This is a genomic window from Amycolatopsis sp. 2-15 (genome assembly GCF_030285625.1).
GTDB lineage: Bacteria > Actinomycetota > Actinomycetes > Mycobacteriales > Pseudonocardiaceae > Amycolatopsis > Amycolatopsis carbonis.
This window is the reverse complement of the sequence record NZ_CP127294.1, coordinates 882666-1109384: the sequence shown is the minus strand read 5'-3', so window position 1 is coordinate 1109384 and position 226719 is coordinate 882666. Positions and strand designations below refer to the sequence as shown.

231 protein-coding genes, 4 tRNA genes and 1 pseudogene (2 of these 236 running past the window's edge) are annotated in these 226719 nt (G+C 70.3%); 156 read left to right on the top strand and 80 right to left on the bottom strand.

The window, feature by feature from the left end; genetic code table 11:
• Positions 1 to 182, bottom strand: the beginning of a protein-coding gene (gene gnd, locus QRX50_RS05480) for an NADP-dependent phosphogluconate dehydrogenase (protein ID WP_285970876.1). 1255 nt of this gene lie to the left of the window's left edge; the window shows 182 of its 1437 coding nt (coding positions 1-182); its start codon is at positions 180 to 182; the stop codon falls past the left edge of the window.
• Between the two features lie 161 nt (positions 183 to 343).
• Positions 344 to 1261: an MBL fold metallo-hydrolase gene (locus QRX50_RS05475; protein WP_285970875.1), complete on the bottom strand. Its 918-nt coding sequence runs from the start codon at positions 1259 to 1261 to the stop codon at positions 344 to 346.
• 271 nt (positions 1262 to 1532) lie between these two features.
• Between QRX50_RS05475 and QRX50_RS05470 the strand changes: the two genes are divergently transcribed.
• A complete protein-coding gene (locus QRX50_RS05470; protein ID WP_285970874.1) occupies positions 1533 to 2390 on the top strand; it encodes a helix-turn-helix domain-containing protein in 858 nt (285 codons plus the stop codon).
• On the opposite strand, the gene QRX50_RS05465 is transcribed toward QRX50_RS05470, so the two are convergent.
• Positions 2347 to 3501: a glycosyltransferase gene (locus QRX50_RS05465; protein WP_285970873.1), complete on the bottom strand. Its 1155-nt coding sequence runs from the start codon at positions 3499 to 3501 to the stop codon at positions 2347 to 2349. The genes QRX50_RS05470 and QRX50_RS05465 overlap by 44 nt on opposite strands.
• Before the next feature lie 169 nt (positions 3502 to 3670).
• Between QRX50_RS05465 and QRX50_RS05460 the strand changes: the two genes are divergently transcribed.
• A complete protein-coding gene (locus QRX50_RS05460) occupies positions 3671 to 4519 on the top strand; it encodes an SAM-dependent methyltransferase (protein WP_285970872.1) in 849 nt (282 codons plus the stop codon).
• A gap of 62 nt (positions 4520 to 4581) precedes the next feature.
• Here QRX50_RS05460 and QRX50_RS05455 read toward each other — a convergent pair whose 3' ends face one another.
• Complete coding sequence (locus tag QRX50_RS05455) at positions 4582 to 4836, bottom strand: hypothetical protein (RefSeq protein ID WP_285970871.1); 255 nt, start codon at positions 4834 to 4836, stop codon at positions 4582 to 4584.
• A gap of 4 nt (positions 4837 to 4840) precedes the next feature.
• Positions 4841 to 5107, bottom strand: coding sequence for a hypothetical protein (locus QRX50_RS05450; RefSeq protein WP_285970870.1), 267 nt, complete (start codon positions 5105 to 5107; stop codon positions 4841 to 4843).
• 253 nt (positions 5108 to 5360) lie between these two features.
• Between QRX50_RS05450 and QRX50_RS05445 the strand changes: the two genes are divergently transcribed.
• Complete coding sequence (locus QRX50_RS05445; RefSeq protein ID WP_285970869.1) at positions 5361 to 5621, top strand: DUF397 domain-containing protein; 261 nt, start codon at positions 5361 to 5363, stop codon at positions 5619 to 5621.
• A 176-nt stretch (positions 5622 to 5797) separates the two neighbouring features.
• On the opposite strand, the gene QRX50_RS05440 is transcribed toward QRX50_RS05445, so the two are convergent.
• The 4 genes from QRX50_RS05440 to QRX50_RS05425 are packed head-to-tail and all read right to left on the bottom strand — an operon-like array spanning position 5798 to position 9303.
• On the bottom strand, positions 5798 to 6346 hold the full coding sequence (locus tag QRX50_RS05440; RefSeq protein ID WP_285970868.1) for a hypothetical protein: 549 nt from the start codon (positions 6344 to 6346) through the stop codon (positions 5798 to 5800).
• On the bottom strand, positions 6339 to 7466 hold the full coding sequence (locus QRX50_RS05435) for a hypothetical protein (RefSeq protein WP_285970867.1): 1128 nt from the start codon (positions 7464 to 7466) through the stop codon (positions 6339 to 6341). Before QRX50_RS05435 ends, QRX50_RS05440 begins: the two co-directional genes overlap by 8 nt.
• Positions 7467 to 7489: 23 nt before the next feature.
• Positions 7490 to 7891 carry a FixH family protein gene (locus QRX50_RS05430; protein ID WP_285970866.1) on the bottom strand — a complete coding sequence of 134 codons (402 nt, stop codon included), beginning with the start codon at positions 7889 to 7891 and terminating at the stop codon, positions 7490 to 7492.
• Positions 7888 to 9303: a DUF8832 domain-containing protein gene (locus QRX50_RS05425; protein WP_285970865.1), complete on the bottom strand. Its 1416-nt coding sequence runs from the start codon at positions 9301 to 9303 to the stop codon at positions 7888 to 7890. Before QRX50_RS05425 ends, QRX50_RS05430 begins: the two co-directional genes overlap by 4 nt.
• Positions 9304 to 9487: 184 nt before the next feature.
• On the opposite strand from QRX50_RS05425, the gene QRX50_RS05420 reads away from it, so the two are divergent.
• From QRX50_RS05420 to QRX50_RS05410, 3 genes are read left to right on the top strand one after another with little or no spacing between them, the layout of a single operon-like run.
• Positions 9488 to 10507, top strand: a complete 1020-nt coding sequence (locus QRX50_RS05420; RefSeq protein ID WP_285970864.1) for an aldo/keto reductase — start codon at positions 9488 to 9490, stop codon at positions 10505 to 10507.
• 13 nt (positions 10508 to 10520) lie between these two features.
• Positions 10521 to 11378 (top strand): LLM class flavin-dependent oxidoreductase, encoded by an 858-nt coding sequence (locus tag QRX50_RS05415; protein WP_285970863.1) that lies wholly within the window; start codon positions 10521 to 10523, stop codon positions 11376 to 11378.
• A 42-nt stretch (positions 11379 to 11420) separates the two neighbouring features.
• Complete coding sequence (locus QRX50_RS05410; RefSeq protein WP_285970862.1) at positions 11421 to 11558, top strand: hypothetical protein; 138 nt, start codon at positions 11421 to 11423, stop codon at positions 11556 to 11558.
• A gap of 532 nt (positions 11559 to 12090) precedes the next feature.
• Here QRX50_RS05410 and QRX50_RS05405 read toward each other — a convergent pair.
• Positions 12091 to 12945, bottom strand: coding sequence for an alpha/beta fold hydrolase (locus QRX50_RS05405; RefSeq protein WP_285970861.1), 855 nt, complete (start codon positions 12943 to 12945; stop codon positions 12091 to 12093).
• 55 nt (positions 12946 to 13000) lie between these two features.
• Here QRX50_RS05405 and QRX50_RS05400 point away from each other — a divergent pair, with 55 nt between their 5' ends.
• Positions 13001 to 13540, top strand: coding sequence for a CGNR zinc finger domain-containing protein (locus tag QRX50_RS05400; RefSeq protein WP_285970860.1), 540 nt, complete (start codon positions 13001 to 13003; stop codon positions 13538 to 13540).
• Position 13541: 1 nt separating this feature from the next.
• Here the strand turns inward: QRX50_RS05400 and QRX50_RS05395 are convergent, their stop codons facing one another.
• The 3 genes from QRX50_RS05395 to QRX50_RS05385 are packed head-to-tail and all read right to left on the bottom strand — an operon-like array spanning position 13542 to position 16301.
• A complete protein-coding gene (locus QRX50_RS05395) occupies positions 13542 to 14387 on the bottom strand; it encodes an oxygenase MpaB family protein (RefSeq protein WP_285970859.1) in 846 nt (281 codons plus the stop codon).
• A gap of 1 nt (position 14388) precedes the next feature.
• Positions 14389 to 14931 (bottom strand): TetR/AcrR family transcriptional regulator, encoded by a 543-nt coding sequence (locus tag QRX50_RS05390; protein ID WP_434533321.1) that lies wholly within the window; start codon positions 14929 to 14931, stop codon positions 14389 to 14391.
• Positions 14928 to 16301 (bottom strand): amidase, encoded by a 1374-nt coding sequence (locus tag QRX50_RS05385; RefSeq protein ID WP_285970857.1) that lies wholly within the window; start codon positions 16299 to 16301, stop codon positions 14928 to 14930. The genes QRX50_RS05390 and QRX50_RS05385 overlap by 4 nt, the downstream gene beginning before the upstream one ends.
• Positions 16302 to 16437: 136 nt before the next feature.
• Between QRX50_RS05385 and QRX50_RS05380 the strand changes: the two genes are divergently transcribed.
• Positions 16438 to 17466 (top strand): D-cysteine desulfhydrase family protein, encoded by a 1029-nt coding sequence (locus tag QRX50_RS05380; protein WP_285970856.1) that lies wholly within the window; start codon positions 16438 to 16440, stop codon positions 17464 to 17466.
• A gap of 1 nt (position 17467) precedes the next feature.
• Here QRX50_RS05380 and QRX50_RS05375 read toward each other — a convergent pair whose 3' ends face one another.
• Together QRX50_RS05375 and QRX50_RS05370 are read right to left on the bottom strand one after the other, a co-directional pair.
• Positions 17468 to 18145 carry a DUF998 domain-containing protein gene (locus QRX50_RS05375; RefSeq protein WP_285970855.1) on the bottom strand — a complete coding sequence of 226 codons (678 nt, stop codon included), beginning with the start codon at positions 18143 to 18145 and terminating at the stop codon, positions 17468 to 17470.
• Between the two features lie 60 nt (positions 18146 to 18205).
• Entirely contained in the window at positions 18206 to 18979 is a 774-nt protein-coding gene (locus QRX50_RS05370) for a PP2C family serine/threonine-protein phosphatase (protein ID WP_285970854.1), read from the bottom strand.
• Between the two features lie 86 nt (positions 18980 to 19065).
• On the opposite strand from QRX50_RS05370, the gene QRX50_RS05365 reads away from it, so the two are divergent.
• Entirely contained in the window at positions 19066 to 19275 is a 210-nt protein-coding gene (locus QRX50_RS05365; RefSeq protein WP_004559389.1) for a sigma factor-like helix-turn-helix DNA-binding protein, read from the top strand.
• On the top strand, positions 19275 to 19817 hold the full coding sequence (locus QRX50_RS05360; RefSeq protein WP_285970853.1) for a Clp protease N-terminal domain-containing protein: 543 nt from the start codon (positions 19275 to 19277) through the stop codon (positions 19815 to 19817). Before QRX50_RS05365 ends, QRX50_RS05360 begins: the two co-directional genes overlap by 1 nt.
• Here QRX50_RS05360 and yczE read toward each other — a convergent pair.
• Positions 19814 to 20455 carry a membrane protein YczE gene (yczE, locus tag QRX50_RS05355; RefSeq protein WP_285970852.1) on the bottom strand — a complete coding sequence of 214 codons (642 nt, stop codon included), beginning with the start codon at positions 20453 to 20455 and terminating at the stop codon, positions 19814 to 19816. The genes QRX50_RS05360 and yczE overlap by 4 nt on opposite strands.
• 61 nt (positions 20456 to 20516) lie before the next feature.
• Here yczE and yczR point away from each other — a divergent pair, with 61 nt between their 5' ends.
• Entirely contained in the window at positions 20517 to 21971 is a 1455-nt protein-coding gene (yczR, locus tag QRX50_RS05350; RefSeq protein WP_285970851.1) for a MocR-like transcription factor YczR, read from the top strand.
• Between the two features lie 3 nt (positions 21972 to 21974).
• Here the strand turns inward: yczR and QRX50_RS49395 are convergent, their stop codons facing one another.
• Complete coding sequence (locus tag QRX50_RS49395) at positions 21975 to 22331, bottom strand: SDR family NAD(P)-dependent oxidoreductase (RefSeq protein WP_353074089.1); 357 nt, start codon at positions 22329 to 22331, stop codon at positions 21975 to 21977.
• Positions 22328 to 22567 (bottom strand): SDR family NAD(P)-dependent oxidoreductase, encoded by a 240-nt coding sequence (locus QRX50_RS49390; protein WP_353074088.1) that lies wholly within the window; start codon positions 22565 to 22567, stop codon positions 22328 to 22330. Before QRX50_RS49390 ends, QRX50_RS49395 begins: the two co-directional genes overlap by 4 nt.
• A gap of 97 nt (positions 22568 to 22664) precedes the next feature.
• On the opposite strand from QRX50_RS49390, the gene QRX50_RS05340 reads away from it, so the two are divergent.
• On the top strand, positions 22665 to 23276 hold the full coding sequence (locus tag QRX50_RS05340; RefSeq protein WP_285970850.1) for a TetR/AcrR family transcriptional regulator: 612 nt from the start codon (positions 22665 to 22667) through the stop codon (positions 23274 to 23276).
• A 477-nt stretch (positions 23277 to 23753) separates the two neighbouring features.
• On the opposite strand, the gene QRX50_RS05335 is transcribed toward QRX50_RS05340, so the two are convergent.
• Both QRX50_RS05335 and QRX50_RS05330 read right to left on the bottom strand, forming a co-directional pair.
• Positions 23754 to 25196 (bottom strand): hypothetical protein, encoded by a 1443-nt coding sequence (locus QRX50_RS05335; RefSeq protein WP_285970849.1) that lies wholly within the window; start codon positions 25194 to 25196, stop codon positions 23754 to 23756.
• 388 nt (positions 25197 to 25584) lie between these two features.
• Positions 25585 to 26751 carry a pyridoxal phosphate-dependent aminotransferase gene (locus tag QRX50_RS05330; protein ID WP_285970848.1) on the bottom strand — a complete coding sequence of 389 codons (1167 nt, stop codon included), beginning with the start codon at positions 26749 to 26751 and terminating at the stop codon, positions 25585 to 25587.
• 29 nt (positions 26752 to 26780) lie between these two features.
• Here QRX50_RS05330 and QRX50_RS05325 point away from each other — a divergent pair, with 29 nt between their 5' ends.
• Complete coding sequence (locus QRX50_RS05325) at positions 26781 to 28079, top strand: DUF445 domain-containing protein (protein ID WP_285970847.1); 1299 nt, start codon at positions 26781 to 26783, stop codon at positions 28077 to 28079.
• 239 nt (positions 28080 to 28318) lie between these two features.
• Here the strand turns inward: QRX50_RS05325 and QRX50_RS05320 are convergent, their stop codons facing one another.
• Complete coding sequence (locus QRX50_RS05320) at positions 28319 to 28786, bottom strand: CGNR zinc finger domain-containing protein (protein WP_285970846.1); 468 nt, start codon at positions 28784 to 28786, stop codon at positions 28319 to 28321.
• 86 nt (positions 28787 to 28872) lie between these two features.
• On the opposite strand from QRX50_RS05320, the gene QRX50_RS05315 reads away from it, so the two are divergent.
• From QRX50_RS05315 to QRX50_RS05305, 3 genes are all read left to right on the top strand, one after another.
• Positions 28873 to 29232, top strand: coding sequence for a VOC family protein (locus QRX50_RS05315; RefSeq protein WP_285970845.1), 360 nt, complete (start codon positions 28873 to 28875; stop codon positions 29230 to 29232).
• A gap of 60 nt (positions 29233 to 29292) precedes the next feature.
• A complete protein-coding gene (locus QRX50_RS05310; protein WP_285970844.1) occupies positions 29293 to 29649 on the top strand; it encodes a TFIIB-type zinc ribbon-containing protein in 357 nt (118 codons plus the stop codon).
• A 130-nt stretch (positions 29650 to 29779) separates the two neighbouring features.
• A complete protein-coding gene (locus QRX50_RS05305; RefSeq protein ID WP_285970843.1) occupies positions 29780 to 30421 on the top strand; it encodes a P-loop nucleotide/nucleoside kinase family protein in 642 nt (213 codons plus the stop codon).
• Between the two features lie 124 nt (positions 30422 to 30545).
• Here QRX50_RS05305 and QRX50_RS05300 read toward each other — a convergent pair whose 3' ends face one another.
• A complete protein-coding gene (locus QRX50_RS05300; RefSeq protein WP_285970842.1) occupies positions 30546 to 31721 on the bottom strand; it encodes a methyltransferase domain-containing protein in 1176 nt (391 codons plus the stop codon).
• 109 nt (positions 31722 to 31830) lie between these two features.
• Here QRX50_RS05300 and QRX50_RS05295 point away from each other — a divergent pair, with 109 nt between their 5' ends.
• From QRX50_RS05295 to QRX50_RS05270, 6 genes are all read left to right on the top strand, one after another.
• Positions 31831 to 32268 (top strand): helix-turn-helix domain-containing protein, encoded by a 438-nt coding sequence (locus QRX50_RS05295; protein ID WP_285970841.1) that lies wholly within the window; start codon positions 31831 to 31833, stop codon positions 32266 to 32268.
• On the top strand, positions 32265 to 32930 hold the full coding sequence (locus tag QRX50_RS05290; RefSeq protein WP_285970840.1) for a hypothetical protein: 666 nt from the start codon (positions 32265 to 32267) through the stop codon (positions 32928 to 32930). The genes QRX50_RS05295 and QRX50_RS05290 overlap by 4 nt, the downstream gene beginning before the upstream one ends.
• Positions 32931 to 33406: 476 nt before the next feature.
• Positions 33407 to 33700, top strand: a complete 294-nt coding sequence (locus QRX50_RS05285) for a DUF2516 family protein (protein ID WP_285970839.1) — start codon at positions 33407 to 33409, stop codon at positions 33698 to 33700.
• Positions 33701 to 33718: 18 nt separating this feature from the next.
• Positions 33719 to 34264, top strand: coding sequence for a YbaK/EbsC family protein (locus QRX50_RS05280; protein WP_285970838.1), 546 nt, complete (start codon positions 33719 to 33721; stop codon positions 34262 to 34264).
• Positions 34261 to 35277, top strand: a complete 1017-nt coding sequence (locus QRX50_RS05275; RefSeq protein ID WP_285970837.1) for an ornithine cyclodeaminase family protein — start codon at positions 34261 to 34263, stop codon at positions 35275 to 35277. Before QRX50_RS05280 ends, QRX50_RS05275 begins: the two co-directional genes overlap by 4 nt.
• Positions 35274 to 36674: an aromatic amino acid lyase gene (locus tag QRX50_RS05270; protein ID WP_285970836.1), complete on the top strand. Its 1401-nt coding sequence runs from the start codon at positions 35274 to 35276 to the stop codon at positions 36672 to 36674. Before QRX50_RS05275 ends, QRX50_RS05270 begins: the two co-directional genes overlap by 4 nt.
• On the opposite strand, the gene QRX50_RS05265 is transcribed toward QRX50_RS05270, so the two are convergent.
• Entirely contained in the window at positions 36671 to 37381 is a 711-nt protein-coding gene (locus QRX50_RS05265; RefSeq protein WP_285970835.1) for an ABC transporter permease, read from the bottom strand. The genes QRX50_RS05270 and QRX50_RS05265 overlap by 4 nt on opposite strands.
• Complete coding sequence (locus tag QRX50_RS05260) at positions 37378 to 38076, bottom strand: ABC transporter permease (RefSeq protein WP_285970834.1); 699 nt, start codon at positions 38074 to 38076, stop codon at positions 37378 to 37380. The genes QRX50_RS05265 and QRX50_RS05260 overlap by 4 nt, the downstream gene beginning before the upstream one ends.
• Positions 38077 to 38212: 136 nt before the next feature.
• Between QRX50_RS05260 and QRX50_RS05255 the strand changes: the two genes are divergently transcribed.
• The 4 genes from QRX50_RS05255 (at position 38213) to QRX50_RS05240 (ending at position 41251) form a co-directional block, all read left to right on the top strand.
• Positions 38213 to 39139 carry an ABC transporter substrate-binding protein gene (locus QRX50_RS05255; protein WP_285970833.1) on the top strand — a complete coding sequence of 309 codons (927 nt, stop codon included), beginning with the start codon at positions 38213 to 38215 and terminating at the stop codon, positions 39137 to 39139.
• Between the two features lie 153 nt (positions 39140 to 39292).
• Positions 39293 to 39727 carry an SRPBCC family protein gene (locus tag QRX50_RS05250; RefSeq protein WP_285970832.1) on the top strand — a complete coding sequence of 145 codons (435 nt, stop codon included), beginning with the start codon at positions 39293 to 39295 and terminating at the stop codon, positions 39725 to 39727.
• 116 nt (positions 39728 to 39843) lie between these two features.
• The gene (locus QRX50_RS05245) at positions 39844 to 40857 is read left to right on the top strand and encodes an NADP-dependent oxidoreductase (protein WP_285970831.1); all 1014 of its coding nucleotides are present in this window, start codon (positions 39844 to 39846) and stop codon (positions 40855 to 40857) included.
• An 82-nt stretch (positions 40858 to 40939) separates the two neighbouring features.
• Positions 40940 to 41251: a hypothetical protein gene (locus tag QRX50_RS05240; protein WP_285970830.1), complete on the top strand. Its 312-nt coding sequence runs from the start codon at positions 40940 to 40942 to the stop codon at positions 41249 to 41251.
• Here the strand turns inward: QRX50_RS05240 and QRX50_RS05235 are convergent.
• Positions 41242 to 41853: a TetR/AcrR family transcriptional regulator gene (locus tag QRX50_RS05235; protein ID WP_285970829.1), complete on the bottom strand. Its 612-nt coding sequence runs from the start codon at positions 41851 to 41853 to the stop codon at positions 41242 to 41244. The genes QRX50_RS05240 and QRX50_RS05235 overlap by 10 nt on opposite strands.
• Before the next feature lie 109 nt (positions 41854 to 41962).
• On the opposite strand from QRX50_RS05235, the gene QRX50_RS05230 reads away from it, so the two are divergent.
• A complete protein-coding gene (locus QRX50_RS05230; RefSeq protein ID WP_285970828.1) occupies positions 41963 to 43012 on the top strand; it encodes an NAD(P)-dependent alcohol dehydrogenase in 1050 nt (349 codons plus the stop codon).
• 21 nt (positions 43013 to 43033) lie between these two features.
• Here the strand turns inward: QRX50_RS05230 and purU are convergent, their stop codons facing one another.
• From purU to QRX50_RS05205, 5 genes are all read right to left on the bottom strand, one after another.
• On the bottom strand, positions 43034 to 43906 hold the full coding sequence (purU, locus tag QRX50_RS05225; RefSeq protein ID WP_285970827.1) for a formyltetrahydrofolate deformylase: 873 nt from the start codon (positions 43904 to 43906) through the stop codon (positions 43034 to 43036).
• A 15-nt stretch (positions 43907 to 43921) separates the two neighbouring features.
• Positions 43922 to 44521, bottom strand: a complete 600-nt coding sequence (locus QRX50_RS05220) for a maleylpyruvate isomerase N-terminal domain-containing protein (protein WP_285974365.1) — start codon at positions 44519 to 44521, stop codon at positions 43922 to 43924.
• Entirely contained in the window at positions 44424 to 45212 is a 789-nt protein-coding gene (locus QRX50_RS05215; protein WP_285970826.1) for a DedA family protein, read from the bottom strand. Before QRX50_RS05215 ends, QRX50_RS05220 begins: the two co-directional genes overlap by 98 nt.
• A 129-nt stretch (positions 45213 to 45341) precedes the next feature.
• A complete protein-coding gene (locus QRX50_RS05210; protein WP_285970825.1) occupies positions 45342 to 46142 on the bottom strand; it encodes a class I SAM-dependent methyltransferase in 801 nt (266 codons plus the stop codon).
• Positions 46121 to 46621: a DUF2505 domain-containing protein gene (locus QRX50_RS05205; protein WP_285970824.1), complete on the bottom strand. Its 501-nt coding sequence runs from the start codon at positions 46619 to 46621 to the stop codon at positions 46121 to 46123. The genes QRX50_RS05210 and QRX50_RS05205 overlap by 22 nt, the downstream gene beginning before the upstream one ends.
• A 25-nt stretch (positions 46622 to 46646) precedes the next feature.
• On the opposite strand from QRX50_RS05205, the gene QRX50_RS05200 reads away from it, so the two are divergent.
• The 7 genes from QRX50_RS05200 to QRX50_RS05170 all read left to right on the top strand — a co-directional run bounded on the left by QRX50_RS05200 (position 46647) and on the right by QRX50_RS05170 (position 53951).
• On the top strand, positions 46647 to 47708 hold the full coding sequence (locus QRX50_RS05200; protein ID WP_285970823.1) for a UDP-N-acetylmuramate dehydrogenase: 1062 nt from the start codon (positions 46647 to 46649) through the stop codon (positions 47706 to 47708).
• A 222-nt stretch (positions 47709 to 47930) separates the two neighbouring features.
• Positions 47931 to 49103 carry a L,D-transpeptidase gene (locus QRX50_RS05195; protein WP_285970822.1) on the top strand — a complete coding sequence of 391 codons (1173 nt, stop codon included), beginning with the start codon at positions 47931 to 47933 and terminating at the stop codon, positions 49101 to 49103.
• Between the two features lie 21 nt (positions 49104 to 49124).
• A complete protein-coding gene (locus QRX50_RS05190) occupies positions 49125 to 49946 on the top strand; it encodes an alpha/beta fold hydrolase (protein WP_285970821.1) in 822 nt (273 codons plus the stop codon).
• A 22-nt stretch (positions 49947 to 49968) separates the two neighbouring features.
• The gene (gene mshA, locus QRX50_RS05185; protein WP_285970820.1) at positions 49969 to 51276 is read left to right on the top strand and encodes a D-inositol-3-phosphate glycosyltransferase; all 1308 of its coding nucleotides are present in this window, start codon (positions 49969 to 49971) and stop codon (positions 51274 to 51276) included.
• The gene (locus QRX50_RS05180) at positions 51273 to 51785 is read left to right on the top strand and encodes a type III secretion system chaperone family protein (RefSeq protein WP_220245921.1); all 513 of its coding nucleotides are present in this window, start codon (positions 51273 to 51275) and stop codon (positions 51783 to 51785) included. Before mshA ends, QRX50_RS05180 begins: the two co-directional genes overlap by 4 nt.
• Positions 51786 to 51850: 65 nt before the next feature.
• Positions 51851 to 52768 carry a DUF4349 domain-containing protein gene (locus QRX50_RS05175; protein WP_285970819.1) on the top strand — a complete coding sequence of 306 codons (918 nt, stop codon included), beginning with the start codon at positions 51851 to 51853 and terminating at the stop codon, positions 52766 to 52768.
• Positions 52769 to 53201: 433 nt separating this feature from the next.
• Positions 53202 to 53951: a phosphoglyceromutase gene (locus tag QRX50_RS05170; protein ID WP_285970818.1), complete on the top strand. Its 750-nt coding sequence runs from the start codon at positions 53202 to 53204 to the stop codon at positions 53949 to 53951.
• 76 nt (positions 53952 to 54027) lie between these two features.
• On the opposite strand, the gene QRX50_RS05165 is transcribed toward QRX50_RS05170, so the two are convergent.
• Together QRX50_RS05165 and QRX50_RS05160 are read right to left on the bottom strand one after the other, a co-directional pair.
• Complete coding sequence (locus QRX50_RS05165; protein WP_285970817.1) at positions 54028 to 54951, bottom strand: hypothetical protein; 924 nt, start codon at positions 54949 to 54951, stop codon at positions 54028 to 54030.
• A complete protein-coding gene (locus tag QRX50_RS05160) occupies positions 54948 to 55604 on the bottom strand; it encodes a DNA-binding response regulator (RefSeq protein WP_285970816.1) in 657 nt (218 codons plus the stop codon). Before QRX50_RS05160 ends, QRX50_RS05165 begins: the two co-directional genes overlap by 4 nt.
• Positions 55605 to 55704: 100 nt before the next feature.
• Here QRX50_RS05160 and QRX50_RS05155 point away from each other — a divergent pair, with 100 nt between their 5' ends.
• From QRX50_RS05155 to QRX50_RS05095, 13 genes are all read left to right on the top strand, one after another.
• Positions 55705 to 56589: an aldo/keto reductase gene (locus QRX50_RS05155; protein WP_285970815.1), complete on the top strand. Its 885-nt coding sequence runs from the start codon at positions 55705 to 55707 to the stop codon at positions 56587 to 56589.
• Positions 56590 to 56726: 137 nt separating this feature from the next.
• Positions 56727 to 57980 (top strand): sensor histidine kinase, encoded by a 1254-nt coding sequence (locus QRX50_RS05150; protein ID WP_285970814.1) that lies wholly within the window; start codon positions 56727 to 56729, stop codon positions 57978 to 57980.
• Positions 57977 to 58666, top strand: coding sequence for a response regulator (locus QRX50_RS05145; protein ID WP_204091841.1), 690 nt, complete (start codon positions 57977 to 57979; stop codon positions 58664 to 58666). The genes QRX50_RS05150 and QRX50_RS05145 overlap by 4 nt, the downstream gene beginning before the upstream one ends.
• A 195-nt stretch (positions 58667 to 58861) precedes the next feature.
• Positions 58862 to 59845 (top strand): Ppx/GppA phosphatase family protein, encoded by a 984-nt coding sequence (locus QRX50_RS05140; RefSeq protein ID WP_285970813.1) that lies wholly within the window; start codon positions 58862 to 58864, stop codon positions 59843 to 59845.
• The gene (locus tag QRX50_RS05135) at positions 59842 to 60000 is read left to right on the top strand and encodes a hypothetical protein (protein WP_285970812.1); all 159 of its coding nucleotides are present in this window, start codon (positions 59842 to 59844) and stop codon (positions 59998 to 60000) included. The genes QRX50_RS05140 and QRX50_RS05135 overlap by 4 nt, the downstream gene beginning before the upstream one ends.
• Positions 59997 to 61808, top strand: a complete 1812-nt coding sequence (locus QRX50_RS05130; RefSeq protein WP_285970811.1) for an Rv0497 family membrane protein — start codon at positions 59997 to 59999, stop codon at positions 61806 to 61808. Before QRX50_RS05135 ends, QRX50_RS05130 begins: the two co-directional genes overlap by 4 nt.
• A gap of 361 nt (positions 61809 to 62169) precedes the next feature.
• Positions 62170 to 62943 (top strand): sugar phosphate isomerase/epimerase family protein, encoded by a 774-nt coding sequence (locus tag QRX50_RS05125; RefSeq protein ID WP_285974364.1) that lies wholly within the window; start codon positions 62170 to 62172, stop codon positions 62941 to 62943.
• Positions 62944 to 63088: 145 nt separating this feature from the next.
• Positions 63089 to 63919, top strand: a complete 831-nt coding sequence (locus QRX50_RS05120) for a thioesterase family protein (RefSeq protein WP_285970810.1) — start codon at positions 63089 to 63091, stop codon at positions 63917 to 63919.
• A gap of 24 nt (positions 63920 to 63943) precedes the next feature.
• Positions 63944 to 64756, top strand: a complete 813-nt coding sequence (proC, locus tag QRX50_RS05115; RefSeq protein WP_285970809.1) for a pyrroline-5-carboxylate reductase — start codon at positions 63944 to 63946, stop codon at positions 64754 to 64756.
• Positions 64757 to 64942: 186 nt separating this feature from the next.
• Entirely contained in the window at positions 64943 to 65158 is a 216-nt protein-coding gene (locus QRX50_RS05110; RefSeq protein ID WP_037353555.1) for a helix-turn-helix domain-containing protein, read from the top strand.
• 197 nt (positions 65159 to 65355) lie between these two features.
• Positions 65356 to 65457 (top strand): 30S ribosomal protein bS22, encoded by a 102-nt coding sequence (locus tag QRX50_RS05105; protein WP_007030867.1) that lies wholly within the window; start codon positions 65356 to 65358, stop codon positions 65455 to 65457.
• Between the two features lie 282 nt (positions 65458 to 65739).
• The gene (locus QRX50_RS05100) at positions 65740 to 66786 is read left to right on the top strand and encodes an NAD-dependent epimerase/dehydratase family protein (protein WP_285970808.1); all 1047 of its coding nucleotides are present in this window, start codon (positions 65740 to 65742) and stop codon (positions 66784 to 66786) included.
• Positions 66783 to 67802, top strand: a complete 1020-nt coding sequence (locus QRX50_RS05095) for a lysophospholipid acyltransferase family protein (RefSeq protein ID WP_285970807.1) — start codon at positions 66783 to 66785, stop codon at positions 67800 to 67802. Before QRX50_RS05100 ends, QRX50_RS05095 begins: the two co-directional genes overlap by 4 nt.
• A 36-nt stretch (positions 67803 to 67838) precedes the next feature.
• Here the strand turns inward: QRX50_RS05095 and QRX50_RS05090 are convergent, their stop codons facing one another.
• A complete protein-coding gene (locus QRX50_RS05090) occupies positions 67839 to 68747 on the bottom strand; it encodes an HAD family hydrolase (protein ID WP_285970806.1) in 909 nt (302 codons plus the stop codon).
• Between the two features lie 263 nt (positions 68748 to 69010).
• On the opposite strand from QRX50_RS05090, the gene QRX50_RS05085 reads away from it, so the two are divergent.
• Complete coding sequence (locus QRX50_RS05085; RefSeq protein ID WP_285970805.1) at positions 69011 to 69814, top strand: maleylpyruvate isomerase family mycothiol-dependent enzyme; 804 nt, start codon at positions 69011 to 69013, stop codon at positions 69812 to 69814.
• Between the two features lie 96 nt (positions 69815 to 69910).
• Here QRX50_RS05085 and QRX50_RS05080 read toward each other — a convergent pair whose 3' ends face one another.
• Both QRX50_RS05080 and QRX50_RS05075 read right to left on the bottom strand, forming a co-directional pair.
• Positions 69911 to 70942, bottom strand: a complete 1032-nt coding sequence (locus tag QRX50_RS05080; protein WP_353074087.1) for a DUF5667 domain-containing protein — start codon at positions 70940 to 70942, stop codon at positions 69911 to 69913.
• A 122-nt stretch (positions 70943 to 71064) separates the two neighbouring features.
• Positions 71065 to 71769: a sigma-70 family RNA polymerase sigma factor gene (locus tag QRX50_RS05075; protein ID WP_285970804.1), complete on the bottom strand. Its 705-nt coding sequence runs from the start codon at positions 71767 to 71769 to the stop codon at positions 71065 to 71067.
• A 278-nt stretch (positions 71770 to 72047) separates the two neighbouring features.
• Here QRX50_RS05075 and QRX50_RS05070 point away from each other — a divergent pair, with 278 nt between their 5' ends.
• From QRX50_RS05070 to QRX50_RS05060, 3 genes are all read left to right on the top strand, one after another.
• The gene (locus QRX50_RS05070) at positions 72048 to 73571 is read left to right on the top strand and encodes an AMP-binding protein (RefSeq protein ID WP_285970803.1); all 1524 of its coding nucleotides are present in this window, start codon (positions 72048 to 72050) and stop codon (positions 73569 to 73571) included.
• 17 nt (positions 73572 to 73588) lie between these two features.
• Positions 73589 to 73828, top strand: coding sequence for a glutaredoxin family protein (locus tag QRX50_RS05065; RefSeq protein WP_285970802.1), 240 nt, complete (start codon positions 73589 to 73591; stop codon positions 73826 to 73828).
• A gap of 82 nt (positions 73829 to 73910) precedes the next feature.
• The gene (locus tag QRX50_RS05060; protein ID WP_285970801.1) at positions 73911 to 75473 is read left to right on the top strand and encodes a molybdopterin-dependent oxidoreductase; all 1563 of its coding nucleotides are present in this window, start codon (positions 73911 to 73913) and stop codon (positions 75471 to 75473) included.
• A 103-nt stretch (positions 75474 to 75576) separates the two neighbouring features.
• On the opposite strand, the gene QRX50_RS05055 is transcribed toward QRX50_RS05060, so the two are convergent.
• Positions 75577 to 75810: a hypothetical protein gene (locus QRX50_RS05055; protein ID WP_285970800.1), complete on the bottom strand. Its 234-nt coding sequence runs from the start codon at positions 75808 to 75810 to the stop codon at positions 75577 to 75579.
• Between the two features lie 223 nt (positions 75811 to 76033).
• On the opposite strand from QRX50_RS05055, the gene QRX50_RS05050 reads away from it, so the two are divergent.
• The 14 genes from QRX50_RS05050 to QRX50_RS04985 all read left to right on the top strand — a co-directional run bounded on the left by QRX50_RS05050 (position 76034) and on the right by QRX50_RS04985 (position 88068).
• A complete protein-coding gene (locus QRX50_RS05050; protein ID WP_285974363.1) occupies positions 76034 to 76939 on the top strand; it encodes a redox-sensing transcriptional repressor Rex in 906 nt (301 codons plus the stop codon).
• Positions 76936 to 78252: a glutamyl-tRNA reductase gene (locus QRX50_RS05045; protein WP_285970799.1), complete on the top strand. Its 1317-nt coding sequence runs from the start codon at positions 76936 to 76938 to the stop codon at positions 78250 to 78252. The genes QRX50_RS05050 and QRX50_RS05045 overlap by 4 nt, the downstream gene beginning before the upstream one ends.
• Before the next feature lie 3 nt (positions 78253 to 78255).
• Positions 78256 to 79206, top strand: a complete 951-nt coding sequence (gene hemC / locus QRX50_RS05040) for a hydroxymethylbilane synthase (RefSeq protein WP_285970798.1) — start codon at positions 78256 to 78258, stop codon at positions 79204 to 79206.
• A gap of 95 nt (positions 79207 to 79301) precedes the next feature.
• On the top strand, positions 79302 to 80834 hold the full coding sequence (locus QRX50_RS05035; protein WP_285970797.1) for a bifunctional uroporphyrinogen-III C-methyltransferase/uroporphyrinogen-III synthase: 1533 nt from the start codon (positions 79302 to 79304) through the stop codon (positions 80832 to 80834).
• Between the two features lie 146 nt (positions 80835 to 80980).
• Positions 80981 to 81952 carry a porphobilinogen synthase gene (gene hemB / locus QRX50_RS05030; protein ID WP_285970796.1) on the top strand — a complete coding sequence of 324 codons (972 nt, stop codon included), beginning with the start codon at positions 80981 to 80983 and terminating at the stop codon, positions 81950 to 81952.
• A 25-nt stretch (positions 81953 to 81977) separates the two neighbouring features.
• Positions 81978 to 82613, top strand: coding sequence for a hypothetical protein (locus tag QRX50_RS05025; RefSeq protein ID WP_285970795.1), 636 nt, complete (start codon positions 81978 to 81980; stop codon positions 82611 to 82613).
• Positions 82613 to 83056 carry a transport-regulating membrane protein Mce1N gene (gene mce1N / locus QRX50_RS05020; RefSeq protein ID WP_285970794.1) on the top strand — a complete coding sequence of 148 codons (444 nt, stop codon included), beginning with the start codon at positions 82613 to 82615 and terminating at the stop codon, positions 83054 to 83056. Before QRX50_RS05025 ends, mce1N begins: the two co-directional genes overlap by 1 nt.
• Before the next feature lie 32 nt (positions 83057 to 83088).
• Positions 83089 to 83424 carry a hypothetical protein gene (locus tag QRX50_RS05015; protein WP_285970793.1) on the top strand — a complete coding sequence of 112 codons (336 nt, stop codon included), beginning with the start codon at positions 83089 to 83091 and terminating at the stop codon, positions 83422 to 83424.
• An 85-nt stretch (positions 83425 to 83509) separates the two neighbouring features.
• Complete coding sequence (locus QRX50_RS05010) at positions 83510 to 84796, top strand: efflux RND transporter periplasmic adaptor subunit (RefSeq protein WP_285970792.1); 1287 nt, start codon at positions 83510 to 83512, stop codon at positions 84794 to 84796.
• Complete coding sequence (locus QRX50_RS05005; protein WP_285970791.1) at positions 84793 to 85497, top strand: ABC transporter ATP-binding protein; 705 nt, start codon at positions 84793 to 84795, stop codon at positions 85495 to 85497. Before QRX50_RS05010 ends, QRX50_RS05005 begins: the two co-directional genes overlap by 4 nt.
• Positions 85494 to 86705, top strand: a complete 1212-nt coding sequence (locus QRX50_RS05000) for an ABC transporter permease (protein WP_285970790.1) — start codon at positions 85494 to 85496, stop codon at positions 86703 to 86705. The genes QRX50_RS05005 and QRX50_RS05000 overlap by 4 nt, the downstream gene beginning before the upstream one ends.
• A 12-nt stretch (positions 86706 to 86717) precedes the next feature.
• Complete coding sequence (locus QRX50_RS04995; protein WP_285970789.1) at positions 86718 to 87398, top strand: DUF5666 domain-containing protein; 681 nt, start codon at positions 86718 to 86720, stop codon at positions 87396 to 87398.
• A gap of 197 nt (positions 87399 to 87595) precedes the next feature.
• Positions 87596 to 87880, top strand: coding sequence for a hypothetical protein (locus tag QRX50_RS04990; protein ID WP_285970788.1), 285 nt, complete (start codon positions 87596 to 87598; stop codon positions 87878 to 87880).
• Positions 87850 to 88068, top strand: coding sequence for an acyl-CoA dehydrogenase family protein (locus QRX50_RS04985; protein WP_285970787.1), 219 nt, complete (start codon positions 87850 to 87852; stop codon positions 88066 to 88068). The genes QRX50_RS04990 and QRX50_RS04985 overlap by 31 nt, the downstream gene beginning before the upstream one ends.
• Here QRX50_RS04985 and QRX50_RS04980 read toward each other — a convergent pair.
• On the bottom strand, positions 88035 to 88649 hold the full coding sequence (locus tag QRX50_RS04980; RefSeq protein WP_285970786.1) for a TetR/AcrR family transcriptional regulator: 615 nt from the start codon (positions 88647 to 88649) through the stop codon (positions 88035 to 88037). The two genes, QRX50_RS04985 and QRX50_RS04980, sit on opposite strands and share 34 nt — an antisense overlap.
• Positions 88650 to 88723: 74 nt before the next feature.
• Between QRX50_RS04980 and QRX50_RS04975 the strand changes: the two genes are divergently transcribed.
• From QRX50_RS04975 to QRX50_RS04940, 8 genes are read left to right on the top strand one after another with little or no spacing between them, the layout of a single operon-like run.
• Entirely contained in the window at positions 88724 to 89752 is a 1029-nt protein-coding gene (locus QRX50_RS04975) for a glycoside hydrolase family 113 protein (RefSeq protein WP_285970785.1), read from the top strand.
• 42 nt (positions 89753 to 89794) lie between these two features.
• The gene (locus QRX50_RS04970; protein ID WP_285970784.1) at positions 89795 to 90643 is read left to right on the top strand and encodes an FkbM family methyltransferase; all 849 of its coding nucleotides are present in this window, start codon (positions 89795 to 89797) and stop codon (positions 90641 to 90643) included.
• Complete coding sequence (locus QRX50_RS04965) at positions 90640 to 91452, top strand: hypothetical protein (protein ID WP_285970783.1); 813 nt, start codon at positions 90640 to 90642, stop codon at positions 91450 to 91452. The genes QRX50_RS04970 and QRX50_RS04965 overlap by 4 nt, the downstream gene beginning before the upstream one ends.
• Positions 91449 to 93152, top strand: coding sequence for a glycosyltransferase (locus QRX50_RS04960; RefSeq protein WP_285970782.1), 1704 nt, complete (start codon positions 91449 to 91451; stop codon positions 93150 to 93152). Before QRX50_RS04965 ends, QRX50_RS04960 begins: the two co-directional genes overlap by 4 nt.
• A gap of 16 nt (positions 93153 to 93168) precedes the next feature.
• On the top strand, positions 93169 to 93786 hold the full coding sequence (locus QRX50_RS04955; protein WP_285970781.1) for a DUF1796 family putative cysteine peptidase: 618 nt from the start codon (positions 93169 to 93171) through the stop codon (positions 93784 to 93786).
• Entirely contained in the window at positions 93783 to 94760 is a 978-nt protein-coding gene (locus QRX50_RS04950) for an ABC transporter ATP-binding protein (RefSeq protein ID WP_285970780.1), read from the top strand. The genes QRX50_RS04955 and QRX50_RS04950 overlap by 4 nt, the downstream gene beginning before the upstream one ends.
• Positions 94757 to 95512 carry an ABC-2 family transporter protein gene (locus QRX50_RS04945; protein WP_285970779.1) on the top strand — a complete coding sequence of 252 codons (756 nt, stop codon included), beginning with the start codon at positions 94757 to 94759 and terminating at the stop codon, positions 95510 to 95512. The genes QRX50_RS04950 and QRX50_RS04945 overlap by 4 nt, the downstream gene beginning before the upstream one ends.
• Positions 95509 to 96294, top strand: coding sequence for an ABC transporter permease (locus tag QRX50_RS04940; RefSeq protein WP_285970778.1), 786 nt, complete (start codon positions 95509 to 95511; stop codon positions 96292 to 96294). Before QRX50_RS04945 ends, QRX50_RS04940 begins: the two co-directional genes overlap by 4 nt.
• On the opposite strand, the gene QRX50_RS04935 is transcribed toward QRX50_RS04940, so the two are convergent.
• The gene (locus QRX50_RS04935) at positions 96291 to 96779 is read right to left on the bottom strand and encodes a TspO/MBR family protein (protein WP_285970777.1); all 489 of its coding nucleotides are present in this window, start codon (positions 96777 to 96779) and stop codon (positions 96291 to 96293) included. The two genes, QRX50_RS04940 and QRX50_RS04935, sit on opposite strands and share 4 nt — an antisense overlap.
• A 231-nt stretch (positions 96780 to 97010) precedes the next feature.
• On the opposite strand from QRX50_RS04935, the gene hemL reads away from it, so the two are divergent.
• From hemL to QRX50_RS04900, 7 genes are all read left to right on the top strand, one after another.
• On the top strand, positions 97011 to 98315 hold the full coding sequence (hemL, locus tag QRX50_RS04930) for a glutamate-1-semialdehyde 2,1-aminomutase (protein WP_285970776.1): 1305 nt from the start codon (positions 97011 to 97013) through the stop codon (positions 98313 to 98315).
• A complete protein-coding gene (locus QRX50_RS04925; RefSeq protein ID WP_220245956.1) occupies positions 98312 to 98938 on the top strand; it encodes a histidine phosphatase family protein in 627 nt (208 codons plus the stop codon). The genes hemL and QRX50_RS04925 overlap by 4 nt, the downstream gene beginning before the upstream one ends.
• Positions 98935 to 99513, top strand: a complete 579-nt coding sequence (locus QRX50_RS04920; RefSeq protein WP_285970775.1) for a TlpA family protein disulfide reductase — start codon at positions 98935 to 98937, stop codon at positions 99511 to 99513. The genes QRX50_RS04925 and QRX50_RS04920 overlap by 4 nt, the downstream gene beginning before the upstream one ends.
• Before the next feature lie 129 nt (positions 99514 to 99642).
• Complete coding sequence (locus tag QRX50_RS04915; RefSeq protein ID WP_285970774.1) at positions 99643 to 100416, top strand: cytochrome c biogenesis CcdA family protein; 774 nt, start codon at positions 99643 to 99645, stop codon at positions 100414 to 100416.
• On the top strand, positions 100413 to 102020 hold the full coding sequence (gene resB, locus QRX50_RS04910; RefSeq protein WP_285970773.1) for a cytochrome c biogenesis protein ResB: 1608 nt from the start codon (positions 100413 to 100415) through the stop codon (positions 102018 to 102020). Before QRX50_RS04915 ends, resB begins: the two co-directional genes overlap by 4 nt.
• A 3-nt stretch (positions 102021 to 102023) precedes the next feature.
• The gene (gene ccsB / locus QRX50_RS04905) at positions 102024 to 103001 is read left to right on the top strand and encodes a c-type cytochrome biogenesis protein CcsB (protein ID WP_285970772.1); all 978 of its coding nucleotides are present in this window, start codon (positions 102024 to 102026) and stop codon (positions 102999 to 103001) included.
• 89 nt (positions 103002 to 103090) lie between these two features.
• A complete protein-coding gene (locus QRX50_RS04900) occupies positions 103091 to 104461 on the top strand; it encodes a MinD/ParA family ATP-binding protein (RefSeq protein ID WP_285970771.1) in 1371 nt (456 codons plus the stop codon).
• A 72-nt stretch (positions 104462 to 104533) separates the two neighbouring features.
• On the opposite strand, the gene QRX50_RS04895 is transcribed toward QRX50_RS04900, so the two are convergent.
• Both QRX50_RS04895 and QRX50_RS04890 read right to left on the bottom strand, forming a co-directional pair.
• Positions 104534 to 104719, bottom strand: coding sequence for a hypothetical protein (locus tag QRX50_RS04895; RefSeq protein ID WP_220245962.1), 186 nt, complete (start codon positions 104717 to 104719; stop codon positions 104534 to 104536).
• 154 nt (positions 104720 to 104873) lie between these two features.
• Positions 104874 to 105086, bottom strand: coding sequence for a BldC family transcriptional regulator (locus QRX50_RS04890; protein WP_072474890.1), 213 nt, complete (start codon positions 105084 to 105086; stop codon positions 104874 to 104876).
• A gap of 376 nt (positions 105087 to 105462) precedes the next feature.
• Here QRX50_RS04890 and QRX50_RS04885 point away from each other — a divergent pair, with 376 nt between their 5' ends.
• The 3 genes from QRX50_RS04885 to cds1 are packed head-to-tail and all read left to right on the top strand — an operon-like array spanning position 105463 to position 107332.
• Positions 105463 to 105936 carry an Lrp/AsnC family transcriptional regulator gene (locus QRX50_RS04885; protein WP_285970770.1) on the top strand — a complete coding sequence of 158 codons (474 nt, stop codon included), beginning with the start codon at positions 105463 to 105465 and terminating at the stop codon, positions 105934 to 105936.
• An 11-nt stretch (positions 105937 to 105947) separates the two neighbouring features.
• A complete protein-coding gene (locus tag QRX50_RS04880; RefSeq protein WP_285970769.1) occupies positions 105948 to 106259 on the top strand; it encodes a DUF4229 domain-containing protein in 312 nt (103 codons plus the stop codon).
• The gene (cds1, locus tag QRX50_RS04875) at positions 106256 to 107332 is read left to right on the top strand and encodes an L-cysteine desulfhydrase Cds1 (protein ID WP_285970768.1); all 1077 of its coding nucleotides are present in this window, start codon (positions 106256 to 106258) and stop codon (positions 107330 to 107332) included. The genes QRX50_RS04880 and cds1 overlap by 4 nt, the downstream gene beginning before the upstream one ends.
• A gap of 287 nt (positions 107333 to 107619) precedes the next feature.
• Here the strand turns inward: cds1 and QRX50_RS04870 are convergent, their stop codons facing one another.
• Genes QRX50_RS04870 through QRX50_RS04855 form a run of 4 tightly spaced genes read right to left on the bottom strand, consistent with a single transcriptional unit; the run spans position 107620 to position 110799 of the window.
• Entirely contained in the window at positions 107620 to 108489 is an 870-nt protein-coding gene (locus QRX50_RS04870; protein ID WP_285970767.1) for a 1,4-dihydroxy-2-naphthoate polyprenyltransferase, read from the bottom strand.
• A gap of 34 nt (positions 108490 to 108523) precedes the next feature.
• A complete protein-coding gene (locus tag QRX50_RS04865; protein WP_285970766.1) occupies positions 108524 to 108655 on the bottom strand; it encodes a hypothetical protein in 132 nt (43 codons plus the stop codon).
• Positions 108656 to 108707: 52 nt separating this feature from the next.
• Complete coding sequence (gene menE / locus QRX50_RS04860) at positions 108708 to 109859, bottom strand: o-succinylbenzoate--CoA ligase (protein ID WP_285970765.1); 1152 nt, start codon at positions 109857 to 109859, stop codon at positions 108708 to 108710.
• Between the two features lie 16 nt (positions 109860 to 109875).
• Positions 109876 to 110799, bottom strand: a complete 924-nt coding sequence (locus QRX50_RS04855) for a 1,4-dihydroxy-2-naphthoyl-CoA synthase (protein WP_285970764.1) — start codon at positions 110797 to 110799, stop codon at positions 109876 to 109878.
• A gap of 96 nt (positions 110800 to 110895) precedes the next feature.
• Between QRX50_RS04855 and menD the strand changes: the two genes are divergently transcribed.
• On the top strand, positions 110896 to 112572 hold the full coding sequence (gene menD, locus QRX50_RS04850) for a 2-succinyl-5-enolpyruvyl-6-hydroxy-3-cyclohexene-1-carboxylic-acid synthase (protein ID WP_285970763.1): 1677 nt from the start codon (positions 110896 to 110898) through the stop codon (positions 112570 to 112572).
• Positions 112573 to 112577: 5 nt separating this feature from the next.
• On the opposite strand, the gene QRX50_RS04845 is transcribed toward menD, so the two are convergent.
• Complete coding sequence (locus tag QRX50_RS04845; RefSeq protein WP_285970762.1) at positions 112578 to 113306, bottom strand: phosphotransferase enzyme family protein; 729 nt, start codon at positions 113304 to 113306, stop codon at positions 112578 to 112580.
• Positions 113307 to 113442: 136 nt separating this feature from the next.
• Between QRX50_RS04845 and QRX50_RS04840 the strand changes: the two genes are divergently transcribed.
• Together QRX50_RS04840 and QRX50_RS04835 are read left to right on the top strand one after the other, a co-directional pair.
• On the top strand, positions 113443 to 114957 hold the full coding sequence (locus tag QRX50_RS04840) for a M1 family metallopeptidase (protein WP_285970761.1): 1515 nt from the start codon (positions 113443 to 113445) through the stop codon (positions 114955 to 114957).
• Between the two features lie 119 nt (positions 114958 to 115076).
• The gene (locus QRX50_RS04835) at positions 115077 to 115550 is read left to right on the top strand and encodes a DUF3592 domain-containing protein (protein ID WP_285970760.1); all 474 of its coding nucleotides are present in this window, start codon (positions 115077 to 115079) and stop codon (positions 115548 to 115550) included.
• Positions 115551 to 115609: 59 nt separating this feature from the next.
• Here QRX50_RS04835 and QRX50_RS04830 read toward each other — a convergent pair whose 3' ends face one another.
• Entirely contained in the window at positions 115610 to 116452 is an 843-nt protein-coding gene (locus QRX50_RS04830; RefSeq protein WP_220245973.1) for an inositol monophosphatase family protein, read from the bottom strand.
• 224 nt (positions 116453 to 116676) lie between these two features.
• Between QRX50_RS04830 and QRX50_RS04825 the strand changes: the two genes are divergently transcribed.
• From QRX50_RS04825 to QRX50_RS04725, 21 genes are all read left to right on the top strand, one after another.
• Complete coding sequence (locus QRX50_RS04825) at positions 116677 to 117747, top strand: glycosyltransferase family 4 protein (protein WP_285970759.1); 1071 nt, start codon at positions 116677 to 116679, stop codon at positions 117745 to 117747.
• 3 nt (positions 117748 to 117750) lie between these two features.
• Entirely contained in the window at positions 117751 to 118854 is a 1104-nt protein-coding gene (locus QRX50_RS04820) for a glycosyltransferase (RefSeq protein ID WP_285970758.1), read from the top strand.
• 743 nt (positions 118855 to 119597) lie between these two features.
• Entirely contained in the window at positions 119598 to 120296 is a 699-nt protein-coding gene (locus QRX50_RS04815) for a demethylmenaquinone methyltransferase (RefSeq protein ID WP_285970757.1), read from the top strand.
• A gap of 2 nt (positions 120297 to 120298) precedes the next feature.
• Positions 120299 to 121591, top strand: coding sequence for a geranylgeranyl reductase family protein (locus tag QRX50_RS04810; RefSeq protein ID WP_285970756.1), 1293 nt, complete (start codon positions 120299 to 120301; stop codon positions 121589 to 121591).
• 485 nt (positions 121592 to 122076) lie between these two features.
• A complete protein-coding gene (locus QRX50_RS04805; RefSeq protein WP_285974362.1) occupies positions 122077 to 122493 on the top strand; it encodes an NADH-quinone oxidoreductase subunit A in 417 nt (138 codons plus the stop codon).
• 4 nt (positions 122494 to 122497) lie between these two features.
• Complete coding sequence (locus tag QRX50_RS04800) at positions 122498 to 123046, top strand: NuoB/complex I 20 kDa subunit family protein (protein WP_220245978.1); 549 nt, start codon at positions 122498 to 122500, stop codon at positions 123044 to 123046.
• Entirely contained in the window at positions 123043 to 123837 is a 795-nt protein-coding gene (locus tag QRX50_RS04795) for an NADH-quinone oxidoreductase subunit C (RefSeq protein WP_285970755.1), read from the top strand. The genes QRX50_RS04800 and QRX50_RS04795 overlap by 4 nt, the downstream gene beginning before the upstream one ends.
• An 11-nt stretch (positions 123838 to 123848) precedes the next feature.
• Positions 123849 to 125195, top strand: a complete 1347-nt coding sequence (locus QRX50_RS04790) for an NADH-quinone oxidoreductase subunit D (protein ID WP_285974361.1) — start codon at positions 123849 to 123851, stop codon at positions 125193 to 125195.
• Complete coding sequence (gene nuoE, locus QRX50_RS04785; protein WP_285970754.1) at positions 125192 to 126055, top strand: NADH-quinone oxidoreductase subunit NuoE; 864 nt, start codon at positions 125192 to 125194, stop codon at positions 126053 to 126055. The genes QRX50_RS04790 and nuoE overlap by 4 nt, the downstream gene beginning before the upstream one ends.
• A complete protein-coding gene (gene nuoF / locus QRX50_RS04780) occupies positions 126055 to 127344 on the top strand; it encodes an NADH-quinone oxidoreductase subunit NuoF (RefSeq protein WP_285970753.1) in 1290 nt (429 codons plus the stop codon). The genes nuoE and nuoF overlap by 1 nt, the downstream gene beginning before the upstream one ends.
• Complete coding sequence (locus tag QRX50_RS04775; protein ID WP_285970752.1) at positions 127341 to 129851, top strand: NADH-quinone oxidoreductase subunit G; 2511 nt, start codon at positions 127341 to 127343, stop codon at positions 129849 to 129851. The genes nuoF and QRX50_RS04775 overlap by 4 nt, the downstream gene beginning before the upstream one ends.
• 11 nt (positions 129852 to 129862) lie before the next feature.
• Positions 129863 to 131191 (top strand): NADH-quinone oxidoreductase subunit NuoH, encoded by a 1329-nt coding sequence (gene nuoH / locus QRX50_RS04770; RefSeq protein ID WP_220247329.1) that lies wholly within the window; start codon positions 129863 to 129865, stop codon positions 131189 to 131191.
• Complete coding sequence (gene nuoI, locus QRX50_RS04765; protein ID WP_285970751.1) at positions 131178 to 131720, top strand: NADH-quinone oxidoreductase subunit NuoI; 543 nt, start codon at positions 131178 to 131180, stop codon at positions 131718 to 131720. Before nuoH ends, nuoI begins: the two co-directional genes overlap by 14 nt.
• Complete coding sequence (locus tag QRX50_RS04760; RefSeq protein WP_285970750.1) at positions 131717 to 132592, top strand: NADH-quinone oxidoreductase subunit J; 876 nt, start codon at positions 131717 to 131719, stop codon at positions 132590 to 132592. Before nuoI ends, QRX50_RS04760 begins: the two co-directional genes overlap by 4 nt.
• Positions 132589 to 132888, top strand: coding sequence for an NADH-quinone oxidoreductase subunit NuoK (gene nuoK / locus QRX50_RS04755; RefSeq protein ID WP_204091781.1), 300 nt, complete (start codon positions 132589 to 132591; stop codon positions 132886 to 132888). The genes QRX50_RS04760 and nuoK overlap by 4 nt, the downstream gene beginning before the upstream one ends.
• A gap of 10 nt (positions 132889 to 132898) precedes the next feature.
• Positions 132899 to 134806, top strand: a complete 1908-nt coding sequence (nuoL, locus tag QRX50_RS04750) for an NADH-quinone oxidoreductase subunit L (RefSeq protein ID WP_285970749.1) — start codon at positions 132899 to 132901, stop codon at positions 134804 to 134806.
• A gap of 1 nt (position 134807) precedes the next feature.
• Positions 134808 to 136358, top strand: coding sequence for an NADH-quinone oxidoreductase subunit M (locus QRX50_RS04745; protein WP_285970748.1), 1551 nt, complete (start codon positions 134808 to 134810; stop codon positions 136356 to 136358).
• A gap of 18 nt (positions 136359 to 136376) precedes the next feature.
• Positions 136377 to 137951, top strand: coding sequence for an NADH-quinone oxidoreductase subunit NuoN (gene nuoN, locus QRX50_RS04740; protein ID WP_434533320.1), 1575 nt, complete (start codon positions 136377 to 136379; stop codon positions 137949 to 137951).
• Positions 137952 to 138026: 75 nt separating this feature from the next.
• The gene (locus tag QRX50_RS04735; protein ID WP_285970746.1) at positions 138027 to 138320 is read left to right on the top strand and encodes an AAA family ATPase; all 294 of its coding nucleotides are present in this window, start codon (positions 138027 to 138029) and stop codon (positions 138318 to 138320) included.
• The gene (locus QRX50_RS04730; RefSeq protein WP_285970745.1) at positions 138320 to 139105 is read left to right on the top strand and encodes an AAA family ATPase; all 786 of its coding nucleotides are present in this window, start codon (positions 138320 to 138322) and stop codon (positions 139103 to 139105) included. The genes QRX50_RS04735 and QRX50_RS04730 overlap by 1 nt, the downstream gene beginning before the upstream one ends.
• Before the next feature lie 152 nt (positions 139106 to 139257).
• Positions 139258 to 139821, top strand: a complete 564-nt coding sequence (locus tag QRX50_RS04725) for an HNH endonuclease (RefSeq protein WP_285970744.1) — start codon at positions 139258 to 139260, stop codon at positions 139819 to 139821.
• 45 nt (positions 139822 to 139866) lie between these two features.
• On the opposite strand, the gene QRX50_RS04720 is transcribed toward QRX50_RS04725, so the two are convergent.
• The gene (locus QRX50_RS04720; RefSeq protein ID WP_285970743.1) at positions 139867 to 140517 is read right to left on the bottom strand and encodes a hypothetical protein; all 651 of its coding nucleotides are present in this window, start codon (positions 140515 to 140517) and stop codon (positions 139867 to 139869) included.
• A 290-nt stretch (positions 140518 to 140807) separates the two neighbouring features.
• Between QRX50_RS04720 and QRX50_RS04715 the strand changes: the two genes are divergently transcribed.
• Both QRX50_RS04715 and QRX50_RS04710 read left to right on the top strand, forming a co-directional pair.
• Positions 140808 to 141857, top strand: a complete 1050-nt coding sequence (locus QRX50_RS04715) for a polyprenyl synthetase family protein (RefSeq protein ID WP_285974360.1) — start codon at positions 140808 to 140810, stop codon at positions 141855 to 141857.
• A gap of 14 nt (positions 141858 to 141871) precedes the next feature.
• Positions 141872 to 143185 (top strand): LapA family protein, encoded by a 1314-nt coding sequence (locus QRX50_RS04710; protein ID WP_285970742.1) that lies wholly within the window; start codon positions 141872 to 141874, stop codon positions 143183 to 143185.
• Between the two features lie 66 nt (positions 143186 to 143251).
• Here QRX50_RS04710 and QRX50_RS04705 read toward each other — a convergent pair whose 3' ends face one another.
• From QRX50_RS04705 to QRX50_RS04695, 3 genes are all read right to left on the bottom strand, one after another.
• Positions 143252 to 144316, bottom strand: a complete 1065-nt coding sequence (locus QRX50_RS04705; protein WP_285970741.1) for a 2-oxoacid:ferredoxin oxidoreductase subunit beta — start codon at positions 144314 to 144316, stop codon at positions 143252 to 143254.
• Complete coding sequence (locus QRX50_RS04700; RefSeq protein WP_285970740.1) at positions 144313 to 146262, bottom strand: 2-oxoacid:acceptor oxidoreductase subunit alpha; 1950 nt, start codon at positions 146260 to 146262, stop codon at positions 144313 to 144315. Before QRX50_RS04700 ends, QRX50_RS04705 begins: the two co-directional genes overlap by 4 nt.
• A 394-nt stretch (positions 146263 to 146656) precedes the next feature.
• Entirely contained in the window at positions 146657 to 147103 is a 447-nt protein-coding gene (locus tag QRX50_RS04695) for an Lrp/AsnC family transcriptional regulator (RefSeq protein WP_220245995.1), read from the bottom strand.
• A 122-nt stretch (positions 147104 to 147225) separates the two neighbouring features.
• On the opposite strand from QRX50_RS04695, the gene ddaH reads away from it, so the two are divergent.
• The 14 genes from ddaH to QRX50_RS04625 all read left to right on the top strand — a co-directional run bounded on the left by ddaH (position 147226) and on the right by QRX50_RS04625 (position 166517).
• Positions 147226 to 148020, top strand: a complete 795-nt coding sequence (ddaH, locus tag QRX50_RS04690) for a dimethylargininase (RefSeq protein WP_285974359.1) — start codon at positions 147226 to 147228, stop codon at positions 148018 to 148020.
• An 89-nt stretch (positions 148021 to 148109) separates the two neighbouring features.
• Positions 148110 to 148760, top strand: coding sequence for a polysaccharide deacetylase family protein (locus tag QRX50_RS04685; RefSeq protein ID WP_285970739.1), 651 nt, complete (start codon positions 148110 to 148112; stop codon positions 148758 to 148760).
• A 320-nt stretch (positions 148761 to 149080) separates the two neighbouring features.
• Positions 149081 to 149785: a glycoside hydrolase family 75 protein gene (locus QRX50_RS04680; protein WP_285970738.1), complete on the top strand. Its 705-nt coding sequence runs from the start codon at positions 149081 to 149083 to the stop codon at positions 149783 to 149785.
• A 235-nt stretch (positions 149786 to 150020) separates the two neighbouring features.
• Positions 150021 to 151352 (top strand): nucleotide sugar dehydrogenase, encoded by a 1332-nt coding sequence (locus tag QRX50_RS04675; protein WP_285970737.1) that lies wholly within the window; start codon positions 150021 to 150023, stop codon positions 151350 to 151352.
• The gene (locus tag QRX50_RS04670) at positions 151342 to 152529 is read left to right on the top strand and encodes a glycosyltransferase family 4 protein (protein ID WP_285970736.1); all 1188 of its coding nucleotides are present in this window, start codon (positions 151342 to 151344) and stop codon (positions 152527 to 152529) included. Before QRX50_RS04675 ends, QRX50_RS04670 begins: the two co-directional genes overlap by 11 nt.
• Before the next feature lie 143 nt (positions 152530 to 152672).
• A complete protein-coding gene (locus tag QRX50_RS04665; protein WP_285970735.1) occupies positions 152673 to 154022 on the top strand; it encodes a YveK family protein in 1350 nt (449 codons plus the stop codon).
• Positions 154019 to 155749 (top strand): Wzz/FepE/Etk N-terminal domain-containing protein, encoded by a 1731-nt coding sequence (locus QRX50_RS04660; RefSeq protein ID WP_285970734.1) that lies wholly within the window; start codon positions 154019 to 154021, stop codon positions 155747 to 155749. Before QRX50_RS04665 ends, QRX50_RS04660 begins: the two co-directional genes overlap by 4 nt.
• Before the next feature lie 14 nt (positions 155750 to 155763).
• Positions 155764 to 157677 carry an asparagine synthase (glutamine-hydrolyzing) gene (asnB, locus tag QRX50_RS04655; RefSeq protein ID WP_285970733.1) on the top strand — a complete coding sequence of 638 codons (1914 nt, stop codon included), beginning with the start codon at positions 155764 to 155766 and terminating at the stop codon, positions 157675 to 157677.
• 7 nt (positions 157678 to 157684) lie between these two features.
• Positions 157685 to 159874, top strand: coding sequence for a bi-domain-containing oxidoreductase (locus QRX50_RS04650; RefSeq protein WP_285970732.1), 2190 nt, complete (start codon positions 157685 to 157687; stop codon positions 159872 to 159874).
• Complete coding sequence (locus QRX50_RS04645; protein WP_285970731.1) at positions 159874 to 161781, top strand: alginate lyase family protein; 1908 nt, start codon at positions 159874 to 159876, stop codon at positions 161779 to 161781. The genes QRX50_RS04650 and QRX50_RS04645 overlap by 1 nt, the downstream gene beginning before the upstream one ends.
• 21 nt (positions 161782 to 161802) lie before the next feature.
• Positions 161803 to 163326 (top strand): right-handed parallel beta-helix repeat-containing protein, encoded by a 1524-nt coding sequence (locus tag QRX50_RS04640; RefSeq protein ID WP_434533239.1) that lies wholly within the window; start codon positions 161803 to 161805, stop codon positions 163324 to 163326.
• Between the two features lies 1 nt (position 163327).
• Entirely contained in the window at positions 163328 to 164572 is a 1245-nt protein-coding gene (locus QRX50_RS04635; RefSeq protein WP_285970730.1) for an O-antigen ligase family protein, read from the top strand.
• Positions 164569 to 165756 carry a glycosyltransferase family 4 protein gene (locus QRX50_RS04630; protein WP_285970729.1) on the top strand — a complete coding sequence of 396 codons (1188 nt, stop codon included), beginning with the start codon at positions 164569 to 164571 and terminating at the stop codon, positions 165754 to 165756. Before QRX50_RS04635 ends, QRX50_RS04630 begins: the two co-directional genes overlap by 4 nt.
• 119 nt (positions 165757 to 165875) lie before the next feature.
• On the top strand, positions 165876 to 166517 hold the full coding sequence (locus QRX50_RS04625; RefSeq protein WP_285970728.1) for a phosphatase PAP2 family protein: 642 nt from the start codon (positions 165876 to 165878) through the stop codon (positions 166515 to 166517).
• A gap of 13 nt (positions 166518 to 166530) precedes the next feature.
• On the opposite strand, the gene QRX50_RS04620 is transcribed toward QRX50_RS04625, so the two are convergent.
• The 4 genes from QRX50_RS04620 to QRX50_RS50235 form a co-directional block, all read right to left on the bottom strand.
• On the bottom strand, positions 166531 to 167982 hold the full coding sequence (locus QRX50_RS04620) for a right-handed parallel beta-helix repeat-containing protein (protein ID WP_285970727.1): 1452 nt from the start codon (positions 167980 to 167982) through the stop codon (positions 166531 to 166533).
• A 141-nt stretch (positions 167983 to 168123) separates the two neighbouring features.
• Positions 168124 to 171945 carry an RHS repeat-associated core domain-containing protein gene (locus QRX50_RS04615; RefSeq protein ID WP_285970726.1) on the bottom strand — a complete coding sequence of 1274 codons (3822 nt, stop codon included), beginning with the start codon at positions 171943 to 171945 and terminating at the stop codon, positions 168124 to 168126.
• Positions 171918 to 172157, bottom strand: coding sequence for a DUF6531 domain-containing protein (locus QRX50_RS04610; protein WP_285970725.1), 240 nt, complete (start codon positions 172155 to 172157; stop codon positions 171918 to 171920). Before QRX50_RS04610 ends, QRX50_RS04615 begins: the two co-directional genes overlap by 28 nt.
• 10 nt (positions 172158 to 172167) lie before the next feature.
• Positions 172168 to 173490 (bottom strand): WXG100 family type VII secretion target, encoded by a 1323-nt coding sequence (locus QRX50_RS50235; RefSeq protein ID WP_434533238.1) that lies wholly within the window; start codon positions 173488 to 173490, stop codon positions 172168 to 172170.
• A gap of 119 nt (positions 173491 to 173609) precedes the next feature.
• Between QRX50_RS50235 and QRX50_RS04600 the strand changes: the two genes are divergently transcribed.
• A complete protein-coding gene (locus QRX50_RS04600) occupies positions 173610 to 174311 on the top strand; it encodes an SAM-dependent methyltransferase (RefSeq protein WP_285970724.1) in 702 nt (233 codons plus the stop codon).
• A 17-nt stretch (positions 174312 to 174328) separates the two neighbouring features.
• On the opposite strand, the gene QRX50_RS04595 is transcribed toward QRX50_RS04600, so the two are convergent.
• From QRX50_RS04595 to QRX50_RS04540, 12 genes are all read right to left on the bottom strand, one after another.
• A complete protein-coding gene (locus QRX50_RS04595) occupies positions 174329 to 175639 on the bottom strand; it encodes a glutamate-1-semialdehyde 2,1-aminomutase (RefSeq protein WP_285970723.1) in 1311 nt (436 codons plus the stop codon).
• Between the two features lie 20 nt (positions 175640 to 175659).
• Positions 175660 to 176202 (bottom strand): dTDP-4-dehydrorhamnose 3,5-epimerase, encoded by a 543-nt coding sequence (gene rfbC / locus QRX50_RS04590; protein ID WP_285970722.1) that lies wholly within the window; start codon positions 176200 to 176202, stop codon positions 175660 to 175662.
• Positions 176199 to 177383, bottom strand: coding sequence for a polysaccharide pyruvyl transferase family protein (locus QRX50_RS04585; RefSeq protein WP_285970721.1), 1185 nt, complete (start codon positions 177381 to 177383; stop codon positions 176199 to 176201). Before QRX50_RS04585 ends, rfbC begins: the two co-directional genes overlap by 4 nt.
• The gene (locus QRX50_RS04580) at positions 177380 to 178333 is read right to left on the bottom strand and encodes a glycosyltransferase family 2 protein (RefSeq protein ID WP_285970720.1); all 954 of its coding nucleotides are present in this window, start codon (positions 178331 to 178333) and stop codon (positions 177380 to 177382) included. Before QRX50_RS04580 ends, QRX50_RS04585 begins: the two co-directional genes overlap by 4 nt.
• The gene (locus QRX50_RS04575; protein WP_285974357.1) at positions 178330 to 179676 is read right to left on the bottom strand and encodes an MATE family efflux transporter; all 1347 of its coding nucleotides are present in this window, start codon (positions 179674 to 179676) and stop codon (positions 178330 to 178332) included. Before QRX50_RS04575 ends, QRX50_RS04580 begins: the two co-directional genes overlap by 4 nt.
• A 41-nt stretch (positions 179677 to 179717) precedes the next feature.
• Positions 179718 to 180983 carry a DUF4910 domain-containing protein gene (locus tag QRX50_RS04570; RefSeq protein ID WP_285970719.1) on the bottom strand — a complete coding sequence of 422 codons (1266 nt, stop codon included), beginning with the start codon at positions 180981 to 180983 and terminating at the stop codon, positions 179718 to 179720.
• On the bottom strand, positions 180983 to 182005 hold the full coding sequence (locus QRX50_RS04565) for an NAD-dependent epimerase/dehydratase family protein (RefSeq protein ID WP_285970718.1): 1023 nt from the start codon (positions 182003 to 182005) through the stop codon (positions 180983 to 180985). The genes QRX50_RS04570 and QRX50_RS04565 overlap by 1 nt, the downstream gene beginning before the upstream one ends.
• Before the next feature lie 5 nt (positions 182006 to 182010).
• Positions 182011 to 182658: a PIG-L deacetylase family protein gene (locus QRX50_RS04560; protein WP_285970717.1), complete on the bottom strand. Its 648-nt coding sequence runs from the start codon at positions 182656 to 182658 to the stop codon at positions 182011 to 182013.
• Positions 182655 to 183443: a sugar phosphate nucleotidyltransferase gene (locus QRX50_RS04555; RefSeq protein ID WP_285970716.1), complete on the bottom strand. Its 789-nt coding sequence runs from the start codon at positions 183441 to 183443 to the stop codon at positions 182655 to 182657. Before QRX50_RS04555 ends, QRX50_RS04560 begins: the two co-directional genes overlap by 4 nt.
• On the bottom strand, positions 183440 to 184675 hold the full coding sequence (locus tag QRX50_RS04550) for a class I SAM-dependent methyltransferase (RefSeq protein ID WP_285970715.1): 1236 nt from the start codon (positions 184673 to 184675) through the stop codon (positions 183440 to 183442). Before QRX50_RS04550 ends, QRX50_RS04555 begins: the two co-directional genes overlap by 4 nt.
• Before the next feature lie 286 nt (positions 184676 to 184961).
• Positions 184962 to 185837, bottom strand: a complete 876-nt coding sequence (locus QRX50_RS04545; protein WP_285970714.1) for an LLM class F420-dependent oxidoreductase — start codon at positions 185835 to 185837, stop codon at positions 184962 to 184964.
• 39 nt (positions 185838 to 185876) lie between these two features.
• Positions 185877 to 186779, bottom strand: coding sequence for a YncE family protein (locus QRX50_RS04540; protein ID WP_285970713.1), 903 nt, complete (start codon positions 186777 to 186779; stop codon positions 185877 to 185879).
• A 218-nt stretch (positions 186780 to 186997) separates the two neighbouring features.
• On the opposite strand from QRX50_RS04540, the gene htpX reads away from it, so the two are divergent.
• On the top strand, positions 186998 to 187846 hold the full coding sequence (gene htpX / locus QRX50_RS04535) for a zinc metalloprotease HtpX (RefSeq protein WP_285970712.1): 849 nt from the start codon (positions 186998 to 187000) through the stop codon (positions 187844 to 187846).
• A gap of 16 nt (positions 187847 to 187862) precedes the next feature.
• Here the strand turns inward: htpX and rfbA are convergent, their stop codons facing one another.
• Together rfbA and QRX50_RS04525 are read right to left on the bottom strand one after the other, a co-directional pair.
• Positions 187863 to 188747 carry a glucose-1-phosphate thymidylyltransferase RfbA gene (gene rfbA, locus QRX50_RS04530; protein ID WP_285970711.1) on the bottom strand — a complete coding sequence of 295 codons (885 nt, stop codon included), beginning with the start codon at positions 188745 to 188747 and terminating at the stop codon, positions 187863 to 187865.
• Between the two features lie 43 nt (positions 188748 to 188790).
• Positions 188791 to 189939, bottom strand: coding sequence for a sialidase family protein (locus QRX50_RS04525; RefSeq protein WP_285970710.1), 1149 nt, complete (start codon positions 189937 to 189939; stop codon positions 188791 to 188793).
• Between the two features lie 216 nt (positions 189940 to 190155).
• Between QRX50_RS04525 and QRX50_RS04520 the strand changes: the two genes are divergently transcribed.
• Positions 190156 to 190842: a hypothetical protein gene (locus tag QRX50_RS04520; protein ID WP_285970709.1), complete on the top strand. Its 687-nt coding sequence runs from the start codon at positions 190156 to 190158 to the stop codon at positions 190840 to 190842.
• Here the strand turns inward: QRX50_RS04520 and QRX50_RS04515 are convergent.
• Positions 190829 to 191869, bottom strand: a complete 1041-nt coding sequence (locus QRX50_RS04515; RefSeq protein ID WP_285970708.1) for a methyltransferase — start codon at positions 191867 to 191869, stop codon at positions 190829 to 190831. The two genes, QRX50_RS04520 and QRX50_RS04515, sit on opposite strands and share 14 nt — an antisense overlap.
• Before the next feature lie 391 nt (positions 191870 to 192260).
• Between QRX50_RS04515 and QRX50_RS04510 the strand changes: the two genes are divergently transcribed.
• A complete protein-coding gene (locus QRX50_RS04510) occupies positions 192261 to 192947 on the top strand; it encodes a helix-turn-helix transcriptional regulator (protein ID WP_285970707.1) in 687 nt (228 codons plus the stop codon).
• Here the strand turns inward: QRX50_RS04510 and QRX50_RS04505 are convergent.
• Positions 192938 to 193429, bottom strand: coding sequence for a YajQ family cyclic di-GMP-binding protein (locus tag QRX50_RS04505; protein WP_285970706.1), 492 nt, complete (start codon positions 193427 to 193429; stop codon positions 192938 to 192940). The two genes, QRX50_RS04510 and QRX50_RS04505, sit on opposite strands and share 10 nt — an antisense overlap.
• 128 nt (positions 193430 to 193557) lie before the next feature.
• On the opposite strand from QRX50_RS04505, the gene QRX50_RS04500 reads away from it, so the two are divergent.
• Positions 193558 to 193639 (top strand) — tRNA-Tyr (locus QRX50_RS04500).
• Between the two features lie 39 nt (positions 193640 to 193678).
• On the opposite strand, the gene QRX50_RS04495 is transcribed toward QRX50_RS04500, so the two are convergent.
• Positions 193679 to 194101 (bottom strand): TIGR03667 family PPOX class F420-dependent oxidoreductase, encoded by a 423-nt coding sequence (locus tag QRX50_RS04495; RefSeq protein WP_285970705.1) that lies wholly within the window; start codon positions 194099 to 194101, stop codon positions 193679 to 193681.
• Between the two features lie 115 nt (positions 194102 to 194216).
• On the opposite strand from QRX50_RS04495, the gene QRX50_RS04490 reads away from it, so the two are divergent.
• Both QRX50_RS04490 and QRX50_RS04485 read left to right on the top strand, forming a co-directional pair.
• Positions 194217 to 194597 (top strand): hypothetical protein, encoded by a 381-nt coding sequence (locus QRX50_RS04490; RefSeq protein ID WP_285970704.1) that lies wholly within the window; start codon positions 194217 to 194219, stop codon positions 194595 to 194597.
• A 122-nt stretch (positions 194598 to 194719) separates the two neighbouring features.
• Positions 194720 to 195004, top strand: a complete 285-nt coding sequence (locus QRX50_RS04485; protein WP_285970703.1) for an MSMEG_0570 family nitrogen starvation response protein — start codon at positions 194720 to 194722, stop codon at positions 195002 to 195004.
• Between the two features lie 45 nt (positions 195005 to 195049).
• Here QRX50_RS04485 and lon read toward each other — a convergent pair whose 3' ends face one another.
• From lon to QRX50_RS04460, 5 genes are all read right to left on the bottom strand, one after another.
• Positions 195050 to 197452, bottom strand: coding sequence for an endopeptidase La (lon, locus tag QRX50_RS04480; RefSeq protein WP_285970702.1), 2403 nt, complete (start codon positions 197450 to 197452; stop codon positions 195050 to 195052).
• A 973-nt stretch (positions 197453 to 198425) separates the two neighbouring features.
• Complete coding sequence (locus QRX50_RS04475; RefSeq protein ID WP_285970701.1) at positions 198426 to 199262, bottom strand: SAM-dependent methyltransferase; 837 nt, start codon at positions 199260 to 199262, stop codon at positions 198426 to 198428.
• Positions 199259 to 200107, bottom strand: coding sequence for an SAM-dependent methyltransferase (locus QRX50_RS04470; RefSeq protein WP_285970700.1), 849 nt, complete (start codon positions 200105 to 200107; stop codon positions 199259 to 199261). Before QRX50_RS04470 ends, QRX50_RS04475 begins: the two co-directional genes overlap by 4 nt.
• A gap of 32 nt (positions 200108 to 200139) precedes the next feature.
• Entirely contained in the window at positions 200140 to 200505 is a 366-nt protein-coding gene (locus QRX50_RS04465) for an MFS transporter (RefSeq protein WP_285970699.1), read from the bottom strand.
• A 315-nt stretch (positions 200506 to 200820) separates the two neighbouring features.
• Positions 200821 to 201759, bottom strand: a complete 939-nt coding sequence (locus QRX50_RS04460) for a GNAT family N-acetyltransferase (protein WP_285970698.1) — start codon at positions 201757 to 201759, stop codon at positions 200821 to 200823.
• Between the two features lie 252 nt (positions 201760 to 202011).
• Between QRX50_RS04460 and QRX50_RS04455 the strand changes: the two genes are divergently transcribed.
• The 6 genes from QRX50_RS04455 to QRX50_RS04430 all read left to right on the top strand — a co-directional run bounded on the left by QRX50_RS04455 (position 202012) and on the right by QRX50_RS04430 (position 206253).
• Positions 202012 to 204645, top strand: a complete 2634-nt coding sequence (locus tag QRX50_RS04455; RefSeq protein ID WP_285970697.1) for a putative bifunctional diguanylate cyclase/phosphodiesterase — start codon at positions 202012 to 202014, stop codon at positions 204643 to 204645.
• A gap of 78 nt (positions 204646 to 204723) precedes the next feature.
• Positions 204724 to 204796, top strand: a tRNA-Thr gene (locus QRX50_RS04450).
• 51 nt (positions 204797 to 204847) lie between these two features.
• Positions 204848 to 204920, top strand: a tRNA-Met gene (locus tag QRX50_RS04445).
• Positions 204921 to 205087: 167 nt separating this feature from the next.
• On the top strand, positions 205088 to 205252 hold the full coding sequence (gene rpmG / locus QRX50_RS04440; RefSeq protein ID WP_020668467.1) for a 50S ribosomal protein L33: 165 nt from the start codon (positions 205088 to 205090) through the stop codon (positions 205250 to 205252).
• A 156-nt stretch (positions 205253 to 205408) separates the two neighbouring features.
• Complete coding sequence (locus QRX50_RS04435) at positions 205409 to 205858, top strand: MaoC family dehydratase N-terminal domain-containing protein (RefSeq protein ID WP_285970696.1); 450 nt, start codon at positions 205409 to 205411, stop codon at positions 205856 to 205858.
• Positions 205855 to 206253 (top strand): MaoC family dehydratase, encoded by a 399-nt coding sequence (locus tag QRX50_RS04430; RefSeq protein WP_285970695.1) that lies wholly within the window; start codon positions 205855 to 205857, stop codon positions 206251 to 206253. The genes QRX50_RS04435 and QRX50_RS04430 overlap by 4 nt, the downstream gene beginning before the upstream one ends.
• A 40-nt stretch (positions 206254 to 206293) precedes the next feature.
• On the opposite strand, the gene QRX50_RS04425 is transcribed toward QRX50_RS04430, so the two are convergent.
• Both QRX50_RS04425 and QRX50_RS04420 read right to left on the bottom strand, forming a co-directional pair.
• Positions 206294 to 207196 (bottom strand): SGNH/GDSL hydrolase family protein, encoded by a 903-nt coding sequence (locus QRX50_RS04425; protein ID WP_285970694.1) that lies wholly within the window; start codon positions 207194 to 207196, stop codon positions 206294 to 206296.
• A 56-nt stretch (positions 207197 to 207252) separates the two neighbouring features.
• Complete coding sequence (locus QRX50_RS04420; RefSeq protein ID WP_285970693.1) at positions 207253 to 208158, bottom strand: TIGR03619 family F420-dependent LLM class oxidoreductase; 906 nt, start codon at positions 208156 to 208158, stop codon at positions 207253 to 207255.
• Positions 208159 to 208616: 458 nt separating this feature from the next.
• Between QRX50_RS04420 and QRX50_RS04415 the strand changes: the two genes are divergently transcribed.
• The 6 genes from QRX50_RS04415 to QRX50_RS04390 all read left to right on the top strand — a co-directional run bounded on the left by QRX50_RS04415 (position 208617) and on the right by QRX50_RS04390 (position 212346).
• A tRNA-Trp gene (locus tag QRX50_RS04415) sits at positions 208617 to 208689 on the top strand.
• Positions 208690 to 208721: 32 nt separating this feature from the next.
• Complete coding sequence (gene secE, locus QRX50_RS04410; protein ID WP_285970692.1) at positions 208722 to 209156, top strand: preprotein translocase subunit SecE; 435 nt, start codon at positions 208722 to 208724, stop codon at positions 209154 to 209156.
• A 76-nt stretch (positions 209157 to 209232) separates the two neighbouring features.
• Positions 209233 to 210144, top strand: coding sequence for a transcription termination/antitermination protein NusG (gene nusG, locus QRX50_RS04405; RefSeq protein WP_285970691.1), 912 nt, complete (start codon positions 209233 to 209235; stop codon positions 210142 to 210144).
• Between the two features lie 80 nt (positions 210145 to 210224).
• On the top strand, positions 210225 to 210659 hold the full coding sequence (gene rplK / locus QRX50_RS04400) for a 50S ribosomal protein L11 (RefSeq protein WP_285970690.1): 435 nt from the start codon (positions 210225 to 210227) through the stop codon (positions 210657 to 210659).
• Between the two features lie 85 nt (positions 210660 to 210744).
• Positions 210745 to 211464, top strand: coding sequence for a 50S ribosomal protein L1 (rplA, locus tag QRX50_RS04395; protein WP_285970689.1), 720 nt, complete (start codon positions 210745 to 210747; stop codon positions 211462 to 211464).
• Between the two features lie 69 nt (positions 211465 to 211533).
• Entirely contained in the window at positions 211534 to 212346 is an 813-nt protein-coding gene (locus QRX50_RS04390) for an alpha/beta fold hydrolase (RefSeq protein WP_285970688.1), read from the top strand.
• A 152-nt stretch (positions 212347 to 212498) separates the two neighbouring features.
• On the opposite strand, the pseudogene QRX50_RS04385 reads toward QRX50_RS04390, so the two are convergent.
• Both QRX50_RS04385 and QRX50_RS04380 read right to left on the bottom strand, forming a co-directional pair.
• A pseudogene (locus tag QRX50_RS04385) lies at positions 212499 to 212832 on the bottom strand (CoA transferase); the annotation flags it as partial.
• A gap of 243 nt (positions 212833 to 213075) precedes the next feature.
• Positions 213076 to 213915: a hypothetical protein gene (locus QRX50_RS04380; RefSeq protein WP_353074086.1), complete on the bottom strand. Its 840-nt coding sequence runs from the start codon at positions 213913 to 213915 to the stop codon at positions 213076 to 213078.
• A gap of 568 nt (positions 213916 to 214483) precedes the next feature.
• Between QRX50_RS04380 and rplJ the strand changes: the two genes are divergently transcribed.
• From rplJ to QRX50_RS04310, 14 genes are all read left to right on the top strand, one after another.
• Positions 214484 to 215038, top strand: coding sequence for a 50S ribosomal protein L10 (gene rplJ / locus QRX50_RS04375; protein WP_285970686.1), 555 nt, complete (start codon positions 214484 to 214486; stop codon positions 215036 to 215038).
• A gap of 48 nt (positions 215039 to 215086) precedes the next feature.
• On the top strand, positions 215087 to 215473 hold the full coding sequence (rplL, locus tag QRX50_RS04370; protein WP_285970685.1) for a 50S ribosomal protein L7/L12: 387 nt from the start codon (positions 215087 to 215089) through the stop codon (positions 215471 to 215473).
• Between the two features lie 263 nt (positions 215474 to 215736).
• A complete protein-coding gene (locus QRX50_RS04365) occupies positions 215737 to 215871 on the top strand; it encodes a hypothetical protein (RefSeq protein ID WP_285970684.1) in 135 nt (44 codons plus the stop codon).
• The gene (locus QRX50_RS04360; RefSeq protein ID WP_285970683.1) at positions 215871 to 217076 is read left to right on the top strand and encodes an ABC transporter ATP-binding protein; all 1206 of its coding nucleotides are present in this window, start codon (positions 215871 to 215873) and stop codon (positions 217074 to 217076) included. Before QRX50_RS04365 ends, QRX50_RS04360 begins: the two co-directional genes overlap by 1 nt.
• Before the next feature lie 38 nt (positions 217077 to 217114).
• Positions 217115 to 217867: an MlaE family ABC transporter permease gene (locus QRX50_RS04355; protein WP_220247334.1), complete on the top strand. Its 753-nt coding sequence runs from the start codon at positions 217115 to 217117 to the stop codon at positions 217865 to 217867.
• Position 217868: 1 nt separating this feature from the next.
• A complete protein-coding gene (locus QRX50_RS04350) occupies positions 217869 to 218705 on the top strand; it encodes an MlaE family ABC transporter permease (protein ID WP_220246059.1) in 837 nt (278 codons plus the stop codon).
• Positions 218702 to 220033, top strand: a complete 1332-nt coding sequence (locus tag QRX50_RS04345; RefSeq protein ID WP_285970682.1) for an MCE family protein — start codon at positions 218702 to 218704, stop codon at positions 220031 to 220033. The genes QRX50_RS04350 and QRX50_RS04345 overlap by 4 nt, the downstream gene beginning before the upstream one ends.
• On the top strand, positions 220030 to 221061 hold the full coding sequence (locus QRX50_RS04340) for an MCE family protein (protein ID WP_285970681.1): 1032 nt from the start codon (positions 220030 to 220032) through the stop codon (positions 221059 to 221061). The genes QRX50_RS04345 and QRX50_RS04340 overlap by 4 nt, the downstream gene beginning before the upstream one ends.
• Positions 221058 to 222044, top strand: coding sequence for an MCE family protein (locus QRX50_RS04335; protein WP_285970680.1), 987 nt, complete (start codon positions 221058 to 221060; stop codon positions 222042 to 222044). The genes QRX50_RS04340 and QRX50_RS04335 overlap by 4 nt, the downstream gene beginning before the upstream one ends.
• The gene (locus tag QRX50_RS04330) at positions 222041 to 223219 is read left to right on the top strand and encodes an MCE family protein (RefSeq protein ID WP_285970679.1); all 1179 of its coding nucleotides are present in this window, start codon (positions 222041 to 222043) and stop codon (positions 223217 to 223219) included. The genes QRX50_RS04335 and QRX50_RS04330 overlap by 4 nt, the downstream gene beginning before the upstream one ends.
• A gap of 2 nt (positions 223220 to 223221) precedes the next feature.
• On the top strand, positions 223222 to 224448 hold the full coding sequence (locus tag QRX50_RS04325) for an MCE family protein (protein WP_285970678.1): 1227 nt from the start codon (positions 223222 to 223224) through the stop codon (positions 224446 to 224448).
• Positions 224448 to 225713: an MCE family protein gene (locus QRX50_RS04320; protein WP_285970677.1), complete on the top strand. Its 1266-nt coding sequence runs from the start codon at positions 224448 to 224450 to the stop codon at positions 225711 to 225713. Before QRX50_RS04325 ends, QRX50_RS04320 begins: the two co-directional genes overlap by 1 nt.
• 45 nt (positions 225714 to 225758) lie before the next feature.
• On the top strand, positions 225759 to 226391 hold the full coding sequence (locus QRX50_RS04315; RefSeq protein ID WP_285970676.1) for an Rv1363c family protein: 633 nt from the start codon (positions 225759 to 225761) through the stop codon (positions 226389 to 226391).
• A 26-nt stretch (positions 226392 to 226417) separates the two neighbouring features.
• Positions 226418 to 226719, top strand: partial view of a hypothetical protein gene (locus QRX50_RS04310; protein WP_285970675.1) — the 5' portion only. The gene runs 781 nt beyond the window's last position; the window shows 302 of its 1083 coding nt (coding positions 1-302); it begins with the start codon at positions 226418 to 226420; the stop codon falls past the right edge of the window.

Genomic DNA, 226719 nt, shown 5'->3' with positions numbered 1-226719 from the left:
TCCTGCGCGGAGTACGCCGGGATGAAGTCACCCTCGTCGCCGAACTGCTCGACGAGCGTGCGCGTCCGCGCCTCGGAGCGGTTGTGCAGGGCGACCGTGTGCCCGTGCCGGGCCAGGTTCCGCGCCAGGTTGCGGCCCATGACCGCCAAGCCGGTGACCCCGATGCTCGCCTTCTTGCTCATCCGAACCCTTTCCGAAGTCTCTGCCGGAGTCCGAGCGTAGTCCGGTTCACGCTCGCGCGAACCTGCGAGAACACTCACGGGCGTCCGGGGGGAATGAATCACGTGGAGCCCGGTGACCGGGACCACTTCTGTCCTCTGTGGTGCGAATGTGGTGCGAAGTTTCAGGAGAAACAGCGGATCGGCGCGCCGTTGTACGCGACCATGTCAGTGATCGCCGCGACGAGGTCGATCGGGGCGCCCCACTCGGCGCCGTCGAGCTCCGCATACGCGCGATGCAGGTTGCCTGCCAAGCGTTCCTGTTCGGACAGGTCCGAAAAGGCACCCAGATCGGTCTCTTTCGCCAGGTGCAACGGCGAAAGCCCCGCTGCCTTGCCGCGTTCGGCCGTCTCCTGCACGAACTTCAGGTACGCGTCGACGACGTCCACGGTCTCCAGGCCACACGGGCCGCCGTGGCCGGGCAGGATCAGCGCGGGCTCCAGCTCGCGGATCACGTCGAGGGCGGCGCGCCAGCCGGCGACCGAGCCCATCAGCGCGAACGGGCTGCCGCCGTTGAAAACCAGGTCACCCGCGAACAGCACGCGCTGCTCGGGCAGCCAGGCGAGCACGTCGTTGGTGGTGTGGGCGGCGTGGCCCGAGTGCACGAGCTCGATCGCGGTGTCGCCCGCGTGGACGGTCAGCCGGTCGTCGAACACGACGTCGGGCGCGCGCAGCTCCAGGTGGCCCCAGTCGTTGCCGACGAGCACGCCGTCGTAGGTCTCGATGCCGGCGGCGAGCATCGCGTCCCGCGTTTTGCGCTGGCCGATGATCGTCGCGCCGCCGACGAGGTAGTTGCCGTTGGTGTGGTCGGAGTGGTGGTGGGTGTTCACGAGCGTGGTGACCGGTCCAGCCGTGGCCTCCGCGGCGGCCAGCAGGGCGCGCGTGCGCCGCTCGGTGGCGCACGTGTCGATGAGCACGGTGTGGTCGCCTGCGGACACGAAGCCGCAGTTGTTGATGAACCAGGAACCGTCGGGCTGCACGTAGCCGAAGACACCGTCTGCGAGGCGCTCGACCTTCGCGGCGCCGGGGGAGCGATCGATCACGCCCGCCACTATGCCGTACGACCGAGCGCCGCAGAACCGGCGGAAGTAGTCCGGATGGAGCAGTGGCGGTGTCCGAAAGGCGCTAGATGGCCTGGTCCAGGCGAGTGACACCCGGGGTGACTGGCTTTTCGGATCATTTCCTGGAACGCTGCGCGGTGTCATCATCGAACCCCGTTGGGTCAACGTACTAACCTGGGTGGTTCGAACGTTCGCGCGCCGGCAGTGGTCGAGAGACCGCTCCGGCGGTTAGTGGTCCGGGAGAGCAAGGCTGATGGCGAGCACCGTCACCTCGCGCCGGAAGCAGCTCGGAAACGAGCTCCGGCATGCCCGCAACGCCGCGCGGATGACACAGCAGCAGGTCGCCGAAGTTCTCGGCTGCACCCAGGGCAAGGTCAACAAGATCGAGTCCGGAGCAGTGGGGGTCAAGCTCGGAGATGTGCGATCGATGCTGAACGCGTTCGGGATCAACGGCGAAGAAGCCGACACCCTGATGAACCTGGCCCGCGCCGCCGCCGGGCAGCGCGGCCACTGGTCGGGCTACCGCTCGGTGGTGCCCCACTGGTTCCGCACCTTCACCGACCTCGAGCCGGCCGCCGCGGAGATCCTCACCTGGCACGGTGAGCGCATCCCGGGCCCGCTGCAGTCCGAGCACTACATGCTCAAGCAGTTCACGGAGGCGGGCGCGACCGACGTCACGTCGCTGGTGCGCAACCGGCTCGACCGCAAGGCCGTGTTCGACCAGCAGCAGCCGCCGTACTACCGGTTCATCGTGAGCGAGGGCGCGCTGCGCCGCGCTCCCGGTGGGATCGCGCCGGCCGTGATGCTGGACCAGGTCGAGCACATGCTGGCGCTGGACCGCTACCCCCGCGTGTACGTGCACGTGCTGCCCTTCGGCGCGAAGCTCGCCGCGGTGCCCAACGACTTCACGATCATGCGCTTCCCCGACCGCACGCGGGACTTCGTCTACATCGAACACTCCGCGGGCGGGCTCTACCTCGACGACGTCAAGGACTTCAACATCTTCGTCGACTCGTGGGACCGGCTGCGCGGTGCTGCGCTGGAGCGCGGCGAGACGCGGCAGTTCCTCAAGGAGCTCGCCGAGGGCTACCGGGCGCAGATGTCGCAGTGATTTCCAGCAGTGGCACGGTTTCTTCCGCGCCGGCCTGGCCGTTGATCTCCTCCTGCACGCGCTGAGCCGCCTCGCGCCACCGCGGTTCGGTGAGCAGCCGCACGGCCGTTTCGTGGATTTCGTCCGGCGTCGCGGTCTCCGGGTCCAGCGCGACGCCGATGCCGAGCCGGGTGGTCTGGCGAGCGTTGCCAGGCTGGTCGGCGCCCATGGCGAACACGAGCGACGGCAGGCCGTGGGCCAGCGCGCCCAGCAGGCTGCCGGAACCGCCGTGGGACACCACGAGGTCGATCGAGGGCAGCAGCTCGGCCTGGGGCACGAAGCGTTCGACGCGGACGTGCGCGGGTTGCGGCCCGAAGACGGCCGGGTCGAGCTGGGTGCCGACGGTGGTGGTCACGTTCGCGGTCAGCCGCGCGAGACCCGCCAGCGTGCGTTCGAAGAGGTCGCCGGACGCGGTGTTGAAGTCCGTGCCGAGCGTGAAGTACACGCCGGGCGGCTCGTGCGGCGGTCTCGGCGGAATGGGGTCGCCCTGGCGGAAGGAGAACGCGCCGGGCGGCAACGGCGAAGCCGGGTCGCGGACCGACGGCGGGAACGGCGACAGCACGAGCTGCCCCGCCAGCATCGTCAGCTCCGGGTCCGGCGGCAGGCCGTGCCCGGCGCGCAGCTCGTGCAGGGGTTCGGCCACGAGGTCCTTGCGCAGCAAGGTTCCCGCGGCCAGCACGAGGACGTTCACACACGGCACGCCGAGCCGTTCGGCGGCGATCGCGGCGCCGAAGTCGACCTCGTCGCGGATCACGACGTCGGGCCGCCAGTCGCGGATGATCTCCAGCAACGCGGTGGCGCGTTCCCGGCCGGCGCGGCGCGCGAAGAGCTCCTGGATCTCCCAGTCGTCGCGGGCCGGGTCGAGGGGTGGCAGCGGCTCGCGCTTCGCTGCGGCTTGCGCGCGCGGTGCGCTCGTGGCCAGCGCCGTGAACCCCGCGCGCTCGATCGCCGACACGTGGCTGCCCGCCCCGGCCACCGCGACGGTGTGCCCCCGCGCGGCGGCGGCCCGCACGACGGGCGCCATCGGATCGAAGTGGCCGCGGCCGCCGACGAAGGTGAAGAGGAAGCGCATTCCCGGCAAAGTAGTGGTTGACGACGGGGCTGGTCGCGTCGTTTTCCCGGGCTTCCGTGACCGCAAGCCCCGATCGGGTGTCACTCGATCGGGGGTCGGCTGCGGGACGCGCCGGGAGATCGGCAGACTGGTCCGCACCAGCACACCGCGGGTCGGAAAGGGACAGCTGATGACACAGGTACCGGATCCCGAAGCCCCTGAGAGCATCGACCTCGATCGGCCCAACGCGGCCCGCATCTACGACTGGTTCCTCGGCGGCACGGCCAACTGGGCGATCGACCGCGAGTTCGGCGAACGCGCGGTACAGACCTTCCCCATGATCAAGACCATCGCGAAGTCCGGGCGCGAGCTGCTCGGCCGCACCGTGCGCTACATGGCGCGCAACGGCATCGACCAGTACCTCGACCTCGGCTCCGGGGTGCCGACGGCGGGCAACGTGCACCAGATCGCCACGTCGGTGAACCCCGACGCGCGCTGCGTGTACGTGGACAACGAGCCCGTGGCCGTCGCCCACTCGCAGATCCTGCTGGAGCGTGAGGGCGTCGCCGACCGGCACGCGGTGCTGCACGGCGACCTGCGTAACCCGGGTGACATCTGGCCGCGTGCGCTCGACACCGGCGTGCTGGACCCGAAGCGCCCGATCGGGTTGATCATGTCCGGCGTCCTGTACTTCATCGGCCGTGAGGAGGGGGCGCACGAGATGGTGCGCAAGTACCTCTCGCTGGTGCCCTCGGGCTCGTTCTTCATGGCCTCGCACATCACGCTCGACGGCGTCCCGGAGTCCGACGGGGACAGCCGCGAGTCGATCCACGAGCAGTACAAGCAGTCGAGCACCCCGATCCACTTCCGCTCGCGCGCGGAGTTCGCGGAGTTCTTCGACGGTCTGGAGCTCGTGGACCCCGGGGTGGTCTGGGTTTCGGAGTGGCGGCCGGAGGAAGGCGAGTCGCGCAACAGCGACCGCATGGCCGCCGACCCGTCGTTCAGTGGCGGCATCTGCGCCGTGGGACGGAAGCCGTAACGACGAAAGCGCGCCCCGGGAGGGTGGCCCGGGGCGCGCTGGTTCGATGGTCTGTGTCGCGCTTACGCGCGGGACGGGCCCAGTCCGTGGACGAGCGGGGCGAGGTCGACGCGCGCCTCCAGCGGCCTCGTGGCGCGGACCAGGTCCGGCTGGCGTGGGGCGGGGACGTCGAGGTCGGTGTCCCAGGTGACCGGGCTGCGCAGCGGTGCCTGGATCAGGCTGAAGCCGAAGCGGCTGCGCAGCTCGTGGTTGATCCCACGTCGGCCGTGAGTGTGTTCATCCTCACGACGGAAGAGCGTGGTGAGCCGGACGGCCATGAGATCACACCCCCAGTTCCGATAGCGGTGACCGGGGCAGATCCGCTCCGGCCAGACCGAGACAGCTTTCGCACGGCATACCCACGCCCGGCGCCAGCCACTCGATGTGGGTCCGGGGAAGTGATTCCCCGCACCGCGCGAGCACCTCTGCGGAAGAACTCGCTGCGTCCACCTCGAACACGTGCGCGACGCGGCGGGATTCGCCGGCCCTGCCGGGAGCGAGCCTGCCCGTCATGAGCACGTTCGCCGTCATGCTGTCCTGGATGATCACGCGGTCCCTCCCCCCGAGGTCTGCGGCGGGTTCGTGGACTCCGCTGGTGGGCTGGGCCGAATGCAGCAAGCCATTCACCCACCATCGGCGCCCCGATCGATGCGATTAATCCTACTCCTGGAATAATCTTCATGTCGAGATCGGGTCGAGTTGATCACCCGCTTGGCCCTGCGGTTTGCTCCGTAGTGACAGAAAGAAGCCGGGGACGTGCGTGGCGACCGCATGCCCTGCAGGAGGCTCGGAGGTACGACCCATGACGGATTATCCGTCGCTCCAGGATTACGACCCGGACGCGGCCGAGGGGCTGTTCGAGGACGCTGCCTGGGAGAAGTCGTTCGCCAGTGAGCCGAACGGCGGCAGCTGCGTCGAGGTCAACCTGGGCCGTTCCGACCTCGTCGGCGTCCGCGACACGAAGCTCGCGTCGAGTCCGGTCTTCGTGTTCGACCGGGGCGAGTGGGAGGCGTTCCTGGTCGCGGTGAAGGCCGGGCAGTTCGATCTGCCGCCTGGCGCTTGACGCGGCTCGCGATTTGCCGGGGAGCCCGCATGGGGGCCTCGGCGTGAGAGTTTCACCAACTACCACTCGAACGAGTGATTGGCGCTGACCCTGGGTGTTTGCCCGGAGTGAGTTGTTGATCAAGAGGCCGGGAGCACCTGATCGGTACTCCCGGCCCCGAGTCGGATCACGGCGGATCAGGCGGCGGCCGGCACCCCGCCGCCGCGCAGCCGGCCGCGCGTGCGGCGCCAGGCGATGACCACCAGCACCACGAGCCCGATCAGTGGCAGGCTGCTGATCGCCCAGCTCAACCCCATCGGCGGTCCCGGCTGCGCCAGCACCGGCAGGCTCTTCAGCTCGCCCGTGCCCTGGCCCCGGGGGCCGTTGATCGTGAAGCGGAACGCCCACGTGCCCTCCGTCGGCAGGGCGCGGATGTCCAGACCCCAGACGTCGCGCTTGCGCGGGTGGCGCGCGAGCGGCTGCGGGCGCTGGAACGCGGCGGCCGAGGGGTTGTGCAGAGCGAGCGTGCCCGTTTTGGTGCCGATGCCGCCGTCGGGGATGAAGGTGAAGTCCAGCGACTGCATGGCCCGCAGCGGCCACGTCGAGAAGCCCACGGTGAGGCCGTAGGGCCCGGCCTGCACGCGTTCGGTGTGGACGATGTTCACCGGCTCGTACGCGTTGGCCGGCAGGGCGGTGGCGAGCAGCAGGCCGATGACCGCGCCCAGCGCCAGCAGTGTTTTACGCATTCGAACCCTCCGAAACCGGGGCGAGCAGGCGGAGCATGCCGCCGAAGCGCCAGCCCGAGAAGCCGCCCGTCACACCCAGCACGCCGGCGGCGACGCCGGTCGCAAGAACCGCCGTGAGGTCACCGACGTGACCGGAGTAGACCAACCCGCGCTGCACCAGCAGGGTCGCGCCGACCAGGAGCCCGGCCAGCCCGCCCGCGAGCACGGACACGCGGCCCAGCTGCCACCCCCGCCGTCGCGCGATCAGCAGGTAGCCCTCGACCAATGCCGCCACCGGCAGGAGCGCCATCGGCATCAGCGCGGGCATGTCCGGCACGCCGCTCACGTAGTCGCGCACCGGCAGCCCGACGAGATCGGCGTACGTGCGCGCGGCCCACGGTGAGAACCACCAGAAGACGGCCTGGATCACGGCCAGGATCGCCGCTGTCGCCACGGCGCCGCCGGGCCGGCGCAGGAACCCGGCGCCGGCGAACACGAGCAGCACGGACAACAGTGTGGAGCCGACCGACGTCGCCTCCACCGGGTCGAGGTTCACCTGCTGCAGCCCCAGCGCCGTCACCGCGCTGAACGCGATCAGCACGGCCAGCGAACCGAACACCCCGATCCGGCCCCAGCGGTGCTCCCGCGCGGCCGCGAAGACCATCGTGGTGCCGATGATCGACAACGTCACGGAGAGCAGCAGCCCGATGTGCGGCGGCGAGTCGATCACGGCGTCGAAGCCGTACAGCCCGTGCCACCACTGGTCCCACAGCCCGTAGAGCAGGAACAGCGCGGCGCCGACGCCGGAGGTGAGGTAGCCGGCCGGCGCGGCGAACGTCCGGCCGAACACGCCGATCGCGCGCCCGCCGATGCGCGGGTCCACCGGCCGCCCGGCGCGTTGCGCGGCCGTGGTCAGCAGCACCACGGCCAGGCTCGCCAGCCCGACGATCGCGCTGCCCGAGTACAGGAACAGGTGCGGCAGCGTGAAGAACGTGTCCGGGCCGACGTCGTCGTGCCACTGCACGTCCCACGTGAGCCCGACCATCGAGATCACCGACCCCGCGAGCACCGTGCCCGCGGGTGCCAGCCCTGGCCTTCGAGTCGCGGTGACCACCCGGGCCCCCGACGCGGTGAGATCCATCCCCAGCCCCCTTCTTACTGGTCTTACTGGTTGACCAACACGGGAAACACGACCTGGCCGGCGCCCGCCGGCCCGCGCAGGGAGACCGTGATCTCCCACTGGCCCGCCATCGGCAGGCCGACGTCGGCGGCGCGGAAGTGCCCCGGCCCGTCGGCGGCCGCCGGCACGGGCGTGATGGCGTGGCCCATCTGCGGCATCACCGGCTCCACCGTCACGCCGTCGACGGCGTGACCGGTCACCGCGAACGCGAACGTGTTGCCGCCGACCCGTGGCGCGTCCGCGGACAGCTGCACGGTGTAGGGCCCGGTCGTCGACTTCAGCACGGTGGGGCCGCTCGACCCGCCGCCGAACAACAGCCAGCCGGCGATCACCGCGGCTACCACCACGACGACGCTGATCAGCACCACCGGACGTTTCGTTTTCATTGGCCCCCTCCGGGAAAAGCCGGCACGTCGAGCACCACCGGCACGGTCAGAACGGACCAGCCGCGTTCGGCCTGCAGCCACAGCCGGTAGCGGCCGGGCGCGGGGAAGGTGTACGTGAAGGGCACGTCGGGCCCGTACGCGGCGACGGTTTCGTCCGGCACGCCCGTCAGGCCCGGGACGTACGGCGGCATCGCGTGCGCGTGGGCCCACGTCGGTGCGGTGGCGGCCGCGGCGCCGACGTTGTGCTCCGACGGCAGCGGCCCGACGACGATCAGGTGGCCCAGCATGCCCAGCCACGGCTGGAGGTCGCCGGCGGGGAAGTGCGCGGTGACGGTGACCGGCGTGCCGGCTTGCACGGCCGTGGTGGTGACGTCGATCGGCACTCCGTCGACGACGCGTTTTCCTGGTCCTGCGGAAACTTCGGCTTGGTTGCCGGTGACGCCGTCGAAGTCCACAGTGGACCGTGCCAGCTGAACGCCGCCGCCGCGTCGTTCGAGTTCCGCGGCCACTGCGTAAGTCCCGGACTCCGGTGGAGTGAAGTCGATGCGGTACTCGCCGGGTGCCACCCGTACCGGATGGAGGTGCCACAACCGGCCCGAGGGCGAGACGACGATGAGGTGGACCAAGGCGTCGTCGTGGATCACGAGGTCGTCGGCGGGCCGGCCGGTGGACCCGTCGGTGAAGTGGAGGTCGAGGGACTTTCCTTGCGTGCCAACGGTCAGGTTCACCGGCGGCCGCGAGTAGTCCGTGACGGGCAGGCGGGACAGCGCGTACGGATCGGTGACGTTGTCGACGGTCGCGTCCAGCTGCGCGCCCGGCGCGGGCGGCGGGGGAGTGCCGGTGGACAGCAGTGCGCCGGTGACCGCGACGGCCAGCGCCGCGACCATCCCACCAGCCGGTAGCAGGGCGTAGGCGGTCCGGCGTGACCGCACCGCCACGACCAAGGCGATGAGCAGAAACGCCCCTGCCGCAACAAAACCGCCGTACGTCGCCTTTTCCCATGGCGGCACCACGCGAGCAGGCACGACGAACGGGATGGTCGCGGTGGTCGTGCCGTCGGACAGCTGCAATTCCCATGGTCCGGCGTGATCGACGCCGACCGTGCCCGGGTAGAGCCCGGGCGTGGCGCCGAGCACGACGTCGCCGCGGGAGAACACGACGCCGTCGGAGGCCGCCGCCAGGTGCAGCGGGCCGGGTGCGGTGCCCGCGTGCGTGGCGATGTCGACGTGCAGGTCGCCCGGGGTCACGTCGATCCGCCGGATGATCACGGTCAGCTCGCGTGCGCCGAGTGTCTGCGCCACCTGGATGTCCGCGCCGACCGGTGCCCCGTCGGCGCGCGCCGTGCCGCCGCCGAGCGCGATCCCCAGCGCGCACAGCACCAGCAGCAGCGCCGATCTCTTTGTGGTCCCCATCAGGGGAAAAGGTAACGAGGTCAGGGGAGCCGAATCGTCACGGAAGCGGGGGAAGATCCATCCCCGGTTCGGGGGATGCGGACCCTTAGGTGCGGCCCCCTGGCACCTCGCTCTTGAAACGTGGAACGTTGCTCCGTACGGTTAACGGAGCAACGTTCCGTTTGCTCTTCGGAGGACCAATCCCATGCAGTACCGCACCTTGGGCCACACCGGTGTGCAGGTCAGCGCGCTTTCGCTCGGTGCCATGAACTTCGGCGCGATCGGCCGGACCACGCAGGACGACGCCACGGCGATCGTCGACGCCGCGCTGGAAGGCGGCATCAACGTCGTCGACACGGCCGACATGTACGGCGCCGGCGAGTCGGAGGCGATGGTCGGCAAGGCCATCGCCGGGCGCCGCGACGACCTCGTGCTCGCCACGAAGGCCGCCATGCCGATGGGCGACGAGCGCAACCACCGCGGCAGCTCGCGTCGCTGGCTCGTCACCGAGCTCGACAACAGCCTGCGCCGGCTCGGGGTCGACCACGTCGACCTCTACCAGATCCACCGCTGGGACTCTTCGACCAGCGACGAGGAGACGCTTTCCGCGCTCACGGACCTGCAGCGGGCCGGGAAGATCCGCTACTTCGGCTCGTCGACGTTCCCCGCGTACAAGATCGTGCAGGCGCAGTGGGCCGCGCGGGAGCACCGCCTGAGCCGCTACGTCACCGAGCAGCCCAGCTACTCGATCCTGCAGCGCGGCATCGAGGCCGACGTGCTGCCGATGACCGAGGAGTACGGCCTGGGCGTGCTGGCGTGGAGCCCGCTCGCGTCCGGCTGGCTGTCGGGCGCGGTCCGCGAGGGGCGCGAGATCACCACGAGCCGCTCGAAGGCCTTGCCGCAGCGGTTCGACCTGGCGCTGCCCGCCAACCAGGCTCGCCTCGAGGCCGTGGAGCGCCTGGCGAAGGTCGCCGCCGGCGCGGGCCTCACGTTGATCCAGCTCGCGCTCGGCTTCGTGACCGCGCACCCGGCCGTGACCAGCGCGATCATCGGCCCGCGCACGCCGGAGCACCTGCGCTCACACCTCGCGGCCGCCGACACCGTGCTCTCCGCCGACGTGCTGGACGCGATCGACGAGATCGTCGCGCCCGGTGTGGACCTGGCCGCGCACGAGAAGTTCGACACCCCTCCTGCCCTGCTGGATCCCTCATTGCGTCGCCGCTGAAAGGAACCTTCCGATGTCACCTCGATTCGGCATCATGACCGCCCCGATGCAGGTGGACTACGCCGACCTCGTGCGCGTCTGGCACGAAGCCGACACCCTGCCGGCGATCGAGCACGCCTGGCTCTTCGACCACCTCCTGCCCATCGTCGGCGACCCCGACGGGCCCATTTTCGAAGGCTGGACGCTGCTTTCAGCCCTTGCTGCGCAAACTTCGCGCCTGCGCCTCGGCCTCATGGTCACCAGCAACCGCTTCCGCCCGCCCGCCGTCCTCGCCAAGATCGCCACGACCGTCGACGTGGTCTCCGCCGGCCGCCTCGACTTCGGCATCGGCGTCGGCTCCCGCCCGAGCCACCCACTGGCCCGGCGCGAGTACGAGGCCCACGGCCTCCCGTTCCACGAGACCGCGCACGCCGTGCAGGCCCTCGCCGAAGCCTGCGCCGTCATCCGTCGCTTGTGGACGGACGCCACACCCTTCGACTTCACCGGCGACACCGTCCAGCTCAAGGGCGCGTTCGGCAACCCCAAGCCCGTGCAGCGCCCCCACCCCCCGATCGTCATCGGTGGCCGCGCCGCCGCAACCCTGCGCGTAGCCGCGGAGCACGCCGGCGTCTGGAACATCCCCGGCGGCGACCTCGACGACGCCGTGAGCCGCAGCGCCCTGCTCGACCGCTACTGCACGGAGCTCGGCCGCGACCCGGCGGAAATCACGCGCTCGATCCACCTGCCGGTGTCCTATGCGGACCCCGCCCTCACGCGCAAAGCCATCGGCGAGGCCGTCGACGCCGGTTTCGAGCACGTGGTGCTCGGGTTGCCGTCACCGTTCCCGGAGGGCGTCGCGCAGTGGGTTGTCGACGAGCTGATCAAGCCCTAACCGCGAAACCCCCGCCGACGCGCCACGACGACCTTCGGCGGCTTGTCTCGGGAAGTGGTCGCGGTCCGGCTCGGCCCGGCATTGCGGACCGCGGGCTGGGTGGGCGCTCGCTTGCCGCGCGGCCGGCGTTTTCTCGGAGGCGTGGCGCGGCTGGCGGCCGGTGAGCTGATCAGCGGCTAGCCAGGAGCTCGCACCGGTGCGCCACGACGACCTCCGGCGGCTTGTCTCGGGAAGTGGTCGCGGTCCGGCTCGGCCCGGCATTGCGGACTGTGAGCCGGGTGGGGCGCTCACTCGCCGCAGCCGGCGTTCCGTCGCAGGTCCGGCGCGGCTGGTGGTCGCCGAGCTGATCAGCGGCTACGCGAGGAGCTCACGGCGGTCCGCCCTCGGCGGCTACTGGTCGCTCCGCCTGAGCAAGCGGCGGCCGCAGTCCGGCTTCACTCTGCGTTGCGGATTGCGGTCCGGGTGGGTGCTCACTTGTCGAGTGCCCGGCGTTTCCTCGGGATGTCGCGCGGCTGATGGTTGATGAGCTGACCAACGATTGACCGGGAAACTCAGGCCGGTGCACCACGTCGGCAGCTTCTCCCGGGAAGCGGTCGCGGTCCGGCTCGGCCCGGCATTGCGGACCGCGAGCCGGGTGGGGCGCTCGCTTGCCGCGCGGCCGGCGCTTCCCCGAGGGTGTCGCGTATCGAGGGGTCGACGAGCTGATCAAGCCCTAACCCAAGAACTCCTGCAAATGCGACACCACCGTTTCCGGCTTTTCCTCGGGCAAGAAGTGGCCGCAGTTCTCGAGGCCCACGCCGGTGACGTTGTCGGCGTAGTCGCGCCAGAGGTCGAGGGTTGGGAGTTTGCCGAGTAGCCCCGCCTCGCCCCACATCGCGAGTACGGGTTGGGTGAGGCGCTTGCCGGCGGCGTAGTCGGCGTCGTCGAGGGTGGCGTCGTCCGGGAAGGAGGCGCGGTAGTCGTCGAAGCCGGCGCGTAGGGCGCCCGGGGCGGAGAAGGCGCGCACGTACTCGTCGACGTCTTCGGCGGGCAGGCCCTGGCGCTGGAACGTCCAGCGTTCGAAGAAGTAGCCCAGGTAGGCGGCGATGTTGCTGCCCGCCAGCAGTTCCGGCAGGTCGGGCTGCAGGTGGAACAACCAGTGCCAGTAGCCCTTCGCGACGTCGGAGTCGAGGCGCTTCCACATCTCGCGCGTCGGTGCGATGTCGAGGACGGCCAGGCGCTCGACCTGTTCCGGACGGTCCAGTGCCCAGCGGTGCCCGACGCGGCCGCCGCGGTCGTGGCCGACCACCGCCAGCCGGTCGAACCCCAGCTGCTCGGCGAGCTGAGCGAGGTCGGTGGCCATCGTGCGCTTGTCGTAGCCGCCGCGGGGTTTGTCGGTGCGGCCGTAACCGCGCAGGTCGGGCGCAATCACGGTGTGGGTTTCGGCGAGCGGGCCCGCGACGCGGTGCCAGCAGTGCGAGGTCTGCGGCCAGCCGTGCACCAGAAACACGGGCGGGCCGTCGCCGCCGCGCAGGTAGTGCATCCGGAGGTCGCCGACCTGGGCCATCGAGGATTCTAACCGGATCATGAGGTTAGACGCTACCGGAGGCGGCTAACCGGTGACAAGGGTTAGAATCAACCCCATGGAGTGGGTCTTCGACGGCGGCAGGCCGTGTCTCGACCTCGTCAACACGCTGCGCGACCGCTACCAGGCCGAGGGGACCGAGCTGCTGACCTCGCCCGAAGCCCTCACCGAGTGGCTCTCGCTCGCCGGTCTCATCGAGGGCCGGGTGCGCGCCACGGAGGAAGACCTCGAAACGGCGAAATGGCTGAGGGAAGCCGTGAACCGGCTGGTCACCACCCAGCCGGCCCGGCAGGATGTCGAGCTCGTCAACAAAATCGTCGAGGAGCCGCTGCCCCACGCGCGCCTGCGGCTGGCGGGCGGTGAGCTGCACAAAGCGGCGCGAACCCCGCGCAACCCGGTCGCGGCCGCCTTCGCCCTGATCGCCATCGACGTGATCGAGCTGGTGACGAGCCCGGTGGACGTCCGCGTCTGCGCCGCCGAAGACTGCGGCCTGCGCTTCGCGGACGCGTCACCGCGAAGGACCCGCCAGTGGTGCTCGATGTCCCGCTGCGGCAACCGCGCCAAGGCCCGGGCCCACTACGCCCGCACCCGCGGCTGAGTCAGGGAATCAGCCGGTAGGCCCACGGATGGGCCCGCAGCCACACGTTCAGCTTGCCGATCCACCGCATGTGCGCCGTCCGCAACGGCGCGGGCACCAGCGAGCCGACCATCCGCACCACGCGGCAGAACCGCCTGAACCGGAGTTCATCAGCATAAGTCCACTGTAGACCGAGCTGCTTCCGCAAAGCCGGCGGCAACGTCGCCCGGATCAGGAACAGCTGCCCCGCGGCCTGCGCGTTCCGGAGCCGAGGCCACCACCGATCCGGCAGCCACCGCACGGGTTTCGGCACCGTGTGGATGGTCTCGAACAACGTCGTCATCGTCTCGTTCGGCCGAAACGACGCGACCATCTCGTCGTAGTACCGCTCGAACGCGGCCCAGTCCGGCGGCAGGTCCCGCTCGCGCACCCCGAGCACCCGGCCGATGTCGCACATCTGCGCGTAGTACTCGGCAAGCTCGCCAGCCATCAGCGGTCGCCCGAAAAACCGTTGCACATCAACGGGAACCTTCACCAACGTCGCATGCACCCACGCATAAGCCCCCGGATCCAGCCCGCTGTACCGCCGCCCGTCGGCCACCCCGGTGAACGTCCGATGCAGCTCCCGCAACCGCGAAGCCTCGAACCGTGCGCCCGCAGCACCGCCGTACACGTAAATCGACAGCGAAGCCCCCGTACGCATCAATCGCGCCCAGGGGTCCTCGGTGTAGTTCGAGTGGTCCCGCACCCCGGCCGCGACCACGGGGTGCGCCACCTGCAGCACCAGGACCTGGCCCGCGAGCAGCACGTCGCGGAAGTCACCGAAGTAGCGCCAGGCCGCGGTGCCCCGCACAACCGGCGGCGCCACGTCAGGCCCCGCGGAGCAGCATCATCAGCGGCTCGGCGGCCGGCACGTCGGTGCCCGTCGACAGGCGCCGCAGCTGCAATCCGGCGATGAGCGCAACGACGGGACCCGCCACCCGCGCGGGATCGGACACGCCGAGCGCGCGCAGAACAGTCATGGCGAGATCGTCGTACGCCGCGAAGCAACGCGCCGACGCGTCGCGCAGGCCAGGATCACGCGCGGCCTGCAGGTAGAGCTCGTGGGGCGCGAGGTCGTCGGTGCCGAACGGCAGCTGCTCGATCACGTGCTCAACCACGGCCGCGGCCTGCTCCAGGCTGAGGCCGTCAGCGCTGTGGGCGTCGGCGATCGCGGCGAGCTTCGCCGTCTCCTCCTCGGCGAACAGCAGCATCGCCTCGCGCAGCAGCTCCGTCTGGCTGGGGAAGTGGTAGGTCAGCGTGCCGAGCGAGACGCCGGCGGCGGCCACGATGCGCCGGTTGGTGAGCCCGCCGACGCCTTGCTCGCCGACGACCTCGAGGGTCGCCCGCAGGATCGCGTCGCGGGTGTTCACCACACCCTTGCGGGCCGGCGCAGGTGCCACCGTCGGACCTCTTCCAGTTGCGCGGCAACGGAGATCAGCCGCTCCTCGGCGTGCGACGGGCCCAGCAGCTGGGCGCCGAGGGGGAGCCCGTCCGCCGTCTGTCCGGCCGGGACGTTGATCCCCGGCCAGCCCAGCACGTTCCACGGCCAAGCGTAGGGGCATGCGGCGATCATCGTCTGGTCGGTGCGCCAGCCGGTGAGGCCGTCGAACGCGCCGGTCTTCGGCGGCGGCGTCGCGGTGGTCGGGGTGAGCAGCACGTCGACGCGCCCGAACACCGAGCCGATGCGGCGCTGCAGCGCGGGTTCGAGCGCCCGGGCGAGTTTCAACGCGCCGGCGAGCACGGTGCCCTGCTGCGCGTTGCCGCGCGTGCGGGGGTCGAGCTTGGCCTTCTCGGGCACGCGAGCGGCCCAGTCGCGCACGCCGGTGAGCGAGCGCGGCAGGAAGGTGAGCCCGATGAGCCCGTAGTCCGGCTCGATCTCGACGATCTCGTGGCCGAGGTTCGCGAGCGCCTCCGCGGTGTTGCGCACAGCCGCTTCGACCACCGGGTCGAGGCTGGTTTTCGTTGCGGTGAAGGGTGCCCTCGTCGACAACCCGATGCGCAGCCGGCCGGGTTCCCGGCGGGCCGCGGTGCGGAACATGCTGTCGGAGCCCGTCGTGACGTCCAACAGGGTCGCCGCGTCCGCGACGGTCCGGGCCAGCGGACCGAGCACCGTGAGGCCGTGGAACAGCTCCCCGCCGAGTGGCACGCGTCCGCGCTGCGTCTTGATGCCGACGAGCCCCGTCCACGCCGCCGGGATGCGCACCGACCCGGCACCGTCCGAGCCGAGGGCCGCCGCGACCACCCCGCCGGCCACCGCGGCCGCCGAGCCGCCGGAGGACCCGCCAGGCGTGTGGTCGGGGTGCCACGGGTTACGCGTGACGCCGAACGCCGGCCCCTCCGTGAACGGCCATTGCCCCAGCTCAGGCGTGTTCGTCTTGCCGATGATCACGGCGCCGGCCTGCTTGAGCAGCGCCACGGCAGGCGCATCGGCCGTCGCGTCCGGGAAGTCGCCCGCGCAGCCGAACGCCGTGGGCAGGCCCGCGAGGTCCACGTCGTCCTTGATCGCGACGGGCACGCCCAGCAACGGCGTCCGGTCACCTCGGGCCCGGCGCCGATCGGCTTCTTCCGCCTCGGTGAGGGCTTCTTCGTCGCGGATTCGGCGGAACGCGTTGAGCACGGTCTGGCTCGCGTGCGCCTCTTCCAGTGCCGTCCTGGTGAGTGCCACCGAGGTCGTTTCGCCTGCTTCGAGCGCTGCCACCTGCTCGGCGACGGTCGTGAACGCAGGAGTCCTGACGGTCATCGGGCCACCCCCGGGGTTCTCGTTCGTTCGAACGAACGTTACCACCGGACTGTGATTCCGGCTGCCTGGTTCGACAGCCGCCCGGCCCGAGGCCGACGATTACCCCCGAGACCCGCCCCAGCACCACGGAGGATCGATGACGTTCGACTTCGACCGGTTTCCCGTTTTCGACGCGTTCCCGCGGGCGGGGCTCGGCACCGGACCGACGCCGCTGCTGGCGGCGCCGCGACTGGGCGAGGCGCTCGGGCTGCCGCGGCTGATGCTCAAGCGCGACGACGTCCACCCGCTCGGCGTCGGCGGCAACAAGCTGCGCAAACTCGACTTCCACCTCGGCGCGGCGCTCGCCGCCGGCGCCGACACGGTGATCACCTTCGGGGCTCTGCAGACCAACCACGGACGCCAGACGGCGGCGGCGTGCGCGCGGCTCGGGCTGCGCTGCGAGCTCGTGCTGACGGCGAAGGTGCCGCGCGAGGGCGAGGCCTACGAGCACTCCGGCAACATCCCACTCGACCTGCTCTTCGGCGCCCGCTTGCACATCTGCGCCACCGTCGAAGAAGCCGAGCGCACCTACGAAGAGCTGCTCGCGTCGGCCGATTATGAGGGCCGCAAGGTCTTCACCGTCCCCGTCGGTGGGTCCGACGCGCTCGGCACCCTCGGCTACGTCTCCGCGACGCACGAGCTCGCACAGCAGCTCTCGGCGCTCGGCATCGGCAGCGCGCGCATCGTCGCGCCCCACGCGAGCGGCGGCACCTCCGCCGGCCTCGCGCTCGGCACGGCGATGCTCGGCAACCTCGGCGCCGATTTCGCCTGTGTGAGCCACCCGCTCGACGAGGCCACCGACAACCTCACACACCTCGTCACGTCAGCCGCGCAGCTGCTCGGCGTCGACACGCCGTCGCTCGACCACGTGCGCATGAGCGACTCCACCATGGGCGAGGGCTACGGCATCCCGGCGCCCTCGACGTGGGGCGCGCTGCGGCTGTTCGGCCGCACCGAAGGCGTGGTGCTGGACCCGGTCTACTCCGGCAAGGCCGCCGCCGCGCTCGTCGAATGGGCCGCGGCCGGCCGGTTCGACCCGGAGGAGACGGTGGTGTTCGTGCACACCGGCGGCCTGCCCGGGCTGTACGGCTACGCGCCGGAGTTCGTCGCCGCGATGCAGGAGTGAGTCAGTCCCGCGCGGTGGCCGGTTGCAGTTCGGCCGCCGTGCGGGTGGCGTCGACCCGCACCGCCACGCGGATCAGGCCCAGCAGCAGCACGACGTCGGCGACGAGCATCAGGCGTTGCGTGGCCCCGGCCGGCAGCAGCTCGGTGACGGTGTGGACCGGCAGCCCGGCTTCGTCGAGGCGGGCGAACAGGAAGCTCACGCCGAACACCACCAGAACGGCCACCCCGAACCGCAGCCACCGCGCCACCACCGCGCGCTCGGCCGTGCCGCGCAACGGTTCCAGCAACGTCAGCGCCGCGGCCGGCAGGCTCGCGAACGCCACCACGCACGAGTACAGGTGGATCTCGCCGCTGGCCAGATCCGGGCGCGGCGGGTAGCTCGCCGGGAACACCGCGGCCGTCGCCAACCCCAAGGCCCACAACGAAAGCAGCACCCGTGTGGTCCGCGGCAGCGGCACGCCGCCGGCCGCCAGGCAGCCGAGCACGGCGAGCGAACCGACGGCGAGCGCCAGCACGCTCGCGCTCAGCAGGCCCGGGTCGGTGGTGGTGTAGCTGGACAACGTGTCGTGGATCGGGTCGTGCGAGCTGATCACGTGCATCAGGGTGATCGTGAACAGCCCCCACCCGATCGCCACCAGCGCGCCCATCCGCCAGATCCGCAGCCCCCGTGAAATCCCCATGGTCCCCAGCGTCGCGGGCCGCGGGCGATCCGTGATCCGGGATAACCCTGAATTCGACCCCTATTCGGCTTCGCCGGTGAATTCCGCGAGCACCAGCGCCTGGTCGTCGTGCCGCTTCGCGCGCGGCCAGCGTGAACCGTCGGGATCCTGCGTTTCCGCGGTTCGCACGGCGTCGAGCACGGCGTTCGGGCCGTTCACCCGAGCGAGACGCAGGACGTCGGGCCAGCCGAAGAGGCCGTAGTCGTCGACCCCGGTGGACACGCCGTCGGTGGCGAGCAGCACGGCGTCGACCTCAGGGCGTGGCCACGAGCGCCGCACGGCTTTCGACGCCGCCGCGGGGTCGGCTTCGGCGACCCAGAAGCCGCCTTCGGCGTTGCGGCGGCGCCGGACGTCGGCGCCGGTCTGCAGCAGGCCGCCGTCGCGCAGGGAGACCAGACGGTCGTCGGCCACCACGTCGACCCCGAACTGTCCGAACGCGACAACCGGGCTGTCCGCCAGCACAAGGGATTCGACCTCGGCCGCGTCCCAGCGCAGGATCGACACGGTGCTCGACGGCGAGTGCCCGGGCTCCAGCCCGTGCTCCGCCGCGACGCCGGCGATGGACGACGCCAGCGCGACGGCGAGATCCTCCTTGGGACTTTCTCTCAGCTCGTCCGCCAGCCGGCGCACCAGCAGGTCCGCGTACCAGCCGCCGGGCGGCAGGTCAGGGCTCGGTGACGTGGCGCCGTCCAGCAGCAGCACGGCGTTGTCCAGCACCACGACGTGGTCTTCGCTCGCGCGAGGCAGGCCGTCCGCGCCTACTCCCGCGCGCTCCGCGATCGCGATCTCGGGCATCACCCGATGCTAACCCGAACGGCTGACCGAGACCGGCCTGTCAACTTCGGTTGACAGACGTGGTGGTGTCAACCTAGATTGACATCATGACGGAAGCAACAGACCTGGCCGCGAGGGCGGGCGACCGTGATCCCCGAGTGGGGCTTCGCGCGGTCGCGGCGCTTCGTCGGCTCCTCGAACAACTCGAAGCCGTGCAGGTGCGCAGCGCCCGCGTGCACGGCTGGTCCTGGCAGGAGATCGCCGCCGAGCTGGGGGTCAGCCGGCAGGCCGTCCACAAGAAGTACGGGAGGCACTGATGTTCGAACGGTTCACAATCGACGCGCGGCTGGCCGTGGTCGAGGCCCAGATCGTGGCGCGCGAAACCGGCGCGCGGCAGATCGAGCTCACCGACGTCCTGACCGGGCTCGCCCGCACGGAAAACGGCGCCGGCCTGCGGTTGCTGCAGGAGCTCGGCGTGTCGCGGGAAGACGTGCTGGCCGAGCTCGACCGCATCCGCCGGCGGGGCGGGATCAGCGACGCCGACGTCGCCGCGCTCACCGAGTTCGGCATCGACGTGGAGCAGATCGTGGAACGCATCGAGGAGACCCACGGCCCCGGTGCGCTCGCCGGGGGTGGCAGACGCGCCAAACGGGGCCACATCCCGTTCGCCGCCGACGCGAAACGCACGATGGAGCTGAGCCTGCGGGAAGCCGTGAAGCTGGGGGACAAGCACCTGGGCCAAGAGCACCTGCTGCTCGCGCTGGTGCAGCAGAAAGGCCCGGTGCCCGACCTGCTGGCCGCCCACGGCGTCGACTACGTGTCGGTGCGCCGTGTGGTCGCGCAGCGGGAGGCGAGCTAGTGCTGCTGCTCTTCGCGGCGCCCGGTCCGCCACGTGACCAGCGGCAACAGGGCCTGCGTGAGCGGTCCGATCGTAAGCGCGTAGAGCACGGTGCCGACGCCGAAGGTGCCGCCGAGCAGCCAGCCGACGGCGAGCACGGTCACCTCGATCCCGGTGCGCACCAGCCGCACCGACCAACCGGTACGCGCGGTGAGGCCGGTCATCAGCCCGTCGCGCGGCCCGGGGCCGAGGCGGGCTCCGACGTAGACGGCGGTGGCCACCGCGTTGAGCACCACGCCGCCGACGAGCAGCAGGATTTGCAAGGCGAGCGCGTGCTGGTCGGGCAGCACCGCGCGGACGGCGTCGACGGTCACGGAGATCACCACGACGTTGGCCACGGTGCCGATGCCGGGCCGCTGGCGTAGCGGGATCCACAGCAGCAGCACGAACACCGACGCGATGGCCGTGACCGTGCCGAAGCTCAGGCCGGTGAGCTTGGTGATGCCTTCGTGGAGCACGTCCCACGGGTCGAGGCCGAGGTGGGCGCGGGTGAGCATGGCCATGCTGGCGCCGTAGAGCGCGAGACCGGCCAGGAGCTGGGCACCACGGCGGACGGGCGCTCGGCGGACGCTGAGGGGACTGAGGTCGACAACTGCCACTTCTCCACTATCGGCGACAAGTGGACTGGTAATCCATGGCCAATGTCGGATAATTGGTCTTATGAGTTCGCATCTTCCGCTGGGGAGCCGTGTCTCCGGCACCCGATTGGCCGTGTTGCTGGGGGAGTGGCGCCGTCGCGGCTCCCGGCAGGGCGCGGCGGATCTGGCCGCGGCCGTCGAGCTGCAAGTGCTCGACGGCCAGCTCCCCATCGGCACCCGGCTGCCCGCGGAGCGCGAGCTCGCCGACGCCCTCGGAGTCAGCCGCACGCTCATCGGCGCGGCGCTGGACCGGCTGCGTTCCACCGGTGTCGTCGCCAGCCGTCGCGGCGCCGGTTCGTGGATCTCCGGTGCCGGCCACCGCTCGGCCGCGCCGGCCCAGCACGAACGCGCCGGTCTGATCGACTTGGCCCGGGCCGCGCCACCCGCGTTGCCCGGCCTGATCAACGCCGTCGACACCGCGCGGCGCGACCTCGTGGAGCACCTGAGCGGCAACGGTTACCTCACCGGCGGCCTGCCGCTGCTGCGCGAGCGGATCGCCGAGCGCTACACCGCGCGCGGCCTGCCGACGACTCCGGACCAGGTGATGCTGACGGCCGGCGCGTACTCGGCTTTCGTGCTGTGCCTGCGCATGCTGGCCGGCCCCGGCGACCGCGTGCTGGTGGAGCAGCCGACGTACCCGAACGCGATCGACGCCGTGCGCGCCGCCCACGCGTTGCCCGTGCCGGTGGCGCTCGACCCTGTGCGCGGCTGGGACCTCACCGGCATCGAGGCCGCGCTGCGCCAGGCCTCGCCGCGGTTCGCCTACCTCGTCGTCGACTTCCAGAACCCCACGGGCCTGCGCCTCGACGCCGCCGGCCGCGAACGCCTCGGCGGCCTCCTCGCGCGCTCGCGCACGCCCGTGGTCGTCGACGAATCGTTGGTGGAGCTGGATTACGAGGGTGATCCGCTCGACGCGCCGCCGCCGCTGGCCGCCTTCGCGGGGGACTTGGCGCTGACGGTCGGCTCGGCCGCGAAGTCGCAGTGGGGCGGGCTGCGGCTGGGCTGGATCCGCGCGTCGGCCGAGCTGCTCGACCGGCTGCTGTCGTCCCGCTTCGCCGTGGACCTGGGGGCGCCGGTGTTCGACCAGCTGGTGCTGGCTTCGCTGCTTGAGCCGGAGGGGTATGCCGCCTTGGCCCAGCGGCGGGTGGATTTCCGGCTGCAGCGCGATGCCCTGATCGACGCCGTGCACGCCTACTGTCCTGAGTGGACGTTCGAGGTCCCGGCCGGCGGCCTGTCGCTGTGGTGCCGTCTGCCGGAACCGATGAGCACGCGCCTGGCCGTCTCGGCCGCGAACCACGGCGTGCAGCTGGCGCCGGCCTCGCGCTTCGGCGTGCACGGCGGCCTCGAACGCTGGCTGCGCCTGCCGTTCGGCCTGCCGCCCGACCAGCTGCTGGAGGCCGTGCGGCGGCTGAGCCTGGCCGTCGAGTCGGTGCGCGGTTACGCGGACGTGCCGGCGGCGAACGTGCCGGTGACCTGAGTTTCAGATCTGCGTGAAGCCGCCGTCGACGTTCAGGTTCGAGCCGGTGACGAAGCTGCTCCGGCTCGACGCCAGGAACAGCACGGCGTCGGCGATTTCGTCGGTGCTTCCCATGCGGCCCAAGGGAACCAGGGCGGAGAAGAACTCCTTGAACTGCTCGGGCTGCTGCGGATCGCTGAACGCGCCGCGGACGCTGGGCGTCTCGATCGGACCGGGCGCGATGGCGTTGACGCGGATCCGGCGGTGTTTGAGTTCGTTGGCCCACGTGCGCGCGAACGAGCGCACCGCGGCCTTGCTCGCCGCATAGACGCCCGCGCCCTCGTCGCCTTTCACCGCCGCGGTGGAGCCGGGGAGGATCACGGACGCGCCGTCGTTGAGGCCTCGTCGTAGAGCCGATCCACGTCGGCGGCTTTCGAGACGTCGCTCTGCACGCCCGTCGCGTTCCCGATCGACGCCACCGCCGCGTCGAGCTCGGGTTTGCGCCTGCCCGTGATGAACACGTACGCGCCTTCCGCGGCCAGCCGTTGCGCCGCCGTGAGGCCGATGCCGGTCGTGCCGCCCGTGATCACTGCCGTCTTGCCGTCGAACTCTCCCACAGCCTCGTACCCTTCACATATTTATGTACTGATCGGTTCTTAATGAACGCTAGCACAGTTGTGTATCGATCGGTATGGAACGGGTAGGCTGGGGTTCGTGGAAACTTCGAAGCGGCACGTCGGCCGCCCGCGCGCCTTCGACGCGGACGTCGCCCTCGACCGCGCCATCGAGGTCTTCTGGAACCAGGGCTACGAGGGCGCGTCGCTCACCGACCTGACCGCCGCGATGGGCATCACGCGCACGAGCATGTACGCGGCCTTCGGCAACAAAGCGGACTTGTACGGGCTCGCCCTCGACCGCTACCTCCACCGCGACCTGGCCTACGCGTACGACGCCCTCGCGGCCCCCACCGCCCACTCCGTGGCCTCGCGGTACCTCCACGCCTGCGCCGACGCGGTCACCACCCCCGGCCGCCCGCCGGGCTGCTTCACGGTCCAAAGTGGACTCGTGTCCGCACCCGAGAACGCGGACATCAGCGCCGCCGTGGCGCGCGCCCGCCGGGCCGGCGAAGAGGCCCTGCTCACCCGCTTCCGCCGCGCAGTATCCGACGGCGACCTGTCGGCCTCCGACAACCCCGACGACCTCGCGCGCTACGTCATGACCGTCGGCGAGGGCCTCGCCGTCCACGCCGTCGCGGGCGCTTCGCGCGCGGACCTGCAGCGGGTGGTGGACGTGGCGATGAAGGCGATCCCGGCTCCCCAGGACTGACGGCGCGGCATTTTTTCGCCCCGCAAACGATAAACAGCCGGTGCGCCGGATGTTCCAACCACTCCAGGGATGGTGGTGGTCGCATCCGGCGCACCGGCTGTTCGTCACCCGCTCCGTTCAGAGCGGGCGCCGCGGCGGCTTCCCGGCACAGCCCCTCGACGTGCCGGGAAGCGCCGACGGCTCAGGCGGGCTTCGGTTGGCGCAGGTTCCCGCTCGGCGCGGTGAGCGGGAACCTCCGGAGCACGCCCGTTGTGGGTCCCGGCGCCGCGGGGGCAGCGCGGCGCCGGGACCAGGACCCGATCCGGCCGGGCGCGGTCGGCCGGTCGGGAAGGCTGGTCGTACGCATGGATCGCCCCTTGCTGAATGACATGTCGAATGATTGGTGCGAAAGGGTGAGCCAGGCGCAGCGAACGGGCGCGCGCTCCAAGAAGTTGATCTTGGTTTGGACGTGGCTCTCCCCGGTGGACCGGGTGCCGGTCAGTCCGGGGAGGTGGTGGGCAGGGCTGCTTCCCTGCCCGCGCCGGCGACCTCGTGGTCGCGGCTGACGCCGATCAGCTTGAGCTGCGTGGTGGTCACGCTGTCCCCGACGACGCCGAACGGCTGCCGTGCGCCGCCCGGGCCGTCGTGGCCCGGGTTGGCGGTGGTGGTCGGCGCGACGGGCGCGCTGGGCGCCGCGGGCAGGCCACCGCCGCCCCCACTGCCGCCGCCACCTGTGACGCCGACGTGGGAGCTCTCGTTGTTCGTGTGCTGCGCGCCGGTGCCGCGCTGCTGCACGGGAATCAGGTGCGCGACACTCGGGTAGTGCACCAGACCGGCCGCCTTCGGCACGGTCACCGGCGCCGGCTGCGGCACGACCACCGGCACCTCGGCGCTCACCACTGCACCGGGCTGGACCGCCGGCTCGGGCACGGTCGCCGTGACCCCGCCGCTCACCGTCCCACCCGAGAACACCGGCCCGAGCACATCGCCGATCGGGATCAACGGCGGCGCGTATTCGCCACCCGGCACCGTCGTTACCGGCGGCAGCACGGTTTCCCCGACGTCGCCCACGGTCCCGACCACGCCGGTGATCGAGTGCACCGTGTTGCCGACCAGCCCGAGCACGCCCCCGAGCAACCCGCCCAGCAGCCCACCGTGTTGCGACGGTGTGACGCGCAGCGGCGCTTCGGTATCGGTGGTGCCGGTGGTGCCGGGAGCCGTGGCGGGGTCGGTCGCCGTGGTGTCGGTGGTGGTCTGGTCGGTCGCGCTGTGGGGGGTCCCGTCGCAGTCGCCGGTCTCGTGCTGCTTCGCTGCGCCTGACCCGTCGGGCACGACCTGGGCGGGGCCGGCGGTGTCGCCGCTCTGGCTCGCGCCGGTCGTGGCAGCGGAGTCGGTGCTGTCATCGGAAATGGCGGGCGTCGCGGCCTGGTCCGACGCGCTCGTGTCGGAAGCGCTCGGCGCGGCGGCGTCCGAGCCGACGGCCTCGCCCGAAGTGCTAGCCGAATCCGTGCCGCCACCCGAAGTTCCCGCAGCACCCGAGTCCGCAGTGGACCCGGTCGAAACACCGTGCCAAGGATGTCCGCGTGGCTCTCGGCGGTGCTCCCGAGCCTGCCCGGTACGCCCGGTGTGCCCCGGCGCGGTCGCCACGGTGTTCCCCGACGCGTCCCCGTGCGGCTGTTCCGCCGCCTCCGCGCCGGCCCCGGCGACCAACGCGCCGAGCAGCCACCCGGCCAACGTCAACCCGCCCGCCAGCGCGATCCGCGCGGCCGGCCTCGCCAACGGGGCCGCCCACGGCCGTGGCCGCCGCACCGAAGCGAGGCCACTCGAACCCGAGCCCGTCGCCGGAGCGCCGGCAGGCGGAAGCGCGGAAGCCACCACGGCGGGAGCCGATCCGGGATCAGCGCTGCTCACGAGTGGTGTGCCGGTGCGTGCGGCTGCCATGTCGCTCACACCACCACCACCGTCCGCGCCTGAAGCTCATGCGGCTGCCGCACGAGACTGATCCAACTGGGGTTCTTCTCCGGCCAGGTCGCAGTTCCCCCGGGGCTGCACTCTTTCTAGCACCGGTCGCGAGTGTTTCATCTTCCCTGCGTTCGATCCACCCCGTAAGGCGGAACGGACTTACCGGCTTCGGTGTCCGGTCGGCCGAAGTTGATCACTGAGCGTGTGCCCGACCGGACCCTCTGCGGCCATCCGGGCGGACCCGTGCAAGGCCGTTGACCTGATGTTTCGCCCCGAAAACATACTCTCAGTATCGTTTCACCAACGCGCCGTCAATAAAACCTGGAGCGTAACCGCGTCGCAACTGGTGATTCGGTAACCGCAGTGGTCAGACGAGTCGGCGCAATCGTCCGACCGCCTCGTCGATGACTTCGTTCCGCTTGCAGAACGCGAAACGCAGCAGATGTTTCCACTCGTCCGGGTGATCTGTGAACACCTTCACGGGCACGGCTGCGACGCCGACGCGTTCGGGCAGCTCCCACGCCAGCTCGGCGGCGTCGGTGAACCCGAGCGGGCGGACGTCGGCCGTCACGAAGTACGTGCCGCTGCTGGGGCGAACGGCGAAACCCGCGTCCGCGAGTCCCGCCGACAGCCGGTCGCGCTTGTCCTGCAGGCTCGTCCGCAGTTCCTCGACCCACGGCAGCTCGTGGTCCAGCGCGTATGCCACCGCCGGCTGCAGGGGCCCGCCCGAGACGAACGTGATGAACTGCTTCGCCGCTTTCACCGCGGCCACCAGTTCGGGCGTCGAGCAGACCCAGCCGATCTTCCAGCCGGTGCAGTTGAACGTCTTGCCGGCGCTGGAGATCGACACCGTCCGCTCGCGCATGCCGGGCAGCGTGGCGAGCGGGAGGTGGACCGCGTCGTCGAACACGAGGTGCTCGTAGACCTCGTCGGTCACCGCGATGAGGTCGTGCTCGACACACAGTGCCGCCACGGCCTCCAGCTGCGCGCGCGAGAACACGGTGCCGGTCGGGTTGTGCGGCGAGTTCAGCAGCACGGCGCGGGTGCGCGGCGTGATGGCGTCGCGCAGGGCGTCGAGGTCGAGCTCGAGGTGCCCGTCGGGCGTCTCGACCAGGCCGATCACGCGCCGCTGGGCGCCGGCCATGGCGACGGCCGCGGCGTAGGAGTCGTAGTACGGCTCGACCACGATCACCTCGTCGCCGGCCTCCGTCAGTGCGATGAGCGCGGCCGTGATCGCCTCGGTCGCTCCCGCCGTGACCAGGACTTCCGTGTCCGGGTCGTACTCGGTGCCGTAGCGCAGCCGGTGGCGCGCGATGGCGGCGCGCAGCTCGGGCCGGCCGGGCCCCGGAGGGTACTGGTTGTCGCCGCCGAACAGGGAATTCTTCGCCGCTTCGAGCATGCCGGCGGGCCCGTCGGTGTCGGGAAAACCCTGGCCGAGGTTCACGGCGCCGTGCTTCACGGCCAGCGCCGTCATCTCGGCGAAGATCGTCGCGGTGAAGGGGCGGAGGCGGGGGACGAGAGCTGGTTCACGCACGAAAACGCATCCTCACGGACAATGGCGTCGTGGAGCAACTCACCCCAGCCAAGGTCACGCCCGCAGACCCGCCCGGTGGCGCCGCCGGTGAAGCGGAAAAACGGCGCGGCCTGCGGAGGATGAAGCAGGTCGCGCTGTCCTTCCTCCTCGGCGCCACGGTCGTCTTCCTGCTCACGAGCTGGGCGGAGTCGGCAGGCTGGCCCGCGTGGGTCGGCTACGTGAAGGCGGCGGCCGAAGCGGGCATGGTCGGCGCGCTCGCCGACTGGTTCGCCGTCACCGCGCTCTTCCGCCACCCGATGGGCCTGCGGATCCCGCACACGGCGATCATCCCGAACAAAAAAGACCAGCTCGGCAACAGCCTGGGCGACTTCGTCGGCTCGAACTTCCTCTCCGAGGACGTGATCCGCGACAAGCTCAAGCGCGTCGAGATCTCGCGTCGCCTCGGCGGCTGGCTTTCGCAGCCGGACAACGCCGAGCGCGTGACGTCGGAGCTGGCCACGGTCGTGCGCGGCGCCGTGACGGTGCTGCGCGACGAAGACGTGCAGGCGATCATGGAACAAGCCGTGGTCAAGCGCATCATCGACCGGCCGTGGGGCCCGCCGCTGGGCAAGATCCTCGAGGGCGTGTTCGAGGACGGCGCGCACCACAAGCTCGTGGACCTGATGTGCGACCGCGCGTACGAGTGGGTGCGCGACAACCACCAGGCCATGCTGCGGGTCGTCTCCGACCGCGCGCCGAGCTGGTCGCCGAAGTTCGTCGACGAGATGCTGGCGGACAAGGTCTACGGCGAGGTGCTGTCGTTCGCGTGGGCCGTGAAGACGGACGTGAACCACCCGATGCGCCTGGCGCTGGACAAGTTCCTCGGCGAGTTCGCGCAGGACCTGCAGAACGACCCGAAGACCATGGAACGAGCCGAGCAGGTCAAGAGCCAGATCGTGCACCACGACGAGGTGCAGAGGCTGATCGGCAACGCGTGGGCCACGGCCAAGGAGATGCTGCTCAACGCCGCCGAGGACCCGTCGAGCGAGCTGCGCCGGCGCGTGCGCGCGGGCCTGCAGTCACTGGGCGAGCGGCTGATCACCGACGATTCGCTGGCGTCGAAGGTGGACAGCTGGGTCGAGGGCGCCGCGGCGTACCTGGTGAAGAACTACTCGAAGGAGATCACCACGATCATCACCGACACCGTCGAGCGCTGGGACGCCGAGGAGACGTCGCGGAAGATCGAGCTGCAGGTCGGGCGCGACCTCCAGTTCATCCGCATCAACGGCACGGTGGTGGGCGCGCTGGCCGGGCTGGTGATCTACACGGTGGCGCAGTTGCTGTTCTGATCTGGGCATTTCGTAATTTTCGCCGGGCCTGGGTGCCAGAGCGTCGCTGCACATGCGCAGCCAGTGCGTATACCACACCCGGGGGGCCTTCAAACCAGTTGTCCACAGGAAGCTGAGTTATCCCCCGGGTTATCCACAACTTTTCACGGATCTGGCCTAACGACCATCCACAAGGTGTGGGGATCCGATGCGTCTGCACGTGCATATCTGGTGGCTGTGCACGAGTTGTCCACAGGCCCTCAGTTGTGCACACCCGTCGCGCGGGCGCGCCAGGTTCGAGCCTTCTCGCGGTTGCCGCAGACGCGCATGGAGCACCACGTGCGCGAGCGGTTGCGGGACTCGTCGTAGAAGGCTTCGAGGCAGTCGTCGGCGGGGCAGATCTTGAGCCGGACCCAGTCGCCGCGGATGGCGAGCCGGGTGGCGGCGACCAGTACCGCGGAGACGGCGGTTGTCCCCAGGAGCTGCGGGCCCTGGCTGTTCAGTGAGAACGTCAGCGGGACTTCGAGCTGGTCCACGGGGAGCCGCGGATCTCCGGCGGCGGCGCGCAGCGCGTCGCGGATGGCTCGGGCTTCGTCCGCGTTACCCGGGGAAACGCCGCGTTGGGCGGACCAGCGTTGCCACAGCCCGGGGTCGTCCAGCAGGTCCTCGCCGCGCTCGATGTCGACGGTGTTGAGGAAGTCCACCACCAGGGTCGCGTCGGTGTGCACGCAACCAGTGTACGAGCGAGGGTGGTTGCTTCGTCGGCTGATAACTCCCATACTCCGAATACTGGTTACTGGAGGGAGTCGCGGTCATGGGTGCTGTTCCGACGTTCGGCTCGACCGTCTTCGACTGCCCGGACCCGGCCGCGCTCGCCGGCTTCTACCGCGCGGTGCTCGACTGGCCCGAACCTGACGTGCACGCGGACGGCGACTGGGCCCGGCTCGTCAACCCGGCTGGCGGCGCGCGCCTGGAGTTCCAGCAGGTGGCGGACTACCGCGCGCCCTCGGTGGAGCGGCCACAGCAGGCGCACCTCGACCTGGACGTGGACGACCTGGAAGCCGCGCACACCCGCGTGCTTTCCCTGGGTGCCAAGCTGCTCGACGACTCGCCCTCGACCTTCCGCGTCTACGCCGATCCGGTGGGTCACCCGTTCTGCCTGTGCGCCTGCTGACGCGCCGAGCGGAATCTGCGTAGTCTCGGCTGCGTGATTTGTCCGAAGTGTCAGAACCGGATGCGGACCGTCGACAAGAACGGCATCCACATCGAACAGTGCGAGGCGTGCCGGGGGATCTTCTTGGACCACGGTGAGCTGGAGCAGATCGCCGGAGCCGAGAGCTCGTACTACGGCGGCGCGCAGTCACCGCCGCCGCGCTACGGGCGAGCGGACTCGCCGCGCCCGTACCGGGGTGGGGACTCGCCGCGGCCGTACCGAGGTGGTGGGTATTCGGACTCGCCCAAGCCCTACGGCGGTGGCGGGTACTCGGACTCGCCGCGGCCCTACGGGGGTGGCGGCCATCGCGGGTACGCCGACTCACCTCGCCCGCACGGTCACCGAAAACGCAGCTTCCTCGAGAACCTGTTCGACTGAGTTGCCTACCGTCGATCCGGTAAGCGGCCCAGGCTCGGCGCCGGGTCCGGGCGGGACGCGCGAGGTGCCGCCCGTTGATGCGGGGCCCGGCACAGGTCTGAGACCGGCCCTCGTTCCGGTCTCGGGCCCGGTGCCCGCTCTCGATCCGGTACCTGCCCTCGACCTGCGGATTTGTCCCGCGTGCGGTGATCGGGCCGACCTTCCGCGGGTCGAGGGCGCGGTGCTGGAGTGTGTCCTCTGTGGACACCGGTGGCCGTTTCGGCGGCTGCCGCTGTTCGCGCTCACGGGTCCGAGCGGCGCGGGCAAGTCCACCGTCGGCCCGGCGCTGGCGGCGCGGCTGGCCGGGGATGCGGTGGTGCTGGAGCAGGACGTCCTGTGGACCGGCGCCCTCCGCGACGACACCCAGGCCTTCCGCGCGGCCTGGCTCCGCATGGCGGCGATGTTGCACCAGAACGGCCGGCCGGTCGTCCTGTGCGGCACCGTCGCGCCGCAGGAACTCGGGCCCCTGCCGGAACGCGCCTTCTTCTCCGACGTGCACTACCTCGCCCTCGTCGCCGGCGACGCAGCCCTCCGCAAACGCTTGCGCGCCCGCCCCGCGTGGCGTGAATGGGACGAGCCGCGCATCGACGAGATGCTCGAGTTCAACCAGCGGATCCGCACCCAGGTTCCGCACCTCGACACCACCGTCGCCTCGCTCGATGACGTGGTCACTCGGGTGGAGAAATGGGTCAGGTCGAACCTGACCGCGAGCCGCCCAGCGGGGGTGGTTTAGGTCGGACCTGGCTCGCGTGCACCGGCGGCGGCCCTCGCCGGTTGAGTCGGGCCCAGCGGTTGTCCACAGCGCCCCGAACCTGACGACTTGTCCACAGGGCGCAACCAACACCCCTGGGTCCGACCTAGCTCAACTCCCAGCGCAGCCCATCCGGCTCATCCAGCCAGAACTCCTGCCTCGAACCGTCCACGGTCAGCCCGAAGCGGTCGCGCTCCGGGCGGCCCAGGGAGTTCCACAGGACAAGGGCACGCTCGGCGAGGTCCCACAGGCCGCGGGGGCCGCCTTGGGCGATTTCGAACGTGTCGCCGCTGGTGCGGAAGCGCGCCCACGAGCCGTCGGGGTGGGTGAGGGCGAAGGCGCCCGCGTGGGGGTCGCCCGAGGAGATCGGGTCGGTCGAGCCGTCGGGGAGTTCGCGGACCGGGTGGACGCCCGGGAGTTCCAAGGAGGCGAAGAACTCGAACTTCAGGCGCGGCTTCAGCACCAAGTCGATGGGCAGCTGTGTCGGCCGCCAGTCCGCCGAAGCCGGCGAAGGCAGGGCAGCCGGAGCCGGACGGCGGTGCGCCCGCAGGGGCATGAAACGACCGTCGCGAGCCAGAACCCGTCCGCGGCCGGTGGCGCCCGAGCCGGCGACCAGCCGAACCAGCCCCGCGCCCAACGGCCGATTCAATGTCGTCACGACCAACCCGCCCGGCACCGTCTGCTCGAGCCAAGCCGGCGGCACCGAAGAAACCGAAGCCGTGCACAGCACCCGATCGAACATGACCCCTGCCGGAAATCCCAGCGCCCCGTCACCGACCTCGCACGACGGCGCGTACCCCGCCTCCTGCAGGCGCCCGCGCGCAGCCGCGACCAGCCCCGCATCGACGTCCACAGTGGACACCGAACCGGACCCGCAACGATGGCTCAGCAAGGCCGCGTTGTACCCGGTGCCGGTCCCGATCTCCAGCACGCGCTGCCCGTCCCCCACGCGCAGCTCCTCGAGCATGATCGCCATGATCGAGGGCATGCTCGAAGAACTCGTCGGCACTCCCTCGATCGGCCCCTCGCGCCGGGCCTTCTCCCACAGGGACGAGTCGTCGTCGAGCTGCGTCACCAGCACATCGGGGGAGTAGGCCCGCTCCAGCCACCCGGGGTCGTCACGGCCGACAGCCGCCCAGCCCTCGTCGACGCGGGTGAAGAACCGCGGCAGGAACACGTGGCGCGGCACGCTGCGAAAGGCCTCGACCCACTTCGGGTCGTGCAGCACGTCCTCCTCGACCAGGTGCTTGACCAGCCTGCGGCGCAACCGCTGAGTCGCCATGGGACCACCGTAGCCGGGTGAGCGGAAGCACACCCCATGGTGCAAGCAGAGTGCTTGCAATAGCTAGCACGTCCGCGTACGGTCGGAAGTGTCGCGAGGAGGTGACCGGATGACAGAACCCGGCGGGACCCAGAACCCGATCGAGAAGGTCGCGGACATCGCCTCCGACATCGGCGAGTACATCCGCCAGCAGCGGAGTTCGGCGAAGATTTCGTTGCGCCAGTTGTCGAAGCTCGCCGGCGTGTCCAATCCGTACCTGAGCCAGATCGAGCGCGGGGTCCGCAAACCCAGCGCGGAGATCCTGCAGCAGATCGCCAAAGGTCTGCGGATTTCGGCCGAAGCGCTTTACGTGCAGGCAGGAATCCTCGACGTGCCCACGGGCGGCCCGGTCGGCGACGCGATTCGTGCCGACACCGTGCTGACCGAGCGGCAGAAGCAGGTTCTGCTCGACGTCTACGAGTCCTTCCGGCGGGAGAACGCCGCCGGCACGCCCGCTGAGCCACCGACCACCAAGACCACCATCGACACCACAGAGGAGTCGGCATGACCACGCCCAAGACCGAGGACGTCCGCAAGGCCGTCAGCACCGCCATCGACCAGGTCCGCACCCCGCTGCTCGCCGCGCTCGGCGCCGGCAACCTCGCGAGCCAGGCAGTGACCGACGCGGTCGCGAAGGCCCGCAAGAGCGGCGAGAACGCCCGCAAGAACCTCGAAGAGCTGCCCACCGACGTCGAGAGCCTTCGCGGCAAGCTCGACCCGGCCGAGCTGCGCAAGGTCATCGACGAGTACACCGAGGCCGCGCTCAAGCTCTACAACAAGCTGGCCGAGTCCGGCGAGCAGACCTGGGACAAGATCTCCGCGCAGCCGCAGGTGAAGAAGGCCCTCGACCAGCTCGAGGACGCGCTGACCAGCGCGCAGGAGCGCGTGGACGGCCTGGCCGGCGAGACCCGCGAGCGCGTCGACGGCGTGCTCGCCAAGGTCACCAAGCGCACCCGCTCCGCCGGCGAGAAGGCCGCCCGCAAGGTGACCGAGGTCGCCGACGAGACCGCCGAAGCGGTCGAGGAGCTCGGCGACGACCTCGCCCACGAGACCCGCTCGGTCGCCCGCAAGACCGCCAACCGCACGGCGCCGAAGACCGCTTCGCCCGCCCGCCGCACCACCACGACGGTCGCGAAGAAGCCGGCCGCCGCGCCGAAGACCGAGAAGTAAGCCCGAGCACGACACCGCCCGCTCCCCGGCGCGCCGCCCCGACAGGGCCGGCCGCCGGGGAGCGGGCTTTCGCGGTACGGCTGGTGGAGTCGGCAACAGCGGGAGTCTGCCTCCCGTTCGCGGCGCCGCCCGAAGCGAGCGCCGAGCTCGCGAGAGCCGAGAATGTGCGGGCGCCGCCGACTGCCGCAGCCTTCGGGTGGTGCCCTGCGCCGAGTCGAGCACCAAGACCGGCAACGACCCAAGCCGGCTTCCCCAACGCCCCACGACCACCGCAGCCTCCGGGCAGCGGAAGCCCGCCGTGCGCCGAAAGCCCGCCCGAAGAGCGACTTCACCGCCCGCCACGCCAACCCGAACCACGCGCCCGAACGCAACCCCTCCGCCACAACAGAGAACTAGGTCACACCCCCCCCGGACCGGAGCGCCCGTGAAGTGCCGGGCCACGGGCGCGTTGGGTGGTTTGCCGTAAGCTGGCACGCGTGCTGGTTGCCGATTGGATCCTTAGGGTCATCCACTGGGGCAGCGCCTTGGTCGGGCTCTTCGCCTTCGTTCATGCGCTGCTGCAGCGCTCTGACGCGTACCAGGCGGCCGACCGCAGGACCAAGCCGATCTGGATGCTGATCACCGGCGGTGCCACGCTCGCGATGGTCCTGTTCGACGTCCAGGGCCCCGGGTTCATCTTCTGGGTGCCCGCGATGGCCGCCGCTCTCGTGTACATCGTGGATGTGCGGCCGCGGCTCATCGAGGTGCAGCGGGGCAACCGCAACTGGTAGCCGCGTAGATTCAACTGTGTGACCACCTGGACCATCGCCGGGAGCCTCACGGTCGTCCCCGCGCCCACCCGTACCGACCTGCTGGCCGAACCCGTCGCGAAGGCGCTCGCCGCCCTCGCGGAGCCCGACGCGGTCGGCGTCACGGAGATCGACCCCGAGCTCGCGGACACCGCGGCCTTCTGCGAGACGTACGGCTCGCCCCTCGACGCGTCGGCCAACTGCGTCGTCGTCGCCGGGAAGCGCGCCGGCGAGGTGCGCTTCGCGGCGGCCCTGGTGCTCGCCACCACTCGCGCCGACGTGAACGGCGTGATCAAGCGCCGCCTCGACGTGCGCAAGGCCTCCTTCGCGCCCATGGACGAAGCCGTGTCCCTCACCGGCATGGAGTACGGCGGCATCACCCCCGTCGGCCTGCCCGCCGAATGGCCGATCCTCATCGACGCCCGCGTCGCCGCCGCGCCGGAGCTCGTGATCGGCAGCGGCATCCGCGGCAGCAAGCTCCTCATCTCCGGCGCCGCCCTGCAGACGCTGCCCGGCGCCGAGGTCATCGAGGACCTCGCACGGTGACTGTGCCGCACTCGGTCTGGCTGCGCTACCTCACCGGCGAGAACATCGACTCCCTTGGCATCACCAACGCCGACATCGTGGGCGCCGTCGAGGACGTGCTGGCCGACCACGGCCGTGGCGAGGTCGTGTTCGAGCCGCGCACGCACCTCGTGCCCGACAACGGCGGCAAGGGCCACTTCAACATCCTGCGCGGCCACCTCTCGGCCAAGCAGGTCAGCGGCGTGAAGGTGGTCGGCGACTTCGTCGGCAACTTCGAACGCGGCCTGCCCAGCGAGATGGCCCTGATCCTCCTGCTCGACCCCGACACAGGCATGCCGCGCGCGATCGTCGACGGCACCATGATCACCGAGGCCCGCACGGGCGCGATGACGGCCGTCGGCGCGAAACACCTGGCGCGGCCCGGTTCGAAGGTGCTCGGCCACGTCGGCGCGCGCGGCACGGCGTGGTGGAACGTGGTGCTGCTCGACTCGCTGTTCGACTTCGACGAGATCCGCGTGACCAGTAAGCGCCCCGAGTCCCGCGAAGGCTTCGCGCAACGGCTGACCGAGCACCTCGGCAAGGAAGTCCGCGTCTGCGAAACCGCCGCCGAAACGCTCGACGGCGCCGACGTGCTCGTGGAAGCCTCTCGCCTGACCGAGCCGGAAGCGTTGGTGCGCAAGGAGTTTCTCCGGCCCGGTGCGTTCCTCGTGCCCTACGGCACCATCAGCGCCCTCGAACTCACACTGCTCGACGCCGTGGACAAGGTCGTGGTCGACAACTGGCGCGAGTCGCAGTCGGGCAACCCCCGCTTCGGCGCGCTGCGACCGCACCTCAACGCCGGGCTGCTCACCGAAACCGGCGTGCACGCCGAGATCGGCGACATCGTCGCGGGCAACCGTCCCGGCCGTGAGAGCGACGACGAGCGCATCCTCTTCTGGCACCGCGGACTGTCCACAACGGACGTCGCCGTCGCGCACCTGATCCTGCAGCGTGCCGAAGCGGCGGACGTCGGCACGATGCTGCCGTACCGATGATCGTCCGGGAGCCCGCCGACGTCCTGACGGCCGGCAGCGAGCCGGGGGAACCCCTGGAACTCCACCCCGACCTGCTGAGGCGCGTCAAAGAAAACCGCGCCGCCATGCTGGCCGCGCTCGACGCCGCCGACGGACCGATCTACGGCGTCAACACCGGCATGGGCCGCCTCGCGGGCATCAAGCTCACCGCCGCCCAGCAGGCCGAACACCAGCACAATCTCCTGGTCGGCCGCGCCGTCGGCGGCCCGCCGTGGCTCGCCCCGGAGCTCACCCGCGCGTTGCTGCTGATGCGCCTGCGCGGGTTCCTGCGCTCCGAAGCGGCGGTGAGCCCGGAACTGGTGACGTTCCTCGCCGACCGCCTCAACGACGGGTTCCTCCCCGCCGTCCCGCGTGGCGGCCTGGGCAGCGCCGGCGAGATCATCCCGCTGGCGCACACGTTCCAGACGTTCACCGGCCTGGGCTCGGTGCTGGAGGACGGCGTGCTCACGCCGGCCGCCACCGCGCTGGCGCAAAGAGGTGTCGACCCGTTCACGCTCGGCCCCAAAGAGGGTGCGAGCCTGATCCAGGGCTCCCCGCTGGCCGAGGCCTACGCCTGGGTCTGCGGCCGCCGCGCACGAAGGCTGCTCGACCTGCAGACGCAGTGCGCCGCGATGGCCGTCGACGTCCTCGGGTCACCGCACTCGGTCTACCGCTACGGCGCGCCGGCCGAGTTCCGCGAGCTGATCGCGGGTGCCGAACCCCGCGCGGACGTGGTGCAGGCGCCCGTCTCGGTCCGGGTCGGCCCCCTCGTGCTCGATCTGCTGGATCGGGTGGCCGGCGACCTCGAAGCCGAGCTGGGAATCTCCTGGGACACACCGGCCGATTCGCCGTCCTTTGTAGACGGTGAGTTCGTCGCCACGACCGGCTACCACGCGTCCGGGCTCGGTTTCCGCATGGACGCGCTCAAAGCCGTGCTGGTCCACGCCGGGGAGATCTCCGTGCAACGGCTGCACCGCCTGCTCGACCCGCAGTTCAGCGGCCTGCCACCGCAGCTGGCCGTGGACCCGGGACCGCAGGCGGGTCTCGTGCCGCTGCACAAACGCGCGGTCGGCGAGCTGCACGCGCTGCGCCGCCTGGCCGCGCCCGCCACGCTCGGTTCGCTCGACACCTCGGCCGGCCAGGAGGACGTGCAGGCGTTCGCGTGGGCCGCGGGCGCCGAGCTGGAGGACTCGCTCGGCCACCTGACGGCGATCACGGCGTGCGAGCTGGTCACCGCCGCGCAGGCGCGCTACCTGCGCGGCCACGGCGCCCCCGCGCTGGAGCCGCTCTACGCGTGGGTCGCCGAACGCGTGCCGCCGGTTGTGGTGGACCGGCCGCTGGGACCGGAGATCACGCGGCTGATCGACGACCTGCGTTAGTCGCGCCGAGCCGCCTGCAGCGCGACCCCCTTCGGCGTCGCCCAACGCGTCAGCAACGCGAAGATCCCTTCGCACAACAGAGCCAGGATGATCACGGCCAGCCCGCCGCCGAAGATCTCGCCGTAGCCTTGGGCGCCTTCGGCGAAGCCGTCGACGATGTAGCGGCCGAGGCCGCCGCCGTCGTTCACGATGGCGCCGATCGCGACCGTCGCCACCAGCTGCAGGAACGCCACGCGCGCACCCGCCACGATCACGGGCGAGGCCAGCGGTAGCTCCAGCTTCAGCATGATCTGCCACTCGCGGTAGCCCGTGCCGCGCGCCGCGTCGATCGTCTCCTGCTCCAGTTGCACCACCCCGGCGTAGGTGTTGGTGAACAGCGGCGGCAGCGCCAGCCCGACGAGCGCGAGCAGCAGTGGCCAGAAGTCCGTGTTCGCGCCCCAGCGGCTGGCCAGGAACCAGAACAGGATGATCAGGCCGAAGCTCGGGATCGCGCGGCCGATGTTCACGGCGCTGCTCGCGAGGAACGCGCCGCGGCGGTAGTGCGCGAGCCACAGCGCGAGCGGGATCGTGAGCACGGCCGCGACCACCAGCGACAGCACGGAGAACCACAGGTGCTCCACCGTCCGGTACGGGACACCCGCGGGGTCGGTCCAGCTCCAGCGGTTCGGCGCCGAGAGCCACTCGCCCAGCTGTGTGAAGACGTTCATCGCGCCCGCACCTTCCGCACCCACGGCGCGAGCGCGCGCTCGCTCAGCCACAACAACAGGTCGACGACCACCGCGAGCACCACCGACAGCACCACGCCGACGATGATCGGGCTCGGGTTCGGCGTGGTCGTCTGGATGCCGGCGCGGATGAAGTACCCGAGCCCGCCCATGCCGAGCAGCGACGTGACCGTGACCAGGCCGATCGTGGTCACGGCGGCCACGCGCAGGCCGGCGATCACCACGGGCAGCGCCAGTGGCAGCTCCACCTGCCACAGCAGCCGCCCGCGGGTGAAGCCCATCCCGATCGCGGCCTCGCGCACCTCGGCGGGCACCTGCTGCACGCCCGTGACGATGTTGCGGATCAGGATCAGCAGCGTGTAAGTGGCCAACGGGATCACCGCCGTGGTGAACGTGAGCCCGAAGAACGGCACCAGCAGCGCGAACGCCCCCAGGCTCGGGATCACGTACAAGGCACCCGCGGTGCCCAGCACCAACGGGTAGAACCAGCGGTAGCGCAGGCACAGCGTGGCCAGTACGAGCGACACCACCAAGCCGATGCCCAGGGCCGTGGCCGTGAGGGCGATGTGTTCACCAAGGCGTTGGCCGATGGCGTCGGCGTTGCGCTCGACCCACCGCCACTCGAAGATCGGCCGGCTGCTCTCAGTGAGCAGCGGGGTGACCGAAGACGCATGCACCACGGAAGGTTACCCCGTTCGAGCGCGGTGATTTCGGTTGTTGAGATTCGGCAGCGGTGATTCCCGGAATGTGGTTTCTGTCCTGGCTCACCGTTAGGGTCCAATCCTCTGTTCGTGACACGAGGAGTGTGGGGACGTGCGCTGGACCCGGAACATCCGAGTGGCCGCGTTGGTGGCGGTGGCCGCGCTCGGCCTGACCGCGTGTGGGGGTGGGGGCTCCGACAGCGGCCAGCCCGCCGCGCAGGGCAAGGGCGGGGCGCCGATCGTCGTCGCGTCGTTCAACTTCACCGACAGCCAGATCCTGGCGGAAATCTACGCGGCCGCGCTGGAGGCCAAGGGCTACCCGGTCACGCGCAAGCTGAACCTGGGTTCGCGGGAGCTGATCTACCCGTCGCTCAAGTCGGGTGAGCTGCAGTTCCTGCCCGAGTACCAGGGCGCGGCGATCACCACGGGGTTCGGCAAGGACGCGGTGAAGACGGCCGACGGTGAGCACCAGCAGCTCACGGAGCTGTTCGCGCCGGACGGCATCGTGCTGCTGAACTACGCCGCGGCCGAGGACAAGAACACCTACATCATGAAGGCCGACCTTGCGAAGGCCAACGGCATCACGAGCATCAGCGACCTCAAGAAGCTGCCGAAGGTCGTCATGGCCGGGCCGCCGGAGTGCGAGTCGCGGCTGCCTTGCTACAAGGGCTTCACCGATGTCTACAAGCTGACGAACACCTCGTTCCAGACCGTGCAGGAAGCCGGGCCGCGCGTGCAGCAGCTCAACTCCGGCGCGGCGACCGTGATCCCGGTCGACTCGGTGAGCCCGCTGGTCGGCGACCCGCAGTACGTGGCGCTCAAGGACGACCTGCAGATCGTGCCGACGGAGAACGTGGTGCCTGCGGTGAACAAGAAGGTGCTCGACGAGCGTGGCGCCGACTTCGCGGCCGTGGTCAACGCCGTTTCGGCGAAGCTGACCACCGACGGGATGCGCGAGCTGAACAAGCGCGTGGACTCCGACGGTGACCCGGCTGCCGACGTCGCGAAGGACTGGCTGACGCAGCAGGGCCTCGCCTGAGTGTTTTCAGCGGGTGAACGGGCCGTCCAGGACTTTCCGGGCGGCCCGTTTTCCGTGTGACCCTCGGCGGGAAAACCCCTGGTGACGCGGTGCCCGATCGGACCGTGTGCGAAGGTGGCGCGTGAGGGGTTCTCCAGTACAGCGAGGAGCGAGATGGGTAAGGTCACGGCCACCGCGGAGCGCACGATCGACGCGCCGGTGGACAGGGTTCGCGAGCTGGTCGCCGACTACGCCGAGACCCGGCCGAAGCTGCTCACCGAGCACTACCGCGACTACGAGGTCACCGACGGTGGCGTGGGCGCGGGCACCAAGGCGAGCTGGAAGCTGCAGGCTACGTCGAAGCGCGTGCGCGACGTCGCCGCGACCGTGAGCGAGCCGGCGCCGGGCACCCTCGTGGAGACCGACGCGAACTCCAGCATGGTCACGACCTGGACGGTTTCGCCTTCGGGCGCGGGCAGCGTCGTGCGGATCCAGACCAGCTGGGACGGCGCCGGTGGCGTCGGCGGCTTCTTCGAGAAGACCTTCGCGCCCGGTGGGCTGAAGAAGATCTACGACGGCGTGCTCGGCAAGCTCGAGGAGATCGTGTAGCGCTTGCCACACGGCCGGGCATAATCGGAATGATCGCCCCGGTTTGCTCGTTGGGGCGGGTGTATGCGGGGCGATGGCCCCGGTTCGACCCAGTCTCTACGATTTGGAGTTCAGTGGTGAACGCACCGACCCAGGCGACCGAGATCCGGCTCGCTGCCCGTCCGCACGGCGTCCCGACGTCGGCCGACTTCGACATCGTCGACACCGACATCCCGACGCCGGCCGGCGGTCAGCTGCTGGTGCGCAACGTGTTCATGAGTGTCGACCCGGCCATGCGCGGCCGGATGAACGACGCGAAGTCCTACGCACCGCCCTTCGCGGTCGGCGAGGCGATGAGCGGCGGCGCGGTCGGCGAGGTCGTGGAGTCCACTGTGGACGGCTTCAAGCCCGGTGACCACGTGCTGCACCAGCTCGGCTGGCGCACCCACGCCGTGGTCGACGCGACGAAGGTCGTGAAGGTCGACGGTTCCGTCGCGCCGCTTTCGACGTACCTGGGCGTGCTCGGCATGCCGGGCCTCACCGCGTACGCCGGGCTCCTGGTCACCGCGGAGTTCAAGCCGGGCGACACGGTGTTCGTCTCCGGCGCGGCCGGCGCGGTGGGTTCGCTCGTCGGCCAGCTGGCGAAGCTCAAGGGCGCCAAGCGCGTGATCGGCAGCGCTGGTTCGGCGGAGAAGGTGCGCCACCTCGTCGAGGACCTCGGCTTCGACGCCGCCTTCAACTACAAGGACGGACCCGTCGCCCAGCAGCTGGCCGCCGCCGCGCCCGAGGGCATCGACGTCTACTTCGACAACGTCGGCGGCGAGCACCTCGAGGCCGCCATCGCGTCGATGAACCTGCACGGGCGCATCACGGTGTGCGGCATGATCTCGCAGTACAACGCCACCGAGGCGACGCCCGCGCCGCGCAACATGGTCCAGATCATCGCCAAGCGCCTCACGATCCGCGGCATGCTCGTGCTCGACCACTGGCACCTGCAGCAGCAGTTCGTGTCCGAGGTGGCGCCCCTGGTGGCCTCCGGCGAGATCAAGTACTCGGAGACCATCGTGGACGGCATCCGCAACGCGCCGGACGCCTTCCTGGGCCTCCTCAGCGGCGCGAACACCGGCAAGATGCTGGTGCGGCTCAGCTGATTTCGCGGCGCCGGGCCGGTTCGCCGTCGTGGAGACGACGGGCCGGCCCGACTCGTGGGGGCGGATGAGCCGGTGCTGACCGGTGAGGCGATGTGGCGGGCGCTTCGAGCGGCCGACGAGCCCGGCAATCCGGAGATCCCGCACGGCTACGACCACGACGCCACCCGGCGCCGGTTCCTCGCGCTCGCCGGCCCCCTGCAATCCCGGCGCGTACGACAGCGAAGAGCGCGACGTCTTCTTCGAGGCCGAAGACCGACGGCTCGTCGAGACCGCGCTCGCCGACCTCGGCTATCGGCTCATCGACGAGCCGGAGACCTGGGAGCCCTACGACGGCGTCAACACGGCGCTGCGGCCTGAGATCACCTGGGGCGGCCGCTTCTTCGACTACCTCTGACCCGCCGTCCGGTAAGCCTCGATCACGATCCGCGCCGCCCGCGTCGACTTGGTCACCACCTGGTCCGCCGAGTAGCCCATGCGCGGCGAGACCCCGTCCAGGTACAGCGCGCCGTAGCCGTGGGACTGGGCGTTGAGTTGTTCGAGCAGTTCGAGGGCCTCGGCGTGGCCGTCGGTGACGGCGAGGCTGAGGGTGAGGAACGTGTCGAACAGGGCGCGGCGCTGGTCGTGCATTTCGGTGTACTCGGGGTTGGCCAGGCCGTCGGCGAAGAGGACCGGGAAGCCGAGGCGCGTGTCGATGAAGAAGCGGGTGTAGGCGCCCTGCGCGGAGGCCATGCGGGTGACCGGGTCGGGTTCCTCGGCGATGACCTTGTCGACGAGGTCGCGCAGCCGGCAGGCGGCCGCGGCGGCGACGGCGGCCAGCAGGCTGGACCGGTCGGGGAAGTGTCGGTACGGCGCGGCGGCGGAGACGTTCGCGCGCTTCGCGACCTGGGCGACGGAGAAGCCCTCCAGGCCCTGTTCGGCGATCAGGTCGAGTGATCCGCGCACGAGTTCGGCGCGCAGGTCGCCGTGGTGGTACTTGCCGCCCATGTCGTGGATCACACCCGATCTCGGTCGCGCGGATGTAAGACCCCTCTTACTATAGAGGATGTAAGGGGGGTCTTACATCGTGAAAACCCGGGCGAGGTGCCCGGTTTGTCTGGAGGATTTCATGCCCACCACCACACCCGCCATCGCCGCACCGGCCGCGGGGCAGCCGCTCGCGCCGACGACGATCGAGCGCCGCGACCTGCGTCCGGAAGACGTGCTGATCGACATCGCCTTCGCCGGCATCTGCCACAGTGACATCCACCAGGCCCGTGACGAGTGGGGCGGCTCGACCTTCCCGATGGTGCCCGGCCACGAGATCGCCGGCGTCGTCGCCGCGGTGGGCTCGGGCGTCACGAAGTACCAGGTCGGCGACCGCGTCGGGGTCGGCTGCATGGTCGACTCGTGCGGCGAGTGCGAGTACTGCGTCGCCGGCACGGAGCAGTTCTGTGTGAAGGGCAACGTGCAGACCTACAACGGCGTCGGCTTCGACGGCGAGGTCACCTACGGCGGATACAGCCGCCAGGTCGTGGTGAAGGACGCCTTCGTGTGCCGTATCCCGGAGGGCATCAGCCTCGACGTCGCCGCACCGCTGCTGTGCGCGGGCATCACCACGTACTCACCGCTGCGCCAGTGGGGCGCGGGCCCGGGCAAGAAGGTCGCGGTCGTCGGCTTCGGCGGGCTCGGTCACATGGCCGTGAAGCTCGCCGCGGCGATGGGCGCCGAGGTCACCGTGCTGAGCCAGAGCCTGAAGAAGCAGGAAGACGGCTTCAAGCTCGGGGCGAAGGACTACTTCGCCACCAGCGACGAGTCCACTTTCGACGTTCTGCGCGGCCGGTTCGACCTGGTGCTCAACACCGTGTCGGCGAAGCTGCCGGTGGACGCGTATCTGAGCCTGCTGCGCGTCGGCGGCGCGATGGTGAACGTCGGTGCGCCCGGCGAGCCGTTGGAGTACAACGTTTTCTCGCTGCTGGGCGGCAACAAGATCCTCGCCGGCTCGATGATCGGTGGCATCGCCGAGACCCAGGAGATGCTCGACTTCTGCGCCGAGCACGGCGTCGGTGCCGAGATCGAGACGATCTCCGCCGACCGAGTGAACGAGGCCTACGACCGCGTCGGCAACAGCGACGTGCGCTACCGCTTCGTGATCGACGCGTCGACGATCGGCGCCTGATCGCCGCCGCGCGGTCTGCGCTCAGAACACCATCGTCCGGTTGCCGTGCACCAGCACGCGGCCCTCGAGGTGCCAGCGCAGGCCGCGCGCCAGCGTCACCTTCTCGATGTCGCGGCCCTTGCGCACGAGGTCGTCGACGGAGTCGCCGTGGTCCACGCGGATCACGTCCTGCTCGATGATCGGGCCGGCGTCGAGGTCGGCCGTCACGTAGTGGCAGGTCGCGCCGATCAGCTTCACGCCGCGCACGTGCGCCTGGTGATAGGGCCGCGCGCCGATGAACGAGGGCAGGAAGCTGTGGTGGATGTTGATCGCCCGCCCGGCCCACTCGTCGCACAGGTCGGCCGGCAGCACCTGCATGAAACGCGCCAGCACCACGGCGTGGGGGTCGTGTTCGTCGACGAGCTTGCGCACCTCGGTGAACGCCTCGGCCTTCCCGTCGGCCGGGAAAGGCACGTGGTGGAACGGAATCCCGTGCGCCCGCGTGATGTCCGCGAGCGACGTGTGGTTGCCGATCACCGCCGCGATGTCCACGTCGAGCTCCCCGGACGCGACGCGGCCCAGCAGGTCGTACAGGCAGTGCCCGGCCTTCGAGACGAGCACGACCGCGCGCGGGCGCTCACCGGTGTCGCGCACCTGCCAGCTCGATTCGGCCGACAGCTCCTCCGCGACGGCCGCGAACCGCTCCCGCAACCCGGCGGCGTCGAACGGCAGCGACCCCGCCAGCACCACCTGGCGCGTGAAGAACCAGCCCGAGTCCGGGTCGGTGTGGTACGCCGCCTCCACGATCATCCCGCCGTGGTCGGCGAGGAAGCCCGAGATGCGGGCGATGATGCCGGTGCGGTCGGGGCAGCCGAAGGTGAGCACGTAACGCTGGGGATCAGGCACGCCCGCCATTCTCGCTGGTGCTGGTCAGGGCGCCGCGAGGGGCTCGGTGAGTGCGACGTGGCCCACCATCCGCGCGGCGTGGGGGCGGCCCCAGAGGGCGCGGTAGACGTCGTCGGGTGAGCCGGTGATGGTGAGGTCCGCGGCGCCGTCGCCCAGCTCCGGCACTTCGCCGGAGCGCAGGACCACTGTCCACACCCGGTCTCCGGCTTCGATCCGCACGACGCCGTCCTGGTGAACGGCCCGGCGAGGGACGAAGAACGTCAAGAACTCGTCGATCCCGTCCGTCGCGAACACGTCCGCATACCGCGTGACCGGCGGCTCGGGCAGGGCGCTCTCCGCGTCCAGCCGGTGGATCGCCGTCTCGTGCGCCAGGCGCCGGGCCCAGCGGCCGACGGTCAGCAGCCCGCCACCGGGAAACGGCGACCGCACCGGGGTATCGGCAGGCAGCCGGAGGGCTTCGCGGACGGCGAGGCGCTGGCCGTCCCACCGGCCGAGCGCGTCGGCCCAGTCGGTGGGCGGCAGCGGGTCAGCGGGTCGGTCCGTGATCGCCGCGACCGTGGACGAGAGCACTGTCGCCAGGTGCGTCACCAGGTCGTGCATCGTCCACTTCGGACAGTTGCGCAGGCGCGCCGACGGGCCCGCGGTGAGGGCTGCCGCCTTCAGGCGGTCGGCGTGGATGTCGATCGCCTCGGTCAGGTGCATCGCTCGACCGTAGCCGTCGCAAGCGAAGGCGTCGCGCGAACTCGATGAGGGTGACCAGGCCGAGGCCGAGGAGGAACGACAGGAGCAGGCCCTTCACCGGCTCGTCGGCGAACGTCGTGTCGCCGACCAGGCCGATGAGCACGCTGTAGACCGACCACACGGCGGCGCCGACCGCGTCGAGCGGCATGAAGCGGCGCAGTGGGTAGCCGAGGCTGCCCGTCGCCAGCCCGCTCGCCACGCGGCCGCCCGGCAGGTAGCGCGCGGCGATGATCAGCAACGGCGCCTGCCGCCGCACCTGCTCGCGCGCCCAGTCGTAGCGCTGCCGCCCCGACGGCCCGCGCTGCAGCCGCGCGATCGCCCGCGGCCCGGCCGCCCGGCCCACCGCGTAGCCAAGGCAGTCGCCGACCCACGCTCCGGTCGCCGCGACGAGCGCCAGCAGCGCCAGCCGCTGCGGGTCGGGCCCGAGCAGGACCGCGACCGTCACCACGGTCGTCTCGCTGGGCATGAACGGCAGCAGCGCGTCCAGACCCGCGACGGCGAACACGAGCACCCAGAGCCACGGCGACCCCAGCGTGCCGCGCAGCAGGTCGGTGACGTGTTGAAGCAGTTCCACCTGCCTATCGTGATCACCGCAGGTCACCACCGGGTGACACCGCGGGGGTGGGTCGGTGAACAGGTGGGATTCGTACCCGGACGACGCATTCGTGCCGCACTGATCAGCCCAGTCGGGCACTCTTCGTAGTCACCGCGGGTTCACACTGTCCCACGGCACCGTCAGCTCGCCGAGCCGCCAGCGCTCCGGCCGGCCGAGCAACGGCCAGCCGCGGTCCCGCAGCATCCCCACCGCCGACACCCACCGCGCCCGCACCCCGAACGACCGGTGTGGTGCCGCGGCGGCCCAGCAATCGTCCAAAGCGGACAGGAACGCGTGCACTGGTTCGCCGGGAACGTTGCGGTGGATGAGAACCTTGGGCAGCCGTTCGGCCACAATGGACGGACGATCGAGCTCCGCGAGCCGCATCGACACCGTCAGCGACACCGGCCCGGCCGCGCCGACGACGACCCACGAGGCCAGCCGCCCGATCTCGTCGCAGGTGCCCTCGACGATCAGCCCCTCGTCCGGCATCGCGTCGAGCATCACCTTCCACGCGCCGGCGACCTCGTGCTCGGCGTACTGGCGCAGCACGTTGAACGCCCGCACCACCACCGGCCGCGCCCCCGCCAGCTCGAAGCCGCCGCGGCGGAAGTCCAGCCACGGAGGGTCAGCGGCGCGGCGCGCGAACGCCACTCGCTCCGGATCGATCTCCAGCCCGAGCACGCGGACGTCGGTGCGGACCCGGCGCAGCCAGCGCAGGAGCTCGACCGTCGTGACGGGTGACGCGCCGTAGCCGAGGTCGACCACGAGCGGGTCCGGCGTTCGCCGCAACAGCCGCGTCACCGCGGGGTCACTCGCGAGCCAGCGATCGACTCTGCGTAACCGATTGGGATTGGTGGTGCCCCTCGTCGGGGCGCCCACCGGGCTCAGGCGTGCTCGGCCAGCCACGACGCGGTGAAGTCGGCTTCGCGGGCCAAGAGGTTCGTCACCTGCTGGGCCACGAACTCCTCGATCTTCCCGCCGAACAGCGGGATCCGCACCGTCACCTCACCGGAGGTCCGGAACTCGACGCGCTCGCCGCGTGGCGTCAGGAAGGTCTGCGCGCCGATCTCGCCCGGCACGCCGCTCACGCTGACGTCGACCTTGCCCGTGTACGCGTCGCCGGAGCGCTGCCACACCTGCTTGCGGTGCACGATGATGTCGCCGCGGTGCAGGGCCTGCACGGCCTGGGGCAGGCGCTGCGCGGCGATGCCGTGCTGCAGTTCGTAGCGCACGGTGTCGCCGTCAACGGCATGCGAGAGCAGCGCAGCGTTGTCGCCGCCCAGCTCCTTCAGGCGCGCCCGCAACGCGTCCTCACCGGACACGGCGGCCAGCACGGCCGCGAGTCCGGCGGAGAACTCGGCACGGTGCTCGATCCGGGATCCCATGGGCCGGACAGTACCGTTAGGCAGCGTGAACCCCGTCGAAACGCCCGCGCCGCCGCGCCTCGCCGAGTACACGACACTGCGCCTCGGAGGGCCCGCGCGCCGGTTCGTGCGGGCCACGACCAGCGACGATCTCGTCGCCGCCGTGCGCGAGGCCGACGCCGCCGGCGAGCGCGTGCTGCTGCTCGGCGGCGGCTCGAACCTCGTGGTGGCCGACAGCGGGTTCCCCGGCACGCTCATCCAGGTCGCGAACACCGGCTGGACGCGCGACGGCGACGTCGTAGAGGCAGCCGCCGGGCAGGAGTGGGACGCGTTCGTGGCGGGGCTCGTCGAGGCGGGGATCGGCGGACTCGAGTGCCTGTCCGGCATCCCGGGTTCCGTCGGCGCGACGCCGATCCAGAACGTCGGTGCGTACGGCTGCGAGGTCGCCGAGTCCATCGTCTCGCTCGAGCTCTACGACCGCGCCGCGCGCGAGGTGCGCACGGTGAAGGCCGACGAGCTCGGCTTCGCCTACCGCACCAGCGTGCTCAAGGGCACCGACAGCGGCGTGGTGCTCAGCGTCCGCTTCCGCGTCGACCCGGCCGGCGAGTCCGCGCCCATCCGCTACGCCGAACTCGCGCGCACGCTCGGTGCCGAGATCGGCGCGAAAGTCCCCACCGCCGCCGCGCGGGCAGCGGTCTTGGGCCTGCGCCGCGGCAAGGGCATGGTCCTCGACGCGGCCGACCACGACACGTGGAGCGCCGGCTCGTTCTTCACGAACCCGATCGTCCCTTCGCCTGAGGTCGAGGCCGTGCTCGCGCGCATCACCGCGGTCGTCGGCCCGGACGTCGCCGTACCCCAGTACCCGGCCGACGCCGGCGTGAAGCTCTCCGCCGCCTGGCTGATCGAACGCGCCGGCTTCGCCAAGGGCCACCCGGGCCCCGGCGGCCGCGCCTCGCTGTCGAGGAAACACACCCTCGCCCTGACCAACCGCGGCACCGCCACGACCGCCGACCTGCTCACCCTGGCCCGCGAAGTCCGCGACGGCGTGCGGGCGCGCTTCGGCGTGACGCTGCACCCGGAACCGTTGCTGATCGCCTGCTCGCTCTGAACCGTCCCCACCGTGCTCTGAAGCGGTCACAACCCCGTCACCAGCAGACGAACTCGGGAACCACCACCTCGGTGAAACGTCTTGTCGACATGCCGCCCGGGGGACAGGAAATGGGTGAACCCGGCCGCGGCGGGTAACGTCGAGTCGCTCACCGGCGCTGACAGCGTGGAAGCGTCCGCCGGTGCGGGGCCGGTGTGGTCCAAAAAGGGGAGGTTCGCGGGGATGGAACGGCGCACGGTGTTCAAGGCGGTGCTCGCCGCGGGGGCGGGCGTGCTCGCGGCCGCGTGTTCGACCACCACGAACGGCACGGCGTTGCCGCTCGGCGGGAGTCGGGAGGACGGCGGCAAACCTGTGGACCCGGTGGCGAAGATCACTGCCACGCCGGCCGTCGACGCGAAGGACGCGGACGTCCGCGAGCCCGTGGTCATCAAGGCGACCAGCGGCAAGCTCAGCGAGGTGAAGGTCACCAACTCCGACGGTGACGCCGTCAAGGGCGACCTCGCGGCCGACGGCCTGACCTGGAAGAGCTCCGAATCCCTCGGCTACGGCAAGACCTACACCTACGCCGCCAAGGCCACCGGCACGGACAACCGGCCCGTGGAGCTCAAGGGCTCCTTCGCGACGGTCAACCCGGCCAAGCAGCTGCGTGCCACGCTCAACCCGGCCGACGACGCCCACGTGGGCGTCGCGATGCCGATCAGCGTGAAGTTCAAGGAAGCGCCGAAGGACCGCGCGGCCGTGGAGAAGGCGCTGAAGGTGAAGACCGACGTCGAGGGCTCGTGGGGCTGGCTCTCGGCCACGCAGGTGGACTGGCGGCCGAAGGAGTACTGGCCGGAGAACACGACCGTGGAGGTCGAGGCCAACCTCTACGGCGTCGACCTCGGCGGCGGTGCCTACGGCAAGGCCGACGTCACGACCAAGTTCAAGATCGGCCGCAACCAGGTCGTGAAGGTGAACACCCCCGACCACGTGATGAAGGTCTACCGCGGCGGCTCCGAGTACAAGAGCTACCCGTGCGCGAACGGCCTCGACTCCGATGTGAACCGCAACACGCCCAACGGCACGTTCATCGTGATGTCGAAGGAGCCCACCGCGGTGTTCGACAACGCCCGGTACGGCTACACGAACGTCAACAAGAAGTGGGCCTGCCGCATCTCCAACCACGGCGAGTACATCCACGAAAACCAGGACAACGCCGCCAACATTGGCAAGGCCAACAACTCCCACGGCTGCGTCAACCTGCTGGAAGCCGACGCGAAGGACTACTTCGACTCCGCGCTCATCGGCGACCCGGTGGAGGTGTCGGGTTCGCAGCTGTCCAGCCCCACCGGCTCCGACGTCAAGGACTGGTTCTACGACTGGTCCACCTGGAAGACGCTGTCGGCGGCCAAGTGAAGTCTGCTACGAACTGACGTCGTGAACACCGAAGTGGTCGGTACCTCCGGCGTGCGCATCGCGTTGCGCGTCGAGGGTGCCCAGAACTCGCGTCCGATCGTCTTCGTGCACGGCTGGGCGCAGTCGTCGCGCGCGTGGGCGGCCCAGCTGGCCGACCCGGCGCTCACGGAGCGGTTCCGCCTGGTGGCGATGGACCTGCGGGGCCACGGTGCGTCCGACGTCCCGGCGGCCGGCTATGACGACCCGCGCCAGTGGGCCGACGACCTCGCCGCCGTGCTCGACTTCGCCGGCCGAGACGCGATTGTCGTCGGCTGGTCCTACGGCGGGCTCGTCATCGCCGACTACCTGCGGGTGCACGGAACCGCACGGCTGGCCGGGATCGTGCTCGTCGGTGCCATCACGGAGATCGGCCGGGGCCGCGAAGGCGGTAAGACCGGATCGGTCATGCGGGCCGCGCTGCCCGCGGCGCTCTCGGACGATCCCGAGGTCGCCGTGCCGGCGTTGGTCGAGTTCACCCGGGCCCAGGCGAACGCCTCGGTGCCAGGGACGTTCGCGCAAGCCCTGCTCGGGATGTCTTTGGCGGTGCCGCCGGCCGTGCGCGCGGCGCTGTTCAAGCGCGACGTGGAGAGCTCGGAAGTGCTGGCCAAGGTCGACAAACCGGTGCTGGTCGTGCACGGCACGGCCGACCGCGTGGTCGATCCGTCGGCAGCGGAATATTCGGCCGGGAAGATTCCGGGGGCCGTTCTGCGTTGGTTCGTTGATGCGGGGCATCTGCCGTTCGTCGAGGACGCGGGGGAGTTCAACTCCGCGCTGCGGCGGTTCTCCGGGGAAACAGCCGAGTAGCGCACACAGGAGTAGTGACCAGGTGACCATCTCCTCTCTGTCGGGGTACCGCGCCGCGCCGCGTCGCATCGCGGTGCTGTCCGTGCACACTTCGCCGCTCGAACAGCCGGGCACCGGCGACGCGGGCGGCATGAACGTGTACGTGCGCGAGACCGCCACCGAGATGGCGCGCCGAGGCGTCGAGGTCGAGGTGTTCACTCGTGCGACCTCCTCGGACCAGCCGCCGCTGGCCGAGCTGGCGCCGGGCGTGACCGTTCGCCACGTGCAGGCCGGCCCGTTCGAGCCGCTGGGCCGCGACGAGCTGCCCGCGCAGCTGTGCGCGTTCACCTCGGGCGTGCTGCGCGCCGAGGCGTTCCACGAGCCCGGCTACTACGACCTCATCCACTCCCACTACTGGCTCTCGGGCCAGGTCGGCTGGCTCGCGCGCGACCGCTGGGGCGTACCGCTGGTCCACACCGCGCACACGCTGGCGAAGGTCAAGAACTCACTGCTCGCCGACGGCGACAAGCCCGAGCCGCGCACGCGCGTGATGGGCGAGGAGCAGGTGGTGACCGAGGCCGACTGCCTGGTCGCCAACACCCAGGTCGAGGCGCGCCAGCTCGTGGACCTCTACGGTGCCGACCCGCACGCGGTGCACGCCGTGCCGCCGGGTGTCGACCTCGACCGTTTCACGCCCGGTTCGCAAGCGCTGGCGCGCGACGCGTTCGGGCTGCCGCAGGACGCCGTGGTGCTCGCGTTCGCCGGCCGGATCCAGCCGTTGAAGGCGCCGGACGTGCTGCTGCGCGCGGCCGCCGAGCTGCTGACGCAACGGCCGGAGCTGCGCGCGAAGCTCGTGGTGCTCGTGGTCGGCGGGCCGTCGGGCACCGGGCTGGAGCAGCCGCAGGCGCTCAAGGAGCTGGCGTGCACCCTCGGCATCCAGGAGCAGGTGCGGTTCCTGCCGCCGCAGCCGGGGCAGAAGCTCGTGAACGTGTTCCGCGCGGCCGACGTGGTCGCTGTGCCGAGCTACAACGAGTCGTTCGGGCTCGTGGCGCTGGAGGCGCAGGCCTGCGGCACGCCCGTGGTGGCCGCCGAGGTCGGCGGGCTGCCGGTCGCGGTGCCGCACGGCGTGTCGGGACTGCTCGTGCCTTCGCACACGGCCACCGACTGGGCCGACGCGCTGGCGGCCGTCGCGCTGCGTCCGGAACGCCGGCGTGAACTCGGTGCCAACGCCGTGCTGCACGCCCACCGCTTCTCCTGGAGCCGCACCACGGACTCGCTGCTGGAGATCTATGCTCAGGCGACCAAGGCGTTCCGCGGAGCGCTCGAAACGCGGGCGGAGGTGGCCGTGTGAGCCTGGACGCGACGATCAAGTCCACTTTGGACGCTGCCGAGCTCAAGTACGACCGGCGTGGCGAAGGAAAGTACTTCGTGACGTTGCCCGGTACCAAGAAGCTCCAGACCAACTGCTGGCTCGTGGACGGCGACCACGCGTTCTCCGTGGAGGCGTTCGTGTGCCGCCGCCCCGACGAGGCGCACGAGCAGGTGTACCGCTTTCTGTTGCAGCGCAACGCCCGGCTCTACGGCGTGCACTACACAGTGGACAGTATCGGTGATATCTACCTCGTCGGGCGCTTCGGCAAGGAGACGGTGACCGACGCCGAGCTGGACAAGATCCTCGGGCAGGTCCTCGAAGCCGCCGACGGTGACTTCAACACGTTGCTGGAGATCGGGTTCGCGTCGTCGATCAAACGCGAGTGGGACTGGCGCGTGTCGCGCGGGGAGTCGCTGGCGAACCTCCAGGCGTTCAAGCACCTCGTGGCGCCCGAGAAGCCGCACGAGCCGGGCTTGACCGAGTCGTGACTCGGGCCGTGCAACGCCGTTGAGGTCGGAGTCCGTCCGTCTGCCACCCGAGTGGAGGAGGACGGATGAGAACTCGATGGAGACGGGTGCCGGCCGGGGCCGCGTTGCTGGTGGCGCTGGCGGGGTGCACGGCGAACGAGCCGAGCTCGACGGAGGCCGACAGCGGGATGGCGGCTGCGCCGCAGCAGGGCTTGGCCGAGAAGGCTGCGCCCGCTGTGCCGGCGCCGGGGGCCGCCGGGAATTCGGCCAACGCGCCGGCGGTCGGGGCCGCCGGGACCACTGACCGCAAGCTCGCCCGGAGCGCGCGGCTGCACCTCTCGACCCCGAAGCTCGACGACGTCGTCTCGCGGGCGCGGGTGATCGTGACCGGAGCCGGCGGGTACACCGGCCAGGAGAGCACGCTGGAGTCGTCCGCGACCCTGAGCCTCGCCGTGCCCGCCGAAAAGCTCGACGGGGTGCTCGACCAGCTCGCCGGGCTCGGCAAGGTCGCCAAGCGCGAGCTGAGCTCCCAGGACGTCACCGCCCAGGTGGTCGACGTGGACGCGCGCCTGGCGACGCAGCGCGCGAGCGTCGACCGGATCCGGGCGTTGCTGGCGAAGGCGACGTCGATCTCCGAGATCGCGAGTGTGGAGAGTGAGCTCACCACCCGCGAAGCCGCGCTCGAGTCACTCGAACAGCAGCAGAAGGCGCTCGCGGGGAGCGTCGCGATGGCGACGGTGGCACTGTCCGTGACCGCCGAGGTCGTGACCGGTCCAGAGCAGACATCCGATGACTTGCCCTTCCTCGCGGGGCTTGCCGGTGGCTGGGGCGCGTTCCTGACCTTCGGCGGCGGCGTCCTGACGGCGCTGGGGGCGATCGCGCCGTTCGCCGTGGTGCTCGGGATCCCGGCCGGCGCGGTGTGGTGGTGGGTGCGCAAGCGGCGCCGTGCGCGGCCGTCCGGTAACCCGGCAGACGCGGCTGTCCCCGCCGGACCTGCGGGATAACCGGGAAAGGCGGGACGGCTCGAGGGAGGGGGGAGTCGCGATCTCGAGCCGCCCCGCTGAAGTTCCCGCCGATCAAGGACCCGGTGACGAGGGGGATGCCAACGGGGCCGGCGGGCCGCGGCTCGGCAGGGGGAGACGAGCCGCGGTCATAGCCCGCCGTCAGCCGGGGAGTGCGTGGAATCCGGCTGAGCGGGACATGCCAAACCTGTCAGATGTCCACCTGTAATCACAAGACTACTCGTTACTCCATTCGAGTGGACTTCACTGATCGGGATAACAGCGCGCAGCACATTGCACCGTTTTCGCGGCTTGTTGACGGGCTGACTTCTGTTCGGGTGAAGGTGTTACTGTGGGGTAACACACTCTCTGTAGAACATCGTTCAAGCGGGACTCACCAGTCACGAACCTGGTCCGCTCTGGCAGGCTGTGGGCCATGGCCGAACTTGGGACGCTGGTGCTGCTGCGGCACGGACAGAGCACGTGGAACGCGGAAAACCTGTTCACCGGATGGGTGGACGTGCCGCTTTCGGAGACGGGCGAGCGCGAAGCTCGCCAGGGCGGCCAGCTGCTGGCCGAGGCGGGGCTGCTGCCCGACGTGGTGCACACGTCGCTGCTGCGCCGCGCGATCGGCACGGCGAACATCGCCCTCGACGCCGCCGACCGGCACTGGATCCCCGTCAAGCGCGACTGGCGGCTCAACGAGCGCCACTACGGCGCGCTGCAGGGCAAGAACAAGAAGCAGACGCTGGAGGAGTTCGGCGAGGAGCAGTTCATGCTCTGGCGCCGCTCCTACGACACCCCGCCGCCGGCCATCGACCCGGCCGACGAGTTCAGCCAGGCGGGCGACGCGCGCTACGCCGACCTCGGTGACAACGCGCCCCTGACCGAATGCCTCAAGGACGTCGTCGAGCGCCTCCTGCCGTACTGGCAGTCCGAGATCGTCCCCGACCTGCGCGCGGGCAAGACCGTGCTGGTCGCCGCGCACGGCAACTCGCTGCGTGCCCTCGTCAAGCACCTCGACGGCATCTCCGACACGGACATCGCGGCACTCAACATCCCCACCGGCATCCCCCTGCGCTACGACCTCACGGACGACCTCCAGCCCATCAAGCCGGGTGGCCTGTACCTCGACCCGGAGGCCGCGGAGGAAGCCGCTGCGGCGGTGGCGAACCAGGGCCGCTGAGCCGGCTCACCCAGTCACGGACGAAGGGCCATCGCGCGAGTTGCGCGGTGGCCCTTCGGCTTTTCGGGAACCAGCCTCAGGCCGCGTTCAACGGGTCGATCGCCGACACCTTCCAGCCGCCGTCCGGTTGGCGGGCCAGGGTGAGGCGGACGGGGATGGTGCGGTCCTGCGGGCCGCCCTGCTGCTGGGTCGAGACGACGGCGTCGAGGAGCACCGTGGCGGTCTTGCCGTCCGCGGAGGTGGACGACACGGCGGCCGCGGACTGCGGGTTGAAGGAAGCCTTCGCGCCACTGCTTTTCATGCTGTCGACGGTGGTCTGGCGGGTCGCGCGGAACTGGGTGAGGAGCGGGTCGACGGCGACGCTCTCGTAGCCGTCGTACACGGCGTCGGCGTTTTGCGCGTCGACGGTCAGCAAGACCGACCCGGCGTGCCGGGCGGCGGCGAGGGCGGAGTCGCGGGTGGCGGCGGGGCGGGGAGCGCCCGGGTCGGCCGTCGGGCCGAGGGTGCCGCGCGGGTTGAGGTTCAGGTCGCTGACGCGCCAGTGGTCGCCGGCGGGCGCGGCGGTCACGACGACGACCGCGAGCGCGGCGTTGGTCTTGCCGTCGGGGGTCTGGCTCTGCTGCTTGATCGCGGCGAGCACCGTGGCCCCCCTCGGCGACAGGGCGGCGACGCCCGAATCGATCACGTGCGTCTGCGTCTTCACCGGAGTGGTCTTGATCTGGGCGAAGGTCTGGTCGAACTGGGTGCGGGCGTTGCCGGTGAAGTACTCCTGCTCGTTCTTCGCCACCGCAGCCGTGTCCGTGGAGTCGAAGCTGAACACAGTCTCCATGGCCTTCTTGATCCCCGCGGACGCGTCGCTGGTGGCCTTCGCGTCCACGTACGCCAGGTTGGCGGGCTGCGGCGCAACCACGGCCTTCCCGCCGACCGCCGAGCTGCACCCGGCAGCGAACAGGCCGAGCGGCCCGAGCAGGGCCACCGACACCACGACACCACGCCTCACAGCAGACCGGCCTCCTTCGCGCGCGCCCCGGCCTGGAACCGCGACGTCGCCCCCAACGCTGCCATCAGCTCCGCCACGTAGCGCCGGTAGGTCCGCAGGCCGACGCCCATCGTGCGCGCCGCGGTCTCGTCGGTGCAGCCCGACAGCAGCAGGTCCAGCAGTCGCGGTGTGTTCTGCCGCAGCTCGGCGAAGCGCGTTTCGAACGCCGCGAGATCCGTCGACGACCGCCACGCCGCTTCGAACAGCGACGAGATCCCGTTGACGAGATCGGGTCGCGAAAGGACGGTGTAGCTGCGCCCGTCCGGCGTGACCTCGGCGGCGAGGATCGCGAGGCGGCCGTCGAGGATGATCGTCTCGTTGATCTCGCGTTCGCTGATCCGGATCTGCGCGCCGAGCTCGCGCAGCAGGCGCAGGTGCTCGACGCTCGCCCCGTCCAGCAGCACGCTCGGCAGGTAGATCTTGCGCGCCCGCCGGCCCTGCAGGTCCGGCACCGAGGGCACCGCCGGCACACCGGTGCCCGGGCGCGAAGCCACCCAGGTGTAGAGGGTGTTCGCGGCGCACGCGATGTCCGTGGCGCTGCCGAACAGGTGCGCGGTGCGGTCGAACAGCTCGCGTTCGCCGCGCACGGTCACGACGTCCTCGACTCGGGTCACGCACCCCAGTGTCACCGCGTTCCGCGGCCCCGGCCACCACCGGTTGGCAGCTTGCTGCCAATCCGGGCGCCGCGAAAGCCGCCGGGACACGCTGGAAGTCATGACCCAGACAGCACTTCCCGCCGCGGCCGCCGGCACGTGGCAGCTCGGTTCCCTCACCGTCAACCGCCTCGGCTTCGGCGCCATGCGGCTCGTCCCGTTCGCGGGCGGCACCAGTGCCGACCGCGAGCGCGCCCTCACCGTCCTGCGCCGCGCGCTCGAGCTCGGTGTGAACCACATCGACACGGCGGCGTTCTACTTCACGCCGGAGTTCTCCTCCAACGAGATGATCAACACCGCGCTCTCGCCCTACGCCGACGACCTGGTCCTGACCACGAAGGTCGGCCCCGGCCGCGACCCGTCCGGCGAGTTCCTGCCCTTCGCGCGCCCCGACCAGCTGCGTGGCCAGGTCGAGGAGAACCTGCGCCAGCTCGCGCGCGACCACATCGACGTGGTCAACCTCCGCATCGGCACGGGCCTCGGGCGCGGCACGGGGTCCATCGCCGAGCACTTCGGTGCCCTGGCCGAGCTGCGCGAGGCCGGCCTCATCCGCGAGCTGGGCATCTCCAACGTCGGGCCGGAGCACCTCGCCGAGGCGCTGGCGATCGCGCCCGTGGTGTGCGTGCAGAACCAATACGGCCTCACCGCCGTCCGCGAGGACGACGAGCTGCTGCGCCTCTGTGGTGAACACGGCGTGGCCTTCGTGCCGTGGTTCGCCGTCGCGAGTGGACAAACGGACGAAACCGGCGTGGAAGAGCGGGTGGCGACGGTCGCGAAGCGCCACGACGCCACCTCGGCCCAAGTCCGTCTCGCGTGGACGCTCGCGCAAGGTGATCACGTGCTCGCGATCCCGGGCACGGGCAACCCGGACCATCTGGCACAGAACGTCGCCGCCGCGCAGCTGCGCCTGACGGCGGACGATCTTGCCGAGCTCGACGGAGCGTGAACAACCTGCCGGAAGGTCTCGGGAGGGTGAACGGGGCCTGACACCAGGGCGAACATGTCGCCCGCAGGTGTCACGCGCCTCACGACCGGGCTTCCAAGGCTGGTCCGAAAGGCTACCGGGATGCTTACGATTCGTTCGTGACCACGCCTGTTGTCCTGATCTCGGCCATCGGCGCTCTTGTCGTCGGCGCGGTCGTCGGGTTCCTCATCGCCCGGGCCCGGGCCCGGAAGGAGACGGCACGGCCGGCGGGACCGACCGTGGCGGAGCTCCTCGAACGGCTGATCCGGTCGTCCCGCAGCGGCGTCGTCGTCCTCAACCGCTTCGGCGACCTGGTGCTGCACAACCCGAGGGCCTACGAGCTCGGCCTGGTGCGCGTGAACCAGGCCGACCCGCGCGCCCGCGCCGCCGCCGAGCAGGTGGTGGAGACCGACGAGCCGATGGAGATCGACCTGTCGCCGCTCGAGAACCGCGGGCGGCGCCAGCCGGAGGCGGTGCTCGGCGAGGTCCGCCCGCTCGGCGACGGCTTCACCGTGGTCGAAGCCGTGGACCACTCCGAGGCCATCCGCCTGGAGGCCGTGCGCCGCGACTTCGTGGCCAACGTGAGCCACGAGCTCAAGACCCCGGTCGGCGCGATCGCGCTGCTCACCGAGGCCGTGCTCGACGCCGCCGACGACGTGGACGAGGTCCGCCGCTTCGGCAGCAAGATCCTTCGCGAGTCCACGCGGCTGGGCACGCTCGTGACCGAGCTGATCGCGCTTTCGCGCCTGCAGGGCGCCGAACGGCTGCCGGACCTCAACGTGGTCGAGGTCGACGCCGTGGTGCGGGAGGCGCTCGGCCGGACAACGTTGTCAGCGGAGTCGGCGGAGATCACCATAACCACCGACACGGCGAGCGGCCTGCTCATCGAGGGCGACCGGACACTGCTGGTCACGGCCCTGTCGAACCTGCTGGAGAACGCCGTCGCGTACTCGTCGCCGGGCAGCCCGGTGTCGATCTCGCGCCGGCTGGCCGACGGCATGGTCGAGATCGCCGTGACCGACCGCGGCATCGGCATCGCCGAGGACGAACAGCAGCGCGTGTTCGAGCGCTTCTACCGCGCGGACAAGGCCCGCTCCCGCGCCACCGGCGGCACGGGGCTGGGCCTGGCGATCGTGAAGCACGTCGCGGCCAACCACGGCGGTTCGGTAGGCCTGTGGAGCCGGCCCGGCACCGGGTCCACGTTCACTCTGCGGATCCCCGCGCACGTCAGCCCCGAGCCCGGCGGCGACGGGGCCCGTGGCAAGACCCAGCCCGCCACCGTGGTGCGGCAGGACAAGACCCCCGAGCGGACACCCCGGCTCGTGGCAACCGGGCAGGAGCTCTCCAGCCCAGACCATGGAGGAAACCTGTGACGAGGGTTCTCATTGTCGAGGACGAAGAGTCCTTCGCCGACCCGCTCGCCTTCCTGTTGCGCAAGGAAGGCTTCACGGCCGCGGTGGCCGGGACGGGACAGCAGGCGCTCGAGGAGTTCGACCGCAACGGCGCCGACATCGTGCTGCTCGACCTCATGCTCCCGGGCATGAGCGGCACGGACGTGTGCAAGCAGCTGCGCCAGCGTTCGGCCGTGCCGGTGATCATGGTGACGGCGCGCGACAGCGAGATCGACAAGGTCGTGGGCCTGGAACTGGGCGCCGACGACTACGTGACGAAGCCCTACTCGGCCCGGGAGCTCATCGCGCGGGTGCGCGCGGTGCTGCGCCGCGGCGGCGAGCCGGGCGCGGAGGGCGAGCTGGCGCCGCTGGTGCTCTCGGCCGGGCCCGTGCGGATGGACGTCGAGCGCCACGTCGTGACCGTGGACGGCGCCGAGGTTTCGCTGCCGCTCAAGGAGTTCGACCTCCTGGAGTACCTGCTGCGCAACGTGGGCCGGGTGCTCACGCGCGGCCAGCTCATCGACCGCGTGTGGGGCGCCGACTACGTCGGGGACACCAAGACCCTCGACGTCCACGTGAAGCGCTTGCGCTCGAAGATCGAGCCCGACCCGGGCTCCCCGCGTCACCTCGTGACGGTGCGCGGCCTCGGGTACAAGTTCGAGACGTGAGCCGCCGGTAGGGAAGCCACCGGAGCACGGCCGGGGTGGCGGTTTTTTTCTTGCCACCCCGGCCGTTTTCGCTCCTGGGGAAACGCTCCATTTTTCACCCTGCGCGGGCGTTCGGGCACGCAGAGTCGAGCCCGGACCGAGTGGTGTTGGTTACAGTTTCGAGACCTGGCTGTGGGACCGGTACGCTGGATCCTCGTGCGCCTAGGGGTACTCGACGTCGGGTCCAACACCGTCCACCTGCTGGTGGTCGACGCCCATCGTGGTGCGCACCCGACGCCCATGCACTCGGAGAAGGCCGTGTTGCGCCTCGCCGAGCAGATCACGCGAACCGGCGACCTCAGCCGCGCGGGGTCCGACCAGCTCGTGCGGGCCGTGGAGTCGGCGCGTGCGTCGGCCGTCCGGCTCGGGTGTGAAGACGTGATGGCCTTCGCGACGTCGGCCGTGCGCGAAGCCAAGAACTCGGCGAAAGTGCTGGCCAGAGTCGCGGACGAGACCGGCGTCGAGCTGAGGGTGCTCTCCGGCGTCGACGAGGCGCGCCTGACTTTCCTGGCCGTGCGGCGATGGTTCGGCTGGTCGGCCGGCCAGGTGCTGGTGCTCGACATCGGCGGCGGCTCGCTGGAAGTCGCGATGGGCCGCGACGAGGAACCCGTGCTCGCGGAGTCGCTGCCGCTGGGCGCCGGGAGCACCACGCGCACGCGCTTCCACCACGACCCGCCCACGCGCTCGGAGGTCGTGGCGACCTCGGCATGGCTGGAGGACCAGCTCAGCGGGCTCGCGAAGAAGGTCGCGAAATGGGGTGAACCCGATCGGGTGGTGGCGACGTCGAAGACGTTCCGCTCCCTGGCCAGGCTCGCCGGCGCGGCCCCCTCGGCGGCGGGCCCGCGCGTGCGCCGTACGCTCACGGACACCGCGTTGCGCCAGCTCATCGCCTTCATCTCGCGCATGCCCGCAGCGGACCTCGCGCAACTCGAGGGGGTCAGCTCGAGCCGGTCGCACCAGCTCGTGGCGGGTGCTCTGGTGGCGCAAGCCGCCATGCGGGCGCTCTCTCTCGAAGAACTCGAGATCTGCCCATGGGCACTGCGAGAGGGTGTCATCCTGCGACGGCTGGACCATTCCAACGGCGCGGACGAAACTGGGGCCGCCCTCACCGGCGTTTCGGCGAACGGGGAGGACCGGTGACAGCAGCGGACTGGACTTCGGTGACGGAAAACAGGCACGGTGAAGAGGTGACGGACATGCACAGCACGGTGTTCAGCGCGCGCGGCGCCGCCTGCGTCCGGCCGCCGGCTCGTGCGGTGGCCAACCCCGAGCGCGCTTTGGACAGCACGGTATGACCGACGAGAACGGCGCCCCGCCCCAGAAGACCGTGGCCGAACTGCTCGCCCAGCACGGGCAGCAGGTCGAGGGTTCACGGCGGCGCAGGCGTCGCGCAGCCGACGACGACGAAGCCCCCGAGCAGCAGCCGGAGGACGGCCGTCGCGCCGCGGGTGTGAGTGACACCGCCCCGCAGGCGATCATCGACCGCGTGACCAGCGACGGCGGCACTCCGCCGCCGCCTTCGCGCTCGGCGGGTGGCCGTCGTCGTTCGGACGGACCCGCGGCCCCCGCGCCGCGGGCGGTGCCGCAGGAGTCGGGGCCGTTGCAGCGTCCGCCTGCTGCTCCTCCCGCGCCGCCCGCCGGTCCTCAGGGGCCGGCCGGATTGGGTGGGCCTGGTCCTGGTCCCGCGGGTCCGGGTGGCCCTGGTGGTCCTTCCGGCCCGCCGACGCGGTCGGTCCGGCCGGTGAACGGGCAGCAGGATTCCGGGTTCGTGCGGCAGCCGTCGCCCGAGTCGGGGCAGTTCGCCCGGCCGCCGGCGCCGCCGCAGGAGTCCGGGCAGTTCGTGCGGCCGCAGGAGACGGGGTACTCGCGTCCGCCCGCGCCGCCGCAGGAGTCGGGGCAGTTCGTGCGGCCGCAGGAGTCGGCGCAGCTGCCGGTTCCGCCGGCGCCTTCGCCCGAATCGAGCCAGTTCGTGCGTCCGCCCGCACCGCCGCAGGAGTCCGGCCAGATGCCGGTGCCGCCGCGCGGGCGTCCGACGCGTCAGCAGCCGGTGCCGCCGCCGGGTGCGGAAGAGACCCGCAACCAGGTGCCGCCGGTGCGCCGTCGTCCCGGCCCGCCGCCCGCGCCGGGCGGCACACTCGCGTCGCGGCTCGACGGTCTCGACGGCACGCCCGACGCCGACGTGCCCGAGTCGCCCATGGCCAGTGGCGCGTTCCCGGCGGGTGCGCCGCAACGTCCGCGCCGGGCGCCGGGCCGCCGCCCCGCGCCGCAGCAGGACCCGCACACGGAGCAGTTCGACGCGGTGGCCGGGGTCGAACCGGAGGCGCCTGAGGTGGCTCCCGGTCCCGGCCCGGGTGGTCCTGGCCCGGCTGGTCCTGGCCCGGGTGGTCCGCCCGCGCAGCCGCCGGGCTTGGCGGGTTGGCGCAAACGTCGTCAGCAGGAACAGCTCGAGGACACCGAGATCGGCGTGATGCCAGTCGTCCCGGGCGAGTCTGCCGACGCCTACGCCGACGAGGACTACGCGGCCGACGACTACGCCGAGCCGTACCCGCCCGAAGGCGACTACGACGGCGGGCCGCCCACCATGGCAGCCCCCGCCGACTTCGACGCCGGCCCGCCCACCGCGGGCTACCCGGCGCCCATGCCGTTCGCCCCGGGCGGCGGCCCCGTCGACGACGACCTGTCCGAGTACGAGCGCGAGTTCGCCCAACCGGGCTCCCCGGACTTCGACGGCGACGACTACGGCTACGACCAGCACGGCGACTACGAGGACGACTACGACGACGTCGCCCCCGAAGAACCCGCCGCCGCGCCCGCGGCCGCCGAGCCGGCCCTCGAAGGCTCCCCGGGCAAACAGTGGCTCACCCTCGCGGGCCAGCTGGCCCTCGGCGTCGTCGGCGGCGCCGCCGTCTGGCTCGGCTTCAACTGGCTCTGGGTCAACCTCGCGCCGGCTGCCCTCGTGGGCGCGCTGCTGGTGATCGTGGCGCTGGTGTGGATCGTCCGCAAGATCCGCCGCGCGGAAGACCTGCAGACGACGCTGCTGGCCATCCTGGTGGGCCTGGTGGTGACGGTGTCCCCGGCCGCGCTGTTGTTGGTAGGGCGTTAGGGGTTTTGGGTTTGTCGGGAACTCCCGGTCTCGCTGGTTGCGGGCCGGGAGTTCTTGCGTTTCGGCTCGCTTTGGCCCCACGAAACCGCACCTGCCTACCGACTCCACTCCGCACCCAGGCCGCACCCGCCCACGCAACCGTCACCCACCCACGCGACGAAACCTGCCCCCAGACCCGCCCCGGCACCCCGATCCGAAGCCTTCTTGCCGTCAACACAATCCAGCTTCGGGGTGCACTCCCAACGCACGTCGCCCCGCGAGGCCCTGCTTTCAACCGCGGACACTTCCCACCCGCCCGCGCCCACCGCGGGCAAGGCAGGATGTCCCCGTGAGCGCGCCTGAGAAGCCGATACCTGTGGGCCTGAGCACTGCGTCGGTGTGGCCCCTGCGGGCCGGGGCGGCGTTCGAGCTCGCGGCGGAGCTCGGGTACGACGGGGTCGAGGTCATGGTGTGGGCGGACCCCATCAGCCAGGACGTCGCGGCGGTCCGCCGGTGGTCGAAGCGCACGAACGTGCCCATCCTGTCGATCCACTCGCCGTCGCTGTTGATCACGCAGCGGGTCTGGTCGCCGGATCCCGAGATCCGGTTGCGGAAGTCCGTGGAGGCCGCGCAACAGCTGGGGGCGCGGACCGTGGTCGTGCATCCGCCGTTCCGGTGGCAGCGGCGCTACGGCGACGCGTTCGGGGACCTCGTGGACGAGCTGGAGGAAAAGTCCGGCATCGAGGTCGCCGTGGAGAACATGTTCAAGGTGCGGCCGCCGGGTGGGTCGCGCAACGCACGGGTGTCGGCGTTCCGGCCGTCGATCGATCCCACGGACGTCGGGTTCCGGCACTACACGCTTGATCTTTCCCACAGCGCCGCCGCGCGGATGGACGCGCTCGCGCTGGCCGAGCGGATGGGGGAGGGCCTGAGCCACGTCCACCTCGCCGACGGCACCGGCGTGCCCAAGGACGAGCACCTGATCCCGGGCCACGGGGGTCAGCCGTGCGCCGAACTGCTGGAAAAGCTGGTCAGCGACGGTTTCACCGGCCAGGTCGTGCTCGAGGTCAACACGCGCCACGCCGTGACCACCGCGGAGCGGGCCCGCGCCCTCGCGGAGGCACTGCTGTTCGCCCGCTTGCACCTCGGACAGTGACCAGGTCGTTAGCATGATCGGCTGTCCGGGCGGTCCCGTGCCCCGGGACACCCTCTTCCGGCTCATCGACACGTAAAGTGCCGACCGTGAACTCGTTGCGATCGTTGACTTTCTTCGCCACACGCACCGCCGTGGCCGGCCGTTCGTGAGCCGGGCCGAAAACACGGCGACGGCCTTCGACACGGCCAGCGCGGTCCGCTCCCTCGGGGACGGGACCTTCACGGCCACGCTGAGAGCGGAATGGGCGATCGCGAACCACCCGCACGGCGGATTCCTCCTGGCCCTGCTCGCCAAGGCGGCCACGGCCGTGCTCGGCGAACGCGGCGAACCCACGGCCGAACCGCTGGTGGTCAGCGCCGAGTTCCTGCACGCACCGGCGCTGGGGCCGGTGCTGCTGCGCACCGACGTCCGCAAGGTCGGCCGCCGCGCGTCGGTGGTCGGGGTGCGGCTGGAGCAGCGCGGGCGAAGCTGCGTGGAGGCGCGCGTGACGACCGGGCGGCTCCCGATGCGCCGCCCGGAGTGGAGTGACGTGCCGCAGCTGCCGGCCGAACCGCCTTCGGGTGCCGTGCCGCTGGGGGCCGAGACCTCGGAGGGCGTGTTCAACCTCTCCGCCAGCTGCGAGGTCCGTGTGGACCAGGCCACGGCGGGGTACCTCGCCGGGCGCGCCGGTGACCCGCCGCGGCTGAAGTTGTGGGTACGTCCGCGAGACGGGATCGGCGACGTCTACTTCGCACTCCTGGCGGGCGACCTCAATCCGCCGGTGGTGGCCAACCTCGGCCGGATCGGCTGGGCGCCCACGGTGCAGCTGACGGCCTTCCTGCGCACGCGCCCGGCCCCCGGCTGGCTGCGCATCCTGGTGGAATCGCGTTCGGTGCACGAGGCCTGGTTCGACTCCGACGCCACGGTGGTCGACTCCCAGGGCCGCCTCGTCGCACAGGCGCGCCAGCTCGCGCTCGCCCCGGCACCAGGAGCCTGACGCGCGTTTGGCACTCTCAGTGGCATGAGTGTGATCGCGGTGCTGGGCGCGGGAAAGATCGGCGAAGCCCTCCTGTCGGGGCTGTTGCACGGGGGCCACGCGCCCGGCGACCTGCTCTTCACCGAGCGCTACGAGGGCCGCGTCCGCGAGCTCGAGGAGCGCTACCCGGGTATGCGCGCGGCCACGGTGGAGGACGCCGCCAAGCGCGCGGACGTGCTCGTGGTGGCCGTGAAGCCGCAGGACATCGAGCCGGTGCTGGCGGAGCTGGCGCCGCTGCTCGGGGCGTCCTCACTGGTCGTCTCGCTGTGCGCGGGGCTGCCGACGGCGCTGTACGAGCGGCGCCTGGCCGACGGGGTGCCCGTGGTCCGCGTGATGCCGAACACGCCGATGCTGGTCGGCGAGGCGATGAGCGCGATGTCGCCCGGCCGCTACGCCACCGCCGAACACCTGGCCACGGTCCGCGAGCTGCTCTCGCACGTCGGCCAGGTCGTCGAGGTACCCGAATCGCAGCAGGACGCCGTCACGGCCCTCTCAGGCTCCGGACCGGCCTACTTCTTCTACCTGGTCGAGGCGATGATCGACGCCGGCATCCTGCTCGGCCTCCCGCGCGCGCTCGCGGGGCAGCTGATCATCCAGTCGGCCGTGGGTGCCGCGAAGATGCTCGCCGAGGGCAAGGACCACCCCGTGCTGCTGCGCGAGGCCGTCACCTCGCCCGCCGGCACCACCATCAACGCGATCCGCGAGCTCGAGAAGCACGGCGTCCGGGCGGCTCTGCTCGACGCGATCGAGGCCGCGCGCGACCGCTCGGAAGAGCTCGGCCGCGCCCACGAAGACTGAAAAAACCGGCAAACCGGACCCGAGTGGGTTATCCGTGCGGCGAAAACTCGCAGGTAGGGGCCCATCCCGGTGACAGCCGTCGCACTAGTCCCACGTGTCCCGCTACCCTCTGGAAGAGCACGTGCGTGTCGATACCACAGGTGGGGAAGCCTCGTGGCGCGACACGTGTCGAAGGACGCGGTAATCATGTCGCCGAACAAGAAGGAGGATTTGCCCGCGGTAGGGCAGGTCCAGTTTTTGACAGTCGCCGAGGTGGCCACGCTGATGCGGGTCTCGAAGATGACCGTGTACCGGCTGGTGCACTCGGGCGAGCTCCCCGCTGTGCGGGTGGGCAAGTCGTTCCGGGTGCCCGAAAAGGCTGTGCACGAGTACCTGCAAGGTGCCTACTTCGACGTCGGATAGCAGCTCAGTGCGGCACGCCGCTCCGTTGAGGGCGGCGGTGGGGCGGGGCCTGGGCGGTCGCCGGGCATGCGCTAGCCATGCCCGCCGACCGGCCCGCGTCAGGACGCGGGTAACCTGGTAGACCGCTCGTGCCTGTGCGCTCCACCCGTTGGACGCTGCGCCGGGCAGCGTGACCGACGACAACTTTAGGAGCGCCCATGGGTTCCGTGATCAAGAAGCGCCGCAAGCGCATGTCCAAGAAGAAGCACCGCAAGTTGCTTCGCCGCACGCGAGTGCAGCGTCGTAAGGCCGGCAAGTGAGCCAGCCCCACAGCTGATGCGCCGTGGCCCGTCCAGTCTCTGGACGGGCCACGTCCATGTGGTGGGCCTTCTCCCCCGATCGAGTGAGGCGTGAGCCGCAATTCCCGGGTGGAGTTGTAAATACGAAGTAAGACCTGGTCAGGGCACCCCCTGGCGCCGGTAACATCGGTGGTGCGTCGGCGCGATACGTCTAGTGCCTTCAATGAGTGCAGGCTCGTGCACTTCGGGTGATCGTCCGCCCCCTCACGCCCAGCCGAACAGCCCAGCCGCACAGGGAGTCCCATGCCGTCGAACGTCGTGCTCGTCACCGGGGTCGCCGGAGACCTGGGCGGGAAGCTCCTCGCCCGCCTCGGCACCAACTCCGCCTTCGAGCGCGTGATCGGCGTCGACACCGCGCCGCCCCCGAAGGATGTGCTGCAGCGGATGGGCAAAGCGGAGTTCGTGCGCGCCGACATCCGCAACCCGCTGATCGCCAAGGTCATCAGCAGCGCCGGCGTCGACACGGTGGTGCACACGGCGTGCCTGGCCCACCCGGCCGGCCCGAGCCGCCGCTCCGCCGTCAAGGAACTGAACGTGATCGGCACCATGCGGCTGCTGGCGGCCTGTCAGAGCTCGCCGAAGGTGCGCAAGCTCGTGGTCAAGTCCACCGCGGCCGTCTACGGCGCGGGGGCGCGTTCGCAGGCCGTGTTCACAGAGGACTCGGAGCTGATCCCGGCGTCGTCCAGCGGCTACGCGAAGGACGCCGTGGAGATGGAGGGCTACGTGCGCGGCCTCGCCCGCCGCCGGCCCGACATCACGGTCACGCTCGCGCGCTTCGCCAACATCATCGGGCCCGAGGTCGACACGGTGCTCTCGCGTTACTTCGCGCTGCCGGTCGTGCCCACCGTCTTCGGTTACGACGCGCGCCTGCAGCTGCTGCACGCCTCCGACGCGCTGGGCGTGCTGGAGCAGGCCGTGCTGCAGGACAAGCCGGGCGTGTTCAACGTCGCGTCGGACGGGGTACTCGGGTTGTCCCAGGCGATCCGCCGGGCGGGCCGCGTTGGGCTGCCGATGCCGAGCGCCGTCGTGCCGTCCGTGGGCAAGGTTCTGCGGGGCGCGCGCGTGGTCGACTTCTCGGCCGACCAGGTCCGCCTGCTGAACTTCGGGCGGGTCGTGGACATCACGAAGCTCAAGACGGAGTTCGGTTATCAGCCTCGCTTCACCACGCGCGAGGCGTTCGACGACTACACCGCGGGCCGGGGCCTGCGCCCGGTGTTCGACGGCGCCCGGCTGGCCTCGCTGGCCGGCAAGGTCTTCGTGGCCGCCGCGACCGGGCAGGCCGGCCGATGAGCCCCGTGACCGGAAGTGAGGCGCACACCGTGAACGGAGCCGAGGCTCAGGTGATCCCATTGCACGGCCCGGGGCGGGTTTCGCCGCCGGCCGCGCCGCCGTCGCCTTCTTCGGAACCTTCTTCGGAGGCGCCGGTGGTGGCTTTCCCGGCCGCCCCGCCGGCTCCCGCCGAGCCGGAACCCTTGCCGGAGTCCGTGCGGTCGGCGCTGGCTTTCCTGCGGAACCGCCTGACGGGCGACTACACCGTCGACGAGTTCGGCTTCGACGCCGAGCTCACCGAGACCCTCGTGCTGCCGCCGCTGCGCGCGTTGTACGAGAAATGGTTCCGCGTCGACACTTTCGGCGTCGAGAACCTCCCGGCGACCGGCGGCGCGCTGCTCGTGTCGAACCACTCGGGCACCTTGCCGCTCGACGCGTTGATGACCGCCGTCGCCGTCCACGACGAGACGGGCGGGCGCCACCTGCGTGGCCTCGGCGCGGATCTGGTGTTCAAGATGCCGCTGGTGGGCTCGTTCGCGCGCAAGGCGGGCCAGACGCTGGCCTGCAACGCCGACGCCGAGCGCCTGCTGAGCGGCGGCGAGCTCGTCGGCGTGTGGCCGGAGGGCTTCAAGGGCATCGGCAAGCCGTTCTCCGCGCGCTACAAGCTGCAACGCTTCGGCCGCGGCGGCTTCGTCTCCGCCGCGATGCGCGCGGGCGTGCCGATCATCCCCGTGTCCGTCGTCGGCGCGGAGGAGACTTACCCCAAACTCGGCGACCTCCGCCTGCTCGCGCGGGTGCTCGGCCTGCCGTACTTCCCGGTCACGCCGTTCTTCCCGCTGCTGGGCGCCCTCGGCGCCGTCCCGCTGCCCACGAAGTGGACCATCGAGTTCGGCGAGCCCATCCGCACGGACGACTTCACCCCGGACGCCGTCGACGACCCGATGCTCGTGTTCACCCTGACGGACCAGGTGCGGGAATCCATCCAGCAGGCCCTGTACCGCCGGCTCGCGCAGCGCAAGAACATCTTCCGCGGCTGAGGCGGCTGAAGCCGGCTCAGGCCGCCGGCGTCGACGTCAGCGGCGGCGGTAAGCCATGCCGGCGGCGACCGCGCCCGCGAGCGCGCCGGCGCCCAGGACCGACGGGACGCCGATCTTCGCCGCCTTGCGGCCCGTGCGGAAGTCGCGGATTTCCCAGCCGCGGGCGCGGGCCACGTCGCGCAGGCCGGAGTCCGGGTTGATGGCCACGGCGGTGCCGACAGCGGACAACATGGGCACGTCGTTCTGCGAATCGGAGTACGCGGTGCAGCGTTTGAGGTTCAGACCTTCGCGGGAGGCGAGCGCGCGGACGGCGTGGGCCTTCGCGCGGCCGTGGAGCAGGTCACCCATCAGGCGGCCGGTGTAGACGCCGTCCTTGGTTTCCGCGACGGTGCCCAGAGCGCCCGTGAGACCCAGGCGCCGGGAGATGATCGCCGCGAGCTCGATGGGGGTGGCGGTCACGAGCCACACGCGCTGGCCCGCGTCGAGGTGCATCTGCGCCAGCGCGCGGGTGCCGGACCAGATCTTGTCGGCCATGAGCTCGTCGTAGATCTCTTCGCTGATGCTCGTGAGCTCCTCGACGGTGCGACCGGCCACAAAGGACAGTGCGCGCTCGCGGTGGGACTTGATGTCCTCCTTGTTCTCGCGCCCGCCCAGGCGGAACTTCACCTGCTGCCACACGAAACCGGCGAGGTCGGCGGACGTGAAGAACTTGCGCGCCGCGAGGCCGCGCGCGAAGTAGAAGATCGACGCGCCCATCATCATCGTGTTGTCCACGTCGAAGAACGCGGCCGCGGTCAGGTCCGGCGGTGCCGGGGGCACGGCGGGCTGGGCGTTCGCGGTGATGGTGGCGGCCTCGGCCGACGCCTCGCCCGCGATCGTGGCGAGCCGTTCGAGTTCCTGACTCTTATCCTTGCCACGCCAAGCTGACACGCACACCGCCTCCACGTTCGGGCACGTCCCGGCGGCCGGGAACGGCCGGGTCCTGACGCACAGCGTAGCGACCCTGCGACTCACCCGTTCCAGGTGTGGTGAGGGCCTCGATCAGGGGTTGCGGGAGCGCCGCGTGATCACCTGGATCCGTCGTTCCGAAGATTGTGATGCGGGTTGTCGATCCCGGCTATCGTCGTTCGACGCGTAGTCGAAGGTGCCCGCAGGGGGCGGGCGCCCAGTGAACGATCACCGGCTACCCGGAAACCGAGGACACTCCCATGACTGAACTGAACGCGGAAACCGCTCGGCGCGCGATCGTCGAACACACCCGCCGGCTGGCGGAAGCGGCCGCCGCGGCCGGACCCGACGCCGCCGTGGCAACAGCCCCGAAGTGGACCGTCACCGACCTGGTCGCGCACCTGGGCCAGACTCAGAACTGGGTCGCGGAGATCATCGAGCAGCGGATCAACGACCCCACACAGCTGCCCACGGAGATGGCCGTGCTGCCTGCCGATCCCCGCGAGTGGCCGGCGTGGCTGTCGGAGTCCGCGCAGCGGGTGGCGAGCGCGTGCTCCGATGACGCGCTCGACGCGCCGGTGTTCAACGCCGCGGGTGACGGGCGATCCGGGACGCGATTCTGGATGTCCAGCATGGTGAACGAGGCGGTCGTCCACGGCTTCGACGCGGCCATCGCGGCGGGCCGGCCGGTCGAGGTCGACGCCGGCATCGCCGCCGCGCTCATCGGCAACCACCTCGCGATGCTCACCTCGCCCACGTGGAAGATGCAGCGGCCCGAGTCCGCTCAAGCGATCCGGGGCACCGGGCAGACCCTGCAGTGGCGGGCCACCGACACGGCGGACGGCACGGGCGCTTGGTTCGTCGAACGGCAGCCGGACGGCGCGACCTGGCAGCCCGGAACCCGGCAGGCCGACGTGACGGTGACCGGCCCGGCCCAATCGCTGCTGCTGATCTTGACCCGCCGGGCCCCTCTCTCCGATCGCGAAACCACCCACGTCAGCGTCGACGGCGACACCGACCTCGCCCAGCACTGGCTGGACAGCACCGCCCACGCCGCCGACTGACCGGACCGAGCTCCGATGCCCGTCCACCGGAGAGGGCGTACGTCGATCACCCGATGACGATGGGCGGAAGGCCCGGTAGCAGCGGCGGGATTGAGATCAACGGCGGCGGCGGGCTGGTCGTCGGCAGCCGCGGCGTCGTCGGCGCGGTGATCGGCGGTGAGAACACCGGCGGAGGAGCGGTGGCGCTGCCGCCGGACGTCGGCGTCGGCGTGCTGGACACGGCCAGGTCCGGCGAGGACGACGTCCCGGTCGCCGGCGGCACCCCGCTTTCGGTCGGCGCCGGGGTGGGGCCGGGGGCCGAGGAGAAGCCGGCGCCGAGGCCCCGGGCCGCGTGGGCTGCTGCGTGCACGCGCCCCGCGCCGGAAGCAGGCCCAGCTCGTCGGAGCTGCCCGTGGTGATCTCGTAGCAGTTCAGCCGCGACACGAGGGCCGACGTCCGCTGCTGCACGCGCGTGAGCAGCCCGCGGGCGCCGCTCAAGTCCGCACGCGCGGACGTCGGGATCCGCGGCTGCTCGGCCGCCAGCAGCCGGGCCTGCTCCTTCGTCCACGTCTCGAGGTCCGACAGCTGCGTCCGCCCGCTGCCGCCCGTCGCCAGGGCCGTCAACGCCGTGACGCCCGCGCGGACATCGCTGCTGAAGTCCCCGAGCGCCGTCCGGTACGCCGAAGGCGACGCGTCCGTCATCAGCCTCAGCTCGCTCACGCGGCCGGCCGCGAACTCCAGGTGCTTGCGGGCCTTGGCCTCGTCGCCGAACGTCAGCCCCAGCGACGTCTCCTCGCCCGCGCGCTTCACGGTGTACAGCGCGTCGCCCGGCATGGCGTTGCGCGACAGCAGCAGCGTCAGCCCGGCCAGCCCCAGTACGAGCGCGATGCCGGCCGCCACCAGGTCGGCCATCCGCGGCTTCCAGCGCTGCCGGACGACGGGGTCGCCGAGCCGGCCCTCGATCTCCGCCCGGATGCGCTCGCGCGTCTCGACGTCGGGCGCGCCCGCCTCGCCCAGCGAGCGCAGGGCGGCGACCACGGCCAGCTCGTCGGCGAACTCGCCGTCGCGCTCCACGGGCGACGGGTCCAGGGCGCGATCGAACCGCTCGTTCTCGGCTCGATCCCGCGAAAACCACCCGGGCACGCCCACGGTGCTGCTCCGTCTCCACAAAGCTTCACAAAGCTCTACCAGCCCCGGCCCTGACAGCCGGTCTGCGTGGAGAAACGATTAAGAAGACGAAGAAGTTACGGTTGCGCCGGGACGTGAAAAAGTCAGCGCAGCCCGGTGGGCAGCAATTGGGCCAGACGGCGGACAGCGCGGTGCTGCAGCGCCTTGATCGCGCCCTCGTTGCGGTGCATCACCTGGGCCGTCTCCGCGACCGACAGCCCCTGCAGGAACCGCAGCACGATGCACTCGCGCTGGTCCTCGCCCAGCTCGGCGACGCAGCGCAGCAGCTCCGCGCGCGTGGCGCCCGCGATGGCCTGCTGCTCCGGCCCGGCCTGCGCGGCCGGCCCGACGGCCGAAACCGGTGCCGCGCCCGGCTCGCTCACCTCGTCGGTCACGACCTCGAGGCGGAAGCGGCTCGACTTCACGTGGTCGAGGATCAGGTTGCGGGCGATCGTGACGAACCAGGCGCCGACGTCACGGCCCTGGTAGCTCACCGACGTGATCCGGCGCAGCGCGCGCAGGAACGTCTCGCTCGTGACGTCCTCGGCCAGCTCGCGGTCGCCGAGGCGGAACAGCGCGTAGCGGTAGACGACGTCGACATACCGGTCGTAGAGCTTTCCGAACGCCGAGGAGTCGCCCTCCTGCGCCTCGCGGACGAGGTCCCACGCCTCGATCTTGGCGGCTTCGGCGGGGTCCGGGACCGGCGCGGCCTCGGTCGCACGGGTCAGCGGGACGGCGGCGGGCCGCCCGAACGCACGTTCGGCGAACATCACGACGGGGCCGCGGCTCGCGGTGGTCGGCAGGGTCACAGGGCGGCACCTCCTGCGGTCCGAAGGCCGGGCGGGCGGCCTTCGCGGCGAGCTGTGCGCCCGTCTCCCACGCGAACAGGAGCGGGCCGCTGAACGTGTCCCACAACTGTGTGGACCAGCAAGTTCGTCACGGCGACTCCCTCCCTCGCGTCACCCGGCAGTGATCAACGCCACCCGGCGACGCAGTGCAGCATACGTGTAGTTACCGCGAAGTAGGTAGAGGTCCCGCGGTACCGGAGGTGCGACGATCGCGCGGCATCCCCGTTACGGGTGACAAGATGACAAAAGGGCTACAGCAGGAAGGGGGCCGGGTGGAGGGTGTCGCGCAGCTGCTCACCGAGGCGGCGGCCAGGTGGGCGGACGAAACGGCCATCACCGAGACCGGCACGGGGGCCACGCTCACCTGGCGGGAGCTCGACGAGGCGGCTCACGCGCAGGCGCGGCGGCTCGTGGAAGCCGGCGTGGAGCCGGGCGACCGGGTCGTGCTGCGGCTGCCGACGTCGGCGGATTTCGCCGTCGCCCTGTACGGGGTGCTGCGCGCCGGCGCGATCGCGGTGCCGTTGTCCCCGCAGGCGCCCGCGCCGGAGCTGGAACAGCTGCTGACGCACTGCGATCCGCGGTTCGTGATCCAGCGCGGCGACGTGGACGACACCGAGCTGCCCGAAGTCCTCACGGCGTTGTCGCCGCGCGGCGAGCTCGGGGGCGACCCCGTGGACCTCGGCCGCGCCGGCGAGGACATCGCGGTGATCTCCTACACCTCCGGCACCACCGGCCCGCCGCGTGGTGTGCTGCTTTCGCACCGCGCGCTGCTGGCGAACCTCGAGCAGCTCAGCCGCGTGGAGGGCGTGCTGGTGCACGAGGACCGCGTGCTCGTGACCATCCCGCTCTTCCACGTCTACGGCCTCGGGCCCGGCCTGCTTCAAGCGACGTCCGTGGGCGCGACGCTGGTGCTCTCGGAGCGTTTCGAGCCGGCGAAGACGCTCGACGACTGCGCCGAGCACCGCGTCACCTCGATCGCCGGCGTGCCGACCATGTACACCGAGTTCGCCGACCTCGGCGCCGAGGAGCTGGCGCGCGGGCTCGCGACCGTGCGGATGCTGACCTCGGGCGCCGCGCCGCTGCACCCGCGCGTGCTGGCGGCGATCCGCGAGGCCACCGGCCACGACGTCTACGAGGGCTACGGCCTCACCGAATGCGCGCCCGTGGTCACGTCGACGCTGGTCACGGGCTACCCGAAGCCCGGCTCGGTCGGGCGGCCGCTGCCCGGCATCGAGCTGCGGCTGGTGGACAGCGACGGCACCGAGGAGGGCGTGCCGCTCGACCCGGACGACGTCGCCGACGTCTTCGAGTCCGGTGGCGACACCGGCCTGGTGTCGATCCGCGGCGCGAACCTGTTCTCCGGCTACTGGCCCGACGGCGCGCACGGCCCCGACGCCGAGGGCTGGTTCCGCACCGGTGACGTCGGTTACCTCGACCTCGACGGCGACCTGCACCTGGTCGACCGAGCCAACGACCTGATCATCGTCAACGGCTTCAACGTCTACCCCCACGAGGTCGAGGACGTGATCTCGCGGCTGCCGGGCGTGGCGGAGGTCGCCGTGGTCGGGGTCGTCGACGAGCGCAGCGGCGAGGCCGTGAAGGCGGTCGTGGTGCCGGCCGAGGGCGCGGCCCTGTCCGAGCAGCAGGTGAGTGACCAGTGCGCGGCGAACCTGGCCGGGTACAAGGTGCCGCACCTCGTGGAGTTCGTGGAGAACCTGCCGCACTCGGCCACCGGGAAGCTGCGGCGGCTGAAGCTGCGCTGACGCGGTTCTAGACTGCGGTGGTGCATCAGGTGACGGTGATGACGCGCGCCGGCTGCCACCTCTGCGAGGTGGCCGAGGCCGACGTCGCGCGGATCTGCGGTGAGCTCGACGTGCCGTGGGAGCTCGCGGACGTCGACAGTGACGCCGAGTGGCGAGCCGAGTACGGCGACCAGGTTCCGGTGATCCTCATCGACGGTGCGGAACACGGGTACTGGCGCGTGGAGGAAGAGCGGTTCCGCCGGGCGTTGGCCGGATAGTTTCACCGGATAGTCCGGTGCGGTAATCAAGTCGTAAGGGTTCCGGACGGTCCCGGGGCCTGAGCCCGCCGAAGATGGTGGGGTGAGCGTGTTGAAGGAAGCCCCGCAAACCGTCAAACCCCCGGAGCCGCGGCGGCTGTCGTTGCCGATCGCGTCGTTGGTCGGGCTGGCGGCCTTGATCACCGCATTGGGCGTGGGGCACCTCATCGCCGGCTTCGTCGGTTACAACGCGTCACCGTTCGTGGCCGTCGCCGACTTCGTGATCGCGCACAGTCCGCACGCCGTGGTGGTGTGGGCGGAGCGGACACTGGGCACGGCGGACAAGACCGTGCTGAAGATCGGCCTGGCCGTGGTGCTGGTGCTGTTCGCGGTGCTGGCCGGGCAGGTTTCGCGCCGCACGCCGCGGGGCGGCCAGATCGTGGTGGTGCTGCTGGGCATCGCCGGTGTCGCGGCGGTCTACGAGCGCACCGACGTCGGGCAGCTCGCGCTGCTGGCGCCCGTGGTGTCACTGGCGGCTTCGGCGTTCGTCTTCACCTGGCTGCACCACTACGCACTGCCGCCGGCGTTCGACGAGAGCCGCCCGCCGAAGGGGCCGACGCGGCGGCAGGTCCTGTCCCGCGGAATCGGCGTCGCGGCGGGCGCGGGGGTCGCGGCCGTCGCCGGGCAGGTGATCTCGGGCACGGGCAGCGCCGACACCTCGCGTGCGGCCGTGGGGCCGCTCGTCGCCGCGCGCAAGGCCCCGCCGCTGCCGCCGGACGCCGATTTCCAGAAGCTGGGCTCGCCGCCGTTCATCACGCCGAACTCGGACTTCTACCGCATCGACACGGCGTTCGTGGTGCCGCAGGTGCGCACCGAGGAGTGGAACCTGAAGATCCACGGCCTCGTCAACCGCGAGGTTTCGTTCTCCTACAACGACATCCGCTCGCGGCCCCTGGTCGAGCGCGAGATCACCATGACCTGCGTCTCGAACGAAGTCGGCGGGGATCTGATCTCCACGGCCAAGTTCATCGGCGTGGACCTCGTCGACCTGCTCGACGCGGCCGGCGTGCAATCGGGCGCGGAACAGATGTACGCGACGAGCATCGACGGCTTCACCTGCAGCACCCCGGCCAAGATCGCCCTCGACCCGACGCGCGGCGCCATGCTCGCCATCGGCATGAACGGCGAACCCCTGCCCGTCGAACACGGTTTCCCCGCGCGGATTGTCATTCCGGGTCTGTACGGCTACGTCTCCGCGACGAAGTGGGTCACCAGCCTCGAGTTCGCCAAGTGGGACGACCGCCAGTCCTACTGGCTGCAGCGCGGCTGGGCCGAACAGGCGCCCATCAAGACCGAGTCGCGCATCGACACCGCCAAGGTGACCTCGGGCAAGCTGCGCGTCGCTGGCACGGCGTGGGCCCAGCACATCGGCATCGCCAAGGTCGAGGTGCGCGTGGACCAGGGCCCGTGGCAGCCGACCACCCTGTCGACCGAGGTCAACAAGGACACCTGGCGCATGTGGTGGACCGACCTGGCCGTGCCCTCGGGCAGCCACACGGTGACGGTGCGCGCGACCGACCAGTCGGGCTACACGCAGACGGACCAGGCCGCGGAGCCGGTGCCGGACGGCGCTTCGGGCTGGCACTCGGTGATGGTGAACGCCTGACGGGCCTTCAGCCCAGCGCGCCCGAAGCACCCCAATGCGGCATTGGTTGCGTTGAGCGCACCGAACGCCACATTGGGGCGCGCTGGCACAGCCGGAGCGGGCCTCAGCGGCCGCGGGTGACCCACTCGAACGGGCGGCCGTAGCAGCGGCCCACCAGGTCGGGCTCGCGTTCGGTGTAGGACCAGCCGCGTTCGGCGGCGAAGGACCGGATGGCGGCGCGGTGGCGCTGGTAGCGCCGGTAGTACAGGTAGGCGCCGCCGATGACGACGATCGGGGAGAAGACGTACCAGATCCAGTGGGTGGCCGACAGCCTGAACAACCTCCGAAACGCGGGCAAGGCGCGGACGATCTTGCCCGGCCGGGCCCGCCACTCGACGCCGCCCGCGCCGCTGTCACCTGATCGGGCGCAGGTGTGCGTCGCGTCATGTCGATGACCAGTGACTTTGTGCGTGCGTTCACAAGTGGACTACCGTAGTAACCCGTCCCGCAAAAGCCCGGCATTGAACCGGACTCCAGTCGCGGGGTCAAGAGATGCGACCCAATCTTGAGGAGTGGCCGGCGTGGTGACACAGCGGGGGAGGCGCAGCGGTGCCGAACCGCCCGCTGAACCACCCCGCCGGGCCGCGAAGGGCAACGGCCGCGCCCGGCGGGCAGCGCCTGATGCCGACAACGCGCCCACGGCGGAGATGCCCGCGGTCGACAGCGCCGTCGAGACGGCCGTCCGCGCCAAGCAGATCCCCGAAGCGGCCGTCGCGCGCCTCGCCGTGTACCTCCGGGTCCTGTCGGGCATGGCGGAGCAGGGTGCGACCACCGTCGCCAGCGAAGAGCTCTCCGCGTCCGCGGGCGTGAACTCCGCCAAGCTGCGCAAGGACCTCTCCTACCTCGGCTCGTACGGCACGCGTGGCGTCGGCTACGAGGTGCAGGTGCTGGTCAGCCAGATCGAACGCATCCTCGGCCTCACCCGCCAGCACCGCGTCGCCGTGGTCGGGATCGGTAACCTCGGTCACGCGCTGGCCAACTACGGCGGGTTCCCCGGCCGCGGTTTCCCCGTCGAAGCGCTGTTCGACCTCGACCCCGACCTCGTCGGGGTTCCCGTAGGGGGACTGCCCGTCTCGCACCTGGACGAAATCCCGCGCGTCTGCTCCGAACGGCAGATTTCCATCGGGATCATCGCCACACCTCCTACCGCTGCGCAGTCCGTTTGCGACAGGCTGGTAGCGGGCGGCGTCCAGTGCATACTGAACTTCGCGCCGGTGGTGCTCCAGGTGCCGGCGCACATCGAGGTCCGCAAGGTCGACCTGGCGGTCGAATTGCAGATCCTCTCGTTCCACGTGGCTCGCCGTGCCGATGACGCCCTGGCAATTCAGGGGAATACCGGGTTACCCGACGCCGGCCTGCCGATCGACAATGGCAGTGGCGGCAACGGACAGGCAGACGGCGGTCTTGGAATGGTGGTGCGCGGATGAGCGTGTTGGCGGTCGGGCTCTCCCACCGAAGTGCGGAGCTGACCACGCTCGAACGGGCCGCCGTGCCCGCCGAAGAGGTCACGAAGGTCCTGCACGAGTTGCAGCAGGCGGAGAGCGTGAGCGAGGCCATGCTGGTCTCCACGTGCAACCGCATCGAGGTCTACGCGGTGGTCGAGACGTTCCACGGCGGCGTCAACGACGTCTCCGACGTGCTCGCCCGCCAGGCCGGCATGGAGCCCGCCGACCTGTACGACAACCTCTACGTGCACTACGCCGGTGCGGCCGTCGAGCACCTGTTCTCCGTGACGTCGGGCCTCGACTCGATGGTCGTCGGCGAGACGCAGATCCTCGGCCAGGTCCGCTCGGCCTACGCCACCGCGCGTGAGGCCGGCACCGTCGGGCGCACGCTGCACGAGCTGATCCAGACGACGCTGCGCGTCGGCAAGCGCGTGCACTCGGAGACGGGTCTCGACCAGCTGGGCGCGTCCGTGGTGTCCGAGGCGCTGGCCGCCGCGGGTGATCTCCTGGGCAAACACGCGCTGATCGTCGGCGCCGGCTCGATGGGCGCGCTCACCGCGTCGCACCTGCGCAAGGCCGGCATCGGCGAGATCACCGTGGCCAATCGCACCGAGGCCAAGGCCGCGCGCCTGGCCGAGAAGACCGCGATCGAGGGCGTGCCCGCGCGCGCCGTGCCGCTGTCCGAGCTGGCCGACGCCGTGGCGAAGGCCGACGTCGTCGTGTCGTGCACCGGCGCGCAGGACGCAGTGTTCCTGGCGGAGCACGTGCCCGTCCGCGCGGGCCGCCCGCTTGTGGTGTGCGACCTCGGCCTGCCGAAGGACGTCGACGCGGGCGTGGCCGAGCTGGCCGACGTGACCGTCGTCGACCTCGAGACGATCCAGCGCCGCATGCGCGACGCCGGCGCCCCGACCACCGAACGCCAGACGATCAAGGCCAACGGCATCGTGCTCGACGAGGTGCGCGACTACCTCGCCGGCCAGCGCAGCGCCGAGGTCACGCCCACCGTCACCGCGCTGCGCCGCCGCGCGGCCGAGGTGGTCGACGCGGAGCTGCTGCGTCTGGACAACCGCCTCCCGGACCTCGACACGCAGGTCCGCGAAGAAGTCGGCCGCACGGTTCGCCGTGTCGTCGACAAACTGCTGCACGCGCCCACCGTGCGGGTGAAGCAGCTGGCCGCCGAGACGGCCGACACCGACTACGCCAACGCGTTGCGCGAGCTGTTCTGCCTCGACCCGCAGGCCCCCGCGGCTGTGGCGAGCCCCACCGCCGTGCCGCCAGACATCGAGAAGAAGTAAGCAGTGGACAGAGTGATTCGCATCGGGACGCGGGGCAGCAAGCTCGCCGTCGCGCAGACCGAGACCGTGGCCGACAAGATCCGCGCCACCGGCGCCGAGGTCGAGATCGTCACGGTGACCACCCCCGGCGACGTCTCCAGCAAGCCGATCCCGCAGATCGGCGTCGGCGTCTTCACCTCGGCGCTGCGGGAGGCCTTGCTGCGCAAGGAAATCGACGTCATCGTTCACTCGTACAAGGACCTGCCCACGGCGCCGGCGGCCGGCATCGTGCTCGCCGCCGTGCCGCCGCGCGAGGACCCGCGCGACGCGTTGATCGCCCGCGACGGCCTCACGCTGGGTGAGCTCCCGCCGGGTTCCAAGGTGGGCACGGGGGCGCCGCGGCGCACCTCGCAGCTGCTCGCGCTGGGCCTCGGTTTGGAAATCGTGCCGATTCGGGGCAATATCGATACCCGCATGCGCAAAGTGACCGACGGCGAGCTCGATGCCGTGGTGCTCGCGCGTGCCGGACTGGCCCGGATCGGTCTGGTGGGGGCGATCACCGAGACCCTCGACCCGATCCAGATGCTGCCCGCTCCCGCACAGGGGGCGCTGGCGGTGGAGTGCCGGGCCGAAGACGTGGACGTGGAGCACCTGCTCGCGTCCAGTTTGGACGACGAGGGCACGCGGGCCGCGGTGACGGCCGAGCGTTCCCTGCTGGCCGCGCTCGAGGCGGGGTGCAGCGCACCCGTGGGTGCGCTCGCCGAGATCGTCGAGGACCTCGACTCCGAGGGCGCGGTCGTGGAACGGATCTCGTTGCGCGGCACCGCGGCCGTCGAGGGCGAGAACGGCGCGGTCGACATGCTGCGGGCTTCCGCACTCGCCGACTTCGCCGAGGCAGAGCAGCTCGGCCGGACGTTGGCCGCCGAGCTCCTCGACCTGGGTGCCGGCGCCCTGCTGTCCGGCCCCGCCCAGTGACGCACGCTGCACCGCACCCGAACGACCAGCACCACACACTTGCGGCCGACTGTGCAGCCCATGCACCCGGCCGCCTGACAGGAGAAACGCCAGAGATGACCCCCGCTCGCAAGACCGCTGGGCGCGTCGCCTTCGTGGGCTCGGGCCCCGGTGACGCCGGGCTGCTCACAGTCCGCGCCCAGGAGCTGCTCGCCAAGGCCGAGGTCGTGGTGACCGATCCCGACGTGCCCGCCACCGTCCTCGCGCTCGCCGCGCCCGGCGCCGAGGTCCGGCCCGCCGTCGGTGAGCCCGCCGACGTGTCGAAGGACCTGACCACCGAGGCAAAGGCCGGGCGGCTCGTGCTGCGCCTGGTCGCCGGCGACCCGCTGACCACCCCCGCCGTGGTGAACGAGGTGCAGGCCGTGGCCCGCACTTCCGCCGTGTTCGAGGTGATCCCGGGCGTTTCGCCCGGCGCCGCGGTGCCGGCCTACGCCGGTGTCGCACTGGGCGGCACCCACACCGAGGTCGACGTCCGCGGGGAGGTCGACTGGGCGGCGCTCGCCGCGCAGCCCGGCCCGCTCGTGCTGCACGCCACCTCGGCGCACCTGGCCGAGGCCGCAAGCCGGCTCACGGAGAAGGGCATGCCGCCGTCCACGCCCGTCGCCGTGACGGCCAACGGCACCATCAACACCCAGCGCACGCTCGACTCCACGCTCGCCACCCTCGGCAACGACGCGGGTGAGCTCGTCGGCCCGCTGATCGTGACCATCGGCCAGGCCGCCGGGCAGCGCTCGAAGCTGTCGTGGTGGGAGTCGCGCGCGCTCTACGGCTGGAAGGTCCTGGTGCCGCGCACCAAGGAGCAGGCCGGTGAGATGGCCGAACGCCTGCGCGGCCACGGCGCGACCTCGCACGAGGTGCCCACGATCTCCGTCGAGCCGCCCCGCAGCCCGGCGCAGATGGAGCGCTCGGTGAAGGGCCTCGTCGACGGCCGCTACCAGTGGATCGTCTTCACCTCCACCAACGCGGTGCGCGCGGTGTGGGAGAAGTTCGAGGAGTTCGGCCTCGACGCCCGCGCATTCTCTGGCGTGAAGATCGCCTGCGTCGGCGCCTCGACGGCCGCCAAGGTGCGCTCGTTCGGCATCATCCCCGAGCTGATCCCGTCGGGCGAGCAATCGTCCGAAGGCCTGCTCGCCGAGTTCCCGCCGTACGACGACGTGCTCGACCCCGTGGACCGCGTCCTACTGCCGCGCGCTGACATCGCCACCGAGACCCTGTCGGCCGGCCTGCGCGACCGCGGCTGGGAAATCGACGACGTCACGGCCTACCGCACGGTCCGCGCCGCCCCGCCGCCCGCCGAGACCCGCGAGATGATCAAGACCGGCGGCTTCGACGCGGTCTGCTTCACCTCGTCCTCGACGGTGCGCAACCTGGTCGGCATCGCCGGCAAGCCGCACACGCGCACCCTGGTCGCGTGCATCGGCCCGAAGACCGCGGAAACCGCCGTGGAATTCGGCCTGCGCGTCGACGTCCAGCCGGAGAAGGCCGACGTGCCGCACCTGGTGGACGCCCTGGCCGAGCACGCCGCCCGGCTCCGCGCGGAGGGCGCTCTGCCGCCGCCGCGCAAGGCGAAGCGGGCGCGTCGTAGCTGACGGTTCGTGGTTTGCGAAGGGCTCCTCCCCGGGTTCGGGGAGGAGCCCTTTTTCGTGTCCCGAAGTTTCCAGACACCTTGTCAGAACGTGGTTTTTCCCGAGGGCAGCCGAAATGTGCGGCGAGCAGCGGGAGTACCGTGGACGGCGTGTTCCCTGAGCATCGACCCCGCAGGCTCCGTACCACGCCGGCCATGCGCAGGCTGGTCGGTGAAACGACGCTTCGCCCGCGTCAGCTGATTCTGCCCATGTTCGTGGCCGAGGGCATTGACGCGCCGCGGCCGATTTCGAGCATGCCGGGGGTTGTGCAGCACACCCGGGACACATTGCGGAAGGCCGCGGTCGACGCCGTGAACGCCGGCGTGGGTGGGCTGATGCTTTTCGGAGTGCCGGCCCAGCGGGACGCCGAGGGATCAGGTGCGGTCGACGAGAACGGCATTCTCAACGTCGCGCTGCGGGACCTGCGCCAGGAGCTCGGGGACGCGACCGTCCTGATGGCCGACACGTGCCTCGACGAGTTCACCGACCACGGCCACTGCGGAGTGCTCGACGCGGACGGCGCGGTGGACAACGACGCGACCCTGCGGGTGTACGCGGAAATGGCCGTGGCGCAGGCGGAAGCGGGCGCGCACGTGCTCGGGCCGAGCGGCATGATGGACGGCCAGGTCGGGGTGATCCGCCGCGCGCTCGACGAGGTGGGCCACAGCGACAAGGCGATCCTCGCCTATTCGGCCAAGTACGCCAGCGCGTTCTACGGCCCGTTCCGCGAGGCCGTCGACTCGCAGCTCAAGGGCGACCGCAAGACTTATCAGCAGGACCTGGGCAACGCGCGCGAAGCGTTGCGCGAGATCGAGCTGGACCTCGGCGAGGGCGCCGACATGATCATGGTCAAGCCGGCTCTGTCCTATTTGGACGTCATCAAGGCGGCGGCGGACATCTCGCCGGTTCCGGTGGCGGCGTACAACATCTCCGGCGAGTACGCGATGGTCGAGGCCGCCGCGGCCAACGGCTGGCTTGAACGCGAGCGCACGATCCTGGAGGTGCTCACGTCGATCCGCCGCGCGGGCGCCGACCTGATCCTCACGTACTGGGCCACCGAAGCCGCCGCCTGGCTCGACTGAGCCCGCACTGGGCTAGAGTCCACGAGTGGCCGAGAAGGACGACAACACCGCCGAACCCGCGGGGCTGACCAGCGAGAACCTCGCGAAGTCGGAGCCTGCGCCGAACGAAGCCGAGCAGGTCGAGCACGTCGAGGAGCAGGCGAAAGAGCTCCCGGCCGGCTTCCCCAAGGCGCCGCCCGCCGCGTCGTACCCGGGGTACATGCAGAACGCCGCGGAGCCGCCGAAGGAGCAGGCCCCGGGTCCGGTCAGGGCCGCGTTCATCCTCACGATCGTCGCGTCCCTCGTGCTGCTGATCGGTCAGGTGGTCACGATCTTCTTCAAGCAGCAGCTCGTCGACCAGGCCGTGAAGGCGACGCCGCCCGGGCGCAAGCTCGACCTGGCGCAACTGGAGTCCAACGCCACCACGCTGGTGTGGGCGCTGTTCGTCGGCGCGCTGTGCTTCGGCATCATCATGGTGCTGTTCGCCTACAAGGCCCGCGAGGGCACGCGCTCGGCCCGAACCGTCGTCACGATGCTGGCGTTGCTGGGGCTGGTGTTCCAGCTCGGGCTCGTGCGCAGCGTGTTCTCGGTGGTGTCGTCGCTGCTGCTGGTGATCCTGGTGGTGCTGCTGTACCTGCCGAGCACCAAGGACTTCTTCCCCAAGGTCGGCAAGAAGCTGTAATGGACCGCACGCTCTACTCCGAACCCGGCGTCGGCTGGCGCTCGCTGGCCTGGGGGCCGCTGTTCGCGGTACTCGGCGCGGTGGCGGAGCTGGCGACCGGCGGACCGGTGCACTGGATCCCGTGGCTGCTGATCGCGGTCGCGCTCTGCGGGCTCACGATCCCGTGGGTCTACGCGCGCCGGCGGTTCCTCTCGCTGGAGGTGACCACGCAGGCGTTGCGCCAGGGCCGCGAAAGCGTCGAGGCGAAGCGGATCGCGGATGTCGCCGACGTCGGCACCCCGGTTGGCGCGCGCGTGCTCGGCGGTGGCTGGAGCGTGCCGAACAAGTACGACGAGCTGCCCGTGAAGCTCGACGACGGCACGGTCGTGCTCGCGTGGGCCCGTGATGTCGAGGCCCTCAAAGCGGCGCTCACCCGGCTGGTCGAGGCGAACGAGGCAAAATGACGCAGGGCGAGAAACCTGAGAGGCTTGATCCCGTGATCGACCTTCCCCAGCCGACCGGCGCCGACCTGTGGCCCGGCGATTCGGCCAAGGCGGCGCGGCTCAACCAGCCGTGGCGCGCGTTCGTGGCGCTCGGCGAGCTGGTCGTGGCCGCGCTCGCGTTGTGGCTGGCGTTCGTGCTGTGGCACGCGGGCGTCGTCACGGTCGTCACCACCGCCGGCGACGGCGCGCAGCTGGCTTCGCAGCGCTACTTCGGCGGGCACATCGCGGGAGCGCTCGCCCTCGGCGCGCTGTGCGCCGTGCTCGTGGTGGACGCGGTTCGTCAGGTGCTGCTCGCGGTGAGTGCGCGGCACCGCCGGAAGAAGCACTGACTTCGCAACTCGAGGCGCCACATCCACAGCTGGCCCACAGGGAACCAACAGCTGACTGCTAAGCAGCGCCACCAGTCTTGCGCCCATGACGCGGCTGCGTACCCGGACATGGGTCATCAACGGGGTGCTGGTCGTACTGCTCGGCGGTGCGGCTTTCGGGATCTACCAAGCATTCACGCCGGCGGGCAACACCGCCCAGGCACAGACCCGCACCATCCCGGTGCGCCGCGGCGACGTGACCGAAACGGTCTCCGCCGCGGGCACCCTCTCGAGCGGCTACACCGGCGCCGCCAACTTCACGACCTCCGGCAAGGTCACGAGCATCGACGTGAAGGTCGGCGATGTGGTGAGCGCGGGGCAGAAGCTCGCCACGATCGACTCGACGCAGGCCGAGAAACAGCTGCAGGTCGCCAAGGACAACCTCGCCGTGGTGGAGGACAACCTCACCACCGGTGAGGACACCTCGACCACCACTTCGGGCTCCGGCTCCGGCTCCGGCCAGGGACCGGGCCAGCAGCAGAGCCAGGAGTCCGTCACCTCGCTGCAGGCCAAAGTGGACCAGGCGCAGCTCGACGTCGACACGGCCCAGTCGGCCGTCGACGCGACGGTGCTCACCGCACCGGGCGCCGGCACCGTGACGGCGGTCAACGGCACCGTCGGGCAACAGGCCGGCAGCGGCGGGTCGGGGAGCTCCGCGAGCAGCGGCAGCTCCGGCGGCAACGGTGGGAACGGCGGAAACGGCCAGGGCTCCTCCGCGAGCTCGTCGAGCGGTTCGTCGGCCAGCGGGTTCGTCGAGATCACCGACCTGACGAACCTGCTCGTGGACACCTCCGTCGCCGAGATCGACGTGAGCAAGGTGAAGGCGGGCCAGAAGGCCACCGTCACGCTCAACGCGGCACCCGACCAGCCGATCCAGGCGTCCGTCTCGAAGGTCGACCTCACGCCCACGACCAGCGGCAACGTCGTCTCCTACGGCGCGCAGCTCACACTCACCAACCCGCCTTCGGGGCTGCGGCCCGGGCAGTCGGCGAGCGTGGTGATCACCGTCGCGGAGGCCGACAACGTGCTGAGCGTGCCGGCGGCCGCGGTCACCACGGCGGGCACCACGAACGTCGTCACGATCCAGGAGAACGGCCGGAACGTGCCGCAGCAGGTGCAGATCGGCGTGCGCGGTGAGTCCACTGTGGAGATCAAGTCGGGCCTGACCGAAGGTGAAAACGTGGTGCTCACGGCCGCGTCGCCGGCCACGGCCACGGCCACGGGTGGCGCGGGTCAGCGCGCCGGCGGGATCGGTGGCTTCGGCGGCACCGGTGGCGCCGGCGGCGGGTTCCGCGGTGGCCAGGGTGGCTTCGGTGGCGGGGGACGCGGATGAAACCCGTGATCGCGGTCTCCGGGCTGCGCAAGACCTACGGCGCCGGCGAGACGGCCGTCCACGCGCTGCGCGGGGTCGATCTCGTGGTGCGGCCCGGGGAGTACGTGGCCATCATGGGCGCGTCCGGCTCCGGCAAGTCGACGCTGCTGAACATGCTGGGCTGCCTCGACGTGCCGACGTCGGGCAAGTACCTGCTGGACGGGTTCAGCGTCGCGGACCTCAACGAACGCCAGCTCGCTTTGCTGCGCAACCGGAAGATCGGGTTCATCTTCCAGTCGTTCAACCTCGTGCCGCGCACGAGCGCATTGTCCAATGTAGAACTGCCACTCGTCTACAGTGGACTGCGACGGGCCGCGCGCCGCACGCGGGCGTTGGCCGCGCTGGACATGGTGGGCCTCACCGACCGGGCCAAGCACCTGCCGAGTGAGCTTTCCGGTGGGCAGCAACAGCGCGTCGCCGTGGCGCGGGCGCTGGTGACCGGGCCGGCGCTGCTGCTCGCCGACGAGCCCACCGGCAACCTCGACCGCGCCAGCACCGAAGACGTGCTGGGTGTGTTCGACCGGCTCAACGCCCTTGGCCGCACCATCGTGGTGATCACGCACGAGGACGAGGTCGCCGAACACGCGCATCGCGTGGTGCGGGTCAGCGACGGGCGGATCGTGGCCGACGAGCTCAACCGCAGCGTCGGAGTGGTCGCGTGAACGTGTTCGAGGTGCTGCGCTTCGCCGTGCGTGGCCTCACCGCCAACAAGCTGCGCTCCACGCTCACCACGCTCGGCATCACCATCGGCGTCGCGTCGGTGATCCTGCTGGTCGCGGTGGGCAACGGGGCTTCGGCCGCGATCGCCGCCAGCATCCAGGGCCTGGGTACGGACGTGGTCAACGTGTCGCCTTCTCGTGGTGGTGGCGGCGGCGGGCAGGGCAGTGAAGCGCGGCCGCTGACCGTGCAGGACGCCCACGCGCTCGTGGACCCGGTCGGCGCGCCCGACGTGAAGGCCGCGTCGCCCGTGGTGAACACCAACGCGACGGCCACCTACGGGCAGACGTCGTACGACATCTCGACGGTCGCGGGCACCGAGCCGGCCTACTTCACCACCACCAACCGCCAGATCGCCGACGGCGCGCTGTTCACCACCGAGGACGTGACGCAGGCGCGCAAGGTCGTGGTCCTGGGCCCGACCACGGCGCAGGCCCTGTTCGGCACCGAGGAGCCGGTGGGCAAGAACGTGCTGCTCAACAGCATCCAGTTCACCGTGGTCGGGGTGCTGCAGGCCAAGGGCAGCACCGGTCTCCAGAACGCGGACGACGTCGCCATCGCCCCGATCAGCGCGGTGCAGAACTCGCTCGCGGGTTACGGCAGCCTCAGCCAGATCGCCGTGCAGGCCACCTCCGCCGACTCCGTGTCGCTCGCGCAGGCCGAGATCACCGCGATCCTCAACGCGCGCCACGGCATCCGCCTCGGCGGCACGCCCGACTACCAGATCCAGAACTCCGAGCAGCTGCTGGCGACGCGCACGTCGGCCACGCAGACGTTCACCGTGCTGCTGGGCGCCGTCGCGGCGATTTCCCTGCTGGTGGGCGGAATCGGCGTCACGAACATCATGCTGGTGACCGTGACCGAGCGGATCCGTGAGATCGGCATCCGCAAGGCGATCGGTGCGCCGCGCTCGGCGATCCTCGGCCAGTTCCTCGCGGAGGCGACGATGCTGAGCCTGTTCGGCGGGTTCCTCGGCGTGGTGATCGGCGTGGTCGGCAGCCAGTTCAGCTTCGCGGGCATCACCCCGGTGGTGGTGCCCTCGTCGATCGTGCTGGCCTTCGCGGTGTCGGCGCTGATCGGTCTCTTCTTCGGCAGTTTCCCGGCGAACCGGGCCTCGCGCCTGCGCCCGATCGACGCCCTCCGGCACGAGTAGGAGCCTTCGCACATGTCTTCGTCCACCCAGTCGCCCGGGTTGGGAAACCCCGTCCCCGACGAGCCGACGACCGAGTTCCCGCCGGTGACGGCGCCGTTGGCTGCTTCCCCGTCGCCTTCGCCGGAAGAGATCGTCGCCTCCCCGGCTGTCGACGGCGACCTGAACCAGGAGATGAAGCGGGTCGCCAAGCCGTTCGGCAAACCGACCTTCGTGCTGGCCGGGCTGCTGGTCATCGCCTTGTCCTTCGCCGGCGGCGCTTGGACGCACTCGGCTTTCGGCTCCGGTTCCGGCGGCGGTGGCGGCGCTGCGGCTGCTCGCACCGGCGCCCAGCAGGGCGGCGCGCGCGGCGGCTTCGGCGGCCGCGGCACGGGAACGGGCACTGGGACCGGCGCGGGTCCTGGCACTGGTACCGCCCAACAGGGCCAGGGCTCCGGCGGCTTCACCGGCGCCCGCGGCGGCGCGGGCCGCGGCACCGTCGGCACGGTCGAAAAGGTCGACGGCACCACCGTCACCCTGAAGACCCCGCAGGGCACCGACGTCACCGTGTCCACTTCGGACTCCACCACCGTCGGCCTCACCCAGCCCGGCAAGCTCTCCGACCTCAAACCCGGCGCCACCGTCACGGTCCAGGGCCGCCCTGGCTCCGACGGCACCGTCGCCGCGCAGGCGATCGTGCAGCAGCCCGCCCGCTGACCCCGCCGCGCCTCTTGCGTAGTCGTTCGGTCGCTCTCGGTAGACCCTCTGGATGCGTGTGGGGGTCTACGTCGACGGCTACAACCTGTATTACGGCGGTAGATGGCTTCTCGGAGGATCTGGCGTCGCGGGTTGGCGCTGGCTCGACGTTCGCCTGCTCGCTGAGAACGTGATCACGCAACATTCCGCTTGGCCAGGTGCGCAGCTTGATCCGGGTCGTGTTCTGCACGGCCCGGATCAGCGGCGCGAGCCACCCAATGGGTGCGCGTGATCAGAACGTGTACTTGCGCGCGTTGACTGCCGCGAAGTCAGTGGATGTCATCCAGGCCGTGTCCGACATCCTGGCCGACGCCAAGGGCAAGATCGAAGCCGTCCGCCTGCTGTCGTGGCGCGCGCTCGACGCGGTGCTGTCGATGCACCCCAGCGGACCGAACTCGCCTTGCACGCCAAGATGTTCGGCTCCGAGACGGCCGTCGAGGTGATCAACGACCTGGTCAAGGTCGTCGGCGTCACCGCCTACGACGAGAACTTCCCGCTGGTCCGCCACCTCATGGACGCGTTGTCGTACCCGGTCCTCGAAGGCAGCAACGTCGGCGTGCGCCGCCGCCAGCTGCAGGAGCTGATCCGGACACCCGGCTACGACCCGCTGTCCGCCTCCGGGCTGGCCTGAGCGGCGGTCAACGCCGGCACCAACGGTGCGAGAGCCGACCGCAGCAAATCCGGCAGCGAGCCCGAAACCACGACAAAACCCGAGGTCACGGGCTGGGCCCACTGTTCGAGCGCGATCCGCACGGCGGCGGCGACGGCGGCCGCCAGCACCCGCGCGGTGGGCCCGTCCGGCACCCGCTCGGCCAGCACGTCGGTCAACGGCGGTTCGAGGGCGGTCGCGGAGCGCGCGTACGCGGTGCGCAACGCGGGGCTCGTCGAGATGAGCAGCAGCACTTCGCGGGCGTCCTCGTCGGGCTCGGTGTACTGCGAAACAACGGCCTCCACCACCGCGTCCGCCAAGCCGTCCGAAGACGCACGAACGGCGGCCGCGACCCGCGCTTCACGGTCGCTGGTCACCGCGAAGACGATCGCGTCCTCCCGGCTCGCGAAGTAGTTGTTGTAGGTCCGCGGCGAGACCCCGGCGGCGTCCGCGATGTCGTCGACCCGCACGTTCTCCGCCCCACGCTCCCGCGCCAGCCGCAACGCGGCGGAGCTCAACGCCGTGCGGGTGGCTTGCTTCTTGCGTTCACGCAGACCGGTCACCACGCCAGTAAAGCCGAAAACCTGCGGGCCCGCAATCTTGCGTACGCGCAACTTTGCGAGCTAACCTCGCCGCTATGAGAGCCAACGGCATTGCCTACGACACCGGTTTCCTCAAGAACGGCGCCTCTTCCTGGGACGACTTCGACGCGGACGTCGTCCGGCGCGAGCTCACGATCATCCGCGACGACCTGCACTGCACCGCCGTCCAGCTCGTCGGCGGCGTCCCCGAGCGGCTGGAGATCGCCGGCCGGCTCGCGGCCGAGCTGGGGCTGGAGGTGTGGTTCTCGCCGTACCCGCTGGACCTGACCGTCGACGAGCTGCACGAACTGTTCACCGACTGCGCCGAACGCGCCGAGCGGATCCGGCGCACCGGGGCGGAGGTCGTGTTCGTCGCCGGGGCCGAGCTGTCCGTGATGGTCCAGGGCTTCGCCGACGGCGCCGCGCTGGAGCAGCGCCTCGGGTGGCTGCTCGGCGACCCGGCCGATCGGCCCGCACGCCTGGCGAAGGTGAGTGAACGGCTCAACGACTTCTTCCGCGAAGCCGTGCGCACGATCCGCAAGGCCTTCGGCGGCAAGGTCACCTACGCGGCCATTCAGTTCGAGCGCGTCGACTGGGACTTGTTCGACTTCACGACGCTGGAGCTCATCCGCTCGGCCGCCGTCGCCGACGTGTTCCGCGAAGGCGTACGGACGTTGACACAACAGGACAAACCCGTGGTCATCACGGGATTCGGCACGGCCACCTGGCGCGGCGCCGGTGACGTCGCGCCGCGCAGCATGGAGATCGTCGAGAACGACGAGCACGGCCGCCCGATCCGGCTGAACGGCGTCTACGAACGCGACGAGCCCGGCCAAGCCCACTACTTGACCGAGCTGCTGGAGATCTTCGAAGACGAAGGCGTGGACAGCGCCTTCGTCTACCTCTTCGCCCTGCGCACGCACCCGCACCGCCCCGACGGTGACCCGCGCGACGACCTCGACCTCGCGGGCGGCGGCATCGTCAAGGTGCTGGAAGGCCGTAGTGGCACGACGTACCCGGGCCTGCTGTGGGAGCCCAAGGCGGCGTTCCACGCCGTCGCCGAGCGTTACCGCATCCAGGACTAGGTACCCGGCCGGGTGCCGCCTTAACCGGTGGTACCCGGTTCCGTGTCCGATCGTGCACCCATCGGACCCCTGACGGTGGTAATTCCCTTGGTGTTCCTTGCTCGCGGCGTGTCACGCGTGGATCACTGGAGAGAGCCGGTGTCGCACGACGGGAGCGTTCCAGTGAATTTCCGGGTCCAGGAAAGGAAAATTCGGACACTCAGCACGGTCGCGGAACTCGACGCACTGTTCCTCGACCTGGTTTCCTCCCTGCGGCCCCGAATTTTCGTCGAGGCCGGCGCTTTCGAGGCCGAGACTTCGCTGAAGGTCGCCGAAGCGGTGCCGGAGTGCACGGTGGTGGCGTTCGAGGCGAACCCCTACGTGCACCGGAAGTTCACCACTGCCAAGGACTTCGCGGCGCGCGGTGTGGACTATCGCCACCAGGCGCTGGCGGGCGAACCCGGCGAGGTCACGTTCCTCGTGATCACCGACAGCGCCAGCCTCGCCGACGACCGCGTGGAGGGCTACAACTCCCTCCTGCGCCGCACGGGCGCTGACTGGCTCGGCGACGTCGAGTACGAGGAGGTCGCCGTCGCGGCCACGACACTCGACCGCGAATTCGCCGCGGCACCAGGGCCGTTCGCGTTGTGGATGGACGTCGAAGGGGCGACGGAACAGGTCCTCGGCGGCGCGGGAACCTTCCTCGACCGGTGTGCCCTGCTCAAGATCGAGGTCGAGGAAACCCCGTTCTGGCAGGACCAATGGCTGGCCGCGGAGGTCGTGGAGAAACTCGGGAGCCACGGCCTGGAACCCTTCGCCCGCGACAGGCAGACCGAAGACCAGTACAACGTGCTTTTCGCCAGGAAGCGCTTTCTGCCTGCGGCATTCGACCGGGTGGAGGGACTCGCGTGATGTTCACCCGTCGCCTCCTCGACCTCGAATCCCGCCTCGACTCGCGAAATCTCGACTGGTACGTCGACAACCTCGACAACCCGGTCATGGACTACTGGCAGGTCGAGCGCCCCGGCCGGCTCGTGCGCGACGCCGAGACCGGCGCCCCGGTGGCCGACCGCATCACGATCGCCGAGTTCCTCCGCCGCACCGGCGTGGCCGAGCTGGTCGAGAACTCGGCCGGCATCACCGCCGTGCAGGCCGCGGTGATCAACCCGTGGGGGTTCGTCGGATTCCAGTTCGGCGAAGGCCTGCTCATCGACCTGCAGTACTACCGCCCGGTGCGCGAAGCCGTGGTCCTCGACGGCGAGGAGGTCAAGCTCCCGTCGTACTACGCACCCGCTCTGGCGGAACGCACCTGGCGCGGCGGCACCACCAGCCACGTCCACCTCGACGAGGGCACCGGGCACTGGCGCGTCGGCACCGACGTCAACGAGTGGCGCGGCACGTTCACCGGCCGCGACGGCATCCACTCGCTCACCGACCTGCGCGACCACGAACACCAGCTCGCCGTGCTGCGCCGCGCCCTGCGCCACAACGCGAGCATCCTCAACCGCCACTTCGCCAAGTCCGGCCGCGACCTGTGGGCCTCGACCGGCCCGTCGCCTGCGTCGCTGCTCGGCGCCGCGCACCTCTGCGGCCCGTACGGCGTGCTCGCCTACCTGGAGAACGGGCAGAGCCGCAGCGACGAGGCCGGCACCTCCATCACCGCGTACCTGGACGCGTTCGCCGACGTCGAGCTCACGCCGGACGATCTCGGCGCGTCATGACGGTCGTGTTTTCGGTGCTCACCCTGCTGTCCGTGTGGTCGTCGGTGCAGGGTTTCGTGCTGCTCGCCCTCGCGCGCAAACCCGTGTCGCCCGCGCCAAACGGGCCACGCCAGCGTGTGTCCGTGCTCGTGCCGTGCTTCAACGAGGCGAAGGTGCTGCGCAAGACGATCGATGCCATCCTCGCCTCGCGCGGCGTCGAGCTCGACCGCGTGATCTGCGTCGACGACGGCTCCACCGACGCCACCCTCGACGTGATGCGGGAAGCCGTGGCGCACTACGGCGAAGTGATTCTCGTGCTCAGCCAGCGCAACCTCGGCAAAGCCGCCGCGCTGAACCACGGCCTCACCGCCGTCACCACCGAGTTCTTCGTGTCCGTGGACGCCGACACGCAGGTGCTGCCCGACACCCTCGCCCGCTTGCTCGGCCACTTCGCCGACCCGCGCGTGGCCGCGGTGTCCGGGCAGATGATCGTCGGCAACCGCCGGCCGGCGCAGGACTTCGTCTACGCCGCGCAGGTGCACGAGTACGAGTCCGCGAACAACATCGAGCGCCGCGCCTTCTCGCGGATGCGGCGGATCACCGTGATCCCCGGCGCGATCGGCGGGTTCCGGCGCCGCGCCGTCGCCGCGGTCGGCGGCTACCCCGAGGGCACGCTGGCCGAAGACGCGCACCTCACGCTCGCGTTGCTGCTCGCCGGCCACCGCACGGTGCACGAGGCTTCCGCGGCCGTGCTCACGGAGGCGCCCGACACGATGGCGAGCCTGCGCCGCCAGCGCGTGCGCTGGGCGACCGGGAAAACGCAGGTGCTGCTGAGGATCGCCTGGCCGGCCCTGCGCCGCGGCGGCATCGCGGCGGTGCTGTGGCTGTACCTGCTGTGGAACAACTCCGTCCTGCCGCTGGTGTCCGTGCCGAGCGCGGTGCTGCTGCCGCTCTCGGCCGTGGTGCTCCTTCTTCGGGGCGACGGTTCGAGCGGCACGGTAGTCGGGGTGGTGGCGGTGGCCGTGCTCACGATTTTGGTCAACTACGGCTACTTCGTGGTGTCGCGACGGTTCGCACGTTCTCTCGACGCAGCGGGTCGGGCGGCGGCCGGGCTGGTGGCCGTGCGGACCAGCTTTCGGTCCACTGTGGTCATTCCGCTCGTGAGTTCACTCGCGACCTGGGTTGCGTGGGCGCGGATCCTCACCGGCCGGCGCGACGACCCGGCCAAGCGCGCCGCCGTGCGGAAAGCGTTGGTACAGCGAGGATTGCGCAACGCCTACGTCACCGTGCTCACCCTCGACTGGTACCTCGACGCCCTCGTCGCCGAGACCGTCCGCGCGGGCCGCGCCTACGACCACGAAGCCCTGCGTGACCTCTACCTCGAGTCCCTCCTGGAGCCGGCGGAGTTCTACGACCGGCTCGCCGTGGCTGCCACCGGCCGCTCACCCGCCCACGTGGTGCTGCTGCACGAAAACGACCTCAACACCCTCTTCATCGCCGACGCCGCCCGCGCCTTCCAGGAGGCCGGCTGGGAGATCGTGCCGATCGACGTGGCCTACCACGACCCCATCGCCGAAATCGACCCCGAAGGCTGGTGCGGCTCCGGCCGCGTCAGCGCGCTGGCCCTGGACAGCAAGAAGATCCGCCCCGGCGGCCTCGACTTCGAAGCCCTCGAACCGCCCGTGCTGCAGCAAGAGTTCGCCCGCCGCGTGGCCCGGTAGTTCAGGAAGGAGAACCGTGTTCGACCTGTGTGTGGGGCTCGGCCAGCACTGCGAGTCCACCTACCAGATCCGCCGCATCACCGGCCAGGAGTCCGCGCACTTCTTCGACTGGCTCGAAATCGACCTCGTTTTCGTGCAGCAAGCCCTCGACACCGACTTCCAGGTGCTGCTCGACCCCGGCCGCATGGCGCTGATGACCGACGGCGAAGGTGCCATCGACCTCGGCGCCGGCATCGAGTTCTACCACGAGTTCCACGCCAAGCCGGACGCGAAGCTCACGCTCGAAGACGTCGAAGAACAGCTCCCGGCCGTCCGCGAAAAGCTGGCGTTCCTCGCCCGGCGCTGGCGTGAGCTCGTCGCCTCGCCCCAGCGCGTGCTCTACGTCCGCCAGGACGCCAACGGCGTCGAGACCGCCGCCGACCTCGAACGGCTCCAGACCACCCTGCGCGAGCGTTACCCCGGCCACGACTTCGCCATCCTCTGGCTGCGCCGCACCACCCCCGACGACCTCGACAAACTGCCGCCCGGCATCGCGTGCCGCGAGATCCCGCTGCTCGAAGGCCGCTGGCAAGGCGACGACGCCGCGTGGGACGAGCTGTTCGCCACCCTGCCCTTCGACGAACTGTGGCCATGAGCGCCGTCGTCGTCGACGGCCTGTCGATGACCTACCGCGTCCCTGTGCGGGAAGCGGGACTGAAGGCCGCGTTCCGCTCACTGGTGCACCGGCGCTACCGCGAGGTCGAGGCTGTGCGCGACCTGTCGTTCGAGGTCCCGGCGGGTGAGGTGGTCGGCCTGCTCGGGCCCAACGGTGCCGGCAAGACCACCGCGATGAAGCTCATGTCCGGCCTGCTGCATCCCACGGCCGGGTCCGTCGAGGTGCTCGGCTTCACGCCGTGGCAGCGTCGCACCCCCTTCCTCAAGCAGATCGCGCTCGTGCGCGGCAGCCAGCCGACGGGCGGCGCGCAAGAGTTGACCGTGCTGGATTCGCTGCAGTACCAACGCGTTCTCTACGACCTCCCGGAAGCCGGCTACCACGCCGGGCTCGACGAGCTGGCCGAGCTGCTCGAACTCGGTCCACTGCTGCACCGGCAGCTACGGGCGCTCAGCCTCGGCGAGAAGATGCGCGCGGGCTTGGCGCTTTCCCTGCTGTACCGGCCGAAAGTGCTCTTCCTCGACGAGCCGACGCTCGGCCTCGACGTGTCCGCCGCCGCGGCCATCCGCCGGTTCCTCGCCGCCTACGCCACGCAGACCGGGGCCACGATCGTGCTCACCAGCCACTACATGGCCGACGTGGAGTCGTTGTGCCGCAGGCTGATCCTCGTCGACCACGGCCGCGTGCAGTACGACGGACCGCGTGAAGAGCTGGCCGCGCGGCTCTCGCCGTACAAGCTGTTGCGCATCAGCGCGCCCGCGGCGGTGAAGGAGGACTTCGACGGTGTCGCCGAGGTCGTGGCCACCAGCGGGGTGTCGTGGGACCTGCGCGTGCCGCGCGACGACGTCGCCAGCGTGACGTCGCGGCTGCTGACCTCGCTCGACGTCGTCGACCTGGCCGTGGAGGAGCCGTCGCTGGAGACGGTGCTGGACCGCGCGTACCGGGAGGGCGTGTGAGGACGGGCCGGCTGCTCGCGCTGGCGGTGCGCCGCCAGTTCCTGGAGTGGGCGGGCACGTGGTGGTTCACCGCGTCGCTGGTCGTGAACTACGCGATCGGGCCGCTGATCGGGCTCGTCGTGTGGTCGGCCGTGCTGCCCGGCGACGCGCGGATCGTGCGGTACTTCGTGGCGCTGGTGGCCGTGCACCTGCTCACGGCTTCGTTCGAGGACTACACCTTCGCCGAGTCCGTGTACGACGGGAAGATCAGCGCCCGCCTGCTCGAACCCCAGCCCGTGGTGCTCGGGCCGGCGGGGGAGAACCTCGCGATCCGGCTGTGGCTGGCCCTGTTCGGGCTGCCGCTGACGGTGGTGGTCGCCCTCGTCACGGGTGCGACCTATCGCTGGCAGGACGTGCTGCTCGCGCTGCCGTCGCTGGTGCTGGCCGCGGTGCTGCGGTTCCTGTGGACGTGGCTGCTGGCGTTGGCGGCGTTCTGGACCGAACGCGTGCACGCGATCGTCGCGCTGGGCAACATCCTCGTGTTCCTGCTCGGCGGCATCGCCGCGCCGCTCGCGGACCTGCCCGCGTCCTGGCAGTCCGTGGCTTCGCTGCTGCCGTTCCACGCCATGCTCGGCCTGCCCGCCGACATCGCCTCTGGGACCCTGCCGGCTTCGGGCGTGGCGCTGCAGGCCGGCTGGTGCGTGGTCTTCGCCCTGGCCGCCGTGGTCGTCTGGCGCTCCGGCGTACGCCGCTACACGGCGGTGGGCGCGTGAAGCTGCTGCGGCTGTTCGCCACGAGCTTCTCCCTGTCCCTGCGCCAGGCGCTGGCGTTCCGGGCGAACCTCGTGTTCGACGCGGTGCTGTCGGTCGTCGCGCTGGCCTCGACGATCGCCACGGTGCTGGTCATCTTCTCCCGCACCACGACGCTCGCCGGCTGGACGCGACTCGAGGTGCTGGTGCTCATCGGCACGTTCGAGCTGCTCAGTGGCGTGAAGACGACGTTCGTCGACCCGAACCTCGCGGGCTTCCCGACGCGCGGCGTGCGCGAGGGCCGCCTCGACCACCACCTGCTGCAGCCGGCGCCCAGCATGTTCCTCGTCAGCTTCGCCACGGCCGCGCCGCTCGCCGGCGTGCAGATCCTGCTGGGCCTCGGCGTGGTTTTCGCCGGTGCGGGCGAGCTGCCGCGGTTCCCGGGCGCCGGCGCGTTCTGCGTGTGGGCGGTGCTGGTGGCGGCCGCGACCGTGACGACGTGGGCGGTCGGCATGATCTTCGCGAGTCTCGCGTTCTGGGCGCCGAAGCTCGACCTGCACAGCCTGTTCGGCAACGTCTGGCAGCTCGCCCGCTATCCCGCCGACATCTACGCACGGCGGCTGCGGCGCGTGTTCACCTACGTGCTGCCGCTCGCCCTCGTCGCCTCCGCCCCGGCGCGCACGCTCGCGCGCCCGGTCGACGCGTTGCTCGTGCGCGGCGCGATGGTCACCACGGCCGCCGCGGTCCTCGTCGCGATCCTCGTGTGGCGCACGGGCCTGCGCCGCTACACGGGCGCGAGCAGTTAGTGGATGTCGCTGTTCAGCGCGATGATCGCCACGTTCAGCGCCGTGGCGTAGACGATCCAGAAGAAGTACGGCAGCAGCAGCACCGCGGCCAGGTGCGAGCGGCGGTAGAACAGACCGATCGTCATCAGCGTGGTGAAGCCGAGCAGGATGATGTCCACACAGGCCAGCCGCGTCGAGCCACCCGCGAAGAACAGTGGTGTCCACAGCATGTTGAACAGCAGACTGACGCCGTACATGGCGAAGCCCTGCGTCTCGCCGTCCGTGCGCCAGTAGACCCAGCCGGCGAACGCGAGCAGCACGTACAGGAGTGTCCACACAGGACCGAACAGCCTCGCGGGCGGCGCCCAGTCCGGCAGCACGAGCCGCGCGTACGTCTCGGGGGCCGACGTGGCCGCGAGCGAGCCCACGAGGGCGACCACGGCGACCAGCACGAAAAACACCACGAGCACGACCCAGGGGTTGCGGCTGTGCGTGGGCGTGGTCACGTTGCCCTCCCCGTTCACCGCGGCCCGGCGGCACCTGGCTGAACCGCCCGTGATCGGTAGGTTACCAATCCGACCAAAAGCAGGCGGGCACCAAACGGACACTTACCGGGTTCGCAACCGTCCCCGCCGTGGCTGTGGTCGGATTGGTAACGAGCAGCACAGTGGAGTACCGCCGGTCGCGCGCGAGACGTCGGCCACCGGCAACGCTCGGGTATTTGCGAGACTGGACGGGTGAGCACTGGCACCGAGCAGTCCAAGGTTTGGTTCGAACGCGCGAAGGCGGCCGTCCCGGGCGGGGTGAACTCGCCGGTGCGGGCGTTCAACTCGGTCGGCGGCACCCCGCGTTTCATGGTCCGCGGCGAGGGCCCCCACCTGTGGGACGCCGACGGCAACCGCTACGTCGACCTCGTCTCGTCCTGGGGCCCGATGATCCTCGGGCACGCCCACCCGCAGGTGGTGGAAGCCGCGCGCGCGGCCGCCACGAGCGGGCTCTCGTTCGGCACACCGACGATCGGCGAGGTGGAGCTGGCCGAGGAGATCATCGGCCGCGTCGAGCCCGTCGAGCAGGTGCGCCTGGTCAACTCCGGCACCGAGGCGACGATGAGCGCGATCCGCCTCGCCCGGGGCTTCACCGGCCGCGCGAAGATCGTGAAGTTCGCCGGGTGTTACCATGGTCACGTCGACGCACTGCTGGCCCAGGCCGGCTCGGGCGTCGCGACGCTCGGGCTGCCGACCTCGCCCGGCGTCACGGGCGCGCAGGCCGCCGACACGATCGTGCTGCCGTACAACGACCTCGACGCCGTGCGGAAGTCCTTTGTGGAAAACGCAGGCGAGATCGCCGCGGTGATCACCGAGGCGGCCGCGGGCAACATGGGCGCGATCGCGCCGGATGCCGGGTTCAACGCGGGCCTCGCGGAGATCGCCCACGAGCACGGCGCGCTGCTGATCATGGACGAGGTCATGACGGGCTTCCGCGTCTCGCGCGCCGGCTGGTTCGGCCTCGAAGGCGTGGCCGGTGACCTCTACACGTTCGGCAAGGTCATGTCGGGCGGGCTGCCGGCCGCCGCGTTCGGTGGTCGCGCCGAGGTGATGGCGCGGCTCGCGCCGGGTGGCCCCGTCTACCAGGCGGGCACGCTGTCGGGGAACCCCGTCGCCGTCGCCGCGGGCCTCGCGACGCTGCGCGCGGCGGACGACGCCGTGTACGCGGCCCTCGACGCCAACGCGAAGCGGCTCGGCGGGCTCTTCGACGCGGCGCTGACCGAAGCGGGCGTCGCGCACAACGTGCAGTACGCCGGCAACCTCGTGAGCGTCTTCTTCGGCTCTGGTGCGGTCCGCGACTACGCGGGCGCGCAGGCCACGGAGACCTGGCGGTTCCCGGCCTTCTTCCACGCGTTGCTCGACGCCGGCGTGTACGCCCCACCGAGCGCGTACGAGGCGTGGTTCGTGAACGCCGCCATGGACGACGAAGCGTTCGGCGTGATCGAGGCGGCCCTCCCGGCCGCCGCCCGCGCCGCGGCCGAGGCGGTCAAGCCGTGACCACTGTCGTCCACCTCCTGCGCCACGGCGAAGTCCACAACCCCGACAAGATCCTCTACGGCCGGCTGCCGAACTTCCGGCTGTCCGACCGCGGGCAGCGCCAGGCGCTCACCGTCGCGGAAGCTGTGGCGGGCCACGACCTCGCGCACGTCGTCGCGTCGCCGCTGCAGCGCGCCCAGGAGACGGCGGCGCCCATCGCGGCCGCCCACCGCCTCGACATCGCGACCGACGAGGGCCTGATCGAAGCGGGCAACGTCTTCGAGGGCCAGCGCGTGGCCGTCGGCGACGGGGCGCTGCGCCAGCCCAAGGCGTGGCCGCACCTGGTCAACCCGTTCCGCCCGTCGTGGGGCGAGCCGTACGTGGAGATCGCGCACCGGATGCTCGGCGCGGTCTACCGCGCCCGCGAGCAGGCCGAAGGGCGCGAGGCACTGTGCGTGTCGCACCAGCTGCCGATCTGGACGTTGCGCCGGTTCCTCGAGGCCAAGCGCCTGTGGCACGACCCGCGCAACCGCCAATGCTCGCTGGCCTCGCTGACGTCGCTGGTCTTCGACGGCGAGGCCCTCGTGGACATCGTCTACAGCGAGCCCGCGGGCACCACCGATCCGAAGGTGACGGGCGCGTGAAGCGGGTCCTCGGCGCGCTGGCCGCCGCGTTGCTGCTGGTGGCGGGCTGCTCCACGGGCAAGGACGCCGTCGTCACCGGCGGCACCTTCAGCTTCGTGTCGCCGGGTGGCCAGGTCGACATCACGTACCCGATCGCGCAGCGCCAGACCGCGCCCACGCTGGCCGGCGACGACCTCATGAACGAGGGCAAGCAGCTCTCGATCGCCGACTTCCCCGGCAAGGTCCTGGTGATCAACCTGTGGGGCCAGTGGTGCGGTCCGTGCCGTGCCGAGGCCCCGGAGCTCGAGAAGGCCAGCAAGCAGATGGCCCCGCTCGGCGCCCAGCTCATCGGCCTCGACGTCCGCGACCCGGCGCGCTCGGTCGCCCAGGACTTCGTGCGCGACCGCGACATCACCTACCCGTCCATCTGGGACTCGTCGGGCCGGGCCCTGCTGAGCCTGCACGGCTACCCGCGCAACCTCATCCCGTCGACGATCGTGCTCGACAAGCAGCACCGCGTCGCCGCGATCTTCCTGCGTGACGTCCTGGCGTCCGACCTGATGCCGGTGGTGCAGCGGCTGCTGGCCGAGAAGTAGCCGGCGCGGCCGGATCCGTCCGGCCGCGCCGGTCACGAGTGGGACCTTGGTCCCCTTCGGGCTGTGGCGTACGTCCTGTGAGCTGCCCCCGCCCGTCTCACGCGAAGCTCACTGCCTACTCTCAGGTGCGTGAACTCCGTGTCCGAGCTGGCGATCTCCGGACCGCTGCTGCTCGCCTCGGGCGTGGCGTTGCTGGCCGGCGCGATCTCGTTCGCGTCGCCCTGCGTGGTGCCGCTCGTGCCCGGTTACCTGGCGTACCTGGCGGCGCTGGTGGGAGCAGACGCGCCGGCGGTGAGTGTCGACGAGGAACGCAAGAAGGGCCGCTACGCCGTGCTCGGCGCGGCGGGTCTGTTCGTGCTCGGGTTCACCGTCGTGTTCGTCGCCACGCTCGGCACGCTCGTCTGGCTGGCCGACACGTTGCTGATCAACCAGGATCTCCTGCAGCGCATCGGCGGTGTGCTCACGATCGCGATGGCGCTGGTGTTCCTCGGCTGGATCCCGGGCCTGCAGCGAGAGGTCCGCTCGCACCGCGTGCCGGGCGGCGGGATCTGGGGCGCGCCGCTGCTGGGTGCGGTGTTCGGGCTCGGCTGGACGCCGTGCATCGGGCCGACGCTCTCGGCCGTCACAAGCCTCGCGAGCGCCACGGGCGGCGCGGCCGCGCGCGGGTACCTGCTGGTGCTCGTCTACTGCCTTGGCCTCGGCCTGCCGTTCCTGCTGATCGCGCTCGGCGCGCGCTGGGCCGTGCGCGCCACCGACTGGCTGCGCCGCAACGGCCGGCGCGTACAGCTCATCGGCGGCGGGCTGCTGATGGTCGTCGGCATCCTGCTCGTCACCGGACTCTGGGGAGACGTCATGGGCTGGCTCCGCAACTCCGTCGCCTCGAACCTGGTGCTGCCACTGTGACGACCACCGAAGCGCCCCCGGCCAGCCCGCAGCGCCCGTACCGGCCCTCGGCCGGCAAGCAGCTGCTCGCCTTCCTGCGCAACACCTGGCGCGGCCTCACGTCGATGCGCACCGCGCTCGTGCTGCTGTTCCTGCTGGCACTCGCGGCCCTGCCCGGCGCTCTGCTGCCGCAGAACCGGCTCAACGCGGCCAAGGTCGACGACTACATCTCCAGCCACGGCTGGTGGGGCACCCTGCTCGACAAGCTGCAGTTCTACGACGTCTACTCCAGCGTCTGGTTCTCGGCGATCTACCTTCTGCTGATGATCTCGCTCGTCGGCTGCCTCACGCCGCGCAGCTGGGACTACGTCAGGCAGATGCGCGCGAAGCCCGTGCTGACGCCGCGCAACCTCGCGCGCATGCCGCACCACCGCATCGTCCGCACCGCGCGCACGCCCGAGTCGATCCGCGAGGACGTGCGCAAGCAGCTTTCGGGCTGGCGCAAGGTCGAGCGCGATGAAGACGAAGGCGGGTACAGCATCTCCGCCGAACGCGGCTACCTGCGCGAGACCGGCAACCTGCTTTTCCACTTCGGCATGCTCGGCCTGATCATCTTCTTCGCCCTCGGCAAGCTCTACAGTTACGAGGGCCAGGTCATCGTGCAGGCCGACGGCAGCCAGTTCTGCAACTCCGGCATCTACAACTACGACTCGTTCGAAGCCGGCCTGCGCATCGACGGCACCGACCTCGACGCGTTCTGCGTGAAGGTCAACGACTTCACCGCGCACTACACGCCCGCGGGCGAAGCGGACTACTACCACTCGAACATCCAGTACCAGTCCGGCGCCGACCTGACCACGAACACCTGGCGGCCGTTCAACCTGCAGCCCAACGACCCGCTGCGGACTGTCGGCGACCGCGTCTACCTGCTCGGCAACGGCTACTCGCCCCAGTTCACCGTGACCTTCCCCAACGGCGAGAGCCGCACGCAGAACACGCAGTGGAAGCCCACCGACACCGGCACGATGCTCTCGCAGGGCGCCACCAAGTTCGACCAGCCGGGCATCACCGACGAGATCCAGCGCCGCACCAAGCAGCTCGCGATCACCGGCATCCTGGCGCCGACGCCGTTCGTCCACGAAGGCGTGCTCACCTCCGTCGCGCCCGAGCTGAACAAGCCGATGGTCGCCGTCGACGTGCTGCGCGGCGACCTCGGCCTCGACGCGGGCCGCGGGCAGTCGGTGTTCGATGTGGACCAGGACCGCGTGGCCGACGGCCGGCTCAAGCGCGTCGCGCGGCAGAACCTGGCCGTGGGCCAGTCGGTCACGCTCGACGACGGCACCAAGGTGCGCTTCGACGGCGTGAACAACTGGGTGAACCTCCAGATCTCCCACGACCCAACGCAGGTCTACGTGCTCGGCTTCGCGATCGTGATGTTCGCGGGACTGGGCGGATCACTGCTGGTCAAGCGGCGGCGGGTGTGGGTACGGGTGCGCCCGGGTGACGACGGACACGCGCGTACCGTGATCGAGGTCGCCGGGCTGGCGCGCACCGACCAGGCAGGGTACGGCGAAGAGTTCCAGCGGATCAGCGAACGGCTGATCACGGGCCGGAAAGGCAGCTGAGGCATGCAGATCAACGAGACGTTGTCGCAGTACAGCGACTGGTTCTACACCACGACGGTGGCGATCTACGTCCTCGCGCTCCTGCTCTCGCTGTTCGAGCAGGCCTTCGGCGCGAAGGGCCGCCAGGCCCACGCGCGCAGCGCGCAGAAGTCGCTGGTCGGCGCCGGCGGGCCGGTGATCGAGGACGCCGACAACCCGGCCGAGCCCGAGGCTCCGCGCGAGGTCGGCCGCCCCGAGCGCATCGGCCGCATGGGTGCGTCGCTGCTGGTGCTGGGCGCGCTGCTGCAGCTCACCGCGATCGTGCTGCGCGGCCTCGCCGTGCACCGCGCGCCGTGGGGCAACATGTACGAGTACGGCATGGCGGTCACCTTCATCACGGTGGTCGCGTGGCTGGTCGTGATCCGGAAGTTCCCGGTGCGCCACCTCACGGGCTTCCTGCTGCTGCCCGTCGTGATCCTGATGTTCATCAACGGCACGCTGCTCTACACGGTGGCCGCGCCGGTCGTGCCCGCGCTGCAGTCCTACTGGCTCTACATCCACGTGTCGGCCGCGATCATCGGCTCCGGTGTGTTCCTGGTGCCCGGCGTGGCGAGCGTGCTCTACCTCTTCCGCACCGCCTACGACCGCAACCCGGCCAAGTTCTCCGGCTTCGGCCCGAAGCTCCCGGCCGCCGACGTGCTCGACCGCATCGCCTACCGCGCCACGATCGTGGCGTTCCCGATCTTCACCTTCGGCGTGCTGTGCGGCGCGGTGTGGGCCGAGGCGGCGTGGGGCCGGTTCTGGGGCTGGGACCCGAAGGAGACCGTCGCCTTCATCGCGTGGGTCGTCTACGCGGCCTACCTGCACTCCCGCGCCACCGCGGGCTGGCGCGGCACGCGGGCGGCGGTGATCAACATCGTCGGTTTCGCGGTGACGATCTTCAACCTGTTCTTCGTCAACCTGGTGACTGCCGGACTGCACTCGTACGCAGGGGTGAACTGACCGGGGGCCCACGCGGTTGGTAACACTTCACCCGACTACCGTCGATACCTGAGGATCCAGCAGGCGGTGCGATCGGGAGGTTGGCAGCGGTGACCGGACCCAGCGAAGAGGCGGCCACCCGGGCGGAGTCCGGCGGTGTTCCAGGGCAGCCCGAGCAGGCTCAGGCACAGCCCGAACCGAGTCCGGAACCGGCGGCCGAACTGTTCTCCGACGAACGCACGGACTCCACGCCGCACCCGGCCGCGGACGCGTACGAGGCCCAGCCGACCCAGGTCGTGGCCTCGCCCAACCCGAACTCGGGTCCCCACGCCGTGCCCGGTCAGCCCGTCGCGCAGGCGGGTCAGGCAGCGCAGCCGGGCCAGCCTCTTCAGCCCGGCCAGGTTCCGCCCGGGTACGCGCAGCAGCAGTACGACCAGAACCTCCCGCCGTTGCAGCCGCAGCAGCAGTACCCGCCCGCGGGTTACCCGCAGCAGCAACCGCCGTCGCAGCAGGCGCCTTCGGGTCTGCCGCAGCCGGGCGGCCGGCACTCGGCCGTGCCCGACGACCTGACCACCGCGCACCTGGTGAAGCAGGCGAAGCGCACGCCGCAGTCGGGCTGGCGCAAGGCGCTGTACGTGGGCACGGGCAAGCTGCTCAACCCCGGCGAGAGCCCGGCCGACACGCGCCGGCGCGAGCTGATCGCGCGCGTGAACCAGCCGCTGCGCGGGTGCTACAAGATCGCGATGCTGTCGCTCAAGGGTGGCGTCGGCAAGACCACCACCACGACCACGCTGGGCTCGACGTTCGCGTCGCTGCGCGGCGACCGCGTGGTGGCCGTGGACGCGAACCCGGACCGCGGCACGCTGTCGCAGAAGATCGCGATCGAGACCACGGCGACCGTGCGGCACCTGCTGCGCGACGCCGAGAAGATCACCCGCTACAGCGACGTCCGCTCGTACACCTCACAGGGCTCCAGCCGGCTGGAGATCCTCGCCAGCGAGCAGGACCCGGCCGTGTCGGAGGCCTTCTCCGAGACCGACTACCGGCGCACGGTCAACCTGCTGGAGCACTTCTACAACATCGTGCTCACCGACTGCGGCACCGGCTTGATGCACTCGGCGATGAAGGGCGTGCTCGACGTCGCCGACTCGCTCGTGGTCGTCTCGTCCGGCTCGGTCGACGGCGCGCGCAGTGCCTCGGCCACGCTCGACTGGCTCGAGGCCCACGGCTACGGCGACCTGGTGAAGCGCTCGGTCGTGGTCATCAACTCCGTGCGCCCGAAGGGCAGCTCGGTCGACCTCGACAAGCTCTCGGCCCACTTCGGCGCGAAGGTCCGCGCCGTGTGCCGCATCCCGTTCGACGCGCACCTGGAGGAAGGCGCGGAGATCGAGCTGGAACGCCTGGGCGGCGACACGCGCCTGGCGCTGCTGGAGCTGGCGGCCACGGTGGCCGACGGCTTCGGGGCTCAGCAGTACCGCTGAGCCCGTTTCGTAAAGCGTTGCGAAAGCGCCCCAGCCGCACGTGCTGGGGTGCTTTTCACGTCTTGCCGGAGGTCAGGCGTCCGGGTCGTCGGTGGGCCGCTTGCGCTGCTGCTCGCCGAGCTTGCGCAGGAAGTCGGGGTCGTCGTCGGGCGCGAGGGTGGGCCGCCGATCGGGCACGCCGATGCGTTGCGCGCCGAAGGCCCGCCACAACAGAACGGCGATGGTGATGGCGCCCACCGCTGCGAGCAGAGCGATCATGCCCGGTCCTTCCGTCGTGCAAGGCCTTGCCGGTTCCCCAGGTTAGCCCCAAAACGCTCAAGCGGCCCGAACCCCGGGTACGACGAAGGGTCGTGACCGGTAAGAGGTGCGGGAAGTCACCTCTTACCACTCACGACCCTCTCGTCGCGGTGGTTCAGGCCTTGCGGGCCGGTTCGCTCGCGTCGGTGGTGAGCTCGGCGAGGAGCTCGTTCACCTCGGACTCGCGGAACCTGCGGTGCCCGCCCGGGGTCCGGATCGAGCCGATCCGACCGGCCGTGGCCCATCGGGTGACCGTCTTCGGGTCCACCCGGAACAAGGCGGCCACCTCACCCGGGGTGAGCAACCTTCCGCCCATCGTCGCGGTCATTTTCCGCCTCCTTAACGACCTACTTGCTATACCGGAGGCATCGGGCCTTTCGCCCGTCGCGCCGGGGTAGCCAACGCGGCAATCGTGGCACTTCACCCGTCGGGTACTCGAACGGTTGTCCTTGAGTAAAGAGCCCTTAAAGTGCAAAAGGGACATAACCTCGTGCGTCCTCCCGCGTGTGAAGTCCTTGTTCAAATGGCTCTGACCAGGAGGTTTTCTTCTGCGGAGCGGCGGCCTCAGGTAAAGACACGCCAAAGGGGCATCGCGGGCCATAGCGGACCATCGGCGACGTTGTGACGCAGTAGACACTCTGTCTGCTGATCGGGGCGCCTTACCTTCCCTGCGGCCGGCGCGGGCCGCGAAGCATAATGACCCGGTGGATCAGCTGGACCGGAAGATCATCGCGGCGTTGCGGGTCAACGGCCGGGCCACCTACGCCGACCTCGGCCGCTCCGTCGGTTTGTCGGCTTCGTCGGTGCACGAGCGCGTGGGCAAGCTCGAGGCCGCGGGGGTGATCACCGGCTACCACGCGATGGTGGACCCGGGCACCGTCGGCCTGGGCGTCACGGCGCTGGTGGGCATCCACCCGACCGACACCGCCACCGACGAGGACGTGGCCGCGGCACTCGGCGAGCTGCCCGAGGTGGAGAGCTGTTACGCCGTGGCGGGGGACGAGGCGTTCGTGGTGAAGGTGCGCGTGTCGACCGTCGACGAGCTGGAGCACACGCTCGGGCGGCTGCGGCGCATCCCGGGCGTCGGGCGCACCAATACGACGGTGGTCCTCTCGACGCGCTTCGAGGGCCGTCCGAACAACGCGGGCCTGGACGAAGAGGCCGAGAACAAGGCGTAGCCTCCCTTGATGTGAGCGAATCGCCGGAACACGAATCGCCGGAACACCTGCCCCGTGACCTGACCCTGTACCTGGTCGCGCGCTTCGCGCTCGTGGCTGTGGTCGCCTGGGTGCTGGCGCTGGTCGGGGTGCCGCTGCTGGTGTCCCTCCTCATTGGGCTCGTCGTGGGCCTGCCGCTGGGTCTGCTGCTCTTCCGCAAGCTCAACGCGCGCGTGACGGCCGGGCTGGCCAAGCGCAACGAGTCGCGGGCTCGCGCGCGGGCCGCCCTGCGCGCCCAGCTGCGCGGTGACCTCTCGGCCAACTCGGGCGACGAGGCCGCATGAGCAGGCTCCACAACCGGGCGTGGGTGCGTGAGGCCGTCCGCATCATCGAGGCCGACGCGAACCGCAGCGCCGACACGCACCTGCACGTCTTCCCGCTGCCCCAGGAATGGGGCGTCGACCTGTACCTGAAGGACGAGTCCGTGCACCCCACGGGCTCGCTCAAGCACCGGCTGGCCCGGTCGCTGCTGCTCTACGGCCTGGTCAACGGCCAGATCGGCCCCGACACCACGCTCATCGAGGCGTCCAGTGGGTCGACGGCGGTGTCGGAGGCGTACTTCGCGCGCATGCTGGGGCTCAAGTTCGTGACCGTGGTGCCGCGGCGCACGAGCAAGGAGAAGATCGCCCTCATCGAGTTCTACGGCGGTGAGTGTCACTACGTCGACCGTGCCCCGGACATGTACCCGGAGGCGGAACGGCTTGCGGCCGAGTGCGGTGGGCACTATCTCGATCAGTTCACGTATGCCGAGCGCGCGACGGACTGGCGGGGGAACAACAACATCGCGGAGTCGGTGTTCGCGCAGATGCGCGCGGAGCGGCATCCGGTGCCGTCGTGGATCGTCGTCGGAGCTGGCACGGGTGGGACGAGCGCGACGTTCGGGCGGTATGTGCGGTACAAGCGGCACACGACGAAGGTTGCCGTGGTCGACCCGGAGAACTCGTCCTTTTTCGGTGCGTGGGAGACCGGCGCGCTGGACTACGCGACGGGCATGCCGTCGCGGATCGAGGGGATCGGGCGGCCGAGGGTGGAGCCGTCGTTCGTGCCGGGGGTGATCGACGAGATGTTCTCGGTGCCGGATGCCGGGTCGCTGGCGGCGATCCGGTTGTTGCGGGATCACACGGGACATTGGGCTGGTGGGTCTACCGGGACCAATCTGTATGGCGCGTTTTTGTTGATCTCGCGGATGGTTGCGGAGGGGCAGGCTGGGTCGGTCGTGACTTTGCTCTGCGACGGCGGCGATCGGTATGCGAACACGTACTACTCGGATGAGTGGTTGGTGGAGCAGGGGATCGACATCGCGCCGTATCGGGGGAAGTTTGATGAGTTTTTGTTGAGTGGGCGGTTTGAGGGGTAGGTCCTGCGTTCTTGGACGGTTCTTGGTCCTCGCGGGGCGTGTTGCGGTGGGTGGTCTGGGGTTTCGGTTCTCGCGGGAGCGTGTTGCGTTGGGTGCGCACCCCGAAGCTGGATTGTGTTGACGGCCGGTGAGCCGTTGTCAAGGCGGGAAAGCGTGCCTTGACAACGGCTCGCCGGCGGCAAGAAGGCTTCGGATCGGGGTGCCGGGGCGGGTCTGGGTGCAAGTTTCGTCGCGTGGGTGGGCGGTGGATGGGTGGGTGGGTGGCGTTGTGTCGCCTTCGCTTGGGGTCAGAGGGCGAGTGCGATTGCGCTGAGGATGGCCCAGGCGAGCATGGCCAGGCCGGTGTCGCGGAGGGCGGGGATGAGTTCGCGGCCTACCTTGCCGCCGCCGACGGCGCGGACGGATTTGAGCAGCATGGGGGCCGTGATCAGGGTGATGAGCAGCAGCGGGTGCCAGATGCCGAGGATCACGGTGAGGACGTAGGGGACCGTCACCAGGACGAGGTAAAGGCGGCGGGTGCCCTGGTCGCCTAGGCGGGTGGCGAGGGTGCGTTTGCCGGATTCGAGGTCGGTGGGGATGTCGCGGAGGTTGTTGGCCGTCAGCACGGCCGTGGAGAAGGTGCCGACGGCGACGGCGCAGGCCAGGCCGGCCCAGCTGACGCGGCCGGCCTGGACGTAGACGGTGCCCAGCACGCCGGCGAGGCCGAAGAACACGAAGACGGCGATCTCGCCGAAGCCGTAGTAGCCGTAGGGCTTCTTGCCGCCCGTGTAGAACCACGCGCCGAGGATGCAGACGCCGCCCATGATCAGCAGCCACCAGAAGCCCGTGAGGGCCACGAGCAGCAGGCCCAGCACGCCGGCCAGGCCCAGGCACACCAGCGCCGCGGCGAGAACGGCCTTCGGGGCGGCCGTGCCGGAGCCGACGAGGCGCAGCGGGCCGACGCGGTTCTCGTCGGTGCCGCGGACGCCGTCGGAGTAGTCGTTGGCGTAGTTCACGCCGATGATCAGGGAGAGCGCGACCAGCAGCGCGAGCACCGAACGCCACCACGAGAACGCGTCCAGCGCGATTGCCGCCCCGACGCCCGCGACCACCGGCGCGATCGCGTTGGGCAGCGTCCGCGGGCGGGCGCCTTCGATCCACTCACTCACTGTCGCCATGGTCGTTATTCAACGCCATGCGATCTTCACCCGATCAGGAACCCGTGACCTGCCACGTGAGGGTCCCGCTGCTGTTCGGCTCGTCGGCCGACGCGGCACCAGCGCCGATGAGCAACCCCACCGCAAGAGTCACGACCGCCACCGCGGCCTTCGTCCACCTCGTCATACCCCCGAGGCAACCGTGATCACTGGCACCCTGTCAACGATCCGGCGGGATTTCACGCCGTCCGCAGGGCGAACAGGGCTTTGACGGCTGCCCGGTCGATCTTCCCCGGGCCTCGCAGCGGCAGCTCATCCGCGAACTCGACCTGTTTCGGCGTGGCCGCGGCGCCCAGTTCCTCCCGGGCGACGGCCTTGATCGTCTCGGGCGCGACCGGTCCCTCCGCGACCACCAGAGCGACCACCGTTTCACCCCACTGGGGGTCCGGGATCCCGACCACACAGACGTCGCGCACGCCCTTGATCGCGCCCAGCACCCGCTCCACCGACCCGGCCGACACCTTCACGCCGCCGGTGTTGATCACGTCGTCCGCGCGGCCGAGCACCTCGACGCGGCCGTCGTCGAGCAGCCGGCCGCGGTCGGACGTGCGGAACCAGCCGTCCTGGAACGACTCCTCCGTCAGCTCCGGCGCGAGCCGGTAGCCGTGGGCCAGCACCGGCCCGGAGATCCGCAGCCGCTCATCGGCGTCCGGCTCCACGCGCACCCCGTCGAGGGGCACGCCGTCGTAAACGCAGCCACTCGCGGTCTCGCTCATGCCGTACGCGGGAACGATCCGCACGCCGGCCTCCACCGCCCGCGTACGCAGCTTCGCCGACGTCGCCGCCGCGCCCAGCACGATCCCGTCGAACGCGCGCGCCGCGGACAGCCCGGCCCCGCCGTCGTCGAGCAGCCGGACGAGCTGCGTCGGCACCAGCGCCGTGTAGCGCGGCCCGTCCTCGGCCAGCACGGGCGCGGCGGCCGCGGCGAACTCATCGGGCCGGAAGCCCGTGCCGGTCAGGAACGCGGGTTTCGTCCCGGCCAGCCGCGCGCGGATCAGCACCTGCAGGCCGCCGATGTAGTGCGCCGGCGTGGCGAGCAGCCAGTGGCCCGCCCCGCCGAGCCGCGCGTGTGTGGCGATGGCCGACGACGTCAGCGCGCCCGGCGAGAGCAGCACGCCCTTGGGCGCCCCGGTCGACCCGGACGTGGCGATGATCACGGCCGTGTCCGGTTCGACCGGCGCGTCGGGCGCCATCGCCTCGAGCACGCCGGGGGCCGCCGGGTCGGCCGAGGACAGCGGCAGCACGGCCTCGCCGCCGTCCAACGCCGCCGCGACGGCCGTGTCCAGGGTGGACACCGCTTCGGCGCTCCCGTCGAGCCACACCACACGCACAAGGTCTCCCGGAGGATCAGTAGTAGTACGGGACGTCGGACCAGTCCGGGTCCCGCTTCTGCAGGAAGGCGTCGCGGCCCTCCACAGCTTCGTCCTGCATGTACGCGAGCCGCGTGGTCTCGCCGGCGAAGAGCTGCTGGCCGACGAGGCCGTCGTCGATCGCGTTGAATGCGTACTTCAGCATGCGCTGCGCGGTCGGGGACTTGCCGACGATGGCCCAGCCCCACTCCAGCGCCACCTTCTCCAGGTCGGCGTGGGGGACGACCTCGTTCACCGCGCCCATGTGGTGCATCTGCTCGGCGGTGTAGTCGCGGCCGAGGAAGAAGATCTCGCGCGCGAACTTCTGCCCGACCTGGCGGGCGAGGTAGGCCGAGCCGTAACCGGCGTCGAACGAGCCGACGTCGGCGTCGGTCTGCTTGAAGCGCGCGTGCTCGGCGGAGGCGAGCGTGAGATCGCACACGACGTGCAGCGAGTGCCCGCCGCCTGCGGCCCAGCCCGGGACGACCGCGACCACCGGTTTCGGCATGAACCGGATCAAGCGCTGGACCTCGAGGATGTGCAGCCGGCCGGCGCGCGCGGGGTCGACCGTGTCGGAGGTCTCCCCGCTCGCGTACTGATACCCGGAGCGTCCGCGAATACGCTGGTCACCGCCGGAACAGAACGCCCAGCCGCCGTCCTTGGGCGACGGCCCGTTGCCGGTGAGCAGGACGCAGCCGACGTCGGAGCTCATCCGGGCGTGGTCGAGGGCGCGGTAGAGCTCGTCGACCGTGTGCGGGCGGAAGGCGTTGCGGACCTCCGGACGGTCGAACGCGACGCGGACCACCCGTTTGCCGGAGCGGCTCTCGGTGGAGCGGTGGTAGGTGATGTCGGTGAAGGCGAAACCTTCGACCTCGGTCCACTCGGCGGGGTCGAACAGCTCGGAAACTCGGGCGTCATCCACGTTTGGGAGAATAGGACCTGTGGACATCTCTGCTGTGCCTGATGCCGCCTCCGCGGGAGGTAGCGCGTCCGTGGGCGACCTACCCGGAGCCTGCCGGTGAACCCCTCCACCGCGCAGGCCAGGGTCATCGTCGACGAACTGGTCCGCAACACCGTGTCCCACGTCGTCCTCTGCCCGGGCTCGCGTAACGCGCCCCTGTCGATCGCGCTCTACGACGCGGCCGCGGCCGGCCGGCTGAAGCTCCACGTGCGCATCGACGAGCGCGGCGCCGCGTTCCTCGCGCTCGGCATCGCCGCCCGCACGGGCCGGCCGTCGGCGGTGGTCTGCACCTCCGGCACGGCGGCCGCGAACTTCCACCCGGCCGTGCTCGAAGCCGACCGCGCGGGCGTGCCGCTGATCGTGCTCACCGCCGACCGCCCGCCCGAGCTGCGGTCCGCCGGCGCCAGCCAGGTGATCGACCAGTACCAGCTCTACGGCGACGCCGTGCGCTACTTCGACGAGCTGGCCGTCGCCGAGCGGCGCGCCGGCCAGAACTCCTACTGGCGCAGCCAGATCTGCCGCGCCTGGAACGCCGCCTACGGCGAGTGGCGCAGCGGCCCGGTGCACCTGAACATCCCGTTCCGCGAGCCGCTCGTCCCGGACCTCGACGATGACGGCGAGTGGTACGAGTCGACCGAAGGCCGCGCCGACGGCGAACGCTGGACGGAGCTGCCCGACTTCGGCGCCCTGCCGTCGTTCGTGGTGCCCTCGGCCCGCCACGGCCTCGTGATCGCGTGCGACACCGGCGTGCAGGCGGCCAGCGAGTGGGCCGAGCAGCACGGCTGGCCGGTGGTCTCCGAAACCGGTGGTCTGGGCTTGTCCGGCTCCACGGCCATCTCGTCGGGCGCGTGGCTGCTGGGCGTCGAGGAGTTCATCTCGCACCACAAACCGGAGCAGGTGCTGTGCCTCGGCCGGCCGACGGTGTTCCGGCAGGTCCAGAAGGTGCTCTCGGACCCCGAGGTGGAGGTTCTGCTGGTCCGCCCGGACTCCGACTGGCCCGCGCCGGCGCACAACGTCCGCCAGGTCGGTCAGTGGTTCGCCGAGCCGACGAAGCCCGCGGACCCGGAATGGCTCGCCGGCTGGCAACGCGCCGACGCGGCTGCGGCCGCGGCTGTTTCTCGCGCTCTGGCCGAGGAGCCGTGGCCCAGCGGGTTGAGCGTCGCGTCGGAGCTGGTGGACGCCCTGCCGCAGGGCGCTCTTCTGGTGGTGGGTTCGTCGAACCCGACCCGCGATGTCGCGCTGGTCGGGACGCTGCGTCCCGACGTGCTGGTCCACCGCAACCGCGGCGTCGCGGGCATCGACGGCACAGTCTCCACAGCCATCGGCGCGGCCACTGTGCACCGCGCGCCTTCGTACGCCTTGCTGGGCGATCTCACGTTCTTGCACGACGCTTCCGGCCTGCTCACCGGTCCCGCCGAGCAACGTCCGGACCTCACCATCGTCGTCCTCAACGACGACGGCGGAGGGATCTTTTCGTTGCTGGAACAGGGCGCCCCTGAACACGCGGACAGCTTCGAGCGAGTGTTCGGCACTCCCCACGGCGCCGACCTGGGCGCGTTGTGCGCGGGCTACCGGGTGCCCCACGTGGTGGCCACCTCGGTGTCGGAGTTCCGTGGGGCCCTGAAGCCCGCACCGGGCCTGCGGGTCGTCGAGGTGCGCGTGGACCGCTCGCGTCACCGCGACCTGCACGCCCGCCTGCGCAAGGCCGTGGCCTCGGCCGTCGGCAACGGCTGACGCGTTCACCCCAGCGCGGCTCGCCACGCGTCCTGGTGGCCGTCGAGGTAACCGGCGGTCGCGAGCCAGTACGGGCCGTCCTCACGCCAGATGCGCGACCACGGCTGCGTGCCGGTGTTCGCCCGCAGGAAGTCGTGCATCGCGCGGGCGCGGCGGCCGAGCGCGGCCGGGAGTTCAGCGCGTTGACGCTCATCGAGGTCGTAGCCGTCGGTGAACGCGCGCAGGCAGGCGGCGGACTCCGCGACCGGCCGGTCGGTGCGCAGGTCCGCCGTGGTCTGCGCGGTGTAGGCGAGGTCCCACACCGTCGACGCCGGCGCCGTGCCGTCCCAGTCGATCAGCACCCATCCACGCTCGGCGCGCACGATGTTCCACGGCGCGACGTCGTTGTGGCACACCAGCTCTTCGCGGTCCGGCGGAATGAGCCGCGGCCAGACCGCGTCCGGCGGCGGCACGAAGTCCGCCAGTGCCTGGTGCAGCTCGGCCAGCGCTCGGCCGAGCTCACGCAGGTCGGCGGGGGAGTACGGGCCGCCCACCTCACCCGGCACGAACTCCAGCACCTGCCGGCCACGCTCGTCGCGCCCGAGCGGCCGCGGCGCCGCGCGGAAACCGACCGAACGCAGGTGCGCCAGCACCGCGTCCACGGCCTCGGTCCACGGCCCCGCCGGGCGCCGCACTGTGTCCCCGACGCGGACCACGCCGCTTGTCACGTTCCCGACCAGCGGTTCTTCCGTCACGCGATCAAGAATCGCCGCTCCGTCAAGTGATTACCTCCCGGAGTCCCAGCGGGCAAGAACCTCCCAACGGACGTACCTCGCAAGTCGAACCCTGGCTACGTTCGAGCGCGTTGATCACCGTCTGGGAGGAAACGCCATGCGTGGAAGAGGTCGGGCCGGGCTCGGGTTGGTCGCGGCGGGAGTGGTGTCGGTGCTGGTCGCGGGGGTGGCGTCGGCCGCACCGCAGCCGGGGGCGCCGGGGGTGGGTGATCCGTACTACCCCAACGCCGGCAACGGCGGCACCGACGTGCTGCACTACGACATCCGCCTGACCTACCAGCCGGACTCCGACCGGCTGGCGGGCACGACGACCCTGCTGCTCACCGCGACGCAGGACCTGTCGCGGTTCGACCTCGACTTCGCGCTCAAGGCCAAGAGCGTGCTGGTCGGCAACGAGGCCGCGACCTTCGCCAACCAGAACGGCGACGGCGAGCTCGTCATCACGCCCGCGCACCCGTTGCTCAAGGGCCAGACCACCACCGTCGTCGTGGCCTACGACGACACGCCGTCCACCGAGGCCGTCGACGGGCTGCACGGCTGGAAGCACGGCGCGTTCGGCGCGCTGGGCGTCGACGAGCCGCAGAGCGCGCAGTGGTGGTTCCCGTCCAACGACCACCCGACGGACAAGGCCACCTACGACGTCTCGATCGAAGCGCCCGACGGCAACGCCGCCATCACGAACGGGACCCTCGTGCGCAAGACCCAGTCGCGCGCCGGCTGGACGCGCTGGAACTGGCGCAGCACGAAGCCGCAGGCCACGTACCTGACGTCGTTCGTCGTGGGCAAGTACGAGGTCAACCAGTCGACGACGCCGGACGGCAAGCCGTTCATCACCGCCTACGGCTCCGACCTCGGTGACTCGCTCTACGCGGCCAAGGCGAGCGTCGAGCGGACGCCCGAGATCGACGCGTTCCTGGCCGCGCAGTTCGGGCCGTTCCCGTTCGAGGCCGAGGGCGGCGTGGTCACCAGCGGCATCACGTTCTCGCTCGAGAACCAGACCCGGCCCACCTATGGGCTGAAGAACTTCGTTGCCGGCGCGAACACCACTCTCATCGCCCACGAGAACGCCCACCAGTGGTTCGGCGACAACGTCTCGCTCGGCAAGTGGAGCGATATCTGGCTCAACGAGGGCTTCGCGTCCTACGCCGAGTACCTGTGGTCCGAGCACGAGGGCGAGGGCACCACGGCCGAGCTCGCGCAGTACGCCTACGACTCCTACGCCGCCGACGACGCGTTCTGGCAGGTCCTGCCCGGCGACCCGGGGGAGGAGAACCAGTTCGACGGCGCCGTCTACGACCGCGGCGCGATGGCCCTGCAGGCCTTGCGCATCACCGTCGGCGACGACGCGTTCTTCGCCATCCTGCAGAAGTGGCAGGCCACCAAGGCCGGCGGCCACGGCGTGATCCCTGAGTTCGAGGCGCTGGCCGAGCAGGTGTCGGGCAAGCCGCTGCAGGCGTTGTTCCAGACGTGGCTGTTCACCAAGGGCAAGCCGGCGCTCGGCCCGAACGGTGCTTCGGCTGCTCGGGCGGCGGCCCACGCTCTGGTCAAGCCGAAGTCCTTCGACCAGATCCGGGCCAACCACCGCATGCTCGCCGCCGCGGGGGAACGGTGAGGCTCTACTGTGCCGATCGTTACCAATCCGAGCACAGTCACGGCCGAATGGCTTCGTAGCAACGGTTACGTGCCGAGTGGGGGTCGGCCTACTTTTGGCCGGATTGGTAACCTCGCGACGTGACGGTCAGGCGTGAGCGGGCGAGGCGCATCGGGTGGTTCGCCGTCCTCGGTGTCGCCTCGCTCCTCACCGTGATGTGCGTGAGCTTGCTCTTCGCGGCGATCCGCAACGACAACGCCATCGAGTCCCACCTCGGCACGGCCACGGCCACCGTCGAGTCCGTGAACTTCGATCGCACGATCATCCAGTTTCAGAGCCCGGACGGCATCGTCCACAGCCCGGCCAACGGCGTCCTCTACCCGTCCGGCCTCCTGGCGGGCCAGCTCGTGGCCATCGAGTACGACGTCACGAACCCCGACCGCACCGCCCGCGTCGCCGGCCGCACCGCGACGCTCACCCTCCTGCCGCTCGGCACGACGATCCTGTTCACCTGGCTGGTCGCGGGCCCGCTGATGTGGTGGCTGCGCCGCCTGATCAAGCGCGACCGGGCCGCCCGGGCGGCGACCGAGGTGCCGGAGGTCCCGGTCGCCTGACCCGAGTTGTTCGCGAGGTCGACGCCGGCGAGTGCCGGCGTCGCCGCCCGAACGCCGCGTCAGGTCGTGGCGACCGTCGCCGTCTCCTGCCACCAGCTCAGCACCTCGTCCGCGACGCCCGGAGCGGCCACCAAAAGGCCATCCGTCGGCAAGGTCGTGTCCTCGCCGTGCTTGTCGAGCACCACCGCGCCGGCCTCGATGGCCATGGCGACGGAGCCCGCGACGTCCCATTCGTGGTAGCTGTGCAGCACCGCCGCGGCGGCGTGGCCGAGCGCGACCTGCGCGATCGACAGCGCGGCCGAGCCCAGCACCCGCACGCCCGCGTGGGCGGCCGCCGCGCGCTCTATGAAGCCGCCCATCCCCGGCCACGGCCCCTTGCGGGCGAGCTCCGTGCAGACGATGGCGCCGGCCGTCACGCGGCGGTCGACGAGCTGGATCGGCTTGCCGTTGGCGCGGGCGCCGCGGCCGCGGGCGGCGGCGTAGATCTGCGCGCGGTACGGGTCGGCGACCACCCCCACCACCGGCCCGGACGCGTCGATCAGCGCGAGGCTGTAGGCGCACCACGGCACGCCGGCGACGTAGTTGGCGGTGCCGTCGACGGAGTCCACGACCCAGCGGTACTCGGCCACGTCGGCGCCGTGGTCGGCGCCGAACTCGTGGCCGACCACGGGTATCCCGGGGAACTCGGCCGTCAGCACCCGGCGGGTGTGGCGCTCGAGGATACGGTCGGTGTCGGTGACCCAGTCGAAAGGGGAGTCCAGGGTCGAGGGGTGGGCACCACGGCCCGCCGTCGCGGTGATCACGTCGGTGGCGTCGTTGGCCAGCCGGCCGGCCACCTCGAGAGCCCTCGAGAGCAGCCCCGGCTCCACGGGCTGCGACGGCCTGGAGGACAAGAGGGTCATGCCTGCTTAGTCTGGGCCGTCCTGGTTTCCGGGACACGACCTTGAGGTGACATGTCGTGGCGAATCTGGCGACGGACTGTATTCGGACCCGGACGCTTCGGAGTGTTCGAACACCGTTGGCCGAGCTGTCACGAAGGATTGGCCCAGGTCGCGCACGCCGGTGCGACAGTGGCCGGGTGCGAGTCGCCATAGTCACCGAAAGTTTCCTGCCCCAGGTGAACGGCGTGACGAATTCCGTGCTGCGGGTCGTCGAGCACCTGGTCGACCGCGCTCACGACGTGCTCGTGGTGGCGCCGGGACCGGGGCCCGAGTCCTACCGCGGCGCACCGGTCGTCCGCATCCCCGCGCTGGACGTGCCCGGCGTGCACTCCCTGCCGATCGGCCTGCCGACGCGCACCGTGCTCACGGCGCTCAGCGGCTTTCGCCCGGACGTGGTGCACCTGGCCTCACCCTTCGTGGTGGGTGCGCGCGGCCTGGCCGCCGCGCGGCGCCTGCGGGTGCCGTCGATCGCCGTCTACCAGACCGACATCGCGGGCTTCGCCACGTCGTACGGCTTCGGCATCGGCGCGCGCGCCGCCTGGCGCTGGGTGCGCCGCGTGCACTCGCGGGCCGACCGGACGCTCGCGCCGTCGTCCGACTCCGTCGAGCAGCTGCGGCTGCATGGCGTGCCCCGCGTGCACCGCTGGGCCCGTGGCGTGGACATCGACCGCTTCTCACCTTCGCACGCCGACCCGGCGTTGCGGGCCGAGCTGGCGCCCAACGGCGAGCTGCTGGTGGGCTTCGTCGGCCGGTTGGCTCCGGAGAAGGAGGTCGACCGCCTGGTGTCGCTGGCCGGCGTGCCCGGCATCCGCGTGGTCGTGGTTGGCGACGGCCCCGAGCTTCCGTCCCTGCGCGAACGCCTCCCCGGCGCGGCCTTCCTCGGCGCGAAGTACGGCGACGAGCTGTCCGTGGCCTACGCGAGCCTCGACGTGTTCGTCCACACCGGACCGCACGAGACGTTCTGCCAGGCCGTCCAGGAGGCCATGGCCTCCGGCCTCCCGGTGCTCGCGCCCGACGCGGGCGGCCCGAAGGACCTGGTCCTGCCCGGCCGCACCGGCTACCTGCTGCCCGCCGACCGGGAGGATTTCGGCCGCGCCCTCGTTGCGCGCATCGACGACCTGCGCGACGCGGCCCTGCGGGCGCGGCTGGGGGAGAAGGCCCGCAAGGTAGTGCTGGGGCGGACGTGGCCCGCGGTGTGCCGGGAGCTGGTGGGGCACTACGAGGCCGTGCAGGACCGGGCCGCGCGCGCGGCCTGAGCGATGCACATCGTCCAGCTGGCGAACTTCTACGGGCCGCGCTCGGGAGGGCTGCGGACGGCCCTGCACCACCTCGGCGCGGGCTACGTCGCCAGCGGGCACCGCGTGACCCTCGTCGTGCCGGGCACCCGGTATGCGGTGGAGACACTGCCCACGGGCGTGCGGCGGTACTCGCTGCCCGCGCCCCGGATCCCCGGCACGGGCGGCTACCGGGCCGTCGACCCGCATCGCGTGCGGTCCCTGCTGCGGCGGCTTTCGCCGGACCGCCTGGAGGTCTCGGACCGGCTGACGCTGCGCGGCATGGGCACCTGGGCTCGCCTCAACGGGGTTCCCAGCACGGTGATTTCCCACGAGCGTCTCGACCGTCTGCTGGAGCAGTTCCTCCTGCCACGGCCGGTCGCTCGCGGTATCGCCGACGTCGCCAACCGCCGGATGGCCGCCAGCTACGACACGGTCGTGTGCACCACGGCTTTCGCCCGCGCCGAATTCGACCGGATCGCCGCGCCCAATGTCCGCCGGGTCCCCCTGGGCGTCGACTTGGCGACCTTTGCGCCGACGATGCGCTCGGACTCATGGCGGCATTCCCTGGCCGGTGGCGCGGATGCCCTGCTTGTCCACTGTGGACGCTTGTCTCCCGAGAAACACGTGGAGCGCAGCGTGGATACGGTCGCCGAGCTGACGGAGTCCGGCGCCCGCGTGCGCCTGGTCATCGCGGGTGACGGGCCTCGAAGACGCGCGCTGGAACGCCGCGCCCGCGGCCTCCCCGTGACGTTCCTGGGATTCCTCTCCGGCCGCGACGAAGTCGCCCGCCTGCTGGCCACCGCCGACGTGTCGCTCGCCCCGGGCCCCCACGAGACGTTCGGCTTGGCCGCCCTCGAAGCCCTCGCCTCCGGCACCCCCGTCGTGGTCTCCGCCTCGTCCGCCCTGCGCGAGATCGTCCGCCCCGGCTGCGGCGCCGCCGTCGACGACCACGCCCCCGCCTTCGCCACCGCCGTCACCGGCCTCCTCGACAGCCCCGAAGACCTCCGCCGCGCCGCCGCCCGGGCGCGGGCGGAGGAATTCGCGTGGCCGGAGTCGGTGCGGGGGATGCTCGCCGCGCTCGGCTGAGGCCGGCCCGGGGTTGGGCGGGTGTTGGTTCGGGGTTGGTCCGTCGGGATCAATCCACTCTGGACCAGCCCACTCCGACCAGCTCACTCCGACCAGCTCACTCCGACCAGCTCACTCGGACCGACCTGGGCCCGCCGAACCGCGACCGCGACCGGTCCCTTCGCACCGCGCTACGGCCACGAGCGGACCATTCGCACCATCCGCGGCGCACGAGGGGACCGGGCGCGGCATCCGCCGGGCACGAGTGGACCGTTCGCGCCGTTGCTGGGTGCGAGTGGTCCTTTAGCTCCGCGCGGCGAGCACGAGGTGACTGCTCGTGCCGCGAACTGGGCCGCGAAAGGACGGTTCGCGCGATGCGATGAGCGCGGTAGGGCCGTTCAGTCCGGGTGCTGGGTATGAGTGGTCCGATCGCGAAGGGTTCCCTTGCGCCAACCCCGGCTCCGCTACCGGACCTTTCTTCGCGCCGCTGGCAGCGCGCGAGTGGATCGTTCGCGCCGCTGGCAGCGCGCGAGTGGATCGTTCGCGCCGCTGGCAGCGCGCGAGTGGATCGTTCGCGCCGCCAGCACCGCGCGAGTGGACCGTTCGCGCCACGGCAGAGGCGCGAGAGGCCCCCTCACCCCGAGCCAACCCCACGACCGGACCCCCACCGTCGTGACCCCGGACCACTCCCAACCCAGCCCACCTGACCAGCGCCTCAGCCACCCTCAGCACCCACCCCGCACACCACTGTCTAGATTCGAGGCATGCCCCGCGCCAGTCTGGACAAGGATCCGCACGAAGTCGCCGCGATGTTCGACGGCGTGGCGTCCGGTTATGACCGGGCGAACTCGTTCATGACGTTCGGGTTCGACCGGCGGTGGAGGACCACCACGGCGCGGGTGCTGGACGCCAAGCCGGGGGAGAAGGTGCTCGACCTGGCGGCCGGCACCGGCGTCTCCACGGTCGAGTACGCCCGCAGCGGCGCCTACTGCGTCGCGGCCGACTTCTCGCTCGGCATGCTGCGCGCGGGCCTGCGGCGGAAGCTTCCGATGGTCGCGGCCGACGCGTTGCACCTGCCGTTCGCGGACGACTCGTTCGACGCCGTCACGATCTCCCTCGCGCTGAGGAACTTCGTCGACACCAAAGCCGCCCTCACCGAAATACTGCGTGTCGTCAAGCCAGGTGGACGGCTGGTCATCTGCGAGGTGTCGACGCCCACGTTCGCGCCCATCCGGTTCATCTACCGGCGCTTCATCCTCAACCTGCTCACGTGGGTCGGGAGCCGCTCGTCGACGAACCCCGAGGCCTACTCCTACCTGGCCGAATCCATGCTCGCGTGGCCCGACCAGCGGGCGCTCGGCGAGATCATCGCGAGCGCGGGCTGGACCGAGGTCGAGTGGCTGAACCTCACATTCGGCGTCGTCGCCATTCACCGCGCGAAGAAGCCCTCCGTAGACTCGTAAACATGACGATCTCCCGCCGCAGCCCGGACCACGACGCCGAAGTGATCGTGGTCGGCGCCGGACCGGCCGGTTCCACCGCGGCCACGTACCTCGCGCGCGCGGGGGTCGACGTGCTGTTGCTGGAGAAGACCGAGTTCCCGCGCGAGAAGGTCTGCGGCGACGGCCTCACGCCGCGCGGCGTGAAGCAGCTGATCGACCTCGGGATCGACACGAGCGAGGAGAACGGCTGGGTCCGCAACCGCGGCCTGCGCATCCTCACCGGCGACCTCACGCTGGAGCTCGACTGGCCGGACCTCACCAGCTACCCGCCCTACGGCGTCGCCCGCACGCGCCAGGACTTCGACGACCTGCTGGCCAAGACCGCGGTCAAGGCCGGCGCGCGCCTGTACGAACGCACCACCGTCACCAACGCCATCACCAGCCCGTCCGGCCGCGTGATCGGCGTCGAGGCGAAGGTCGGCCCCGAGAAGACGCCGGTGAGCTACCGCGCGCCGCTCGTGCTGGCGTGTGACGGGGTGTCCGCGCGGCTCGCGTTGAGCGTCGGCATCGAGAAGAACGAGAAGCGCCCCATGGGCGTCGCCGTGCGCCGGTACTACAAGAGCCCGCGCCACGACGACCCGTTCATCGAGGGCCACCTCGAGCTGTGGGACCGCTCGGACCCGCGAAACCCCAAGCTCCTGCCGGGTTACGGCTGGGCCTTCCCGCTCGGTGACGGCACCGTGAATGTCGGGCTCGGCATGCTGTCCACGTCCGCCTCCTTCCGCAACACCGACTACCGCGCGCTCCTGCGCCAGTGGCTCGACGGCACGCCCGAGGAATGGGGCTACCGCGAGGAGAACGCCATCGGCAAGGTCGGCGGCGCCGGACTTCCCATGGGCTTCAACCGCACCCCGCACTACCGCGACGGCCTCCTGCTGCTCGGCGACGCCGGCGGCATGGTCAGCCCGTTCAACGGCGAAGGCATCTCCGCGGCGATGGAGTCCGCGCAGCTCGCGTCGGAGTTCGTCGTGCAGGCGCTGGCCCGCCCCGAAGGCCCTTCGCGTGAGCGCGCGCTGCAGGGCTACCCGCGCGCTGTCGGCGAGCTGATGGGCGGCTACTACCGCCTCGGCAACGTCTTCGCGAAGCTCATCGGCAACCCCAAGGTCATGCACGTGTGCACCAAGTACGGTCTGCGGATCAACAAGATCCTTCCGTTGGTGTACAAGGGACTTTCCGGCTGCTACGACGCCAAGGGCGGCGACGGCGTCGACCGCCTCATCGCGGCCCTCGCCCGCGCCACGCCCAGCCCCCGCTGACGCCCCTCGCTGCCTCGTGCAACGCAACCAACGCCGCATTGGGGCGCGTTGAGCGGAACGTGGGCAAGTACCCGGCTGGAGCAATGGTTGCCCGGCCGGTCAGGTGGGATACGTCACAAGATCACGTCCGGATTGTCCCCGGCCGGGCCGGTAATCAACCCCTTAATCGCTGGTCCCGCGAGTGCAACCCGCGCTGCACCGTCCTGACCGGGCGGCCAAGTTAGGTAAGCCTTATACCACGGCCCCTAGAGACGGCCGTGTGAGTCGCGTCCTACACTCCCCCCATGCTTGTGAATCGCTTCACATCCACGACGAGTGGCTTGTGAACTATTTCACAAGCACCCCTCGGCCCGGCCACGGGCCGTAAGGGTGCCCTGACCCTCGGCGGTGTGACCCAGCTCCCTTAGGGTGCCGACGAGGAAGCGGACCACCGCCCGAGAAGCAACCCGCAGCGGCGCGGAAAGGATGGCGAAGACCCCGTGCTGATGTTGCCCGTGCTGGCGCAGGCCGACCCCAGTGGAGCTGCGGCCGCGCCTGGCCTGAAGGTGTACCTGCCGCTCGTCCTGTTGTTCGTGCTGGCGCTCGGTTTCGCCACGTTGTCCGTGTTGCTGGGCCCGCTCGTCGGCCCCAGCCGCTACAACAAGGCGAAGCTCTCGGCCTACGAATGCGGGATCGAGCCTTCGCCGCAGCCGCTCGTCGGCGGCGGCCGGATGCCGGTGGCGTACTACATCACGGCGATGCTCTTCATCCTGTTCGACATCGAGATGGTGTTCCTCTACCCGTTCGCCGTGAACGCGAACGCGCTCGGTGTGTTCGGCCTGGTGGAGATCGTGCTGTTCATCGTTACGGTCGGGTTCGCGTACGCCTACGTGTGGCGGCGCGGCGGCCTGGATTGGAACTGAAGCCATGGGCCTCGAAGAGAAACTCCCCAACGGCATCCTGCTGGCCAGCCTCGAGGGCCTGGTCAACTGGGCGCGCAAGAACTCGCTGTGGCCCGCCACCTTCGGGCTCGCGTGCTGCGCGATCGAGATGATGACGGTCGGCGGTTCCCGCTACGACATCGCGCGCTTCGGCATGGAGCGCTTCTCCGCCACCCCGCGCCAGGCCGACCTGATGATCGTGGCCGGCCGCGTGACGCAGAAGATGGCGCCCGTCCTGCGCCAGATCTACGACCAGATGGCCGAGCCGCGCTGGGTGCTCGCGATGGGCGTGTGCGCTTCGTCGGGCGGCATGTTCAACAACTACGCCGTGGTGCAGGGCGTCGACCACGTGGTGCCGGTCGACATGTACCTGCCCGGCTGCCCGCCGCGCCCGGAGATGCTGCTCGACGCGATCCTCAAGCTGCACGCCAAGATCCAGGACGAGCCGATCAACGCCCGCCGCGCCGCCATCCGCGCGGCCAGTGGCGCGCGTACCGAGCTGATCGCCTCGTCGATCAAGTACGCGAAGAAGTGAGCCCGGTGGCCGACAACCCCGAAACCCCAGAAACCCCGCAGCAGCCCGAGCCGGGTGGCGAGCAGTCCAGCGCCGAACGGCCCGAAGCCGGCCTCGAGCCGCAGGGCACGACCCCCGCGGCTCCTGCGGAACCCGTTGTGGCCGGCCGCGCCCGCACGGGCATGTTCGGCGTCACCGGCAGCGGTGACACCTCCGGTTACGGCGGTGTGCGCCTGCCCGCCTACAGCCCGCCCCCGGCGGAGCGCCCGTACGGCGGCTGGTTCGACGAGTTCGCCGACGAGTTCTACGCGGCCTTGGCGGACAACAAGGTTCCGGCCGCGGCGATCCTGCAGACCACGGTCCACCGCGACGAAATCACCTTCTACGTCGACCGCGAGCACCTCGTGGAGATCGCGCGCGTGCTGCGCGACGACGCGGGCCTGCGCTTCGAGCTGCTGAGCTCGGTGTCCGGCGTGGACTACGGCGTGGACGTGCCGCAGCGCCTGCACTCCGTGTACCACTTCACGTCGATGACCTACCGGCGCCGCATCCGCGTCGAGGTCACCCTCGACGTGGACGACGCGCACGTGCCCTCGCTCGTCGGGCTCTACCCGACGGCCGACTGGCAGGAGCGCGAGACCTGGGACATGTTCGGCATCGTCTACGACGGCCACCCGGCGCTGACCCGCATCCTCATGCCGGACGACTGGGACGGCCACCCCCAGCGCAAGGACTACCCGCTCGGCGGGATCCCGGTCGAATACAAGGGCGCGGAGATCCCGCCGCCGGACCAGCGGAGGTCGTACTCGTGAGCACCGAGAACATGTCCGAGATCAACACCGCTCCCGAAGCCGACGAAGAAGCCTTCGGTTACGCCGATTCACGCGACACCACCGAAGGCCGCGTCTACACGGTCTCCGGCGGCGACTGGGACGACGTCGTCTCCGACGCGCAGCACGACGAACGCATGGTCATCAACATGGGCCCGCAGCACCCGTCGACCCACGGCGTGCTCCGGCTCGTGCTGGAGATGGAAGGCGAGACCGTCACGCAGCTGCGGTCGGTCATCGGCTACCTCCACACCGGCATCGAGAAGAACTGCGAATACCGCACCTGGACCCAGGGCGTCACGTTCGTGACGCGCATGGACTACCTCGCGCCGCTGTCCACGGAGATGACCTACTGCCTCGGCGTGGAGAAGCTGCTGGGCATCAAAGCCCCGCCGCGCGCGGAGCTGCTGCGTGTGATGCTGCTGGAGATCAACCGCATCGGCTCGCACCTGGTCTACATCGCCACCGGCGGCATGGAGCTCGGCGCCACCACGGCGATGACGCTCGGCTTCCGCGAGCGCGAAGAGGTGCTGCACCTGCTGGAGCACCTGACCGGCCTGCGCATGAACCACGCGTTCATCCGCCCCGGCGGTCTCGCGCAGGACATGCCGGCCGACTTCGAGGAGAAGGTCACCGCGTTCTGCAAGGTGATGGACAGCCGTCTTCCCTTGTACGACAAGCTCTTCACCGGTCAGCCGATCTGGCGCAACCGGCTCAAGGGTGTGGGTGTCCTGCCGGTCGACGCGTGCCTCGCGCTCGGCGTCACCGGCCCGATCCTGCGTTCGGCCGGCCTGCCGTGGGACCTGCGCAAGACCGAGCCCTACTCGCGCTACGACGAGATCGAGTTCGACGTCCCCACGTCGACCGACGCCGACTGCTGGGCGCGCTACCTCATCCGCGTCGAGGAGATGCACCAGAGCCTGCGCATCATCAAGCAGGTTCTGAAGATGCTCGAGCCGGGCCCGGTCATGGTGGAGGACAAGAAGGTCGCGTGGCCCGCGCAGCTCTCGATCGGCAGCGACGGCATGGGCAACTCGCTCGAGCACGTCAAGAAGATCATGGGCCAGTCGATGGAATCGCTGATCCACCACTTCAAGCTCGTCACCGAGGGCTTCCACGTGCCGGCGGGTCAGGTGTACTCGCCGGTCGAGTCGCCGCGCGGTGAGCTCGGGGCGCACCTGGTGTCCGACGGTGGCACCCGGCCGCTGCGCGTGCACGTGCGGGAACCGAGTTTCGTGAACCTGCAGTCGATGCCCGCGATGGCCGAGGGCGGGCTGGTGGCCGACGTGATCGCCGCGGTCGCGTCGATCGACCCGGTGATGGGGGGAGTGGACCGATGACGTACTCGACGGCAGTTCCGGAGCCGGGGCCGCACGGCGCGAAGACGACGCACATGGCGGCAGGCCCCGACACCGACGTGGTCGGCATCGCGCCCGACCCGGCCGCGGCCGAGGGCATCCTGGCCGACAACCCGCCGGTGGACCCGTTCGAAGAGGACACGCACACGCGGGCGAAGGAGATCATCGCCCGCTACCCGGTGGCGCGCTCGGCGCTGCTGCCGATGCTGCACCTCGTGCAGTCGGTGCAGGGGTACGTGAGCCAGGAGGGAATTTCCTTCTGCGCCAGGCACCTCGACCTCTCCGACGCCGAGGTCAGCGCGGTCGCGACGTTCTACACCATGTACAAGCGCCGCCCCTGCGGTGAGCACCTGGTGAGCGTCTGCACCAACACGCTGTGCGCGGCGATGGGCGGCGAGGCCATCTACAAGAAGCTCCAGACGCATCTCGGTTCCGAGGACGCGCCGCTGGGCCAGGAGGAGACGGCGGGCACGCCGAACGAGCCGGGCTCGATCACGCTGGAGCACGCCGAGTGCCTCGCGGCCTGCGACCTCGCGCCGGTCATCCAGGTCAACTACGAGTACTTCGACAACCAGACGCCGGAGAAGGCGGTGGCGCTGGTCGACGCGCTGCAGGCGGGCAAGAAGCCGGCCCCCACTCGCGGCGCGCCGCTGACGAACTTCAAGGGCGCGGAGCTGCAGCTGGCCGGGTTCTTCCCGGAGGACGAGCTCACCTATCGCGGGGACGTCGACGGGCCGTCGCAGGCCGTCGAAACCCTGCGCGGCGCCCAGATCGCGGCCGACCGCGGCTGGACGGCGCCCGCGACGCAGGATGTTCCGCTGCCTGAGTTGGAGAAGAAGTAATGCCCGATCCCATTACTCCGGTCCTCACGAAGCGCTGGCTGTCGCCGAACTCCTGGCGCATCGAAACCTACGAGCAGCTCGAGGGCTACACCGCCGCGCGCAAGGCGCTCGCGGGCACGCCCGAGCAGCTGGTGCAGGTCGTCAAGGACTCCGGCCTGCGCGGCCGCGGCGGCGCGGGGTTCCCGGCCGGCGTGAAGTGGTCGTTCATGCCGCCGAACTTCGACAAGCCGCACTACCTGGTGATCAACGCCGACGAGGGCGAGCCGGGCACATGCAAGGACATCCCGCTGATGATGGCCGACCCGCACTCGCTCATCGAGGGCTGCATCATCGCCTCGTACGCGATGCGGTCGAACCACTGCTTCATCTACGTGCGCGGTGAGGCCCTGCACTGCATCCGCCGGCTCAACGCGGCCGCGCGCGAGGCGTACGCCAAGGGCTACCTCGGCAAGAACATCTTCGGCACCGGTTTCGACCTCGAGCTGACCGTGCACGCCGGCGCCGGCGCGTACATCTGCGGCGAAGAGACCGCGCTGCTCGACTCGCTCGAAGGCCGCCGCGGCCAGCCCCGCCTCAAGCCGCCGTTCCCCGCGGCCGCCGGCCTCTACGCCGCGCCGACCACGGTGAACAACGTCGAGACCATCGCGAGCGCGCCGTTCATCATCAACGCGGGTTCCGACTGGTTCCGCGAGATGGGCCGCGAGAAGTCGCCCGGCCCGAAGATCTACTCGATCTCCGGCCACGTCGAGAAGCCCGGCCAGTACGAGTGCCCGCTCGGCACCACGCTGCGCGAGCTGCTGGAGCTCGCCGGCGGCATGAAGGACGGCATCCCGCTGAAGTTCTGGACGCCGGGTGGCTCGTCCACGCCGATGTTCACGGCCGAGCACCTCGACGTGCCGCTCGACTTCGAGGGTGCGGCCGAGGCCGGCTCGATGCTCGGCACCACCGCGGTGCAGGTTTTCAACGAGACCGTGTCCGTGCCGTGGGCCGTGATGAAGTGGACCGAGTTCTACGAGCACGAGTCCTGCGGCAAGTGCACGCCGTGCCGCGAAGGCACGTACTGGCTCGCGCAGATCCTGGAGCGCATGGTCGAGGGCCACGGCACCGCCGAGGACATCGACACGCTGCTGGACGTCTGCGACAACATCCTCGGCCGCTCGTTCTGCGCCCTGGGTGACGGCGCGGTGTCGCCGATCCAGAGCGGGATCAAGTACTTCCGCCAGGAGTTCCTGGACCTGTGCGAGAAGAACAAGGCCGCCCAGCCCGAATTGGTGGGAGCTCAGGCATGACGATCGCCCCCGACAAGCCGGCCACGCAGGAGACTCCCGTCCCTGAGGGTCACGTGAAGTTGACCATCGACGGTGAAGAGGTCATCGCGCCCAAGGGTGAGCTGCTGATCCGCACTGCCGAGCGGCTCGGCACGGTCATCCCGCGCTTCTGCGACCACCCGCTGCTCGACCCGGCCGGCGCCTGCCGCCAGTGCCTCGTCGAGGTGGAGATGGGCGGCCGGCCGATGCCGAAGCCGCAGGCCTCCTGCACGATGACGGTCGCCGACGGCATGGTCGTGAAGACGCAGCTCACCTCGCCCGTCGCCGACAAGGCGCAGCAGGGCGTGATGGAGCTGCTGCTCATCAATCACCCGCTCGACTGCCCGATCTGCGACAAGGGCGGTGAGTGCCCGCTGCAGAACCAGGCGCTGGCGCACGGCCGCACGGAGTCGCGGTTCGTGGACACCAAGCGCACGTTCCCGAAGCCGCTGCCGATCTCCACGCAGGTGCTGCTGGACCGCGAGCGCTGCGTCCTCTGCCAGCGCTGCACGCGCTTCTCCGCGCAGGTGGCGGGCGACCCGTTCATCGAGCTCCTCGAACGCGGCGCCCACCAGCAGATCGGCACCGCCGAGACGGCCGACGTACTGGACCTGGCCTCGCGCACCACGTCGGGCCAGCCGTTCCAGTCGTACTTCTCCGGCAACGTCATCCAGATCTGCCCGGTCGGCGCGCTCACGAGTGCCGCGTACCGGTTCCGGTCGCGGCCGTTCGACCTGGTGTCCGCGCCGGGTGTGTGCGAGCACTGCTCCTCGGGCTGCGCGGAGCGCACCGACTTCCGCCGTGGCAAGGTGCAGCGCAAGCTCGCCGGCGACGACCCCGAGGTCAACGAAGAGTGGCTCTGCGACAAGGGCCGGTTCGGGTTCCGCTACGTGCAGGCCGACGACCGCATCCGCCGCCCGCTGGTCCGCAACGAGGTCGGCGTGCTGGAGGAGTCCTCCTGGACCGACGCGCTGCGTGCCGCGGCCGAGGGTCTCACCAAGGCCCGGGACGGCAAGGGCGTCGGGGTGCTCACCGGCGGCCGGCTGACCGTCGAGGACGCCTACGCGTACTCGAAGTTCGCGCGCCTTGCCTTGCGCACCAACGACATCGACTTCCGCGCCCGCGCGCACTCGGCCGAGGAGCTGGCGTTCCTCACGTCGAACGTGCTGGCCACCACGCCGGAGACCGGCGTGACCTTCGGTGAGATCGAGCGGGCCCGCACGGTCCTGTGCGTGGCCTTCGAACCGGAGGACGAGGCGCCGATCGTGTTCCTGCGGCTGCGCAAGGCGGCCCGCAAGAACCGCACCCGCGTCGTCCACTTGGGACAGTGGACCACCTCGTCGGTGCGCAAGACCTTCGGTGAGCTGCTGGCCTGCGTGCCGGGTGGCGAAGCCGCCGCGGTCGACGGCATCACGCAGCACGCGCCGGACCTCGACTCCGCGCTGAGTGCCGAGGGCGCCGTGGTTCTGGTCGGTGAACGTGCTGCCGAGATCCCGGGCCTGTTCGACTCGCTGAGTGAGCTGGTCCGCCGCACGGGAGCCCGGCTCGCGTGGATCCCGCGTCGCGCGGGTGAGCGGGGCGCGCTGGCCGCCGGCTGCGTGCCGACGCTGCTGCCGGGTGGCTACAACGTGACCGACGCCGACGCTCGCGCCGAGGTCGAAAAGCATTGGGGCACCATGCTTCCCGCCGAAGAGGGCCGTGACACCACGGGCATCCTGGAAGCCGCTTCCGGTGGCGACCTCGATGGCTTGGTCGTCGGCGGCCTCGACCCCAACGACCTGCCCGACCCGGATCTGGCCCGCCGCGCGCTCGACAACGCGGGCTTCGTGGTGAGCCTGGAGCTGCGGACGAGCGAGGTCACCGAACGGGCCGACGTGGTCCTCCCGATCGCGCCGTCGGTCGAGAAAGCGGGCAGCTACCTCAACTGGGAGGGCCGCCGCCGCGACTTCGACATCACGGTCGAAGGTACCGGCGCACTCGGCGACGGCCGGGTGCTCGACACTCTCGCCGTCGAGATGGACGTGGACCTGTTCACGCAGACCCCCGCCGCCGCGGCCGGTGACTTCGCCAAGCTCGGCACGCACCCCAATGTGGCGTTCGGTGCGTTGAGCGCACCGAACGCCACATTGGGTGCGCTCAACGCAACCAACGCCACATTGGGGCGGTCGGTGCCGGTGCCGGGGGAGGGCCAGGCCGTGCTTTCCACCTGGCGGCAGCTGATCGACAACGGCTCGCTGCAGGACGACGAACCGCACCTCAAGGGCACGCAGCGCAAGCCCGTGGCCCGGCTCTCGGCGAAGACCGCCGAAGGCCTCGGCGCCGCGGTTCGCGTGTCCACCGAGCGCGGCTCGATCACGCTGCCCGTCGAGGTCGCCGACCTGCCCGACGGGGTCGTGTGGCTCCCGGGCAACTCCGACGGCTCCGCCGTCCGCGCCGCACTGGCCGCGGGCCACGGCGCGCTGGTGCAGATCTCCGGAGGTGAACAGTGAGCCCGCAGCTCATGCCGTTCCTGGCGCAGATGCCGGATGCCGCCGAGCGGGCCCGCCTGCTCGCGGACGACCCGTGGTGGCTGGTCCTGTTCAAGGCGGTCATCATCCTGCTGATCGGCCCGATCCTCACGATCTTCCTGATCGTGTGGGAGCGCAAGGCGGTCGGCCGGATGCAGAACCGCCCCGGCCCGAACCGGGTCGGTCCCAATGGATATCTGCAGTCGCTGGCCGACGCGATCAAGCTCCCGTTCAAGGAGCAGATCATCCCGGACACCGCCGACCGCAAGGTGTACTTCCTCGCGCCGGTGCTCGCCGCCGTTCCCGCACTGATCGCCCTGTCGGCCATTCCGTTCGGCCCGGTGGTGTCGATCTTCGGCCAGACGACCACGTTGCAGCTGATGGACCTGCCGGTGGGCGTGCTGGTGATCCTCGCGTGCTCGTCGATCGGCGTGTACGGCATCGTGCTCGCCGGCTGGTCCTCGGGCTCGCCGTACCCGCTGCTCGGCGGTCTGCGCTCGGCGGCCCAGGTGATCTCCTACGAGATCGCGATGGGCCTCTCGATCGTCGCGGTGATCCTCTACTCCGGTTCGCTGCAGACGTCGGAGATCGTGGCGCAGCAGGCCCACGGCTGGTACTTCTACATGCTGATCCCGAGCTTCGTGATCTATCTGATCTCGATGGTCGGTGAGACGAACCGCGCGCCGTTCGACCTCCCCGAGGCCGAGTCGGAACTGGTCGGCGGTTTCCACACCGAGTACAGCTCGATGAAGTTCGCGATGTTCTTCCTCGCCGAGTACGTGAACATGGTGATCGTCTCGGCGTTCTGCACCACGCTGTTCCTCGGCGGCTGGCGGTTCCCGTTCGTCGGCGACGATTCGCCGCTGAACCAGAACTGGTGGCCGATGCTCTGGTTCTTCGCGAAGCTGTTCGTGCTGCTGTTCTGCTTCATCTGGCTGCGCGGCACGCTGCCGCGGCTGCGTTACGACCAGTTCATGCGCCTGGGCTGGAAGGTCCTGGTGCCGATCAACCTGGTCTGGATCCTCGTGGTCGTCGCGATCAAGACCATCCAGTGGAGCTGGCCGCAGATCCTCGTCGGCGTCGGCATCGTGCTGGTGGTGCTCGTGCTGATCAGCCTGGCGGTGCCGAACAAGAAGCTGCCGGAAGGCGACTACGTCGACCTCACGGGTGGCGGGTTCCCCGTGCCCCCGCTGGACCTGAAGGTCCCCGAGAGCACTCCGCGCCAGAAGGCGCTGGCCAAGGCGGAGGCGAGGGCGGCCCGGCGCAAGCCGGCGGCCGTCGGCACCGCAGCACAGGAAGGGGCAGAAGATGGCGGCAACTGACTTCCTGAATCCCATCAAGGGTTTCGGCGTCACCTTCGCGATGATGTTCAAGAAGGTCGCCACCGAGGAGTACCCGGAGGCCGGTGCCCCGGCCGCGCCGCGGTACCACGGCCGCCACCAGCTCAACCGCCACCCGGACGGGCTCGAGAAGTGCGTCGGCTGCGAGCTGTGCGCCTGGGCCTGCCCGGCCGACGCGATCTTCGTCGAGGGCGGCAACAACACCGAGGAGGAGCGCTTCTCCCCGGGTGAGCGGTACGGCGCGGACTACCAGATCAACTACCTGCGCTGCATCGGCTGCGGGTTGTGCATCGAGGCCTGCCCCACGCGGTCCCTGACGATGATCAACTTCTACGAGCTCGCCGACGACGACCGCCAGCGGCTCATCTACACCAAGGAAGACCTGCTCGCCCCGCTGCTGCCCGGCATGGAGCAGCCGCCGCACCCGATGCGCCTCGGCGACAACGAGCAGGACTACTACGTCAACGGTCCCGAACTGGCCAAGGCGCAGCAGCAGGAGGCCAAGCAATGATCACGGCCCTTCTGGCGCAGGCGCCGCCCCCCGCTTCGACTTCGGTGTCGGTGGGCGAGGCGATCGCGTTCTGGATCCTCGGCCCGCTCTCGCTGCTCGGCGCGCTCGGGATGATCTTCTCGCGCAACGCCGTGCACTCGGCGCTGTGGCTGGTGCTCACGATGCTGAGCCTGGGCGCGCTGTACATGACGCAGTCGGCGCCGTTCCTCGGGTTCACGCAGATCATCGTCTACACCGGCGCGATCATGATGTTGTTCCTGTTCGTGCTGATGCTGGTCGGCCGCGAGAGCTCCGACTCCGTGGTGGAGGTCCTTCGCGGACAGCGGTTCATGGCCACGGTCCTCGGCATCGGGCTCGCCGCGCTGATCGCCGCCGGTGTGTTCCGCTCGGTGGCGAACGTGACCCCGGCCCCGGCGCTGGATCCGTACGCCGCCAACGGCGGTGGCGCGGGCGGCCTCGGGCGGATCATCTTCACGCAGTACCTCTTCCCGTTCGAGCTCACGTCGGCGCTGCTCATCACCGCCGCGCTCGGCGCGATGGTGCTGGCGTTCACCGACCGCCACAAGAAGGGCGGCAAGCTCCCGCAGCGCGAGCTCGTGAAGCTGCGCTTCCGCGGCGAGCACGACCGCCCGTCGCCGCTGCCCGGCCCGGGTGTGTTCGCCACCGCCAACTCCGTGGCCGTGCCGGCCCTGCTGCCCGACGGCTCGATCGCGCCGGAGTCGCTCTCGGCGATCATCGAGTCCACCTCGGCACTGCAGCTCATGCGCGAGCGCAAGCTCATCGCCGACGAGGGCCCCAAGCCCGACGCCCACGCGCTGGTCGGTGGCGACAGCGTTGCCGCGGGCACCGACGAAGAAGGGGAAGGAAAGTGACCCCGAGCTACTACCTGCTGCTGTCGGCGTTGCTGTTTTCCATCGGCGCCGTGGGCGTCCTGGTCCGCCGCAACGCGATCGTCGTGTTCATGTGCATCGAACTGATGCTGAACGCGGTGAACCTGACCCTGGTCACGTTCGCCCGCATCAACGGCGGGCTCGACGGCCAGGTGATGGCGTTCTTCGTGATGGTCGTGGCCGCCGCCGAAGTCGTGGTCGGCCTGGCGATCATCATGTCGATCTTCCGCACCCGGCGCTCGGCCTCGGTCGACGACACCAACCTGCTGAAGTACTGAGAGGGCTAGTGTGACCGCATCATCGTGGCTGCTGGTGGCCCTTCCGGCCCTCGGAGCCCTGATCCTCCTGCTCGCCGGGAAACGGGCGAAGGCCTGGGGGCACCTGCTCGGCACCGCCACCGTCGCCCTGGCGTTTGTCTACGCAGTGATCCTGTTCTTCTCGACGGCGGGCAACGCGACCGAGAACGTCAACCTGTACTCGTGGATCCCGGCGGGTCAGCTCCAGGTGGACTTCGGGCTGCGCATCGACGCGCTGTCGCTGACGTTCGTCCTGCTGATCACCGGCGTCGGCATGCTGATCCACTTCTACTCGATCGGCTACATGGCCGACGACGAGGGCCGGTATCGATTCTTTGCGTACCTGAACTTGTTCGTCGCCTCGATGCTGATCCTGGTGCTGGGCAACAGCTTCGTGACGCTGTACCTCGGCTGGGAAGGCGTGGGTCTCGCGTCGTACCTGCTCATCGGCTGGTACCAGAACCGCCCGTCCGCGGCCACGGCCGCGAAGAAGGCGTTCCTGATGAACCGCGTCGGTGACGTCGGGCTCGCGCTGGCGATCTTCCTGATGTTCAAGTACACCGGCTCGACCGGGTACACCCAGGTCTTCGAGGGCCTGACCAACGGCCAGATCCCGCCGGGCGCGATCACCGCGATCGCGATCCTGCTGCTGCTGGGCGCTTGCGGTAAGTCGGGCCAGTTCCCGCTGCAGGCCTGGCTGCCCGACGCGATGGAGGGCCCGACCCCGGTCTCGGCCCTCATCCACGCGGCAACCATGGTCACCGCGGGCGTCTACCTGGTCGCTCGCTCCAACGTGATCTTCTCCGCGACGCCGGACGGCCGGCTGGTCGTCACGCTCGTCGGCGCGGTCACGCTGCTGATCGGGTGCATCGTCGGTTGCGCTTACGACGACATCAAGAAGGTGCTCGCGTACTCCACCGTCAGCCAGATCGGCTACATGATGCTGGCGGTCGGCCTCGGCCCGGGCATCTACGCGCTGGGCATCATGCACCTCGTGGCCCACGGCTTCTTCAAGGCCGGGCTCTTCCTCGGGGCCGGGTCGGTCATGCACGGCATGAACGACGAGGTCGACATGCGCAAGTTCGGCGGCCTGGCCAAGAAGATGCCGATCACGTTCGTCACCTTCGGCCTCGGTTACCTCGCGCTGATCGGCTTCCCGTTCCTCGCGGGCTACTACACGAAGGACGCGATCATCGAGGCGGCGTTCGGCCAGGAGGGCTGGCGCGGCTGGGTGTTCGGTCTCGCCGGCATCATCGGCGCCGGGCTCACCGCGTTCTACATGACGCGCCTGATGATGATGACCTTCTTCGGCAAGTCGCGCTGGAAGGAGATCAAGAGCACCGACGGGCGCGACTTCCACCCGCACGAGTCCAAGCCGATCATGTGGATCCCCATGGCGATCCTGGCGATCGGGTCGGTGGGCTCCGGTGCGTTCTTCGCGATCGGCGACCGGTTCGAAAACTGGCTGGCCCCGACCGTCGGCGCGTACCACGAAGCCGAGCACGCCCCGATCTCCGCCGCCGCGATCCCGTGGCTGACCCTCGCGCTCGCCCTGATCGGCGCGCTGCTCGCGGTCTGGATCTTCCGGCCCGGCCGGGACATCCCGGTCGAGCGCCCGCAGCGCGTCTCCTGGGTCGTCCGGGCGGCTCGCAACGACCTGTACGGCAACGCGCTCAACGAGACGCTGGTCGCCCGCCCGGGCACCTGGCTCGCGCGGGCGCTGGTGTACGTCGACAACCGCGGGGTCGACGGGGCGGTCAACGGCCTCGCCGCGGCCCTCGGCGGCGGGTCCGGCCGGCTCAGGCGCCTGCAGACCGGTTTCGTCCGGTCGTACGCGCTGTCCATGCTCGGCGGCACGTTCCTGCTTCTGGCGGCCCTTCTGCTGGTGAGGTTCTCCTGACATGACTTGGCTCCTGGCGCTCATCCTGCTGCCGCTGGTCGGCTCGCTGGTGCTGGCGTTCCTCAAGGGGAACGACCGGGCCGCGATCGCGACCGCGCTCGTCGTGTCCATTGTGGAGTTCCTGCTGATCATCCCGTTCTGGGCGAGCTACTCGCCCTCGGGAGACCGGATCCAGCAGGCCACCACGATGGACTGGATCCCCACCTTCGGCATCCACATCTCGTTCGGCACCGACGGCATCTCGCTGATCATGATCGCGGTGATCGCCCTGCTCGTGCCGATCGTCGTGGGCGCGCTCGGGCTCACCGACAAGCTCCCGGCCGGCCGCAGCGCCGGCGGGTTCCTGTCGCTGATCCTGCTGCAGGAGGCGATCACGATCGGCGTCTTCGCGGCGACCGATGTGTTCCTCTTCTACGTGCTGTTCGAGATCATGCTGATCCCGATGTACTTCCTGATCGGCGGCTACGGCGGCGCGAACCGGCAGTACGCGGCCGTGAAGTTCTTCCTCTACTCGTTCCTCGGCGGCCTGATCATGCTGGCCTCGGCGATCGGCGCGTACTCGCTGGCGTCGGACAAGCTGGGCCACGGCACGTTCGACTGGGCCACGCTGGTCACGGTCGTGCGCGACGCGCCGACGGGCACGCAGATCTGGCTGTTCCTCGGCTTCTTCCTCGCGTTCGCGATCAAGGCGCCACTGGTGCCGTTCCACACCTGGCTACCGGACGCCGCGAGCCAGGCCCCGATCGGCGTCGCGGTGCTGCTGGTGGGTGTGCTGGACAAGGTCGGCACGTTCGGCTTCCTGCGCTACTGCCTGCCGATGTTCCCCGAGGCGAGCAAGGCGCTGGCACCACTGGTGCTGGTGCTCTCGGTGATCGGCGTGATCTACGGGTCGATCCTCGCGGCCGGGCAGAGCGACATGAAGCGGTTCATTGCCTACGTCTCGATCGCCCACTTCGGGTTCATCTCGCTGGGCATCTTCGCCTTCAACGAGCAGGCGATGATCGGCTCGGTGTCGTACATGCTGAACCACAGCCTCTCGACCGGGATGCTGATCGTGGTCATCGGCCTGATCGTGATGCGCGGCGGGTCCACCCGGATCTCCGACTACGGCGGCATGGCGAAGGTGACCCCGCTGCTCGGCGGGATGCTGCTGATCGCCGGTCTGTCCGCGCTGTCGCTGCCGGGCACCAACTCGTTCGTGAGCGAGTTCCTGGTGCTCATCGGGTCCTATGTGGACCAGCCGGTGTACACGATCATCGCGACGGTCGGCATGGTGCTCGCCGCGGCCTACGTGCTGTGGCTCTACCAGCGGATCATGCAGGGCCCGGTGCGCGGTGACGCGCTCATCGGCGTGGGCGGTGGCCCGGGCACGGCGATGGCGCCGGAGCTCGGGGCCAAGAAGGCCATCAAGGACCTCGGCGGGCGGGAGATCGCGATCCTGGCCCCGATGGTCATCCTGATCATCGGACTGGGTTTCTACCCCAAGCCGGTGCTCGACACGATCACCCCGTCGGTGCAGGCGACGCTGTCTGCCGTGCAGGGAGGCAAGTAAACCGTGCTCGACAGTCTCATTGAGCCTGGTCTCTCCCAGGCTCCGTTGACCCAGGTGGCGACACCTTCGGTCGACTACGCGGCCGTGCTGCCGTTGCTGATCATCTTCGGTGTGGCGTGTGTCAGCGTGCTGGTGGAGGCGTTCGCGCCGAAGGCCTCCCGCTGGTACGCGCAGGTCTTCGTGACCGTGATCGCGATCCTCGCGTCCGGAGTCTCGCTGATCATGTACGCCACCCGGACGGCACCGAAGGCGGGCGTGACCACGTTCGCCGGCGCGATCTCGGTGGACCGCCCGTCGCTGTTCCTGTGGGGCACGCTGCTCCTGCTGGGCCTCGGCGCGGTGTTCCTCATCGCCGATCGCAAGGTGGAGCCCGGCGGCGCGTTCGTGGCGCAGGCCGCGATCAGCCCCGGCACCGTGCAGGACCGGGCGCAGGCGGTCGGGACGGTGACGTCGCAGACCGAGGTCTTCCCGCTCACGCTCTTCGCGCTCGGCGGCATGATGGCCTTCACCGCGGCCAACGATCTGCTGACGATGTTCATCGCGCTCGAGGTGCTGAGCCTCCCGCTGTACCTCATGTGCGGCCTGGCGCGGCGGCGCCGGCTCATCTCGCAGGAGTCGGCGGTCAAGTACTTCCTGCTCGGTGCGTTCTCCTCGGCGTTTTTCCTCTACGGCCTCGCGCTGCTCTACGGCTACGCGAACTCCGTGAAGCTCGCTGACATCGCCAACGCGGCGGCCGGCTCGGACCGCTCCGACACGCTGCTGTTCGCGGGCCTCGGCCTGCTCGTGGTGGGGCTGCTGTTCAAGGGCTCGGTCGGCCCGTTCCACACCTGGACGCCGGACGTCTACCAGGGCGCGCCGACCCCGGTCACGGCCTTCATGGCGGCGTGCACGAAGGTCGCCGCGTTCGGCGCCATCCTGCGCGTGCTGTCGGTCGCGTTCTCTTCCACGAGCTGGGAGTGGCGCGGGGTGCTGTGGGCCGTGGCGATCATCTCGATGGTGATCGGCGCGATCCTCGGCCTCACGCAGACCGACGTGAAGCGCATGATCGCGTACTCCTCGATTGCCCACGCGGGCTTCCTGCTCGTCGGCGCGATCGCGATGACCGAGGATGGCCTGTCGAGCACGCTGTTCTATCTGCTCGCCTACGGCTTCACCACGCTCGCCGCGTTCGGCGTGATCAGCCTGGTCCGCGACGCCAGCGGTGAGGCCACGCACCTGTCCGCCTGGGCGGGGCTGGCGAAACGCTCGCCGGTGCTGGCCGGGGTGTTCACGTTCCTGCTGCTGGCGTTGGCCGGTATCCCGTTGACCAGTGGGTTCGTGGGCAAGTTCGTGGTGTTCTCCGCGGCCCTGTCCGACGGCATGGCCCCGCTGGTGGTGATCGCGCTGGTGTTCAGCGCGGTGGCCGCGTTCTTCTACCTGCGGGTGATCGTGCTGATGTACTTCTCCGAGCCGGCGGCCGACGGCCCGACCGTCGCCATCCCGGGCGGCTTCACCACGGCGGCCATCACGCTCGGCGTGGTGGTGACGCTGGTGCTCGGCCTGGTTCCCTCGTTCGCGCTGAGCTGGGCGAGCTCGGGTGGGTTCGCGTCGTAAGGGTTCCTTTTCGAAGGCCGCCACGGGATCTTTCCGTGGCGGCCTTCTGCTTGTCCGGGCCGATAAGCTCAGGCCATGCACATCGAGCGGGTGCGGATCACGGACGTCCTGGGGTTCCGTGGTGCCCGCACGGTGGACCTGAAGCTGCCGGGGCCGGGCTGGACCGTGCTGGCCGGCCGCAACGGGTCGGGCAAGACGACCTTCCTGCGGGCGCTGGCGCAGGCCCTCGTGCAGCCGCCGTTCGCCGAGAGCCTGGTCGCCGAGGGCAGCTCCATCGACGTCGAGGTGGTGGGCGAGAGGCCCGCGTTCTGCGCCGGCTACGGGCCGTTCCGGCGGCTGGCCGGGGCGCGCCCGAGGCGCAGTCGCTGATGCGCGGCGAGTTCGCGCGCGTGGCGAGCCTGTTCAGCGAAGACGCTTCGCTGGCCGAAGGCGTGGCATGGCTGATCAACCAGCACCTGCGCGCGTTGGAGGGCAAGGCGGGTGCGCGGGAGCTGAAGGAGTCCGTGCTGACGTTGCTGGGCGACGGTCTGCTGCCCGACGGCTACCGCGTGCGCGACGTCGATTCCGACGGCCTGTGGGTCTCCTACCGCGGCGACCGGTTCCCGCTGCGCGAGATGAGCGACGGCTACCGGACGGTCACGGCCTTGGTCGTCGACCTGGTGCGTCAGCTCGCCGACGCCGGGCTCGGGGTGGACGCGTCGGGCGTGGTGCTGATCGACGAGGTCGACGCGCACCTGCACGTGTCGTGGCAGAAGCGCATCGGGCCGTGGTTGAAGGCGCATTTCCCGGGGATCCAGTTCGTGGTGAGCACGCACAGCCCGTACGTCTGCCAGGCCGCCGATCCCGGTGGCTTGATCCGCCTGCCGGGGCCGGACGAGCAGGAGCCGCCGCGGGTGGTGTCGGACGAGCTGTACCAGCGCGTGGTCTACGGCAGCGGCGACGACGCCGTGCTGTCGGACCTGTTCGGGCTCGACAGCCCGTACTCGCCGCGGGCCGTGGAGCTGCGTGAGCACCTGGCCGAGCTGGAGCTGCTCGTGGCGACGGGCCAGGCGGACGCCAACGGCGTGCGCGAGTGGGAACAGCTGCGCGACCGCTTGAGCAGCTCACCGCCCAGCCGCGTCGACGACGTCACGCGCCACTTCGACGAAAGGTGATCGCGCTGCGCCGGGTGGCGCTGCCCGCGGCCGTTGCTCTCGAGCTTGCACGGCTGACCTCGCGGATTCCTTCTGGCGACAGCAAAACCGCGCGTCGCTTGTGGACTTCCGCCCGCGGGGCCCGCCGGTCGATCCGCTCGCACCTGGCCGCGATGGCCTCGGGCCGAGGCTACTGCATGTACTGCGGCGACGGCCTGGGGTCCACTGTGGACCACTTCGAACCGGTGGCGCTGGCGCCGCGGCGCGCGTTCGACTGGCTCAACCACCTGCTGGCGTGCGAGTACTGCAACAGCCACCACAAGCGCGACCGGTTTCCGGTGGATTTCGCGGGCCGGCCGTTGCTGATCGACCCGACGGCCGAGGACCCGCTGGAGCACCTGTTCCTGGTGCTGTCCATCGGTACTTACCGCGCCCTGACCGACAAGGGCCGCGCGACGATCGAGGTCTGCGGCCTCAACCGCCCACTGCTGGAACGCGGCCGCGCCGCTGCCGTGGACCAGGTGGCGGCGCTGGTGTTCCACTGGTGGAACGGCGACGCCGAGACCCGCCGCCGCGCCATCTGGACCCTGCGCGACCAGCCCCACGCGGACGTCCTGCACGCCATGCTCCGCCAGGCGCTGCTGCCGGGCGCCCCGCGAATCTTCACGGACGCTTCCCTGCTGGATCTGTTGCGTGATCCTGAGCTTCGGGCTGAATTGTCGGCCGGAACGCCGTGAAGGACGCCTTGGAGTTGCCCAAGGCGCCCTTCACGGACCTTGCGATTACGGCGTGGGGGAGCAGGCCGCGCGGCCGACGGTGACCGAACCCGTGATGCCCGAAGCGGGCAGGAAGTCGATGCGCAGCATGGTGAGGCTGATGCTGCCGTCACCCGGGAGCGTTTGGGTGTTGAACACCGCGTTGGCCAGCACGATGCCGCCCGCCTTCGTGATCGGCTTCGTGTAACCCGCCGGCACCGGCGAGGGCAGGCCGGTGATGCCGGCCAGGCCGCTGAACGTCCAGTTGGCGCTGGTCTGCCGCTGCACCGCGTCGCACGTGACGGTGTAGCTCGCGAGCCGGATACGCGGGCCACCGGCGCTGACCAGGGCGGAGAGCTCGAAGTTCTTGCCGGTGGCCGTCGACTTGGTGCTGGTGGTGTCGTTGTCGGGGTCGACCACCGTCGTCGTGCAGGACGACGTGCCGCCGCCCCAGCTCAGGCCGGTTTTGCTGAGCGAGCCGGCCGAGGCGCTGGTCGGGCCCTCAACCGCGCACGGCGCCAGCGTCGGCACCGTGACCGTCGTCGAGCCCTTGGTGAAGCTCGCCTCACCGAGGTCGGCCACCCCCGCGGGCGTCTGCGCGTGAGCCACCCCGCCGGCCACCACGCTCCCCGCCATCACCACCGCCGCGACGAGCCCCGTCTTCACGTTCTTCAGCATGTCCTGACCTCCCTGCATTCAAGCCGCACGGACCGCGCCGGCGAACTCCCACTGAGTGAATATCCGCGCGCCCGTTTCGCCCGTTGCGCTGCCGGGCGTTGATCACTCGTCCGGGCCGGGGGATCAACCCGTTCGGGGCCCGGGCTTGACTTCTGGGACCGGGTTGCCCTCCGGTGTCATGTTCGTCACCGTTTCCCCTGGACAGCGGGTAAACGGCGTACCGGGGGTAGCCACTACTCTGAAAGTCGGATAACCCGACCGGCGCATGAGAGAGCGGAGCCGACGTGTCTGTGTCTTCACCACCCCCGGGGGCGGGAGCCGCCGCTGCACGGGATGGCGCTGTCGAGGACCTGCGCGCGACCGTCGGGTTGCAGATCGAGGACGAGAAGCTGCTGAGGGCGATCGCCGGTGGGCTGGCGGACGTCGAGGCGATGCTGCGGGACGTCGTGAAGAGCGATGTGCAGGCGGTGCACGACGCGGCGTTGCACCTGGTCGAGGCGGGGGGCAAACGTTTTCGTCCCCTGTTCACGCTGCTGTCGGCGCAGTTCGGGCCGCGCCAGGATGATCACGTGGTCATCGCGGCCGCCGCGGTGGAGCTGGTGCACCTGGCGACGCTGTACCACGACGACGTGATGGACGAGGCGACCATGCGGCGCGGCGCGGAGAGCGTCAACGCGCGCTGGGACAACACCGTCGCGATCCTGACCGGCGACTTCCTCTTCGCCCACGCTTCGCGCCTGGTGGCCGACCTCGGCACGGACGCGGCGCGGATCATTGCCGAGACGTTCGGCGAGCTCGTGACCGGCCAGATGCGCGAGACGGTCGGCCCCGGCCCCGGCGACGACCCCGTGGAGCACTACCTCACCGTCATCGCGCAGAAGACCGGCTCGCTGATCGCGACGTCCGGGCGCTTCGGCGGCATGATGTCGGGCGCCCCGGAGGAGTACATCCAGGCGCTGCGCCGGTTCGGTGACATCATCGGCACCGCGTTCCAGATCTCCGACGACATCATCGACATCGCGTCGCCGTCCGACGAGCTGGGCAAGGCGCAGGGCACGGACCTGCGCGAAGGCGTGCGCACGCTGCCCATGCTCTACGCGCTGGCCGACCCGGACACCGACCCGCGGCTCGTGGAGCTGCTGGCCGGCCCGATCGACGAGGACGACGTGGTCGCCGAGGCCCTGGAGCTGCTGCGCCGCTCGACTGGACTCGAACGCGCGCGCGTCACCCTTTCCGACTACGCTTCGCGAGCACGTGCCGAGCTCGCAGCGCTGCCCGCTTCCCCCGCGCGCGATGCTTGCGAGTCGGTCGCCGACTACCTCGTCGCGCGGACGCACTAAAAGGGGCAGAGAAGATGTCCATTTTCGGACAAGTCTGGCTGTGGAGCCTGTTGGCGTTTTTCGTCGGCGCGCTCGTGGCCTGGTTGGTCCTCGTGTTGCCTGCGCGCAAGCGCATTCGTGAGCTGGAAGAGGCGCTGGCGTCCGCACACGCCGAGAACGCGCGCACCCCGGCCAACGCGGCCGCGCTGGCCGCCGCGTCCGGGCGGACGTCGGTGCTGCCGCCGGTCGACGCTCCCGAAGCTCCGGAACCGGTGGGGTCTCAGGGCTTCACGTCCTTCGCGGAGCCGGACAGCGAGCCGGCGTGGACCCGCGACGAGCGTGAGCACGCGCCGACCGAGCTGATCGCCGCGGCGCCGCCCGCCGGGTTCGACCCGGAGGCGGAGTACGACGCCGAGTACCGCACCGCGCTGGAGCCGGACGCTTCGCCCGAAGCGGACGAGCCGGCCGTGACGTCCTCCGTGGACAGTGGCGACGTGTACCGCGCGGCCGCGACGGAGTACCTCAGCCCGGTCTCGCGCGAGACGGACAGCGGTTACCACCACGCAGTCGAACTCGAGCACGAGGACCACGGCAGCGGCTACCACCGCGCGGTGGAACCGTTCGAGAGCAAGCTCGAACCCTTCGAGAGCTCACTGGAGCCCTCGTCGTTCGACAGCCGGCTTGACCCGCCCGTCGTGCCCGACGAGCCGGTGTCGCTGTTCCAGCCCGCGCCCGCGGCGGAACAGTCCGAATCGGACTGGTTCTCGAAGGAACTCCCGGAGCGCTCGCCCTTCGAGGACGCGCCGGGCGGCGACTACCTCGACGAGCCTGAGTCCACTGAGCACCTGACGCCGGCGCCGGCCGTGGCCCCGGAAGCGGCCGCGGCCGCGGAGGATTCCGAAGAGTCCACAGAGGAACCCCTGGAGCCCGGCGGCCTGCCCAAGCGCCAGCCCCGCGAATCCCCGCGCGGCGGCTTCGACCCGCCGCGGCCGATCCAGCCGTCGATGCGCCCGGTCGAACGCCGCGACCCGGATCTCGCGGGCGCGCACAGCGGTTCGCTGTTCGAGCCGTCGGTACAGCCCAACCAGGTCGCCGCCATGGCCGCCCCGGAACCACCCCCGGCCCGCGACACCGGCGAGGACTCCGTGCCGCCCGGCCCCTTCGGCCCCGGCTCCGCCATGCCCCGCCCCGGCGGCGGCCGCCCGTCGGACGCCTTCACGGTCAAGGCCAGCGTCACAGCTTTGCGGTACTGCACCGAGGAATCGCCGCAGTTCCCGCGCATGGTTGCCGAAGTCTGGTTCCGCACTTCCGCTGACGCCGAACGAGTCGGTTTCAGGCCGTTGAGCTAACCCACTGTCGACAGACCAAAAAGGCCGCTGCCCCGTTGTGGGCAGCGGCCTTCTTGTTGAAACCCTTTAAACGACAGTCCAGGTGTCCTTGCCGCGCAGCAGGCCCTGAAGGTCCGGCTTGCGAGCCGCACGGGCCTCTTCCACCTGAGCCCGAGCACCGTCGTCGTAGGTCGGGCGTTCGACCTGGCGCAGGATGCCCGTGGGGACGTGCGTCAGGTTCTGGTCGCCCAGGCGGGTCAGGGCGAAGGCGTACGACGTGTCGGCGATGGTCGGGTCGTGGACGACCAGGTTGTCCTCGCCGATGTCACTCACCTTGGCGATGTCCAGGCCGCCCCACTCGCCGCGGCGGACGCCGAACTCGCCTTCCGCGCCGAAGCGCAGGGGCTCGCCCGCCTTCAAAGGAATCAGCCGGGAGGCGGCCTCGTCCTTGTCCTTCAGAACGTCGAAGGCGCCGTCGTTGAAGATGGGGCAGTTCTGGTAGATCTCGACGATCGCGGAGCCGCGGTGGCGGGCCGCCGCCTCCAACACCTCGGTGAGGCCCTTGCGGTCGGAGTCCAGCGCGCGGCCCACGAACGACGCCTCAGCGCCGATCGCCAGCGACAGCGGGTTGAACGGCGTGTCCACCGAACCCATCGGGGTCGACTTGGTGACCATGCCCTGGCCCGAGGTCGGCGAGTACTGGCCCTTGGTCAGGCCGTAGATCCGGTTGTTGAACAGCAGGATCTTGATGTTCACGTTGCGGCGCAGCGCATGGATCAGGTGGTTGCCGCCGATGGACAGCGCGTCGCCGTCGCCGGTGACGACCCACACCGACAGGTCCGGGCGCGTGGTGGCCAGGCCGGTCGCGATCGACGGCGCGCGGCCGTGGATCGAGTGCATGCCGTAGGTGTTGAGGTAGTACGGGAAGCGCGACGAGCAGCCGATGCCCGAGATGAACACGATGTTCTCGCGCTTGAGGCCCAGCGTCGGCAGGAACGACTGCACGGCGTTGAGCACCACGTAGTCACCGCAGCCCGGGCACCAGCGCACTTCCTGGTCGGACTTGTAGTCCTTGGCCTTCTGCGGTTCGTCGGTGGTGGGAACGAGGTCCAGACCACCGAGCTGCGGCAGTCCGAGATCGATGGCGGTCACTTGACGCCCTCCGGAACGGTGCTGGTGATGATGTCGGCGAACACGTTCTGCAGCTCTTCGGCCTTGAACGGCAGCCCCGCCACCTTGGTATACGAGTGCACGTCCACCAGGAACTTCCCGCGCAGCAGCAGCGCGAGCTGGCCCAGGTTCATCTCCGGCACCACGACCTTGTCGTAGGCCCGGAGCACGTCGCCCAGGTTCGCGGGCAGCGGGTTGAGGTGACGCAGGTGCGCCTGCGCGATCGGCATGCCCAAATTCCGCACGCGCCGGCAGGCCGCGCCGATCGGGCCGTAGGACGAGCCCCAGCCGAGCGCGAGCACGCGCGCCTTGCCGCCCGACGGGTCGTCGACCACCAGGTCGGGCACGTCGATGCCGTCTACCTTGGCTTGGCGCAGCCGCACCATCTTCTCGTGGTTGTCCGGGTCGTAAGAGATGTGCCCGGTGCGGTCGGCCTTCTCGAGACCGCCGATGCGGTGCTGCAGCCCCGGCGTGCCCGGCACGGCCCACGCGCGCGCCAGTGTCTCCGGGTCGCGCACGTAGGGCCAGAACTCGCCGGAGTCGCTGTCGGAGTTGGGTTCCTGCGCGAACTCCACGCGCAGGTCGGGCAGGTCCGCGACGTCGGGGATGAGCCACGGCTCGGAGCCGTTGGCGATCGCGCCGTCGGACAGCAGCAGCACCGGCGTGCGGTACTTCAGCGCGATCCGCGTGGCCTCCAGCGCCGCGTCGAAGCAGTCGGCGGGCGACAGCGGCGCGACGATCGGCACGGGCGACTCGCCGTTGCGGCCGAACATCGCCTGCAGCAGGTCGGCCTGCTCGGTCTTGGTCGGCAGGCCGGTGGACGGGCCGCCGCGCTGCACGTCGATGACCACGAGCGGCAGCTCCGTCATCACGCCGAGCCCGATGGTCTCCGACTTGAGCGCGATGCCCGGGCCCGACGTCGAGGTCACGCCCAGCGCGCCGCCGTACGAGGCGCCCAGCGCCGCGCCGATGCCGGCGATCTCGTCCTCGGCCTGGAACGTGATGATGCCGAAGTTCTTGTGCTTGGACAGCTCGTGGAGGACGTCCGACGCCGGGGTGATCGGGTAGGTGCCCAGCAGGATCTGCAGCCCGGACTGCTGCCCGGCTGCGACAATTCCGTAGGCGAGCGCCGTGTTGCCGGTGATCTGCCGGTAGGTGCCCTGGTTGAGCTTCGCGGGCGCGACCTCGAACGTCGTGGCGAACGACTCGGTGGTCTCGCCGTAGTTCCAGCCCGCGCGGAAGGCCAGGATGTTGGCCTCGGCGATGTCCGGCTTCTTGGCGAACTTCTCGCGCAGGAACCGCTCGGTGCCCTCGGTCGGCCGGTGGTACATCCACGACAGCAGCCCGAGCGCGAACATGTTCTTGCACCGCTCGGCGTCCTTCTTGCCGAGGCCGGTGTCGGCGAGCGCGCCCTGCGTCAGGGTCGACATGGCGACCCGGTGGACCTGGAAGGCCGACAGCGTGTCGTCGTCGAGCGGGTCGTTGTCGTACCCGACCTTCACGAGGTTGCGCTTGGAGAACTCGTCGGTGTTGAGGATGATCGTGCCGCCCTGCGGGACGTCGCGCAGGTTCGCCTTCAGCGCCGCGGGATTCATCGCCACCAGCACGTCGGGCCGGTCGCCGGGCGTCAGGATGTCATAGTCGGCGAAGTGCACCTGAAACGAGGAGACACCCGGGATCGTGCCTTGTGGCGCGCGGATCTCGGCGGGGAAGTTCGGCATCGTCGACAGGTCGTTGCCGAAGGCCGCGGCCTCGGACGTGAACCGGTCGCCCGTCAGCTGCATGCCGTCGCCCGAGTCACCGGCGAACCGGATGACCACCCGGTCCAGCTTGCTGACTTCGGTCGACCTCGAGCTGGTCAGGGAAGCGCTGCTGTGACCGTTGCCGGCCGCCGTGCTTCCCGGACCGCCGTTCGCACTCGTGCTCATGGGTCAGGGAATCCCTCTCTCCCGACGTGCTGCGACCCCGGGTCGGCCCCCGGGGAAACGCCCGCCCGGCGATGTCGGCTGGATCACCAGGCCTACCCCCGAGGTTACTCGTCGAGGACTCGGGAGTTCCCGAAGTGTGGGGTACCCGGAGTGGAGGCCTTCATCCCGTCACCGGCGGCGGGCGCCCTTTGTTACCTGTAACCGATGGTAACGGGATTTCCAGGGGAACCGCAGTGACGCACGTCTCCCACTGATGGGCCACACAAACCGGATTTCCCGGTCTGTGGCATGGACGATGCCACCGGATGGACTGGTCCCGCACCCGCATCCCGCCATGTGGATAAGTTCATTCGAGTTCCCGATGACGGCCGGGCCGGTTGTCCGGTCCTTCCGGTCAGCTCTGCGGGTTCGGCGGCCGTTCCAGCAGCCGCGACAGGACGACCGTGGAAACGGTGCGGTCGATGATCTCCAGCCCGCGCAGCCGTTCGAGTGCCGTTTCCAGGTGGTGGATGTCGGCGGCGCGCAGGTGCACGATCGCGTCGGCCGCGCCCGAGACCGTGTACGCGGCCACGACCTCCGGCAGTGGTTCGAGCCGCGCGCGGATGCGGGCGGGTGTGACGTTGCCCTGGCAGTGCACCTCCACGAAGGCCTCGGTGCCCCAGCCGAGCGCCTCCGGATCGACGACCGCCGTGAAGCCGCGCAGCACGCCCGTTTCCAGCAGCCGGTCGACGCGGCGCTTGACCGCCGGGGCGGACAACCCGACGACTTTGCCGATCTCGGCGTAGCTGGACCGCGCGTTGGCCACCAGGCAGGAAACGATTCGCTGGTCGATGGTGTTCACACGCAATGTCTAGCAGGTATGTGCGCAGCGAACAGCGATTGATTGCGCGGTTAGGCCGACCTTACCCTTCAACCATGCAGGCAGAGTCTGTGCAGCGAGTGCCCACCACCCGGCGTTACCTGATGTGCCCGCCGCGGTTCTTCGCGGTGGACTACGTGATCAACCCCTGGATGGACCCGACCAAGCCGGTCAGCGCCGACGTCGCGGTGGCGCAGTGGACCGAGCTGCGCGACACCTACCGCCGCCTCGGCCACACCGTCGAGGAGATCGAGCCGCAGCCGGGCCTGCCCGACATGGTGTTCGCGGCGAACTCCGGCACCGTCGTGGACGGGCGCGTGCTCGGCTCGCGCTTCCGGGCGCCGCAGCGCGCGGCCGAGGCCGAGCACTTCCGCCGCTGGTTCGTGGAGCACGGCTACCGCGACCTGACGATGCCCGAGCGCATCAACGAGGCCGAGGGCGACTTCGCCTGGACGGGCAAGCTGCTGCTCGCCGGCACCGGCTTCCGCACCGACCCGGCCGCCCACGCGGAGGCGCAGGAGGTGCTCGGTGTGCCCGTGGTGTCGCTGAGCCTGGTCGACCCGCGCTACTACCACCTCGACACGGCGCTGTTCGTGCTCACCGAAGCGACCGACACCACGCCGGCGCAGATCGCCTACTACCCGGAGGCCTTCTCACCCGGCTCGCAGCGCGTGCTGCGGCGCCTGTTCCCCGACGCCGTGATCGCCACGGCCGCCGACGCCGAGTGCTTCGGCCTCAACGGCGTCTCCGACGGGCGCAACGTCGTGCTGCCCGTGGAGGCCGTCGGGCTGGGTGCGGAGCTGGCTTCTCGTGGCTACGAGCCCGTCTACCTGGACATTTCCGAACTGCGGAAGGCCGGCGGCGGGCCGAAGTGCTGCACTTTGGAGATTCGCAAATAACTTTGTGTAGATAGTGTAACTACTCCATTTGCCAATTCGATTAATCGAGACACAGGAGGTCCGACGCTCCGAACCGGGACGAGGGTGCGATGGTCAACTTCGCCGTGCACGGCATCGGCAGGCCCCAGCGCGCGCTCGATCCGGGCGAAGACGAGCGCTGGATCACGGTGGAGCAGTTCGAGACCTTGCTGGACGTCGTCGCGAAGTGTCCTGAATCGCGGCTGACCTTCGACGACGGCAACGTCTCCGACGTCGAGGTCGCCTTGCCGCGGCTCGCGCAGCGGGGGCTGCGCGGGGAGTTCTTCCCGCTCGCCGGCCGCGTCGGGTCGCGCGGGTTCGTGGACCGCGCCGGGCTGCGTGAGCTCGTCGCGGCCGGGATGGACGTCGGGTCACACGGCTGGGACCGGTTCGGCGCGCGGCGCTTCGAGGAACGCGCGCTGCGACGCGAGCTGGACGCGGCGCCGCGGCTGCTGGGTGAGCTGAGCGGACGCGCGGTGTGCCGCTATTCGTTGTCCGGGCGCCGGGTGGACCGGCGCGTGCTCGGCCGGCTGCGGGCCGCCGGCGCGACGCGCGTGTACGTCGGCTCGGGTCCCGGCGGTTCGGGCGTTCGCGGCGGGGAGTGGCTGCAGCATCGCGTCGAGGTGCATCGGGATCTGGATCGTCGGTGGGCCGAGGGTGTGCTGGTGGGTCGATACGGGCACCGTTGGTCCGGCCGGCTGACGGGGCTGCTCACCTTCTGACCCCTCCTCACCTCTCGCCCGGGCCAAACCACCCCAATGTGGCGTTGGGTGCGCTCAACGCACCGAACGCCGCATTGGGTGCGCTCAACGCACCCAATGCCGCGTTGGGGTGTTCCGGTCGGCGGGAAGCCGTGTGGCGGGGTTTTCCCACGTGGGGCGGTCGGTAGCTGGGGTTTCGTCAATGTCGCCGTACTGGTGGGAAAACCACTGACGGCGAAGGTCTTGTCACCGTGCGCGCCCGGGTGCATCCTGTGCGCTACGCCGTACAAGTAAGGAAACTTTCCTAACTAACAGTTTCTCTTGACTGACAGGGAGCCTCGATGAGGAAGCTGATCCTGTTCGCGACCATGGCGATCGCCGCCGCGGTGATGCCGGCGGCGGTGGCGTCGGCGACGGCGGCGGGTCCGGGTCATACCCAGGTCGCCGCGGCACCGGCCGCCGGGCCGACGGCGGCGCAGCTGCTGGCGAAGACCAACAGCTGCAACCAGATCTCGAACTGCAAGTACAAGACCGACGAGGACGCGGGCGCCAAGACCGTTGCCGTGTGCGACGCCGACGGGGCCGTGTTCTGGAAGGCCGACATGGACATCGACTGCGACGGGCAGCGCACGTCGCAGTGCAACGAGGACACCGACTGCTGCTACCAGGGTGACACGGCGTTCCACCAGAGCGACGGAAAGCCGCTGAATGCCGCAACATTGCCCTACATCGTCGTGCCGAGCTCGTCGGGCACGTGGAACTATTCGTCCTCCGGCCTCAAGGGCGGCGGTTCTTGCGCGGTGATCTACAACGGAAAAGTCGAATACACCGTCATCGGTGACACCGGGCCGACCGGGATCATCGGCGAGGCTTCATACGCGACGGCCAAGGATCTCGGCATCAACCCCGACCCGTCCAACGGCGGCACCGACTCCGGCGTGACCTACATCTGCTTCAAGAACTCGAAGGTCTCGCCGATCGAGAACCACGGCACGGCCACGAGCACCGGACAGAACCTCGCCGGCACGTTCGTGAACAACAACTGAACCTGACGGACAACGGCGCCGGGGAGGCTTTGTCGAGCTTCCCCGGCGCTTCGTCGCTTCTTGGCCGAAATCGCTCAACCGCAACGAAAAATGTTGTCGAGACCACTACGTGAGGCCGAAACAGCACAAAATCGATACGCAAATCCGGTTGTCATTTCTCCACTGGCCTGAACGGGTAACGAACCACGTCCGCGCGCCGACCAAAGGATCAGCGAATGCGGGCGGAGGTGCAAGCGTGAGGATCAGTGTCTTCGGGCTGGGGTACGTGGGGTGTGTGTCCGCGGCCTGTCTGGCGGGCAACGGGCACGAGGTCGTCGGGGTCGACGTGAACCCGGTGAAGGTCGACTTGGTGACGCGCGGCAACGCGCCGGTGGTCGAGGAACGCATCGGTGAGCTGACGGCCGAGGTGGTGGCGTCGGGGGCGCTGCGCGCGACCACCGACGTGGCCGAGGCGGTGGCGGCGACCGACGTGTCGCTGATCTGCGTGGGCACGCCTTCGGCGCCCAACGGCAGCCTGTCCACCGAGTACCTCGAACGCGTGGCCGACGAGATCGGCGAAGCGTTGGCACAGAAAGCTGTGACATCCAAAGAGCGCCGGCACACGGTGGTCTTCCGGAGCACCATGCTGCCGGGCACTTGTCTCGACCTGCTGGTGCCGATCCTGGAGAAGTCCAGCGGTCGCACCGCGGGTGTCGATTTCGGCGTGGCGGTGAACCCGGAGTTCCTGCGCGAGGGCACCAGCGTGCGCGACTTCTTCGACCCGCCCAAGACCGTGATCGGCGAGCTCGACAGCGCCAGCGGCGACATCGTGGCCGAGCTCTACACGGGCCTGCCCGGCGACGTCTTCCGCGTGCCGATCCCGGTGGCGGAGATGACCAAGTACGCCGACAACGCCTTCCACGGCTTGAAGATCGGCTTCGCCAACGAGCTCGGCGCCGTCTGCCGCGCGCTGGGGCTCGATTCGCACAAGGTGATGGACGTCTTCCTCGCCGACCGCAAGCTCAACGTGAGCCCGGCGTACCTGCGCCCGGGCTTCGCGTTCGGCGGTTCCTGCCTGCCGAAGGACCTGCGCGGATTGGTCTACGCCGCGCGCCGCGCCGACGTGTCGGTGCCGATCCTCGAGCACGTGCTGCCGTCGAACGAAGATCACCTGCAGCGCGCGTTCGACCTCGTCGCGCGCACCGGCAAGCGCAAGGTGGGCCTGTTCGGTCTGTCGTTCAAGCCGGGCACCGACGACCTGCGTGAGAGCCCACTCGTCGAGCTGGCCGAGCGGCTGCTGGGCAAGGGCTTCGACCTCAAGATCTACGACGCCAACGTGAGCCTTTCGCGCCTCATGGGCGCCAACCGCGAGTACATCGAGAGCCGGCTGCCGCACCTCGGCTCGCTGCTCGCGGGTTCGGTCGAAGAGGTGCTGGAGCACGCCGAGGTGTGCCTCGTCGGCACCGCCGACCCGGCCGTGCTGGCCGCTCTTCCCCACGGTGGCGAGCAGACGCTCGTCGACCTCGTCCGCCTCCCCGACGCCGAAGCGCGCCGGGCCGAAGAGGGATACGTCGGCCTTGCCTGGTGACAAGAAAAAAGCCCTGATCCTGGTCGAGAACCTCTCGGTCCCGTTCGACCGCCGCGTGTGGCAGGAGTGCCAGACGCTGCGCGACGCCGGCTGGGAGGTGCACGTGATCTGCCCGCAGGGCACGAAACGCGACACCGAACCCGAAGCCGTCGTCGACGAGGTGCACATCCACCGCTACCCGCTCAAGGCGGCGACCGGCGGCCCCGCGGGTTACCTGCAGGAGTACGGCTCCGCCGTCTGGCACACGTTCCGGCTGGCCCGCAAGGTCGGCCCGGTCGACGTGGTCCACGCCTGCAACCCGCCGGACCTGCTGTTCCTCGTGGCGCGGATGCTCAAGCGCCAGGGCGCGAAGTTCATCTTCGACCAGCACGACCTCGTGCCGGAGCTGTACTTGTCTCGCTTCGACCGCGGCCAGGACCTGCTCTACCGCGGCGTCTGCGCGCTCGAGCGCTCCACCTACCGCGCGGCCGACGTCGTGATCGCCACCAACGAGAGCTACCGCCAGGTCGCCCTCATCCGCGGCGGCAAGCGGCCCGAGGACGTGTTCGTGGTCCGCAGCGCGCCCGTGGTCGAGCGCTTCCACGAGGTGCCGGCGGAGCCGGAGCTCAAACGCGGCAAGCCGCACCTGCTCTGCTACCTCGGCGTGATGGGGCCGCAGGACGGCGTGGACTACGCGTTGCGCGCGCTGGCTTCCCTGCGTGACGAGATCGGCCGCGACGACTGGCACGCCGTGTTCGTGGGCGCCGGCGACGCGTTCGACGACGTGGTGGCGCTGTCGAAGGAGCTGGGCCTGGAAAACCAGGTCGAGTTCACCGGTCGCGTGTCCGACGCCGACCTGCTGCGTTATCTGTCCGCGGCCGACGTGTGCCTTTCACCCGATCCGCTCAACCCGCTCAACGACGTGTCCACCATGAACAAGATCATGGAGTACATGGCGATGAGCAAGCCCATCGTCTCGTTCGAGCTGCGGGAGGCCCGGGTTTCCGCGGGCGACGCCGCGCTCTACGCCCCGGCCAACGACGTGACCGAGTTCGCGAAGCTCGTCGCCGTGCTGCTCGGCGATCCCGACGAGCGCGTCCGGATGGGCGAACTCGGCAAGGCGCGGGTCAGCGGGCCGCTGGCCTGGGCGAACTCGCAGAAAGCGCTGCTCGCCGCGTACGAGCGGGCTGTGCGCTGAGCCCGCGTGCTTGATCGCGGTTTGAACAAGGTTCGTGCGTTCGGTGTAACCAACGCCTCCAGTACGACGACGGGGTCAGTGACCGGTACGCCACTTTCGGAGGGGAGACCCCGGTTTTGAGTGACGACACGGTACGACTTTCGATGGTGGGACAGGTTCTGCGCAGACGCTGGAGGGCGCTGCTGATCCTGGTGGTCGTGGGGGCGGGCGTCGGTGCGGGGGCTTCTGCCGTGCTTTCGCCCGGGTACGAGACCACGGCGAGCGTGCTGCTGCAGGGCCCGCGCCAGGCCGACGAGCTGCTGACGCAGGCCCAGGTGGCCACCAGCTCGGTGGTCCTGGACCGTGCGGCCGCGGCGCTCGGCATGCGTGAGTCCGGTCCGGACCTCCAGAAAAAGGTCACGGCCTCGGTGGCGCAGGGCAACGTCGTGGCGATCACCGCGAGCAGCGACAGCCCGGAGCACGCGCAGCAGCTGGCCGATCAGGTGGCGAAGGAGTTCGTGAAGTACTCCACGCAGCTGCTCTCCAATTCGGCGGGCTCGTCGGCCCAGCTCGCGCAGGAGCAGCGGGAGGCGCTGCGCCAGCAGGTGGCGCAGACCAACCAGCGCATCCTCGACCTGTCCCGTTCGGTGACCGACGGCCAGACGGTGGAGGGCGTGCAGGTCCGCACGGAGCTGCAGGGGTTGCGCACCTCGATCGAGCAGGCGATGAACAACCTCGACGCGGCCGACGCGGCCACGGGCGCCGGCAACATGGTCGTGATGGGGCCGTCGGAGAAGCCGACCTCGCAGGCTCCGCCCACGTTGCCGCAGCTCGCCGGGGGCGGCGCGATCCTGTTCTTCCTCATCGGCCTGCTCAGCTACCTCTTCGGGGCGCGCAGCGACCGCCGGCCGCGCAGCGAGACGGAGATCGGCTCGGCGCTGGGCGCGCCGGTGCTGGCGAGCGTCGACGTGCCGGAGACCGGTGAGCGCGAGAGCGTCGGCGGCTTCCGGGGCGTGCTGCGCCGGATCACGGGCAGCGACAAGCCGTGGAACCTGCCGGAGGTGCCGGCTTCGGCCGACGCGTCCAGCCGCGAGGTGCGATACCGCCGGGTGTTCGCCCGGCTGGGCACCGACCGCGACGGCGTGCTGCGGCTGCTCGTGCTTGTCGCCGCCGGCGACAGCGCGGCCCGGCGCGCGGCGGCGCAGTTCGCGAAGGTCGCCGAGACCGAGCGCGTGCGGGTGGAGCTGACGACCACGGAGGTCACCGTGGGCTCCGATGTGCAGCCGACCGTGCCCGACGGCACCGCCGGCGTGCTCGTGGTGCTTTCGGTCGGCAGCCGCAGCGCGTGGGAGCTCGTGACGATCGCCGAGGCGTGTGCCGACGCGGGCCACGAGGTGCTCGGCGCCGTGCTCACGCGTCAGGTCCGCGTCACCGGGAAACCGCGCAGAGAACCCGCCTCGGCGGATCCACCCCAGGTCCCGGTGGACCGTGACGTGATGGCAGGTTCGTCGTGACCAGTTCGCAGAGCTCCTCGCCGCCGCTGATCGACTTCCAGCGGCTCGTCGTCGCCGTGCGCCGGCACCGCCGGCTGTGGGTCACCTTCGCGTTGCTGGGCCTCGTGGTCGGCGGCGCGGTGGCCGTGCTGCTGCCGGCCCCGCCGACCGCGGTCACCAAGGTGATCGTGATCCACCCGGACGACTCGCCGACCGACAGCGGCACGCTGATGCGCACCGACGTTGCCGTGCTGGAGACCGCGAAGATCGCGTCGGCCGCGCTGCAGAAGGCGCACAGCACCGAGGCAACTGAAGACTTCCTGAAGGACTACGCCGGCCTCGGCCTGACCAACAACGTCATGCAGGTGACGGTCACGGCCAAGACCAAGGAAGACGCCGTGGCCAAGGCGAAGGCGCTCGCCGACGTCTTCATCGACGACCACGTGAAGCGCAACCAGGCCGCAGCGACCGCGCAGGCCAAGGCGCTGACCGATCAGCGCACGCAGGCGCAGCAGCAGCTGGCGCAGATCGACACGCAGGCCGCCACCGAGGCGGACAAGGGCAGCCGGGCCAACGCGGGCACGCTGGAGCAGCTGTACACCCAGCGCGCGGACCTCGTGTCGAAGATCGCCGACCTGCAGAACCAGGCGCAGGAGGCGGGCATCGGCACGCCGCAGGTGTCCGCGGGCACGCAGATCGTGGACGCGCCGGCGATCCAGAAGGTGTCGTTCCTCAAGACGGCCGCCACCAACGGCGCCATCGGCTTCGCGCTGGGGCTCGCCCTCGGGCTGGCCCTGGCGGTGGTCACCGCGCTCGTGCGCGACCGGCCAGTGCTGCGGCGCGAGGTCTCCGAGCACCTCGGTGCGTCGGTGATCGCGCAGCTGCCGTCGAAGCTGCGTGGCCCGAAACGCTTGTGGGCAAAGTCGAAGCCGGTGGTGGAACGCAAGCGCGTGGCCGTGACGCTCGTGCGGGCGGCCCGGGGCGAACGCGGGCCGCTGTCGTTGCTGGAGCTCGGCGCGCCCGGCGTGGCCGCGGGGCTCGCGGTGGACATGGCGGCGGAGCTGGCGGAGGACGGGCCGGTCGTGGTGATCGACGACCTTCCGGGCCACGACGCGAAGCTGCTGACCGCGGCCGGCGATGTGAAGGTGGTCGAGGTCGGGGACCCGTCGATCAAGCGCGCGGTCTACCGGCTCGGCGTCGGCACGGTCGCACCCGGCACGGCGTGGACGGACCTGGGATACCTCGGCACGGAGACGGTGCTGGTCGTGCGCTCGGGCCACGCGAACACGTTGTGGCTGCACACCGTGGCCCGGCAGCTCGCCGACTGCGGCATCCCGATCCTGGGTGTGGTGCTCGTCGACCCGGACCCGAAGGACCAGACCGACGGGACGCTGTGGGACGGCCTGCACACCGCGTTGCGCGGGCGCGCGTCCGTGGTCGCGGCGAAGCAGACCGAGCGCCCCGATGCGGGATTGGGGCCGGTTGAGCCGCCGCGGAAGTTCGTCGAGCAGGAGCCCGAGCGGCCGATCGACTGGCCGGTGGAGCACGCCGGCGAGAGGACGGTCGAGAGCCCGGTGGCCAAGCCGGTTGAGGCAAAGCGCGACCACCTCGATGCGCCGACGCGCCGGCTGAGCCCGGTGCCGCGCAAGCCCGAAGAGCGCGCGCCGGAACAGCGCAAGTCCGAACCCGGTGACTCCGAGATGCCGACCAAGAAGTTTGCGCCCGTCCAGTCCGGTCCGGAAAGCTAGAGAGGGTCACGCGTATGTGCGGCATCGCAGGTGCCTACCACTGGCCGGACGGCGGCCCGCTCACCGATCGGCTCACGAAGTGCCTCGCGCACCGCGGGCCCGACGGTTCGGGGCGCTACGACCACCGGGCCGGCGCCGGGGAAGTCCACTTCGGACACCGCAGGCTGTCGATCGTCGACCTGTCCGAGACGGGCGCGCAGCCGATGGTGGCCGAGGGGCTCGCGCTGACGTACAACGGTGAGCTCTACAACGCGCCGGAGCTGCGCGCCGAGCTGGAGGGCAAGGGCGTGCGGTTCCGCGGCACGTCCGACACCGAGGTGCTGCTGCGCGCGTGGCGCGAGTGGGGCGTCGACTGCCTGCCGCGGTTGCGCGGGATGTTCGCGTTCGGCGTCTTCGACGAACGCACCGGTGAGCTCACGCTGGTGCGCGACCAGCTGGGCATCAAGCCGCTGTTCTTCGTTCAGCGAAACGGCGGCGTCGCGTTCTCCTCGGAGCTCAAGGCGCTGGCCACGGAGCTCGGCGGCACGCTGGAGGTCGACAAAGCGGCACTCATCGCGTCGCTCCTGTACTACTGGGTGCCCGACAGCCGCTGCGCCTACCGCGAAGTCGAGAAGCTGCAGCCCGGCACGTGGGTGCGCTTCCGTCCCGACGGCACGAGCGAGCGTGGCGCCTACTGGTCGCTGCGTCAGGTCGCCGAGGAAGGCGAGGCCTATCGCGGCGACGTCGACCTCCACCAGGTGATCGCCGACTCCACGAGCAAGCACCTGCTCTCCGACGTCCCGGTCGCCACCTTCCTCTCCGGTGGCCTGGACTCGAGCTACCTCACCGCGCTCGCCGCGCGCCAGCAGCCCGGGATCTCCGCGTACACCATCGGTTTCCGTGCCGAGGACGCCAAGTTCGAGGCGATGCCGGACGATCTCAAGTACGCGCGCATCGTCGCCAAGCAGTTCGGCGTGGACCTGCACGAGATCGAGATCGCGCCCCAGGTGCTCGACCTGTTGCCGCGCATGACGTATCACCTCGACGAGCCAATCGGCGACCCCGCGGCCATCAACTCGTTCCTCATCTGCTCGGCCGCGCGCGAGGCCGGCGTGAAGGTGATGCTGTCCGGCATGGGCGCCGACGAGATGTTCGCCGGCTACCGCAAGCACTACGCGAACCAGCTCGCCCTGCGCTACCAACGCGTACCGGGTCTGGTGCGCAAGCCGATCGAAACCGTCGTGGACCGCCTGCCGGTCGCCTCCGCCAGCCGCGGCTACCGCACGGTGCGCTTCGCCAAGCGGTTCCTGTCGTTCGCGGAGCTGCCGGAGGAGACGGCGTTCCGGCGCAGCTACACGATGTACGACCGCGGCGAGCTGCTCGACCTCGTGAACCCGGACCTGGCCGCCGACGTCGACGATGTGCTCACCGAACACGCCGACACCTACCACGACCAGAACCTGCGCGACTACGTCAACCGCATGTGCCTGGCCGACACGCGGATGTTCCTGCCCGGCCTCAACCTCGCCTACACCGACCGCTCGACGATGGCCGCCTCCACCGAGGTGCGCACTCCGTTCGTCGACGTCGAGGTGGTCAAGGCGGCGTTCCGGGTGCCGGGCAATCGCAAGATCGTCGGCCGCCAGGGCAAAGCGGCGCTCAAGGAAGCCGCGCTGGCGATCCTGCCGAAGGAGATCGTCTACCGCCCGAAGGGTCTCTTCAGCGCCCCGCTGCGGGCCTGGATGAGCCGCGACCTGGCCCCGCTGGTGCGGGAGGTCGTGAACGAGGGCGTGCTCGTCGAATCGGGGTTCCTGCGCCGCGAGGCGCTGCAGAAGCTCGTGGCCGAGGACGCCGCCGGGCAGCAGGACCGCGCGAAGCACCTCTGGCACGTCTTGACCCTCGAGTACTGGTACCGCGCCGCTTCTTCGACGACTATTCCGAGCAGCTAGGAGTGCTGTGAAGCAGGTAGTGCAGAACTACAAGAGCGGGGAGCTGGCCCTTCTCGACGTCCCGGTCCCGGCGTGCAAGCCGGGTGGCGTGCTCGTGCGCACGGTGTACTCGCTGATCTCGACCGGCACCGAGATGATGAAGGTGTCCGAGGCGAGCATGTCGATGATCGGCAAGGCGCGTTCGCGGCCGGACCAGGTCGCGAAGGTGATGCAGAGCGTCGCCACCAACGGCCTCTCCGCCACCTACCGCAAGGTCACCAGCAAGCTCGACTCCTACACCCCGCTCGGCTACTCGCTGTCCGGCGTGGTCGTGGAGGTCGGTTCGGGGTTGGATGGCGCAGGCGACGTCGCCGTTGGAGATCTCGTCGCGTGCGCCGGCAACGAGCACGCGCTGCACTCCGAGCTCAACTGGGTGCCCAAGAACCTCTACGCCCGCGTGCCCGCCGGCCTCGAACCGCGGCACGCGGCGTTCGGCACGGTCGGCTCGATCGCGATGCAGGGCGTGCGCCGCGGTGAGCCGCAGCTGGGCGATTTGGCTCTGGTGATCGGGCTCGGCCTGATCGGGCAGCTCGTGGTGCAGTTGCTGGTCGCCTCCGGCGTGCGCGTGGTCGGGGTGGACCCGGACCCGTCGCGGTGCGAGCTGGCCGAGCGGCTCGGCGCGCTGACCTGCGCGCACCCGGGTTCGGGCACGGTCGACAACGCCGTCGCGGAGCTGTCCGGCGGCCACGGCGTGGACCAGGTCTACCTGGCCGCGGGCGGTGCCTCGAACGACCCGGTGGAGCTGGCCGCGCGGCTCGCGCGCGACCGCGGCCGCGTGGTCGACATCGGCAAGATCTCGCTCAACCTGCCGTGGAACGCCTACTACGAGAAGGAGCTCGACGTTCGCTTCTCGCGTTCGTACGGGCCGGGCCGCTACGACCCGGAGTACGAGCTCGAAGGCCGCGACTACCCGATCGGTTACGTGCGCTGGACCGAGCGCCGCAACATCGAGTGCTTCCTCGACCTGGCCGCGCGCGACAAGCTCGACGTCGAGCCGCTGATCACGCACACCGCCGACTTCTCGACGGCCGTGGAGACGTACAAGTCGCTGCAGGACGGTGAGCTCAAGGCCGTCGCGGTGCTGTTCCAGTACCCGGCCGGTCCGGAGGGTGGGGCCGAACCGGTGGTTTCGTCGGTCGCGCCGCCGGCCGCGTTGACCACGCGGGCGACCCCGCGCGGGCGCCTGCGCGTCGGGTTCGTGGGAGCCGGCAACTACGCGTCGTCGATGCTGCTGCCGCACCTGGTGGTCCACGACCGCGTGGCACTGTCCGAAGTGGTCACCACGTCGGCGCTCTCGGGCGCCAACGCCAAGCGCAAGTTCGGTTTCGCTCGCGCCACCACGGACCTCGACGCGCTGCTCGCCGACGAGTCCGTGGACACCCTGTTCGTGGTGACGCGCCACAGCTCCCACGCGGAGCTCACGCGGCGCGCGCTGCTGGCGGGCAAGGCCGTGTTCGTGGAGAAGCCGCTGGCGCTGTCGGAGAAGGAGCTGCGCGGAATCGTCGAGGCCATCGAGGAGTCGGGCAACAACCGGCTTCAGGTGGGCTTCAACCGCCGATTCGCGCCGCTGCTCAACGAGGCCAAGGTGCAGTTCGGCCCCCGGTTGGGCCCGGCGTCGGTGCGGTACCTCGTGAACGCGGGCCGCCTGGAGTCCAACAGCTGGTACAACCAGGCCGACTCCGAGGGCTCCCGGTTCGTCGGCGAGGGCGGCCACTTCATCGACACGGTGAGCTGGTTCCTCGGCAGCGACCCGATCTCCGTCTACGCCACCGCGACGCCGGGCAACGACGACCTGCAGGTGCTGCTGCGCTACGCCGACGGGTCCACCGCGGCCATCAGCTACGTGACCAGCGGCTCCACGGCGTTCCAGAAGGAGACGCTGGAGGTGCTGGCCGACGGCAAGGTGCTGAAGTTCGACGACTTCGCCCGCGCCAGCGTGTACGGCAAGAAGCGCTGGGCCAGCTCGCGCATCCCGAAGGGCCGCGACAAGGGCCAGAAGGCCGAGATCGACGCGTTCGTCACGGCGCTGACCACCGGCGTCGCGATGCCGATCGGCGTCGAGTCGCTGGTGAACACGACGCTGGCCACGCTCGCCGTGAACCGCAGCCTCGAGACCGGCGCGCCGGTGCGGCTGGAGCCGAAAGAGGTGCTCGGCTGATGGATCCCGCCTGGTACCTGCGAAGACTTTCGGCCATGAGCCCGGCCGAGGTCGCCGGGCGCGCCACGGACGTGCTGCGCAAGCAGCAGTGGCGTGGGGTCGCGAAGCAGAAGGCCACGTGGCTGTCGCACCGCGCGTTCGCCGGGCCGGCGAGCGTCGACGGGGTGTCGGCCGAGGCCCGCGCGGAGCTGCTGGCCACGGCCGAGCGGCTGATGGACGGCCACGCCGAGTACTTCGGCGTGGCACGCGCTGACCTCGTGACGCCGGACTGGTCGTTCGACCCGAAGACCGGTCGCCGCGCGCCGGCCGACGCGTACTCCTTCGACATCGCCTACCGCAGCGAAGACGCGGTCGGCGACATCAAGCAGATCTGGGAGCCCTCGCGCCACCAGCACCTCACCGTGCTGGCCGCCGCGTACGCGCTCACCGGCGAAGACCGCTACGCCCACCGCGTGGCCGACCACCTGAAGTCCTGGTGGGCGGCCAACCCGCCGATGCGTGGCGTGCACTGGGTGAGCGGCATCGAGCTCGGCGTCCGCCTGCTGTCGTGGGTGTGGGTGCGCCGCCTGCTCGACGGCTGGGCGGGCGCGCCCGGCCTGTTCGAGGACAATCCCGAGGCGCTGCACCAGATCTGGCACCACCAGCGCTGGCTGGCGGCGTTCCCGAGCCGCGGCTCGTCGGCCAACAACCACGTGATCGCCGAGGACGCCGGGCAGTTGGCGGCCGCGTGCGCGTTCGGCTGGTTCCCGGAGTCGCCCGCCTGGCGCGACGCCGCGCTGAAGTCGCTGGACACGCAGCTGCAGGCCAACACGTTCGCGTCCGGGCTCAACCGCGAGCTGGCCACCGAGTACCACGGCCTGGTGCTCGAACTGGGTCTCGCGGCCGCGCTGGAGGCCGGGCCGCTGGTGCCGACGTCCACCTGGCTCGTGCTCCGGCGGATGTGTGACGCGCTGGCGTCCATTGTGGACTCCCACTTGCGGCCGCCGCGGCAGGGCGACGCCGACGACGGCTACGGCCTGATCGTCGACGGCACCGGCACCAGCCGCTGGGCCTCGCTGCTGGCCACCGGCGACGCGTTGTTCGGCCGGCAGGAGTGGTGGCCGAAGGTGCCGGGCGGTGACGTGCGCACCGCGCTGTTCGCTTCGCTCGGCGGCGGCAGTGGCTCCTCGGCAGAGCTCACCGATCCGCGACCCCCTCGGCGGATCGACGACCTCTTCGACGCCGGCATGACCATCCTGCGGACCCCGGCGCAGGAGTCCGAGGAGATCTGGGTCCGCTGCGACGGTGGCCCCCATGGCTTCCTCGCCATCGCCGCCCACGCCCACGCGGACGCGCTGGCGCTGGAGGTCCGCCACGACGGCGTCGACATCCTCGCCGACCCGGGCACGTACTGCTACCACGGCGAACCCGAGTGGCGCTCCTACTTCCGCTCGACGCTCGGCCACAACACGTTGCAGCTCGGCGGCACCGACTCCTCGGCGTCGGGCGGGCCGTTCCTGTGGACCCGGCACGCGCAGACCCGCACGCTGGCCGTGGGCCCGGTGCGCTGGCGCGCCGAGCACGACGGCTACGCGCCGGCCGTGCACCGCCGTTGCGTGGAGCTGGCGGACCGGACGCTGACGATCCTCGACGAGGTCGACGGCGACCTGACGCTGCCGGCGCAGCTCGCCTTCCACCTCGGTCCGCTCGTCGAGGTCACCCTCGACGGCAGCACGGCGCGGCTGAGCTGGCCCGGCCACACGGCGACGCTGGCGCTGCCGCCGGCGTTGAGCTGGACCGCGCACCGCGGCGAGACGAGCCCGCCGCTCGGCTGGTACTCCGCCGGTTTCGGCCGGCGCGAACCGTCGACCACGCTGCTCGGCGCCGGTACCGCCGCGGAACCCTTGACCACCACGTTGAGTTTCTGACCGATCGAGAGGATCCACCCGGTGCGATCGACCAGCAGGCTTTTGCTGTTCCTGGGTCTGCTGTGCCCGCTCGTCCTCGCCGGGTGCACAAGCGCGCCCGACGACGACGCCGCGTCGAGCCAGACCGCGGCGACGTCGGGGGCGCCGTCCGGGCCGGTGGCGGCGGTGTGCGACAAGATGCCGCCCGGACCCGCCACCGCCCCCGCGGGTGCGGTGGCGGTGGCCGTGACCGACGACTTCGCCGCGAAAGTCCGGGGCGCCGCGGCCGGCACCACGTTCTGGCTCGCGCCGGGCAGCCACCACCTCGGTGACGACCGGTTCGACCAGGTCCAGCCCGAGGATGGCGACGTTTTCATCGGCGGCCCGGGCGCGGTGCTCGACGGGCGCAAGCTCAACCAGTACGCGTTCACCGGCCACGCCAAGAACGTGAAGATCAGCAACCTCACCGTGCAGAACTTCGTCGCGCCGCGCGACGAGGGCGTGGTGAACCACGACTCCGGCGACGGCTGGGTGGTCCAGCACGCCACGCTGCAGGACAACGACGGCGCGGCCCTGATGGCGGGCAACAAGCAGCAGGTGCTCGACAGCTGCCTGCGCCGCAACGGCCAGTACGGCATGAACGCCTTCTCCGCCGGCGACGACATCACCGGGCTGGTGGTGCGCGGCAACGAGATCACGGGCAACAACACCGGTGACTGGGAGAAGAAGGTCGACGGCTGCGGCTGCACCGGCGGCATCAAGTTCTGGGCCGTCAACGGCGCCGACGTGACCGGCAACTGGGTGCACGACAACCGCGGCACCGGCCTGTGGGCCGACACGAATGACAACGACTTCCTCATCGAGGGCAACCTCATCGAGAACAACGACAGCGCGGCGATCATCTACGAGACCAGCTACAACGCCGTGATCCGGAACAACACGATCCGGCGCAACAACCTCGTGGACGGCCGCGACTACGCCGACCGTGGCGACTCGTTCCCGACCGCGACGATCTACATCTCCGAGTCCGGTGGCGAGCCGCGGGTGAAGGCCCGCACGTCGAAGCTCGAGATCTACGGCAACGTGTTCGAGAACAACTGGAACGGCATCACCCTGTGGGAGAACGCCGACCGCTTCTGCAACAGCCCGGCCAACACCTCCAGCGGCGTCTGCACGAAGCTCGTGCCCGACACCGCGAAATGCGCGGCGCCGGCGATCGCGCAGAAGCCGCTGTACGACGACTGCCGCTGGAAAACCCAGCGCGTGGACGTGCACGACAACCGCTTCACGCTGCAGCCCTCGGCGATCGGCTGCGAGGAGACGTGCGGGCGCATGGGCCTGCTGTCGAACTTCGGCACCTACCCGGACTGGTCGCCGTACAAGGGTGACGTGGTGCAGAACGCCATCACTTTCAAGCAGGGCAACAGCTGGCACGACAACGCGTATGTGGGGCCGTGGACGTTCATCGCCACCGACATGAGCCACGTCCTCGACATCGGCGAGTGGGAGGGCGCGCCGTACAACCAGGACGCGCGCACGACGTATGAGCGCGGCGGGGGAGGGTGACATGGCGATACTGGCCGACATCCGGCAGCCGACACCGGCTGAGACGGGCGAGCGGACCCCGAAGCTCGTCGGCGCCGCGTGGGCGCTGCTGATCCTCAACACGCTCGGCTCGACCGGCGCGGAGACCGTGATCCCGCTGCCGCGCGCGGTGAGCCAGCTCGTGACCATGGGCGCGCTGATGACCGCGTTCGTGATCGCGCTGGCGCTGAACCCGCGACTGCGGATCCGGCCGAGCGCATACCTGCTGCTGCTCACGCTGCTGCTGGTCTCGAGCACCGTCGCGAGCCTGCACCTGGAGGCCGGGTTCGGGTCGCTGTTCCGGTGCTTCCGGTTCGGGGTGTTCCTCGCGACGTTGTGGCTGCTCACGCGCTGGTGGAACGGGTCGTTCACGTTCGTGCGCCACCACATCAAGATGTTCAGCGCCGTGCTGGTGTCGGTGGCGATCGGGCTCGTGATCGCCCCGGGCAAGGCCATGCCGGAGAGCTACGGCGGCCGGCTCGCGGGCGCGGTGTGGCCGCTGACGCCGCCGCAGGTCGGGCAGTACGCGGCCGTGATCGCGGGCCTGGCGGCACTGCTGTGGCTCGGCAAGCGCACGACGATGACGAGCGCGTTGATCGTGATCGTGCCCTCGCTCGGGCTGCTCCTGCTCTCGCACACGCGCACGGCGACGCTGGGTCTCGTGGCCGGGCTTGTGGTCGCGCTGCTGTCGCTGGCCATGACGAACGCCCGTGCTCGCAAGGTGTTCACCACGTTCGTGCTGGTGGCGGGCTTCGCCGTGGTGGTGCTCGGCGGGCTGCTGCAAGCGTGGTTCCTGCGCGGGCAGAGCGAGGAAAACTTCTCCAGCCTCACCGGCCGCGCGAAGGTGTGGGACGCGCTGCTGGCCGCGCCGCGCACGGTCAACGAGTACATCTTCGGCGTCGGGCTCACCGACAAGTCCTACGACGGCTTGCCGATCGACAACAGCTGGCTCGCCGTGTACCACGAGCAGGGGTTCACGGGCATCGCGATCGTCGCGGCGTTCCTGGTGGTGCTGATCGCTGTGGCGGTGCTGCGGCCCCCGTCGCTGGCGCGCGCGTGTGCGATCTTCCTGATCACGTACTGCGTTGCCGCGTCCTACACCGAGGCCGGGCTCGGTGACGCGTCGCCGTACCTGCTGCACCTGGCGCTGGCCGCGTCGCTGCTGGCCCAGGGCACAGTGCGGCCCGCTGCCGACGAAGAGTTCATTCCGAGGGGGCAGCCCGCATGAAGGTGCTCGTGGTCCACAACCGCTACCGCTCGGAGCAGCCGAGCGGGGAGAACAACGTGGTCGACGCGGAGACGGCCTTGCTGGCCGCCGGCGGCGTTCGCGTGTCGTTGTTCGAGCGGCGGAGTGACGACATCGCGGCCATGTCGTTGCCGCGCAAGGCTTTGGTGCCGGGGCGGGTGCCGTGGAACCGGGCGGCGCGAGCTGAGCTGACGGCTCGGTTGCAGGTCGAGCGGCCGGACGTGGTGCACATCCACAACACGTTCCCGCTGCTGTCGCCCTCGGTGCTGGCGGCTTGTGCGGACGCGCGAGTGCCGGTCGTGGCGACGCTGCACAACTACGGCATGGTCTGCCCGCCCGGCACGCTCTACCGCGACGGGCGGATCTGCACGGACTGCGTGGGCGGCGCGCCCGTTCCCGCGGTGAAGCACGGGTGTTACCGGGGTTCGGCCGCGGCGACGGTGCCGATGGCCGCGAACCTCCTGCTGAACCGCTCCCGGTGGCGTTCATCCGTGACGCGCTTCTTCTGCATCTCCGATGCCCAGCGGCGCTTGCTGGTGGACGCGGGAATGCCGGCTTCGCGGATGACGGTGAAGCACAACTTCGTGACCGACCCGGGCGTGCGGCGGGTGGGCGACGGTGCCCACGTGCTGTTCCTCGGCCGGCTGACGGAGGAGAAGGGCGTGCCGCTGCTGATGGCGGCTTGGGACCGGCTCGGCGGTTCGCTCGGCCTGCCGCTGGTGATCGCGGGCACCGGGCCGCTTTCGGACGAGGTCGATGCTTGGGCCGCTTCGCGCACGGACGTCTCGTATGTGGGCCTGCAGGACAAGGCGGCGTGCCAGGCGCTGACGGCTTCGGCTGCGGCGGTGGTCGCCCCTTCGGCGTGGCTGGAGGCGTTCGGCCTCGTCGTGGTCGAGGCCATGGCCGCCGGCGTGCCCACCGTTGCCCCCGCCCACGGCGCTTTCCCGGAACTGATCTCCGACGGCGTCACGGGCCTGCTGCACGAGCCGGGTTCCGCCGTGGCCTTGGCCGACGCGCTGCGCGATGTCGTCGCGGACCCCGAACGCAACCGCAAGATGGGCGAGGCCGCCCGCCAACGCTACGACGAGGACTTCACCCCGGAAGTCGGCCTCCGCCGGTTGGTCGAGGGCTACGAAGCCGCGATCGCCGCCCATCGCACCGCTTGACGCCGAAATGACGGCGGTTCGGGTTCGATGGAGTTGCCGGCTGTGGTCGGATCGACGAGTTCCGCGGGTGAGAGGGCATTCGGCTCGATGAGGAATCCCACGCTGCTGAGATCCGCTCGATGAGATCCGCCGTCCGCACCGCACCGCCCGCGTTGCCGGTCTCAGTGCGTACGCCGTCGTTCGTGGTGGCCGGGCTCGGGCTCGTGGTGCTGGTGGTGCTCGCCGTGCTGTTCGCGGGGAAGTCGGAGCCGACGGCGTTCGACGTGCCGCTGCTGCCCGGCCCCGACTTGCTGCCCGACCCGTGGTGGTACCTCGCCACCGCCGTCGACTTCGTCGGGGAGCCGGTGGGCTCGGCGATCGTGATCGTGATCGTCACCGGCGGCGCGCTGCTCGCCCGCCGCTCCCGCACGGCCGTGCTCATCCTGGTCGGCTCTGGCCTCACGGTCGCGGTGACGTCGCTGCTCAAGCCCATCACCGGCCGCACCATCCACGGCCACTTCCTGTCCTACCCGAGCGGCCACACCGCCTTCGCGACGGCGCTGGCATTGATCGCCGGCTTCGTCCTGGCCGACCGCCTGGGCCGCGCCGCCGCTCTCGCGTGGACGTTCGGGCTGGCCCTGGTGTGCGGCGCGGTGATGGCCTGGGCCGAAGTCGGCCTCGGCGCCCACTACCCGACCGACACCATCGGCGGCTTCGCCGCGGCGCTCGTCGTCATGCCGGCCACGGCGTTCGCCATCGACAAGATCGCCACCCGGCTCTAGCTGTCGCGCCCGCCTAGAACTTGCTGCCCTGATCCTGCCCGTACGGCCCCGCCTGCCACTGCTCCGGCGTGAGCACCCGGCTGGTGTCATGGGCGACGAACGTCCACGGCCCCGAGTACGTGTTGTCGCTGAAGTGGTTGTTCTGGCCGAAGGTGATGGCCTGCTGCACCACGTCGCCCTTGTACGGGGACCAGTCGGGGTAGCTGCCGTAGTTGGACAGCACCGCCATGCGGCCGCAGAACTGCGTGCAGCCCAGGTGTGCCGGGTCGAAGGTGAACGTGTTGTCGTGCACGGTCACGTTCTGCGTTTTCCAGCGGCAGTCGTCGTACAGCGGCTTCTGCGTGATGCCCGGCGCGGTGCACTGGGTCTTCGTGGCGAACGGCGTGCAGTAGCCCGTGGACGTGTTGGCCGGGCTGTTGCAGTAGCGGTCGGCGTTCTCCCACAGGGCGACGCCGCCCCAGTTGTCCTCGAAGGTGTTGCCGCCGATGTCGATCTGGTGCGTGCGCGCGCCGAGGCGGGGTTCGCCGCCGGACTCGGAGAGGTAGATGGTGGCGACGGGGAAGTTGTCGTCCTTGGCGGCGCGGGCGCGGCCGGCGACGAGGCCGTTGCGGCGGAACACGTTGTCGCTGACGGTGAGGTTGTGGCTGATCTCGTAGGACAGCGCCTCGGCGTCGTTGTCCTCGATCACGTTGTCCCGCAAGAGGAAGTCGTTGTCGTTCGTGTCGGCCCACAGGCCGGGGCCGTGGTTGCCGTGGACCCAGTTGCCGGTGACGTCGGCGCCATTCACGGCCCAGAACTTCACCCCGCCGCTGCAGCCGCAGCCCGGGGACTTGGTCTCCCAGTCGTCGGTGTTGTTGCCGGTGATCTCGTTGCCCTCCAGCACGAGCCCGGTGATGCCGTCGCCGGCGCGGTAGGCGTTCATGCCGTACTGGCCGTTGTCCTTCAGGCAGCTGCGCCGGACCTCCTGCCGGTCGCCGGCCATCAACGCGGCGCCGCGGTTGTCCTCGATGGTGCTGTCCTCGATCACCCAGTGCGTGCCGGAGTCGTGGTTGACCACACCCTGGTCCTGCGGCGCGGCGAAGCCCCGCACGGTGAGGCCGCGGATCGTCACGTCCTTGGCCTGCCCGGTGAACGCCGCCTGGTTGACGCCGCGGCCGTCGAGGATCGCGCCCGGCGCGCCGAGGTAGGTGTCGCCGTCCTTGGGCTGGACCTGGCCGAACGCGTCGGTGCCGAGCGTGTGCGTGCCGGGCTTGAGCCAGAACGTGGTGCCGGCCGGGCTGTCCGACGTGCGCTGCGCGAGCTCGCTGTCGTGCGCCGGATCCACCACCACGGCCCCCGATGGCGCCGACGCGTACTCCGTCACCGTCGTGCCGCACACCGCGGCGGTCCCGGCCGAGGCCGTCGCTCCAGAAAGGCCGCTCGTCAGTAATACGAGCCCCACCACGACGGCCACGGATCTACCCATGGCCCAACGCTACGGTCCGCCGGTACCCCCGTAACTTCCCTGATGGGGTTCGCCGACTGCCCCGACGAGTGAATCTTCCTTGCCCGACAACACATTTCCGCGAAGTTGCGCACTTAGTGGACCATTTCCGAAGTGGACTGATCAGCTCAGGTCGGTCGAACCGTCGATCCGCTGCAGCGTGCCACCCGGGCCGTCGCCTTTCACCTGCGGCACGCCGAGCAGGTCGCCGATCCCCGCCGACCTCGGCGGCAGGTCGACGCCACCGACTTTGACCGGTGCGGCCCCGTTCCACGTGTGCGGTTTGCCGTGCGCCTCGCCGATCTCCATCACGTACTTGCCCGGGTTGGCCGCCTGGTGGTGCGCCACCGACTCGGCGCCGTAGGAGTTGAACATCGCGTGGCGCTGGAAGAGCCCGGCGGTGCCGTCGAGGTCGCGCCGGGCGGGGTTGCCGCCGATGCCGATCACGTCGACGCCCTCCTTTTTCGCCGAGTCGATGACCTGGCCCACCAGCTTGCCGTTCGGGCTGGAGTCGAGGTACTTCTTCAAATCCGGGTGCATCTCGCTGCCTGGCGGCGAGTTCAAGTAGTCCTTGACCATGCCGTTGTGCGCGTCGTCGCGCAGGCTTTCCAGGTAGACCTTGTTGACGCCGTTGTTCTTCAGGTCGCCCATGTTGTCGCGCATCATCTCCAGGCCCGGGTGCTTGCCGTCGTGCCTGCCGCCGACGACCACACCGTCGTACTTGTCCAGCAACGAGCCGGTGGCCTCGTGCTTGTCCATGACGGGCCGCAGCCGGTCGTCCACTTCCTGGTCGCGGCCGAGATCGTTGTGGCCCTGCTTGTTGTTCTCGACCACCTGGTTCGCGGTGTGCTGGTCGCGGCGGTCCTGCTGCGCCCAGAAGTCTTTTGTGTCGGGGTCGTTGCGGCCCAGCGCCTCGACGGCCTGGCGGTCCTTGGACACCGGGTTGACCAGACCTTCATCACGCGCGTGCTGGTGCAGCTTCCCGCCAAGCCCGCGGTTGTTCTCCACCATCGTCTGGGCGTCGCCGTTGAGCGTCAGGCGCTGCTTGTGCGGGTTCGGCACGCCGGCCGTCTGCGCGATGTCGTTGAACTTGTCCTCGTCGCGGATCTTGTTCGGCGTCCGGCCCGTCTTGTCCGACTTGCGTGGTCCGCGCAGGTTCAGCGAGGGCCCGTCCGGGGTGCTGTGCGCCTGGTCGAACGACAGCTTGCACGGCGCCAGCCCGAGCGGGTCGGTCCAGCCGACCGGGTCGGCGACGTAGGCGTACGGGTTCGTCGCCGGGCTCAGGCCCGACGGGTCGGGGCTGAGGTAGCGGGCCGCGTTCGGGTCGTAGTAGCGGTGGAAGTTGTAGTGCAGGCCCGTTTCGTCGTCGTGGTACTGCCCGGCGAAGCGCAGCGGCGTCGGCATCGGACCGGTCGCGGCGCCCCACACGGTGAGCGTGCCGTGCCAGACCAGGCCCTGCTCGGCGTCGAGCAGCTCGGTCGGGGCGCCGGCGAGGTCGGTGACCACGCCGCGCAGGCTGTGGTCGCGCCATTCGCCGCTCGCCTGGTGCAGCACGCGTTCGGTCTGCGTGAGCACGCGGCCGCCGCCGGGTTCGGTGTGCCAGACGAGCGCGCGCACGCCGTCGGTGACCTGCTCGGCGAGCTGCTCACCGTCCCAGGTGAACTCGGTGCGGGTGCGCAGGGCGCCGGCGGCGTCGAGGAGTTCCTTGGCGACGCGGCGGCCGAGTGCGTCGTAGCGGTAGCGCCAGTGGTGGCCGGCCGTGGTGTGCACGGCGACGAGCCGCTCGTGACCGTCCCACTCGTATCGCCATTCCGAATGATCTGCGGTCCGGCGCAGCACGAGCTTGCCGTCCGGGTCGTACTCGTACTCCGCGGTGTCGTCGCGCTTGAGCAGGCTGCCGGCGTAAACGCGGTTTCCCGGCTGCAGGAGGTTGCCCGCCGCGTCGTAGCCGTAGGCCTCGCGGCTCGCCGGGCCCTCGACGGCCAGCGGACGGCCGATCGGGTCCAGCCGCAGCTGCCGCCGCCCGGCCAGGGCGTCGTCGACCGCGGTCACGGTGTCGTCGTGGCGGTAGTGCAGCGAGCGCTGCTGCAGCGGCCGCCCGTCGGCGAGGGTCTGCATGACGAGCCGGTCGCGGGCGTCCCACGCCTGGCGCAGCTGCACGTTCCCCAGCCGTCGCTCGACCTCGCGGCCTTCGAGGTCACGCACGAAGGTGAGCTCGCGGCCCGCGGTGAGCAGCGCGATCGGCCGGCCCGCGGCGTCGTGGCGCCATTCGGCGCGGGCGCCGGTCGGCGTCGTGCGCGAGGTGCGCCGGCCCGAAGCGTCGAAAGCGGACGACAGCACGCGGCCGTTCACCGACTCCTCGACCAGCCGGCCGGCCTGGTCGTAGGTGCGGCGCAGGTCCGCGTCCTCGTTGACGGCCCGGACGAGCCGGCCGGCGGCGTCGTACTCGTAGGTGGCGACGACGCCGTCGGCGTCGAGCCGCACGATCCGGCCCAGCGCGTCGTAGCCGAAGCGCAGCACCCGGCCGCCGGCCGAGGTCTGCTCGACCAGCCGGCCCGCGGCGTCGTAGCGGAAGGCGCGGCGGCGGCCGTCGTAGTCGGTGTCGGCGGCGAGCCGCCCGGCGGCGTCGTACTCGTAGCGCCACTGCGCGCCCAGCTCGTTGCGCACGCCCGTGACGCGGGTTTCGGTGTCGTAGCTCAGTTCCACGCGCGAGCCGTCGACCGCGGTCATCGCGACGGGCCGGTCGAACCCGGAGTACTCCGTGCGCGAGACGGTGGTGGCTTCGCGGGTTTCGCGGAGGTTGCCTTCGCCGTCGTGGCGGTAGGACACGCTCGTGCCGTCCGGGCGCGTGACGTTCAGCCGCTCGCCCTCGACGGTCCACGCGGTGCGCGTGACCGCGCCCAGCGCGGTGGTTTCGGCGGCGGGCCGGCCGAAGCGGTCGAACACCGTGCGCTGTGTCGCGCCGACGGCGTCGGTCACCGCGACCGGGAGCCCCGCGGCGTCGTACTCGTAGCGGGTCACCTCGCCGAGCGGCCCGGTGACGGTGGCGGGCAGCCCCGGTCGCACGTACTCGAAGCGCGTGCGGGCGCCGAGCGGGTCGACGGCCGCCGCGACGTCACCGTCCTCCGTGTATTCCCGCAGCCACACCGCGCCGTCGGCCTCGACGACCTTCACCGGGCGGTGCTCGTCGTCGTACTCGGCGGTGGTGCGGGAGCCGTCGGCGGCGACGATCTCCACGAGGTCGCCGGCCTCGTCGTAGTGGTTGCGGGTGGTGGCGCCCAGCGCGTCGGTGCTCGAGAGCAGCCGGTCGCGGTCGTCCCATTCCATGCGCGTGGTGAAGCCGAGCGGGTCGGTGACCGCGACGACCTGGAACGCGTCGTTGAGGTCGAACACCGTGGTGGCGCCGAGCGAGTCGACGGCCGTGGTGCGGCGCGGCTCGTACGCGAGGCTGTAGCGCAGGTCGCCGTCGCGGCCTTCGGCGCGTACGCAGCGGCCCTGCGCGTCGTAGGAGTAGCGGTACCACATGCCGTTGCGGTCTTCCCAGCTCGCGAGCCGGCCCTCGGCGTCGTAACCGAAGCGCAGCGGGAGGTCCGAGGAGTTGCGGACCTCGGCCAGGTTCGCGCGCTCGTCGTAGGCGTAGCGCACGAGAACGACCGGCGCGCCGCCGCTGAGCAGCGTCAGTTCGGTGACGCGGCCGTCGTCGGTGGTCACACCGACGTGGTGGCCCGCCGAGTGCGTGAGGTCGGTCAGCGTGCCCGCGTCGTCGTAGGAGAGGCGGAAGTGCTGGTCGCCGGTCATGGTGCTCACCGTGACCAGACGCCCGGTCGCGCCGGAGAACAGCAGCGCGCGGCCGAGATCGGGCTGGGTGAGCACGTAGGAGCCGTCGATGGCGCGCGTCAGCGGCCACGCCGCGCCGGTCACGGGCAGCACCTCGCCGCCGACCACGGGCTTCGGGTACTCGAGGAAGGTGCCGTCTTCGGCGCGAAGTGCACGGCGTCGCCGTCGGCTTCGAGCCGCTGGTCGAGGGTCGAGGCCCACGACGCGCCGAAGGCCCGCCCGATCCGGTACGACGACAAGTGCGTGCGGGAGAGGACCAGCGGCAGCGCCGCGTCCAGCCGGACGTCCTCCTGCGTGAGCATGACCCGGCCCGTGGACACGTCGATCGGGTCACCACAGGCGAGGCGGTCGGCCGTCGGGGTGTCGTTCGAGCGCGGGGTGGTGTTGCTGTCCTTGATGGAGCTCTGCTTCGTGGTGGTGTCCTTGGCACCACCGCTCTTGCCCGCGCCGCCACCCGAGACGCCGCGGTCGGCCGGCGGCGGGTCGAACGGCGGCGGGTCGCTCTTCACCGGCGGTGGGTCCTTCGGCGGCGGGCTGCTCTTGGCCGGCGGCGGGTCCCCGGCGCTGGACGCGTGTCGCGTCGTCGCCCGATTTGCCCGCCTTGCCCGCCGGTGGTGTGTAGTCCGTGGGGCCGCCGGAGTACCCCGACCCTCCGGAGCCGCCGTCGTCGGCGCCCTTCGAACCGGGTGGCGGGGTGTAGTCCTTGGGGGTGCCCTCGTAGCCGGACGCGTGTGTCCCGTCGTCGGCGCCCTTGGATGCGGGTGGCGGGGTGTAGTCCTTGGGAGTGCCCTCGTAACCCGAGGCTTTGGTGCCCCCGCTGTCGGCGCCGCCGGATTTGCCCGGCGGGGCTTTCGGGGTGCCGGAGAGGTCTTTGGTCTTCGGTGGTGGGGCGACCTTGCCGCCCTTGAGGCTCTTGAACGCCTTGCCGGCGTCCTCGAACAACGTCCCGGCCTTCTTCAGCAACGGCACCAACGCCTTGAGGGCCTTCACCAGCTTCGTCACGAGCCCGGTGATCTGTGAGGCGGTCTTGGCCACCGCGCTCACGACCTGCGGCACCACCCACGCCAGCCCGATCCCGAGGGTGAAGATCACCTGCAGCGCCCAGCTGATCAAATGCCCGATCAGCTCGGAGATGATGTCCCGCACCAGGGTGCGGACCGCCGCCACGACCTCACCCGCGGTCTTCACGCCACTTGAGGCGCCCTCGCAGCCCTTCTGTGCGGCTTGCAACGACGTGCTCAGATCCTGCGCCCGCTGCCGATAGGCATCGGAGGCCGATCCCGACCACGACTGCAGATCCGCCGACACCGCGTCCGTCAGATCCGAGGCGACACTGCCCAGTTCCTTGGCGACATTCGCCCAGGTCTCCGACTGCGCCTTGATCTGGTCGGCGTTGCCGGTGAGCCCGTTGAGCGCGTCCTTCAACGGGCCGACGTGTTCCATCAACCACGACACCCCGGCCGCGAGGATCGCGCCGAACGGGTCCATCGCCATCGACAACGCATCCAGCGCCGTCCCGACCGCCCCCATCGCCACCGACGCCCAGTCACCCGACTTGATCGCCGTCGACAAGTCGTTCGCCGACTCCAACAACGAAATGCCCGAATACGCCTTCGTCGAGTCCTGCGTCGGCGCGATCAAGGGGTTGCTCATGACTGAGACACCGTGCCAGAAACCCCGGCGGTTCACCGCCCGTTCAACCGAGATGTCGATCACTTAGGCCGAGGAAAACCGTGTGACAACTCCGCGGTCCGGCCGCGAGGCTGTCGCCCGTGCCCGACGACTTCACGCTCTCCCGCCGTTCCGCCATGCGCTGGAACGCCCCGCTCGACGAATCCCACGCCGCCTTGCTGCTCGAACGCCTCGACGTCACCGACGGCACCGTGGTCGACCTCGGCGCCGGCTGGGGTGAGCTGCTGATCCACGCGGTCGACGGCACGGCCGCGCGAGGCATCGCCGTGGACACCGACGAAGTGGCGATCGAACGCGGCCGCCGCGCGGCGAAGCAACGCGGCGTCCGGGTCGAGTTCGTCGAACAGGACGCCGCCGGCTGGCAGGGCCACGCCGACCGCGCGCTCTGCATCGGCGCGTCCCACGCCTTCGGCGGCACCCGCCAGGCCCTGGCCGCCCTCGGCGGGGTCACCGACCACCTGCTCTACGGCGACGGCTGCTGGTCAACCGAACCCACGCCCGCCGCCCACGGAATCTTCGGCGACGAGGTCCTCTCGCTGCCCACCCTCCTCGAAGCCTGCCGCGACACGGGCTGGCGCGTGCTCCACCTGTCCACCGCCGACCAGCGCGAGTGGGACGACTTCGAGTCCACCGCCCGCGCCGGCCGGCTGCGGTGGCTGCTGGCCAACCCCGACGACCCGCGCGCCACCGAGACGCGCGAGTGGCTCGACACCCGCGAACGCGAGTACGTCAGCGCCTATCGGGGTGTGCTCGGGTTCGCCTACCTGGTGCTCGTCAAGTAGCTCAGGCCCTGCGTTGATCAGGCCTTGCGCCGGAACACCGGCTTCACTGGCCGCCCGCCCAGCCACGGCGACGGGTCGCCCGCGTCCAGTGCCTTGCGGTAAACCACGCAGGCCGCGGCGACGACCTCGACGGTGTGGTCGATGTCCGCGTCCGTCAGGGCCGCGCTGACCACGAACGACGGCCCCAGCACGCCGCCCGTCACGAGCTGGCGCAGGAACAACGTCCGGTAGTCCTGGGACGGCGCGCCGGACGCGTCGAGCGTGCCGAAGACCAGGTTGCTGTCGCGGCCGCGGACCACCACGTGGTCGGCCACGCCGTGCGACGCCGCCACCTCGCGGACGCCGGCGGCCAGCCGCGCGCCCAGCGCGTGCAGCCGGGCGGTGACGTCCTCGGCTTCGTACGTGTCCATCACGGCCATCGCCGCGGCAAGCGAGTGCGTCTCGGCGCCGTGGGTGGTGGACAGGAGGAACACGCGGTCGCGCGGGTCGCGCAGGCCGCCGAGCTCCATGAACTCGCGGCGGCCCGCCAGCGCGGACACGGCGAAGCCGTTGCCGAGCGCCTTGCCGAACGTCGAGAGGTCCGGTGTCACGCCGAACAGGCCCTGCGCACCGTGCTCGGAGAAGCGGAAGCCGGTGATCATCTCGTCGAAGACCAGCAGCGCGCCGTAGCGGTGGGCGAGGTCGCGCAGGCCCGCGAGATACCCGTCCGGCGGGTCCTGCTGCGTGGCGGCCTCCAGGATCAGGCACGCGATCTGCCCGTCGTGCTGCTGCAGCAAGGCTTCGGCCGCGGCGAGGTCGCCGTACGGGAAGCGCACGGTCAACGAGGTGATCTCACCCGGGATGCCGGCCGCCATCGCCGTGGTGCCGATGAACCAGTCGTCGGTGGAGAAGAACGCGTGGTCGGCGCACAACGCGACCAGCGGCCGGCCGGTCACGGCGCGCGCGAGCCGCACGCCGGCCGTCGTCGCGTCGGAGCCGTTCTTGGTGAACTTGACCATGTCCGAGGTCGGCACGTTCTCGAGGAACCGCTCCGCAGCCTCGGCTTCCACAATGGACGGACGCGCGAAGTTGCTGCCGCGCTCGATCTCGCGGCGCACGGCCTCGGTCACGCGTGGGTGGGCGTGCCCGAGGCTCACCGACCGCAGGCCCGAGCCGTACTCCACGTACTCGTTGCCGTCGACGTCCCACACGTGCGCGCCGCGGCCGTGGGAGATCACGGGCGCGAGGTGCTCGGGGTACTGGTCCTCACCCTTGGCGTAGGTGTGCGCGCCGCCGGGGATCACCCGGTGCAGCCGCTCGTTCGCGGCACGGGAGCGGGGCAGGTCCATTGTGGTCACCTTCTAGGGTCTCAAGTGCGCAAGGCATCGGCCAGCGACGGCGCCGACTTGTCGCGTTCGGACATCAGCGTGGCCGGCAGTGGCCACGGAATGGCGAGTTCGGGATCGTTGTAGGCGATACTGACGTCTTCGTCCGGATTGTGCACGCGGTCGATGCGATACGAGACGTCAGCGAGATCGGAAAGTGCCTGAAACCCGTGCGCGCACCCGGCGGGGATGTAAACGCTCACCTGGGTGTCGCCGGAAAGCCGGAACGTCTCCATGGCCCGGAAAGTCGGCGACTCCGGCCGCAGGTCCACGACCACGTCGAACACCTCGCCGAACGAGCACCGCACCAGCTTCGCCTCGCCGTCGCCCGAGCGCAGGTGCATCGCGCGCACCACGCCCCGCACGGACCGCGACACGCTGTCCTGCACAAACGCGTCCGGGTCGATGCCGACAGACCGCGCGACGTCCGCGTCGAACGTGCGCGAGAAGAACCCGCGCTCGTCGCGGTGCGGGGTCGGCTGGAAGAGGATCAGGCCGGAGATCGCCGGCACGGGAATGGCTTTCATCGGGCCTCCGAAATGGGGAACAGGATGGATGACAGCACGGCGAACTGGGATTTCAGGCGTTGCTTGTTGCCCTCGTTGCGCTCGTCCAGCGTCGCTTTCAGTTCCGGCGCGCGGCTTTCCAGCTCCTCGAACTGCGCGATCAGCCGTGGCACGTCCACCGACCGCGCCTCCTGGCAGAACTCGCCGAGGCCCATTTCCGCCATCAGCACGTCATTCTTCTTCGCGTAACCCATCGCAACCGTCGGTTTTCCGGCCTTCAACGCGCACAACACGTTGTGGTAGCGCGTGGCCACCACGGTGCCCACGCCGGCCATCGCGGTCATCAGCTCGCCCAGCGACCCCGGCGGCTCGGCCGTGACCAGCGGTGAGTCGACCGTGGCCACGATCTCGTCCACCACGGCGAGGTCGGCCCGGTCGCCGATGAACAGCCGCACCGGCCGCCCGTCGGCCACGAGGTACCGCACGAACTCCGTCAGGGAGTCCACATAGGACCGGTAGATCTCCTCGCCGCGCGCGCGGTCGTCGTTCCCGCCGTAGTAGGCCATCACGCCGACCCCCACGGCCCGGGGATCCTCGTCCGCGACCGGCGTCGGCAGCGCGAACGCGAGGTCCGGGTACACGCCGTCACCCGCGGTCCGCACGCCCATGCCCGCCATGGCCGAGCGCGACAGCTCGTCGCGGTAGGACCGGTACGCGGCGAGCTGCGCCGCCTGCCGCACCAGGAACCGCGTGGCCGGCATCGTGATCCGGTCGGCGCCCACGCTGACGAGCGCGACCTTCGTGCCGAACAGCCGACCCAGCAGCGAAAGCAGGAACAACGAGTAGGGGAAACCCCACGGCCGTAACGGGAGCGTCGCCTCCAGCACGCCCATGCCCGGCACGATCACCACGTGCTGGCGGCGCACCCAGAGCGCCGTGCGCACCAGGTCGACGAGCTTGCCCAGCGCCTTCGTGGCGATCGCGCGCACGCCGACCGCCGTGCGGTACTCGTCGGAGTACCAGTTCAGCCGCACCGCGGGCACGCCGTAGCGGGCCTGCACGACATCCGGCCCGCCGCAGAACGCCGTCACCGCGGCGTCCGGGTGTTCCGCGCGCAGGAAACCGAGCACGGCTTCCAGCGACCCGTCGTTGCCGAGGTTGCCCGAGCCCAGGAGCCCGAACACGCCGACGCGTGTGGTCACGAAACCCGCCGTTCGCGGCCGGCCACGACCAGGTCGACGGTCAGCGACAGCTCGTCGGCCGCCACCGGCGCGCGGTCCTCCACCCGCTCCCCGCCGCCGCCCGGGCGGGCCCGGCTCGTGAACCACTCGACCAGCGCGAGGTAACAAGCCCGGCGTTCGCGCGAGGACAGCGGCGCCTTGCGGATGCCGTGCACGTAACCCCACACGTACTCGGCCAGCAGCCGCGCCGTCGGGTTCGTGATCGGGTTGCCGCGCTTCGGGTCGAGGTTCGCGCACCGCGAACGTTTGCTCGGGTTCGCGCGCTCGGCGCGGTCCGGGTGGTCGCGGCGGAAGTACAGCAGCTCCGGCACCTGGTGGAAGGGCCCGTGCAGCGCCAGCTCGGCCACGTACGTGCGGTCGGCGTGGTGGTAGCTGTCCATCGGCGTCACACGGCGCAGCACGTCGGTGCGCATCACGCCGTAGAAGTCGTCGCCGCCGGGTTCGAACAGCAGGCTCTTGAACCGCGTCGACGGCCGGGGCGCGTCGGTCTTGTGCACGTAGTCCAGCGGCACGGTCACGGCGCCGATCTCGTCGATGATCGCCTGGTGCGAGTGCGCCAGGATCACCTCGGGCCGCTCGTCGAGCACCGCGACGCACTTGGCCAGCAGCTCGCGTCCGTAGAGGTCGTCGTGCGAGGCCCACTTGAACAGCTCGCCGCGCGCGAGGTCGAGCAGGACGTTGTGGTTGGGCGTCGCGCCGATGTTGCGGGCCTGGCGCACGTAGCGGATGCGCGAGTCCTTCTCCGCGTACTGGCGGCAGATCTCTTCGGTGCCGTCGGCCGACGCGTTGTCGGAGATGACCAGTTCGAAGTCCTCGTACGTCTGACCGAGCAACGCGTCAAGCGCCTCGCCCAGGAACTCCTCGCCGTTGTACACGGGCAGACCGATGGTCAGCCGGGGAACCGTGCTCATCCCGTTCTCATTTCTGTCATTCCGTCTGACGCCGAATGAAGCTCTTCATGGCTGAACGAACCCGACACCGGGTGGAACTCGAGGGAATGCTCGCCCGTGCGTGGCGCCGGCGTCGCGGGCACGTTGTCGGCGATGGCGAAGTGGTCGCGCAGCGCGATCCGCAGCTGCCACCACCACACGGCCGAACCGGTGATCGTCGCGATCGCGACGCCCCACTCCGACCCGGCCGCACCACCCAGCGCGGCCCCGATCAGGCCGAACACGACGTACAACACCGAGGCGATCAGCTGTGAACGCAGGCTGCGCTTCGCCGTGCCCAGCGCCCGCAGACCCGCCGTCGCGCCGGTCGTGAAGCTCGCGCCGACCACGGCGAACGTGACCGGCAGGATGAGCAGTGACGAGGTGTCCCACAGCGAACCGAGCACGAACCGGCCCGCCTCGGCGGGGATGAGCAGCAGCAACCCGAGGCCCCACACCAGTGCGGCTGCGGCCTGCACGCCGCCGAGGATCACGCAGAAGTGCCACAGCCGGTGCGGCGAGCGCTGCAGCACCCGCGCGCCCTCCGCGACCGTGACCAGCGACAGCCCCATCAGCAACGCGAGGAACGGCCCGAGCAGCTGCTCCGCACCGCGCACCGTGCCCACGGCGGCGAGGCCGGCGAGCGCGCCCAGCCCGTACGCGCGCAGTTGCGAAGACCCGCTGTTGCTCACGTTCTCCAGCAGGTAGCGCACGCCCAGCTCGCGGTGGTCGCGCAGCCACGCGCGCACCCCGCCCAGCCGCGGCAGCACGCTCGTCTGCACCCACCCGAATGCCGCCGCGACGCCGGCCGAACAGCCCCAGGCCAGCAGGAACGCGACCACGGTGCCGTAGCGCGCGCCGATCACCAGTGCCGGGAACAGCGCCACGGCCTGGATCCCGTCGTTCACGAACGCCTTCTGCCCGGTGCCCGCGGCGAAGAAGCCGAACCGCCACGAGTCCTGCACCAGCAGGAACGGCAGCACCACCCCGAGCGCCACGAACGCGCCGCCCAGCGACCCGCCCACGAGCAGTCCGAAAAGGACACTCACCACGCCGCTCGCGACACCCACGAGCAGCGCCGTGCCCACCGCCTGGCCGAGCGCCTCGCGCCAGCGCGCCTTGGCGACGCCGGAGAACCGCACCATCAGCGGGTCGGTGGCCACGCCGCGCGAGACGTTGAGGATCACGCCGTAGGTGACCCACGCGATGCTGAACAGGCCGAACGCCGCCGCGCCCAGAGACCGCGCGACGTAGAGGCCAACCACGAAGTTGGTCAGGCTCGACACGGCCTGGTCGCCCAGGCCCCAGCTCAGCCGCCCCGCCATGGCGCGGACGGCCCGTGAACGCAGGATCCCGGGCACCGGCCTCACTCCTTGAGCAGGCCGGCGACCTGCAGGGCCTGGGCCGCGGTGGCCACGGCGCCGAACGGCAGGCCCGCGCGTTCGGCGATGTCGAGGAGGCTGTGCTCGCCGTCGGAGTAGGACAGCACCCACAGCATCGCCAGCTGCGCTTCCTTGGCGTCGCTGCGGCCGCCGAGCGAGTCGTACAGCCCGCGCTTGCCGAGCTGCGGCTCGCCGTAGGGGCTGAGGTTCACGTAGCGACGGTTGCGCTCCAGCACGGCGAACGCCGTCTGCAGCGTGTCGAGCGTGTCCTCCATGGCCTCCGGTGAAACGAAGGCCGGGTTGTCGGCCGACGTGTGGTACTCGGGGTAACCCGCGTACGGCGTGCGCGTGAGGGACCCGACGCCGAGGTTGAAGCCGGGGGAGCAGAACTGCCGCTCGTCGTAGCCGTACGGCGAGAACTCGCGGATCTCGTGCGGCTTGTCCTTGAGCACGTGGGCCATCACGCGGTCGATGTCCGCGTCACCGCGGCGGCTTTGCTTGTACGTCAACGAGCCGCGGTCGCCGGCGCAGGCCAGCACCACGCCGTGCTTCACGCGATCCACGTGCTCGGCGTTGCGCGCGAGCCACGTGATCGCGCCGATCGTGCCCGGCATGAACAGGAAGCGGTACGTGAAGTGCGGCTTCTCTTCAGCCAGCTGCTGCGCCAGCGACACCGCGACCGCGATGCCCGCGAGGTTGTCGTTGGCCAGCGACGGGTGGCAGACGTGGCACGAAACGATCACCTCGTCGCTCACCTCGCCGGGCACCACGTGCTCGCCGTAGGTCAGCGAGCCGTCGGCCAGCGTCGAGTCGATCTTCACGTGGTAATCGCCTTCGGGCAACGCGTCGAGCACGTCCTGCGCGACGCAGAAACCCCAGGTGGGCGAGTAGTAGCTGGTGCGGTACGGGACCCAGGAGGGGCTTTCGGGCAGCGTGTGCAGACGTCCGCGCAGCTCGGCGAGGCTCATGGTCTCGTCCACCGGCACGCTGTAGCCGACCACGTGCAGGTTCGACGCGCGGAAGTCGATCACGCGCCGGCCGGAGGCATCCGCGACGAACGCGTCGCGGATGTTCCACTCCTGCGGCACGGTCCAGTCCAGCACCTGCGTGCCGGTGGGCACCTCGTGGACCTGCAGGCCCAGGTGCTCACCGACGATCGCCAGCGTCTGCCGGACGCCGTCCCCCGTGATGCTGCGGCAGAGCGGGTAAAGCCGCTCCACCAGCGCGTGCATCTCGCCCCCCGTGAGCATCAGCGCTGCCGCAGCGTGTCGTCGACGGCCCCCGCGGCCTGGCGGTCGGACAGCCAGTTGAGCCGCGTGAAGCGCCGCTCGAACTGCTGCTTGGTGAGCTCGTAGGCGCGGTAGGCGTCGATCAACTGCAGCGCGCCGTCCTTAACACCCCACTCGCACTCGAAGCCCGGGATCGCCTCGCGGAAACGCGAGAAGTCCACGCGGTACGAGCGCGGGTCGGCGCCGGCCTCGCCGGTGATCCGCAGCTTCGAGCCGGGCACGGCCTCCACGACCTCCTGCGCGATCTCCGCCACCGTCACGTTGTTGCGCTCGGTGCCGATGTTGAACGCCTTGTTGTGCACGGCCTCGCGCGGCGCCTCGAGCGCGGCCGTGAAGGCGCGGGCGATGTCCCGCGCGTGGACCAGCGGGCGCCACGGCGTGCCGTCGGACAGCACGAGCACCTCGCCGGAGAGGTAGGCGTGGCCCACGAGGTTGTTGAGCACGATGTCGGCGCGCAGCCGCGGCGAGAAGCCGAACGCGGTGGCGTTGCGCAGATACACGGGCGAAAACGAGGAGTCGGCGAGCTTCGAAACCTCGTCCTCCACGCGCACCTTCGACTCCGCGTACGGCGTCACCGGCCGCAGCGGCGCGTCCTCGTCGACCAGGCCGCCGCCGCCCGAGGCACCGTAGACCGAGCACGTGGACGCGTAGAGGTACCGGCCGACGCCGGCGTCCTTGGCCAGCTCCGCGAGCCGGACCGACGCGTGGTGGTTGATGTCGTAGGTGAGCTCCGGCGCGAGCGAGCCCAGCGGGTCGTTCGACAGCGCCGCCAGGTGGATCACCGCGTCGAAGCCCTCGAGGTGCTCGGGCCGCACGTCGCGCAGGTCGACGGTGATCGACGGCACCTCCTTCGGCGCCGGCCCCAGGAGACAGCCCGCGAAGAGCCCGGAGTCGAGGCCGACGACGTCGTGCCCGGCTTCGGTGAGCACCGGCGCCATCACCGTGCCGAGATATCCCGTGTGCCCGGTCAGCAACACCCGCATGTCAGTCAGCCCCTCAAGTCGAGAATGAGTTTGTTCACTTCGAACGCTTCCGCGTACCGCTGCTGGCACTCGATGCCGCGGATGCGGGCGAGGCCGAGGAAGGCCTCGCGGTCGTACCAGGGACGGTGCCGCTGGGAGGCGTAATGCTCCTGCAGCAGCCGCACCTTCCGCTCGGCCAGCTCGTCCGCGAGCGGGACGTAGGCCGCCAGCCGGCCGAGGTCGCCGTCCCACTTCACGATTTCGTAGCCCAGCGCCAGGTACCCGCGGAAGACCGTGGGCACCAGCTGCGCGAGGCCGCAGTGGTCCTGGTGCGCGTCGACCGTGCGCGGTGCGAAGACCACGTCCGGGTCGGTGCGCTGCTTGAGCTCTTCCAGCGCGTTCTTGGCCTCGTCCCAATGGGCCGGGAGGCGGCCGTCGGGGAGCTTCAGCACCGTGACGTCGAGGTTCGCGCCCGGGCAGAACGCGGCGAGCGCCGCCCGTTCCTCGGCCTCACGTTCGGTGCCGCCGCCCGAGAGCACCAGCGCGTCGACGCGGAGGCCGGGCCGCTGCCCGCAGAGCGTGAGCAGCGTCCCGCCGGCGCCGATGGCGATGTCGTCGCAGTGCGCACCCAGCACCACGACGCTGCCGAGCCGCTGCGGAAGCAGGTTGATCACGCGTGCACCCGGTCCCGTTCCCACAAGGCCCACGGCCGGTCGCCGCGGGTGTAGCCCTCGTCAAGCGCGAAGCGTTCCTTCACGGTGTCGGTCGGCTTCCAGAAGCCGCGGTACGGGTAGGCCAGCAGCCGGCCGCGCTTGGCGAGCTCGCCACAGCCGTCCGCGACCAGGTCGCCGTTCTCCGGGATGTGGTCGAAGATCTCCTGGCGCAGCACGAAGTACCCGCCGTTCTCCCACAGCGGCATGTCGCTGACGGGGGTGATCGAGCCGATGAGCCCGCCCTCGTCCATCTCCACGCAGTGGAACGAGGACTGCGGCGGCACGACCATCATCGACGCGCCGGCGTCGGTCTGCTCGAAGCGCTCGACCATCTTGTCCAGCGGTGCGTCGGTGAGCACGTCGGCGTAGTTGGCGAGGAACATCTCGTCGCCGTCGAGGTACTCGCGCACGCGGCGCAGGCGCTCGCCGATCGGCGACTCGATGCCGGTCTGCACGAACGAGATGGTCCAGTCGGAGATGTCGGTGGAGAGCAGCTCCGGCTTGCCGTCGCGGAGGACGAAGTCGTTGGACGTCGTCTCCTTGTAGTTGAGGAAGAACTCCTTGATGTGGTGGGCTCCGTAGCCCAGGCACAGCACGAACTCGGTGTGGCCGAAGTGCGCGTAGTAGCGCATCACGTGCCAGATCAGCGGTCTCGGGCCGACCATGGCCATCGGCTTGGGCACGTCGGAGGGGTCTCCGTTGCGCATCCGCATGCCGTAGCCGCCGCAGAACAGGACTACCTTCACTGCTTCACCTCGACGATCTCGAGACGGGGGATCGGGAACACGAGCCGCCCGCCCCAGTCGTCTACATAGGACAGCTGTTCGGTGAGTTCCTTCCTGAGGTTCCAGGGAAGGACGAGGACGTAGTCGGGCTTGTCGGCCGCGATCCGCTCGGGTTCGAGGATCGGCACGCGCGTGCCCGGGGTGAACCGGCCGTGCTTGTACGGGTTGCGGTCGACGGTGTAGGCGAGCAGGTCGGGGCGGATGCCGCAGTGGTTCAGCAGCGTGTTGCCCTTGCCAGGCGCGCCGTAGCCCACCACGGTCTTGCCCTCCTTGGCCGCCTTGACCAGGAACTCCAGCAGGTCGAGGCGCACGCGCGTGACGCGCTCGGCGAACTCGGTGTAGCCCGACAGCTCGTGCAGGCCCGCGGCCTTCTCGCGCGCCAGCACGTCGACCATCCGCGCACTCGGCTCGCCGGCGACCGCGGTGGGCCGCGCCCACAGCCGGATCGAGCCGCCGTGCGTCGGCAGCAGCTCGACGTCCACAACGGACAGTCCGCCGACCGCGAGCGCCCGGCGTGCGGATTCCACGGTGTAGTACTGGAAGTGCTCGTGGTAGATCGTGTCGTACTGGTTCTCGCTGATCAGCGTGAGCAGGTGCTGCACCTCGATGCTGACCCAGCCGTCGTCGGCCACCAGGGCGCGCAGGCCGTGGGTGAAGCCGATGATGTCGGGGATGTGTGCGTACACGTTGTTCGCCGCGACGAGGTCCGCCGGCCCGTGTTCCTCACGCACGTCGCGCCCCGTCTCGGGACTGAGGAACGCCGTCTTCGTCGGCACACCCTTGTCGCGCGCCGCCTGCCCGACGTTCACCGACGGCTCGATGCCCAGGCACCGGATGCCCCGCTCGACGACGTGCTGCAGCAGGTAACCGTCGTTGCTCGCCACCTCGACCACGAACGAGCCAGGCCCCAGCCCCAGCCGCCCGGCCGACTCGGTGACGTACTGGCGCGCGTGCTCCACCCACGACGTCGAGTACGACGAGAAGTACGCGTAGTCGGTGAACGTGTCCTCGGGAGTGATCAGCGGCGGGATCTGCGCCAGCCAGCACTCCGTGCAGACCTGCAGGTGCAGCGGGTAGGTGTTCTCGGGCTCGGCCAGCTGTTCCGCGGTCAGGAACCGCTCACACGGCGGGGTCGCTCCGAGATCGACGACACTCACCAGGGCTGTCGAACCGCAGAGTCGGCATGTGGTCATCAACGGGCTCCTCGGCTCGCGGCTTGCGTGCTAGACACGTCGATGACCAGCGGGGGGTCGTTACAGTGAGCGTGTGAGGGGTGGACCACCGTTTTCTGAATGAGATGTGCTGTACCGGTTCCGGGAGCTTCTTCCCGGCCTGTTCTCCTGGTGGGAGAGGGGGATTGGGGTGGTCTTTACCGAACCCCGGTGCCGTGTGCGGAGAGTAACTTCGCGCCGGGGTGCGTGGGTTTTTCCCGCACCCCGGCGGCGAAGGGTGATCCGATGACGAACCTGGTCTAGAGCTTCAGCTCAGCTTCTCGATCGCCGGGATCACGTCGGTCCCGAACTTCTCGATCGCCGAAACATCCGGCAACGTCGGGATGGTGCCGATCGCCGCGTGGAAGCCGAGGCCGTGGAGGCGCTCCAGCTCGGCCACGAGCTCGCCCGTCTTCTCGCCGTTGGGGCCGATGTCGAGGGTGTGGTAGACGGTCTTGGTGATCTCGTCGTAGTCGCGGCCCTCGTTCTCGCAGTGCTGCTTCAGCACGTCGAGCTTGTGCTCCACGTCGGGGGCGTTGAAGATGTTGCACGCATCGCCGTACTTCGCGACGAAGCGCAGCGTCTTCTTCTCACCGCCGCCGCCGATCATGATCGGCGGGTGGGGGCGCGTGATCGGCTGGGGCGAGTTGAGCAGGCGCTCGGCCTCGAAGTGCTTGCTGGAGAACGCGGCGTCGCCCTCGGCCCACATCTGCAGGATGTACTGCAGGTTCTCCTCGAGCAGCTCGAAGCGCTCGGCGGTGGACGGGAACGGGAAGCCGAGGCCCTTCGACTCCTCCTCGTTCCAGCCGGCGCCGATGCCGAGGATCGCGCGGCCGCCGGAGAGCACGTCGAGGGTCGTGATGGCCTTCGCGAGCAGGCCCGGGTGGCGGTAGATCACGCCGGTGATCACCGTGAGCAGCTTCGCGCGCTCGGTGTGCGCCGCGAGGAAGCCCAGCGCCGTGTAGGCCTCGAGCATCTCGTTCTCGCTCGGCCCGACGCCGCGGATCTGGAAGAAGTGGTCCATCACCGCCAGGTACTCGAAGCCGGCCTGGTCGGCCGAGCGCGCCACGGAGGCCAGGTCGGCGCCGAGCTTCGACGGACCGTTCGGCCAGGTGAAATTGGGAAGCTGAAGTCCGAGTTTCATAAAACCGAACGTATACCTGGAGTTACACCAGCTGCTCGGTCAGAAATTGCGGATGACGGAAACGGTTCCGTGCAAGGGATCCGTCACGTAAACAGCTCGCGAACGCTCGTCGACGGCCACGTCACCCGGGTTCACGCCGAGGCTCAGCTCGCCCGTCAGCACACCGGCTTTGCCGTCCACGCGGGACAGTCCGTTCTGGCCGCCGTTGGTGTAGATCGTGTCGGTGCCTTGGTGCACGGCGATCGCCGACGCTTCGCTGCGCAGCAATACCGTCTTGCTCTGCTTGCGCGTCACTGCGTCCACAATGGACATGTGGTGGATCGCCGAGTTGGCCACGAACACGGTGCCGCTCGCCTCGTGCACCACCACACCCGTGGGCGACGCCCCGACCGCGGCGCTGCTCGTGAACTTGCCGGCGTCGATGTCGTACACCTCGACCGAGTCGGTGGTGGGGCTCGTGCAGAAGGCGATGCGGCGCCCGGTGTCGAGCGCGATCCCCGCGAGGCTCGGCTTCGGCGCGGCCACCATCTGCTGCGTGGTGAGGCTGAGGGTGTCGAGGACGGCGAGCGTCCCCTTGGTGCCGCTCACGGCGTAGACCTTGTTCGCCGCCGAGTCCACCGCGAGCGACGACGCACCGGCGCCCGCGCCGACCACGCTCACCGTCTGGTGGCTCAGCGCGTCGAGCGCGATCACGGTGCCGCCCGGCGGGTTGGCCACGTACACGCGGTTGGCGGCCGAGTCCACGGCCACGTCGCTGGGCTTGCCGCCGACGGTGATGATCGTGGTCACGCGCCCCGCGGCCGGGTCGATCACGGCGACGGAGCCGGAGTTCGAGTCGGTCACGTACACCAGCCCCGTGACCGGATTCACCGCGACGGCCGTGAGCGCCCCGCCGACGTCGACCACGCTCACCTGCTCCGCCCACGCGGTCGCGGGGAGCATGGGCAGACAAACACCAGCTACACCTGCCATGGCCAGGGCGAACAGCCCTCGTCGGCTCAGTTCGGGACCGTGCATCGCCCACCTCCGCCGAGGATGATCACCTGGGAAAACTTTCCCGACCCTAACCCGCCGGTGGATCATGTGAAGGAACTTCGGGTCGCCCGATCGCGTTGTTTCCGATGAGTAATCACCCCTGAGAGCGGACGGAGGCGGGCCGCGTGCACAAGCACCAGAACGGGCTGAAGACGGCGTTGCTGCTCGGTCTGCTGTCGGCGATCATCATCGCGATCAGCGGCCTCTTCGGCCGCGGCGCCCTGATCATCGGCCTGCTCCTGGCGCTCGGGGTCAACGCGTTCGCGTACTTCAACTCCGAGAAGCTCGCGCTGCGTGCGATGCGCGCGCGGCCCGTGTCGGAGGTCGAGCAGCCCGCGATGTACCGCATCGTGCGCGAGCTGGCCACCACCGCGCGCCAGCCGATGCCCGCGCTCTACCTCAGCCCGACGGTCGCGCCCAACGCGTTCGCCACCGGCCGCAGCCCGCAGCACGCCGCCGTGTGCTGCACCACGGGCATCCTCGACCTGCTCAACGAGCGCGAGCTGCGCGCCGTCCTCGGCCACGAGCTGTCGCACGTCTACAACCGGGACATTCTGATCTCCTGCGTCGCCGGCGCGCTCGCCAGCGTGATCAGCGTGCTCGCCAACCTGGCCTTCTTCTTCGGCGGCAACAGCCGCGACGGCAACCCGTTCGTGTCCCTGCTGCTCGTCCTCGTCGGCCCCATCGCGGCGTCGGTGATCAAGCTCGCCGTCAGCCGCTCCCGCGAGTACCAGGCGGACGCCTCGGGCGCCGAGCTGACGGGCGACCCGCTCGCCCTGGCCTCGGCCCTGCGCAAACTGGACAGCGGCACCCGCGCGGCGCCGCTGGCCCCCGAACCGGCGGTCGTCTCGCAGTCCCACCTGATGATCGCCAACCCGTTCCGCCCGGGCGCGGGCCTGTCGAAGCTGTTCTCCACGCACCCGCCGATCGAGGACCGCATCCGCCGCCTGGAAGCCATGGCGCGGGGCTTCTGAGCTAGCGCCCCCGTCCCTAGGCTCCCGTCGAACCCAACGACTGCGCCACGCTCATCACGTAGTCCCCATACCCCGACTTCGCCAGCTTCGTGCCCAGCGCGTAACACTCGTCCGCGCTGATGAAGCCCATCCGGGCCGCGATCTCCTCCAGGCAGGCGATGCGCACGCCCGTGCGGTGTTCCAGCACCTGCACGAACTGCCCGGCTTCCAGCAGCGAGTCGTGCGTGCCTGTGTCGAGCCAGGCGAAGCCGCGGCTGAGCTCGATGAGGGTGGCGCGGCCTTCGCGCAGGTAGGTGAGGTTGACGTCCGTGATCTCCAGCTCGCCGCGGTGCGACGGCTTGAGCGCGCGCGAGATGTCGACGACCCCGTTGTCGTAGAAGTAGAGCCCGGTGATCGCGTTGTTGGACCGCGGCGAAACCGGCTTCTCCTCGATCGACACGAGCTTGCCGGCCCCGTCGATCTCGCCGACGCCGTAGCGCTCGGGGTCCTTGACGCGATAGCCGAAGAGCACGCAGCCGTCGAGGTCGGTCGACGCGTCCTGCAGGGTGTGCGAGAAACCCTGGCCGTAGAAGATGTTGTCGCCCAGGACCAGGGCCACGGAGTCGTCACCCACGAAGTCGGCGCCGATGACGAAGGCCTCGGCCAGGCCGTTGGGGCTGGGCTGCTCGGCGAAGCTGAACGACAGCCCGAACTGGCTGCCGTCGCCCAGCAGGCGCCGGAAGTTCGGCAGGTCGGCCGGCGTGGAGATCACCAGGATCTCCCGGATCCCCGCCAGCATGAGCACCGAGATCGGGTAGTAGATCATCGGCTTGTCGTAGACCGGCAGCAGCTGCTTCGACACGGCCTGCGTGATCGGGTGCAGACGCGTTCCGCTGCCCCCCGCCAGCACGATGCCCTTCATCCGTCTCCTCACTCGTGGCGATTCACCGTACCGAGTGAGTGTGTCAGCCCATCGGACCTTTGCCGAAGTAGGCCTTGCAGCCGAGGTTGTACTCGGTGGCGATCTCCACCACGTTCTTGCCGCCGTCGACCGGCAGCAGCGTCGACGAGTAGTTGGGGCAGAAGTTGTTGTAGATGCCGGTGATGAGGATGGGGGCGGGCAGCGGGTACCAGTTGCCGGCGCCGAGGTTGTCGTTGGCGAGCAAGGTCTGGCCGTTGCCGGCCACGGGTGTGCCCTTGGCGTTGGTGTAGATCTGCCCGACCATCACGAGCCGCACACCGTTCGGCCCGCCCGGGAAGAGCGTGACGGTCTGCGCGTGCTGGAAGTAGTTGCCGCTGGCGGTGTTCACGCGTGTGCCCGGATCGGCCGGATCGCCCCAGTTCGCGCCGTCCGTGGAGATCTTGTAATACGGGTCGCAGTAGCGGTCGCCGTAGTTGCAGATCTCGTAGCTGAACCAGTAGCGGCCGTCGGGCAGGCGCCGGATGATCGGCATGCCCGGGCGGACGCGGTCGGGCGGGATGGCCAGCGTGAGCTGCTTGGTGCCCCAGTGGATCCCGTCGGTGGACGCGACGCGGTTGAGCACCTGCGCGTACTTCGGGGCTTGCGTCTCGTCGGCGTAGTGCAGCCAGAGCGTGCCGCCGGCGTCGACGGTGAACTCGGGCTCCCAGATGCCGTCGTGGTTGTGCGAGATCGCGGCCTCGGACAGGTACGTCCAGCGCTTCCCGCCGTCGGAGCTGGCCCAGACCTTGATGCCGATGCGCCGCTGCGCGCCCGCGTCCTGCCGGTAGCTCGCGGCCCACAGCACCGTGCCCGCGCGCAGCCGGCCGACGCGTTGGGGCAGCTCGTAGAGGGTGCCGCAGCATTCGCCGAGCTTGCCGTCGGGGTCGCGGATCTCGCCGATCTTGTGGAAGCTCGCGCCCTCGTCGGTGCTCTCCATGATGGGCGTGAACTTGCCGTTCCCGTCCTCACTCGTGACCGACGCGAGGATGTGGCCCTTGCCGAACGGCGAGTACTGCAGCCGGATCAGCCGCGCGTACGAGCCGTATCCCGGCACGAGCTGCTGCTTGTCGACCACGGCCGACGCGGGCGTGAGCCCGGCGGCCAGCACCACCAGTGACGTGAGGAAGGCGATCACGGGTGTCCAACGGCGCATCGACGAACCTCTCTCGCGGGCGGGCCGCGCGATTACACCACGCAACCGCGCCCGGTCCGGCCCGCTTTGGGGCGCTTCCGCAGGTCAGCGCCGGGACTCCACCCGGTCGAGGGGTTTGGCCCGCCCGTTCGGGTGTCAGGTGGAGGTAACGGATTGTCAAAGGGTGACGAAAGATCACGAGAGAGCCGCGCGGCGGCTCACGAGGGGGAATGTCGGATGACGCGCGTCCGCGGGCGTGTTGCGGTGCTGCTGCTCGCGGGCCTGGTCACGGCCTCGTGCAGCGTTCAGCCGTCGGGGCACGGGGTGCTTCTGGGGTCGCCGGGTCTCGACGCGCCTTCGCCGACTTCGGTCGCGCCGCCCCCGCCGCCGCGTCGCCTGGAAGCCCCGACGGAAACCCACACCGGCAAGGGCGACGCCACGGTTCAGTTGTCGTGGCCCACCGACGTCCCCGGCTACCTCACCTTCGACTGCCCGCGCTGCGACTCCAACATCTTCGTCCACACCGACGGCGACGAGAACTCGCTCATCAACGCCATCGGCGCGTATCACGGCACGGTCTGGTTCAACGTCACCGAAGGCCGCGACCCGTCCCGCACCCTCACGATCACCGCGAACTCCTCGTGGACCGCCACCCTGTCCGACCACCGCACCCTGCCCACCCTCACCGCGGGCAAGCCCTACTCCGCCAAGGGCGACGCGGTGCTGTCGATCCCCGCCGGCGTCACCCACGCGACCTTCAAGACCGCCTCCCGGGGCAACTCCGCCGTCTGGGTCCAGGGCGGCGGCACCATGGACCTGGCGGTCAACGAGATCGGCGCCACCACGGCCGACTTCCCCGTGCCGGGCCCGACGCTCGTGGAGGTCCAGGCGTACGAGGGCCAGTGGACGTTCACGGCTTCGTGACGAGCTCCAGCACCGAGTGGCCCCCACCCACGGGATACGTCTTCTCGCGCCGCCAACCCGACGCCGCGAACAACGCGTCGTACTCGTCGAGGTCGCGTTCCATGCCCTCGGTCGCGGTGAGCATGTCCGTGTCGGCGCGCGTCGCGAAGTCGGGTTTGCCGAGTTCGCCGATCACCATCTCGACGACGAGCAGCCGGCCGCCTTCGGTCACGGCCGCGCGGCAGTTGCGCAGGATCGTGAGGCAGCTCTCGTCGGACCAGTCGTGGAGGATCATCTTCAGCAGGTACAAGTCCGCGGGCGGGACGGCGTCGAAGAAGTCGCCCTCGACGGCGGTGAAGCGGTCGGCCAGGCCACGCCGCTCGGCCTCCGCGCGGGCGCCCGGCACGGCGTGCGGCAGTTCGAGCACCTGCCCGCGCAGCTGCGGGTTCGAGGCCATCAGGCCGAGCACGAAGTCGCCGTCCGCGCCGCCGGCGTCGACGACCGTGGTCACGCCCGTGGTGTCGACCGCAGCAATCGCGCCCTGCGTGACCAAACCGGACAGATCTCCCATGGCGCGCGCGAAAAGTGCCGCTTCCCCCGCGTTTTCGGGACGGCCGAAGTAACCGAACAGGTCCGTGCCGTGGGTTTCGCGCATCTGGGTGCGTCCGGTGCGCACGGCGTCGGGCAGCCGCTCCCACGCCTGCCAGTGGGCGTGCTCGTTCTGGACCATCACGAGCGACCGCATCGACCCCGGCACGTCGGAGCGCAGCAGCCCGCCCAGCGGCGTCAGCCCGAACCTGCGCTCGCCTTCGTGGCTCAGAACCCCGAGCGACGCCGCGGCGCGCATCAGCCGGTACGTCGTGCGCGGGTCGCTGCTCACCCGCTCGGCGACTTCCGCGGCGTTGGCGGGGCCGTCGGCGAGGTGGTCGGCGATGTTCAGCGTGGCCGTGGTGCGCAGGATCTGGGCGACCCAGCCGCCGGTGAGCAGGTGCAGCATCAACTCGGCGTCGTCCGCCGAGTCGGTGGTCGCGAGCGGGTCGGTGGGCATGGCGGGTCCTCCCTCGGCGAGTGCCGGTGCTTCCGGCGGTGCCGAGGTCACGCTAGAAATCGCGCGGGTCTGCCCGATTGGACTTCGCCGCCGCGTTCGTTGAATCTGCGCGCCATGGTGTTCGTGGCACGGGTGTGCAAACCCGTCGGAAGTACTCCGTGGACGTGACGGTGCCCGCGCACGCGCGCGACTGGCCCGAAGTGCTGCGCCAGGGATGGGACTCCCAGGTCGGGCGCGTGATCCCCCTGCCGCCCGCGAAACCCGTCGGCGCCGACGACTACCGCGTGCGCATCCGCCACGCCAAAGTGGACGACGCCGTCATCGAGCGCCTCTACAGCGAGTCCGTCGCCGGCGGCACGGGCGGTGACTTCAACCACTCAACAACCGGGTCGTGCTCCGCATCGTCCGCCACGGCGAGTGGCGCTTCACCGGCCCGCGCCGTACCACCACGACCGTTTCTGGTGGACAGTTCATCGTGCGGCTCAACGATCCCTCGTGGACGTTCGAGGTCGAGCCGCGCACCACGGCGCTGGTCCTGCAGCTGCCCGTGGAGCCCCTGCGCCCTTATCCGGCCGACCGGCACGTGGCCGGCAGTGTCGAGGCGCCCGAGCTTCGCCTGCTCGTGGCCCAGACCCGCGCCATCGAGGCGTCCGTCGACACCCTCGGCCCGGCCGGCCTGCAGGCCGCGCGCGCCGCCCTGGTGGAGCTCACGCGCGGCGTCGTGTGCGGCCACGTGGACGCCACGGAGCCCCAGCTCGCCCCCACCCTGGCCGCCGCCGCGCGCGACCTCGCCGACTCACTGCCGGCCGACCCGGAGCTCAGCCCCGCCGTGGTGGCCGCGCGCCTGAACGTCTCGTCCCGCACCCTGCAGCGCGCCTTGTCCGCGACGGGCGAACCGCTCGGCGCCTACGTCCGCCGTCGCCGCCTCGAGCGGGCCCGCCTGGACCTCACCTCGCACGTCACGGTGTCCGAGGTCGCGGCACGCTGGCAGTTCGCGGACAGCAGCCATTTCATCCGCGCGTTCAAATCGCGCTACGGCATGACGCCGACGCAGTTCGTGAGGTCGGCTCAGCGGTAGTTCGTGAACTGCAACGCGATCTCGAAGTCCTTGCCCTTCAGCAACGCGATCACGTCCTGCAGCTGGTCCTTCTTCTTGCCCGACACCCGCAGCTGGTCGCCCTGGATCTGGGCCTGGACGCCCTTCGGGCCTTCGTCGCGGATGAACTTGGCGATCTGCTTCGCCTTGTCCGACGCGATGCCCTGCAGGATCTTGCCGCCGATCTTGTAGATCTTGCCGGACAGCGCGGGCTCGCCGGCTTCGAACGCCTTCAGCGAGATGTTGCGCTTGATCAACTTCTCCTTGAAGACCTCCACGGCGGCGAGCGCCCGCTCCTCGGTCTCCGACTCGATCGTGAGCGCTTCCTCGCCGGCCCAGTCGATGGTCGTGCCCGTGCCGCGGAAGTCGAACCGCGTGCCCAGCTCCTTGCTCGCCTGGTTCAGCGCGTTGTCCACCTCCTGGCGGTCGACCTTGCTCACCACGTCGAAAGAGGGATCCGCCACGTGTCCTCACACCTCGTACTCGCTCGTCAGGGGCCACCAGCCTAGCCCCTGTCACCCTGGTGGGGTCCCCGGTTGATCGGCGCGTCGGGCGGTTGGGTATCCTTCTACGCGGCCGGTCACCCGGCCATGGCAGGTTACCCAAGCGGCCAAAGGGATCTGACTGTAAATCAGACGGCTCAGCCTTCGGGGGTTCGAATCCCTCACCTGCCACACCAACCCTCGCGAAGATTCGCGAGGGTTTGTTCTTTGCTAGGTGCTCAGCTTCGTCGGGGTCACCACCACCGCGACGGAGAACAACTCCGCGAATCGCTCAGGCGTGTCAAACAGTGCCGCGATGCGCTCGGTGTACTTGGCTAGGTACTCGGGGTTCCGGTCGGCCGGCGGGGCCGTCGCGGGCGCGGCCAGGCCTTCGATCCGTACGACGTTGCGGCCGACGTCGGTGACGTCGAGCACCAGACTGACCTTCGGGTTGCTGGCGATGTTGCGCAGCTTCGCCGTGCCGGGGCGGCTGTAGAGAAGGAAGGTCTCGTCGTCGCGCGCGAGGAACCACACGGGCACGGTGACCGGCTGCCCGTCCGGGCGCACGGTGGAGAGCCACGCCATCAGGTTGTGGTCCAGCCGCGCCTCGACCCGTTCGCGATCGGCGAGTGGCAGGTGCGTCGTAAGTTCCACAGCGGTCCCTCCACAGTGGGTGCCCCGTGAGGCTAACGGCGACGTCCGACAATTTCGGGTGATCAAACGCCGGACCAGGGGATTCACACCCGGGTGGGATGGCAGACTTCCGGACATGGGCGAGGTCATCGGGTTCCATTCGTTCCGCAGCAGCTTCCCCGCACCGCCGCCGGGCTGGCACGACGCCCACGCCGGCGCCCTCGACGAGTTCGACCACCTCATGATCTACGTGTGCCGCGCGGCGGTGCCGTCCGACGTGGACGTCGAGGACCCCACCTACGAGGCCTGGGACGACTGGGACGTCCAAGCCCTCATCGACGCCCTCGGCGGCCAGTCGCGGCTCGACGAGCTCCTCCTCGACCCCGCCACCGCGCCCACCCTGCTCGCCCGCCTGCCGGAATCGCTGGAGCGCCACCGCCAGGTCGTGATCGACATCGACATCTACTACGCCCTCACCAAACTCGGCTCCATGCTCGGCCGCGTCGAGGCGACGTAGGCATCACGGCGCCTGGGGAGGGAGTGCCGATTGAACACTGTCGCCCTCCTCACACACCCGCCTTCACGCAACACCAGCGAAACGTGCGTGCTGTCCACTCGACGCAACATCGAGGAGGACTCATGCCCGAGGTCGTGTTCCGAGTGCGCTGGCCGGATTCCTCGGTGCAGCGGTGCTACTCACCGTCCACTGTGGTCGAAGAGCACTTCACCGCTGGGGAGGCGTACCCCGTCGCGGAGTTCGTCGAGCGGTCGCGGGCGGCGTTGACGCTCGCGTCGGAGCGGGTGCTCGCGCGGTTCGGCTTCCCGTGCTTACGGGCGGCGGCGCAGCTCGCCGACATCGAGCGGCGAGCGGGAGCTTTCCGAGGCCGAGAAGAACAAGTGGTCGTGGAGGGCTTCGAACAGTGAAAAGCCCCCGTTCCCAACGGAAACGGGGGCCAGTCACGCAACCACTCACGCAGCCTGCGGAACCTCCGAAGAAGCAGGCGTCAACGCCAGCTCCAGCACCTCACGGACGTTCGCCACAGCGTGCACATCCAGCTGCGACAGCACCTCCGCCGGCACGTCGTCCAGGTCCGGCTCGTTGCGCTGCGGGATGATCACCGTCTTCATCCCGGCCCGGTGGGCGGCGAGCAGCTTCTGCTTCACGCCACCGATCGGCAGCACGCGGCCGGTCAACGAGACCTCGCCGGTCATCGCCACGTCCGCGCGAACCACGCGGCCGGACAGCAGCGAGGCCAGAGCCGTCGTCATGGTGACGCCGGCCGAGGGGCCGTCCTTCGGCACCGCGCCCGCGGGGACGTGGACGTGGATGCCGCGGTCCTTCAGATCGCTGACGGGCAGTTCGAGCTCCGCGCCGTGCGAGCGCAGGTACGAGAGCGCGATCTGCACCGACTCCTTCATCACTTCGCCGAGCTGGCCGGTGAGCTGAAGGCCCGTCGAGCCGCTCTCCGGGTCGGCCAGCGACGCCTCGATGTAGAGCACGTCACCGCCGGCGCCGGTCACGGCCAGACCCGTTGCGACGCCCGGAATGGACGTGCGCTGGGTCGAGGTCGGCAGCGAGGACTCCGGCACGTGGCGCGGGCGGCCCAGGTAGGTCTCCAGGTCGGCCGCGTCCAGGGAAACCGGCAGCGCGGCCTCGTCCAGAGCCACCTTCGTCGCGATCTTCCTCAGCAGCTTGGCGATCGTCCGGTTCACGTCGCGCACGCCCGCCTCGCGGGTGTACTCGGCGGCGATCCGGCTGAACGCCGCGTCGGTGATCACCACGTCGCCGGTCGTGAGGCCGGCGCGCTCCAGCTCGCGCGGGAGCAGGTGGTCACGGGCGATCGTCACCTTCTCGTGCTCGGTGTAGCCGTCGAGGGTGACGAGCTCCATGCGGTCGAGCAGCGGGCCGGGGATGGTCTCCAGCGCGTTGGCCGTCGCGAGGAACACGACGTCGGACAGGTCGAGCTCCACCTCGAGGTAGTGGTCACGGAACGTGTGGTTCTGCTCCGGGTCCAGCACCTCCAGCAGGGCGGCCGTCGGGTCGCCGCGGTAGTCGGCGCCGACCTTGTCGATCTCGTCGAGCAGCACGACCGGGTTCATCGAGCCGGCCTCCTTGATGGCCCGCACGATGCGGCCCGGCAGCGCGCCGACGTACGTACGCCGGTGCCCGCGGATCTCCGCCTCGTCCCGGATGCCACCGAGGGCGACGCGCACGAACTTGCGTCCCATGGCCTTCGCCACGGACTCGCCCAGCGACGTCTTGCCGACCCCGGGAGGGCCCGCGAGGGCGAGCACGGCACCCGAACGGCGTCCGCCGACCGGGCCGAGCCCCGACTCCGCGCGGCGCTTGCGCACGGCCAAGTACTCGATGATGCGTTCCTTGACGTCGTCGAGGCCCGCGTGGTCCGCGTCGAGCACGGCGCGCGCGGCGGCGATGTCGTAGACGTCCTCGGTGCGCTCGTTCCAGGGCAGCTCCAGGACGGTGTCGAGCCAGGTCCGGATCCAGCCGCCCTCGGGCGACTGCTCGGAGGTGCGCTCCAGCTTGTCGACCTCGGCCAGCGCGGCCTTCTTCACGTTGTCGGGCAGGTCGGCGGCCTCGACGCGGGCGCGGTAGTCGTCGTCCTCGGCGGTGCCGTCGAGCTCACCGAGCTCCTTGCGGATCGCCTCGAGCTGGCGGCGCAGCAGGAATTCCTTCTGCTGCTTGTCCATGCCCTCCTGGACGTCCTTGCGGATGGTGTCGGTCACTTCGAGCTCGGCGAGGTACTCCTTGCTCCACTCCATGGCCCTCTCGAGCCGCTTGCTCACGTCGAGCGTGGTGAGCAGCTCGATCTTCTGCTCCGTGGCCAGGTACGGCGCGTTGCCCGACAAGTCCGCGATCGCGGAGGGCTCTTCGACCTGCTGGACAGCGTCGATCATCTGCCAGCCACCACGCTGCTGGAGCAGCGAGATGACCACGGCCTTGTACTCCGACGCGAGCTGCGTGGAGCGGTCGTCGGTGAACTCGGTGGCCTCGTCGGCGTGGACCCAGCGCGCGGCGCCGGGACCGTCCGCGATGCGGCCCACCACGGCGCGGCCGGTGCCGCGCAGCAGAACGGCGGCCTTGCCGCCGGGAACCCGGCCGATGCGCTCGACGGTGGCGACCGTGCCCATCTCGGCGTACTCGCCGTGGATGCGGGGGACGATCAGCACTTCGGCCTTGGTGGCCGCGCCGGAGCGGATGCCGGGGAACGACGCCGTCGCGGGCGTCTTGGCCTGAGCGGACTCCACTGCGCCCCGGGTCTCGGCGTCGGTGAGGTCGAGCGGGACCACCATGCCCGGCAGCACGACGTCGTCATCGAGCGGGAGAACGGGCAGGAGGCGGGGATCTGACATGTGCACTCCTCGATTAGTTGAGTCTGCCTTGCTCAACTATCTGTGGGGCGGGTTTGTTTCCCGAGGAGTGTTCGCTGGCAGCGATCAGGCATCTGCGCAGGTCAGGGGTACGTGGGCCCGGTCACGGCGGCTGTGCGACCCCCCCAGCGCGGTCCGTGCTGGTGGCGGGCAGCGTGTCCGGTTGAGGCCACGATGGGACCTGTCCCGCGAACCCGGTAGTAGTTCTTGACCCCATGATGGTTATGCGACTCTGGCTCGCACGGCTGCGTGAGACCCGGGAACTGACTGAACTGGGCCGGCTTCGGGCGGCGGCAGGTGATGTGCGCGGTGCGAACGTTGCTTTCCAGCTTGTCGTGGACTCCTCTGACACTCATGACGGGCTCAAGGCGGCGCTGCACCTGTGGGTACTGCACGTCAGGTCGGGGCAGGTCGGGTCGGGTCGGGTCGGGTCGCGCTCGCACGAGGCGTTCCGCGACGCGGTGCGGCTGGCGGCCACGGCCGAATCGGCCGCCGTCGGCCAGGCGTGTGTCCACATCGGTGACCTGATCGGCGCGCGGTACTCGAGCCTCCCCGGGATAAGCGCCGCTCGCGGCGCCTTCGAGGAAACGATTCGCTCGGGCGGCCGAGACCTGGCCCCGAACGCGGCGCTCGGTCTCGCGTTGATGCTCTGGGGAACCTCACAACCACGTGAGGAGGTCATCTCGGCGTTCCGGCTCGCGATCGAATCCGGGGATCCCGAGTGTGCGAGCACGGCGACGGAATGGCTCAAGACGTACCGACGTCGCATCAGCGAGGCGGAAGCGTGGGACCCCGTAACCCGGCGATGCCCTGGCCCACGACCGGCCCCTGTTGGCAGCCGGGTGGGATCCGGTGGTGCCGATGCAACCGCAGGCCAGCCCCCGTCGAAGCCGGGTTCGTCGCGCCCGGCCCCACGGCGACGGCACCTGCGCAGGTCAGGGGTACGTGGGCCCGGTCACGGCTTCTCCGCCACCCCGCACCACGCGAACGGCCGCGTCTCCGCCTCCAGCGCCGACACCGGCCGGTCCGGCCGCCAGTCCGGCAGTGCGGACAGGCCCGGATCCAGCAGGGGCCAGCCGCCGAACCACGGCCGGATCTCGGCGTCCGAGCGCAGGTAGGCGGGGTTGGACGTGTCGCGGTAGGCGTCGATGAAGGACTTCACTTCGGCAGCGCGGTCCGGCGGCGCGTCGTCGCGGCACGTGCCGTGCGTCACGGCCAGCCACGAGCCGGGGGCGAGCTTCGCGCGGTAGGTCGCCATGAGCCCGTCGGGGTCGTCGTCGGGGCCGATGAAGTGCAGCACGGTGATCATCAGCAGGCACACGGGCTCGGACCAGTCCACCAGCCGTCGCGTGGTCTCGTCGGCGAACAGCGCCTTCGGGTCGCGGATGTCGCGCTGCACGAGGCCGGCCCAGTCGCTCGCGTGCTCGCGTTCGAGGATCACGCGCGAGTGCGCGGCGGCCACCGGCTCGTAGTCCACGTACACGACGGACGCGCGCTCGTCGGCCGGCAGCCGCTCGCGCACGATCTCGTGGACGTTCCCCGCCGTCGGCACACCCGAGCCGAGGTCCACGAACTGCCGGATCCCGGCGTCGAGCGCGGCGCGCACCACGCGGTTCATGAACGCCCGGTTCTGCCGCGAGATGGGCCGGATCAGCGGCCACACCTTCTCCACGCGCCGGCCGAACTCGCGGTCGACGGCCCAGTTCTGCGAACCACCGAGGTACCAGTCGTAGACACGCGCGGCCGACGGCTTCTCGACGTCCACCCCGGCCGGCGCGTCCGGCGCGGTCACGGCTTCTCCGCGACCCCGCACCACGCGAACGGTCTGGCCTCGGCCTCCACCGCGTTCAGCTCCCGCTCCGGCCGCCAGTCCGGCAGGTGCACGATCCCCGGCTCCAGCAACGGCCAGCCACCGAAGAACGGCACGATGTCGTCGCGATCGCGCATCCAGACGGGGTTGCTGGTCTTGCGGTACTGCTCCACGAACCAACGCAGGCCTTCGAGTGCCGGGCCGTCGCCGTCGCCCTCGCTCATCTGCGAGATCGACAGCCAGCTGCCCGGCGCGAGCGCGTCGCGGTAGACCTTGACGAGGCCCTCGGGGTCGTCGTCCGGGCCGACGAAGTGCAGCACCGCCATCATCAGCAGGCACACGGGCTTGCCGAAGTCGATGAACTCGCGGGTGGTCGGCGAGTGCAGCACCGACTTGGGGTCGCGCATGTCGGCCTGCAGGATGCCGGCCCAGTCGGTGGCGGCCTCCTCTTCGAGGATCAGCGTCGCGTGGGCCACGGCCACGGGCTCGTAGTCCACGTACAACACGGTCGCGCGGTCGTCGTCGTCCAGTTCGGCCTCGATGACCTCGTGGACGTTGCCGGCCGTCGGCACCCCCGAGCCGAGGTCGATGAACTGCCGGATCCCCGCCTTCAGCGCGGCGCGCACCGTGCGGTTCATGAACTCGCGGTTCTGCTTCGCGCCCGGCCGCACCAGCGGCCACTGCTGCTCCACGCGCCGGCCGAACTCGCGGTCGACGGCCCAGTTCTGCGTGCCGCCGAGGTACCAGTCGTAGATCCGCGCCGCCGAGGGCTTCTCGGTGTCCACGCCCTCGGGCGCCTTCGGTGCGGACGCCGGCTGCTCGCTCACGTCGGAACTCCCCTCGTCGCCGAAGGCCAAGCCTAGCGAGCAGCGGCGACGATCTTCCGACGGCCGAGGAAGAACGCGGGGAAGAGCGCGACGAACGCGAGCACCCCACTCAGCAGGAACGCCGGGCGGAACGCACCCGAGGCGGCGATCGACGCGAGCACCGCCGTGCCGGCCGAACCGCCGAGCTGGTGCACCAGCCGCACCACGGCCGATCCCGACGGCACGTCCTCCCGGGGCAGCCACGTGAACGCCGGCGTGATCGCGATGTCGGCCACGCTCAACGCCCTGCCGCGCACCACGAAGCTCATCGACGCCCCGGCGAACACGACGGGCACCGTCGCGGCCGCACAACCGGCGATCCCGGCAACCGCGATCACGCGCGCCGACGCGGTCCACAACTGCGCCGACCCACCGCGTCAGCAGCGATCCCACACCCTGCAGCGCGAGGATCATCCCGCAGCTCCGCGTTGCCGCGATCGGCGTGATCCCGCAGCCCACTGGGCGGCAGGCTCGGTCGTTGCTCGATCGGTGCCTTTGCCGCCACCCTGGCTCGAATCCTGGCTGAAGATCGAGTTGTCCACAGCCAAACCGACTTGTGGACAACTGGGGCCCTTGGCTGCGTGACCACCTGCGCCTGATGCCGAAAGCCTCCGCAGCCCGGTGGACGAGCTCTTCCTCCCACTCGTCCACCACCACGCCATGGGCCAGCTGAGCTAGCGGACCGCAGGCCTCCGCTGCCACCCCGTCCACAGCGGCCGATACCCCTGCGCGTACCAAAACGGCGTCGACCGCGGGTTCAGCACCGCCGTGTGCAGCAGCACGACATCCGCACCGGCCTCGTCGAACACCTGGTGCGCGTGGGCCGCCAGCGCCGTACCCACACCCGCCGACCGCGCGGCCTCCGCGACGGCCAGCGAAGACAGGTACCCGATCCGCGAAGCCGCCACGCGGTGCTGGATCCAGGCCGTCTCGTCGGGCATCTGCAGCACGGCCAGGCCGAGCGCCTGCCCGTACAGCTCGGCGATCCACACCTGCGGCTCCGGGCGCTCCAGCAACCGCAGGAGCTCCTTGCCCACGAGCTCGTCGATGCCCGGCCGCACCGTCACGCGGCCGAACTGCGCGTCGTAGCGCTGGAGTTCGAGCATGAGGTGCACGGCGGTTTCGAGGTCGTCCGGCGTGGCGTGGCGGATGCAGACGCCGGGGGTCGTCGTGGGGCCCGAGGCGGCCATGCGCTGGGCCGGGCGGACGGCGATCACGCCGACGGGGGCGAAGCCGTGGCGCAGCATTTCGGTCACGCCGGCGGTGTCCCGGCTGGGCCGGGAGACCACGGCCGAGCACTCGGGATCCCCCGGACGGGCGATGGTCGACAGGTGTTCATCCCATCGAGTGAGCAACGCGTCGAGGCCGGCGGCGGGGTCCGGACCGGCAAGCTGGACCTCGAGCCGGTGCTCGGTCAGGGCGCGCCAGATGGACTGGGAGCTGTCGGGGCCGAGCTCGGTGCTGGTGGCCAGACCGGCGGCCGTCGTGTCGCCGACCTGCGCCGACAGGAGGGTGGCGTCGTCGTGGACTTCGAAGGGGAGGGGCGCGGGGAGCAGCGCGTCCACCGTGGCGATCCGCGCCGCGTGCCCGGTGGCTGTCACGTCGTTGTGCATGTCTTTCATTGTCGCCCCGCTGGACTCGGCAGAACCCCTGAACACACCCTGGGCCGCCGAATCAGGCACGAACGGGGAGTTTCACTCCTTGGTCCACGCAGGTCAGCGCCACAAGCCCATTGTTAACCCTGGGGTGATCTCCTACTGTCTCGAAAGGGACACGGGTACGCCCTCCGGGGTACGGTATGGCCCTTGTCCACACCTGACGTCACTGACGAGCGCGACCGGTGGGCAGCCGGGAAGGAAGGTCGGATGCCGGACAGCAACGGCAGGCCTGATGCCGCCCCAGCGGCGAAACAGGCCAAGGGGGGCGCCGTTTCCGGGACCTTCACCGAGGCCCGCACGGACGAACGCCGGTTCCGCATATACACCTTCGCCGTCCTCGGCCTGGGTCTGATCACCGCGTTCGCGGTCGGTTCCTGGTTACCTTTTCACGGCTCTGCCAAGCTCTGGTGGATCGGACCAGTGCTGGCGCTCGCGTTCCTGCTCGCCGAACAGCTGGGCATCAACGTCGACGTCCGAAGCGGCATTTCGTGGACGATCTCGTTCACAGAAATTCCGCTGGTAATCGGTTTCTTCGTTGCTCCGTTCGAGGTCGTGCTGGCCGCGCACCTGGTCGCGGGCATCGGCACGCTGCTGGCCCGCAAGGTCGCCGGGCGCGTCCTTTACAACGCCGGCGCGTTCCTGCTCGAGATCACGGGCGCGTTCGCCGTCGCCGGTCTCGTGAAGCAGGCCGTGGGCGGCGGCGAGGCCATGCCGTGGGTCGCCGCGCTGGCGGGCACGCTCACCGCGCCGCTGGTCAGCACGTTGCTGGCGCTGGCCGCCGTGCGCGTGCTGCGCCGTCGCATGCGCGTGAGCACCGCCATCCGCCTCACCGGCCGCATCCTCGTGGTGGGCTTCGTGAACGCGTCGGTGGGCCTGAGCGGCTACCTCGTGATCGCGAACACCCCGCAGGCGTGGCCGTTGGTGCTGGCCGTGTTCCTCGGGCTGACCGCGCTGTACTGGGCCTACTCCGACCTGCTGCGCGAGCAGCGGGACATGGAGGCGCTGTCCGACGTGAGCCTCATGGTCGCGCGCTCGGGCCAGCAGGCGGCCGCGCGTCCGGCCGGGCGCGCCGACGAGCTCGTGGGCGGCGTCGACGTGCGCGAGTGGGCCACGATCGCCGAGCGGATCAAGGACCAGCTGGCCGCCGGCCGCGTCGTGCTGCGGCTGCGACTGGAAGCCAAGGACACCATGCGCGTGGTCGTCGCCGGCGACGAGCTGCCGCCCGTCGACCCGAACGCCGACGACCCGCTGCAGCGCCTGCCCGGCGCCCACGTGCGCCACTTCCGCATCACCGAAGCCAACCCCGACGTCCGCGCGGCGCTGCTCAACCGCGGCGCGCAGGAGGCGCTCGTGGTGCCGCTGCGCAGCGCCAACCAGCTACTCGGCGTCGTCGAGGCCCACGACCGGCTCTCCCGCTGGCGCGGCTTCGGCAAGTACGACGTGCAGCTGCTCGGCACGATGGCCAGCCACCTCGCGACGTCGCTCGACAACCGGCGCCTGCTCGCGACCCTGCGCCACGACGCCTACCACGACCCGCTCACCGGCCACCTCAACCGGCCGGGCTTCCAGCAGGTCGCCAAGGAGCCGCTGCGCGACTTCGCCAACGCCGTGGTGCTGCGCATCGACCTCGACGTGTTCTCCACCGTCAGCGACGCCCTTGGCTACTCGTGGGCCGACCGCATGGTGATCGCCGCCGGCCGCCGGATCCGCGACGCACTGGGCCCGGACGTGCCGCTCGCCCGGCTGGAGGGCGCGTCGTTCGCCGCCCTGCTCGTGGGCTGCACGCCGGAAAACGCCCACGCCGCGGCCGAACGCCTGCGCGTGCAGCTCTCGGCGCCCTACCCCGTCGACCGGCTTTCGGTCGAGGCCAACGCGATGATCGGCTACGCCACCACCTCCACCGAGGACGGCGGCGAGCCCGTGGACGTCGACGGCCTGCTGCAGCGCGCGGACGTCGCCGTCCGCGCCACCCGCGGCGGCGAAGAAGTGCGCGGCTACGTGCCGAGCATGGGTCAGATCTTCCTGCGCCGCTTCCAGATGGTGACGCAGTTCCGGCAGTCGCTGGAGGACGGGCACGTGTCCGTGCACTACCAGCCGAAGATCACGCTGCCGAATCGTCAGGTGCAGGGTGTCGAGGCGCTCGTGCGCTGGGTGCACCCGGAGTTCGGCCGGCTCGGCCCCGACGAGTTCGTGCCCGCCATCGAGGCGGCCGGCCTCATCGGGGTGCTGACGTCGTTCGTGCTGGAGGCGTCGCTCAAGCGCGTGCGCAAGTGGCTCGACGAGGGCCTGCGCATCTCCGCCGCGGTGAACCTGTCCGTGCGCAACCTGGCGGACGAGGACTTCCCGGCGAAGGTCCAGCGCGAGCTGGAGCGCTACGACGTGCCCCCCGAGCTGCTCACGTTCGAGCTCACCGAGTCCGGCGTGATGTCCGACCCGCAGAAGGCCCTGCCGATCCTGCGCGAGCTGCACTCGCTGGGCATCGTGCTGGCCGTGGACGACTTCGGCACGGGCTACTCGTCACTCGCGTACCTGCGGCAGCTGCCGGTGGACCAGGTGAAGATCGACAAGAGCTTCGTGCTCGGCATGGGCACCGACCTCGGCGACCTCGCCGTGGTGCGCTCGATCGTCGAGCTGGGTCACTCGCTGGGCCTCACGGTGGTCGCGGAGGGCGTCGAAGAGGACGTCGCGCGCGACCAGCTGGAGGCGATGGGGTGTGACGTTGCCCAGGGGTACTTGATCTCACGGCCGCTGCCCGAGGACCGGCTGGAGGCCTGGCTGCAGGCCCGTACGGCGCGGTCGCCGGGCCGGCACTCGGAGACGGTCTTGACCCTGCTGACCTGAGGTTTTGTGCAAAGGGGACCCCTCGTGCACGGCCGGGTGAACCCCCTTGCTAATCTTTCCAAGTCCTCACAGAGGCAGGCCCCTTTAGCTCAGTCGGCAGAGCGTCTCCATGGTAAGGAGAAGGTCTACGGTTCGATTCCGTAAAGGGGCTCTCGACCGCTAGCCGCGTCACGTAAGCGTGTCGCGGCTTGGGTCATGTAAGGGCGGTGTAGCTCAGTTGGCAGAGCAAGCGGCTCATAATCGCTGTGTCGCCGGTTCAAGTCCGGCCACCGCTACGCAGCTGAGGGGATTGTGCTCGCAGAACGCGCGAGCCACAGCCGCTCCGCTTGAACCCTGGGGGTCGAACCCCCAGACCCCCGCCAGGGGGCAAGCCCCCTGGACCCCCGCGCCGTGCGGCTAGCGGCGAGGGTGCGGGTTCGGTACTGAGAGAGAAGGAAACGCTGTGGCTGCCACCGACGTGCGACCCAAGATCACGCTGGCGTGCGAGGAGTGCAAGCACCGCAACTACATCACCAAGAAGAACCGGCGCAACGACCCGGACCGCTTGGAGATGAAGAAGTTCTGCCCGAACTGCGGTACGCACCGGACTCACAAAGAGACCCGCTGACGTTAGCGGTTCTCGTCCAGCTTCGAACAGCCGTCCCGGCCCAGCGCCGGGGCGGCTTTTCGCTGTTCAGGGCCAGATCAGGGCCAGTTCAGGGCAGGTTCGGAGCAGGTCCGGGGACCCCTCGGGCAACCGGCTCGGGTCGGCTAGCCTCAGCGGGTGCCTTTGGACCAGTCGTTCGCCGGGCGGAGCTATCCGCCCGCCGGAAAGTACGCGGTGAGCCGCGAGAAGATCCTCGAGTTCGCCGAGGCGATCGGGGACCCCAACCCGATCTACCGCGACCCGGAGGCGGCCCGCGCGGCCGGTTTCCCGGACGTGGTCGCGCCCCCGACATTCCTCACGCTCCTGAACCTGCCCAAGGTCAACGGGATCGTGGCCGACCCGGAGCTCGGGCTCGACTACTCGCGCATGGTCCACGGCGACCAGGGCTTCACCTACGAGCGCCCCGTGCACGCGGGCGACGTGCTGGAGATCGGCGCGACCATCGAGAACATCATGGCCCGCGCCGGCAACGACTTCATCAACGTCAGCGCCCGGATCACCGACGCCGACGGCAAGCTGGTCTGCACCACCCGCGCGCAGCTCGTGGTGCGAGGGGAGGACGCGTGAACGTCGGCGACGAACTGCCCTCGCTGCAGGTGCGCGTCACGCGCGAGCAGCTGGTCCGCTACGCGGGCGCCGCGCTGGACTTCAACCCGATCCACTGGAACGAGCGCTTCGCCAAGGAAGTCGGCCTGCCCGACGTGATCGCCCACGGCATGCTCACCATGGCCCTGGCCGGCCGCGTCGTCACCGACTGGCTCGGCGACCCCTCGCGCCTGCTGGACTTCAGCGCCCGCTTCACCCGCCCCGTCGCCGTCCCCGACGACGCCGAGGGCGCCCTCGTGGAGATGACGGGCAAGGTCGGCGCGATCTCCGAAGACGGCGTCGCCCGCCTCGACCTGGTTGTGAAGTTCGACGGCAAGACCGTGCTGGGCAAGCCGCAGGCGCTCATCCGCGCCTGAGCCCCTGGCCCCAAGCACCCCAACGTGGCGTTGGTTGCGCTCAGCTCACCACCGACTCGACGGCCGTCGCCATCCCCGCTTCACCCCGCGCGTTGGGGTGCAGCGGGGCCGCGGCCGAGGTCGGCACCAGGCCCTCCACCCAGCGTGTGCCCGAGCTCGTGCACACGTCGTGGCCCTTGCTCGGCCCGGCCGTGTCGGCGTAGCCCGCGTCGTGGGTCTTGGCCTGCTCTTCGAGCACGTCGTCAAGGTGCTTCAGCGAATCACGCAAGTACGCGACATCGCCGGAACCGACGGGGATCGCGGGCCAGCAGCCGTCGCCGTCGGGCAGCACGGTGGGGTAGCCGACCACGACCACCCGGGCCTTCGGCGCCTGGGCGTGGATCTTGTCGAGCACGGCGCCGAGCTTGCCCGCCACGGCGTCGATGCGGTCGGAGAGCTGGTCGTGTCCGCCCGCGGTGAGCCGGTCGTGGCAGGGCGCGCCGTCGCGGTGCGAGGTGGCGCAGCTGGGGGCCAGCGCGATGAACCCGACGTCGTTGCCCCCGATGCCCAGGGTCACCAGCGTGGTCGCCGACGTCACGGAGTCCAGCTGCGGCGGGTTCGTACCGTTGTGGGTCGACTGGGAGTCCGTGAGGTCGGCTGTGGTGGCGCCGCTGCAGCTGACGTCCACGAACTGCGCGGGCTTGATCTTCGCGGCCACCAGGTGCGGGTAGTTGTTGTCCGAACGGTCGCAGCCCGCGGGCGTGCCTGCCGCCTTCCCCGTGCGCGGCGCGGAGGTGTACGAGTCGCCGAGCGCCACGTAGCGGCCGGTGCCGCCCCCGGTGCCGGCGCCGGCCGGCGGCTCGGTCGACGACCCGTGTTTCGACTTGTAGTACCCCACCCCGAGCAGCGCGACCACGACCACCAGGATCAGCAACCCGCATCCGCCGCTCTTCTTCGCCGCCACCTGATCGTTTCTACAGCTCGCGGCCCCGCGTGACGACGGGTATCCGGGTGAGACCCCTACCGGTCGACGGCGGCGCGCAACTGGTCGGCCAGCTCCAGCGCGTGCTCGACGCCGTCGGCGATGTAGTGCAGGTCCACGAACGCCTCGGTGAACCCCTCGTCGGCGGCACCCTTCAGTGCCGACGCGAGGTCGGTCACGGTCACCACGGGCGTGCCCTCGCGTGGGTTGACGCGCAGCGGACGCCGCAGCGTCGCCGGGTCGCGGCCGGCTGCGGTGGCCGCGTCGGCGATCACCGCCCACATCCGGCGCAGGTAGTGCGCGGGCAGCAGCGTCGGGAGCCAGCCGTCGGCGCTCGCGCCGACGCGGCGCAGGGCGCGTTCGGACATGCCGCCGAGCAGGATCGGCGGGTGCGGGTTCTGCGCCGGCCGCAGGCCGACGTGCGACTCGGGGATCTGCCAGCGCGCGCCGTCGTGGCCGGCGGGGTCGGCGGTCCAGAGCGTGCGCAGGACCTCGATCAGCTCGTCGAGGCGTCCGCCGCGCCCGGCCCACGGCACGCCGGCGGCGGTGTACTCGTCACGCAGCCAGCCGAGACCGAACCCGGCGTCGAGGCGGCCGCCGGAGAGCAGGTCGAGCGACGTGAGCGTCCGGGCGAGCAGGACGGGCGCGTAGACGGGCGCCGAGAGCGTGCTCATGCCCAGCCGTGCGGTCTTCGTGGCGCCGGCGGCGGCTGTCAGCGCGACGATCGGGTCAACGAAGTGGATGAACTCCGGCGGGTACGGGCGCTCCGGCGTCCCGCCTCCCGGGTACAGGTCCGAGGGCTCGAGCGGGGTGAGCACTCGGTCACCGACCCACAGCGAAGCGTAACCGAGCTCTTCGGCCGCGGCGGCGAATCCGGCAATGGCAGTGGGGTCGGCGAGCTTGCCGTACTGCGGCAGGGCGAGTCCTAGTCGCAACACGGTCACCGGGCCTCCTCGGGGACGACTTTCCTTGCGGGAGAACGAAGATCACGCGCCGAACCGGCGACCTCGCTGGGGATTATCGGGTTCTCCGCCGGGGCGCCGGAATTTCCCCGGTGCGGCAAGGTTTTCCGGCGGCTTCCGAAGTGCCTCGCGAGTATGGGATGAACGACCATGGAATCGGCGTTGACCACCGCGCGGATGGTAGTTTCCCGATTAATCGCGGACGGGCGCATGCGGCCATCCTGGCACGGCCCGGCGGCGCCCGCCGGTCACGTTCCCGGCGGGCTGGAGCAGGGTGCCGGGGGTCGGTGCGAGGGCGCCCGACCAACGAGGGGGGCGCGGTTGCGGGCCTCGATCCGGCTTGCCGTAGACTTCGGAACTCGGAACGCACTACGGTCATCTCCGCCGGATGGTGGGGATGATGGAATGCGTCCTCCGGAGCCTGGGTGACCAGGTTCCACAGGGGTGTAGCTCAATTGGCAGAGCAGCGGTCTCCAAAACCGCAGGTTGCAGGTTCAAGTCCTGTCACCCCTGCGTACGGGTACTGGTGGAGCGGAGGAGTGGTCGTGAGCGACAGCGACGCCAGCGGCGAGCACGAGCAGGACACGTCGGGCGAGAAGCCCGGGGTCGAGTCCCGCCCGGCGACCGCCGCGGCTCGGCGTGAGCGCCGCGCTTCCGCCCGCCCGTCCGGCAAGTCCGAGGCGCGTTCGGGTGGCACCAGGCCGTCCGGCAAGGCGGGCGACAAGGTCGCGAAGCCCGCCGACGCCAAGGGTGCGCCGACCCCGAAGCGGGACCAGAAGCCGAAGAAGGCGTCGGTTTTCGCGCGGATCATGCGGTTCGTCCGCGAGGTCTGGGCGGAGCTGCGCAAGGTCATCTGGCCCAACCGCAAGCAGATGGTCACCTACACCGCGGTCGTGCTGGTGTTCGTGGTGTTCATGGTGGCCCTCGTGAGCGGCCTCGACCTGGCCTTCAAGCAGGTCATCGGGCTGGTCTTCGGCTGACGCCGAAGAGGCGTGCCACCGTGCGCCGCGCGGGGCCTGCCCGAGCCCGGCAAGTGATCAACTGAGAGGACGGAACGTGACCTCCGACAACGGCACAGGAGCCGGTCGCGACCTGACCGAGCTTTCAGACGAGCAGGTGCACGCGGCACTCGGCGACGAGGAGTCCGCTCACCTCGAGCCCGTCGAGGTGCCCGACGCCGGCGAAGAGGTCGACGCAGCCGTCGAAGACAGCGCTGACGACGCCGAGGCCTCGGACACCGAAGCCGATGAGGCCGACGACGCCGAAGCGGCTGACGACAGCGAAGCCGACGCCGTGGCCGACGAAGCCGACGCGGCCGCCGTCGAGTCCGAGCCGGCCGCCGAGTCCGACGACCCCGTCGCCGCGCTGCGCGCCGAGCTGATGGCCGCGCCCGGCGAGTGGTACGTCGTGCACAGCTACGCCGGGTACGAGAACAAGGTCAAGACCAACCTCGAGACCCGCACCACGACGCTGGACGTCGAGGACTACATCTTCCAGATCGAGGTTCCGACCGAAGAGGTCACCGAGATCAAGAACGGCCAGCGCAAGCAGGTGCAGCGCAAGGTGCTGCCCGGTTACATCCTGGTCCGGATGGACCTGAACGACGCCTCGTGGAGCGCGGTGCGCAACACGCCGGGCGTCACCGGGTTCGTCGGCGCGACCTCGCGCCCGTCGCCGCTCACCGTGGACGAGGTGCTGAAGTTCCTCGCGCCGCAGGTCGAGAAGGAAGCCCCGGCGAAGGCCGGCAAGGGCGAGGCCGCCGCGGCGTCCACGCCGTCCGGTGGCGGCGCCGTCGAGGTCGACTTCGAGGTCGGCGAGTCGGTCACCGTCATGGACGGCCCGTTCGCCACGCTGCCCGCGACGATCTCCGAGGTCAACGTCGACGGACAGAAGCTGAAGGTCCTGGTGTCGATCTTCGGCCGGGAGACCCCGGTCGAGCTCTCGTTCACCCAGGTCTCCAAGATCTGACGGTCGGGAATACCGACCGGCAGTCCCCGCGTACTGGCAGGTGTGCGGGGGACTCACGTCAGTAAGAAGGACACAAGGTAATGCCACCCAAGAAGAAGAAGCTTGCGGCGATCATCAAGCTGCAGATCAAGGCGGGTCAGGCCAACCCGGCCCCGCCGGTCGGCCCGGCGCTGGGCCAGCACGGCGTCAACATCATGGAGTTCTGCAAGGCCTACAACGCCGCGACCGAGTCGCAGCGCGGGGACGTCGTCCCGGTCGAGATCTCCGTGTACGAAGACCGGTCGTTCGACTTCAAGCTGAAGACGCCGCCGGCCGCCAAGCTGCTGCTCAAGGCCGCGGGCGTGGAGAAGGGCTCCGGCGAGCCGCACAAGACCAAGGTCGCCAAGGTCACCTGGGACCAGGTCCGCGAGATCGCCAAGACCAAGGAGAGCGACCTCAACGCCCACGACATCGACCAGGCGGCGAAGATCATCGCCGGCACCGCCCGCTCCATGGGCATCACGGTCGGGGACTGAGTTTCAGCACCAGCAGCATCCGTGGGAGAGCCAAGTGCTGGCTCGTCACCACAGCTGATCCGTTTTCGAAGTTAAGGACAGAAGCATGACCAAGCACAGCAAGGCTTACCGCCAGGCTGCGGAGCTCATCGACAAGGAGCGTCTCTACGCCCCGCTCGAGGCCGCGAAGCTGGCGAAGGAAACCTCCAAGACCAAGATGGACGCGACCGTCGAGGTCGCGATGCGTCTCGGTGTCGACCCGCGCAAGGCCGACCAGATGGTCCGCGGCACCGTGAACCTGCCGCACGGTACCGGTAAGACCGCCCGCGTCATCGTGTTCGCCGTCGGCGACAAGGCCGCCGAGGCCGAGGCCGCCGGTGCGGACGCGGTGGGCACGGACGAGCTGATCGAGCGCATCCAGGGTGGCTGGCTCGACTTCGACGCCGCCATCGCGACGCCGGACCAGATGGCCAAGGTGGGCCGCATCGCCCGCATCCTCGGCCCGCGTGGTCTGATGCCGAACCCGAAGACCGGCACGGTGACCCCCGCGGTCACGAAGGCCGTGCAGGACATCAAGGGCGGTAAGATCAACTTCCGCGTCGACAAGCAGGCCAACCTGCACCTGGTGATCGGCAAGGCGTCGTTCGACACCGAGAAGCTGGTGGAGAACTACGCGGCCGCGCTGGACGAGATCCTGCGCGCCAAGCCGTCTTCGGCCAAGGGTCGCTACGTCAAGAAGATCACCTTCACCACCACGATGGGCCCGGGCATCCCGGTCGACCCGCTGCGCACGCGCAACCTCCTCAGCGAGGACGCCGGCGTCTGAGTCGCACATCACGCGAAAGGGCGGTCACGCAATGTGCGTGACCGCCCTTTTTTCGTGTCTCATGGACACATGCCGACGACGACATTCACCGCTCCCGACGGGCTCCGCCTGAGCTACACGGTGTGGGAGGGCGACGGCCGGCACCGTCGCCCCGTCGTGCTGCAACACGGCTTCGCGGCGGACGCCCACGTGAACTGGGTCGGCACCGGCGTCGTCCGCACCCTGGTCGAGGCCGGGTTCACCGTGATCGGCCTCGACGCCCGCGGCCACGGCGCGTCGGACAAACCCCACGACTCGGCCTGCTACGGCCAGGACGTGATGGCCCGCGACGTGTCGGCCCTGCTCGACGAGCTGGGCCTCGACGAGGTCTCCCTCGCCGGCTACTCGATGGGCGCGATCGTCGCCCTCCTCGTGGCCACTGCGGACAAGCGCGTGCGCTGCCTGGCCACCGGCGGCGTCGGCGCGGGCATCATCGACTTCGGCGGCGTCGACACGCGCGTGGTCGAGCCCGAACAGCTCGCCGACGGCCTCCTCGCCGACGACCACGCCAACGTCCCCGCCCAGGTCCGCCCCTTCCGCCGCCTCGCCCGCCGCACCGGCGGCGACGTCGACGCCCTGGCCGCCGTCCTGCGCGCCTCCCGCCGCACGTCCATCCCCCTGACCGAGATCACCGTCCCCACCCTGATCCTCGCCGGCGAACGCGACCAGCTCGCGGCCCAGCCCGAGCGCCTCGCCATCGGCATCGCGGGCGCCCGCCTGGTCCGCGTCCCGGGCGACCACATGACGGCCGTCGCGGACCCCGCGTTCGCCCTGGCGCTGGCCGACTTCTTCGCCTACGCGGACACGGGGGAGACGAGGTTCGCGATCTCGTCGCCGGCGTAGCCGATCTCCGCGAGCAGCTCGCTCGTGTGCTCACCGCGCGCGGGGGTGTGGCGGCGGACTGACGCCGGCGTGTCCGACAGGATCATCGACGGCCCGACTTGGCAGTACGTGCCTTCCGTCGGGTGCTCGGCGAGGGAAACGAGGCCGCTCGTCGGCTTCCCGGTCGCGCGGCGCATCAGGTCGGCCATGCCGGAGGATGCCTGGACGATCTCGTCGTAGGCGGCCGGCGCGGTCAGAGTCGGTGCGGAAGCCCTGGGCGTTGCAGTAGACGAGCCGCGGGTTCTCGCTCGCCCACTGCTCGTAGCCGAGGCCGAGGCGCTGTAGCGCGCCGGGGCGCATGTTGGTGACCAGCACGTCGGCGGTCTTCACCAGGCGCAGGAAGGCCTCGTGGCCCGCGGCCGACTTGAGGTCGAGCTCGATTCTGCGCTTGTTGCGGTTGACGTTGAGCGCGAGCGCGCCCATGCCGTCGTCGAGCTGAGCGCGGCCGCCGGGTTTGCGGCGTTGCTCGCGGTGCAGGCGGGCGACAACGCGGTGTACGTCGACTGGGCCGCCACGGACGAGCCGTTCGACTACGCGCTCTCCCGGTCCCTTCGCTCCGCGCTTCCGCGTACGGCGGCGAGGCGCGCGTGCTGCTCCCTTCGCTGCCCGAAGCCGACCTCCGTGCGGTGGTGGTGGCCGCGGCGCTGGCCGCACCGTCCGAAGTGGTCGCGGCGCGGCTGCCGGAGCTGGTCAGGACGTTGGGGGAGTGGAGTTCGAAGCTGACGGAGGGCCGCACTTCTCCGGGCCCGGCGAGTGGCCCGTGATCAGCCACTGACCCTTGTCCACTTGCGACACGGTGAAGACGCCGAGGGCCGGGCCGCCGGAAATGGTGTAGTCGCACGAGTCAATGGTCACCACACCCGCCGGCGGAGCGCCGGAGACGTACGAGGGCAGCGATTCGGCGTAGTCGTTCTGGTTGGTGACCTGCGCGTGCAGCTTCTCGACGGCCACCTTGCAGTCGGGCTGGCCGACGTCCTGGGCGAACTTGGTCTGCACGGGCTCGTCGAACCGGCCGCACGCGTCTTGAACCCGGCCCTGCGCGATGTTGTGGAAGACGAAGCGGACGGCCTCGTACGGGTTCGTCGAGAAGATGTGGTTCGTGTGGTAGGTCCCGCCGCCCTCGGCCGCGATCTGGGCCGAGGACTTGCCGTCTTCGCTGGGGAAGTAGTGGCGGTAGGCCCACGTGGCCGCGATGCCGAGGACCACCAGCACGATCACCCAGCCCAGGATCTTCCCGCCGAGGCGCTTGAGCCAGCGCGGGACCGGGCGTTTGCGCCGCGGCTCTTCGTAGGGCGCCAGCGCTCCGGGCGGGCCCGGGGGCACGGGCGGCTGCCAGCCCTGCTGGGTCTGCGGTTGGCGGGAGCCCGCGGGGACCAGGCCGGCGTCGGGCATGGGGGCGGGTTGGTTGCCTTGCTGGGCTTGGGTGAAGCGGAGGTAGTCCTGGAACTGCTGGAACTGGCGGAACTGTTCCAGCTGTGCGGCGTCCAGCGGTGGCTGCCCAGGCGCCGTGGGCTGGGAAGGCTGGGGCAACGCGGGAAGGTGCGACGAATCCACGGCGGGTGGCTGCGAACCTTGCGGCGACGCGGTGGGCGGCTGTTGCCCGGACGGTTGCGGCAGCTGCGAACCCTGCGCTGGAGTCAGGCCGTTCTGCCCAGAACCCGACTGCCCCGAGGGCTGCGGCAACCCGCCCGGAACCGGTTGCGTGCCGTCGGCAGGTCGGGGGCCGGGGCCGGTGGGGTTGTCCGGCTGTCCGTGATCACGCTGCTCCGCCACGTCACCAATGATGCCCGCTCGTCGGCGTATCCCCGAGTCCGGGCGGCTTGTCGCTGGTCAGGCAGGGGGTCCCGGCAGAACCGTCAGAACCGTCCTGTACATTCATTCACGGTTCTACCGAAGACCGCTGGTTTTCCGGGTGCTCCACGGCGCCCGGAACGAAGGTCCCGCGAGATGAGCGGGCGGCCCGCGCAGGAGGAACGAGGTTCGGCTCCCGTGAGGGAACGCCGTGTAACGCCCCGTGCTGACTGCGCGTGGGCGTTTTTTCGTCTCAGAGGGCTCTCGAAGGACCAGTGGAATCCACTAGCCAAGAGAGGAGGCGACCATGGCGAAGCCCGACAAGGTGGCGGCCGTCGCCGAGATCGCGGAGAGCTTCCGCAGCAGCTCGGCCACCGTCGTTACCCAGTACACCGGCCTCTCCGTGTCCCAGCTGTCCCAGCTGCGCCGCGCTCTCGGCACCAGTGCCAAGTACCGGGTCGCGAAGAACACCCTCGTGAAGCGTGCCGCCGAGGACGCCGGTGTCCAGGGTCTGGACGACCTGTTCGTCGGTGCCACCGCGATCGCCTTCGTCGAAGGTGAGCCGGTCGACGCCGCGAAGGCGCTTCGCGACTTCGCGAAGGACAACAACGCGCTTGTCATCAAGGGCGGCTACATGGACGGCAAAGCGCTGTCCGTGGACGAGATCAGCAAGATCGCCGATCTCGACAGCCGTGAGGTCCTGCTCTCCAAGGCAGCGGGCGCGTTCAAGGCGAAGCTGTCCCAGGCCGCCGCGCTGTTCCAGGCGCCGGCGTCCCAGGTCGCCCGCCTGGCTGCCGCGCTGGAGGACAAGCAGCGAAACGCCACCGGTACCGAAGCAGCCGAAGCACCCGCCGAGAGCTGATCACCCCCACCCCGAACGTCGAGTTCGTTTTTCTGAGAGGAAGCCATCATGGCGAAGCTGAGCACCGCCGAGCTGATCGACGCCTTCAAGGAGCTCACCCTTCTTGAGCTGTCGGACTTCGTGAAGGAGTTCGAGACCACCTTCGACGTCACCGCCGCCGCCCCGGCCGCGGTCGTCGCCGCCGCCCCGGGCGCTGCCCCGGCCGCCGCCGCCGAGGAGCAGGACGAGTTCGACGTCGTCCTCGAGTCCGCCGGTGACAAGAAGATCCAGGTCATCAAGGTCGTCCGCGAGGTCGTCTCGGGCCTGGGCCTGAAGGAGGCCAAGGAGCTGGTCGAGGCCGCTCCCAAGGCCCTCCTGGAGAAGGTCGACAAGGAGGCCGCCGAGGCCGCCAAGGAGAAGCTCGAGGCCGCCGGCGCCAAGATCACCATCAAGTGATCCCGGGCGCGCAAGCGCCTACCGCACCACCTCGTGAAGGGGCGGGCATCCACGTGGATGCCCGCCCCTTTCTCGTTCGCCGGCTCGGCGACCGACTGATCACCGTTCGTGTCCGATTCGCCCGGTCGGACCAGCCGTAACCCGATCGTTGGGCCATCTGGATCTGCGTCACTAAGTGACGTGCACTACCGTGCTGCCAGCGGTCACCGGACAAGGCCACGAACGGGTGAGGTCCTCACCGGCCTCGCCAGGGCGGAAAACTGGTGAGTAACCTGTTCGCACTCAGCTCGTTGCACCTGGTTGACGCGGAGATCGCGGCGCGCATCGGCGCGGGCTCCGCTGCCAGTTGCGGCGGGGCGGCGGTGCGCGACGACGCGGAACAGCTCCTGGAGGTGTGATGGGCGCCGAGGTGGTCATCGAAGGTCTGACGAAGTCCTTCGGCAGGCAGACCATCTGGCGGGACGTGACGCTGACGCTGCCCCCGGGTGAAGTGTCCGCGATGCTCGGCCCGTCGGGAACCGGCAAGTCGGTGTTCCTCAAGTCCATGATCGGCCTGCTGAAGCCCGACAAGGGCCGCTGCGTGATCAACGGCGTGGACATCGTCACGTGCTCCGAGCACAAGCTCTACGAGATCCGCAAGCTCTTCGGTGTCCTGTTCCAGGACGGCGCGCTGTTCGGGTCGATGAACCTTTACGACAACGTCGCCTTCCCGCTGCGCGAGCACACCAAGAAGTCCGAGTCGGAGATCCGCCGCATCGTCGGTGAGAAGCTGGAGATGACGGGCCTGGCCGGCGCGGACAAGAAGCTGCCCGGCGAGATCTCCGGCGGTATGCGCAAGCGCGCGGGCCTCGCGCGGGCGCTGGTGCTCGACCCGCAGATCATCCTGGTCGACGAGCCGGACTCCGGTCTGGACCCCGTGCGCACCGCGTACATCTCGCAGCTGCTCATCGACCTCAACACGCAGATCGACGCGACGATCCTCATCGTCTCCCACAACATCAACCTCGCGCGCACGGTGCCCGACAACCTGGGCATGCTGTTCCGCAAGGAGCTCGTGATGTTCGGCCCCCGCGAGGTGCTGCTCACGAGCGACGAGCCCGTGGTCGAGCAGTTCCTCAACGGCCGCAAGCGCGGCCCCATCGGCATGTCCGAGGAGAAGGACACCGCCACGATGGCGCGCGAGGAAGCCGAAGCCGCCGCGGGGCACTCGGACGGTTCGCCCGACGAGGACGTCCGCGGGGTCGTGCCGCAGATGCAGCCCAGCCCCGGCCTGCCGGAGCGCGCGGGGGCCCGTCGCCGGATGGACCGCGTGATGCGGATCCTCCACACGCTCCCGCCGGCCGCGCAGGAGGGCATCATCGAGTCCCTCAGCCCGGAGGAGCAGCGGCACTACAACGTGCACGCCGCCCACGCGCCGGCTCGCCGGCCCGGCCCCGAGGACACGCAGCAGATCCCGCGAATCTCCGACCGTGGCCCCGTGCCGAACCAGCACCAGGGCCAGCTGCCCGCCGAGCAAGTCGCCCGGATCCCCGGCGGTTCCAATCCGCAAGGGCCAGGCGGTGGCTACTTCGGCCCCGGCGGCAACGGGCCGGGTGGCGCGTGAGCTCGACAGCACCGGCGAGGAAAATCCCCGGGCACGGCATGCTCCGCGAGACCGGGAACCTGTTCGCCCTCGGTCTCGACATCATCCGCGGCATGTTCCAGCGCCCGTTCCAGCTGCGGGAGTTCATCCAGCAGGCCTGGTTCGTCGCCAGCGTCACGATCCTGCCGACGGCGCTCGTCGCGATCCCGTTCGGCGCGGTCATCTCGCTGCAGTTCGGCGCGCTCGCCCGCCAGCTCGGCGCGCAGTCCTACACCGGCGCCGGTTCCGTGCTCGCCACGGTGCAGCAGGCCAGCCCGCTCGTCACCGCGCTGCTGGTGGCCGGCGCGGGAGGAAGCGCGGTCTGTGCCGATATCGGCGCCCGCACCATCCGCGAGGAGATCGACGCGATGGAGGTGCTGGGCGTCTCCGCGGTCCAGCGCCTGATCGTGCCGCGCACGCTCGCGATGATGCTCGTCGCACTCTTGCTCAACGGCATGGTCAGCGTCATCGGCGTGCTCGGCGGCTACTTCTTCAACGTCGTGCTCCAAGGCGGCACGCCCGGCGCCTACCTGGCGAGCTTCTCGGCGCTGGCGCAGCTGCCCGACCTCTGGGTCGGCGAGCTCAAGGCCCTCATCTTCGGCTTCATCGCCGCGGTCGTGGCGGCCTACCGGGGCCTGCACCCCAGCGGCGGCCCGAAGGGAGTGGGCGACGCGGTGAACCAGTCGGTGGTCATCACGTTCCTGCTGCTCTTCGTCGTGAACTTCGTGATCACGCTGATCTACCTGCAGATCGTGCCCGGAAAGCTGGACTGACATGACGTTCATCTCGGGTGCCAAACGCGTCGCCCACCGTCCGCTGGAGACCCTGGACACCCTCGGCGACCAGATGTCCTTCTACGGCCGCGCGCTGCTGTGGACGCCACGCACGCTGCGCCGCTACATGAAGGAAGTCCTGCGCCTGCTCGCCGAGGTGAGCTTCGGCTCCGGCTCGCTCGCGGTCATCGGCGGCACGGTCGGCGTGATGGTCGGCCTCACGCTTTTCACCGGTGTCCTCGTGGGCCTGCAGGGCTACTCGGCCCTGAACTCCATCGGCACCTCGGCGTTCACCGGCTTCCTCACCGCGTTCTTCAACACCCGCGAGATCGCGCCGCTCGTCGCGGGCCTGGCCCTGTCGGCCACGGTCGGCGCCGGCTTCACCGCGCAGCTGGGTGCCATGCGGATCTCCGAGGAGATCGACGCGCTGGAAGTCATGGGCGTGCCGAGCCTGCCGTACCTGGTGACCACGCGGATCATCGCCGGGTTCGTGGCCGTGATCCCCCTCTACATCATCGGCCTGCTGAGCTCTTACCTCGCGTCCCGGCTGGTGGTCATCTACATCTACGGCCAGTCGGCGGGCACCTACGACCACTACTTCGATCTTTTCCTACCGCCGCAAGACGTCTTGTACTCGTTCATCAAGGTGCTCATCTTCAGCATCTTGATCATTCTCTCGCACTGCTACTTCGGCTACCGCGCCTCCGGTGGGCCGGCCGGCGTGGGTGTGGCCGTGGGCCGCGCGGTGCGCCTTTCCATCGTCACGGTTTCGATCGTGAACTTCTTCATCGGTTTCGCCATCTGGGGAACCGACGTCACGGTGAGGATTGCGGGATGATCACACTCCGGCGCAGGCTCCTGGGCCTGTTGCTCGTGGCGCTGCTCGTGGGAGGTGTGGCCCTGAGCATCGCCTTGTACAACAAGGCGTTCACCAAGTTCGTGACGGTGAAGCTCGAGGCCGACAGCATCGGCAACCAGCTGCTGGAGCAGTCGGACGTGAAGGTGCGCGGCCTGATCGTGGGGTCGGTCAAGACCATCGCGGCCACCACCGACGGGGCCGAGCTCACGCTGGACCTCCAGCCGGACTACGTGAAGCTGATCCCGGAGAACGTCTCGGCGCGCTTCCTGCCCAAGACGCTCTTCGGCGAGCGCTACGTCTCGCTCGAGATCCCGAAGAACCCGTCGGCCAAGACGCTCACCGACGGCGACGTGATCCCGCAGGACCGCACGTCGGGCGCGATCGAGCTGGAGCAGGCGCTGCAGCACTTGCTGCCGGTGCTCCAGGCGGTGCAGCCGCAGAAGCTGTCGAGCACGCTCACCGCGATTTCCACCGCGCTGCAGGGCCGCGGCAAACCGCTCGGCGACACGCTCTCGCAGCTGGGTGACTACATCGGCAAGCTCAATCCGCACGAGCCGCAGCTGCAGCACAACCTCAAGGCGCTCGCGGACTTCTCCGACAACCTGAGCGCGTCGGCGCCGGACCTGGTGCAGAGCCTCGACAACCTGAGCACGACCACCCGCACCGTGGTGGACGAGCAACAGAACCTCGCGAGCCTCTACGGGAACCTGACCACGGCTTCGCAGAACCTGCAGTCGTTCCTGGAAGCCAACTCCCAGAACATCATCAGCCTCGCCGACACCGCGCGGCCGACGGCCGAGCTGCTCGCCAAGTACGCGCCGGAGTACCCGTGCGTGATCGGGCAGATGTCGAAGCTCGTGCCGGTCGTCGACAAGGCGCTGGGCAAGGGCACGAAGGAGCCCGGGTTGCACGCGACGATCGAGGTGGTTGTGAACCGCGGTCCCTACAAGGCGGGCCAGGACGAACCGCGTTACGAGGACAAGCGCGGCCCGCGCTGTTACGACCTCAAGAACCTGCCGAACCCGTTCCCGCAGGAGCCACCGGACGGTGCGTTCATGGACGGCACCACTCACACGAACTCGCCGAACTCCCACAGCACCGGGCTCAACCCCGGCAACCTCATCGCCGACGCCGCGGGCCTCGGCGGCGGTACGGGCGGGGGCGACCCGGCGTACTCGGGCGCGGAGAACGACTTCCTCGGCCAGCTCGTGGCCCCGCAGGTCGGCATGTCACAAGGTGACTTCCCGGGCTGGGGCTCGCTGCTCGTCGGCCCGCTCTACCGGGGTGCGGAGGTGACGGTGAAGTGAGGGGACTGGCCGCACCGCTGATCAAGCTGTCGATCTTCGTGGTGATCACCGTGTTGTTCACCGCCGTCCTCGGCATCAGCATCGCGAACATCAACACCACCAGTACGAAGGACTACTCGGCGCGCTTCACCGACGCGACGCTGCTGCTCAACGGCGACGACGTCCGCATCGCAGGTGTCCGCGTGGGCACGGTGAAGGACGTGAAGATCGTCGACAAGCGTCAGGCGCAGGTCGACTTCACCGTCGACGCCGGGCGGCAGCTGCCGGCGGGTGTCACCGCGCAGATCAAGTTCCGCAACCTCGTCGGCCAGCGCTACCTCTCCCTCGGCGAGGGCAGCGACACCTCCGGCAAGACGCTGCCCCCGGGCGGTTCGATCCCGCTCGAGCGCACCACACCCGCGCTGGACCTGACCGAGCTGTTCAACGGGTTCAAGCCGCTGTTCACCGCGCTCAACCCCGACGACGTCAACAAGCTCTCCTACGAGGTCATCCAGGTCCTGCAGGGCGAGGGCGGCACCGTCGAGAGCCTGCTGTCGCACACGGCTTCGCTGGCCACGACGATCGCCGACAAGGACAAGGTGATCGGCGAGGTCATCGACAACATCAACTCGGTGCTCGACACGGTCAACGCGCACACACCGCAGCTGAGCGACCTGATCGTGAAGCTGCAGCAGCTGGTGTCCGGCCTGGCCGCCGACCGCAAGCCCATCGGCGACGCGATCGACAGCCTCGGCAACCTGGCCCAGACCACGGCCGGCCTGCTCGGCGACGCGCGCCAGCCGCTGAAGGACGACATCGGCGCGCTGGGTGACCTCACCACGAAGCTGAACAAGAACGAGCCGACGCTGGAGCACTTCATCCAGTTCCTGCCGCAGAAGGTGAGCGCGCTGACCCGCACCGCCGACTACGGCTCCTGGTTCAACTTCTACGCCTGCGAGCTCAAGGGCAGCGTCGCCCTGCCGCCACTGGTCAACCAGCCGATCGACGTGCCGCTGCTGCCGTCCAACCGGGAGAGGTGCAGCGGATGAAGTCCTTCCAGAAGCGCAACCCCGTCCCGATCGCGCTGGTCGGGCTCGCGGTGCTCGTGCTCGGCTTCGTCGCCGCGCTCAACTCCGACGACCTGCCGGTGATCGGCGGCGGCACGACCTACAGCGCCGAGTTCTCCGAGGCCGCCGGGCTCACGACCGACAACGACGTGCGCATCGCCGGCGTGAAGGTCGGCAAGGTCTCCGAGATCAAGCTCGACGGCGCCAGCGTGAAGGTGTCGTTCAAGGTCAAGGACGCCTGGCTCGGCGACAAGACCTCGGCGGCGATCAAGATCAAGACGCTGCTGGGCCAGAAGTACCTGTCGCTGGACCCGCAGGGCGTCGGCACGCTCAACCCGGGCCAGCCGATCCCGCGCGATCGCACGATGTCGCCCTACGACGTGCTCGACGCGTTCCGCGGCCTGTCCCAGACCGTCGACGACATCAACACCGACCAGCTGGCGAAGAGCTTCGACACCATCACGCAGACCTTCGCCAACACGCCCGAGGACGTGAAGGGCGCGCTCTCGGGCCTGTCGAAGCTCTCGGACACCATCGCCTCGCGCGACGCGCAGCTGTCGAACCTGCTGGCCAACACCCGCGAGGTGTCGCAGACGCTCGTCGACCGCGACGCCGAGGTGCAGAAGCTGATCACCGACGGCAACCAGCTGCTCGACGAGATCTCCAAGCGCGAGCAGGCCATCACCGCGCTGCTCGACGGTTCCAAGGAGCTCGCCACGCAGCTGCAGGGGCTCGTCGACGACAACGACAAGCAGCTCGACCCCGTGCTCACGCAGCTGGACCAGCTGACGTCGATGCTGCAGCGCAACCAGGACTCGCTCGCGCAGGGCATCGCGAAGTTCGCCCCGTTCGTGCGCGTGTTCACCAACACCATCGGCACCGGCCACTGGTTCGACAACTACATCTGCGGCCTGGTGGCGCCCTCCTTCGGCCCGATCAACCAAGAGGGGTGCTACACGAAATGAGTGACACCCGGTTCGGCCAGTCGCTCCTGCGCGGCGCGTCCATCGCCGTCGTCCTCGCGCTCGTGGTCGCGGGCGGCATCTGGTGGACGCTCAAGGACGCGGGGCGCAACCACCTCACCGCGTACTTCTCCGGCGCCGTCGGCCTCTACGAGGGCAACAGCGTGCGGATGCTCGGTGTCGACCTCGGCACGGTCACCAAGGTCCAGCCCATGGGCAACCAGGTACGCGTGGACTTCGAGTACGACCGCACCGTGGCTGTGCCGGCCGACGCGAAGGCGCTGATCGTCTCGCCGTCGCTGGTCAGCGACCGCTACATCCAGCTCGCGCCCGCGTACACCGGCGGCCCGAAGATCTCCGACGGCGCCGTGATCCCGCTCAACCGCACCGAGGTGCCGCTCGAGGTCGACCAGCTCGCCGCGAGCCTCGCGAAGGTCAGCGAGACCCTCGGCCCCAACGGTGCCAACAAGAACGGCTCGCTCTCGGACCTGCTCAACACCGTCGCCAAGAACGTGGACGGCAACGGCCAGGCCCTGCACGACACGATCGCCAAGCTCGGCCTGGCGTCCGGCACGCTCGCCGGCAACAAGGACGACCTGTTCCAGACCGTGCAGAACCTCGGCCAGTTCTCCCAGACGTTGGTCAACAGCGACAGCCAGGTGCGCCAGTTCGAGAGCCAGCTCGCCGACGTGAGCGGGTACCTGGCGGGGGAGAAGGACGACCTCGCCGCCACCGTGCAGCAGCTCAGCACCACGCTGCAGTCGGTGCAGGGCTTCATCGAGCAGAACCGCGGTCGGCTCAAGTCCAATGTGGACAAGCTGGCCAGTGTCACGAAGGTGCTCGTGGACCAGCGCAGCGCGCTCGCCGAGATCCTCGACGTGGCGCCGGTGGCGCTTTCGAACCTCGTCAACGTCTACAACGGCTCCTCGGGCACGCTCGACGCGCGACCGAACCTCAACGAGCTCACGCAGCCGCCACTGGTGATGGTCTGCAACCTGCTCAAGGAGACGCCCGACGCGCTCAAGCTGCTCGGCGACACGTGCGGCTCGATCGCCGGCGTGGTCGACGGCGCCGTGCCGCTGCCGTCCACCGCGCAGGTGGTGCAGGCACTGCAGAACGGCAAGCTGCCGCCACTGCCGCTCCCGCTCGCGGGCCAGGTCTACGGAACGGGGAGCTGAGCATGAAGCGCCTCAGGAGGTTCGCCGCCGCCGGCGTGGTCACCACGGTGTCCGCGCTGGTGCTGTCCGGCTGCGGGTTCACCGGCATCTATGACGTGCCGCTGCCCGGCGGCGCCGATCTCGGCAACCACCCGTACAAGGTCAAGGTGCAGTTCTCCGACGTGCTCGACCTCGTGCCGCAGGCCGGTGTGAAGGTCAACGAGGTGCCCGTCGGCCAGGTCGAGTCCGTCGGGCTCACCCCCGACGGCTGGCACGCCGAGGTCACCGTGGAGATCAACGGTGACGTGAAGCTGCCGGCCAACGCGCTGGCCAACGTGAAGCAGTCGAGCCTGCTCGGCGAGAAGTACGTGGAGCTCTCCTCGCCCGGCGACGGCCAGGCGCAGGGCACGCTCGCGAACAACGCCACGATCCCGCTCGCGCGCACCGGCCGCGACGTCGAGGTCGAAGAGGTGCTCGGCGCGCTGTCGCTGCTGCTCAACGGTGGTGGGGTCGAGCAGCTCAACACCATCACCAAGGAGCTCAACAACGCGACGGCGGGCAAGGAGCCCGACATCAAGGCGTTGCTGGACAACGCCAACGAGCTCGTGACGAACCTCGACGAGCAGTCGCGCAACATCACGCGTGCGCTCGACGGGCTCGACCGGCTGTCGATGACGCTGAAGGACCAGAAAGACAAGCTGGTGGGCGCCGTCGACAACCTCGGCCCCGGCATCGGTGTGCTGGAGCATCAGCGCGGCCAGCTCGTGACCATGCTCAACGCGCTGAACAACCTCTCCGGCGTCGCCACCGACACGGTGAACAAGAGCAAGGCGGACCTCGTGGCCGACCTCAAGGCCCTCACGCCGACGCTGCAGAAGCTCGGCGAGGCCGGCAACGACCTGCCGCAGGCGTTGCAGATCCTGCTGACCTTCCCGTTCACCGACCAGGCCTACAACGACGTGAAGGGCGACTACTTCAACCTCTTCGCGAAGGTCGACCTGAACCTCAAGGACATCATCGACAACCTGGGCCGCAGCCGGGACAACCCGCTGTCGAACCTGCTGCCGGTGCCCGGCCTGACCGGTGGGGTCAGCGGCACGCCGGGCGACCAGCCGCCGCCGCTGTCGTTCCCCGACCAGTCCGGCTCCGGCTCGAAGCAGCCGAACTCGACCGGCGGCCAGGGCGGCGGACAGCCGTCGCAGGGCGGGCTGTCCGGGCTCTTCGGGATCCTCTCGGGAGGTGCGGGCTGATGTTGCTGCGCAAGACGAAGTTCCAGCTCGTGGCCTTCGCGATCATCTCGATCGTGGCGCTCGTCTACGCCCTGGTCCGCTTCGCCGGCCTCGGTTCGGTGTTCGGGGACAGCGGCTACACGGTGAAGCTGCAGCTCAACGAGTCGGGCGGCATCTTCACCAACGCCGAGGTGACCTACCGCGGCTTCAACATCGGCCGCGTCGGCCAGCTGCGGCTCACGCAGACCGGTCTGGAGGCCGACCTCAACATCGACCCGTCGGCGCCCCAGGTGCCCGCGGACCTCGACGCCGTGGTCGCCAACCGCTCGGCCGTGGGTGAGCAATACGTGGACCTGCGGCCGAAGAACGACAAGGGTCCGTATCTCGCGGGCGGCTCGGTGATCCCGGCGTCGAAGACGACGGTGCCGGTCAGCACCGACCGGCTGCTGTCCGACCTCGACTCGCTGGCGGCCTCGGTGCCCACCGACTCGCTGCGCACCGTCGTGGACGAGTCCTACGACGCGTTCCGCGGCACCGGCGGCGACCTGCAGCAGCTGCTCGACACCGCGCAGAGCTTCACGGCCACGGCCCAGCAGTACCTGCCGCAGACCGTGCAGCTGCTCGACGCCGGCGGCCAGGCGCTGGACACGCAGAACCACGAGGCGTCGAACTTCGCGGACTTCTCCAAGAACCTCAACGAGCTCACGGGCACGCTGAAGAACTCCGACGGTGACCTGCGCAAGCTCATCGGCGTCACGCCGCAGGTCGCGGCGCAGATCAACCAGGTCGTCAACGAGACCGGGCCGGGCCTGGGCGCGCTGACGGCGAACCTGCTGACCACGGCCAACCTCACCGTGACCCGGCTCGACGGCATCGAGCAGGGCCTGGTGACCTACCCGGCGCTGGCCGGCGCGGCCTCGAGCGTGGCGCCGGGCGACGGCACCGCGCACCTCGGGCTCGTGCTGAACCTGTTCAACCCGCCGGCCTGCACGAAGGGCTACCTGCCCTACAGCCAGTACCGCACGGGCGCCGACACGTCACCGCGGCCGGCCGACGACAACGTGTACTGTGCCGAGCCCAAGGGCAGCCCCATCAACGTCCGCGGCTCGCAGAACGCGCCGTACGGCGGGGCTCCGGTCGCGCCGTCGCAGGCCGACGTGGACGCCAATGCCGACCGTCCGGCCCAGGAACTGCAGGACGTGCGCGACGCCGCCGTGCCGGGCGTAGCCGGAAGCCCGGGTGTCTCGTTGAACAGCCTGGGAGCGCTGCTCGGCCTCGCGGGCTGAGCGTCCTGACCTGGATTTGATGACCGTTACCTACCCTGGAGTGATATGAGTTCCGAACAGGCCGCCGCCGAGGAAGAGGTGACCTCGTCGCCGCCGGAAGCTTCGGATTCCGCTTCGGAGACCGCTTCGACCGGTGCCGCCTCGCCGGCCAAGCGGTCCCTGCCGGGCTCGCCGCGCGTGTGGCTCTTCGGCGCCGGGGCGTTCGCGCTCGCCGCGTTCGTGGTCGCCGTGGTCTTCGGGATCATGTGGTGGGTCGCGGGCACGGGGGAGAACGCCGACCTCGCGAAGTCCCGCGACGACGTCGCGAAGGCGGGCGCCGCGGCGGTCGAGGCCTACACCAACGTGGACTACACCAACCTCAACGAGTACTTCGACCACCAGAAGGACGTGTCGGACACCAACATGGCCCAGCAGATCGACGCGGGCCGGACAACCTACTCGAAGGCGCTGACCGACTCGAAGGTGAAGGTCACCGCGACGGTGCAGGACATCGCCGTCGAGGAGCTCGACGACCACGAGGGCAAGGCGAGCTTCCTGGCCGCGATCACCACGACGAACAGCGCGGGCGGCCAGACCAGTTCGAAGGCGCTGCGCTTGGAGGCCTCGATGACCCGCGTCGGGAGCGAATGGAAGCTGTCCGGCATCGACAGCGTCCCCCTCGTCGCCTCCGGCCAGTAGTTTCACCGCAGAACGGAGTTCTCCCAGTGCCCCCCTCCCGCCGCCAGCCGCCCCGCAGCAGCACCCCGCCGGCCCGCCGGCCGAGGGTCGCCGGGCTGCGCAAGCCGTCGAGCGCGGACGGCGCACCCGCGTCCACCGACGAGCGGCCGACTCCCGCCGCCACCCCGGCCCCGGCCAAGCCGCGCTCGCGTCCGGTGCCGCGGCCCGGCCCGCTGACCAGCGCGGACCCGGCTGAGGTCACCCAGGAGATCCGGTTCCCGAAGAGCGCGGGGATCTCGCGGTCACGCGGACTGGAGCCCGAGGAGCCGGAGGACACCGCTGCCTCCGT

Coding starts and splice junctions, on each gene's coding strand:
- QRX50_RS05470 (WP_285970874.1), top strand. CDS start 1,533: ATGGCGAGCACCGTCACCTCGCGCCGGAAGCAGCTCGGAAACGAGCTC.
- QRX50_RS05465 (WP_285970873.1), bottom strand. CDS start 3,501: ATGCGCTTCCTCTTCACCTTCGTCGGCGGCCGCGGCCACTTCGATCCG.
- QRX50_RS05460 (WP_285970872.1), top strand. CDS start 3,671: ATGACACAGGTACCGGATCCCGAAGCCCCTGAGAGCATCGACCTCGAT.
- QRX50_RS05455 (WP_285970871.1), bottom strand. CDS start 4,836: ATGGCCGTCCGGCTCACCACGCTCTTCCGTCGTGAGGATGAACACACT.
- QRX50_RS05445 (WP_285970869.1), top strand. CDS start 5,361: ATGACGGATTATCCGTCGCTCCAGGATTACGACCCGGACGCGGCCGAG.
- QRX50_RS05440 (WP_285970868.1), bottom strand. CDS start 6,346: ATGCGTAAAACACTGCTGGCGCTGGGCGCGGTCATCGGCCTGCTGCTC.
- QRX50_RS05435 (WP_285970867.1), bottom strand. CDS start 7,466: ATGGATCTCACCGCGTCGGGGGCCCGGGTGGTCACCGCGACTCGAAGG.
- QRX50_RS05430 (WP_285970866.1), bottom strand. CDS start 7,891: ATGAAAACGAAACGTCCGGTGGTGCTGATCAGCGTCGTCGTGGTGGTA.
- QRX50_RS05425 (WP_285970865.1), bottom strand. CDS start 9,303: ATGGGGACCACAAAGAGATCGGCGCTGCTGCTGGTGCTGTGCGCGCTG.
- QRX50_RS05420 (WP_285970864.1), top strand. CDS start 9,488: ATGCAGTACCGCACCTTGGGCCACACCGGTGTGCAGGTCAGCGCGCTT.
- QRX50_RS05415 (WP_285970863.1), top strand. CDS start 10,521: ATGTCACCTCGATTCGGCATCATGACCGCCCCGATGCAGGTGGACTAC.
- QRX50_RS05405 (WP_285970861.1), bottom strand. CDS start 12,945: ATGATCCGGTTAGAATCCTCGATGGCCCAGGTCGGCGACCTCCGGATG.
- QRX50_RS05400 (WP_285970860.1), top strand. CDS start 13,001: ATGGAGTGGGTCTTCGACGGCGGCAGGCCGTGTCTCGACCTCGTCAAC.
- QRX50_RS05385 (WP_285970857.1), bottom strand. CDS start 16,301: ATGACCGTCAGGACTCCTGCGTTCACGACCGTCGCCGAGCAGGTGGCA.
- QRX50_RS05380 (WP_285970856.1), top strand. CDS start 16,438: ATGACGTTCGACTTCGACCGGTTTCCCGTTTTCGACGCGTTCCCGCGG.
- QRX50_RS05375 (WP_285970855.1), bottom strand. CDS start 18,145: ATGGGGATTTCACGGGGGCTGCGGATCTGGCGGATGGGCGCGCTGGTG.
- QRX50_RS05370 (WP_285970854.1), bottom strand. CDS start 18,979: ATGCCCGAGATCGCGATCGCGGAGCGCGCGGGAGTAGGCGCGGACGGC.
- QRX50_RS05365 (WP_004559389.1), top strand. CDS start 19,066: ATGACGGAAGCAACAGACCTGGCCGCGAGGGCGGGCGACCGTGATCCC.
- QRX50_RS05360 (WP_285970853.1), top strand. CDS start 19,275: ATGTTCGAACGGTTCACAATCGACGCGCGGCTGGCCGTGGTCGAGGCC.
- yczR (WP_285970851.1), top strand. CDS start 20,517: ATGAGTTCGCATCTTCCGCTGGGGAGCCGTGTCTCCGGCACCCGATTG.
- QRX50_RS05335 (WP_285970849.1), bottom strand. CDS start 25,196: ATGGCAGCCGCACGCACCGGCACACCACTCGTGAGCAGCGCTGATCCC.
- QRX50_RS05315 (WP_285970845.1), top strand. CDS start 28,873: ATGGGTGCTGTTCCGACGTTCGGCTCGACCGTCTTCGACTGCCCGGAC.
- QRX50_RS05310 (WP_285970844.1), top strand. CDS start 29,293: ATGCGGACCGTCGACAAGAACGGCATCCACATCGAACAGTGCGAGGCG.
- QRX50_RS05300 (WP_285970842.1), bottom strand. CDS start 31,721: ATGGCGACTCAGCGGTTGCGCCGCAGGCTGGTCAAGCACCTGGTCGAG.
- QRX50_RS05295 (WP_285970841.1), top strand. CDS start 31,831: ATGACAGAACCCGGCGGGACCCAGAACCCGATCGAGAAGGTCGCGGAC.
- QRX50_RS05290 (WP_285970840.1), top strand. CDS start 32,265: ATGACCACGCCCAAGACCGAGGACGTCCGCAAGGCCGTCAGCACCGCC.
- QRX50_RS05270 (WP_285970836.1), top strand. CDS start 35,274: ATGATCGTCCGGGAGCCCGCCGACGTCCTGACGGCCGGCAGCGAGCCG.
- QRX50_RS05265 (WP_285970835.1), bottom strand. CDS start 37,381: ATGAACGTCTTCACACAGCTGGGCGAGTGGCTCTCGGCGCCGAACCGC.
- QRX50_RS05250 (WP_285970832.1), top strand. CDS start 39,293: ATGGGTAAGGTCACGGCCACCGCGGAGCGCACGATCGACGCGCCGGTG.
- QRX50_RS05230 (WP_285970828.1), top strand. CDS start 41,963: ATGCCCACCACCACACCCGCCATCGCCGCACCGGCCGCGGGGCAGCCG.
- purU (WP_285970827.1), bottom strand. CDS start 43,906: ATGGCGGGCGTGCCTGATCCCCAGCGTTACGTGCTCACCTTCGGCTGC.
- QRX50_RS05205 (WP_285970824.1), bottom strand. CDS start 46,621: ATGGGATCCCGGATCGAGCACCGTGCCGAGTTCTCCGCCGGACTCGCG.
- QRX50_RS05195 (WP_285970822.1), top strand. CDS start 47,931: ATGGAACGGCGCACGGTGTTCAAGGCGGTGCTCGCCGCGGGGGCGGGC.
- QRX50_RS05175 (WP_285970819.1), top strand. CDS start 51,851: ATGAGAACTCGATGGAGACGGGTGCCGGCCGGGGCCGCGTTGCTGGTG.
- QRX50_RS05170 (WP_285970818.1), top strand. CDS start 53,202: ATGGCCGAACTTGGGACGCTGGTGCTGCTGCGGCACGGACAGAGCACG.
- QRX50_RS05155 (WP_285970815.1), top strand. CDS start 55,705: ATGACCCAGACAGCACTTCCCGCCGCGGCCGCCGGCACGTGGCAGCTC.
- QRX50_RS05130 (WP_285970811.1), top strand. CDS start 59,997: ATGACCGACGAGAACGGCGCCCCGCCCCAGAAGACCGTGGCCGAACTG.
- proC (WP_285970809.1), top strand. CDS start 63,944: ATGAGTGTGATCGCGGTGCTGGGCGCGGGAAAGATCGGCGAAGCCCTC.
- QRX50_RS05110 (WP_037353555.1), top strand. CDS start 64,943: ATGTCGCCGAACAAGAAGGAGGATTTGCCCGCGGTAGGGCAGGTCCAG.
- QRX50_RS05105 (WP_007030867.1), top strand. CDS start 65,356: ATGGGTTCCGTGATCAAGAAGCGCCGCAAGCGCATGTCCAAGAAGAAG.
- QRX50_RS05100 (WP_285970808.1), top strand. CDS start 65,740: ATGCCGTCGAACGTCGTGCTCGTCACCGGGGTCGCCGGAGACCTGGGC.
- QRX50_RS05095 (WP_285970807.1), top strand. CDS start 66,783: ATGAGCCCCGTGACCGGAAGTGAGGCGCACACCGTGAACGGAGCCGAG.
- QRX50_RS05085 (WP_285970805.1), top strand. CDS start 69,011: ATGACTGAACTGAACGCGGAAACCGCTCGGCGCGCGATCGTCGAACAC.
- QRX50_RS05070 (WP_285970803.1), top strand. CDS start 72,048: ATGACAAAAGGGCTACAGCAGGAAGGGGGCCGGGTGGAGGGTGTCGCG.
- QRX50_RS05045 (WP_285970799.1), top strand. CDS start 76,936: ATGAGCGTGTTGGCGGTCGGGCTCTCCCACCGAAGTGCGGAGCTGACC.
- QRX50_RS05035 (WP_285970797.1), top strand. CDS start 79,302: ATGACCCCCGCTCGCAAGACCGCTGGGCGCGTCGCCTTCGTGGGCTCG.
- mce1N (WP_285970794.1), top strand. CDS start 82,613: ATGGACCGCACGCTCTACTCCGAACCCGGCGTCGGCTGGCGCTCGCTG.
- QRX50_RS05010 (WP_285970792.1), top strand. CDS start 83,510: ATGACGCGGCTGCGTACCCGGACATGGGTCATCAACGGGGTGCTGGTC.
- QRX50_RS05005 (WP_285970791.1), top strand. CDS start 84,793: ATGAAACCCGTGATCGCGGTCTCCGGGCTGCGCAAGACCTACGGCGCC.
- QRX50_RS04995 (WP_285970789.1), top strand. CDS start 86,718: ATGTCTTCGTCCACCCAGTCGCCCGGGTTGGGAAACCCCGTCCCCGAC.
- QRX50_RS04985 (WP_285970787.1), top strand. CDS start 87,850: ATGTTCGGCTCCGAGACGGCCGTCGAGGTGATCAACGACCTGGTCAAG.
- QRX50_RS04975 (WP_285970785.1), top strand. CDS start 88,724: ATGAGAGCCAACGGCATTGCCTACGACACCGGTTTCCTCAAGAACGGC.
- QRX50_RS04960 (WP_285970782.1), top strand. CDS start 91,449: ATGACGGTCGTGTTTTCGGTGCTCACCCTGCTGTCCGTGTGGTCGTCG.
- QRX50_RS04950 (WP_285970780.1), top strand. CDS start 93,783: ATGAGCGCCGTCGTCGTCGACGGCCTGTCGATGACCTACCGCGTCCCT.
- ccsB (WP_285970772.1), top strand. CDS start 102,024: ATGCAGATCAACGAGACGTTGTCGCAGTACAGCGACTGGTTCTACACC.
- QRX50_RS04895 (WP_220245962.1), bottom strand. CDS start 104,719: ATGATCGCTCTGCTCGCAGCGGTGGGCGCCATCACCATCGCCGTTCTG.
- QRX50_RS04890 (WP_072474890.1), bottom strand. CDS start 105,086: ATGACCGCGACGATGGGCGGAAGGTTGCTCACCCCGGGTGAGGTGGCC.
- cds1 (WP_285970768.1), top strand. CDS start 106,256: ATGAGCAGGCTCCACAACCGGGCGTGGGTGCGTGAGGCCGTCCGCATC.
- QRX50_RS04870 (WP_285970767.1), bottom strand. CDS start 108,489: ATGGCGACAGTGAGTGAGTGGATCGAAGGCGCCCGCCCGCGGACGCTG.
- QRX50_RS04865 (WP_285970766.1), bottom strand. CDS start 108,655: ATGACGAGGTGGACGAAGGCCGCGGTGGCGGTCGTGACTCTTGCGGTG.
- QRX50_RS04840 (WP_285970761.1), top strand. CDS start 113,443: ATGCGTGGAAGAGGTCGGGCCGGGCTCGGGTTGGTCGCGGCGGGAGTG.
- QRX50_RS04830 (WP_220245973.1), bottom strand. CDS start 116,452: ATGACCCTCTTGTCCTCCAGGCCGTCGCAGCCCGTGGAGCCGGGGCTG.
- QRX50_RS04820 (WP_285970758.1), top strand. CDS start 117,751: ATGCACATCGTCCAGCTGGCGAACTTCTACGGGCCGCGCTCGGGAGGG.
- QRX50_RS04815 (WP_285970757.1), top strand. CDS start 119,598: ATGCCCCGCGCCAGTCTGGACAAGGATCCGCACGAAGTCGCCGCGATG.
- QRX50_RS04810 (WP_285970756.1), top strand. CDS start 120,299: ATGACGATCTCCCGCCGCAGCCCGGACCACGACGCCGAAGTGATCGTG.
- QRX50_RS04805 (WP_285974362.1), top strand. CDS start 122,077: ATGTTGCCCGTGCTGGCGCAGGCCGACCCCAGTGGAGCTGCGGCCGCG.
- QRX50_RS04800 (WP_220245978.1), top strand. CDS start 122,498: ATGGGCCTCGAAGAGAAACTCCCCAACGGCATCCTGCTGGCCAGCCTC.
- QRX50_RS04790 (WP_285974361.1), top strand. CDS start 123,849: ATGTCCGAGATCAACACCGCTCCCGAAGCCGACGAAGAAGCCTTCGGT.
- nuoE (WP_285970754.1), top strand. CDS start 125,192: ATGACGTACTCGACGGCAGTTCCGGAGCCGGGGCCGCACGGCGCGAAG.
- nuoF (WP_285970753.1), top strand. CDS start 126,055: ATGCCCGATCCCATTACTCCGGTCCTCACGAAGCGCTGGCTGTCGCCG.
- QRX50_RS04775 (WP_285970752.1), top strand. CDS start 127,341: ATGACGATCGCCCCCGACAAGCCGGCCACGCAGGAGACTCCCGTCCCT.
- nuoH (WP_220247329.1), top strand. CDS start 129,863: ATGCCGTTCCTGGCGCAGATGCCGGATGCCGCCGAGCGGGCCCGCCTG.
- nuoI (WP_285970751.1), top strand. CDS start 131,178: ATGGCGGCAACTGACTTCCTGAATCCCATCAAGGGTTTCGGCGTCACC.
- QRX50_RS04760 (WP_285970750.1), top strand. CDS start 131,717: ATGATCACGGCCCTTCTGGCGCAGGCGCCGCCCCCCGCTTCGACTTCG.
- QRX50_RS04745 (WP_285970748.1), top strand. CDS start 134,808: ATGACTTGGCTCCTGGCGCTCATCCTGCTGCCGCTGGTCGGCTCGCTG.
- QRX50_RS04735 (WP_285970746.1), top strand. CDS start 138,027: ATGCACATCGAGCGGGTGCGGATCACGGACGTCCTGGGGTTCCGTGGT.
- QRX50_RS04730 (WP_285970745.1), top strand. CDS start 138,320: ATGCGCGGCGAGTTCGCGCGCGTGGCGAGCCTGTTCAGCGAAGACGCT.
- QRX50_RS04725 (WP_285970744.1), top strand. CDS start 139,258: ATGGCCTCGGGCCGAGGCTACTGCATGTACTGCGGCGACGGCCTGGGG.
- QRX50_RS04720 (WP_285970743.1), bottom strand. CDS start 140,517: ATGCTGAAGAACGTGAAGACGGGGCTCGTCGCGGCGGTGGTGATGGCG.
- QRX50_RS04710 (WP_285970742.1), top strand. CDS start 141,872: ATGTCCATTTTCGGACAAGTCTGGCTGTGGAGCCTGTTGGCGTTTTTC.
- QRX50_RS04700 (WP_285970740.1), bottom strand. CDS start 146,262: ATGAGCACGAGTGCGAACGGCGGTCCGGGAAGCACGGCGGCCGGCAAC.
- ddaH (WP_285974359.1), top strand. CDS start 147,226: ATGTGCCCGCCGCGGTTCTTCGCGGTGGACTACGTGATCAACCCCTGG.
- QRX50_RS04685 (WP_285970739.1), top strand. CDS start 148,110: ATGGTCAACTTCGCCGTGCACGGCATCGGCAGGCCCCAGCGCGCGCTC.
- QRX50_RS04680 (WP_285970738.1), top strand. CDS start 149,081: ATGAGGAAGCTGATCCTGTTCGCGACCATGGCGATCGCCGCCGCGGTG.
- QRX50_RS04665 (WP_285970735.1), top strand. CDS start 152,673: ATGGTGGGACAGGTTCTGCGCAGACGCTGGAGGGCGCTGCTGATCCTG.
- asnB (WP_285970733.1), top strand. CDS start 155,764: ATGTGCGGCATCGCAGGTGCCTACCACTGGCCGGACGGCGGCCCGCTC.
- QRX50_RS04645 (WP_285970731.1), top strand. CDS start 159,874: ATGGATCCCGCCTGGTACCTGCGAAGACTTTCGGCCATGAGCCCGGCC.
- QRX50_RS04635 (WP_285970730.1), top strand. CDS start 163,328: ATGGCGATACTGGCCGACATCCGGCAGCCGACACCGGCTGAGACGGGC.
- QRX50_RS04630 (WP_285970729.1), top strand. CDS start 164,569: ATGAAGGTGCTCGTGGTCCACAACCGCTACCGCTCGGAGCAGCCGAGC.
- QRX50_RS04625 (WP_285970728.1), top strand. CDS start 165,876: ATGAGATCCGCCGTCCGCACCGCACCGCCCGCGTTGCCGGTCTCAGTG.
- QRX50_RS04620 (WP_285970727.1), bottom strand. CDS start 167,982: ATGGGTAGATCCGTGGCCGTCGTGGTGGGGCTCGTATTACTGACGAGC.
- QRX50_RS50235 (WP_434533238.1), bottom strand. CDS start 173,490: ATGAGCAACCCCTTGATCGCGCCGACGCAGGACTCGACGAAGGCGTAT.
- QRX50_RS04595 (WP_285970723.1), bottom strand. CDS start 175,639: ATGGACCTGCCCCGCTCCCGTGCCGCGAACGAGCGGCTGCACCGGGTG.
- rfbC (WP_285970722.1), bottom strand. CDS start 176,202: ATGAAAGCCATTCCCGTGCCGGCGATCTCCGGCCTGATCCTCTTCCAG.
- QRX50_RS04580 (WP_285970720.1), bottom strand. CDS start 178,333: ATGAGCACGGTTCCCCGGCTGACCATCGGTCTGCCCGTGTACAACGGC.
- QRX50_RS04575 (WP_285974357.1), bottom strand. CDS start 179,676: ATGGCGGGGCGGCTGAGCTGGGGCCTGGGCGACCAGGCCGTGTCGAGC.
- QRX50_RS04570 (WP_285970719.1), bottom strand. CDS start 180,983: ATGCTCACGGGGGGCGAGATGCACGCGCTGGTGGAGCGGCTTTACCCG.
- QRX50_RS04565 (WP_285970718.1), bottom strand. CDS start 182,005: ATGCGGGTGTTGCTGACCGGGCACACGGGATATCTCGGCACGGTGATG.
- QRX50_RS04550 (WP_285970715.1), bottom strand. CDS start 184,675: ATGACCACATGCCGACTCTGCGGTTCGACAGCCCTGGTGAGTGTCGTC.
- QRX50_RS04545 (WP_285970714.1), bottom strand. CDS start 185,837: ATGAAACTCGGACTTCAGCTTCCCAATTTCACCTGGCCGAACGGTCCG.
- QRX50_RS04540 (WP_285970713.1), bottom strand. CDS start 186,779: ATGCTCCCCGCGACCGCGTGGGCGGAGCAGGTGAGCGTGGTCGACGTC.
- rfbA (WP_285970711.1), bottom strand. CDS start 188,747: ATGAAGGGCATCGTGCTGGCGGGGGGCAGCGGAACGCGTCTGCACCCG.
- QRX50_RS04525 (WP_285970710.1), bottom strand. CDS start 189,939: ATGCGCCGTTGGACACCCGTGATCGCCTTCCTCACGTCACTGGTGGTG.
- QRX50_RS04520 (WP_285970709.1), top strand. CDS start 190,156: ATGACGCGCGTCCGCGGGCGTGTTGCGGTGCTGCTGCTCGCGGGCCTG.
- QRX50_RS04515 (WP_285970708.1), bottom strand. CDS start 191,869: ATGCCCACCGACCCGCTCGCGACCACCGACTCGGCGGACGACGCCGAG.
- QRX50_RS04490 (WP_285970704.1), top strand. CDS start 194,217: ATGGGCGAGGTCATCGGGTTCCATTCGTTCCGCAGCAGCTTCCCCGCA.
- QRX50_RS04485 (WP_285970703.1), top strand. CDS start 194,720: ATGCCCGAGGTCGTGTTCCGAGTGCGCTGGCCGGATTCCTCGGTGCAG.
- lon (WP_285970702.1), bottom strand. CDS start 197,452: ATGTCAGATCCCCGCCTCCTGCCCGTTCTCCCGCTCGATGACGACGTC.
- QRX50_RS04460 (WP_285970698.1), bottom strand. CDS start 201,759: ATGCACAACGACGTGACAGCCACCGGGCACGCGGCGCGGATCGCCACG.
- QRX50_RS04455 (WP_285970697.1), top strand. CDS start 202,012: ATGCCGGACAGCAACGGCAGGCCTGATGCCGCCCCAGCGGCGAAACAG.
- rplK (WP_285970690.1), top strand. CDS start 210,225: ATGCCACCCAAGAAGAAGAAGCTTGCGGCGATCATCAAGCTGCAGATC.
- rplA (WP_285970689.1), top strand. CDS start 210,745: ATGACCAAGCACAGCAAGGCTTACCGCCAGGCTGCGGAGCTCATCGAC.
- QRX50_RS04390 (WP_285970688.1), top strand. CDS start 211,534: ATGCCGACGACGACATTCACCGCTCCCGACGGGCTCCGCCTGAGCTAC.
- rplJ (WP_285970686.1), top strand. CDS start 214,484: ATGGCGAAGCCCGACAAGGTGGCGGCCGTCGCCGAGATCGCGGAGAGC.
- rplL (WP_285970685.1), top strand. CDS start 215,087: ATGGCGAAGCTGAGCACCGCCGAGCTGATCGACGCCTTCAAGGAGCTC.
- QRX50_RS04360 (WP_285970683.1), top strand. CDS start 215,871: ATGGGCGCCGAGGTGGTCATCGAAGGTCTGACGAAGTCCTTCGGCAGG.
- QRX50_RS04355 (WP_220247334.1), top strand. CDS start 217,115: ATGCTCCGCGAGACCGGGAACCTGTTCGCCCTCGGTCTCGACATCATC.
- QRX50_RS04350 (WP_220246059.1), top strand. CDS start 217,869: ATGACGTTCATCTCGGGTGCCAAACGCGTCGCCCACCGTCCGCTGGAG.
- QRX50_RS04345 (WP_285970682.1), top strand. CDS start 218,702: ATGATCACACTCCGGCGCAGGCTCCTGGGCCTGTTGCTCGTGGCGCTG.
- QRX50_RS04335 (WP_285970680.1), top strand. CDS start 221,058: ATGAAGTCCTTCCAGAAGCGCAACCCCGTCCCGATCGCGCTGGTCGGG.
- QRX50_RS04330 (WP_285970679.1), top strand. CDS start 222,041: ATGAGTGACACCCGGTTCGGCCAGTCGCTCCTGCGCGGCGCGTCCATC.
- QRX50_RS04325 (WP_285970678.1), top strand. CDS start 223,222: ATGAAGCGCCTCAGGAGGTTCGCCGCCGCCGGCGTGGTCACCACGGTG.
- QRX50_RS04320 (WP_285970677.1), top strand. CDS start 224,448: ATGTTGCTGCGCAAGACGAAGTTCCAGCTCGTGGCCTTCGCGATCATC.
- QRX50_RS04315 (WP_285970676.1), top strand. CDS start 225,759: ATGAGTTCCGAACAGGCCGCCGCCGAGGAAGAGGTGACCTCGTCGCCG.